The sequence below is a fragment of the Bacillus bruguierae genome (assembly GCF_037104725.1).
Lineage (GTDB): Bacteria > Bacillota > Bacilli > Bacillales > Bacillaceae_G > Bacillus_A > Bacillus_A bruguierae.
In genome coordinates, this window is the sequence record NZ_JBAWSX010000004.1 from 57,672 (window position 1) to 288,357 (window position 230,686).

General features: G+C 36.1%; 203 protein-coding genes, 5 pseudogenes and 1 other annotated feature (1 of these 209 running past the window's edge). Of the genes and pseudogenes, 76 read left to right on the top strand and 132 right to left on the bottom strand.

Going from position 1 to position 230,686, the window contains the following annotated elements:
* Window positions 1–49: 49 nt before the first annotated feature.
* On the bottom strand, window positions 50–220 hold the full coding sequence (locus tag WAZ07_RS09010) for a hypothetical protein (protein ID WP_336472163.1): 171 nt from the start codon (window positions 218–220) through the stop codon (window positions 50–52).
* Window positions 221–393: 173 nt separating this feature from the next.
* Here WAZ07_RS09010 and WAZ07_RS09015 point away from each other — a divergent pair, with 173 nt between their 5' ends.
* From WAZ07_RS09015 to WAZ07_RS09040, 6 genes are all read left to right on the top strand, one after another.
* Window positions 394–717, top strand: coding sequence for a hypothetical protein (locus tag WAZ07_RS09015; RefSeq protein ID WP_336472164.1), 324 nt, complete (start codon window positions 394–396; stop codon window positions 715–717).
* Window positions 718–1,078: 361 nt separating this feature from the next.
* A complete protein-coding gene (locus tag WAZ07_RS09020) occupies window positions 1,079–1,402 on the top strand; it encodes a hypothetical protein (RefSeq protein ID WP_336472165.1) in 324 nt (107 codons plus the stop codon).
* A 328-nt stretch (window positions 1,403–1,730) separates the two neighbouring features.
* Complete coding sequence (locus WAZ07_RS09025; RefSeq protein WP_336472166.1) at window positions 1,731–2,552, top strand: class I SAM-dependent methyltransferase; 822 nt, start codon at window positions 1,731–1,733, stop codon at window positions 2,550–2,552.
* A 225-nt stretch (window positions 2,553–2,777) separates the two neighbouring features.
* The gene (locus WAZ07_RS09030) at window positions 2,778–3,101 is read left to right on the top strand and encodes a hypothetical protein (RefSeq protein WP_244547957.1); all 324 of its coding nucleotides are present in this window, start codon (window positions 2,778–2,780) and stop codon (window positions 3,099–3,101) included.
* A 32-nt stretch (window positions 3,102–3,133) separates the two neighbouring features.
* Window positions 3,134–3,640, top strand: a complete 507-nt coding sequence (locus WAZ07_RS09035; protein WP_336472167.1) for a hypothetical protein — start codon at window positions 3,134–3,136, stop codon at window positions 3,638–3,640.
* 314 nt (window positions 3,641–3,954) lie between these two features.
* Entirely contained in the window at window positions 3,955–4,542 is a 588-nt protein-coding gene (locus WAZ07_RS09040; protein ID WP_336472168.1) for a class I SAM-dependent methyltransferase, read from the top strand.
* A gap of 416 nt (window positions 4,543–4,958) precedes the next feature.
* Here WAZ07_RS09040 and fabI read toward each other — a convergent pair whose 3' ends face one another.
* Complete coding sequence (gene fabI / locus WAZ07_RS09045; protein WP_336472169.1) at window positions 4,959–5,735, bottom strand: enoyl-ACP reductase FabI; 777 nt, start codon at window positions 5,733–5,735, stop codon at window positions 4,959–4,961.
* A gap of 541 nt (window positions 5,736–6,276) precedes the next feature.
* Here fabI and WAZ07_RS09050 point away from each other — a divergent pair.
* Both WAZ07_RS09050 and prpE read left to right on the top strand, forming a co-directional pair.
* Complete coding sequence (locus WAZ07_RS09050; RefSeq protein ID WP_090915867.1) at window positions 6,277–7,437, top strand: FtsW/RodA/SpoVE family cell cycle protein; 1,161 nt, start codon at window positions 6,277–6,279, stop codon at window positions 7,435–7,437.
* A gap of 77 nt (window positions 7,438–7,514) precedes the next feature.
* Window positions 7,515–8,255, top strand: coding sequence for a bis(5'-nucleosyl)-tetraphosphatase PrpE (gene prpE / locus WAZ07_RS09055; protein ID WP_336472170.1), 741 nt, complete (start codon window positions 7,515–7,517; stop codon window positions 8,253–8,255).
* A 15-nt stretch (window positions 8,256–8,270) separates the two neighbouring features.
* On the opposite strand, the gene WAZ07_RS09060 is transcribed toward prpE, so the two are convergent.
* The 4 genes from WAZ07_RS09060 to WAZ07_RS09075 form a co-directional block, all read right to left on the bottom strand.
* Window positions 8,271–9,161: an RluA family pseudouridine synthase gene (locus WAZ07_RS09060; protein WP_336472171.1), complete on the bottom strand. Its 891-nt coding sequence runs from the start codon at window positions 9,159–9,161 to the stop codon at window positions 8,271–8,273.
* 106 nt (window positions 9,162–9,267) lie between these two features.
* Window positions 9,268–10,065, bottom strand: a complete 798-nt coding sequence (locus tag WAZ07_RS09065) for an NAD kinase (RefSeq protein WP_090915863.1) — start codon at window positions 10,063–10,065, stop codon at window positions 9,268–9,270.
* Between the two features lie 21 nt (window positions 10,066–10,086).
* Window positions 10,087–10,722 carry a GTP pyrophosphokinase gene (locus tag WAZ07_RS09070; RefSeq protein ID WP_090915861.1) on the bottom strand — a complete coding sequence of 212 codons (636 nt, stop codon included), beginning with the start codon at window positions 10,720–10,722 and terminating at the stop codon, window positions 10,087–10,089.
* A gap of 53 nt (window positions 10,723–10,775) precedes the next feature.
* The gene (locus WAZ07_RS09075; RefSeq protein ID WP_090915859.1) at window positions 10,776–11,147 is read right to left on the bottom strand and encodes a UPF0738 family protein; all 372 of its coding nucleotides are present in this window, start codon (window positions 11,145–11,147) and stop codon (window positions 10,776–10,778) included.
* A 143-nt stretch (window positions 11,148–11,290) separates the two neighbouring features.
* Between WAZ07_RS09075 and WAZ07_RS09080 the strand changes: the two genes are divergently transcribed.
* From WAZ07_RS09080 to WAZ07_RS09095, 4 genes are all read left to right on the top strand, one after another.
* Window positions 11,291–11,869, top strand: coding sequence for a CYTH domain-containing protein (locus tag WAZ07_RS09080; protein ID WP_336472172.1), 579 nt, complete (start codon window positions 11,291–11,293; stop codon window positions 11,867–11,869).
* 198 nt (window positions 11,870–12,067) lie between these two features.
* Window positions 12,068–12,463 carry a globin domain-containing protein gene (locus WAZ07_RS09085; RefSeq protein ID WP_090915855.1) on the top strand — a complete coding sequence of 132 codons (396 nt, stop codon included), beginning with the start codon at window positions 12,068–12,070 and terminating at the stop codon, window positions 12,461–12,463.
* A complete protein-coding gene (locus WAZ07_RS09090; protein ID WP_336472173.1) occupies window positions 12,463–13,356 on the top strand; it encodes a ClpXP adapter SpxH family protein in 894 nt (297 codons plus the stop codon). Before WAZ07_RS09085 ends, WAZ07_RS09090 begins: the two co-directional genes overlap by 1 nt.
* Before the next feature lie 229 nt (window positions 13,357–13,585).
* Entirely contained in the window at window positions 13,586–13,759 is a 174-nt protein-coding gene (locus WAZ07_RS09095) for a hypothetical protein (protein WP_090915851.1), read from the top strand.
* A gap of 36 nt (window positions 13,760–13,795) precedes the next feature.
* Here WAZ07_RS09095 and pepF read toward each other — a convergent pair whose 3' ends face one another.
* The 4 genes from pepF to mecA form a co-directional block, all read right to left on the bottom strand.
* Entirely contained in the window at window positions 13,796–15,622 is a 1,827-nt protein-coding gene (pepF, locus tag WAZ07_RS09100; RefSeq protein ID WP_336472174.1) for an oligoendopeptidase F, read from the bottom strand.
* A 242-nt stretch (window positions 15,623–15,864) separates the two neighbouring features.
* On the bottom strand, window positions 15,865–17,106 hold the full coding sequence (locus WAZ07_RS09105) for a competence protein CoiA (RefSeq protein ID WP_336472175.1): 1,242 nt from the start codon (window positions 17,104–17,106) through the stop codon (window positions 15,865–15,867).
* Window positions 17,107–17,316: 210 nt separating this feature from the next.
* Window positions 17,317–18,861 carry a cardiolipin synthase gene (gene cls / locus WAZ07_RS09110; RefSeq protein WP_090915845.1) on the bottom strand — a complete coding sequence of 515 codons (1,545 nt, stop codon included), beginning with the start codon at window positions 18,859–18,861 and terminating at the stop codon, window positions 17,317–17,319.
* A 75-nt stretch (window positions 18,862–18,936) separates the two neighbouring features.
* A complete protein-coding gene (mecA, locus tag WAZ07_RS09115; protein ID WP_336472176.1) occupies window positions 18,937–19,611 on the bottom strand; it encodes an adaptor protein MecA in 675 nt (224 codons plus the stop codon).
* Window positions 19,612–20,273: 662 nt separating this feature from the next.
* Here mecA and WAZ07_RS09120 point away from each other — a divergent pair.
* A complete protein-coding gene (locus WAZ07_RS09120) occupies window positions 20,274–20,942 on the top strand; it encodes a TerC family protein (protein WP_336472177.1) in 669 nt (222 codons plus the stop codon).
* 256 nt (window positions 20,943–21,198) lie between these two features.
* Here the strand turns inward: WAZ07_RS09120 and spx are convergent, their stop codons facing one another.
* Entirely contained in the window at window positions 21,199–21,594 is a 396-nt protein-coding gene (spx, locus tag WAZ07_RS09125) for a transcriptional regulator Spx (RefSeq protein ID WP_090915839.1), read from the bottom strand.
* A gap of 428 nt (window positions 21,595–22,022) precedes the next feature.
* Between spx and WAZ07_RS09130 the strand changes: the two genes are divergently transcribed.
* On the top strand, window positions 22,023–22,226 hold the full coding sequence (locus tag WAZ07_RS09130) for a hypothetical protein (protein WP_090915838.1): 204 nt from the start codon (window positions 22,023–22,025) through the stop codon (window positions 22,224–22,226).
* Between the two features lie 43 nt (window positions 22,227–22,269).
* Here WAZ07_RS09130 and WAZ07_RS09135 read toward each other — a convergent pair whose 3' ends face one another.
* From WAZ07_RS09135 to opp3b, 5 genes are all read right to left on the bottom strand, one after another.
* Window positions 22,270–23,910, bottom strand: a complete 1,641-nt coding sequence (locus WAZ07_RS09135) for a peptide ABC transporter substrate-binding protein (protein WP_336472178.1) — start codon at window positions 23,908–23,910, stop codon at window positions 22,270–22,272.
* Between the two features lie 338 nt (window positions 23,911–24,248).
* Entirely contained in the window at window positions 24,249–25,184 is a 936-nt protein-coding gene (locus WAZ07_RS09140) for an ABC transporter ATP-binding protein (protein ID WP_336472179.1), read from the bottom strand.
* Window positions 25,177–26,220: an ABC transporter ATP-binding protein gene (locus WAZ07_RS09145; protein ID WP_396547189.1), complete on the bottom strand. Its 1,044-nt coding sequence runs from the start codon at window positions 26,218–26,220 to the stop codon at window positions 25,177–25,179. The genes WAZ07_RS09140 and WAZ07_RS09145 overlap by 8 nt, the downstream gene beginning before the upstream one ends.
* 20 nt (window positions 26,221–26,240) lie before the next feature.
* Window positions 26,241–27,257 (bottom strand): oligopeptide ABC transporter permease, encoded by a 1,017-nt coding sequence (gene opp3C, locus WAZ07_RS09150; RefSeq protein WP_336472181.1) that lies wholly within the window; start codon window positions 27,255–27,257, stop codon window positions 26,241–26,243.
* Entirely contained in the window at window positions 27,254–28,183 is a 930-nt protein-coding gene (gene opp3b, locus WAZ07_RS09155; RefSeq protein ID WP_336472182.1) for an oligopeptide ABC transporter permease, read from the bottom strand. Before opp3b ends, opp3C begins: the two co-directional genes overlap by 4 nt.
* 491 nt (window positions 28,184–28,674) lie before the next feature.
* On the opposite strand from opp3b, the gene WAZ07_RS09160 reads away from it, so the two are divergent.
* A complete protein-coding gene (locus WAZ07_RS09160; RefSeq protein ID WP_396546939.1) occupies window positions 28,675–29,049 on the top strand; it encodes a DUF3899 domain-containing protein in 375 nt (124 codons plus the stop codon).
* A gap of 45 nt (window positions 29,050–29,094) precedes the next feature.
* Window positions 29,095–29,311 (top strand) — a binding site (T-box leader).
* A 129-nt stretch (window positions 29,312–29,440) separates the two neighbouring features.
* Complete coding sequence (gene trpS / locus WAZ07_RS09165; RefSeq protein ID WP_336472183.1) at window positions 29,441–30,430, top strand: tryptophan--tRNA ligase; 990 nt, start codon at window positions 29,441–29,443, stop codon at window positions 30,428–30,430.
* A 388-nt stretch (window positions 30,431–30,818) separates the two neighbouring features.
* Here the strand turns inward: trpS and WAZ07_RS09170 are convergent, their stop codons facing one another.
* From WAZ07_RS09170 to WAZ07_RS09190, 5 genes are all read right to left on the bottom strand, one after another.
* The gene (locus WAZ07_RS09170) at window positions 30,819–31,565 is read right to left on the bottom strand and encodes a YjbA family protein (protein WP_336472184.1); all 747 of its coding nucleotides are present in this window, start codon (window positions 31,563–31,565) and stop codon (window positions 30,819–30,821) included.
* Between the two features lie 271 nt (window positions 31,566–31,836).
* Window positions 31,837–32,625, bottom strand: coding sequence for a DUF2268 domain-containing putative Zn-dependent protease (locus WAZ07_RS09175; RefSeq protein WP_336472185.1), 789 nt, complete (start codon window positions 32,623–32,625; stop codon window positions 31,837–31,839).
* An 88-nt stretch (window positions 32,626–32,713) separates the two neighbouring features.
* Window positions 32,714–33,952 (bottom strand): beta-ketoacyl-ACP synthase II, encoded by a 1,239-nt coding sequence (gene fabF, locus WAZ07_RS09180; protein WP_336472186.1) that lies wholly within the window; start codon window positions 33,950–33,952, stop codon window positions 32,714–32,716.
* Window positions 33,953–33,980: 28 nt separating this feature from the next.
* On the bottom strand, window positions 33,981–34,913 hold the full coding sequence (locus WAZ07_RS09185) for a beta-ketoacyl-ACP synthase III (protein WP_336472187.1): 933 nt from the start codon (window positions 34,911–34,913) through the stop codon (window positions 33,981–33,983).
* An 80-nt stretch (window positions 34,914–34,993) separates the two neighbouring features.
* Window positions 34,994–35,866, bottom strand: a complete 873-nt coding sequence (locus tag WAZ07_RS09190) for a TetR/AcrR family transcriptional regulator (RefSeq protein ID WP_336472188.1) — start codon at window positions 35,864–35,866, stop codon at window positions 34,994–34,996.
* A gap of 165 nt (window positions 35,867–36,031) precedes the next feature.
* Between WAZ07_RS09190 and WAZ07_RS09195 the strand changes: the two genes are divergently transcribed.
* Complete coding sequence (locus tag WAZ07_RS09195; RefSeq protein WP_336472189.1) at window positions 36,032–39,160, top strand: efflux RND transporter permease subunit; 3,129 nt, start codon at window positions 36,032–36,034, stop codon at window positions 39,158–39,160.
* Between the two features lie 378 nt (window positions 39,161–39,538).
* Here the strand turns inward: WAZ07_RS09195 and WAZ07_RS09200 are convergent, their stop codons facing one another.
* The 3 genes from WAZ07_RS09200 to WAZ07_RS09210 are packed head-to-tail and all read right to left on the bottom strand — an operon-like array spanning window position 39,539 to window position 41,399.
* Complete coding sequence (locus tag WAZ07_RS09200) at window positions 39,539–39,718, bottom strand: ComZ family protein (RefSeq protein WP_020059831.1); 180 nt, start codon at window positions 39,716–39,718, stop codon at window positions 39,539–39,541.
* 40 nt (window positions 39,719–39,758) lie between these two features.
* On the bottom strand, window positions 39,759–40,619 hold the full coding sequence (locus WAZ07_RS09205; RefSeq protein ID WP_336472190.1) for an NAD-dependent epimerase/dehydratase family protein: 861 nt from the start codon (window positions 40,617–40,619) through the stop codon (window positions 39,759–39,761).
* Window positions 40,620–40,667: 48 nt separating this feature from the next.
* Window positions 40,668–41,399, bottom strand: coding sequence for an alpha/beta hydrolase (locus tag WAZ07_RS09210; protein ID WP_336472191.1), 732 nt, complete (start codon window positions 41,397–41,399; stop codon window positions 40,668–40,670).
* Window positions 41,400–41,554: 155 nt separating this feature from the next.
* Between WAZ07_RS09210 and WAZ07_RS09215 the strand changes: the two genes are divergently transcribed.
* Window positions 41,555–41,740 carry a YjzD family protein gene (locus tag WAZ07_RS09215; protein ID WP_090915806.1) on the top strand — a complete coding sequence of 62 codons (186 nt, stop codon included), beginning with the start codon at window positions 41,555–41,557 and terminating at the stop codon, window positions 41,738–41,740.
* 31 nt (window positions 41,741–41,771) lie between these two features.
* Here WAZ07_RS09215 and clpB read toward each other — a convergent pair whose 3' ends face one another.
* Both clpB and WAZ07_RS09225 read right to left on the bottom strand, forming a co-directional pair.
* Entirely contained in the window at window positions 41,772–44,378 is a 2,607-nt protein-coding gene (gene clpB, locus WAZ07_RS09220; RefSeq protein ID WP_336472192.1) for an ATP-dependent chaperone ClpB, read from the bottom strand.
* Window positions 44,379–44,534: 156 nt separating this feature from the next.
* Window positions 44,535–44,714, bottom strand: a complete 180-nt coding sequence (locus WAZ07_RS09225; RefSeq protein ID WP_242221120.1) for a YjzC family protein — start codon at window positions 44,712–44,714, stop codon at window positions 44,535–44,537.
* A 394-nt stretch (window positions 44,715–45,108) separates the two neighbouring features.
* On the opposite strand from WAZ07_RS09225, the gene WAZ07_RS09230 reads away from it, so the two are divergent.
* The 3 genes from WAZ07_RS09230 to WAZ07_RS09240 all read left to right on the top strand — a co-directional run bounded on the left by WAZ07_RS09230 (window position 45,109) and on the right by WAZ07_RS09240 (window position 46,360).
* Window positions 45,109–45,918: a Cof-type HAD-IIB family hydrolase gene (locus tag WAZ07_RS09230; RefSeq protein ID WP_336472193.1), complete on the top strand. Its 810-nt coding sequence runs from the start codon at window positions 45,109–45,111 to the stop codon at window positions 45,916–45,918.
* A gap of 98 nt (window positions 45,919–46,016) precedes the next feature.
* Window positions 46,017–46,157, top strand: coding sequence for a hypothetical protein (locus WAZ07_RS09235; protein WP_035437292.1), 141 nt, complete (start codon window positions 46,017–46,019; stop codon window positions 46,155–46,157).
* Complete coding sequence (locus tag WAZ07_RS09240) at window positions 46,157–46,360, top strand: DUF3813 domain-containing protein (RefSeq protein WP_090915798.1); 204 nt, start codon at window positions 46,157–46,159, stop codon at window positions 46,358–46,360. The genes WAZ07_RS09235 and WAZ07_RS09240 overlap by 1 nt, the downstream gene beginning before the upstream one ends.
* A 44-nt stretch (window positions 46,361–46,404) precedes the next feature.
* Here the strand turns inward: WAZ07_RS09240 and WAZ07_RS09245 are convergent, their stop codons facing one another.
* Window positions 46,405–47,262: a YitT family protein gene (locus WAZ07_RS09245; protein WP_336472194.1), complete on the bottom strand. Its 858-nt coding sequence runs from the start codon at window positions 47,260–47,262 to the stop codon at window positions 46,405–46,407.
* A 105-nt stretch (window positions 47,263–47,367) separates the two neighbouring features.
* On the opposite strand from WAZ07_RS09245, the gene WAZ07_RS09250 reads away from it, so the two are divergent.
* Window positions 47,368–47,499 (top strand): DUF3941 domain-containing protein, encoded by a 132-nt coding sequence (locus WAZ07_RS09250; protein ID WP_090915794.1) that lies wholly within the window; start codon window positions 47,368–47,370, stop codon window positions 47,497–47,499.
* Window positions 47,500–47,703: 204 nt separating this feature from the next.
* Entirely contained in the window at window positions 47,704–48,561 is an 858-nt protein-coding gene (prsA, locus tag WAZ07_RS09255) for a peptidylprolyl isomerase PrsA (RefSeq protein WP_336472195.1), read from the top strand.
* A 35-nt stretch (window positions 48,562–48,596) separates the two neighbouring features.
* Here prsA (WAZ07_RS09255) and WAZ07_RS09260 read toward each other — a convergent pair whose 3' ends face one another.
* Window positions 48,597–49,451 carry a CvfB family protein gene (locus WAZ07_RS09260; protein ID WP_090915758.1) on the bottom strand — a complete coding sequence of 285 codons (855 nt, stop codon included), beginning with the start codon at window positions 49,449–49,451 and terminating at the stop codon, window positions 48,597–48,599.
* A 200-nt stretch (window positions 49,452–49,651) separates the two neighbouring features.
* On the opposite strand from WAZ07_RS09260, the gene WAZ07_RS09265 reads away from it, so the two are divergent.
* Window positions 49,652–50,143 carry a YajQ family cyclic di-GMP-binding protein gene (locus tag WAZ07_RS09265; protein ID WP_090915756.1) on the top strand — a complete coding sequence of 164 codons (492 nt, stop codon included), beginning with the start codon at window positions 49,652–49,654 and terminating at the stop codon, window positions 50,141–50,143.
* Between the two features lie 56 nt (window positions 50,144–50,199).
* On the opposite strand, the gene WAZ07_RS09270 is transcribed toward WAZ07_RS09265, so the two are convergent.
* Window positions 50,200–51,543, bottom strand: coding sequence for an alpha-amylase family glycosyl hydrolase (locus WAZ07_RS09270; RefSeq protein WP_336472196.1), 1,344 nt, complete (start codon window positions 51,541–51,543; stop codon window positions 50,200–50,202).
* Window positions 51,544–51,764: 221 nt separating this feature from the next.
* On the opposite strand from WAZ07_RS09270, the gene WAZ07_RS09275 reads away from it, so the two are divergent.
* Window positions 51,765–53,039 carry an ammonium transporter gene (locus WAZ07_RS09275; RefSeq protein ID WP_336472197.1) on the top strand — a complete coding sequence of 425 codons (1,275 nt, stop codon included), beginning with the start codon at window positions 51,765–51,767 and terminating at the stop codon, window positions 53,037–53,039.
* A gap of 220 nt (window positions 53,040–53,259) precedes the next feature.
* Window positions 53,260–53,487 (top strand): hypothetical protein, encoded by a 228-nt coding sequence (locus tag WAZ07_RS09280; protein ID WP_090915750.1) that lies wholly within the window; start codon window positions 53,260–53,262, stop codon window positions 53,485–53,487.
* 289 nt (window positions 53,488–53,776) lie between these two features.
* On the opposite strand, the gene asnB is transcribed toward WAZ07_RS09280, so the two are convergent.
* Window positions 53,777–55,624, bottom strand: coding sequence for an asparagine synthase (glutamine-hydrolyzing) (asnB, locus tag WAZ07_RS09290; protein WP_336472198.1), 1,848 nt, complete (start codon window positions 55,622–55,624; stop codon window positions 53,777–53,779).
* Window positions 55,625–55,766: 142 nt separating this feature from the next.
* On the opposite strand from asnB, the gene WAZ07_RS09295 reads away from it, so the two are divergent.
* Window positions 55,767–56,318, top strand: coding sequence for a DUF2777 domain-containing protein (locus WAZ07_RS09295; protein ID WP_336472199.1), 552 nt, complete (start codon window positions 55,767–55,769; stop codon window positions 56,316–56,318).
* A gap of 72 nt (window positions 56,319–56,390) precedes the next feature.
* Here WAZ07_RS09295 and WAZ07_RS09300 read toward each other — a convergent pair whose 3' ends face one another.
* The gene (locus tag WAZ07_RS09300) at window positions 56,391–56,762 is read right to left on the bottom strand and encodes a YisL family protein (RefSeq protein ID WP_336472200.1); all 372 of its coding nucleotides are present in this window, start codon (window positions 56,760–56,762) and stop codon (window positions 56,391–56,393) included.
* A gap of 151 nt (window positions 56,763–56,913) precedes the next feature.
* Here WAZ07_RS09300 and WAZ07_RS09305 point away from each other — a divergent pair, with 151 nt between their 5' ends.
* Window positions 56,914–58,104: an ornithine--oxo-acid transaminase gene (locus tag WAZ07_RS09305; RefSeq protein ID WP_090915743.1), complete on the top strand. Its 1,191-nt coding sequence runs from the start codon at window positions 56,914–56,916 to the stop codon at window positions 58,102–58,104.
* Window positions 58,105–58,146: 42 nt separating this feature from the next.
* Here WAZ07_RS09305 and WAZ07_RS09310 read toward each other — a convergent pair whose 3' ends face one another.
* Together WAZ07_RS09310 and WAZ07_RS09315 are read right to left on the bottom strand one after the other, a co-directional pair.
* The gene (locus tag WAZ07_RS09310; protein ID WP_336472201.1) at window positions 58,147–58,641 is read right to left on the bottom strand and encodes an HXXEE domain-containing protein; all 495 of its coding nucleotides are present in this window, start codon (window positions 58,639–58,641) and stop codon (window positions 58,147–58,149) included.
* Complete coding sequence (locus WAZ07_RS09315; RefSeq protein WP_336472202.1) at window positions 58,628–59,527, bottom strand: fumarylacetoacetate hydrolase family protein; 900 nt, start codon at window positions 59,525–59,527, stop codon at window positions 58,628–58,630. Before WAZ07_RS09315 ends, WAZ07_RS09310 begins: the two co-directional genes overlap by 14 nt.
* A 241-nt stretch (window positions 59,528–59,768) precedes the next feature.
* Here WAZ07_RS09315 and WAZ07_RS09320 point away from each other — a divergent pair, with 241 nt between their 5' ends.
* From WAZ07_RS09320 to gerPF, 7 genes are all read left to right on the top strand, one after another.
* Window positions 59,769–59,948, top strand: a complete 180-nt coding sequence (locus WAZ07_RS09320; protein WP_090915739.1) for an aspartyl-phosphate phosphatase Spo0E family protein — start codon at window positions 59,769–59,771, stop codon at window positions 59,946–59,948.
* 137 nt (window positions 59,949–60,085) lie between these two features.
* The gene (locus WAZ07_RS09325) at window positions 60,086–60,307 is read left to right on the top strand and encodes a spore germination protein (protein WP_336472203.1); all 222 of its coding nucleotides are present in this window, start codon (window positions 60,086–60,088) and stop codon (window positions 60,305–60,307) included.
* A gap of 17 nt (window positions 60,308–60,324) precedes the next feature.
* On the top strand, window positions 60,325–60,534 hold the full coding sequence (locus WAZ07_RS09330) for a spore germination protein GerPB (RefSeq protein WP_336472204.1): 210 nt from the start codon (window positions 60,325–60,327) through the stop codon (window positions 60,532–60,534).
* Between the two features lie 61 nt (window positions 60,535–60,595).
* Entirely contained in the window at window positions 60,596–61,210 is a 615-nt protein-coding gene (gene gerPC, locus WAZ07_RS09335) for a spore germination protein GerPC (RefSeq protein WP_336472205.1), read from the top strand.
* Between the two features lie 6 nt (window positions 61,211–61,216).
* A complete protein-coding gene (locus WAZ07_RS09340; protein WP_336472206.1) occupies window positions 61,217–61,411 on the top strand; it encodes a spore gernimation protein GerPD in 195 nt (64 codons plus the stop codon).
* Window positions 61,412–61,423: 12 nt separating this feature from the next.
* On the top strand, window positions 61,424–61,807 hold the full coding sequence (locus WAZ07_RS09345) for a spore germination protein GerPE (protein ID WP_336472207.1): 384 nt from the start codon (window positions 61,424–61,426) through the stop codon (window positions 61,805–61,807).
* 41 nt (window positions 61,808–61,848) lie between these two features.
* Window positions 61,849–62,064, top strand: coding sequence for a spore germination protein GerPF (gene gerPF / locus WAZ07_RS09350; protein ID WP_090915729.1), 216 nt, complete (start codon window positions 61,849–61,851; stop codon window positions 62,062–62,064).
* A gap of 155 nt (window positions 62,065–62,219) precedes the next feature.
* Here the strand turns inward: gerPF and addA are convergent, their stop codons facing one another.
* From addA to WAZ07_RS09415, 13 genes and pseudogenes are all read right to left on the bottom strand, one after another.
* Window positions 62,220–65,945 (bottom strand): helicase-exonuclease AddAB subunit AddA, encoded by a 3,726-nt coding sequence (gene addA / locus WAZ07_RS09355; protein ID WP_336472208.1) that lies wholly within the window; start codon window positions 65,943–65,945, stop codon window positions 62,220–62,222.
* Window positions 65,942–69,451: a helicase-exonuclease AddAB subunit AddB gene (gene addB, locus WAZ07_RS09360; protein WP_336472209.1), complete on the bottom strand. Its 3,510-nt coding sequence runs from the start codon at window positions 69,449–69,451 to the stop codon at window positions 65,942–65,944. The genes addA and addB overlap by 4 nt, the downstream gene beginning before the upstream one ends.
* Window positions 69,452–69,681: 230 nt before the next feature.
* A complete protein-coding gene (gene lepB / locus WAZ07_RS09365; RefSeq protein ID WP_090915888.1) occupies window positions 69,682–70,245 on the bottom strand; it encodes a signal peptidase I in 564 nt (187 codons plus the stop codon).
* 53 nt (window positions 70,246–70,298) lie between these two features.
* Window positions 70,299–70,898: a TVP38/TMEM64 family protein gene (locus tag WAZ07_RS09370; protein WP_336472210.1), complete on the bottom strand. Its 600-nt coding sequence runs from the start codon at window positions 70,896–70,898 to the stop codon at window positions 70,299–70,301.
* Window positions 70,899–71,195: 297 nt separating this feature from the next.
* Complete coding sequence (locus WAZ07_RS09375; RefSeq protein WP_035437341.1) at window positions 71,196–71,396, bottom strand: cold-shock protein; 201 nt, start codon at window positions 71,394–71,396, stop codon at window positions 71,196–71,198.
* A gap of 315 nt (window positions 71,397–71,711) precedes the next feature.
* Window positions 71,712–72,515 (bottom strand): annotated as a pseudogene (locus WAZ07_RS09380) (N-acetylmuramoyl-L-alanine amidase); the annotation flags it as partial.
* A 1,284-nt stretch (window positions 72,516–73,799) separates the two neighbouring features.
* Window positions 73,800–74,378, bottom strand: coding sequence for a competence protein ComK (locus WAZ07_RS09385; RefSeq protein ID WP_090915718.1), 579 nt, complete (start codon window positions 74,376–74,378; stop codon window positions 73,800–73,802).
* Between the two features lie 280 nt (window positions 74,379–74,658).
* Window positions 74,659–75,936 (bottom strand): isocitrate lyase, encoded by a 1,278-nt coding sequence (gene aceA, locus WAZ07_RS09390; RefSeq protein WP_336472211.1) that lies wholly within the window; start codon window positions 75,934–75,936, stop codon window positions 74,659–74,661.
* Between the two features lie 23 nt (window positions 75,937–75,959).
* Window positions 75,960–77,549 (bottom strand): malate synthase A, encoded by a 1,590-nt coding sequence (gene aceB / locus WAZ07_RS09395; protein ID WP_336472212.1) that lies wholly within the window; start codon window positions 77,547–77,549, stop codon window positions 75,960–75,962.
* A gap of 241 nt (window positions 77,550–77,790) precedes the next feature.
* Window positions 77,791–78,855 (bottom strand): anti-sigma factor domain-containing protein, encoded by a 1,065-nt coding sequence (locus WAZ07_RS09400; protein WP_336472213.1) that lies wholly within the window; start codon window positions 78,853–78,855, stop codon window positions 77,791–77,793.
* Window positions 78,848–79,570 carry an RNA polymerase sigma factor SigI gene (sigI, locus tag WAZ07_RS09405; RefSeq protein ID WP_336472214.1) on the bottom strand — a complete coding sequence of 241 codons (723 nt, stop codon included), beginning with the start codon at window positions 79,568–79,570 and terminating at the stop codon, window positions 78,848–78,850. The genes WAZ07_RS09400 and sigI overlap by 8 nt, the downstream gene beginning before the upstream one ends.
* Before the next feature lie 87 nt (window positions 79,571–79,657).
* The gene (locus tag WAZ07_RS09410; protein ID WP_336472215.1) at window positions 79,658–80,875 is read right to left on the bottom strand and encodes a DUF5667 domain-containing protein; all 1,218 of its coding nucleotides are present in this window, start codon (window positions 80,873–80,875) and stop codon (window positions 79,658–79,660) included.
* A 140-nt stretch (window positions 80,876–81,015) separates the two neighbouring features.
* A complete protein-coding gene (locus WAZ07_RS09415; RefSeq protein ID WP_336472216.1) occupies window positions 81,016–81,507 on the bottom strand; it encodes a DUF1648 domain-containing protein in 492 nt (163 codons plus the stop codon).
* A 472-nt stretch (window positions 81,508–81,979) separates the two neighbouring features.
* On the opposite strand from WAZ07_RS09415, the gene WAZ07_RS09420 reads away from it, so the two are divergent.
* Entirely contained in the window at window positions 81,980–82,195 is a 216-nt protein-coding gene (locus tag WAZ07_RS09420) for a spore germination protein (RefSeq protein WP_336472217.1), read from the top strand.
* A gap of 497 nt (window positions 82,196–82,692) precedes the next feature.
* Here the strand turns inward: WAZ07_RS09420 and WAZ07_RS09425 are convergent, their stop codons facing one another.
* Window positions 82,693–83,949, bottom strand: coding sequence for a M48 family metallopeptidase (locus tag WAZ07_RS09425; RefSeq protein ID WP_336472218.1), 1,257 nt, complete (start codon window positions 83,947–83,949; stop codon window positions 82,693–82,695).
* 154 nt (window positions 83,950–84,103) lie between these two features.
* On the opposite strand from WAZ07_RS09425, the gene WAZ07_RS09430 reads away from it, so the two are divergent.
* The gene (locus WAZ07_RS09430) at window positions 84,104–84,688 is read left to right on the top strand and encodes an SCO family protein (RefSeq protein ID WP_090915699.1); all 585 of its coding nucleotides are present in this window, start codon (window positions 84,104–84,106) and stop codon (window positions 84,686–84,688) included.
* 548 nt (window positions 84,689–85,236) lie between these two features.
* Here WAZ07_RS09430 and WAZ07_RS09435 read toward each other — a convergent pair.
* From WAZ07_RS09435 to WAZ07_RS09480, 10 genes are all read right to left on the bottom strand, one after another.
* On the bottom strand, window positions 85,237–86,250 hold the full coding sequence (locus WAZ07_RS09435; RefSeq protein ID WP_336472219.1) for a C45 family peptidase: 1,014 nt from the start codon (window positions 86,248–86,250) through the stop codon (window positions 85,237–85,239).
* 296 nt (window positions 86,251–86,546) lie between these two features.
* Entirely contained in the window at window positions 86,547–86,906 is a 360-nt protein-coding gene (locus WAZ07_RS09440) for a VOC family protein (protein ID WP_336472369.1), read from the bottom strand.
* Between the two features lie 172 nt (window positions 86,907–87,078).
* Window positions 87,079–87,984: an AraC family transcriptional regulator gene (locus tag WAZ07_RS09445; protein WP_336472220.1), complete on the bottom strand. Its 906-nt coding sequence runs from the start codon at window positions 87,982–87,984 to the stop codon at window positions 87,079–87,081.
* 578 nt (window positions 87,985–88,562) lie between these two features.
* The gene (locus WAZ07_RS09450; protein WP_336472221.1) at window positions 88,563–89,498 is read right to left on the bottom strand and encodes an ATP-grasp domain-containing protein; all 936 of its coding nucleotides are present in this window, start codon (window positions 89,496–89,498) and stop codon (window positions 88,563–88,565) included.
* Between the two features lie 125 nt (window positions 89,499–89,623).
* On the bottom strand, window positions 89,624–90,697 hold the full coding sequence (locus WAZ07_RS09455; protein ID WP_336472222.1) for a sulfate/molybdate ABC transporter ATP-binding protein: 1,074 nt from the start codon (window positions 90,695–90,697) through the stop codon (window positions 89,624–89,626).
* Between the two features lies 1 nt (window position 90,698).
* On the bottom strand, window positions 90,699–91,559 hold the full coding sequence (cysW, locus tag WAZ07_RS09460) for a sulfate ABC transporter permease subunit CysW (protein ID WP_336472223.1): 861 nt from the start codon (window positions 91,557–91,559) through the stop codon (window positions 90,699–90,701).
* A 15-nt stretch (window positions 91,560–91,574) separates the two neighbouring features.
* Window positions 91,575–92,411: a sulfate ABC transporter permease subunit CysT gene (gene cysT / locus WAZ07_RS09465; RefSeq protein WP_336472224.1), complete on the bottom strand. Its 837-nt coding sequence runs from the start codon at window positions 92,409–92,411 to the stop codon at window positions 91,575–91,577.
* 32 nt (window positions 92,412–92,443) lie between these two features.
* Complete coding sequence (locus WAZ07_RS09470) at window positions 92,444–93,484, bottom strand: sulfate ABC transporter substrate-binding protein (protein ID WP_336472225.1); 1,041 nt, start codon at window positions 93,482–93,484, stop codon at window positions 92,444–92,446.
* A gap of 176 nt (window positions 93,485–93,660) precedes the next feature.
* Window positions 93,661–94,221 (bottom strand): GNAT family N-acetyltransferase, encoded by a 561-nt coding sequence (locus WAZ07_RS09475; protein WP_336472226.1) that lies wholly within the window; start codon window positions 94,219–94,221, stop codon window positions 93,661–93,663.
* A 296-nt stretch (window positions 94,222–94,517) separates the two neighbouring features.
* Window positions 94,518–95,216 (bottom strand): hypothetical protein, encoded by a 699-nt coding sequence (locus tag WAZ07_RS09480; protein WP_336472227.1) that lies wholly within the window; start codon window positions 95,214–95,216, stop codon window positions 94,518–94,520.
* A gap of 777 nt (window positions 95,217–95,993) precedes the next feature.
* Between WAZ07_RS09480 and WAZ07_RS09485 the strand changes: the two genes are divergently transcribed.
* The gene (locus tag WAZ07_RS09485; protein WP_336472228.1) at window positions 95,994–96,986 is read left to right on the top strand and encodes a zinc-dependent alcohol dehydrogenase family protein; all 993 of its coding nucleotides are present in this window, start codon (window positions 95,994–95,996) and stop codon (window positions 96,984–96,986) included.
* Window positions 96,987–97,267: 281 nt separating this feature from the next.
* On the opposite strand, the gene WAZ07_RS09490 is transcribed toward WAZ07_RS09485, so the two are convergent.
* The 3 genes from WAZ07_RS09490 to WAZ07_RS09500 all read right to left on the bottom strand — a co-directional run bounded on the left by WAZ07_RS09490 (window position 97,268) and on the right by WAZ07_RS09500 (window position 100,669).
* Window positions 97,268–98,800, bottom strand: a complete 1,533-nt coding sequence (locus WAZ07_RS09490; RefSeq protein ID WP_090915672.1) for a fatty acid--CoA ligase family protein — start codon at window positions 98,798–98,800, stop codon at window positions 97,268–97,270.
* A 135-nt stretch (window positions 98,801–98,935) separates the two neighbouring features.
* Entirely contained in the window at window positions 98,936–99,925 is a 990-nt protein-coding gene (locus WAZ07_RS09495; protein ID WP_336472229.1) for a lipoate--protein ligase, read from the bottom strand.
* A 9-nt stretch (window positions 99,926–99,934) separates the two neighbouring features.
* Window positions 99,935–100,669, bottom strand: a complete 735-nt coding sequence (locus WAZ07_RS09500; protein ID WP_336472230.1) for an MBL fold metallo-hydrolase — start codon at window positions 100,667–100,669, stop codon at window positions 99,935–99,937.
* Window positions 100,670–100,829: 160 nt separating this feature from the next.
* Here WAZ07_RS09500 and yhfH point away from each other — a divergent pair, with 160 nt between their 5' ends.
* Window positions 100,830–100,958: a protein YhfH gene (gene yhfH, locus WAZ07_RS09505; RefSeq protein ID WP_090915666.1), complete on the top strand. Its 129-nt coding sequence runs from the start codon at window positions 100,830–100,832 to the stop codon at window positions 100,956–100,958.
* 39 nt (window positions 100,959–100,997) lie between these two features.
* Here the strand turns inward: yhfH and WAZ07_RS09510 are convergent, their stop codons facing one another.
* The 3 genes from WAZ07_RS09510 to WAZ07_RS09520 form a co-directional block, all read right to left on the bottom strand.
* Window positions 100,998–102,011, bottom strand: coding sequence for a LacI family DNA-binding transcriptional regulator (locus tag WAZ07_RS09510; RefSeq protein ID WP_090915663.1), 1,014 nt, complete (start codon window positions 102,009–102,011; stop codon window positions 100,998–101,000).
* A gap of 1,028 nt (window positions 102,012–103,039) precedes the next feature.
* On the bottom strand, window positions 103,040–104,008 hold the full coding sequence (locus tag WAZ07_RS09515) for a carbohydrate kinase family protein (RefSeq protein ID WP_336472231.1): 969 nt from the start codon (window positions 104,006–104,008) through the stop codon (window positions 103,040–103,042).
* A 45-nt stretch (window positions 104,009–104,053) separates the two neighbouring features.
* Window positions 104,054–104,149 carry a GH32 C-terminal domain-containing protein gene (locus WAZ07_RS09520; protein ID WP_336472370.1) on the bottom strand — a complete coding sequence of 32 codons (96 nt, stop codon included), beginning with the start codon at window positions 104,147–104,149 and terminating at the stop codon, window positions 104,054–104,056.
* A 177-nt stretch (window positions 104,150–104,326) separates the two neighbouring features.
* Here WAZ07_RS09520 and WAZ07_RS09525 point away from each other — a divergent pair, with 177 nt between their 5' ends.
* Complete coding sequence (locus WAZ07_RS09525) at window positions 104,327–105,031, top strand: hypothetical protein (RefSeq protein ID WP_336472232.1); 705 nt, start codon at window positions 104,327–104,329, stop codon at window positions 105,029–105,031.
* A 175-nt stretch (window positions 105,032–105,206) separates the two neighbouring features.
* Here WAZ07_RS09525 and WAZ07_RS09530 read toward each other — a convergent pair whose 3' ends face one another.
* Window positions 105,207–105,683 (bottom strand): hypothetical protein, encoded by a 477-nt coding sequence (locus WAZ07_RS09530; RefSeq protein WP_090915657.1) that lies wholly within the window; start codon window positions 105,681–105,683, stop codon window positions 105,207–105,209.
* Window positions 105,684–106,330: 647 nt separating this feature from the next.
* Here WAZ07_RS09530 and WAZ07_RS09535 point away from each other — a divergent pair.
* On the top strand, window positions 106,331–106,861 hold the full coding sequence (locus WAZ07_RS09535) for a stress response protein YvgO (RefSeq protein WP_413788881.1): 531 nt from the start codon (window positions 106,331–106,333) through the stop codon (window positions 106,859–106,861).
* 375 nt (window positions 106,862–107,236) lie between these two features.
* Here the strand turns inward: WAZ07_RS09535 and WAZ07_RS09540 are convergent, their stop codons facing one another.
* Entirely contained in the window at window positions 107,237–109,753 is a 2,517-nt protein-coding gene (locus WAZ07_RS09540; RefSeq protein WP_336472234.1) for a YhgE/Pip domain-containing protein, read from the bottom strand.
* A 184-nt stretch (window positions 109,754–109,937) separates the two neighbouring features.
* Complete coding sequence (locus WAZ07_RS09545) at window positions 109,938–110,510, bottom strand: TetR/AcrR family transcriptional regulator (protein WP_336472235.1); 573 nt, start codon at window positions 110,508–110,510, stop codon at window positions 109,938–109,940.
* Between the two features lie 220 nt (window positions 110,511–110,730).
* Between WAZ07_RS09545 and WAZ07_RS09550 the strand changes: the two genes are divergently transcribed.
* Window positions 110,731–112,131 (top strand): zinc dependent phospholipase C family protein, encoded by a 1,401-nt coding sequence (locus WAZ07_RS09550; protein ID WP_336472236.1) that lies wholly within the window; start codon window positions 110,731–110,733, stop codon window positions 112,129–112,131.
* A gap of 532 nt (window positions 112,132–112,663) precedes the next feature.
* Window positions 112,664–113,356, top strand: a complete 693-nt coding sequence (locus tag WAZ07_RS09555) for a hypothetical protein (RefSeq protein WP_336472237.1) — start codon at window positions 112,664–112,666, stop codon at window positions 113,354–113,356.
* 519 nt (window positions 113,357–113,875) lie between these two features.
* Here the strand turns inward: WAZ07_RS09555 and WAZ07_RS09560 are convergent.
* The 3 genes from WAZ07_RS09560 to WAZ07_RS09570 all read right to left on the bottom strand — a co-directional run bounded on the left by WAZ07_RS09560 (window position 113,876) and on the right by WAZ07_RS09570 (window position 120,761).
* Complete coding sequence (locus WAZ07_RS09560; RefSeq protein ID WP_336472371.1) at window positions 113,876–116,242, bottom strand: DUF6359 domain-containing protein; 2,367 nt, start codon at window positions 116,240–116,242, stop codon at window positions 113,876–113,878.
* A gap of 378 nt (window positions 116,243–116,620) precedes the next feature.
* Window positions 116,621–119,800: a bifunctional cytochrome P450/NADPH--P450 reductase gene (locus WAZ07_RS09565; RefSeq protein ID WP_336472238.1), complete on the bottom strand. Its 3,180-nt coding sequence runs from the start codon at window positions 119,798–119,800 to the stop codon at window positions 116,621–116,623.
* Window positions 119,801–120,014: 214 nt separating this feature from the next.
* The gene (locus WAZ07_RS09570) at window positions 120,015–120,761 is read right to left on the bottom strand and encodes an SDR family NAD(P)-dependent oxidoreductase (protein ID WP_336472239.1); all 747 of its coding nucleotides are present in this window, start codon (window positions 120,759–120,761) and stop codon (window positions 120,015–120,017) included.
* A 120-nt stretch (window positions 120,762–120,881) separates the two neighbouring features.
* Here WAZ07_RS09570 and WAZ07_RS09575 point away from each other — a divergent pair, with 120 nt between their 5' ends.
* Window positions 120,882–121,775 carry a LysR family transcriptional regulator gene (locus tag WAZ07_RS09575; protein WP_336472240.1) on the top strand — a complete coding sequence of 298 codons (894 nt, stop codon included), beginning with the start codon at window positions 120,882–120,884 and terminating at the stop codon, window positions 121,773–121,775.
* Window positions 121,776–122,126: 351 nt separating this feature from the next.
* Here WAZ07_RS09575 and hemY read toward each other — a convergent pair whose 3' ends face one another.
* The 5 genes from hemY to pdxR all read right to left on the bottom strand — a co-directional run bounded on the left by hemY (window position 122,127) and on the right by pdxR (window position 129,821).
* Entirely contained in the window at window positions 122,127–123,551 is a 1,425-nt protein-coding gene (hemY, locus tag WAZ07_RS09580) for a protoporphyrinogen oxidase (protein ID WP_336472241.1), read from the bottom strand.
* 22 nt (window positions 123,552–123,573) lie between these two features.
* Complete coding sequence (hemH, locus tag WAZ07_RS09585; protein WP_336472242.1) at window positions 123,574–124,509, bottom strand: ferrochelatase; 936 nt, start codon at window positions 124,507–124,509, stop codon at window positions 123,574–123,576.
* Window positions 124,510–124,522: 13 nt separating this feature from the next.
* Window positions 124,523–125,569, bottom strand: coding sequence for a uroporphyrinogen decarboxylase (gene hemE, locus WAZ07_RS09590; protein WP_090915635.1), 1,047 nt, complete (start codon window positions 125,567–125,569; stop codon window positions 124,523–124,525).
* A 327-nt stretch (window positions 125,570–125,896) separates the two neighbouring features.
* Window positions 125,897–128,014 (bottom strand): transglycosylase domain-containing protein, encoded by a 2,118-nt coding sequence (locus WAZ07_RS09595; RefSeq protein WP_336472243.1) that lies wholly within the window; start codon window positions 128,012–128,014, stop codon window positions 125,897–125,899.
* Window positions 128,015–128,411: 397 nt separating this feature from the next.
* Window positions 128,412–129,821, bottom strand: a complete 1,410-nt coding sequence (pdxR, locus tag WAZ07_RS09600; protein WP_336472244.1) for a MocR-like pyridoxine biosynthesis transcription factor PdxR — start codon at window positions 129,819–129,821, stop codon at window positions 128,412–128,414.
* Between the two features lie 132 nt (window positions 129,822–129,953).
* Here pdxR and WAZ07_RS09605 point away from each other — a divergent pair, with 132 nt between their 5' ends.
* The 3 genes from WAZ07_RS09605 to WAZ07_RS09615 all read left to right on the top strand — a co-directional run bounded on the left by WAZ07_RS09605 (window position 129,954) and on the right by WAZ07_RS09615 (window position 134,633).
* Entirely contained in the window at window positions 129,954–130,853 is a 900-nt protein-coding gene (locus tag WAZ07_RS09605; RefSeq protein ID WP_396547198.1) for a DMT family transporter, read from the top strand.
* 1,367 nt (window positions 130,854–132,220) lie between these two features.
* Window positions 132,221–133,159: a hypothetical protein gene (locus WAZ07_RS09610; RefSeq protein ID WP_336472246.1), complete on the top strand. Its 939-nt coding sequence runs from the start codon at window positions 132,221–132,223 to the stop codon at window positions 133,157–133,159.
* Window positions 133,160–133,424: 265 nt separating this feature from the next.
* Entirely contained in the window at window positions 133,425–134,633 is a 1,209-nt protein-coding gene (locus WAZ07_RS09615; RefSeq protein WP_336472247.1) for a cytochrome P450, read from the top strand.
* Between the two features lie 343 nt (window positions 134,634–134,976).
* Here the strand turns inward: WAZ07_RS09615 and WAZ07_RS09620 are convergent, their stop codons facing one another.
* The 7 genes from WAZ07_RS09620 to WAZ07_RS09650 form a co-directional block, all read right to left on the bottom strand.
* Window positions 134,977–135,522, bottom strand: coding sequence for a C40 family peptidase (locus WAZ07_RS09620; protein WP_336472248.1), 546 nt, complete (start codon window positions 135,520–135,522; stop codon window positions 134,977–134,979).
* Between the two features lie 259 nt (window positions 135,523–135,781).
* Window positions 135,782–138,682: a collagenase ColA gene (gene colA, locus WAZ07_RS09625; RefSeq protein WP_336472249.1), complete on the bottom strand. Its 2,901-nt coding sequence runs from the start codon at window positions 138,680–138,682 to the stop codon at window positions 135,782–135,784.
* A gap of 458 nt (window positions 138,683–139,140) precedes the next feature.
* Window positions 139,141–139,626, bottom strand: coding sequence for a GNAT family N-acetyltransferase (locus WAZ07_RS09630; RefSeq protein WP_336472250.1), 486 nt, complete (start codon window positions 139,624–139,626; stop codon window positions 139,141–139,143).
* A gap of 331 nt (window positions 139,627–139,957) precedes the next feature.
* A complete protein-coding gene (locus tag WAZ07_RS09635; protein WP_139207661.1) occupies window positions 139,958–140,104 on the bottom strand; it encodes a Phr family secreted Rap phosphatase inhibitor in 147 nt (48 codons plus the stop codon).
* Window positions 140,101–141,171, bottom strand: coding sequence for a Rap family tetratricopeptide repeat protein (locus WAZ07_RS09640; RefSeq protein WP_336472251.1), 1,071 nt, complete (start codon window positions 141,169–141,171; stop codon window positions 140,101–140,103). The genes WAZ07_RS09635 and WAZ07_RS09640 overlap by 4 nt, the downstream gene beginning before the upstream one ends.
* A gap of 2,206 nt (window positions 141,172–143,377) precedes the next feature.
* Entirely contained in the window at window positions 143,378–144,820 is a 1,443-nt protein-coding gene (locus tag WAZ07_RS09645; RefSeq protein ID WP_336472252.1) for a PH domain-containing protein, read from the bottom strand.
* Window positions 144,813–145,289 carry a PH domain-containing protein gene (locus WAZ07_RS09650; protein ID WP_336472253.1) on the bottom strand — a complete coding sequence of 159 codons (477 nt, stop codon included), beginning with the start codon at window positions 145,287–145,289 and terminating at the stop codon, window positions 144,813–144,815. The genes WAZ07_RS09645 and WAZ07_RS09650 overlap by 8 nt, the downstream gene beginning before the upstream one ends.
* Window positions 145,290–145,692: 403 nt before the next feature.
* On the opposite strand from WAZ07_RS09650, the gene WAZ07_RS09655 reads away from it, so the two are divergent.
* Entirely contained in the window at window positions 145,693–148,101 is a 2,409-nt protein-coding gene (locus tag WAZ07_RS09655; protein WP_336472254.1) for a PAS domain S-box protein, read from the top strand.
* A 403-nt stretch (window positions 148,102–148,504) separates the two neighbouring features.
* Here WAZ07_RS09655 and WAZ07_RS09660 read toward each other — a convergent pair whose 3' ends face one another.
* The 3 genes from WAZ07_RS09660 to WAZ07_RS09670 are packed head-to-tail and all read right to left on the bottom strand — an operon-like array spanning window position 148,505 to window position 151,197.
* The gene (locus WAZ07_RS09660; RefSeq protein WP_336472255.1) at window positions 148,505–149,221 is read right to left on the bottom strand and encodes an EcsC family protein; all 717 of its coding nucleotides are present in this window, start codon (window positions 149,219–149,221) and stop codon (window positions 148,505–148,507) included.
* 16 nt (window positions 149,222–149,237) lie between these two features.
* Window positions 149,238–150,458, bottom strand: a complete 1,221-nt coding sequence (locus WAZ07_RS09665) for an ABC transporter permease (RefSeq protein WP_336472256.1) — start codon at window positions 150,456–150,458, stop codon at window positions 149,238–149,240.
* A complete protein-coding gene (locus WAZ07_RS09670) occupies window positions 150,451–151,197 on the bottom strand; it encodes an ABC transporter ATP-binding protein (RefSeq protein ID WP_336472257.1) in 747 nt (248 codons plus the stop codon). The genes WAZ07_RS09665 and WAZ07_RS09670 overlap by 8 nt, the downstream gene beginning before the upstream one ends.
* A 551-nt stretch (window positions 151,198–151,748) precedes the next feature.
* Between WAZ07_RS09670 and WAZ07_RS09675 the strand changes: the two genes are divergently transcribed.
* Window positions 151,749–152,183 carry an HIT family protein gene (locus WAZ07_RS09675; RefSeq protein WP_336472258.1) on the top strand — a complete coding sequence of 145 codons (435 nt, stop codon included), beginning with the start codon at window positions 151,749–151,751 and terminating at the stop codon, window positions 152,181–152,183.
* A 46-nt stretch (window positions 152,184–152,229) separates the two neighbouring features.
* On the opposite strand, the gene WAZ07_RS09680 is transcribed toward WAZ07_RS09675, so the two are convergent.
* Complete coding sequence (locus WAZ07_RS09680) at window positions 152,230–152,421, bottom strand: hypothetical protein (protein ID WP_336472259.1); 192 nt, start codon at window positions 152,419–152,421, stop codon at window positions 152,230–152,232.
* Window positions 152,422–152,534: 113 nt separating this feature from the next.
* Between WAZ07_RS09680 and WAZ07_RS09685 the strand changes: the two genes are divergently transcribed.
* A complete protein-coding gene (locus tag WAZ07_RS09685) occupies window positions 152,535–152,897 on the top strand; it encodes a YtxH domain-containing protein (RefSeq protein ID WP_139207714.1) in 363 nt (120 codons plus the stop codon).
* Between the two features lie 298 nt (window positions 152,898–153,195).
* Window positions 153,196–153,756, top strand: a complete 561-nt coding sequence (locus WAZ07_RS09690) for an HTH-type transcriptional regulator Hpr (RefSeq protein WP_090917614.1) — start codon at window positions 153,196–153,198, stop codon at window positions 153,754–153,756.
* Between the two features lie 4 nt (window positions 153,757–153,760).
* Here WAZ07_RS09690 and WAZ07_RS09695 read toward each other — a convergent pair whose 3' ends face one another.
* On the bottom strand, window positions 153,761–154,096 hold the full coding sequence (locus WAZ07_RS09695; protein WP_336472260.1) for a DUF1878 family protein: 336 nt from the start codon (window positions 154,094–154,096) through the stop codon (window positions 153,761–153,763).
* Between the two features lie 207 nt (window positions 154,097–154,303).
* On the opposite strand from WAZ07_RS09695, the gene WAZ07_RS09700 reads away from it, so the two are divergent.
* Window positions 154,304–154,489 carry a hypothetical protein gene (locus tag WAZ07_RS09700; protein ID WP_396547200.1) on the top strand — a complete coding sequence of 62 codons (186 nt, stop codon included), beginning with the start codon at window positions 154,304–154,306 and terminating at the stop codon, window positions 154,487–154,489.
* 30 nt (window positions 154,490–154,519) lie between these two features.
* Here WAZ07_RS09700 and WAZ07_RS09705 read toward each other — a convergent pair whose 3' ends face one another.
* Complete coding sequence (locus WAZ07_RS09705) at window positions 154,520–154,663, bottom strand: YjcZ family sporulation protein (protein WP_396021734.1); 144 nt, start codon at window positions 154,661–154,663, stop codon at window positions 154,520–154,522.
* 172 nt (window positions 154,664–154,835) lie between these two features.
* Between WAZ07_RS09705 and prsA (WAZ07_RS09710) the strand changes: the two genes are divergently transcribed.
* The gene (prsA, locus tag WAZ07_RS09710) at window positions 154,836–155,681 is read left to right on the top strand and encodes a peptidylprolyl isomerase PrsA (protein ID WP_336472262.1); all 846 of its coding nucleotides are present in this window, start codon (window positions 154,836–154,838) and stop codon (window positions 155,679–155,681) included.
* 196 nt (window positions 155,682–155,877) lie between these two features.
* Window positions 155,878–156,516, top strand: a complete 639-nt coding sequence (locus WAZ07_RS09715; protein ID WP_336472372.1) for a formylglycine-generating enzyme family protein — start codon at window positions 155,878–155,880, stop codon at window positions 156,514–156,516.
* A gap of 163 nt (window positions 156,517–156,679) precedes the next feature.
* Here WAZ07_RS09715 and WAZ07_RS09720 read toward each other — a convergent pair whose 3' ends face one another.
* Entirely contained in the window at window positions 156,680–157,558 is an 879-nt protein-coding gene (locus WAZ07_RS09720; protein ID WP_336472263.1) for a phosphotransferase family protein, read from the bottom strand.
* Between the two features lie 170 nt (window positions 157,559–157,728).
* Here WAZ07_RS09720 and WAZ07_RS09725 point away from each other — a divergent pair, with 170 nt between their 5' ends.
* Together WAZ07_RS09725 and WAZ07_RS09730 are read left to right on the top strand one after the other, a co-directional pair.
* The gene (locus tag WAZ07_RS09725; protein WP_336472264.1) at window positions 157,729–157,926 is read left to right on the top strand and encodes a DUF3955 domain-containing protein; all 198 of its coding nucleotides are present in this window, start codon (window positions 157,729–157,731) and stop codon (window positions 157,924–157,926) included.
* 299 nt (window positions 157,927–158,225) lie between these two features.
* Entirely contained in the window at window positions 158,226–159,467 is a 1,242-nt protein-coding gene (locus tag WAZ07_RS09730) for a DUF5068 domain-containing protein (protein ID WP_336472265.1), read from the top strand.
* 201 nt (window positions 159,468–159,668) lie between these two features.
* Here WAZ07_RS09730 and WAZ07_RS09735 read toward each other — a convergent pair whose 3' ends face one another.
* The 6 genes from WAZ07_RS09735 to WAZ07_RS09760 form a co-directional block, all read right to left on the bottom strand.
* Window positions 159,669–161,030 (bottom strand): sensor histidine kinase, encoded by a 1,362-nt coding sequence (locus tag WAZ07_RS09735; RefSeq protein WP_336472266.1) that lies wholly within the window; start codon window positions 161,028–161,030, stop codon window positions 159,669–159,671.
* Window positions 161,018–161,680 carry a response regulator transcription factor gene (locus WAZ07_RS09740; protein WP_336472267.1) on the bottom strand — a complete coding sequence of 221 codons (663 nt, stop codon included), beginning with the start codon at window positions 161,678–161,680 and terminating at the stop codon, window positions 161,018–161,020. Before WAZ07_RS09740 ends, WAZ07_RS09735 begins: the two co-directional genes overlap by 13 nt.
* Window positions 161,681–161,731: 51 nt before the next feature.
* Window positions 161,732–162,490: a lantibiotic immunity ABC transporter MutG family permease subunit gene (locus WAZ07_RS09745; RefSeq protein WP_336472268.1), complete on the bottom strand. Its 759-nt coding sequence runs from the start codon at window positions 162,488–162,490 to the stop codon at window positions 161,732–161,734.
* A 1-nt stretch (window position 162,491) separates the two neighbouring features.
* Window positions 162,492–163,244, bottom strand: coding sequence for a lantibiotic immunity ABC transporter MutE/EpiE family permease subunit (locus WAZ07_RS09750; RefSeq protein WP_336472269.1), 753 nt, complete (start codon window positions 163,242–163,244; stop codon window positions 162,492–162,494).
* A gap of 3 nt (window positions 163,245–163,247) precedes the next feature.
* Window positions 163,248–163,952 (bottom strand): lantibiotic protection ABC transporter ATP-binding protein, encoded by a 705-nt coding sequence (locus WAZ07_RS09755; RefSeq protein WP_336472270.1) that lies wholly within the window; start codon window positions 163,950–163,952, stop codon window positions 163,248–163,250.
* A 418-nt stretch (window positions 163,953–164,370) separates the two neighbouring features.
* Window positions 164,371–165,816, bottom strand: a complete 1,446-nt coding sequence (locus tag WAZ07_RS09760) for a DEAD/DEAH box helicase (protein ID WP_336472271.1) — start codon at window positions 165,814–165,816, stop codon at window positions 164,371–164,373.
* Between the two features lie 321 nt (window positions 165,817–166,137).
* Between WAZ07_RS09760 and rluF the strand changes: the two genes are divergently transcribed.
* On the top strand, window positions 166,138–166,854 hold the full coding sequence (gene rluF / locus WAZ07_RS09765) for a 23S rRNA pseudouridine(2604) synthase RluF (protein WP_336472272.1): 717 nt from the start codon (window positions 166,138–166,140) through the stop codon (window positions 166,852–166,854).
* A 71-nt stretch (window positions 166,855–166,925) separates the two neighbouring features.
* On the opposite strand, the gene WAZ07_RS09770 is transcribed toward rluF, so the two are convergent.
* Entirely contained in the window at window positions 166,926–167,804 is an 879-nt protein-coding gene (locus WAZ07_RS09770; protein WP_336472273.1) for a radical SAM/SPASM domain-containing protein, read from the bottom strand.
* 786 nt (window positions 167,805–168,590) lie between these two features.
* Here WAZ07_RS09770 and WAZ07_RS09775 point away from each other — a divergent pair.
* Window positions 168,591–169,334 carry a GntR family transcriptional regulator gene (locus WAZ07_RS09775; RefSeq protein WP_336472274.1) on the top strand — a complete coding sequence of 248 codons (744 nt, stop codon included), beginning with the start codon at window positions 168,591–168,593 and terminating at the stop codon, window positions 169,332–169,334.
* Window positions 169,335–169,593: 259 nt separating this feature from the next.
* Here the strand turns inward: WAZ07_RS09775 and WAZ07_RS09780 are convergent, their stop codons facing one another.
* From WAZ07_RS09780 to WAZ07_RS09800, 5 genes are all read right to left on the bottom strand, one after another.
* Entirely contained in the window at window positions 169,594–170,220 is a 627-nt protein-coding gene (locus WAZ07_RS09780) for a hypothetical protein (RefSeq protein WP_336472275.1), read from the bottom strand.
* A 169-nt stretch (window positions 170,221–170,389) separates the two neighbouring features.
* On the bottom strand, window positions 170,390–170,917 hold the full coding sequence (locus WAZ07_RS09785; RefSeq protein WP_336472276.1) for a DUF6886 family protein: 528 nt from the start codon (window positions 170,915–170,917) through the stop codon (window positions 170,390–170,392).
* A gap of 431 nt (window positions 170,918–171,348) precedes the next feature.
* Window positions 171,349–171,996 carry a hypothetical protein gene (locus WAZ07_RS09790; protein WP_090917650.1) on the bottom strand — a complete coding sequence of 216 codons (648 nt, stop codon included), beginning with the start codon at window positions 171,994–171,996 and terminating at the stop codon, window positions 171,349–171,351.
* A gap of 233 nt (window positions 171,997–172,229) precedes the next feature.
* On the bottom strand, window positions 172,230–173,882 hold the full coding sequence (locus WAZ07_RS09795) for a pyridoxal phosphate-dependent decarboxylase family protein (RefSeq protein WP_336472277.1): 1,653 nt from the start codon (window positions 173,880–173,882) through the stop codon (window positions 172,230–172,232).
* Between the two features lie 444 nt (window positions 173,883–174,326).
* Window positions 174,327–174,671 carry a winged helix-turn-helix transcriptional regulator gene (locus WAZ07_RS09800; protein WP_336472278.1) on the bottom strand — a complete coding sequence of 115 codons (345 nt, stop codon included), beginning with the start codon at window positions 174,669–174,671 and terminating at the stop codon, window positions 174,327–174,329.
* A 333-nt stretch (window positions 174,672–175,004) separates the two neighbouring features.
* Between WAZ07_RS09800 and WAZ07_RS09805 the strand changes: the two genes are divergently transcribed.
* Together WAZ07_RS09805 and WAZ07_RS09810 are read left to right on the top strand one after the other, a co-directional pair.
* Entirely contained in the window at window positions 175,005–176,219 is a 1,215-nt protein-coding gene (locus WAZ07_RS09805) for an MFS transporter (protein ID WP_336472279.1), read from the top strand.
* A gap of 16 nt (window positions 176,220–176,235) precedes the next feature.
* Complete coding sequence (locus tag WAZ07_RS09810; RefSeq protein ID WP_413788880.1) at window positions 176,236–177,075, top strand: aldo/keto reductase; 840 nt, start codon at window positions 176,236–176,238, stop codon at window positions 177,073–177,075.
* A gap of 135 nt (window positions 177,076–177,210) precedes the next feature.
* Here the strand turns inward: WAZ07_RS09810 and dhaK are convergent, their stop codons facing one another.
* Window positions 177,211–178,971: a dihydroxyacetone kinase subunit DhaK gene (gene dhaK, locus WAZ07_RS09815; protein ID WP_336472280.1), complete on the bottom strand. Its 1,761-nt coding sequence runs from the start codon at window positions 178,969–178,971 to the stop codon at window positions 177,211–177,213.
* 277 nt (window positions 178,972–179,248) lie between these two features.
* Between dhaK and dhaS the strand changes: the two genes are divergently transcribed.
* From dhaS to WAZ07_RS09830, 3 genes are all read left to right on the top strand, one after another.
* On the top strand, window positions 179,249–179,818 hold the full coding sequence (gene dhaS, locus WAZ07_RS09820; RefSeq protein ID WP_336472281.1) for a dihydroxyacetone kinase transcriptional activator DhaS: 570 nt from the start codon (window positions 179,249–179,251) through the stop codon (window positions 179,816–179,818).
* A 15-nt stretch (window positions 179,819–179,833) separates the two neighbouring features.
* A complete protein-coding gene (dhaQ, locus tag WAZ07_RS09825) occupies window positions 179,834–180,832 on the top strand; it encodes a DhaKLM operon coactivator DhaQ (protein ID WP_336472282.1) in 999 nt (332 codons plus the stop codon).
* 357 nt (window positions 180,833–181,189) lie between these two features.
* Window positions 181,190–182,533, top strand: a complete 1,344-nt coding sequence (locus WAZ07_RS09830; RefSeq protein ID WP_336472283.1) for an erythromycin esterase family protein — start codon at window positions 181,190–181,192, stop codon at window positions 182,531–182,533.
* A 263-nt stretch (window positions 182,534–182,796) separates the two neighbouring features.
* Here the strand turns inward: WAZ07_RS09830 and WAZ07_RS09835 are convergent, their stop codons facing one another.
* On the bottom strand, window positions 182,797–183,498 hold the full coding sequence (locus tag WAZ07_RS09835) for a hypothetical protein (protein WP_336472284.1): 702 nt from the start codon (window positions 183,496–183,498) through the stop codon (window positions 182,797–182,799).
* 574 nt (window positions 183,499–184,072) lie between these two features.
* On the opposite strand from WAZ07_RS09835, the gene WAZ07_RS09840 reads away from it, so the two are divergent.
* The 3 genes from WAZ07_RS09840 to WAZ07_RS09850 all read left to right on the top strand — a co-directional run bounded on the left by WAZ07_RS09840 (window position 184,073) and on the right by WAZ07_RS09850 (window position 187,123).
* Window positions 184,073–184,471, top strand: a complete 399-nt coding sequence (locus WAZ07_RS09840) for a permease (RefSeq protein ID WP_336472285.1) — start codon at window positions 184,073–184,075, stop codon at window positions 184,469–184,471.
* Between the two features lie 264 nt (window positions 184,472–184,735).
* Window positions 184,736–185,059, top strand: coding sequence for a YfjL-like protein (locus tag WAZ07_RS09845; protein ID WP_336472286.1), 324 nt, complete (start codon window positions 184,736–184,738; stop codon window positions 185,057–185,059).
* Between the two features lie 675 nt (window positions 185,060–185,734).
* A complete protein-coding gene (locus WAZ07_RS09850; RefSeq protein WP_336472287.1) occupies window positions 185,735–187,123 on the top strand; it encodes an MFS transporter in 1,389 nt (462 codons plus the stop codon).
* A gap of 71 nt (window positions 187,124–187,194) precedes the next feature.
* Here WAZ07_RS09850 and WAZ07_RS09855 read toward each other — a convergent pair whose 3' ends face one another.
* Window positions 187,195–187,482, bottom strand: a complete 288-nt coding sequence (locus tag WAZ07_RS09855; RefSeq protein ID WP_336472288.1) for an RNA-binding protein — start codon at window positions 187,480–187,482, stop codon at window positions 187,195–187,197.
* A gap of 91 nt (window positions 187,483–187,573) precedes the next feature.
* Between WAZ07_RS09855 and WAZ07_RS09860 the strand changes: the two genes are divergently transcribed.
* On the top strand, window positions 187,574–188,386 hold the full coding sequence (locus tag WAZ07_RS09860) for an alpha/beta fold hydrolase (protein ID WP_336472289.1): 813 nt from the start codon (window positions 187,574–187,576) through the stop codon (window positions 188,384–188,386).
* A gap of 1,093 nt (window positions 188,387–189,479) precedes the next feature.
* On the opposite strand, the gene WAZ07_RS09865 is transcribed toward WAZ07_RS09860, so the two are convergent.
* The 3 genes from WAZ07_RS09865 to WAZ07_RS09875 form a co-directional block, all read right to left on the bottom strand.
* Window positions 189,480–189,980, bottom strand: coding sequence for a shikimate kinase (locus WAZ07_RS09865; RefSeq protein WP_336472290.1), 501 nt, complete (start codon window positions 189,978–189,980; stop codon window positions 189,480–189,482).
* 26 nt (window positions 189,981–190,006) lie between these two features.
* A complete protein-coding gene (locus WAZ07_RS09870; protein ID WP_336472291.1) occupies window positions 190,007–190,465 on the bottom strand; it encodes a GNAT family N-acetyltransferase in 459 nt (152 codons plus the stop codon).
* 97 nt (window positions 190,466–190,562) lie between these two features.
* Window positions 190,563–191,024: a DinB family protein gene (locus WAZ07_RS09875; RefSeq protein ID WP_336472292.1), complete on the bottom strand. Its 462-nt coding sequence runs from the start codon at window positions 191,022–191,024 to the stop codon at window positions 190,563–190,565.
* Between the two features lie 138 nt (window positions 191,025–191,162).
* Between WAZ07_RS09875 and WAZ07_RS09880 the strand changes: the two genes are divergently transcribed.
* On the top strand, window positions 191,163–191,975 hold the full coding sequence (locus WAZ07_RS09880) for an N-acyl homoserine lactonase family protein (protein ID WP_336472293.1): 813 nt from the start codon (window positions 191,163–191,165) through the stop codon (window positions 191,973–191,975).
* Window positions 191,976–192,028: 53 nt separating this feature from the next.
* On the opposite strand, the gene WAZ07_RS09885 is transcribed toward WAZ07_RS09880, so the two are convergent.
* On the bottom strand, window positions 192,029–192,766 hold the full coding sequence (locus WAZ07_RS09885) for a YwaF family protein (protein WP_336472294.1): 738 nt from the start codon (window positions 192,764–192,766) through the stop codon (window positions 192,029–192,031).
* Window positions 192,767–193,061: 295 nt separating this feature from the next.
* On the opposite strand from WAZ07_RS09885, the pseudogene WAZ07_RS09890 reads away from it, so the two are divergent.
* Window positions 193,062–193,223: pseudogene (locus WAZ07_RS09890) on the top strand (helix-turn-helix domain-containing protein); the annotation flags it as partial.
* 165 nt (window positions 193,224–193,388) lie between these two features.
* On the opposite strand, the gene WAZ07_RS09895 reads toward WAZ07_RS09890, so the two are convergent.
* The 3 genes from WAZ07_RS09895 to WAZ07_RS09905 form a co-directional block, all read right to left on the bottom strand.
* Window positions 193,389–194,210 (bottom strand): GH25 family lysozyme, encoded by an 822-nt coding sequence (locus WAZ07_RS09895; protein ID WP_336472295.1) that lies wholly within the window; start codon window positions 194,208–194,210, stop codon window positions 193,389–193,391.
* A 535-nt stretch (window positions 194,211–194,745) separates the two neighbouring features.
* A complete protein-coding gene (locus tag WAZ07_RS09900) occupies window positions 194,746–195,600 on the bottom strand; it encodes a phospholipase C (RefSeq protein WP_090917705.1) in 855 nt (284 codons plus the stop codon).
* A gap of 121 nt (window positions 195,601–195,721) precedes the next feature.
* Entirely contained in the window at window positions 195,722–196,489 is a 768-nt protein-coding gene (locus WAZ07_RS09905; protein WP_336472296.1) for a hypothetical protein, read from the bottom strand.
* Between the two features lie 468 nt (window positions 196,490–196,957).
* Here WAZ07_RS09905 and WAZ07_RS09910 point away from each other — a divergent pair, with 468 nt between their 5' ends.
* Complete coding sequence (locus WAZ07_RS09910) at window positions 196,958–197,872, top strand: Nif3-like dinuclear metal center hexameric protein (RefSeq protein ID WP_336472297.1); 915 nt, start codon at window positions 196,958–196,960, stop codon at window positions 197,870–197,872.
* Between the two features lie 190 nt (window positions 197,873–198,062).
* Here the strand turns inward: WAZ07_RS09910 and WAZ07_RS09915 are convergent, their stop codons facing one another.
* From WAZ07_RS09915 to WAZ07_RS09925, 3 genes are all read right to left on the bottom strand, one after another.
* Window positions 198,063–199,121 (bottom strand): sensor histidine kinase, encoded by a 1,059-nt coding sequence (locus tag WAZ07_RS09915; protein ID WP_336472298.1) that lies wholly within the window; start codon window positions 199,119–199,121, stop codon window positions 198,063–198,065.
* Window positions 199,118–199,831: a response regulator transcription factor gene (locus WAZ07_RS09920; RefSeq protein ID WP_336472299.1), complete on the bottom strand. Its 714-nt coding sequence runs from the start codon at window positions 199,829–199,831 to the stop codon at window positions 199,118–199,120. The genes WAZ07_RS09915 and WAZ07_RS09920 overlap by 4 nt, the downstream gene beginning before the upstream one ends.
* A gap of 499 nt (window positions 199,832–200,330) precedes the next feature.
* On the bottom strand, window positions 200,331–200,543 hold the full coding sequence (locus WAZ07_RS09925; protein ID WP_336472300.1) for an alpha/beta-type small acid-soluble spore protein: 213 nt from the start codon (window positions 200,541–200,543) through the stop codon (window positions 200,331–200,333).
* A gap of 601 nt (window positions 200,544–201,144) precedes the next feature.
* On the opposite strand from WAZ07_RS09925, the gene WAZ07_RS09930 reads away from it, so the two are divergent.
* From WAZ07_RS09930 to WAZ07_RS09940, 3 genes and pseudogenes are all read left to right on the top strand, one after another.
* A complete protein-coding gene (locus WAZ07_RS09930; RefSeq protein ID WP_336472301.1) occupies window positions 201,145–202,350 on the top strand; it encodes a macrolide family glycosyltransferase in 1,206 nt (401 codons plus the stop codon).
* A gap of 113 nt (window positions 202,351–202,463) precedes the next feature.
* Window positions 202,464–202,868 (top strand): hypothetical protein, encoded by a 405-nt coding sequence (locus WAZ07_RS09935; RefSeq protein ID WP_336472302.1) that lies wholly within the window; start codon window positions 202,464–202,466, stop codon window positions 202,866–202,868.
* 154 nt (window positions 202,869–203,022) lie between these two features.
* Window positions 203,023–203,148 (top strand): annotated as a pseudogene (locus tag WAZ07_RS09940) (3-ketoacyl-ACP reductase); the annotation flags it as partial.
* A 49-nt stretch (window positions 203,149–203,197) separates the two neighbouring features.
* Here WAZ07_RS09940 and WAZ07_RS09945 read toward each other — a convergent pair.
* The 5 genes and pseudogenes from WAZ07_RS09945 to WAZ07_RS09965 form a co-directional block, all read right to left on the bottom strand.
* The gene (locus WAZ07_RS09945; RefSeq protein ID WP_336472303.1) at window positions 203,198–205,195 is read right to left on the bottom strand and encodes an ABC transporter permease; all 1,998 of its coding nucleotides are present in this window, start codon (window positions 205,193–205,195) and stop codon (window positions 203,198–203,200) included.
* Complete coding sequence (locus WAZ07_RS09950) at window positions 205,170–205,940, bottom strand: ABC transporter ATP-binding protein (protein ID WP_336472304.1); 771 nt, start codon at window positions 205,938–205,940, stop codon at window positions 205,170–205,172. Before WAZ07_RS09950 ends, WAZ07_RS09945 begins: the two co-directional genes overlap by 26 nt.
* 138 nt (window positions 205,941–206,078) lie before the next feature.
* Window positions 206,079–207,065: a sensor histidine kinase gene (locus WAZ07_RS09955; protein WP_336472305.1), complete on the bottom strand. Its 987-nt coding sequence runs from the start codon at window positions 207,063–207,065 to the stop codon at window positions 206,079–206,081.
* Window positions 207,062–207,769, bottom strand: coding sequence for a response regulator transcription factor (locus WAZ07_RS09960; protein WP_336472306.1), 708 nt, complete (start codon window positions 207,767–207,769; stop codon window positions 207,062–207,064). The genes WAZ07_RS09955 and WAZ07_RS09960 overlap by 4 nt, the downstream gene beginning before the upstream one ends.
* A gap of 56 nt (window positions 207,770–207,825) precedes the next feature.
* Window positions 207,826–208,020, bottom strand: a pseudogene (locus tag WAZ07_RS09965) (winged helix-turn-helix transcriptional regulator); the annotation flags it as partial.
* A gap of 185 nt (window positions 208,021–208,205) precedes the next feature.
* Between WAZ07_RS09965 and WAZ07_RS09970 the strand changes: the two are divergent.
* The gene (locus WAZ07_RS09970) at window positions 208,206–209,714 is read left to right on the top strand and encodes a class I adenylate-forming enzyme family protein (protein WP_336472307.1); all 1,509 of its coding nucleotides are present in this window, start codon (window positions 208,206–208,208) and stop codon (window positions 209,712–209,714) included.
* A 363-nt stretch (window positions 209,715–210,077) separates the two neighbouring features.
* Here the strand turns inward: WAZ07_RS09970 and WAZ07_RS09975 are convergent.
* The 8 genes and pseudogenes from WAZ07_RS09975 to WAZ07_RS10010 all read right to left on the bottom strand — a co-directional run bounded on the left by WAZ07_RS09975 (window position 210,078) and on the right by WAZ07_RS10010 (window position 219,512).
* Window positions 210,078–211,804: pseudogene (locus WAZ07_RS09975) on the bottom strand (S8 family peptidase).
* 405 nt (window positions 211,805–212,209) lie between these two features.
* The gene (locus WAZ07_RS09980) at window positions 212,210–213,202 is read right to left on the bottom strand and encodes a DMT family transporter (RefSeq protein WP_336472308.1); all 993 of its coding nucleotides are present in this window, start codon (window positions 213,200–213,202) and stop codon (window positions 212,210–212,212) included.
* Window positions 213,189–213,848, bottom strand: coding sequence for a GntR family transcriptional regulator (locus WAZ07_RS09985; protein ID WP_336472374.1), 660 nt, complete (start codon window positions 213,846–213,848; stop codon window positions 213,189–213,191). Before WAZ07_RS09985 ends, WAZ07_RS09980 begins: the two co-directional genes overlap by 14 nt.
* Window positions 213,849–213,961: 113 nt before the next feature.
* The gene (locus WAZ07_RS09990) at window positions 213,962–215,644 is read right to left on the bottom strand and encodes a glycerol-3-phosphate dehydrogenase/oxidase (protein WP_336472309.1); all 1,683 of its coding nucleotides are present in this window, start codon (window positions 215,642–215,644) and stop codon (window positions 213,962–213,964) included.
* Window positions 215,645–215,776: 132 nt separating this feature from the next.
* A complete protein-coding gene (glpK, locus tag WAZ07_RS09995) occupies window positions 215,777–217,267 on the bottom strand; it encodes a glycerol kinase GlpK (RefSeq protein WP_336472310.1) in 1,491 nt (496 codons plus the stop codon).
* Between the two features lie 13 nt (window positions 217,268–217,280).
* On the bottom strand, window positions 217,281–218,102 hold the full coding sequence (locus WAZ07_RS10000; RefSeq protein ID WP_090919327.1) for an MIP/aquaporin family protein: 822 nt from the start codon (window positions 218,100–218,102) through the stop codon (window positions 217,281–217,283).
* Window positions 218,103–218,307: 205 nt separating this feature from the next.
* Window positions 218,308–218,868 (bottom strand): glycerol-3-phosphate responsive antiterminator, encoded by a 561-nt coding sequence (locus tag WAZ07_RS10005; RefSeq protein ID WP_336472311.1) that lies wholly within the window; start codon window positions 218,866–218,868, stop codon window positions 218,308–218,310.
* 215 nt (window positions 218,869–219,083) lie between these two features.
* The gene (locus WAZ07_RS10010) at window positions 219,084–219,512 is read right to left on the bottom strand and encodes a VOC family protein (RefSeq protein ID WP_090919322.1); all 429 of its coding nucleotides are present in this window, start codon (window positions 219,510–219,512) and stop codon (window positions 219,084–219,086) included.
* Window positions 219,513–219,841: 329 nt separating this feature from the next.
* On the opposite strand from WAZ07_RS10010, the gene WAZ07_RS10015 reads away from it, so the two are divergent.
* Together WAZ07_RS10015 and WAZ07_RS10020 are read left to right on the top strand one after the other, a co-directional pair.
* Window positions 219,842–220,222: a hypothetical protein gene (locus tag WAZ07_RS10015; RefSeq protein ID WP_336472312.1), complete on the top strand. Its 381-nt coding sequence runs from the start codon at window positions 219,842–219,844 to the stop codon at window positions 220,220–220,222.
* A 127-nt stretch (window positions 220,223–220,349) separates the two neighbouring features.
* Window positions 220,350–220,775: a VOC family protein gene (locus tag WAZ07_RS10020; protein ID WP_336472313.1), complete on the top strand. Its 426-nt coding sequence runs from the start codon at window positions 220,350–220,352 to the stop codon at window positions 220,773–220,775.
* 333 nt (window positions 220,776–221,108) lie between these two features.
* On the opposite strand, the gene WAZ07_RS10025 is transcribed toward WAZ07_RS10020, so the two are convergent.
* From WAZ07_RS10025 to WAZ07_RS10050, 6 genes are all read right to left on the bottom strand, one after another.
* The gene (locus WAZ07_RS10025) at window positions 221,109–222,743 is read right to left on the bottom strand and encodes an FAD-dependent oxidoreductase (RefSeq protein WP_336472314.1); all 1,635 of its coding nucleotides are present in this window, start codon (window positions 222,741–222,743) and stop codon (window positions 221,109–221,111) included.
* Window positions 222,744–223,063: 320 nt separating this feature from the next.
* Window positions 223,064–223,264 carry a sporulation YhaL family protein gene (locus WAZ07_RS10030; RefSeq protein ID WP_090919309.1) on the bottom strand — a complete coding sequence of 67 codons (201 nt, stop codon included), beginning with the start codon at window positions 223,262–223,264 and terminating at the stop codon, window positions 223,064–223,066.
* 96 nt (window positions 223,265–223,360) lie between these two features.
* Complete coding sequence (locus WAZ07_RS10035) at window positions 223,361–225,697, bottom strand: immune inhibitor A domain-containing protein (RefSeq protein ID WP_413788882.1); 2,337 nt, start codon at window positions 225,695–225,697, stop codon at window positions 223,361–223,363.
* A gap of 282 nt (window positions 225,698–225,979) precedes the next feature.
* Window positions 225,980–226,924: a 3'-5' exoribonuclease YhaM gene (gene yhaM / locus WAZ07_RS10040; RefSeq protein ID WP_336472316.1), complete on the bottom strand. Its 945-nt coding sequence runs from the start codon at window positions 226,922–226,924 to the stop codon at window positions 225,980–225,982.
* A gap of 253 nt (window positions 226,925–227,177) precedes the next feature.
* On the bottom strand, window positions 227,178–230,006 hold the full coding sequence (locus WAZ07_RS10045; protein ID WP_336472317.1) for an ATP-binding protein: 2,829 nt from the start codon (window positions 230,004–230,006) through the stop codon (window positions 227,178–227,180).
* Window positions 230,003–230,686, bottom strand: partial view of a metallophosphoesterase family protein gene (locus WAZ07_RS10050; protein ID WP_336472318.1) — the 3' portion only. It continues 558 nt past the right edge of the window; the window shows 684 of its 1,242 coding nt (coding positions 559–1,242); the start codon falls outside the window, past its right edge — the gene reads right to left on this strand; it ends in the stop codon at window positions 230,003–230,005. The genes WAZ07_RS10045 and WAZ07_RS10050 overlap by 4 nt, the downstream gene beginning before the upstream one ends.

The window sequence follows — 230,686 nt, forward strand, 5'->3', positions numbered from 1 at the left end:
TGTAAGCAGGAGGCTTTTTTATGTTCCTTCAACTAGTGTTAACACAGTATCAAAACCAATTTGCTGTCATGGACAACGCATACACTTTAATTTGATCTTTGTCTACATTTCCTAACTCCGCTGCAATTTCTCCCTTCGTTTTCCCTGCTATTCGTATCCGAACAGTTTGCAGCTTTATCTCAAATTTTAGCGTCTTTCTTATCGTTATATAACAATTCACCCCCTAATTTTGGATACATACTATCCTTAACTCAGTGTTTCATAGATACCCATGGGATTTTATGTTTCATGAATAAATTGGATGATCATAAATGCTATACGCAAAATAGCGGTGTCACTTACAAGCCCAGGATAATAACATACAATTGATACTAAAGAAAGAGGTGAATTACATTGTCTTTTCCGAACATTCCGAATATTACCCCGACTATTTCGGTTACTACTGCACAGACTATACCGTTACTTTTGTCTTCTATTGCCCTTGAGGAATTAGCTCTGGCTCACATCATCAATGCCGAGGCCGAAAAGATTCAATTTGTTCTCGGAACATTACGGTCAAAAAGTAAATTTACTCCTTGTCGGGTCACGTTATCCAATCTTCTTGATATCGACTCAAGTGTTCAAAGAACACTTCGTGATGTCATCAAGAAGGAAATACTACTGCAGTTCAAATTTGAAAATGTCCTTGATTTGATAGCAATCACTCCGCTTCCTTAAGAAACTTTTAATCACTTCTATATCTAGAGTTATGGTCACTAAAAAGACAAAAAACAACTAAATTTATATCCTTGCACCAAAGCCGTTTAGTCTATGTATATCATTCGTTTGACTAACCTTGATGCCGGTGATACATATACCGGAGAAGAATTTCATAAGATGCCTCCTGTTTGTAAGCAGGAGGCTTTTTTTATGATGAAAAATAAAACGTACAGTATTGAATTTATGGTCACCAGTATAGGCCGAAAACATCATCTGATGATACGAATACATTTTCATCAGGGCATTTGTCACAGAAAATATAGGCGAATCATACAATAACAACGTACATTAACGAAAAGGAAGGTGTTATACCTTGAGTATGCCAACAATACCAGCAGAACCCCATCGTCCAAATCAGAAGCAAGTTATTATAGATTTATTGGAATCAATAGCTTTAGAGGAGATTGCTTTATCACACCTTTTAAACGCTGAAGCTGAAAAAATGCAAGCTTTTGTTGGAAAATGTTTAGATTTCCCAACATGTCCTACAAACCGGCAAATTCTTCAATTCAACAGAGAAGCAACCAGATTTGTTGAAACGGTCTTAATGAAAGAATGGTTATTATTAAGAAAGTTCGAAAATATAACAGATTTAATCCAAAGCCGGCGTAGAGTATGCTGTAAATGTCGTCCGTCAAAATAAAACAAATTTTCTTTTGAGTAAAGGAAATAAAAAAATAACAATCCTTCGAAAGTTTGCCTGATAATAAAATCCAAATGGCGTTAGTATAGTTCGTTTTGGTGCAAAGATATAAATAAAAATATTTTTCATCTTTCTAATCACAATATAGAGTTCGTTTTGGTATATAAATGCACCATATGTCATTATAAATCACCAATCTTGGACATTCATTTTGATTTTTGCACCAAAACGCTTTGTTCTATGGGCATTTTTAACTGCCATATGTAGAAATCATTTCCTCTAGTTGTATCTACTGTCCAACTGAAGTGATAAATAAGGAGGAATTATCATGAGTCAATATCAGCATTTCATTTTTCTCGATTATCCAATCAAACCAACCCCCCGTTTTGGGTGGAATAAACCTCCGCATGCAAAATTACACGAAATCATTAATAGAAATCGGTTGTTATATGAGGAATACCTAAAAAAATTCTTGAAGCATAAAGAAAAATTTATTCACATCAATAGGCATGAAAATAAGGCATTCCCTAATTGCCCTTTTTGGATAAACGGATGGTTGCCTGGCCTAGATTCAGTAGCTATTTACGGATTCTTATGTGAGAATAACCCAATGCGATATTACGAGATAGGATCTGGAAATTCAACAAAATTTGCAAAACAAGCTATTAAGGATCATAACCTTCAAACTGAGATTCTCTCTATCGATCCTTCTCCAAGGGCCGAAATTGATTCCATTTGTAATCATGTTGTGAGACAGCCTCTTGAAGACGTTGATTTGCATATTTTTGATGATTTGGAAACAGGGGATATTCTTTTTATAGATAATAGCCATCGTTCTTTTATGAATTCGGATGTGACCGTTATTTTTCTAGAAATTTTACCAAGATTAAAACCCGGCGTTTTTATTGAGTTCCATGATATATATCTTCCTCATGATTACCCTCAAGAATGGATTACACGATATTACAATGAACAATATTTGCTTGCCTCCACCTTATTGGCGGATGGAAATAAGTATGAAATTATATTTCCGGGCATGTTTATTGCTCAAGACCCTGAGTTAAGTAAGGTCTTGGCTCCCTTATGGGACGATCCAAAGATGCAAGGCGTCGAACGGCATGGAGGATCTTTCTGGATCAAAACAAAATAAAACTAATTCTTGTTTAATCGGAGGTTTAGTGGCAGCCTAACTTTAGACTTTTTTATGATGTAAAATAATACGTCTCTATATTGAATTTATGGTCACCAATGTAGGCCGGAAACAGCATCTGATGACAACGAGTGCATTTTCATCAGGGCATTTGTCACAGAAAATATAGGCGAATCATACAATAACAACGTACATTAACGAAAAGGAAGGTGTTATACCTTGAGTATGCCAACAATACCGGCAGAACCCAATCGGCCAAATCAGAAGCAAGTTATCATAGATTTATTGGAATCAATAGCATTAGAGGAGATTGCTTTATCACATCTTTTAAACGCTGAAGCTGAAAAAATGCAAGCCTTTGTTGGAAAATGTTTAGATTTCCCTACACATCCTACCAACAGTCAAATTCTTCAATTCAACAGAGAAGCAACCAGATTTGTTGAAACGGTCTTAATGAAAGAATGGCTATTATTAAGAAAGTTTGAAAATGTAACGGATTTAATCCAAAGCCGGCGTAGAGTATGCTGTAAATGTCGTCCATCAAAATAAAACAAATACTTATTTGAGTAAAGGAGGGGAAGGTGTTGTTCTATCTATTTACTGAAGAGAACTATGTATCTTCCTTACGGTCAATCTTTCATATGGAACGTTCTATTTACAAGTATTTACATGCAGCACATGATATGGTGGTAATTCTTAAAAATCATCATACAGATGAAGATGATGATTTATTGGTTACTATAAAAACTTGTATATTCCCACTCTTACAAACCATTGCTGACTTAGAAGGAATTTTACTTAGGAAATCTTTTTATATCATTGAACATACTTGCCCTCGTACACAAATAGCAACGATACCTTTTATATCGAAAGAGAGTTCTCATGAGGACACCTTGAAAACAAAAGCTTTATTATATGATATTAAAAAAAATCTTAAACAATTATGCCCTAATCGCAATCAGATAATCGATGAAACAGTTGAAAAAATTCTACATCTAGAAACTAGGCGGAAACAAGTGTTTGTTCCTAACTACCAATGGAAAAAAAATAATGATCCTTCGAAAGTATTGCTGACAATAAAATCTTAATTATTCAGCTTTCGCAGTTTCATATAAAACAACAATCCTTGATATATAATACAAAAAGAATGACACCTTCTTTTATAGCAGAATTAAGGTAATGAAACCAAATTCTCAATAAAAGATAGGTGTCATCTCTATGAGAACGAAAGAGCGCCCTTTTATGCAATTTCCGTCTGGGTTACCAGTCGTCCATAATCGACAGAAACAGAAGAAGTGACTGTGCGTATTGAAAATAGACCTTTTTATTATACCGAAAAATAAAGTTAAGCATATACATAATATGGAATATTCTAACATTGAGAAAGAAGGTTATTTTTAATATGGAAAATAATAAAAGTATATATGAACTACTAACAATTGTAGATAGTATCGAAGGGTGGCTGCACTTTTCCGAACAATTCGCACTATTACATTTACCTGCACTAGTTGACCATCTATACGGAGATATAGTTGAAATCGGTTCATATAAAGGAAAGAGTACCATTGCATTAGGTCTTGGCAGTTCTTTAATGAGCACAAAAAAGTGTCCGATTTATGCCATTGACCCATTTATACCGAATAACGAACTTTATTATGGAAATTATTTTGATATTTTCTGGGATAATATAAAGAATCATGGACTAGAAGATAGTGTTATTCCAATTAAAAAGTATAGTACAGAAGCTTATGATGATTGTCCTAAATTAATAGCAGCGTTATTTATTGATGGTGATCACGAATATTCAAGTGTTAAACATGATATTATTCATTATACACCGAGAGTTGTAAAGGGAGGCTTAATTGCTTTCCATGACTATGGTCATCCCCATAATCTAGGGGTAGCTCAAGCCATACATGAACTTTGCATGAATGAAGATTATGAGTATTTCGGTTTATATGATACTTTACTCATAATCCGAAAACGATAAATAAAATCGCCCATATTTATCAAGTAGAAATTTTAAAATTTAAAACCAGAATTCCTCTGTTTAATCAACAACAGATTGATGGATGGAAAAGAAGTAGAGACTTATTGCACAATTGTCAAAAATGGTCGTACAAGCTTCCGCTTTGCTATCAATTGTTTTTATTGCTAATATCCAAATACATCAACAATTAATATCGGCTCCTTGCCAGATTATAGCACGGGGGGAAATCAGGATCTTAACTTCGTTTAACATGATTAGATTCCCCTTTCGATGGAATTATTAAAAAACAGTCCGAGTCTTAACAGAGCCTTCCCTCTATCATCATATTAGCCTAGTCAGTTACTTAGAGCAGCCTTAAAAACATACAACAAAAAAGCAATTGGCTATATACGGCCAATTGCTTTTTTTCAAGCTTTTTATCCTAAAATATGATATCCAGAATCTACATGAATATTCTCACCAGTCACACCACTTGCTAGATCACTGAATAAGAATAACGCTGTGTTTCCTACTTCTTCTTGTGTTACGTTACGACGCAACGGCGCACGTTCTTCAATTTGTTTTAAGATGCTGTTGAAATCGCCAACACCTTTTGCAGATAATGTGCGAATTGGTCCTGCTGATACAGCATTGATACGGATATTATGCTTTCCTAAGTCGTTCGCTAAATATTTTACGCTCGCTTCTAATGATGCTTTTGCAACGCCCATTACGTTGTAGTTCGATACAACGCGTTCTCCGCCAAGGTATGTTAATGTAACAATGCTTCCGCCTTCTGTCATCACTTCTTTCGCTGCTCTTGATACAGCTGTTAAAGAGAATGAGCTAATATTTTGTGCTAACAAAAAGCCATTACGAGATGTATCAACGAACTCACCTTTTAAATCATCGCGTTCTGCAAACGCAATACAATGAGCCAGTCCATGAATAACTCCAACCTCTTCCTTAATTGTTTGGAAGCAGCTTGCGATATCTTCATCATTTGTTACATCGCACGGTAATACAAGTGACTTTTGTCCTTCTAATGATTCTGCTAAATCACGTACATTCTTTTCTAAACGCTCTCCAGCATATGTGAAAATTAAGTTTGCTCCTGCGCTATGTAATGAACGAGCAATACCCCAAGCGATGCTTCGTTGGTTTGCAACACCCATTACAACAATATTTTTTCCTTTTAGATTGAGAAGATCCATATATTTATCCTCCTATTTTCATAAATGACAGTAGTTATTAGTACCTGATACTATTTTTATAATATCATAAATTATCCATAAGGCAAAATAAAAAATCATTTTCTACTATATAATACTTTTTTATTTCAATACAGAAGCATTATAATCCTGCCTTATATATTTATAGCTATATAAATCCAAATTAAAAAGCCAACATAAAACCATTCTTTTTCGGTGGGCGAGAGCATCTGGCCATGCATAGCAGCGGTCAGTGCCCTTTCCTGCCCTATGCAAGGTAAAACAAAGGGATAAAGCAAGTGCAGACTCTTCTGCATAGCCGTAATCTAGATGTCGAAAAATGAAAATGGATTCATATAGCAAAACATTTTGTAGTTTCTTACATAAGAATCACATAATCTTCAATATAATATATTTCTTTCCCCAACATCTGACATTCTCCTCCCTAAATCTAAACAACATATTTGCAAACAACAAAAAATCCGCTAAGATGGTAATAGTGTCTTTTTTAATAATAATGAGTAATAGAAAGGAATACAGTACGGTGAAAGATAAAAATTCTCAATATCAAATAGATTACATTTTAATACTAATTGTACTATCAATCGCTATGGTAAGTTGTTTTGCTATTGCAAGTGCACAGCCGTCCTTACCGCCAAATTTACAAAAGGTTAACTTCGTCGCCCAGCAAATTAAATGGTATGTAATTGGTGTGATCGCAATTGCTGCCGTTATGATCATCGACTTTGATCGTTATAAACAAATTTGCTGGTATTTATATGGATTTGCAATGGTTCTTCTTCTTGGACTTGAGTTTCATATTCCAGGCGCGGTAACAATTAAAGGGGCAACTGCTTGGTACTCAATTCCAGGTATCGGTAATTTCCAGCCATCAGAAATTATGAAACTCTTTTTAATTCTTGTCGTTGGTCGTATTATCGTAGACCATAATGAAAAATATGTAATTCGAACACCGCGAGAAGATTTACTCTTACTTGGGAAAATTTTTGCGGCGAGTTTACCACCACTGCTGTTAATTGCCAAAGAACCTGATTTAGGAAATACGATGGTAATTTCAGCAATGCTTGCTGCTATGATTTTAGTATCCGGGGTTCGCTGGCGCTTTATTTTCAGTTTAGCTGGCATTGTCGTTGCAGTTGCTACAATCCTTGTGTATATTTACTTTGCGCACACTGCATTTTTTAAAGCGCATATTTTAAAGGAATATCAATTAGATCGTTTCTACGGTTGGTTAGCGCCTTATGAATACGAAACACAAGGTTTTCAATTAACACAATCTCTTTTAGCAACTGGATCCGGTGAATTGTACGGCAAAGGCTGGGAAAATGGACAAGTATACTTCCCTGAACCTCATACAGACTTTATATTTACAAATATCGCTGAAAAATTTGGATTTTTAGGAGGAAGCGTCGTTATTTCACTCTACTTCCTGCTGATTTATCGTATGATTCATATTGCGTTAGAAAGTAATGATCCATATGGCAGTTATATATGCGCAGGAACAATTGGGATGTTTACATTCCAAGTATTCCAAAATATCGGTATGACAATTGGACTACTTCCTATTACCGGTATTACATTACCACTTTTAAGCTACGGTGGTAGTTCCTTACTTACCTATATGATTGCAATTGGCTTCATTCTGAACGTACAGTCACGAACAAAGAAATTTATGTTTGATTAAACCATATCCTAGTGGATATGGTTTTTTCTTCTCTTCATAGCGGTATACTAATCAAAAAAAAGAGTAGGTGATTTCATATGAAGTATGATGTTATTGGAGATATTCATGGCTGTTTAGAGGAATTTCAAGCATTAACAAAGCAGCTTGGCTATACATGGGATAGCGGATTACCAGTTCATCCTCAAAAACGACAACTTGCTTTCGTAGGCGATATTACAGACCGCGGTCCTCATTCTCTTCGCATGATTGAAATTGTTTGGGAACTTGTCATACATAAACAAGAAGCATATTATGCTCCTGGCAATCACTGCAATAAATTATATCGTTACTTTCTTGGGCGCAAGGTGCAGGTGACACACGGTCTAGAAACAACCGTTGCAGAATACGAATCATTAGGCACACGCGAGCAAAAAATCATCCAGAAAAAGTTTATCGACCTTTACGAACAATCGCCTCTCTATCACGTACTAGATAACGAAAAACTTGTTGTTTGTCACGCTGGTATTCGCCAAGATTACATTGGAAGAAGCGATAAGAAAGTTCAAACTTTCGTCTTGTACGGTGATATTACAGGCGAAAAGCATCCTGATGGTTCTCCTGTCCGACGTGACTGGGCGAAGCATTATACTGGGGATGCTTGGATTGTATATGGACATACACCTGTACAAGAACCTCGATTCGTCAATCATACTGTAAATATTGATACGGGATCCGTATTTGGCGGAAAATTAACAGGACTTCGTTATCCAGAAATGGAGACGGTGTCCGTTCCTTCTTCGATGCCGTTTGTGCCAGAGAAATTCCGTTCTATTGACTAAAAAAAGCTGATGGAATCATGGTTCCATCAGCTTTTTCATATCTTCGGGTAACTCCGCATGAAATGTAAGCTGCCTTTCTAATATCGGATGATAAAACGTTAAATTTGTACTATGCAGGGCTTGCCTCTTTATTTCATCCGTTTTCCCGCCGTACAAATCATCACCAAGTAACGCATGGCCAAGATGCGCCATATGAACTCTAATTTGATGAGTACGCCCTGTTTCTAATTGAAGCGCTACATGTGTCTTATCTTTCAATCTTTTTTGCACATGAAAATGAGTAACTGCTCGCTGCCCATCTTTACGGACCATACGCTCAATAATACTATCATCTGTTCTTGCAATGGGAGCATCAATTGTTCCGCTGTCCTCTGCTATCATTCCATGAACAATTGCTTCATATGTTCTTTTTACTTGTTTTTGCTGATGTTGCTTTGATAGCAAATGGTGAATAAAACGATTTTTTGCAATTAACATCAAACCAGATGTATCTCGGTCAAGCCTTGTTACGATATGTACTGTACTTGCCAAATTTTGCTGATCATAATAATGCAAAAGAGCATTTGCTACACTCCCGATTGGATGCTCTCTTGATGGAATTGTTGACATATACGGCTGCTTATTAATAACAAGAACAGAATCATCTTCATACACAACTGAGAGAGGAATACTCTCACTTCGCATCCCTTCGCTTCTCTGCTCAGGCGGGAAGTATACTACTAACTTTTCTCCTTCTTGCAAAACATGACGTACATTTACATGATGTTCATTCACTTCAATTTCTCCGCCATGAAACTTTATATCTGTTAATGCTGCTTTTGAAATACCTTTCGCTTTCAAAAATTCTCGAATAAGCATTCCTTCATCCGTTTTTGTTATACACCACGTTAAAGTAAACCTTCTCAATTGCATAACTCTCTTCTAACCCTCTCTAATGGTGTGTTTACGATGCAAAACCAACCCGTACGAGCCCGATTAGCCGGGCTAACCTTTCATGAAAGGAAGTTACACTTTACTGATCCGCAACAAATGAATCGCGCACCCGCTTCCAAAATGGAAATGGGCGAAATCTAACAAATCGAACCCTTTGATTTGCGACCCGATATTGAATTGATTTAACATCTTGGTGAACCATTGTTAAATGATCAATTGTAATTTGCAAGTTCATTCCTGTAACTGGTTTTAACACACACGTATGATGCTTCGGTAGTACGAGCGGAGATCCGACTGTACGGAAAACGCGGTTATTAATAGACGCCATTTCTGTAATTTGAATCGCTTCCAACGATGGATGAATAATTGCACCACCAAGTGCTTTATTATACGCAGTACTACCAGAAGGTGTTGAAATACAGAGACCATCGCCGCGAAATGTTTCAAAATATTCACCACGAATTTCTACATCCATAACAAGCGTTCCTTCACTGCTTTTTACCGTTGCTTCATTTAGCGCTAAATATTGTGATTCTTTACTTCCATTCATATAACGAATAATGACCTCTAATAATGGATATTCAACAACTTGAAAAGGCGTTTTCGCAATTGCAATGACAAGCTTCTCAACTTCTGTCGGTAACCAATCTGCATAAAATCCTAAATGCCCAGTATGCACGCCGACAAATGCTGTTTTGTCTAACCGATTTTGGTAGCGATGAAACGCATGCAGCAGCGTTCCGTCTCCTCCAACGGAAATTACAATATCTGGCTCGTTTTCATCCATTGTAAATTCAAAATTACATAAGTACTCGATCATCGTACCCATAAGCGCATTTGATGATTGATCTCCCTTTGACATAATTGCAAATTTCATCGCCCAACACCCTTTAGTTTATTATTCTGTTTCCTTCGTCTCTTTCTTGCGCGAAAAAATCTTTTGTGCCTCTTTAATTTCAAGACGAATCGAAGACATCTCTTCGTCTAATAAATAAGCTGCTTCAGCTGCGCGCTGCAAACGCACTTTAATATCTTCTGGAAAGCGCCCACGATATTTATAATTTAAAGAATGCTCGATTGTTGCCCAAAAATTCATTGCTAACGTTCGAATTTGAATTTCAACTAACACTTTTTTCTCTCCGCGAATCGTTTGCACAGGGTAACTAATAACAACGTGATAGGAGCGATATCCACTGTCTTTCTTTTTCGTCACGTAATCGCGTTCTTCGACAATTTCAAAATCGTTACGTTTTCGTAAAAATTCTACCACTGGCTTAATATCATCAACAAATTGGCACATCATCCGAAGCCCCGCAATGTCTTGCATCTCTTCTTGCAAACGACTGAGCGAAATGTTTCGTTTTTCTGCTTTATCAATAATACTTGCAACAGATTTGACTCTACCTGTTACAAACTCAATCGGCGAATGTTCGGCCAACATTTCAAACTGAGAACGCATTCCTTTTAATTTTACTTTCAATTCTCCTACAGCTTGATGATAAGGGGCTAAAAATTCTTCCCAATTTCGATCCAATGTAACCACCACCAAAACAAATCAGTTTCTTTTATCTCACTGAAAGCTTCTCTTTACAGAAACACTCTTTCTACTTCATTTACGAGTTTCTCACCATAATTTGCATTTCCTTCAATATTTTCAATTAAATAATCTAATTCTTCCTTCATTTGTTCTAACTCAATTTCAACGTCTTGAATACGCACAAACATTTTTTCGTCATTCTGCATTGCATGTTTTAATTCTTCCCAACACGTATGTGGGATGCTTACGTAAATAAAAGATGTTTCATTCTCTAAAATATATAAAAATGATAAATTGTCTGAATCCACAAGTACATGACTACGTGCCTTTAATTCTTCTACACATAGCTCTGTATTTTCTGCACAAAAAATAAGAGCATTCTCTCTTTTTTCTACGCTCTTAACTTGAATTTTATTTTGCATACTTTAACTCCTCCATATCATACTTCCTGTCATAATCAACACTTTCATTGTAACATAACATACACTGAAACAAATAAAACATTGATTGAAATTTAAGAAAAAGCGATAATGAGTAACAGATATTTTATAAAAGGAGCGTACATATGAAACAAGAAATTGAAATTGAATTTAAAAATATAGTGACAAAAGAAGAATTCCATTCTTTATGTCATGCATTTTCCATTACAACATTTGCAAAACAAGTCAATCATTATTTCGAAACGCCAGCATTTTCATTAAAAAACGCTGGTTCTGCCCTTCGTATTCGCTATAAAAATAATACGTATACGCTAACACTCAAACAGCCAGCAGAGGTTGGCTTATTAGAGACACATCAAACGTTAACAGAAGAAGAAGCTCACATAATGATTGAAACAAATAAAGTAATCGAGGGTGCTGTTTCTAAGCAATTAGAAAGCCTACAAATTCCTGTTTCTTCAATACAGTATATGGGAAGCTTAACAACAGAACGAGCAGAAACAACATTCGAAGGCGGTACACTCGTATTCGATCATAGTTTTTATTACGAGCATGATGATTATGAAATCGAATATGAAGTAAGCGATGAGCAGGCTGGACAAACAGCATTTTCTTCTTTCTTAAAGGAACATAATATTCCTGTCAGACATACAAAAAACAAAGTGCAACGCTTTTTTCTTGCCAAAGAGCAAAAAGAGCAATAAACTAGCAAAGGATTGATTGAGAGCTATTTATTTGCTCTTCATGACAATCCGTTGCTACAATAAAGTGAAACTTCCTTCAGAGGGTGCCTTTCCCACTGATGGAAAGCTCTTACTTACAATTATCTCTCGCCTATCTCTTTGTTTTTCTACAAATAATAGCGGGGATAGATATATTTGATGGAAAAAGGAGTTATAAGGATGAACAAGCAACCAACGACACCATTTGAAGCAATTGGCGGTGAACAAGGCATTGCAAGATTAGTCGATACATTTTATTCCTATGTCAGTAAACACCCTGACTTATCTCCCATCTTCCCAGACGATTTAACAGAAACTGCTAGGAAGCAAAAACAATTTTTAACGCAATATTTAGGAGGACCGAGCCTTTATACAGAAGAGCATGGTCATCCCATGCTACGCGCTCGCCATCTGCCATTCGAAATTACACCAAAGCGAGCAAAAGCCTGGCTCTCCTGTATGGAGCAAGCAATGGATGATACGGATGTACACGGACCGATTCGTGATTTTATATTTGAACGTTTAACATTAACTGCACAGCATATGGTTAATACTCCTGAAACAGGTGAAGCTTAATGGATAAACAGGAATCAAAACATACTGTACCAATCTCTTCTTCAAAATGTGAGCCTAAGTCTGTAGAAGCATATTTATTTATTGATCCACTATGTAAAGATTGTTGGGAAATTGAGCCATTAATAATTAAATTATGGCTCGAATATGGAAAATACTTTTCACTCCGTCACATTGTTACTGGTAAGGTAGAAGGGGCTATTTCCCCATCACACAAATGGAATAAACCTGCTAATATTCGATTTGTGTGGGAGAAAACAACAAGTTTACAAGGGTTTTCTTGCGACGGAAAAGTATATATGCACAGCGGCGCATCAACTCCATATATCACTTCACTTGCAATTAAAGCGGCAGAATTACAAGGTCGAAAAGCAGGTTCGAAATTTTTACGAAAACTCCAAGAGTGCATTTTACTCGAAAATATAGCAAAACCAAACATAGATACGCTGCTCATATGTGCGAAGCAAAGTGGAATTGATGTGGAAGAATTCAAACAAGATTTACATTCTGTAAGTGCAGCAAAAGCATTTCAATGCGATTTAAAATTTACGAATGAAATGCACATTACAGAAATTCCTTCTCTCGTTTTCTTTCATGCAAATTCAAACGAAGAAGGAATTAAAATTGGCGGTATTTATTGTTACGATGTATACGTACAAGTATTAAAAGAAATTGTAAAAGAAGAAATTGAGCCACAACCACTTCCTTCTCTAGAACTATTACTAGAGCATGTTCAGTTTATATCAACAAAAGAAATTGCTTTTATTTATAATTACTCTGAAAATGAAACAGAACGAGAAATGAAAAAATTGTTACTGAAGAGAAAAGTGCGCATGATTGATATAAACCGAGAACATTATTGGAAATGGATTACAAAGGAAAACGACCTAGTGTAAACACTAGGTCGTTTTCTTTACGGCTTATAAAAATATTAAAGGGGATGGGAGAAATTTCACGTTCAAACAAAGGGGTATATGTTTGTATGTGAATTCGTTCACGTTTATTATATTACAAGATTCGACGTTAATTGACAACCTTTTTTGTCGAATTTCACATTTCTGTCACATTCTAAACGTTTTCATTTTAGAATACAATATATAAAGAGTCTTTTTAGGAGGGTTTTCATTGAAAAAATCCTATCTTGTATTACTCCTTTGTATTATTTTTTTGTTTTTTTGTTTATACGTTCTCTCATTATTACAAGTGTTTCCGCTTATTTTAGCACTTCCACTTTTATTTGGAGCAATTATATTCGCTGTATCTTATTTCAATAACCAAAAGCGTTTCAAAGGGTTTTAACAAAAAAACGAGAGTCATGCGACTCTCGTTTTCTTTCTACTTCTCTTCGAATAGAAGTGCTTCTAATTCATTTAATTTCTCTTCAAATACTTGCATTGCTTCCTTTACAGGCTCTGATGACGTCATATCAACACCAGCTTTTTTCAATACTTCAATTGGATAGTCAGAGCTTCCTGCTTGTAAGAACTCATTAATGTAACGTTCTACAGCTGGCTTACCTTCTTCTAAAATTTGTTTTGATAGAGCAGTTGCTGCACTGAAGCCCGTTGCATATTGATATACATAATAGTTGTAATAGAAATGTGGAATACGGGACCACTCTAAACCAATTTCTTTATCGATAACTAAGCTATCGCCGAAATACTTTTTATTTAGCTCATAGTAAATGTCCGTTAACATATCTGGTGTTACTGCATGACCTTCTTGCACTTTTTGATGAATCACATGTTCAAACTCAGCAAACATAGTTTGACGGAATACTGTGCCACGGAAACCTTCTAAATAATGATTCAATAAGTATAGGCGCTTCTTCTTATCATCTGTCGTTTTTAATAAGTAGTCATTGAGAAGTGCCTCATTACATGTAGACGCTACCTCCGCGACGAAAATCGAATAATCACCATACACGTAAGGCTGCGTTTTTCTTGTATAGTAACTATGCACAGAGTGACCGAACTCGTGCGCAAGCGTAAATAAATTATTTACATTATCATGCCAGTTCATTAATACATATGGATTTGTTCCATATGCACCAGATGAATAAGCGCCGCTTCGTTTCCCTTTATTTTCATATACATCTACCCAGCGATTTTCATATGCTTCTTGTAAAATTTCAACATACTCTTCCCCAAGTACATGTAATGATTGTAAGAGCATATCTTGCGCTTCTTTATATGTGACGTTCATTTTCACTTCTGGTACGAGCGGTGTGTATAAATCGTACATGTGCAATTCATCTAATCCAAGTGCTCGTTTCCGAATATCAATGTAACGATGTAATAAATGTAAATTTTCATTTACTGTTTCCACAAGTTGATCATACACAGACTCTGGAATATTATTATTGCTCAGCGCAGCTTGGCGAGCAGAATCATATTTACGGACACTTGCATAAAAATTATTTCGCTTAATTGCACCGTTTAATGTGCTTGCAAATGTATTCTTATATTTCCCATACGTTTCATATACAGCATGAAATGCATCATGGCGCACACGAGGATCATCACTTTCTAAAAATTGAATATAACGTCCATGCGTCACTTCTACCTCTTCCCCATTTTCATCTTGAATAGATGGGAATTTCAAGTCTGCGTTATTTAGTATACCAAACGTGTTACTAGATGCACCCATAACCTCAGAAGCTTGAGCTAATAACGCTTCTTCCGCCTCTGATAATACGTGAGGACGTTGACGCGTAATTTCTTCTAATGCATGCTCATATACCTTTAATTCTTTATTTTCTTGTAAAAATGATTGTAATGTCTCTTCTTCAATTGTTAAAATTTCTGGCACAATGTACGCCATGCCACTTGACGCTTGAGAGTATAAACTTTTTGCACGATCATTTAACGCTTGATAAGATGAATTTGTTGTATCTTGGTCATAGCGCATATGTGCGTATGTATACAGTTTGCCAAGACGCATTGATATCTCATCTTCATATTGCAGTGCCTCTAGCAATGTATTTGCTGACTCTCCAAGTTTTCCTTTAAATTCCATCAGCTTTGGTAATAGTTCTTTTACCGCTTGAAATTCCGTTTCCCACTCTGCATCCGTTTGGAAAATATCTTCTAAGCGCCACGTGTTTTCTACTTCAATCTCGCTACGCGCTGGCAGTGCTTTTACAGTTTTTGGTTCAGTCATTTGTAAACCCTCCTTATTCATATCCCCTATATAAATCCATTTTGATTTTTCAACATACAAGTCGCCGCCATGCAGAAACAATATGATCGCTACTTGCCTTCTCCTTTTGTTTTAAATCGTGCCCGTGGCAGAAAAAGGCCCTGACCGCTGCTATGCACGGCCAGATGCTCTCGTTCACCTAAAAGGAAAGGGTTTTATGCTGTTCTTTCAATTCGTATTTATATAGTACAATTCGATTCTTCTTATGTAATTCCTCCTGGGTACTTTTCTATTATATCCGTTTTCACTTCACTCATGTTGTACTTTGCTTCCAAAAGCATAAGAGCCTCTGTTAAAAATAAGCGATCAAATTTCTGCACTTCCTCTTCTGTTTTAGGAACAAAAAAACAACGTATTTTTCGATATTTGTAAACATCAACTTGCTCAATTTCCCCAATTACACATAAAAATCGCATATATTCTCTCACTGCTTGCTGCCAAAATATTTGCGGAAAATATGGCAGGGACCTTCTACGAATCCCCCTATGTTGTTCCACATACTGAAAAACAGTATGCAATGAAAAATATTCTCCTACCGCAAATTTTCCCAGTAGCTCAATTAAAATATAAGCTTGCCATATGAAAGAATGCGTACGAAATGCCAAAAGCGATGGTAACGGAACACCTATTTCAGCAGGAAAACAAGAAGGAGATATACGATTCTCATAAAGAAGCTCTAAAAAAGAACGCTCCCCCTGCTTCCACATATGAATGCCATTTGCTCGGAAGCGCTGTTTTTTATTCATCCACTCTTTTTCTAAACGTTCAATGGAAATAGGTGATGTTGTAAGAAGGGTTTTGAATGTAGTGATAGGAAGAGGAAAATAAATTGCATGTGAAAAAACGATCGACGAGGAAAAAGGTAAAAGAAGATTACATTTGAAAAAAGCTTTTACATTAGGACAAAAATAGAGGAGATATGGATTTGGATAATATTGCACACAGCAGGAATGAAAAGAGGATAGCGACAACCAATATGCCCCGTGACGTTTGAATTGATTCCCTCCTAAAATCCATAATATTTGAATCCCTTCTTTCCAATACCCTTCTGTTCGTTTTAACAACTGCTTCTCTGATAAAGTTGCGCATTGATATTCAATTGCAATTTGCCGATTATCAATTGTTACAAACAAATCCGGCCGCTGCTGAATCGCTGGTAAATAGTGCTCTATCTTTATTGAACAAACTTGTGACTGAAACCATCTGTATAACTGCTCTTTCCCCCGCAAATGGTACGCCGATTCATTTTCAAATTCAACTTTACAGCTATGTGATTTCTTATGTGCAAAGTGCCACTGCTTTTGTTTTCCTAATTTCAGCTGTACTTCGTAATGACAAATGGGACAGAAAAAGCGCTCGTTCTCCCGTAACATCATAAGCTGCTTTTCCTGCCATCCATGAAGAAGATGAATTTCTTCTCCATTTTCTCTCTTCGCAACAAACATAGAATCATCCCTTTCTTCCGTATGGACTATTCGACAATAACAAACAAGTTCCTGCCTAGATAAGGTGAAACTTCCTTCAGTAAGCACCTTTTCCTACTGAAGGAAAGCTCTCACCAATCGGGCTCTTACGGGCAGTTTTTTCGTCTTGAGACACTAGAAGATACTGCCCTAAAGTAGCGGGATACAAAAAAGACTCATTTCCATGAGCCTTTAAAGTAACGGAGATAATAAACGGTATGTCGATTCTACAATCCGCATCACAAGACGACGGTTATTAAAACGATCGACATGAATTTCATTCGACACCTGCAAATCTTTTTCAAAATCGGTCACAAGTTTGCGAATACTGTTTGTATCATATAAAAAAGCGTTCACTTCAAAATTCAAATGAAAACTTCTCATATCCATATTTGCCGTTCCAATTGACGCCAAATCAGAATCAACAATCACAACCTTGCTGTGTAGAAATCCTTTTTCATATTCATATATCTTGACGCCTGCCTCTAATAATTCTGGAAAATAAGAACGTGACGCATAAAATACCGTCCTCTTATCCGGTTTGCTCGGCATTAACAATCGAACATCAATACCTGCTAAGGCCGCTACTTTTAATGCTGATAAAATATCATCATCTGGAATAAAATATGGCGTTGCAATCCAAATTGATTTTCGTGCCGAGGCAATCATTGCAAAATATAAATGCTTAATCGTTTCCCACTTATTATCAGGTCCGCCTGCAACGAGCTGCACACCTCCCTGTTCATCCCCTTTTACAACATCCGCCTGTAAATAATCAGGAGTTAATACAGCTTCCCCCGTCATATAAAACCAATCTTGTAAAAAGATAAGTTGTAAACTTCGCACAGCTTCGCCTCGTAAATACAAATGAGTGTCTCGCCAAAAACCAAAATATTTATTTTCTCCTAAATACTCGTCCCCAATATTTAAACCGCCAACAAACCCTTCATTTCCGTCAACAACAATAATTTTCCGGTGATTTCGATAGTTAATCTTGTCGTTTAAAATAGGAAAACGTACAGGAAAAAACGGAACCATTTCAACACCGGCATTGTTCAATTCCTCAATATATGTGTTTGAAAGTTTAAAACTCCCTACAGCATCATATAAAAATCGAACGCTTACACCCTCTTTTGCTTTTTGAATAAGAATGTCCTTAATTTTTGTACCAATTTTATCATCACGCACAATATAATATTCCATATGAATATGATGCTTTGCCTTTTTCAATCCATCTAAAATAGCTTGAAATGTCTCTTTCCCATTTGTTAATACTTTCGTTTCCGTATGAAAGGAAATATTTAATGCCCCTAAACGATCAGCTAACCGAAATAACAATTCTTGATGTTCATGCTTTTTCAATATACGATCTTGATCGTACTCATGCCCTTTATACTGTAAAAATGCTTGTTCGTCTAAAAGCGCTTTCTTTTGAAACATTCGTTTCCTTCGAAAATTTTGTCCGAACAGAAGATATGCAAAAAAACCGATTACCGGAAAAATGCCAAGTACAATTAACCAAGTTAGTGTTTTCGAGGGATGACGATTTTCCAAAAAAATGACAAAACCAATTAGAAACCCTGATATTGTAAATAAAATACTTAAAATTCCTAAAAACGAAATATCTTTAATACCAATTACATCTGAATAAAATGCTACATCAATAAATAGACGCAACGAAATAAATACCACAAATAAACCAATTAAAAAGAACAATAGCTTCAACGTATTTTTCATATCCGCCCTCCTTACTTACAATCACGGTTCGTATATGTGCATTTAAAAAGCCGATTTCATTATAAGGAAATCGGCCTACATTCCAGGAGAAAAATGATGACGAATCGTTTCAAGTGCCCCTTCAGTAACAATTTGCTTTCCATATTCACGAACACGATGAATTGTTAAAGCGGATTCCTCGCCATATTCTAACATCACGCTTAAAATACGGTCAATTTCCTCTTCATCGTGCACTACCTCATCAAACTCGACATATACATAATAGCGGTTTTCAAATGAATATAATTCATCTTTTATCTCTTCAAATATAAGTCGATGACTTAATGAAATAACATGCTCAAAGTCGTCAAATTTAATTAAAAAACCGAATGTACCATCTTCGTTAAAAATTGCTCCTGCTTCTGCCTCTTCTAATTCCTGCTCAAATAACGATTCAATTCGCTCATCTAAAGGAATATCGATAATCTTATCAAGACCAATTGGTAATTCTAATTTTTGTCCGTCTTTCGAAAGCTGTGCTTTCGTTACAAGTACCTCAATTCCCTTTTCAAGTGCCTGCACTTGAATCCAAAGCGGCCCGTCTATAAAAAAGTCATCATGGTCACGCGCTTCATCCATCATTTCCCAAAATAATTGTTCACTTTTATCGCGATTATACCAAATGTCTTCACGGTTAAATCCACGGTCTTCTATATCAATGTACGAGATATAAAATTTCATCGTATGATCATTAACTCTTTCAATATCCATAATGCACCTTTCCCTTCCTATTTGGAATGGTTATGAAGGGACTCCCCAATCATATTACAAAAAAATTAGAATCTTGTACTCTCATTTTATGATAAGATGCACCAGAATGGAAATAAAATCACCTTATTTACCAAAAAAACAGTCATTTACCTAATTTCTCATTCAATATATACATACAAATTGAAAAAAACGCTTTTTTTAGTTAGGCGAGTGCTTCTGACCATGCATAGGAGCGGTCAGGGCCTTTTTCTGCCACGGGCGGGATTTAAAACAAAGGGAGATAGCGAGTGCAAAGCACCTTTTTTCTTCATAGCCGCGATTTATATGTTGAAAATCAAAAACCGAACTAAAATACTTTCTTTTTATGGGCGAGAGCATCTGGCCTAGCATCACAGCGGTCATGTTGTTTCTTCGTAGCATCAACTAATAGAGTCGAAAGTTAAAATGGATTCCCTCTTCTTATTTCAGAAAAAACATTGGACATGCTATCACCGGAAATGATTGTCCTATATTCTTTTTTCCTGCATATGATGTAAACGAAACAAGCTTACAAATACATCGGCTGTCCATATATCTCTTACCTATGACGTGACTGAAAACAAATCCGCTCCTAATAGACGATATTTCTCTCTATTAGGACTGAGTAAATGGAGGCAAACTGAATGGATTTAGACTTTCTCACATCCATCTTTATAATCGTTGGTATTGATGTTGTATTAGGCGGCGATAACGCAATTGTCATTGCACTCGCTAGTCGAAACTTACCAGAGACAGAACGGAATAAAGCTATTGTTTTAGGCACTGGTTTAGCCATCATATTACGTATCCTACTCACAATAATGGCCGTTTATTTACTTAATATTCCCTTTTTGCAATTAGCAGGTGGCATTTTACTCACTTTCATTGCAATCAATCTGCTTACAGATAACAGCCATGATCTTTCTAGTATTAAGGCAAAGACAACATTATTCCAAGCTGTGCGAACAATCGTTTTCGCAGATCTTGTTATGGGATTTGATAATGTACTTGCAATCGCAGGAGCTTCTCATGGAAATATTACATTAGTTATTCTCGGATTACTCATTTCTATTCCTATTATTATTTGGGGAAGTAAGCTTATTTTATTATGCATGGAAAGATTTCCTCTTCTCGTCTATATCGGCGCTACAATCTTAGCTTACACAGCAGGCAGCATGGTAACACATGAAGAAAATCTTAGATCATTTTTCGAGACAAAACCACTTTTCACGGCAAGCATTCCCTTTCTTTTTATGATTACGGTGCTACTAGTTGGAATTGTTGTAAACCAAGTAAAGCTGCGAAATACTTGAACTATTTATCATTGATTATTATCAGACTTTTGCTGTCTGCTATAAATACAAATAAAAACCCCATTTCTTTTTAGGGGGACGAGAGCATCTGGCCATGCATAGCAGCTACATATATGTTGAAAAATCAAAATGGATTTCTGTAAAATATCGGTCGTTTGACGAAATGTACAGTATATCCTCCGTACAAAATGAAAAGGAACTGATTCACTCATCCTGCTAAAACAGGAGAGGGAATCAGTTCCTTTTGCATATTATATTAATTTACAAGACGCTGCGCTTCTCGCAATTGGAACGTTCTCACTGTTCGTGGTAAGAAACGACGAATTTCATCTTCGTTATAACCAACTTGCAGGCGTTTTTCATCAATGATAATAGGACGACGAAGAATACCTGGGTAATCGCGAATAAGCTTATATAAATCTTGAAGAGGTAAAGATTCTAAATTAATATTCAATTCTTGAAAAATTTTAGAACGAGTTGAAATAATCTCATCTGTTCCGCTTTCCGTCATACGTAAAATCTCTTTAATTTCCTCAATCGATAATGGATCAGAGAAAATATTACGTTCTGTATAAGGAATATGGTTTTCCTCTAACCATAATTTCGCTTTTCTACAAGACGTACAACTTGGAGAACTATATAGTGTTACCATACATTACTCACTCTCCTTAAAAGAGTACAAATTCTGTACTATTTCACATTTTTATAATTACATTCAAACAAATTTTGTATTACTCATGATTACTTATCTAAAAATAAAGAACTTCTAAACCTGTAAGCGAACTTCTCTAAAAAAATAATTACTTTAAATAAGTAACTTCTATAATTCATTATACAATAGAACAGAAGAGAAATATACAATAATTTTTCTTCATAATATACATAAAAGTTATGCAAAAGATGTGCATTTTGTAAGAAAAGTATGTATACAAGAAAACAAAGGAACGTCTGTTCTTGATTTATTTTATCAAACTACTTTCCCGCCGTCTACACAAATACACTCTTTTTATCAAACAATTCTTTTTTTTTTGTCTTTTTCAACATACAATATAACTATACTTGTGCAAAGGGGGATTACATATGGGAGCTTTTTTTCTTGATTTTGTAATCGTTGCAGCATTAGTCATTGGGATCACCGCAACTATTGGGGTTGTAACAAATGGGATCGGCGAAAAATTGTTTGGCCGCAAAGACAAAATGAAATTCGTAAATAAATCTGCCGAAGTGCAAACTGGCTGGAATCAAGTTGGCGGTAAGGGAATTTATAAAAAACATACGTATTAAAAAAAGAAGCAGGATTCGAATCCTGCTTCTTTTTTCATGCGTATTATTTTCCTACAGAAGTCCATTTAAAGCTTAGCTCTGGACCATATTTATTGATGTAAAGATCTTTTATTGTTTCACGCTCTAAAAATGCTCTTCCACGTTGATAGATTGGTGCAATCGCCGCATCATCGAATAGGATTTTTTCTGCTTTCGAAAGATTATTCCAACGTCCTTTTACATCAGATCCTTCTTTCTTAGCCTTTGTAATCAGTTCATCATATTGAGCATTTGAATAGCCCATTTTATTTTGTGCACCGTTTGTTACAAATAAATCAAGGAATGTCATTGCATCTGGGTAGTCTGGTCCCCAACCGCTATATGAGATATCATAATCACCACTGCTCTCTAACTTTAACACTTGTGCAAAAGGTTGTACTTTCACATTTAGTTTTAAGCCTGGTAAATTCTTTTCTAATTCACCTTTTAAAAACTCACTAATTTTCTTCGCTAATTCTGTATCAGAGTTTAATAACGTTAATTCAATTGTGTCTTTTCCAAGCTCTTTTTTACCAGCTTCCCAATACTTTTTCGCTTCTTTCAGATCCACTTTTGCAAGCTTTCCATTTTCTTTACGGAAATCTTTCCCGTCAGAATTCTTAACAAAGTCTTCTGGAACTAAGCCGCCAGCTGCTTTTGAACCGTTATTCAACATTGTATTTATCATACCGTTGCGTTCAAACCCTAGAGAAATCGCTTTACGAATATTTTTATTTGCTAAAGCAGGATTCTTTTGATTTAAACGTAAGAAGAATACTGTTGGATCACTTGTCGTTTTAAAACCGCTATCTTTTCTATATTTATCTACAAATTCTGCTGATAAAAGAACACGGTCAACTGCTTTTGTTTCATATAAATTTACCGCTGTTCCTGTCTCTTTTACGATATTATAGTTGATTTCCTCTAATTTAACTGTTTTATTATCCCAATAAGATGGATTTTTCTTTAATTGGAAGCTTTGCTCATGTTTCCATTCACTTAATACAAATGGACCATTATATAATGTTGTATTTGCTTCTAGCCCATGCTTTTGACCTTGTTCTTTTACGAATTTTTCATTAAGCGGGAAGAACAGCGGATATACTGTTAAATTTACAAAATACGGAACTGGATTGTCTAGTTCTACTTCGAATGTATAATCATCAACTGCTTTGACACCTAATTGGTCTGCTGGCAATTGTTTCATATTGATCTTCTCTGCATTCTTCACATCAAACATAATGTAAGCAGATTTTGCAGCTGTATCTGGATTTACTGCTCGTTGCCAAGAATACACAAAATCTTTTGCTGTTACAGGGTCCCCATTTGACCATTTTGCATCTTTACGTAATTTAAATGTATATTTCTTTCCATCTGTTGATTTGTCATACGACTCGGCAACACCTGGAACTAATTTTTGATCTTTTCCAAGACGATATAACCCTTCCATTGCATTGTTCATTACGCTTGAAGATGCTGCGTCTGTTGTTAATGTTGTATCCATCGTTGGAAGCTCAGTTGTTTCAACCATATTGATTACTTGCTTCGCACTACTTGTGTCCCCTTTTGCTTTCGCCTGCGAATCATCTTTTGAATATCCGCATCCCCCTAGAATCATGCTTACTGTCAATGTTGATGCAAGTAGCACCGGCACCTTTTTCTTCATATATTATACCCTCCTCCAAAATGTTAGATCTTTCATTGAAAATAATAAAAAGTGATTAAGTTCTAACAATTCATATTATACATACAAATTGATTATTTGTATATTTATTTTTCTATTTTATGAAAATTTTCTGTTAACATTTTATACCTTCTCCTCGTTTTAACATCAATGTATTTATTGATTTTTTGTTATTTTTTAACTTATTTAAATTATCTGAATATAATTGTAGGATTTTTATGATATATATTTTGTACAAAATACTATGCTTTCTCTCTTTGTTGTTAAGTGTTCTTCTAAAAACAAAAAACCGAGCACATTTTCCATGTGCTCGGTTTCTCTTATTGATAGATTTCTTTATATTTCTTATACTCAGCCTCTGAGCAAAGAACGAAATGTCCTGGGCGAACTTCGCGCATTTCCGGCACTTCATTACCATATTGATGCTGAGACGGATCGTATACGATACGTTTACGATTACGCTCATAATCTGGATCTGGAAGCGGAATTGCCGATAGTAGTGATTTTGTATACGGATGAATTGGATGCTCGTATAACTCTTCACTCGTTGCAAGTTCCACGATTTTCCCGTGATACATAACACCGATGCGATCACTAATGTATTTTACCATCGATAAATCATGGGCAATAAATAAGTATGTTAAACCTTTTTCTTTTTGTAGCTGTTTCAATAAGTTAACCACTTGCGCCTGAATTGACACGTCAAGTGCCGAAATCGGCTCATCGGCGATAATAAAGTCCGGTTCTACAGCTAACGCCCTTGCAATTCCAATACGCTGACGTTGTCCACCAGAGAATTCATGCGGGAAACGACTTGCATGCTCACGGTTCAAACCAACCGTCTCAAGTAAGTCATACACACGCTTCATCCGATCTTCTTTGTTTTTAGCAAGACCGTGAATATCAATTCCTTCTGCAATAATATCTCCAACGCTCATACGCGGATTTAATGATGCGTATGGATCTTGGAAAATCATTTGCATTTTACGGTTAAATTTCTTTAATTCAGCACGTGATTTCTTACCGTGTACATTTTCCCCGTCAAACAATACTTCTCCTGCTGTTGCGTCATATAAACGAATAATTGTTCTTCCCGTTGTTGATTTACCAGAACCAGACTCTCCTACAAGTCCAAATGTTTCTCCGCGGTAAATATCAAACGTAACATCATCAATCGCTTTTACAACTCCGCCGTTCACGTTAAAATATTGTTTTACATTTTTTACTTCAATTAATTTTTCACGATTATTAGTCATGCTGTTCACCCGCTTTCATTTGTCGAATACGTCTTTGGACAATTTCAGGTGGCTCCACTTTTGGAGCTTGTTCATGAAGCAGCCACGTTGCTGCATAATGCGTATCACTTACTTTAAAGAAAGGTGGTTCCATTTCAAAGTCAATTTTTAATGCCTGTGGATTACGCGCTGCAAATGCATCACCTTTTGGCGGCTTTAATAAGTCTGGCGGCGTTCCTGGAATTGCATATAACTCTTCTTCCCCGCCTTCTAAACTTGGCATAGAAGCTAATAATCCCCATGTATACGGATGTTTCGGGTTATAGAAAATTTCATCAACTGTTCCAATCTCTACAACTTTCCCTGCATACATAACAGCTACGCGGTCCGCTACATTGGCAACAACACCTAAATCATGCGTAATAAAAATGATAGCCGCTTCTGTTTTTTGCTGAATGTCTTTCATTAGCTCTAAAATTTGTGCTTGAATTGTTACATCAAGCGCAGTTGTCGGCTCATCGGCAATTAATAATTTCGGATTACAAGCAAGCGCCATCGCAATAACAACACGTTGTCTCATCCCACCTGAAAATTGGTGCGGATATTGCTTGAGACGTGCCTCTGGATTTGGAATTCCTACAAGATCGATAAGCTCTAACGCAACTTTACGCGCATCAGCTTTACTCATTCCTTGATGTTTAATAAGACCTTCCATAATTTGATTACCAATTGTCATCGTTGGATTTAACGACGTCATTGGATCTTGGAAAATCATCGCGATCTCTTTTCCGCGAATTTGTTGCATTTCTTTTTCAGACAGCTTCGTTAAATCACGACCGTCAAAAATAATTTCTCCGTTCTTAATGCGCCCTGGCGGCTTTGGAATTAAGTCCATCAACGCTTTAGATGTAACGGACTTACCAGAACCAGATTCCCCCACAATTGCTAGCGTTTCTCCTTTTTTCAAATCAAAAGTAACTCCGCGCACTGCTTGTACTTCACCAGCATGTGTGTCGAATGAAACTTGTAAATCTTTTACTTCTAACAAAGTTTTCATCATTCCCTCTCCTTTCTTCTTTATTTACGCATTTTTGGATCTAATGCATCACGTAAACCATCTGCTAATAAGTTAAATGCTAAAATCAACAAACTAATTACAGTCGCTGGAATAAACATCATATGTGGATATGTTTGAATTGACTTATACCCATCACTTACTAAAGAACCTAATGATGCTAATGGCGGCTGAATTCCAAGGCCAATGAAACTTAAGAAAGCTTCTCCGAATACCGCATGTGGAATTGTAAACATTGTCATAACAATGATAGATCCCATTAAGTTTGGCACTAAATGTTTTACAATTAATTGTGTATTTGTTGCTCCAAGTGTGCGTGATGCTAATACGTACTCTTGATTTTTCATTTTCAACACTTGTCCACGTACAATACGTGACATGCCAATCCATCCTGTAAGAGTCATCGCTAATGTAATTGATAGAATACCAGGATCCATTACAATTACCATTAAAATTACGATAATTAAGTACGGAATACCATTTAATACTTCAACGAAACGCTGCATGAAGTTATCAACACGGCCTCCGTAGAATGCGGAGATACCACCATATGCAACCCCAATAACTAAATCAATTGCTGCTGCTAATAATGCGATATATAAAGATACTCGTGTTCCTTCCCACGTTCTTGTCCAAATGTCACGGCCAAGATCATCTGTACCAAACCAGAAATATTCTTTAATATCACGTTTCTCATACTGATCTACACCATATTGGTCTACACCATCAAAAGGCAGCCAGTGGATCTTCTCTAAAACCGGTATTTTCGGCGGTACTTTTGCACGATCTAAATCTTGATCTTTATAAGAATATTTACTCATCATCGGACCAAAAATCGCTAGCAGAATAATTAAAGCAAGAATAATCATTCCAAAAACTGCGCCTTTATGTTGAAACAGACGTCTTCTTACATCTTCCCAAAACTTTACACTCGGACGGGCAATAACTTCATTATCCGTATTGCTGCGATTTGCTGGTTGAAATAAATCTGGCGATATTTTTTGTACATCTTTCATCATTTTTTCCCTCCCGCTAAACGAATACGAGGATCAACTACACCGTATAGTACATCGACAATAAAGATAACAAGAATGAAAATTGCACTATAGAACATTGTTGTACCCATAATAACTGTATAATCGTTTAATGGAATAGACTTAACGAACTGTTCCCCTAAACCTGGTACAGCAAATACTTGCTCAACAACAAGTGTTCCTGTCATTAAAGCAGCAACCATTGGGCCTAAAATCGTAATGATCGGAATAAGAGCATTTCGCAGTGCGTGTTTTACAATAATTACACCTTGACTAATCCCTTTTGCTTTCGCTGTTAAAATGTACTCTGCTTGCATAACTTCTATTAATTCGGTACGTGCAAAACGAGCTATTGTAGCTATTACAGATACCGACAATGCAATTGTTGGAAGAATTGTATATTCAAACCCTTTCCAAAACGCTACCGGTAACCAGCCCGCTCTTACTGCTACATAATATTGTAGTAGTGCCGCAAAAACGAATGCAGGTACAGACATTCCGAGTACCGAAATGAACGTTGCCCCGTAATCAGCCCACGTGTTCGTACGAAGTGCTGCAACAATACCTAATAATAATCCAATAATAGTTCCTAAAACAATCGCTTGAAAACCTAATTGTGCAGATGGACCAATGCGGCCAACAATCATATCTGTTACTGGACGGTTATCATACTGGAATGATACCCCCAAGTCCCCTTGAACTAAATTTTTCATATAATGCACATATTGCACTGGTAGCGGATCATTTAATCCATATTTTTCTAAAATGATTTCTTTTTGTGCTGGTGATAATTTCTCCTGATTTTTAAGCGGAGAACCTGGCAACAACTTCATTAAAAAGAATGTTAAAGTTGTGATTAAAAATAATGTAATGATCATGTACGCGAAACGTTGTAATGTATAACGTCCCATAAATAGCACCTCCCCATTTTTTCAAAAGCAATAAGATAGTTTAAAATATTCTTACTATTATCTTTAAAAATAAGAGCATACGCCCATCATAGGCATATACCCTTGAAAACGATGGAATAAATTACATTATTACTACCATTTGTAATAAACCTATTTAAATATGAGATTAAATCTAGCAAATCAGGTTCTCTAATTGCGCATTATGTACCTTCATTTGTAAAAATTAGAATTAAAAGAATAATCTCCAAGTTTCTACAATTTTCATTATACATATAATGCGACGATTGTGAATATAATTTTTTATTTTTTTGTTAAAATTTTTAATTTACAGTGTATTTTATATATATTTTGTAAAGACAGGACTTAACATTGAAGTTATCTAATTAAAGGAAAATGCAAAATTATATATATTTTTCTAAAAATTCTTTATAGTACATATTATAACTTTTATAGTATAATAATTCTAGTAATATTTTGCGGAGGGGAAGCATTTGAATACACTTTTTTCACGTATTAGTATACTAACAGGAGTCTCAATTGCGATTTCTGGCGCATATGCTGCTATATTTTCCAATTCTTTTTTGTTGTATTTTATTAATATTATGTTTTATATCGCTTTACTCTTCATTATTATCGGAGGATTTGTATTTCTATTTCAACGCGGTTTTTTCAATGTAACAATGTATGCTTTTAAAAAATTAGGTCGATCCAATAAAAAGATTGAATCTTTAATTGAAGGAGAAGAAGAACGCGATCCGAAAGAAATATTATATCGAACTTATTCCTTTACATGGACATACCCTATCGTCATTACTGGTATCATATTAGGAGCATTATCAACAATTATTGGTTTCGCTATTAAATAATTTGCAAACGATTTATCATGTGTTATAATAGTACAACAATTTTATACGTATGCAATGAGAAAGAAGAGTACATATTGAGGCAATTTCAGAGAGCTTGTGGTTGGTGAGAACAAGTAATTGTACAATATGGAATGGGCTTTTGAGCACCAAACCGAAACGTTTCAGGAGTAGGCTTTGGCGTCACATCCAACGTTACAATGGATAAAGAGATTTTGCTTTCGCAAAATAATTAGGGTGGTACCGCGGTCCATTCGTCCCTACTTTTAGGGATGAATGGGCTTTTTTTGTATTCGAAAAGCGCAAACGGCTCGTTCAAAACCACAAAACGTTAGGGTTCTAGACGAAAATATGAAAAACTAAAAACAATACAACTTTTCAAGGAGGAAATGATATGTCAGTTATTTTTTCAGGCATTCAACCAAGCGGAACAATTACACTTGGTAACTATTTAGGAGCAATGAAGCAGTTTACAGAACTGCAAAATGAACACGATTGCTATTTCTGCATTGTAAATCAACATGCAATTACTGTACCGCAAGATCCAGTACAGCTTCGTAAAAACATTCGCAGTCTAGCAGCACTATACTTAGCATGTGGCATCGATCCAGAAAAATCTACATTATTTGTACAATCAGAAGTTCCAGCACACGCTCAGCTTGGATGGATTATGCAATGCACTGCATATGTCGGTGAATTAGAACGTATGACGCAATATAAAGATAAATCAAACGGAAGAGAATCTGTTCCAGCTGCTTTATTAACATACCCGCCATTAATGGCAGCAGATATTTTACTATATAATACAGAGATTGTTCCAGTTGGAGAGGACCAAAAACAACATATGGAGTTAACACGCGATTTAGCAGAGCGTTTTAACAAGCGTTATCGCGAAGTATTTACAATTCCAGAAGTTCGCATTCCAAAAGTAGGGGCTCGCGTTATGTCATTAACAGAGCCGACGAAAAAAATGAGTAAATCTGATCCAAATCCAAAATCGATGATTAGTTTACTTGACGATCCAAAAACAATTGAAAAGAAAATTAAAAGTGCTGTAACCGATTCAGACGGCATCGTAAAATTTGACAAAGAAAATAAACCAGGTGTTTCAAACTTGTTAACAATCTACTCTTCTTTCTCAGGGAAAACAGTTGAAGAGTTAGAAACAGCGTACGAAGGCAAAGGATACGGCGACTTTAAAGGCGACTTAGCGCAAGTTGTTGTAGAAGCAATTCGTCCAATTCAAGACAAATACAATGAACTTATTAACTCTCCTGAATTAGACGAAATCCTTGATCAGGGGGCCGAAAAAGCAAACCGCGTCGCAATGAAGCAACTTCGTAAAATCGAAAACGCAATGGGGTTAAGCAGAAAACGAAGATAAGAGGAAAAGCGCAAGCGGCTCGCTCAGAATGGAAGGGGGATGGAGCTCCTGACGTAGAGGTGCTTTTTACCTCGCAGGAAGGCGCGAAGCCACCTACCATTCTAGCCGCTGGAGCTGGACATCAAAGAAAAGCGTAGCCGACTGTTTAGCCCTGTTGGCTAAGGTTCTTTCGCACAGAAAGTGATTTTTACTTTCTCGTGCGGAAGGTTCTTAGACAGGAAGGGCTAGGAGGCAGAGCTGGACAAGAGAAAAGCGGATGCGGCTCGCTCACTCGCATGACGAATTTTGTCGAAGAGTCTTTATTTCGTGTCGAATCGGCGATATCTTAGCGGACACAAAAAAAGGAATGATCCTAAAAGGCACCTACGCACCTTTTGGATCATTCCTTTTAATTTACCTTTTGCTCATTTTCCATTTCCCACAACTTTTCAAAGAACGGTTGTCCTCTTACAAGTCGCTCACAAAGCTGTTCATGTTTACCTGACCATCCGTGCTTCGCTTCGTCATACAAGCGATTCCACACTTCTTCAAACGGTAGATGTTGTACAGCTGGATATGCTGCTGGATCCCATTCTGTATACCAATAGCGAATCTCCGCTGGATTTTTCGTTGTATGTAGCTGGTCTAGTGCCATAAAGAGCAGTTGTTTTAATTGTCGTTCTTTCCGTGTTAACCCATTCATCATATGCGGGGAAGGTGATAAAATATGATGTTCCTTTTGCTGCGATTCCATTTCAAGATCATATGTTTCTGCTTGTACGTTTTCTACCATTTCATACACCATTTGCTCTTGTCTTGGAATCAGTCGGCTTTTACGTATTGGAATATTGTATCCAATTGTATCAATCGCAATTATTCCTTTTCCATCTGATACAACAAAGCAATACTCTTGCTGCAGTCGTTCATGGTTTTTTCGAATATACGCCTTATGATGTACGTCTTCCAATAGTTTTTGCGGAAGCTCTAGCAATTCGTTCTCGATGTAATGATATAATGTGGAATCTACTTTTACTAATGGTACTTGATCTAACAATTCGATCGTATCATCCTTCCGCCATTCATAGAAATGACAGACGTTATACCCGTTTTCTTCACCTTCAAACCAATTTACCCATACATCATGCAGATATAACATTGCTTACCCCTCACTTCACAACTGTTTGTATATCTCATTATGGTCATCTTTCGTAAAATTTATTCCAACGGAGGAAATATATTCTTATTAATTAATTTCTTCATAATCCTCTATCTTTCATGCTTAACAGTAAAACTTTCATTAGATTTTTGCAGCAAATAACAAGCCATCAGTGGAATTGTTCTTCATCCTTCACTGATGGCCAACTAGGCTTTACTTCTCACGGAATTTTAAGGTGTAGACTCATACAGGATAAACAGATTAGCAATTTTTATGAGTCAAAAGACAATGCTCCCTCTAAAATAGCTTTAGCATCCATTTCTAATAAAGAAGTTGTGTTCCATTTCTTATGCTCTACACAATCTTTTACAATATGAAATCCCACAGCATATCCAAGCATTTTTGGATAAAATCCTCGTCCATTTAGCAATGTATCGTGCTCGCGTGTCCCTCGTTGTATCCCCCGCTTTTTTTGTATAAACCGATGCCAAAACATAATTGCCTCGTCTTTCTTATAATAAGACACCCACGGAGCATAGTAACTTTCCCCGTGCCGTTCATACACCGCATGTTCTGCCAATCCCTCCATCATCATTGTATCCAAAATGGTATACGCTTCTTCTCCCTTCTCATTTGCATGAATTCGACATATATGATGATATTCATGAGTAAGCAATGCCTTTAACTCGGCAATCGAATTTTGTGAACTCACAAACAAAAACAAAGCATTTCGCATTGCTAATCCCGCTTTTCCGTTATATTCTCGTTGAACAGTTCGATTATACGGATCTGATAACAAAATAAATACCGGTATATCAGGTCCTTTTAACCATTGCTGCAGTTTTTTATATTCTATCGCCAATTGCTCCCATACTCGTTCTTTTTGCAATACGCCTATTTCTTCCTCACCACCTACTACCGGACGAAACATTCCTTTTGAAACAAGAAACCGATATAACGCTTCTTTCTGAAGCGGAATATACTTTGTAAACTTCTCACAAATTTTTTCTGGCTCCTGATAATACTTACTCATCCACACCGCCGTTTGAATCACTCCCACCTCTCCCACTCTCCTTTCGTTCCATACATATGCAACGAAACGAAAGAAAGCATAAAAAAAAATGCAGATTTTCATCTGCACTTTTTTATTATTTATATTCTTTAAATACTAATGCTGCGTTATGTCCACCGAAACCTAATGAGTTACTTAATACAGCACGTACTTTTTGTTGTCTTGCTTTATTTGGTACACAATCTAAATCACACTCTGGATCTGGTGTTTCATAGTTAATTGTTGGCGGAACAACGCCATCTTGAATTGTTTTCACAGATATAATTGCTTCTACCGCACCAGCTGCACCTAATAAATGTCCTGTCATTGATTTTGTTGAACTTACCGCTACTTTATATGCATGCTCGCCAAATACTTCTTTAATTGCCATCGTTTCATATTTTTCATTCGCTTCTGTACTTGTGCCGTGCGCATTAATATAATCGATATTTTCTGGCTGAAGACCCGCTTCTTCTAACGCTTGACGCATCGCACGCACACCGCCTTCACCGCCAGGAGCTGGTAGCGTAATATGGAACGCATCACCTGTTGCTCCGTATCCAACGATTTCAGCATAAATATGTGCACCACGTGCTAACGCATGCTCTAATTCTTCTAATACAAGAATTCCTGCTCCTTCTCCCATTACGAATCCACTTCGATTTTTATCGAACGGACGACAAGCAGTTGCTGGATCTTCATTAAATGTTAATGCTTTAGCTGAACAAAATCCAGCAACCGCCATATTTGTTAACGGTGCTTCTGCTCCGCCTGCAATCATCGCATCTGCATCTCCGCGCTGAATAACTTTATATGCATCACCAATAGAATTTGCACCGGATGCACAAGCTGTCACTGTACATGTATTAATCCCTTTTGCACCTAATGCAATGGACACCTGGCCTGCAGCCATATCAGGAATCATCATTGGTACGAGGAATGGACTAACGCGGCGTGCGCCTTTTTCATAAAAAACTTTGTACTGCTCTTCATACGTTTCCATACCACCGATTCCGGATCCAACCCACACACCAATGCGCGGCCCATTTTCTTCTGTAATTTCTAGCTTTGCATCTTCCACAGCCATTTTTGCCGCTGCTACTGCATATTGTGTAAAGCGGTCCATACGACGCGCTTCTTTCTTATCAATATATTTCTCGACTTCAAAGTCATTAATTTCCGCGGCTACTTTCGCAGGAAATTGATCTGCATCTAAGCGTGTAAGATGTCCAATTCCAGATACACCATTTTTAATATTTTCCCAAGCAGTTTCTACATCCGTTCCAACTGGAGTAACTGCTCCTAATCCTGTAATTACAACACGCTTTTTTTCCATACAAAATACACTCCTTTTCTCTCAGTCCTTATTTACCCCAACGAAGAGCAACTGCTCCCCATGTTAAACCGCCGCCAAAACCAACTAATATGATGAGATCGCCATCTTGAATACGTCCATTTTGCAATTCTTCTACTATAGCAATCGGAATTGAAGAAGCTGACGTATTCCCAAACTTGGAAATTGTCGTACTCATTTTTTCTTGCGGTAAATTTAGCCGTTCTCTCGCTGATTCCATAATACGAATATTCGCTTGATGAGGCACTAAAAAGTCTACATCTTCTTTCGTAAGACCTTCTTTTTCTAAAACACGAAGACACGAATCACCAAGCTGACGAACAGCAAACTTAAAGACTTCTCTGCCATTCATCATAACATATTCATCACGATAAAGGTGTTTACCACCACTTCCATCCGCTCCTAATTCAAATGAAAGAATCCCTTTTCCTTCTGAAACGGCCCCCATAACAACAGCGCCTGCTCCATCTCCAAATAAAACAGCAGTATTTCGGTCATTCCAATCTACAATTTTAGATAATTTATCGCTACCAACTACTAATATATTTTTATAAGTTCCAGTTTGAATAAATTGTTGCGCTGTAATCATTCCGTACATAAAACCAGCACAAGCTGCGCTTAAATCCATCGCTGCTGCATGCTTTGCTCCGATTTCTTCTTGAACTACGCAAGCAACCGCTGGAAACGAACGGTCTGGTGTTACTGTTGCAACTAAAATAAGATCAATTTCTTCTCCGCTAACCCCTGCATCTTCAAGTGCTTTTTTTGCAGCTTCCGCAGCCATATGTGAAGTATCTATTGTATCATCAGCAATGCGTCTTTCTTCAATCCCTGTTCTTGTTCGAATCCATTCATCAGATGTATCCATTATTTTCTCTAAGTCGTAGTTTGTGACAACTCTTTCTGGCACATATCTCCCGATCCCTAAAACGCCTACATTCACATTACAACCCTCCGATTTATATCAATTCTTATGACTTGGTACTAATTTTAAATGATAAGTTTCCTTTTGTCTATATATTATTAATTTGTTATTTTATAGTACATTGCAAGTCTTTCTCGAAAATCACGCAATTCTGGATACAATTTTAAGTTGGACAACATCCCTTGAATAACTGGAACTCGCGGATGATCCGTTTTCATTTCTGATTCCAGTACATCTAGTGTAACCATTAATTCATCACTTCCTAATTGGTCTACTAGCGCACGCTTTAACTTAATAATTTCATTTATAAATAATTCTTCCTTATGTCCGTTCATTACATTCGTATTGCACAAAAAATGATTGAGTTCTCGTTCTACAATGACTGGTTCGTCCTTTGAACGTTGCAATCCCGCTACGATATCATCCATTCTCTTTAAGATAAATTTTGTCGTATACGCTATATCTAAATTTACCATATTAAAGATAATTAGCTCTAAATATCCACGTGATATTCCTTCTAGCATAATAATTAAGTCAACAAGATGAGAGGCAATCTCTTCCCCGTAAATAGAAAGTAAACTGTTTCGATAAAAAGCATGTGATTCTAGTTTCATTCTCGTCATAAATACTTCTACTTCTTTATTAAAGGGAATTACATTTTCTCTCATACACATAATAATGAATTCTTTTTTTTGTTGTAATTCGTAAAACTGACAATGTAATTGTTTTTCAAATTTCTCACGTGGAAGTAATACTTCTTTTTCAATATCCATCAGTTTATTCTGAATCTGATCGTAGTAATACTCGAGCGTTGCCAATACTAATGTATCTTTCGATTTAAAATACAAATAAAAAGCACCTTTAGAAATACCGCATTCTGTTGCTATTTCTTGAATAGACGTTGCATTCACGCCCTTCATCGCAAATAATTTAATTGCCGTTTCAATAATTAACCGTTCTTTTTCCTTCATTTTTTTCCTCTCCTAAAAAACACTCTTATCCGCATTATGACTCATCAGTCAAAAATTGCAAGTAGTTCACAATATTTTACCTTTCCGTTGACTGTTGACCAGTCAGTCATTTATACTTTGGTTATTATGACCGATTGGTCAGTTTCGATAAAAAGGAGCATAGAAATGAATAAAATGATTAACTTTTCGTTAAACAATAAGTTCGCCGTCTGGCTATTAACGATTATTATTACGGTTGCAGGAATTTATTCTGGTCTTCGTATGAAGTTAGAAACAATCCCAGACATCACAACACCACTTGTGACAGTGACAACTGTGTATCCTGGCGCTACTCCAACTGAAGTAGCAGAAAAGATTTCGAAACCAATCGAACAACGACTGCAAAACCTAAGCGGAGTAACCGTTGTCAGTTCCTCTTCTTATCAAAACGCATCTTCTGTTCAAGTAGAATATAACTTTGATAAAAATATGGAAAAAGCAGAGACAGAAGTAAAAGAGGCGCTCGCTAACTTACCTTTACCGGAAGGCGTAAAAGAACCGAAAATTTCTCGCCTTAGCATCAATGCTTTTCCTGTTATTTCATTAAGTGTCACAAATAAAAATGAATCTCTTGCACAGCTAACACAGCGAGTAGAAAAAGATATTGTTCCAGGCTTACAAGGATTAGACGGCATTGCCTCTGTTCAAATTTCGGGTCAACAAGTAGAAGAAGTACAACTTGTCTTTAATAAAGAGAAAATGAAAGAATTAGGCCTTAGCGAAGAGACAGTCAAGAACATGATTAAAGGTTCTAACGTTTCTATGCCGCTCGGACTATATACATTTAAAGATAAAGAAAAATCCGTTGTTGTAGATGGCAATATTACAACGTTAAATTCTTTAAAAGAAATGAAAATCCCGCTTATCCCTTCTACAAATCAAGGGAGTTCACACGGACCGGTTCAGGCGCAGCAGCCTAATATGAATCCAGCTGCAGCTGGGCAAGCATTGGCTATTCCAACTGTATCATTGCAAGATATTGCCGATATCAAACAAGTTGGAAAAGCAGAATCCATCTCGCGTACAAACGGAAAAGAAGCTATCAGCCTACAAATTGTAAAAGCTGCTGATGCGAATACAGTTGACGTTGTAAATGCTGTAAAGAACAAAGCAAATGATTTTGAAAAGAAATTTGATAACATCGAAATCACTTCAACATTCGACCAAGGTGCGCCAATCGAAAAATCAGTTAGCACAATGTTAAGTAAAGCTATTTTTGGTGCCATTTTCGCTGTTATTATCATCATATTGTTCTTGCGTAACATTCGAACAACACTTATTTCTGTCATTTCAATTCCACTTTCTTTATTAATTGCAATTTTATTATTAAAAGAAATGGATATTACATTAAATATCATGACGCTTGGGGCAATGACTGTCGCTATCGGCCGCGTTGTCGACGATTCAATCGTTGTTATTGAAAATATTTACCGGCGCATGGCTTTATCTGATGAAAAATTAAAAGGAAGAGACTTAATTCGCGAAGCAACGAAAGAAATGTTCGTTCCAATTATGTCATCTACAATCGTAACCATCGCGGTCTTTTTACCGCTCGGTCTTGTAAAAGGAATGATCGGTGAACTATTCTTACCATTTGCTTTGACAATTGTTTTCGCCTTATTAGCATCTCTTCTTGTAGCTGTTACAGTTGTTCCAATGATGGCACACTCTTTATTTAAAAAGGAAAGTATGAAAGAAAAACAACAACATAATCATGAAGAGAAGCCAAGTAAACTTGCTAATGGATATAAACGCCTTCTAGAATGGGTATTAAACCATAAAATTATTACGTCTAGCATTGCGGTTTTATTATTAGTAGGAAGCATTGCACTTCTGCCGATTGTAGGTGTAAGTTTCCTACCATCTGAAGAAGAGAAAACAGTAATTGCCTCTTATAATCCAGAACCTGGGCAAACATTGCAAGATGTCGAAAATATTGCAACAAAAGCAGAAGATTATTTTAAGAAAAATAAAGATGTGAAAACAATTCAATTCTCACTTGGCGGAGAAAATCCGATGAGCCCAGGTAAATCGAATCAAGCATTATTCTTTGTTCAATACAAAAACGATACAAAGAACTTTGAGAAAGAAAAAGAAAAAGTTACTAAAGATCTGCAAAAGATGACAAACAAAGGAGAATGGAAAAACCAAGACTTCTCATCTGGCGGAGGCAACAATGAAATCAAGTTATACGTATACGGCGATAATTCAGAAGAGATTAAACCTGTCGTAAAAGAGATTCAAAATATCATGAAAAAAGATAAAACGTTAAAAGATATCGACTCGAGCATTTCCAAAACATACGATGAATACACATTAGTGGCAGATCAAGAGAAGTTAAGTAAACTCGGACTAACTACCGCGCAGGTAGGCATGGGACTTTCCGACTCTCACGAACGCCCTGTCTTAACAACAGTTAAAAAAGACGGCAAAGAGATGAATGTGTATGTTGAAGTGAACAAACAAAACTACGAAAATGTCGATGATTTAACAAATCGAAAAGTACAAACGCCATTTGGTACGGAAGTGGCTGTAAAAGACATTATGACTGTAAAAGAAGGAGAAACGTCTAATACCGTAACAAGACGGGACGGCCGCGTATATGCAGAAGTAACTGCAAAACCAACAACAGACGATGTCGCAAAAGCTTCTCAAAACATTCAAAAAGAAGTAGATAAGCTAGACTTACCATCTGGCATTGAGGTGTCAATGGGCGGTGTATCTAAAGATATTCAAGAATCCTTTACACAACTTGGCTTAGCGATGTTAGCTGCCATTGCGATTGTATACTTCGTTCTTGTGATAACATTCGGCGGGGCACTGGCGCCATTTGCGATTTTATTCTCGCTTCCATTTACGATAATCGGTGCCGTTGTTGCCTTACTAATTTCCGGTGAAACATTAAGCATCTCTGCAATGATTGGTGCCCTTATGTTAATCGGTATCGTTGTTACAAACGCCATCGTATTAATTGACCGCGTTATTCATAAGGAACGCGAAGGTTTTACAACGCGCGAAGCATTATTAGAAGCTGGTGCGACAAGATTACGCCCAATTTTAATGACGGCTATCGCAACGATTGGCGCCTTACTTCCACTTGCATTAGGCTTTGAAGGAAGCGGCCTTATCTCAAAAGGTCTTGGCGTCACAGTAATCGGTGGATTAACAAGCTCTACACTATTAACATTATTAATCGTACCAATTGTGTATGAAGTAGTAAGTAAATTCAAACGAAAAAACAAAGTAGCTAAATAAAGTGAAACTTCCATCAGTGGGATTTTTCTTCATCCCCACTGATGGAAAGCCCACCCAATCGGGCTTTTATGGGCAGTTATCCCCACCTCTCTTCTTTGCTTCCCTTTCAATATTGAGGTGGGGATCTTACTGCCCGTTAATGCGGGATAAAAAAAGCGAGACCTTTCCATCAAAACGGAAAGGTCTCACTTTTTTATTTTTCAGACCGACAAGTCAATGCTATGTAGAAAATAACATGACAGCTACTTGCTTTCTCCTTTTGTTTTAACCTTGCACGTGGCAGAAAAAGGCCCTGACCGCTTCTATGCACGGCCAGATGCTCTCACCCACCCTAAAAAGAAAATGGTTTTTATGTCGGTTTTTCAATTCGTATTTATTTTACTCTTTTGCATCCGCTTTCCCAAGTTCATACGCTTCGCCCATAACCTTCATTAATAATTCCAATACAGGCTGTGCTTTTGCCATATCTAATGCCACACCGTGATCATCTAAAATCGCCTTTGCTTCTGGTAAATGCTTCATTGCGATTTGTAAAAACTGCATATTTTTTTCGTTCACATTTCCTCATCCTTTCCTCATCAAAACTTTCTTTTCCAGTTTACCACGTGTTACTTGTCTCGTATAACTTCCTATATTTTTTTATATGAGAAATTTGACGCAGCATCCCCTTTTCTAAGGAAAACTTACTGGGAACAACTATCTTTTCCTCATCACCTTTTAGACACTCTTTCTTCTGTATTTGATCCCCCCCTGTTTTCTGTAATATTTCAATTCCTTTTTGCCACCGGTTTTTCTCTTCACTACAAAGAGCATATAGTTTCATTTCCAACTTCCTTTGACCAATCGTATATAAACAGTTCGCAACATCTTCAACATACAAAAGATCACATGTACATTCTTCTATAGGAAGAGAAATCGTTTGTTGTTTTAACCCTGCTAGAATGATATGGTGATACGTCATAAATGATGGTTGCCACGGTCCATATACTGCCGGAACACGTAGTATGCAGTAATCTGCATCGCCTTTTTGTACTTCTCGTTCAATTTTTGAAAAAAGCATACTATTTTCATTATCACTAGAAGCATGACTCACTTCTACAGAAGATGAAATAACGAATTTTATTTTTTTTCGTCTGCAAAAACTCTCAAATCGCTTTACATATTGCAATATGGTGCGTTCATTTCTAAAATTCTTTTGCTGATTCGGCTCACATAAGCAAAAGTATGCAGCATCAATATCTGTTTTCTCCAAAACTTCCCATCCGTCATGATCCCGCAAAGCAAAATACATAAACAATGCATTTCGACCAATCAAACATAATTTTTCTTCATTTATTTTGGAAACACTGTTCATATCATCAAAATCAAACGCATACACTTCAATTTCTTCTTCAAGAAACTTCTGCACAAGATGATAACCTATAAACGTTAACGCCCCAACGACAATTACTCGTTTCATTTTCGCTCCCTCCTCACATACATAAAAAGCTCCTTATGTATAGGAGCTTTATAAATCTTCATACCACTTAAAAAACTGACATGCATTTTGCGCCATTTTATATTTTACATCCTGTAGATGAAATGATAATGAAGTCGGACAATTCTCTTGCAAACGTTTCTTTTCATATTCCCGAAACAACTGTTTCCGTTCTTTTTTTTCTTGAGCAGATACAAATATTTTTACTGGAACGGAGGATACTAAATATGGAAATGCTTTCTTTTCAATTTTTCGTTCTAATTCTGATTCCGTTGCATCATATGCTTGCATCAATTCACGAATTAATCGCTTATAAAAAAATTTGTGCTCTTTTTCAAATTCAACATGTGCTGGTAAATGAAGACACGGATTAAACATAAGAACCGAACGCACACATTCTGGATATTGCGCCATCATTTGCAGAGCAACAAGCGCACCCATCCCTTCTGCTATGATATGAATCTTTTCGTTCAAAATTTCCTTTTTCATAACAATATGATACAATCGCTTCGCCAGACGTACCGCCTGTTCATTCCCCCAATGTCTACCGTATAAATTAGAGGAAAAGACTGTATAGCCCTTCTTTCGCAATTCGTTTAAAAGTTGCAGCCGTCCTGCATGCTGAAGCCATAAACTTGTACCATTCTCAATAAAGTAATTGTAGTCGCCTAATAGCAATATACCGAATCCATTTGGCTTTTCCGGCAAGTGAATCACGCATGGCTCTTGTTCTAAAAAGAAAAAACGTTCCGTAATACTCATACTTCTCCCGCCTTATATGACAACATCAAATTTACTCTTTTATAATGTATGATACGAAGAGCAATTTGCTTTGCAAAAACGACAAATATTTTTCTATATTCTTTTTCGAGTTATGATACAATAAAGACAAACTGAACGAATAGAGGTGTAAAAAGATGCGTGTAATTTGGGCCTTTATCTGGTCGTTCTTGCTTGTGCAAATGATGAGCTACGTAATTAGCTCTATGACGCCAGGCGTTACATACGATTTTGGGCAAGCGTCTATTTTTTCTGTAGTTATTACTGTACTTGTGATCGCACTTGGAGCATTAATTCCAAACGAACCTGCACAGCAGCATTAATAAAAAAGAGTCCGGATACCCGGACTCTTTTTTATTGAACGTTAATAGCTAACTCGTTATTTAACACATCAATCAATACATGACTATGATCTGTAATCGTGCCTGCAATGAGCGCACGCGCTAACTTCGTTTCAATTTGACGCTGTACATAGCGTTTTAACGGACGTGCACCGTACATTGGATCAAACCCAGACTCTATAACAAACTCTTTTGCAACATCTGTAAGTTCCACTGTAATATGACGATCTGTTAAACGATGTTGCAGCTCTTTCACAATTTTATCAACAATACCTTTTATCTCATTTGTCGTAAGTGGTTTAAAGAGAATAATTTCGTCCACTCGATTTAAAAACTCTGGACGGAAGTGACCGCGAAGTTGTCCCATTACAAGGTTTCTTGCTTCTTCTTGAATAGAGCCATCTTCTCCTAATCCTTCTAATAAATATTGCGATCCGATATTGGACGTCATAATAATGACTGTATTTTTAAAATCAACTGTACGTCCTTGTGAGTCTGTAATACGCCCATCATCTAACATTTGCAGTAAAATATTAAACACTTCTGGGTGTGCTTTTTCAATTTCATCTAATAAAATAACAGAATACGGTTTACGGCGCACAGCTTCTGTTAATTGTCCGCCCTCTTCATACCCGACATACCCAGGAGGTGCTCCGATTAAACGGGATACGGCATGCTTTTCCATGTACTCAGACATATCAATTCGAATGATTTGTTCTTCGCTATCAAATAAAGACTGTGCCAATGTTTTCGCAAGTTCCGTTTTCCCAACACCTGTTGGTCCTAAGAAAATAAACGAACCAATCGGACGATTCGGATCTTTAATTCCCGCACGAGCACGTAATACTGCATCTGCCACAAGACCGACCGCTTCTTCTTGTCCGATGACACGCTCTGATAAAATTTGCTCTAAACGAAGCAGCTTCTCACGTTCTCCTTCTACGAGCTTTGCAATCGGAATACCAGTCCAGCGCGATACGATATTCGCAATTTCTTCTTCACTTACTTCTTCACGAAGAAGACGGTTATCTTGCTGTTTATTCGCACTTGCTTCTTCTGCTTCTTTCAATTCTTTTTCTACAGCTGGAATTTTGCCGTGACGAAGCTCTGCTGCTTTATTTAAATCATAATTTCCTTCCGCTTCTTCTAGCTCTCTTCGCAACCGCTCTAAACTTTCGCGTAAATCGCGCACTTTATGAATTTCTTCTTTCTCTTTTTGCCACTGCGCCCGCATTCCACTTGCTTTTTCTTTTAAATCCGACAACTCACGCTGCAATGTTTGCAGGCGTTCCCTACTTGCCCGGTCTGTTTCTTTACTTAGCGCAGCCTCTTCAATTTCTAACTGCATAATACGACGTGTTATTTCGTCTAGCTCTGTTGGCAGCGAATCAATTTCTGTCCGAATCGTTGCACATGCTTCATCAACTAAATCGATTGCCTTATCCGGTAAGAAACGATCAGAAATATAGCGATCTGATAACGTTGCAGCTGCAACAAGAGCACGATCATGTATATTCACACTATGATAAATTTCAAATCGTTCTTTTAAACCGCGCAAAATAGAAATCGTATCTTCAACTGTCGGCTCTTCTGCTAATACTTGTTGGAAACGACGCTCTAATGCCGGATCTTTCTCAATATATTTACGATATTCATCAAGTGTTGTCGCTCCGATACAATGCAGCTCGCCGCGCGCTAACATTGGTTTTAACATATTTCCGGCATCCATTGCTCCCTCTGTTTTTCCCGCACCAACAATTGTATGCAGCTCGTCGATAAATAATAAAATCTTTCCTTCACTTTTTTTAATTTCATTTAAGACCGCTTGCAGACGTTCTTCAAATTCACCGCGGAATTTCGCACCTGCAACAAGCGCACTCATATCAAGTGAAAAAATCGTTTTATCTTTTAATCCTTCCGGTACATCTTTGCGGACAATACGCTGCGCTAATCCCTCAACGATTGCCGTTTTCCCAACACCAGGTTCACCAATTAATACAGGATTATTTTTTGTTTTACGCGATAAAATGCGAATCACGCGTCTGATTTCACTATCACGTCCAATGACTGGATCAATTTTCCCCTGTCTTACTTCCGCTACTAAATCACGACCATATTTTTCTAAAGCTTCGTATGTTACTTCTGGATTTTGACTCGTCACTCTTTGATTCCCCCGAACTTCTGTTAATGCTTGCAATAACGCTTCTTTCGTAATACGAAGCGACGTAAATAATTCACGTATATCATTCGTTCTCTTTTCATCACATAACGCAAGAAGAATATGTTCCACTGAAATATAATCATCTTGCAAATGCTTCGCTTCTTCTTCAGCCCTTACAAGCAGCCCCTGAAGAGCACTTGTAATATAAACTTTCCCTGCTTCCGTGCCTCCTCCTGTAACCGCTGGCTTTCGCTTCAACAGGCGTTCTACCCCTTGCACGAACTGATCTATATTTACATTCATCTTTTGAAAAATACGAATTGCTAATCCATCTTGCTGCTGAAGAAGCGCGGCTAAAAGATGTACAATATCAATTTCTTGGTGATGATGCTTAGTAGCAATTGATTGTGCACCCATAATCGCTTCTTGTGTTTTTGTCGTCATTCGATTTAAGTCCATCGCGCCACAACTCCTTTATAGTTTGACTTTTTTTGACCTTTGATTTGATTATACGACAAATTACCCATTTTATTCAACAAAGAGGACTTTATGACAATCTTATTTTTTAAATTTATTCACCACAATAAATCCCGCAGCTTATAACCGCGGGATTTGTTATGGTTTTCTTTTATATGTCCATTGTCTATTTTGATTTGTAACTCCTGGAAATTTATCTCCAGCAGAAAGCTTTACCATTTTTGGATCCTTAACCATACTTCCTGTTTCACCAATTTCAACATAAATGCCGTCATTCGGTGCTTTTTGACCAGCTCGGAATCGATGACTTTGTCCCATATTCATTCTCCTTCCATTCCATCATTACATCTTTAGTATGTCCCATTTTAGAAAACCTTTTCTGTTATGTTTAGGAAACCATGCTCATATAATGAAATTACACATTTTAGCAGGAAATAAATCAGTATATGTGGAAACAAAAAAAACTGGCCATAAAGACCAGTATCAAAGGAGAGTCAAACAACTTATACGAGAAGATTACATTCTCATTATAAACACGATAATCATCACATTGTAACCCCTTTCACAAATTGTACAAAAGGAAAGGAACATTATTCGAACTTTCAGAAAAAAACTTGACTTTTCTCGTTACCAATGACAAATAGTAGACAACGCAATCATGCAGGAATTAAGATGAATATACACAAAACTTTTTATAAAAGGTGTGAGACGCATGAAAAAACAACATTTAATTGCATTAGATTTAGATGGCACTTTACTTACAGATCAAAAAATGATTTCAACTCGTACAAAACAAACCATTACAAAAGCAAAAGAACAAGGCCATATCGTTGTTATCTCAACTGGCCGTCCATTTCGTGCGAGTCATGCATATTATAAGGAACTTGGATTAAATACACCGATTGTAAATTTTAACGGCGCATACGTTCATCATCCACTTGATACGAACTGGGGAACGCATCACTCTCCACTTGAACTTACTACTGCACAAGAAATCGTTCGTGCATGTACGGAATTTGGAGTAGAAAATATTTACGCAGAAGTGATTGATGATGTATACGTGAAACAACTTGATGAAGACAAAAAACATATTTTCGAATTTGGCTCTCCGAAAATCTTCACAGGTGATTTACTCGATATTTTACGAGATCATCCAACTTGCTTATTAATTGATGCACATGAGTCAAAATCAAATTCTATTCGTCAACATTTAACAGATATGCATGCAGAAGTAATTGATCACCGCAAATGGGGAGCTCCTTGGCCAATTATTGAAATTGTGAAAAGCGGGTTAAATAAAGCAATTGGCCTTCAAAAAATTTCAAGTTACTACAATATCCCAAAAGAACGTATCATTGCGTTTGGTGATGAAGATAATGATTTTGAAATGATCGAATTTGCCGGACATGGAATCGCCATGGGGAACGCCATTCCAGAATTAAAATCATTAGCAAATCGCGTAACATTATCAAACGAAGAAGATGGAATTGCTCTTTATTTAGAGGAGGCACTTGGATTGTAAGGTGAAAATTCCCTGCTTATAGTATGACGCCAAGCGCACATACTATAGGAGACACAACAAATGTGTCCATGCTTTTCTGCTAAAAGGGGGCATTACGAATGGGTAAAAAGAACAAATCAAAACGTTTCGTACAACAAGGGTCAGATTCTGTTATGAAACACGACGCAAGATTCCCATACCGTGGTACGTTAGCTGAAGCAGAAAAAGAACGAAATAACTCTTCTCTCGGAGGGTTCTAATGGGTAACTTACTATTCCAACAAGCACGAGATGCCGTCTCACAAGCCGTATCTTGTTCAAATGACAGCGAACAGCAAGCACTTGTTAATAAAGCAAAAAATGCATTGCTGTCCGCTTATACGAATTCTTCTACTGCCGAAAAAGTACAATTGCGCGAAATGCAAGAAAAACTGCAAAGCATTTCAACAGGCGAGCAACTGTAACTAGAGGAACAAACAAAAAGAGGACCAAACGCGGTCCTCTTTTATTAATCTTTACGGAACAATCCAAACACCCCAACTGTTTCGAGAACATTTGTGAATGCACCTGGATCTACTTTTTTTATAACTCTTTCTAATTCATATAACTCGTAGCGAGTAATAACGATCATTAACATCTCTTTATTTTCATTTGTAAACGCACCTATCGCTGGAACTGTAGTAATTCCTCGAACTAATCGTTCATGAATTGCCTTTCGCACCTCTGTTCCATTTTTCGTTACAATAAATGCCGTAATTTTCACATGACGCGTATGTATGGCATCAATAATACGTGAAGATACATATAATGTCACTAACGTATAAAGCGCTTTTTCCCAACCATATAAATAACCGGCCAGGGTAATAATAATCGCATTAAACAAGAAGAAATACGTTCCGACCGGCTTATCTTTCACTCTAGATAAAATCATCGCGATGATATCTAAACCGCCTGTTGAGGCTCCCCACTTTAAAGCAAGTCCTACTCCTACTGCAGAAATTACCCCTCCAAAAATGGCATTTAAAATAATATCATGAGATACAGCTTTTACTGGTACTATCTCTAAAAACAACGTCATAAATACGACACTTAAAAAACTAAATAATGTGAACGACTTCCCTACTTTTTTCCAAGCTAAAATAACAACAGGAATATTAAACAAACTAAAAAGAACTCCCGTTGAAATATGTATTGACAGAAAATCTCCTAACACTTGTGAAAGCAATTGCGATAATCCAGCAAAACCACTAGCATACACTTTCGCTGGTGTTAAAAATAAGTTCATTCCAATCGCATTCAACAAACCGGCAACGATAACAACGACTAATTTTTTGGTAAGCTCAGCATAATTCAGTTTTAAGTCCATATCTCCCAGTCCACCTTTATATAAATTCCATCGTATACATTATACATAGTCTTAACGAAAACGGAAATGATAAACATACAACCGTTATGAAGGGAGTTGAATCATATGCCTCATACAAGTGACAACGACAAAAAAGCGCGTGATAACAACGCAAAACGCACGCAAAAAAATGAAGAACAGCAAAAAAATATACAGCAAGGAAAACGCGCTTACTCCAAAAAGACGGATCATCTATAGTAAACAATTTTCTTACTTATAATTAACTCATTTTATTCTTATGATTTAAACTCGGATCCTCTACTTAATGCGAACAAGCCCTCCTCGTACATCGACATTTTCGTTGATGTACTTTTTTATTTCTACAAAAGTCATCTCGAATTCACATCATGTTCACTTTCTTTTTCTACAATAGAAACAACAACTTTCGGATGAGGTGTTTACATGAAACGAAAACAATTATTTATTGCGGCAGCGGCGCTCGGTACATTAATGTTAGCTGCCTGCGATCCAAAAGAAAGTTCCGATCCAATCGCAACTTCTACTACTAGTACGATAACAAAAGGCGAATTTGATAAGGCGTTAAAAGAACGCTTCGGAAAAGATATGCTCTATGAAATGATGGCACAAGATATTATGACTAAAAAATATAAAGTGTCCGATGATGAAGTTGATAAGGAATTTAAAAAAGTGAAAGAACAAGCAGGCGATAATTTTAAAATGTTCCTTGAAAGTAACCGAATGAAAAACGAAGACGATTTAAAAAAACAAATCCGCTCTAGTTTAGCTATCGATAAAGCAATTAAGCAAACGATAACTGAAAAAGACATAAAAGCCCGATATAAACCAGAAATTAAAGCTAGTCAAATTTTAGTAAACGATGAACAAACGGCCAACGATATAAAAAGACAACTTAATAGCGGTGCATCATTTGAAGATTTAGCAAAAAAATATTCTGAAGATACTATTTCAAAAGAAAAAGATGGAGATTTAGGTTACTTCGGTCCTGGAAAAATGGTACCTGAATTTGAAGATGCTGCTTATAAATTACATGTCGGTGAAATAAGTGAACCTGTAAAATCAACAAAAGGCTACCATATTATTAAATTGACAGACAAAAAAGATTTAAAGCCATACGACGAAGTAAAAGGTTCCATTCGCAAAACACTTGAGGCTGAGCGTATACAAGATAATACGTGGCGTCAAAAAGTATTAATAGACGAATTAAAGAAAGAAAACATTAAAGTAAAAGACAGCGACTTAAAAGATACTTTTACACGTTTTGAACAACCACAAAAATAGCCGAACAAATTACATTTGTTCGGCTATTTTTTATATTACTTTTTAAAATATGTCCAACCTTCTTCTTGATAAACCTTTTCTTCTTTCATCAATTTACCAAGAGCACGTTTGAAAGCTGCTTTACTCATATTAAAACGCTCCCCAATATCTTCTGGATAACTCTTATCCCAAAACGGCATTGCACCGCCGCGGCTTTCCATATATTCATAAATAACAGCTGCATCATCTTCCATCCCTTCTTCTTTACGAGGAAGAAGAGAAATATTAATTGTTCCGTCCTCTTTCACATCAATAATACGTCCTGTTACGCGTTCTCCAATACGCACTTGCTCTTTGCGTTCAGAATGGTGCAAGAAGGCACGGAAATGTTCATCCGTGAATACAAATGATCCCACTTGCAACGAACGATACACACGACCATTTACATTTTTATTGCGCATAGATGGCGTCGCTTCTACTACAATTTCTTGCATATCCGCATCTCTTGCTGGAAGAGCAATTAAACGGCCGCGATTTGTTAATTTTAATGTACAATATAACTCATCGTCTTCTTGCGGCCATACTGGTGTATAAATTGGAAACTCATCAGCTGGAATTAATATATCTTTCGAAACACCGATATCAACAAACACCCCTAAACGAGGCTTCACTTCCACAACTTTTACCCAATTCCAATCTTCCGTTGTAATAAGCGGCGTTTTCATCGTTGCTGCTAAACGCTCTTGATGATCATGATATAAAAACACATCAATCGTGTCGCCTTCTTCAATTTCTCCAGCAACTTCATTTTTATGTAAAAACACTTCATCTTCTTCGTAACCGACCATATATCCAATTTCTGTTTCGCGTAAAACCGTTACTTCTTCAATCGCTCCTGGTTGTAACTTCATAGTTTTAATTCCCTTCTCTATATACTTTATCTTATTCTAACAGGTGTTATCTTCATATAAAAACACCCGCATCGAGAACAGCTTTATATTATTTTTTATCATTCCAAACAAAGTTTCATTATACACGTTTTTTCCTTTATTTGTCCAACTGACCAAAATTCACTATAATAAAGGTGGAGTTTAATTTGGAGGTGCTTATTATGGCAAAAGATAGTTCTTTTGATATCGTTTCAAAAGTAGAGTTTCCAGAAGTAACAAACGCTATTAACATTGCTTTAAAAGAAATTCAAAATCGTTATGACTTTAAAGGAAGCAAAAGTGATATTAAATTAGAAAAAGAGGAAATCGTTTTAACTTCTGATGATGAGTATAAACTTGATCAAGTAAAAGACGTTTTGATTTCAAAATTAATTAAGCGTGAAGTTCCGATCAAAAACTTAGATTACGGAAAAGTAGAAAGCGCTTCTGGCGGGACAGTACGTCAACGCGCAAAATTACAACAAGGCATTGATAAAGAAAATGCTAAAAAAATTAATAACATTATTAAGGACTTAAAATTAAAAGTAAAAACACAAGTACAAGATGACCAAGTTCGTGTAACAGGAAAAAGCCGTGATGACCTACAAGCAGTTATCGCAGCTGTGCGCGGAGCTGATTTATCAATCGACGTACAATTTATCAACTACCGATAAGCGTACATAAAAAGAAGCTGACCAAAATCCACTTTTGGGTCAGCTTCTTTTATTTTTCAATAGGATTCAGCCCCTTTTCGTTTCTTTACCAATACAAGAAAGATGATAAATAACACATTCACACCTACTAAAGCAGCAATAAACGACCAGTTCCATCCTGATTTTCCTGCAAGTGCATATACATTCGCAGTTTCTCTTTTCAACACAATGTAATATTTTCCGTTCTCTTCTCGCACCCTATCATCTTCTAACAATCCGCGCAGCTCATGATCTTTCCCAAATTCATTTGCAACAAGTTCCACTTTTTTTGTTTCTGTCGTGTTATTAATCGCGATAAGCGTTGTTTCATCTTTATACTTGCGCTTTATTACGCTCATACCATCTTTATCATATAATAGTTCAAATGTTCCGTAACGAAGAGATGGTAATGTTTTGCGAAGTTCTCCTAATTTCCCTGTATACTGCAAAAACTTCTCATCCGCTTTAAAATCCATTAAACGGCGATTATCAGGCACCTCCCCTCCATCTAATGCAATTTCAGTGCCGTAGTATACAAACGGAATGCCGGGTGATGTATATAAATAGGCAAGCGCTAATTTCAAGCGGGCTGGTGGAAAATATTTATTTTCTTTTGCTTTTCTAACAAAACGCTCCGTTTGGCTATTATCTACAAACGTCCCCTCTAGAGTATCACCGCTGCTTTTCGTCACATCATACAACGGCTTTACAGAAACATTCGGCTTTGCAAACACATCTGTCATGCGCTCTTGATAAGCCTGATTCAATACACCTTTCGCTCCTTCTATTTGCGTATCCGCTATTACAAAAAAATCTTGTTTCACACTCTGCATAGATGCAATCACTTCATTCAAAACTGACTTCGGAATATTCTCGTTATGTATCAAATGATAACCGTCTATATCCGTCTCCTTAATCCAATGTTTCGCATATTCAATCGTGCTCGTTTTATTTTCATTATCCACTACAAATTCAAACATAACTTTCATATCTCGCCGGTGCGCTTCTTGAACGAGTTGCTGCATGTCCTTCACCTGGCCAAAATGTTCATTCATTTTTGTTATATCAGTTGGATGATACCCATCATAACTACTACTTGCAGTGGGCGGTGACAACAAAACAGCAGTAAAGCCCATCTCTTTTATATAATCAAGTCGTTTTATAATCCCCTGAATATCCCCTCCTTGATATGCATCTAAATGATTCGTATCAATCTCTTTATCATTTCTAGAATCACCATTATTAAAACGATCGATCATAATAGAATACACAATTTCATCTTGCCACTGCCTCGTCTCCTTCGCTGACACAGGAATGGATAATTGAAATACAAACAATAGACATATGAAACATAAAAAATATTTCCCTAACTCCCTCTTCACATTGCTTCCTCCAAATTTTCTAATTATAAGAAAAGTATAACAATTTACACTCCTCTCGTATACTAGCGCATTTTGGTCATATAGAAATATGACATGTTATATTTCCTTACATAATAAATTAAATATTTAGAAAAATCTGTTGATTTATTTTTATTTATTGAATATGATACTAAATATATTCATTTGATGTGAACTTATATAACATAACAGGAGGGAAAACGATGCATATGGAGGATACAGTATTTCTTTTTTTAGCCACCGTCATGGTGATGATTATGACACCTGGGCTCGCTTTATTTTACGGAGGAATGGTTCGCAGTAAAAATGTACTTAGTACAACGATGCACAGTTATAGTGCAATGGCAATCGTGTCCATTCAGTGGATTTTCATCGGTTATTCTTTAGCATTCGGGCCTGATTGGAATGGGCTCATCGGTAATTTTGATTGGTTCGGTCTACAAAATGTTACTTTCACACCAAATGAAGCCTACAGCGCGACAATTCCGCATAACTTATTTATGATGTTTCAACTGATGTTCGCAATTTTAACTCCCGCTTTAATTTCCGGTGCATTCGCAGAACGAATGCGGTTTTCCGCTTTTCTTATCTTCATCTTACTTTGGACGACACTTGTATACGATCCCGTTGCTCATTGGGTTTGGGGCATCGGCGGATGGCTTCGTGAACTCGGTGCACTTGATTTTGCAGGGGGCAATGTTGTCCACATTACATCCGGCGTGGCTGGTCTCGTATTAGCTATTTTCCTCGGAAAACGAAAAGATGCTCACGACTCTTCACCGCATCATTTACCATTCACAATTCTAGGAGCAGGTTTATTATGGTTTGGCTGGTTCGGTTTTAACGTCGGCAGCACATTAACGTTAAATGACGTTGCCCTCGCCGCTTTTATTAATACAAATACTGCTGCTGCCGCTTCTGCGCTCACATGGATGCTGGCGGAATGGTTCTTCCAAACAAAACCAACTGTACTAGGTGCCGTATGCGGAGCTGTTTCTGGTCTCGTCGCAATTACACCAGCTTGCGGGTTCGTAACACCACCCTCCGCTCTTATTATCGGGGCAATCGGCGGGGCACTTTGCTTTTTAGCAGTCTATTTCCTAAAACATAAGCTCGGTTACGACGACGCGCTCGATGCCTTCGGTTGTCACGGTATTGGCGGAACTTGGGGCGGCATTGCAACAGGACTTTTCGCTACAACATCCGTTAATAGCGCAGGCGCAGACGGACTATTTTACGGAAATGCTGCACTTCTTTGGAAACAACTCCTCGCAATTGGAGCGACCTACGCATTTACAGCTGTAGTGACGTATGCAATCATTAAAGGAATCAGCTTATTCCTCCCCGTTCGTGCACATGAACATGAAGAGAAAATGGGACTCGACCTTTCCCTTCACGGCGAAAGAGCATATGAGCAAGTCGAAACTCCACTTATTGGAGATATTTTAGATGGAAAGTTAAACCATTCTTCTAAATAGCTCGCCTTTAAACAAAATTACAAAAAGAGGATTTCATATTGAAATCCTCTTTCTTCTATATACTTCTTCAACTTACGAAATCCGGATTATCTGAAATGGATTCATAAAACTACTTAATAGGTAATCTCCCTAATTTGATTAAAGGTACGCTCTTTCCCTAGATATAGGGCATAACATATAAAAAGAATTCAACTATTATAAAGGAGCTCTATGAATTATTATGATAAATCCAGTTTTTAACACCACAAGACAAGCAGGTGCGGGTGCCGCCGTCACATATGGTGCTGCACAACAGACACTTCATGCAATTCATCAAGTGATGGCAACAGATCCTCTTTTTGCACATGTCGTATATCATCATGTTATACCCCACCATGTTGCACATCATTATGTCATATATCCAACTGATTTCTCAACAATTCCGTTTGGTTCAACATACTATCTCTAAGGAAAGCCTTCTGCTTTCCTTTTTTCTTTAACATGTTTTCAGGACTCACGTCTTCATATAAATTAGGGACACCGCCCGGGGCAACTATTACACTTGTCCTTATATTATTTTTAATTTGCGGTCTATGCATTCAATGGGCTTGGAAATCTATTCGTTCTAATCGTGTGTAGAAGGAATAAAAGATATTTCAATCTGTTACCTATTACATTAACAACAACGGAAGAGGGAAAAGATTTCAAATACGCTTATTAGAAACAAGGTCATAGCTTATACGCCATGACCTTCAGTTTTATTCTTTAATATTTATATTGTACTCCTTAAACCAAACATGAATTTGCCCTAAATGCGCCAACAGCTGTGGCCCTGTCATGAGTTGCCCAAACCAAGGCGTTTGAAATGCACTGCCACCTGATTCAATTAATCCATGCAACTGGTCGTTATCAAATAATTCATGGAGAATCGACTGTTTATCCGTTAATAGCTCTTGTAGCCATGAAGTGACAGCCTTCGTGTAGTATGGATTATGCGTTTTCGGGTATGGGCTTTTCTTTCTATACAACACATCATTTGGCAAGACACCTTCTAAAGCCTTGCGCAATAGACCTTTTTCGCGGTTTTTATACATTTTCATTTCCCAAGGAATATTCCACGCATATTCGACAAGGCGATGATCTGCAAACGGCACACGCACTTCTAGGCTAGCTCCCATACTCATTCGGTCTTTTCGGTCAAGCAGCGTTGTCATAAACCAAATCATATTTAAATAAAATAACTGTCTTCTTTTTGTATCCAGTATGCTTTCTCCTTCTAACACCGGAGTTTCACGCACTGATTCTTCATAGCGATACTGAACATACTCTTGTAAATTAAGTTTTTTGCGCCATTCTTTTTTTAACAACTGTTCACGCGCCTCTGTTGACCGCATCCATGGAAACGCACTGGATTGTAAATCCTCTTCGCGGTAAAACCACGGATAGCCACCAAAAATTTCATCAGCGCATTCACCTGATAAACTTACGACAAAATCTTGTTTAACTTCTCGGCAAAACCATAGTAAGGAAGAATCAATATCCGCCATCCCCGGCAAATCACGAACAATTACGGCTTCCGTTAAATGTTCCGCTAAATCTTCATTAGAAATCACACAGCGATGATGGATCGTATCAAATGTATTTGTCATTAATGTAATAAACGGAGTATCTGAATTTGGCTGAAATGCATTTGATTTGAAATATTTTTCGTTATCTTCATAATCAATTGAATACGTATGAAGCCTCCCTTTTCCTTCTCGCTCATACGCCATCGCTGCAAATGCGGTAATCGCGCTAGAATCGACGCCGCCTGATAAAAATGTACAAAGCGGAACATCCGATACTAACTGTCTTGTAATGGCATCTTGCAGTAGAAACCGAACTTGCTCGACCGTTTCTTCAAAATTATGTGTGTGCTCTTCACTCACAACGTTCCAATAGCGCCAAACTTTTAAACCATCTTTTGAAAATGTAAGTGCATGACCTGGGCGCAATTCATCGATTCCAGCAAATATACCATGCCCAGGAGTTCGAGACGGACCTAATCCAAATACTTCTGCTAATCCCTCTGTCGTAATCTCCGTCTTCACATCAGGATGAGCTAAAATCGCTTTTAATTCTGAGCCAAACAACAATCGCCCAGCATCATGTTTATAAAATAGTGGCTTTACTCCTAAACGATCACGCGCAATAAAAACTTTTTCTTCCTGTTCATCCCATACAGCAAATGCATAAATACCATTTAAATGATTCACACACTGTTCTTTCCATTCCACATAAGAAGCGAGCAACACTTCTGTATCAGAATGCCCCTTAAACGTATAACCTCTTTGCAGCAATTCTTTCCGAATATCTTCTGTATTATATAGTTCGCCGTTATAGCAAATGGCGTAACGTTCTTCTCTTTTCTCCCGCACCATCGGTTGTCTACCGCCTTCTGGATCGACAACGATTAACCGTTTATGCCCAAAAGCAACACGATTACGAAGCCAAACGTTCGTATCATCCGGGCCCCTTTTCGCGAGCGTTTCGGCCATCTTCGTTATTGCTTCTTTTTCTTGTAATAACACTTTTGTATAATCAACCCACCCTGTAATGCCACACATTGCGATCACCCTTTCTCATCTCATATCCGCAGTCTGTTTTTATTCTATGCCCAATTTTGATTCTATGTGCCATTGTTATAAAGAAAGACTGAACTGTCTATAACAAGAACAGAAACTTCTATTTGAAAAGGAGCGAACACGAATGAAACAACGTAAACATATTTTGTATAGTCAACCGCGTGCTCATACAATTGGAAATGTTGAATATATAAACGAAGAATGGATATTTTTTGACGAAGAAAGCGATGAAGCTTTTTTACTAGAAGAGATGATTGAAGATGGATTTGAGATTTTATATAACAATAATTGGTTACCTGCTCGTTTTTATGAACATAATATTTTGCAAGTAGCAAATGAACATCATCCGCTGCAAAACGGTGAAACCATTCGCATTCGAAAAAGGTTGCTTTCAAGCTATCATGAATGGATAGAAGAGCTTTCAGATTCATCTTTTTCACTTGTCGCAGAAACATTACAATCACTGGGCTACTCTTTATACGACTGCATCTATGCTCACAATTTTTTATCATTCCAGCCAAAAGACCATTCATGCGAAGGCGTTAATATTCTCTTATTTGATAATGAAGAAATGATTTGCGCCCTCCATCACCATTATGTCCGCTATTCTACAAACAATAAGGATCTATTTAAAATTACAAAAGCGGATGGAGATGAATTGCATTTTCACAATTGACATGATAATAAAAATGAGGATGTTACAAAAGGGATGGAGTATCCACTTTTGAAAGCATCCTCATTTTTTATATTACGCAAATGGCGCAAATCCTAGTGGTAATCGTAAACCAAGATATAACACAACTAAAAACGCAATAACAAATTGAGCCCAAAACGCCCCTGTTGTTTTCCGTTTACTTATTTTCACAAGAATCATTTCCATCGCAGCAATTACCCATACACCACCAAGCATTTTGATACCATACAACATGTGTGCTTGTGCTGTAGCCGTTTTTGCAATACCCATGTACAATAAAACACCCGTTACAATAATAATGATGTACATCAAACGAAGTACCATATGTACACCTGTTGCTTTTTTTCCCGCTGTGTACATGGAATACGCAACGAAGAATAAAATCAAACCTAATGCCCACGCAGTAATATGCATATGTGTTGTCATGTAATCTCTTCCTCCTCTTTCCCCAAACTTTCTCACTTTACATAATACCACGTCCATTTCTTTTCAGGAAATATTTCGCTTTTTTTCTACTCAAATGATATAATATTTAGAGTATTTACAAACTTCTTGTAAAAACAAAGGGGGAACTAGCATGATTCAAACAAAAGACATTATCGAAATAACAGAAACATACGGAGCAAATAACTATCATCCACTTCCAATCGTAATTACGAAAGCTGAAGGTGTTTGGGTAGAAGATCCAGAAGGCAACCGTTATATGGACATGCTCAGTGCATATTCTGCAGTAAACCAAGGTCATCGCCATCCAAAAATTATTCAAGCGCTTATCGACCAAGCAGGGCGTGTAACATTAACATCACGTGCGTTCCACAGCGATCAATTAGGTCCTTGGTATGAAAAAGTTGCAAAGTTAACTAATAAAGAAATGATTTTACCAATGAATACAGGTGCGGAAGCTGTTGAAACCGCTATCAAAACAGCGCGACGCTGGGCATATGATGTGAAAAAAGTAGAAGACAACAAAGCCGAAATCATTGTATGTGTGGATAACTTCCATGGCCGAACAATGGGTGCCGTATCCATGTCATCCAATGACGAATATAAACGCGGATTTGGACCAATGCTTCCAGGTATTGTTGTCATTCCTTACGGCGACATTGAAGCATTAAAAGAAGCGATTACACCAAATACAGCTGCATTTATTTTAGAGCCAATCCAAGGCGAAGCTGGCATTAACATTCCACCAGCAGGTTTCTTACAAGAAGCATACAATGTATGTAAAGAAGAAAATGTATTATTTATCGCAGATGAAATTCAAACAGGTTTAGGCCGTACAGGAAAATTATTTGCATGCGATTGGGACAATATCATTCCTGATATGTACATTCTTGGAAAAGCGCTAGGCGGCGGTGTATTCCCAATTTCTTGCGTTGCTGCAAACCGTGACATTTTAGGAGTATTTGAGCCAGGCTCTCACGGTTCTACGTTCGGTGGTAATCCACTAGCTTGTGCAGTTTCTCTTGCTTCTCTAGATGTACTATTAGAAGAAAAATTAACAGAACGTTCTTTACAATTAGGAGAAAAGCTGTTAAATCAATTACGCGAAATTGACAATCCAATGATTACAGATGTGCGCGGAAGAGGATTATTTATCGGTATCGAATTAAATGAACCTGCACGCCCTTACTGTGAACAATTAAAAGCAGCTGGTTTACTATGTAAAGAAACACATGAAAATGTAATCCGCATTGCTCCGCCTCTTGTTATTTCTGAAGAAGATCTACAATGGGCATTTGAAAAAATTAAAGAGGTATTATCTTAATATCGAAGAAGGTTGCCTGTTAAGAGGCAACCTTCTTTTTTGCTATGCAATGATTCTCACTATATACAACAGACCAGCTAGAATAGGAAACATGAGTAATATACCGATGAGACATGATAGCCACACATGCTTCCATTTCCACCAACCGCACGCAATTCCTCTCCAAAACAAAAACACCGAAAAAGGAATGACTAAAAAGAAAGCTGTACCAAGCCCAGGCACGTACCCTCTCTTCAAGATTGCCCCCACAAGATGAACAATCCCGTTCATAAAAATCATTGCCTGTGTAATCAATATCGCATATAACGTTATCTTCTTCAAAAACAGATTGTGTATAAGCACAATCGCACACACAAAAACAGTCAATATAAGTAATGCTATGAAAAAATGCTTTGATTGCAGCATATTCTCTTCCATCTGAATGGGCTGTAAATATTTTATTTCCCGAAAAAAGTAATACTCTTCTGCATTATGCAAAGTAAAAATAATCGGGATAAGCCAGAAATAAGGAGAGCGCAGCGTATTATTTGACACCATTACGGAGCGTTCCAACATTTTCTACAGTGATAACAACCTCATCACCAGCATGTAAAAATCGAGGTGGTCGAAATCCCTTTCCAACTCCAGCTGGTGTTCCGGTTGCAATAATATCGCCTGGCTCTAACGTCATTCCTTTACTTACAATTGATATAATTTCTTCAATTGAAAACATCATATTTGCCGTTGTAGAAGATTGACGTACTTCCCCGTTCACCTTCGTTTCAATATGAAGTGCATTCGGATTATGCATCATTGAGTGATGTACGATAGATGGCCCCATTGGACAAAATGTATCAAAACTTTTCCCAAGAAAAAATTGTTTATGCTTCTTTTGAATATCTCTGGCTGTAACATCATTTACAATCGTATAACCAAACACGTGATGCAACGCTTCTTCTTTCGGAATTCTTTTTCCACGCTTTCCGATCACAATTGCAAGCTCTCCTTCATAATCAAGCTCACTTGTCGCATGCGGATGACTATAAATTTTATCCTCATTGCCAATTACAGTTGTTGGAGCCTTTGTAAAAATAATGATATTTTCCGGAACCGCTTCTGCTCCATCCATTTCGATTGCATGCTCACGATAATTTTTCCCAACACAAAGAATATTTTTTCTTGGCCTTGGAATGGGGGCCAACAACTTAACTTCCAATAATGAATAATAAGCATCCTCGCAATGTTCTTTTGCCCATTCGACAATCTCAATTACTTTCGTAATAAAGGGTTCTCCCTGTTCAATACACTCTAACATTGTAATGGGAATCGTAACTTTTTCGCCTTTTTTTCTCTGCGCTTCTCTTATATGCAACACTGTTTGTGATGCATCATCTACAACACCAACAAACACTTTTTCATCTGTTTTTGCCGTCACAAACCGCATATTTCCACACCCCATCTTCAAATTCATACTGTAATGGTATTCGCACCTACTAGCAAAAATCCTCCTGAAAATATTTTTAATTTACAACATTCTCTCTATTACACGCGCAATTAAAATACTTTTTTGCCAAAATATGTAGAATCCCTTCTTCTTTTAGCGAATATGTTTCTTTTTTATGGAAACTTTGTATAATATGTACTACAGACACTCTTAAAATCTATAAGGAGACGGAGCCGATTCTATGTTTGAGCAAGCAATTGAAAAAAAACGTGAAAAAATGAAATACTTGGCCAAACGGTATGGAATGACATCTCAAAAAACGGTTAGTTGTAGTCAAGAGCTGGACAGGCTCTTAAATGTTATATTACTCATACAAATAGATCATGTGCCAACTCAACATACAAACGTACACTCCCGCTGAGTGTACGTCTTTTATTTTTAAAATAACAGACACATATTTGCACAAACGCCCATACAATAATAGAGTAAAACTCTCGTCGTAGACATTCGAATTAAAAAGGTCAAATATAAAAATTTTTCATATAAAGGGTGTTTTCTATGCCTGCAATGGTTGGACACGTTAATATTGTTAATATCGGATCAAGCGGTGTATTTCATATTGGAGATGTATTTGCCATTCGTCCTATTAGTTACTCCCGTGCATTTGCAGGAGCGGGTTCTTTTAATGTTGGAGAAAATGTATCTATATACAATTACGAAAGTACAACAAATGTAAATGATAATGATGTAATCGATCAACCAATCACTGCTACTTATTAAAGGGGGGGAAATAAAAATTGAAACTGTATGTACACCAAAGTATTATTATTAAAAATATAAGAATAGAGAACCTTACAACTTCAGCTGTCTTTCAAATTGGAAGTGCCGGTAGTATTAAAACATTATCAAAGTTCTCTAATACAGGTGGATTTACAAAACCAACCCCCCCTCTAACAGCCGAGGGACAAATTATTTCTATTTCCCCTCCTCCTCCTAGTTCTTCTTAACGTACTAATATCATAGACATATACCAATATACCCTCCAGATTGAAAAGGAGGCTTCCAGCAGTGAGTCAAGATCTATATACTTATTTACAGCAAATGCAACAATGCATTCAACAACAACAGGAAAAAATAAATGCTTTAGAAATACAACTAGCGCAGCTAACAGAGCAAATAGAAGAACTGAAACAGCGACCATCCTCTTCAATTGGGAAAGTCGAATACAAGTTCGATCAGCTAAAAGTCGAAAATTTAAATGGTACATTAAACATCGGTTTAAATCCATTTACGAGCAAAGGGGAAGTTATTGAAGACTTTAATGTTGAAACTGAAACATTAAAGGTAAACCCTGAAACCCAAGTAAATCCCGATTTTTATCAAGATATCATTCAAGAAATGCACCGCTATTTAGACGAAGAAGCGTATAGCCGTATTCTTCATTTCGAACAGGAAGAACGAACACCTCTCGATGATATGTACCGTCAAATGATGATCGATGATATAAAGCAACAAATGGAACACCGTCTTCCATACTATTTATCTCAAGTACAGCCACATCCAGAAATTACATCTAATCCACAATATATGAAAAATGTCATTATTCAAGCAATGAAACAAGATATTGATAAAGCATTTCTTTCCTTTATTCAGCATATACCGCGTAACTTCCGAAAGGAGTAATTGCATATGAATTTTACTGTTATTAATCATGAAATCAAGGTAGGAAATATTAGCTCCATCGGGATATCTTCGTCTGCTTTATTCCTAATTGGCGATGCAAATCTCATTATTTCATCTTCTATTTTAGATACACCATTTGAATCTGTTACAGGAGGTCCGTTTGTACCACTCGTAACTGCTATACCTACCACTCCTCGATAAGGAGGACTCGTTATGCGACATATTTCTGTTTTACATCAGCTCTCTGTCACCACACTAGGACTTGATGCTATTACTCAAATTGGCGATACAAATCATGCGGAATTAAAAAACAGAGCGATTGTTGTTCATCGCGAAATTCCTAACTTTTTAGCTCAAGAAGGAAAATGGGAAGCATATGAAATATTTGTCGATGACGAAATCACGATTCCAACTCGCGTCAACGAAGTATACATGACTGTCATTAATGAAAATCCCTTTATCGAAGTAGGCTGCATTACCATTCAAAGTATGCTAAGTGCTTCTTGCCTTCATATCGGGTCTATTGATTATGTATTTTCAAACTCACGCATTTTACAAATTCGTCAATTTACTACAAAAGAACCTTTTCGCAAATAAATCATATAGTACCATAAAAGGAAATTGAAGTAGGTGAAAATATGCCGTCTGTTGTCGGGAACTTAGTCGTTCAAAATAGTAACGGTTCTTTTAACTTAGGGGATTTCTATAATGTATCTCCGAAAGAAAATACGAAAGCTTATAACGGATCTGGTTCATCAAATGTCGCTTTTGTCCTTAATACATTTAACGGTGTAAGTGGTACAAATACATTTGATTCTGATGTAGCTGATCAAGATCAAATCGGAACAGCATAAAGTGAAACTTCTATTAGCGGAGGCCTACTACCCGTGAATAGCAAGATAACAAAAAACGGAGGGAACCCCTCCGTTTTTTGTTGTTTGTCCATTCAAACTTTAATAACTCCCGCTTTCGAGTCCATACTTAAACCCTTATTGCAAGTTTCACTTTATCAATCTACTCGCAATACGTGACTCCCATCAAAGAAATATAAATATGTTTCTTTTACGGGTTGATGTAAACTTTTCTCTAGTGCTTTCCGATAAAGGGCTAGCTGTATTTTATACCGTTCTTCTAATATTGGTCTCGCTTGTTCAAATCCACCTGGGAAACGGGCCTCAATTGTATCTGTTTTAAAATCAATTAAAACGATGCCCTCCTCTTCTTCAATCATACAATCAATAACCCCTTGAACAAGGATGGATTCGTCTTGTTCAGCTGTCCAATCTTGATAGGCTTCGTTTGCTGATAACATCATCGTAAACGGTACTTCGCGCTCTACATGTTTTGCAGCTAACATTCGTTTCCCAAGTTCTGTTTCAAAAAATGCAACAATCTTTTCCGGTGCTATTTCTTCTGCTTGTTCAAATGTTAAGAGCTCTTTATTTACCATTTCAGCAATTTGTTCTTGAATCACTTCAGCTGTTATTGTTTTCGCTAAGTTTACATGCTGCATAACGGTATGAACAGCCGTCCCGCGTTCTGCATACGTAAGTCCTTTTTTCTCCATAAAACGCGGACGTGTTTCAATTGGCGCACGAACTCGTTTGATAAACGATGTATCACTACCTTCTTGTGCTTGATAGTTTCGTTTAATTTCCGTAACAGATTGCTTGGCGCGGTGCCTTGCCGCATCTTCGAATCCATACTGCCATGTTAACCTTTTATACACTTCATCTTTTTGCTCACTACAGAGAGAAACTGATTTTTGCTCCCTGAGCGCTTCTAATAGCTCTTGCTTTTCTTCTTTCATTGGCTCTGGTGCTTGCAACTCTGCCACGTCAACTGCTTCTACTTTCCAATTTGCATCATATTCATATAGATCAGCTGGAATATTTCCCTGTCCCATCTCAAAAAGCATGTCACTATCTTTATGTCTGCATAATGATGGTACAATCCAATCTAAATAACAGGTTGCCCCGGCACGTACATAATCCGGCAATAACCATTCGGCATGCTCGCGGGCATCTAGCCATTTCTGTATTTCTTTTTCTTTATCTTTTACAGTTCCAATTAAAATGAGCTTTTCTTTCGCACGTGTTAAAGCAACATATAAGACGCGCATTTCTTCGGCAATCAGCTCCATTTTCATTTTGCGCTTAATCGCGAGCTGCGATAATGTCGTATATTTAATGCGCTTTTTCGGATCAATAAACTGTGAGCCAAATCCGAAATCTTTATGCAGCAAGAAACGCTTCATTAAATCTTGTGTGTTAAAACGTCTTCCAAGCCCTGCCACAAATACAACTGGAAACTCCAGTCCTTTACTTTTATGAATTGTCATAATACGCACAACATCTTCTTGTTCGCCAAGCGCACGTGCTGTTCCCATATCGTCACCGCGTTCTAATATCCGCTCAATAAAACGCAAGAAGCGGAATAAACCACGAAATGAAGTCGCTTCATATTGGCGGGCACGATCATATAACACGCGAAGATTTGCCTGGCGCTGCTTACCAGCGGGAAGACCACTCACAAAATCATAATAACCCGTTTCACGATACACTTTCCAAATTAAATCCGAAAGCGACTGCTGACGCGCAAATTCACGCCACTCTTGTAAATGCTCATAAAACCATGATATTTTCTCATGCAATTCTTTCTCTTCCTCTAATGGTGCGCCTTGCAAGAAAGAGCGCATTACTTCATAAAAGGAGCTTTTTTTCCCATGAGTACGCAGCATCGCCAACTCTTCGTCTGTTAATCCAACAATTGGCGAACGAAGCACAGCTGCTAACGGAATATCTTGCGCTGGATTATCAATTACGCGAAACAGGTTCATCATTACATTCACTTCTGTCGCTTCAAAATAACCAGTCGCAAGCTCTGCATAAACAGGAATACCTTGCTGCTTTAACTCTTCCATAATTTGCGGCGCCCATGGCATAGAACGCAGTAAAATAACAAAATCACGATACGTAACAGGGCGCATGCCGTTTGTTTTTCGGTCATATACTTCATAACCAGAATCGACCATTGCTTTTATCCTTTGTGCGATGAGGCGTGCTTCTAATTGCGCCTTTTCTAATTCCACGCCTTCCTCTTCATCCACTACCGCGCTATCAGATTGATGGATAAATAACAATTCTGCTGATGGATCCGCTCCTTCTGGATAGCTCGCTCCAAGCTTCAGCTCAGCGTCTTCATCATAGTCAATTTCTCCGACAGCTTCGCCCATAATTTGTTTAAAAATAAAGTTTGTCCCTGCTAGTACTTCGTGACGACTGCGGAAGTTTTTTGCTAAATCAATTTTCATGCCGCCATCTATGCCTTCAGATGTAAAACGTTTGTATTTCCCTAAAAATAGTCCTGGCTCTGCTAAACGGAAGCGATAAATGGATTGTTTTACATCGCCCACCATAAATAAATTGCCGTCTTGCTCTGAATCTTTCGTGACAAGCTTAATAATCGATTCTTGTACAAAGTTTGTATCTTGATATTCATCAACAAGCACTTCTGTAAATTTATGACGGTATTGCCACGCAACTGGTGATGGACGCAGTTCTCCCTCATCCGTACGCTCGCTTAAAATTTGTAAGCAAAAATGCTCTAAATCTGTAAAATCAACCATTCCTTTATTGCGCTTAATCGCTTGGAACTGTTCTGTAAATACTTTTACCAGATCAACAAGCTTACGCAGTACGGGGTGCATATCTTGAAAATCACGTAAAAAACTTTCTGGACTGCGGCTAAATAATTCTTCATGTAGTTTCTTCACTTCATCTTTCGCTTTATTCCGCAGAGAGTCAACTTGTTTCACAATTTCTTCATTATAATCACTCTTTTTAATACGCTTTAACGTTTGCCAAGAAGCAGTTTGCATCGCTTCATATGTGTTTGTCCAAGACCCACAAGCTGCTTCGGACAAGTTCTGAAGTAACGAAAGATCCGCTTGCAGCGTTTCAACGCGCGGTGCTGGGCCGTCTGGTAACATCGCAAGCTCGATCGCTTTTTCAGCGTATTGCTTTGCCGTTTCCAGCTGCACCTTTACATCCTCTAATAAATACGAGGCATACATTAATTCTTCAATTGTTTTTCCTTCTACGTCATATGCTTCAACTAATTTATCAAGCCAACCGTTCGGATCTGGATGCGCTCTTGATTCAGTATGGAGCGCCAAAATCATACGCTGCAGATCATCATCAGTGCGGTCACTCGTATAACGATCGACAAGTTCAAAAAACAATTCATTATTTTCCATGCCGTACTCTGCTTCTAATATGTCATCCAGAACTTCTTCTTTTAATAATTCATTCTCCGTCTCATTCGCAATGCGAAAACGCGGATCAACATCGAGCATATAATAATATGTTCGAATGACTTGTAAACAGAACGAATGGATTGTCGAAATCGATGCTCTGTTCAGTAAACTAAGCTGCTTTCGAATATGCGGCGAAGCTGGATCATCAATTAATACTTTTTCTAACGCGGATCCAATTCGGTTTTTCATCTCTTGCGCCGCTGCATTTGTAAACGTTACGACAAGCAGGCGATCGACATCAACTGGATTTTCCTCTCGAATCATTTTGCGAATAATACGTTCAACAAGTACCGCTGTTTTTCCCGACCCAGCTGCAGCTGCAACTAAAATATCACGGCCATCCGCAACGATTGCTTTCCACTGATCATCGGTCCACTGACTTCCTTCTGGTTTCGCTGGCCAAGTTTGTATCGTCATGACTGGGTATCCTCTCTCATTTTCTCTAACGCTTCACTATCTTTCATATCTTGCAATGCCCTGTATTTGTTATCTTCTAACGACTCATCAAATTGACAAACAGAGCGGAAATTACAAAACGTACATGCTGTTTTGTTCCCCATTTTATACGGTGCAATATCGATAACACCTTCTGTTATATCTGTCCCGATGTTTTCAAATGTACGATGTACGTATTGCTGCAATACATGAAACTCTTGCTCACTCGCAATATCAGAACGCGCACTAAAACTGCCATCTTTTTTAAGGCCCGCTGAAATAATATTCGAGCTTCCTGTCGTTAACGTGTTATCCATTAGCCGAACGACATCAGCGTCTCCAAGAACGAGTCCTTTCATCTTAAATTTCTTTAAAATCTCTTGTTCAATTTCAGCCTCTGACACGTCACCTTTCATTTCAACAATTGGATTATGAATATGGAAATACAATACTCCGGCGGGGCTTGCGTTCCCGCCCCTCTCCATCCATTTGCTTGCGTTTGTTGTCACGACATCTAAATACGTCAGCATTTGCAGTGCTAAACCATAATATACTTCCGTTAAATCTAATTTTTTCGCGCTCGATTTATAATCAATAATACGTAAAAACGTGCCCGTTTCATCTTCTGCTTTATCAACGCGGTCAATTCGTCCAACTACTTCCATTTTCACACCATTTGATAATTCAAATTTCATAGCTGGCAATGAGTTTGTTCCGCCCATACCAAATCCAACTTCTAAATCAACAGGTACAAAGCCGCTCGACTTTGCATGCTCTCTTAACACAAGTGAAGTACGGAAAATAATTTGCTGTAATTTATGCTTTAAATAGTGATGCCTGTTGGAACTTAATAAAATTTGCCGCTGCAAAAGCGGTGCTAACTCTTCGATCACAGTAACAGAAAGATATTCACACTCTTTTACAGTTAAATCAGCCCAGGTACGCTTTTCTTTCAATAATTTATCAGCAATCTTTTTCAAAGCAGCATGGAACAGTTCCCCGATATCTGGTGCATCTAATTTAAAAATATCACGTTCTTTCAAAGATAAGCCATGCTGCGCAAAATGAGCATACGCACAACGATTAAAGAGCTCCATACGTGATACGCTGCCTTTAATTTTGTCACCGTATAACTCCTCGCTTACAGCAGGGCTTAATTTACGCGCTCTGTTTCGGTAAAACAGACTTGATAACACACGAATGCTCTTTTGCTTCCACTCCGGCGTTGTAACATAAAAATTGTATACATCCCACCAGAAAGAAAGATTCCCCTCAAAACCGTATCGCTTCCAGTTTTGCAGTTGCTGCGTTAAATACGAAAGTGTCACTTCTGGCGTGGCCACATATGAAATTTGCTCACTATGTGACAAATCATTTACATCATTCGTTAAAAATATTTCGGCAGCAGAAGGAAACATTCTTTTAACCTTCTTTATAAAGCTAGATGCTAATAGCGTCTTCCCTTCTTCGTCTGCAAGCGGACAAGAAATATATAACTTCTCCGCTGCCCTCGTCACCGCTTGATAAATGACAAATTGTTCATCGAGTAACTTTTGCCGCGCTGTTGGTGCCAGTTCAATTCCTGCTGAAACAAGCACTTCTCGTTCTTCGTCAGATAATACACCATCATCTGATGGCGCCGCTGGAATAATTCCCTCATTTGCTCCAATTACAAATGCCGCTCGAATATTCGAAAGACGCGAACGGTCAATATTTGCAATTAACACTTGATCTAAAGACGGCGGAATATTCGCGAACTGGAGTGACTCTAGTCCTGTCGTCATCACATTTGTAAACATAGATAGAGACATTTTCTCTTCTCCAAGCATTTCAACGCACGTATCTAGTAGCGTGATGACTTGTTCCCATACTTGATCATGATCATTGGCAAATAAGAAATTCCCTTCTTCCTCTGCTTGCAGGCGTAACTCTTCTAATTTTTTAGGAACGTCTAGCTCTTCTAAAAACAAATAAACTGCTTCACACATACTCATTGTCGTTACCGCTCGTTTTAATCGCTTTTGCAAACGAATAATCGGTGTGCGAACAATCTCACGAAGACGATTAATCTTTTCTTCCATTTCTCGTTCGCTATCTGTTTGACCGCCATGTACACCATCTAATGAACGGTAGCGACGATATGTCCACGGCTCTTTCAACGTCCATCTTTTCCCTTGCACGCCATACGCTAAACAGTAATTTTCAAATTCATCCATTTCATCACGTATTTTCGCTTTATTTCCATCTAATGGGTACAACAGTTCGGTTTTTATGCAGCGAAATACCGCATCGTAACGCCAATTCCCACTAATGACTTCTAACGCAGAGCGAATAAACTCAATTAATGGATGATGAAGCATTGGGCGTTTTTCATCAATAAAGAATGGAATATTATAATCAACAAACAACGTCCTCATCATATCGTAATAGCTTTCACCATTGCGAAGAAGCACCGCGATATCACGATAACGATACCCTTCTTCCGCTACTAATCTGCGAATTTCGCGCGCAATGCCTTCCACTTCTGCCCGTAAATTCGCCGCAGCATATAGTGTAATGGGTGACTCACCTTGAAACTCTGCATAGGGACGAGAATCATAATGCGCCTCTAAATGGGCAAGTGCTTGCGACGTAAAACGCGGTTGCTCTCGCATGACAATCGTATTTTCAATAACAATTTTCTCTTCACTTGCTACCTGTTTTAGTTTTTCATACGTGATAAGCGTTTGATAAAATAAATCCAGTTCGCTCACTGGCTGTGATAACGTCTGCTCATCAAGCGTTAATGCAATTGTCATTTTTGCTCCGCATCGCAGTAGTTGCCTTACAATCTCTAGCTCTTGCGGTGAAAATGCGTGAAATCCATCAATATAGATCATGCTATCTTTCACATACTTTGAATAGGGAAGCTTTTCAAATAAAAGCTTCATATAATCTTCAGAATCTAAATATTTTCCAATTAACGCTCGTTCAAAATCATCATATAGAAGCTGCAAATCATACATTTTGTTTGCTAACAGTTTCTGTTCATTTCCATTGCTATGAGCCTCTAATTCTTGCCACATCGCATACACATTTGACGGCGTTAAATTGTAGCGTTTAAATTCCGTAATCATACTGCCAAGTTGCTCAAAAAATCCATTTTGCTCTGCTGCTTTCTGGAAAACATATAATTCTTCTTTACGCGCCTCGACAATTTTACGAAGCAACATATGCACACCAGATTCATCAATATGAAGGCGGCTTGCTCCGCCGACTTCTTGAAGCACCTTCCACGCTAACCGCGAAAAACTAAACACTTGTGCTCGAATAGAGCCGCTGACGTCTCCATTAATTAATGCTTGCTGCGTTTGGAATGTCATTTGCTCTGGCACAAGATATAAAATCGTTTCACCTTTTGGACGATGCTGCAGCTCTTGCTGTACGTCTTGCAAACACATCGTACTTTTTCCACTTCCAGCTCGTCCTATTATAAATCGAAGTGACATGTAAACCCGCCTTTCTATAAGTGAACTTCGATCAATCAAGATCTATCCCGCTATTTGCGGGCAGTAAGACCCCCACCTCAAGATTGAGAAAGAATCGAAGAAGATAGGTGGGGGATAACTGCCCGTAAAAGCCCGATTGGTTCAACTAATAATCAGAGGGGGGATGAAGAAAATCCCCTCTGATTAAAGTTTCACTTTATCCGAAAAAGAAGGTAATTCGAAATTTCGAATTACCCTTTAGAGAAATTTGTTTGTACTTCATTGATTGGCCAATAGCGCAAATCAACTTTTCCAACAACTTGTTCTATTTTTACAAATCCGAAGTGACGACTATCCCAGCTTCCTAAACGATTATCTCCAATTACAAAGAGAAACCCTTGCGGAACAACCTTTTCATTTGTTAACTCTTCTAGGGTAAAGTCTCCTGTTAACTGTCTTCCATGAATTTGTTTTTTGTATGCATCTAAGTACGGCTCTTCAATAAATTGTCCGTTAATATATAGTTTATCATGTTTGTATGCAATTTTGTCCCCCGGAAGGCCAATAATCCGTTTTACATAATCTTCCTGTTTATTTGCATGAAAGACAACAACATCAAAACGACTCAATTCACCTAACTGATAGCCTACTTTATTCACAATCAGCATATTACCATCTTGGAGCGTAGGCATCATCGATTTTCCTTCTACCACATATGTTGCAAAGAAAAAAGTGCGAAAAAATACAGCTAATAAAACACCTATAAAAATTGTTCTCATCCACTCTATGCTTTCTTTTTTCCACTTTCGCTTCATCATGCCACATCCCTTTCTCTTTTCTATAACAGGGGTGCGCTCACTTACGAAGTTTAGTCTCTGCTCAGTTCAAGCTTGACTTCAATTTTCTTTCCGACATACCATAAAACAAAAATGACACCTATTACAATAGCTGTTTTTACTGGCTTATGCATAAAAGAGGCAAGATCATGACCAACGTAACTTAACACAAAAATCATCACAAGCTTACCAAGTGAAAGTGCTAAAACAAACTGCCGCTTACTAATACGCGACAAACCTGCTACAACGTTAATAAGCGCTGACGGCGTAAACGGAAAACAAAATAACAGGAAAATCGGTGCAAATCCTTTTCTCTCTATCCATGTCATCGCACTGCGAACTCGTGGATGTCTATTTACAAAAGCAAAAAAGCGACTTCTTCCAAAACGACGAATGATAAAAAACACAAGCAATGCCCCTATACATGAACCAAGCCATGAGTAGAAAAAGCCAAGCCATAGTCCAAAAGCAACTGCATTTGCCATCACAAATAAAAAGAGAGGCAAAGCTGGAATAAACGCTTCAATCATCGGAAGCCCAATGCCAATTAGCGGACCAAATGCTTGATAGCTCTTTAACAAATGTTCCATATTTTCTATTGTGAAATATTCTTTAATTGTTTGAAAATCCATTCTACTATGTACCCCTTTACCTTGCTCTAACAAATTGTAATTTTTTCCAAACAAAGAGGATATTACCCTTACTTTAAGAGCCCGATTTGTACAACTCCATGAAAAAGACGTTTCCTAACTGAAATTTTAGTTTACCTTTTCCTGTTATTACTTTACCATTACTCTGCAATAAGGGGAAATGATATATCTGACAACTAAATATATATTTATTTTCCATATTTCCTAGAAAAAATCCTTTTATAAATAACAAAAAAGGATGGCAAATGCCATCCTTTTTTCACACTATGATCTATAAGATTATAGTTTTACAACGTTTTTAGCTTGAGGTCCACGGTTACCTTCTTCTACTTCAAAGCTAACTTTTTCGCCTTCTTCTAAAGATTTGAAACCTTCAGTTGTAATAGCAGAGAAATGTACGAATACATCGTTTTCGCCTGGAACTTCGATGAAACCGAAACCTTTTTCATTGTTAAACCATTTTACTTGACCTGTTTTCATAATAACTTCCTCCTAAAAATAAATATATTTTTTAGTTTTCACAGCATAAAAAAAGAATCCACACATTATCAAATGCGAAACAGAACACATACATAATTTTCTCGCTAGTTTCACGGCACTTGATAATATATGGATTGCTTGATTTAAGTATTCAACTATAAATTAACTATACCATATAAAAAAAAGAATGTACAACATAATTTATGAAAACAAAAATAAAAAAATGGATAGAACCGACACTCTATATCGAGCATCGGTTCTTTTGTTTTAATAAACATACATATCATTTATTGTTTATGAACTAAAGAATCTTTATTTTTTAGTGTAACGAATGTACGATGCATCATTGTAAATCCACTGATTCTTACCTACTTTTAACCAGTTTCCTGATTCACCCCACACTTTGTACACTTCTCCTTTTTGCACTTTACGAATAATACGATTACTCGTTGACGGGCCGGAACGTAGATTAACATTATTTCTATTAATATGTATCACGCCGTGTTCCTTATTAGATTGCTGCACTTTTGCCCCGCTTGAAATAGCATTTCCATTATATGCTTTTAGTACATCCGCACGAAATTGCGCTTCCGATACGCCATGGCTGGCCAAATAAGCTAATGGATCTTCGTGATCAGTACCACCAAACTTATACGTAACATCTTTATGAGTCCACAACCCTTTAGATGGATGAATATTGCGGCTACGTAAAATCTCCGCTAGCAGCTTTACATAACGTTCATAAGACCGTTTAAACTTTACTGGATTTTTCGTCTCACTTAATTCAACTTGAACAAATCTCTCATTCGCAGTTGGTCCTGCCCCCCACGAACGATATTTTGTACTCGCAGTCTGAATCGTCTCATCCCAATCGACAACATAATGAACAAAAGCTGTCCCCCATGTACGAGACTGATAACGTTGAATGTTAGTTGCCGAAACCTCAGGAGTAGCAGTTGAATGCGCCACAACCCCTTCGTACTTACCTACACCATTGCGATATGGTTCCTTAGGTAAATCTGGAATAATAAGTGTACTATCAGCAAACGCACTATTAACCGAAGTTAATAACGTAATAGATGCTACAGTTACAGAGCATAGTAGTTTAATAGCTTTCATTTTTCATCACCTTCAAAAAACCTTATTTAATTTATGTAGAAAAAACAACTAAAAAGCCCCAGTCAAACTTTATTGGGAGGATTGAGAAATAGTAGAAACGTGCACTATTTGATAATAGATATAATTTGGGGACTCATCTATATAAATACAAATTAAAAAATGACATAAAAACACTCTTTCTTTTTAGATGGGCAAGGCATCTAGCCACGCATAAAATTTCCTACCACATGAAGATTTAAAACAAAGGTGAAAAGTGCGTGCAGGTCTGGCAGCGATTTATATGTCGAAAAATTAAAATGGATTTATATGTATTTAAATTATCTCACATAATTGCTGTTTAAAACAGATAAAAAGTTCTGCTGATAAAGGAAAAATGACATAAAAACCCCTTTCTTTTTAGGTTGGCGAGAGCGTCTGGCCACGCATAGAAGCGGTCAGGGCCTTTTTCTGCCACGTGCGAGGTTTAAAACAAAAGAAGAAAGTGAGTGTAGGTTATGTTTTGTTCTGCATAGCAACGACTTATATGTTGAAAAATTAAAACGGATTTAGATAGTGATTTTTTAAACTCTACATGAATGGATTACACTTCCTTCTTCTTATTCCGTGTCATCAATCTTCTTTTTTTATAGGACTAATTGCAATCAGTGCATTATGCATAAAGCCTGTGTATTCTTTCTTACCGTCTTTTCGTCCACCAAACTTCTTGTAACACATAAATGAAATAACACGAATTATTACCTGCCTTTGCGTGATTTTCTTTATTAACAAATCATTCCCTAAAATACATTTATTCATCTGTTATACTAAATAATGTATTTAAATCAAGGGAGGACAACATAGTGAGAATTTTTAGATTGAGTTGTTTTGGTCTAATTGGAATATTTATAATTATTATTACCGCAGCAATTATTAAGTTTTGGTAACCGTAATCTAGTCAAGCAAAAACTTGGTATTAGTGATGAAAAAGTATTTAGTAAAGATTATACAAAACCATATAAAAACAATGAAATGATGTATATACAAAGGAAGTATGAAAGATAATTTTATTCTACAAGCAGAATTGTACAAGAACTCTATTAAATAGAAATAACCATAAAAGCCCTTCTCACATGAAAGGGCTTTTGTTAATTGTAATATAATTATCTGCTAAATACTTAAATGTATTAATCTCATCTTCAGTCATATCTCTTATATAATTCTTCATTTGTTTTCGGCTCTACTAAAACTAATTTCCCCTCAAATAGAATCATTGAAAGTACTCTCTCTTTTTCATCATCCATATCATCAATCTTCTTTCTTCAAAAGATACATTTTCTCATATGCGGGTTTTAGCTCTAAAACCTCATTTTGATTCACTAGTAAAAATTTTGTCGCCGCTTGTTTTCTTTTTCTATCTTCAAATTCTGCCCGAAGCTGTGCAGTTCGATTCCTCTGATTTTCAAAGCTGTTTTTAGATACTTCTAATTTAATTGTCTGGTCATTTATGAATTCAATCAGAATATTTCCATGAGGAAGTTTTGTTACAGTTTCAATATGAAAATGCGATAACCAAGCACACTCTTTGCGAGAATAAGAAAACGTAGGAAAAAAATAAATATAATCTGTAGGACTAATTGCAATCGGTGCTTTATGCGTAAAGCCTGTGTATTCTTTCGTACCATCTTTTCGTCCGCCAAAGCTAGCACCATATTGACGACAACTTTGTTCCACAATCTCAAGTGGCTTTTGGTACACAAAAAATTCATCATTTTCTTCGATCACACGTGTTACAATTCGTTTGTCATTTAAAACAATTGGAAGCAATGCGATCGTGTTTGAATTCACAATGTACTGCGGCGTGTACTTTTCGACTTTACTAGTCATTTTTTCCCTCTCCTTTGTCATTTTTGGATAATTTCATGCAATTATCTACATGGATAATTGTACCATTTTATACAAAAAATAAACGTCATTTTCAATTTTTTTACAATTTCTTAGTAATAAATTAAAATTTTCTTTTATACGTCTGTATGAATAACAGAATTAAACTACATACTCTTCCTATAAAAAATAAAATTATCTTATATATAATTTCATATTTTTTATTTTGAAATATTTGTAATAAAAGAGAGAGCCAGCTCGAAAGCTGACTCTCTCTCTTTTATTATCGCGTAAACTGCTCTGCTTCTGTAGATCCTTTCAATGCTGTCGTTGATGAAGTTCCCCCTGTAATGACTTGTGCTATTTCATCAAAATATCCTGTACCAACTTCGCGTTGATGACGCGTTGCCGAGTAACCGTACTGCTCTGCTGCAAATTCCGCTTGCTGCAGCTCTGAGTATGCAGCCATACCGCGTTCTTTATAACCGCGTGCTAGCTCAAACATGCCGTAGTTTAAAGAATGGAAGCCAGCAAGTGTTACGAATTGGAATTTATATCCGTAAGATGCGATTTCTTTTTGGAAGTTTGCAATTGTTTTATCGTCTAATTTTTTCTTCCAGTTAAAGGACGGCGAACAGTTGTAAGCCAATAGTTTTCCAGGGAATTTTTCATGAATTGCTTCTGCAAAGCGTTTCGCATCTTCTAAATTCGGTTCAGATGTTTCGCACCATACAAGGTCTGCATACGGTGCATATGCTAAGCCGCGCGCAATTGCTTGATCAAGCCCAGCTTTCGTCCGAAAGAAACCTTCTGGTGTTCTTTCTCCTGTAATAAATGGTTGATCAACAGGATCAATATCACTTGTAATTAAATCAGCTGCGTCAGCATCTGTTCTGGCAATAATGAGCGTTGGTACTCCCATTACATCTGCCGCAAGACGTGCCGATACTAAATTCCGCACTGCCGTTTGTGTTGGCAATAATACCTTTCCGCCTAAATGACCGCATTTCTTTTCAGAAGAAAGTTGATCTTCAAAGTGAACGCCAGATGCTCCTGCCTCGATCATTCCTTTCATTAGTTCAAATACATTTAGTTGTCCGCCAAATCCTGCCTCTGCATCAGCAACAATTGGTACGAAGTAATCAATCTCACCGCTTCCTTCCATATGCTGAATTTGATCGGCACGCTGCAACGTTTGATTAATACGTTTTACAACTGCCGGCACACTATTTGCCGGATACAAACTTTGGTCTGGATACATGTGACCTGATAAATTTGCATCGGCCGCTACTTGCCAGCCGCTTAAATAAATTGCCTTTAACCCCGCTTTTACTTGCTGCATTGCTTGATTCCCAGTTAATGCACCTAACGCATGAATGTAATCTTCACTATGAAGAGAATTCCAAAGCTTTTCTGCACCGCGGCGTGCTAGCGTATATTCAATATCAATCGATCCGCGAAGACGAATGACCTCTTCTGCAGAATATGGACGTGTAACTCCTTTCCAGCGTTTATCAAGCTCCCAGTTTTCTTGTAATTGTCCGACTCTTTCATTTTTCATTTCTTCTATCCCCTTTTCCTCATTTATAAAATCTCATACCCAGGTAACGTTAAAAACGATACAAATTCATCATTTCGAACAAGATTTGTAAATAGTTTCGTAGCTTCGACAAATCGGCCTTTTTCAAAGCGATCACTACCAATCTCTTGCTCTATTTTTGCTAACTCTTCTGCTTTAAACTGTTCTACTAATGCAAACGTAATCTTTCGTCCATCTTCGAGCTTCCCTTTCTCGTGACGAATCCATTGCCACACTTGTGCACGTGAAATTTCTGCTGTTGCCGCATCTTCCATTAAATTATAAATAGGCGCTGCTCCTCTGCCGCTTAACCACGATGCAATATATTGAATGCCAACACTAATATTTGTACGAAGACCAGCTTCTGTAATCGTTCCTACTGGAACTTCTAATAAATTTTGTTCAGTGATACAAATTTCTTCTCGTTTTCGATATATTTGGTTTGGCGTTGTCATGATGCGATCAAATACTTCCATCGCTACAGGCACAAGTCCCGGGTGGGCAACCCAAGTTCCATCATGTCCATCACAAGCCTCTCGCTCTTTATCAGCGCGCACTTTCTCAAATGCTGCTTCATTCGCTTTCGGGTCGTTCTTAATTGGAATTTGCGCTGCCATTCCTCCAATTGCTGGTGCACCCCGGCGATGGCATGTTTGAATGACGCGCAAACAATACGCGCGCATAAACGAAACACCCATTGTCACCTGGGCCCGGTCAGGAAGTAAAAACTGTTCATGATTGCGGAACGTTTTTAAGAAACTAAAAATATAATCCCAACGTCCACAATTTAACCCTGCTGAATGATCCCGCAACTCATATAAAATTTCATCCATCTCAAATGAAGCGTGAATCGTCTCCAGCAGTGCCGTTGCTTTAATTGTTCCATGTGGAATGCCAATATATTTTTGTGCAAATACGAACACATCATTCCATAATCTTGCTTCTAAGTAACTTTCCATTTTCGGTAAGTAAAAGTATGGACCACTCCCCTTTTGCATTAACGCTTTTGCATTATGAAAAAAGAACAATCCAAAGTCTAATAAACTGCCCGATACTTCTTCACCATCTACTAATACATGCTTTTCTTGTAAATGCCAGCCACGAGGCCGCACCATTAATACAGCTGTTTTTTCATTAAGACGATATTCCTTACCATTTTCATTGGTATACAAAATCGTTCCCTTAACTGCATCTCGTAAATTTATTTGTCCTTCCATTGCATTTTGCCATGTCGGTGCATTGGAATCTTCAAAGTCTGCCATAAAGACACGCGCTCCTGAATTGAGAGCATTAATAACCATCTTACGATCAACCGGTCCTGTAATTTCTACGCGCCGGTCTTGTAAGTCATTCGGAAGCGGTGCAATCGTCCAATCATCAGCCCGAACATTTGCAGTTTCCTCTAAAAAATGTAACAACTCTCCTGCATCAATTTTCTTTTGCTTCTCTACTCGTTTCTGTAGTAATTCTTTTCGGCGTCCGTTAAAATTCTCATGCAACTCTTTTATAAATGTGAGTGCTTCTGGTGTCAAAATCTCCAAATACGCCGGTAATACTTCTCCAACGAGTGTAACCCGCGAAGTTTGCGTCGACATATTAGCCTCTCCTTTTTACAAACTGTTATAAAACAGTTTTGATTTTCATGTTTATATTATATAACATAAAAATCAAAAAGGAAGGATTTTTTAGAATTTTTTAACAATATCTCAAAATTGGTTTATATGTACTTTTCATATTCCTTGCAAATAACGTACGTGGTGTCGCATTATGCAAAATGAAAGAGAAAAATTTTCTTCAACAAAAAAAGGCATAGAGTGTACAACACCCTATGCCTTTTTACTTATCATGTTTTCCCTTTTCTTTTTCATCATGTTTTGAAGAATTGCCCTGTTTTTCTTCTTTTTTCTGCTCTTTTTCATAATCTTTCTGTTCTTTTTTCTGTTCTTGATATTCTTTTTTCTGTTCTTTTCTTTGCTCTTTGTTCTCGTTTTTCTGTTCCTTATCTTCTTTTTTCTGTTCTTTATCGTTATTTTCTTCTCTATGGCCGTTATTTCTTTCTGGTTGCGGCTGCTGTACGCGAGCTGGTTGCTGTTGTTCTTTTTCTTGTCGCTCTTTCGGCTCACTTCTTTCTTGTTGCACAGAAGAAGAGGAATTCGATGGCGAATCTGAATTAGGTGATGAATCCGGCTGCGAATGTACTTCAGGATGTTGTTCCTCTTGTACTTGTGACGGTGCAGGTGAAGCAGGTGATTTCTTCTTCTCATTTTCCTGTTTCAGATAAATCCCTGTGCTGACTCCTGCTTTTTGGGCATTCTCCCTTATCTGCATAGTACTTTCCTGATATATGACTGTAACATGTTGTGTATCATACTCTCTTTTTAACTCTTGCATAGCCTTCTGCAGTTGCGGCTCTAGCGATTTTTCTTTTGCAACGGATGTTAACATGACTTGCTTTTCACTCGTTAAGTATCCATCCTCTTTGCTTTGCTTTACAATCGCACGCACTACGTCTTGCAAAGGCTCATTTTTCCAGCGTTTTATTTCTTTTAAAATACGCCTGCCATCCTCATTGCAAGCTCGTAATTCCGTAACACGAAGATCCTTTGTCACACTTACTTCTAAGCTCGGATTAATATCGATAGAAACATAGGCAAGCGCTTTTTCTTCCGGCTGATTGAATACAAACAAAAAAACACATAGAAAACAAGCAAAAATTAGCAATGCCGGTTTTAATATAGAAGGAACTGAAAATGTCACTTGCCTCTTTTCTTGTTCATGAAATACAATTTCCTGTCCGATTATATAAGAGTTCGACTTTTTCTTACAATTAATAAATTCTCCGTCTGGTGTCAAAACAACTATGCTGCGTTTTCTTATATCCATCACAATTCCTTTATTCATTCCCCTGCCCCCCTCTTATATATTCTTGAATGTATATGTAGTTGTTTACAAAAATAATGCACATTGCAATGATGTATTTTCTATGTCTCTCTAGCGTTTTACGACTAGTTCTAACATGCGGTTCAATTTGTTTGAGAGGTAACTTTTTCTTTCGGAACAGCTCTTCTATCATTTTCTCTTCTTTTATAATAATCTTTACAATTCCTATTAAATGTTCCCGCGTATCACGATGCTTCGGAGACTCCTTCGCAAGCTCGGCAAACGATATTTTAAATTCAGATAGCACGCTTTGAAAATGAAGAATTTCTTCCTTCCGATTGCTATTTTCCATCTCTTTCATATATTCTGTAAGTGCCGCTTGTACTTCCATTGTTTCCTCTTGCTGGTCTTCTTTTAAAAAGATAAGGTTATGCCTAGACTCCTTACGTATATAGTCAATTACATCTCTTTTTATAAGAAGCTCAGCAAATAAAAGAAAAGATTTCCCTTTTTTATATGAATATTGTTCAATAGCTTGATGAAATGCAAACAGTCCAATGCTATATTCATCGTCCTGCTCTGTAATATAACGACGACAGACAGCTGAAATCGATTTTCGAATAAAAGGCCGATACTGAGCGATAAAAGCTTCCTTATCTTCTTCATTTTTTTGTACATTTAATACTACATCTTCTATTGTCGATTTTTTTACGACTTTCATCAATAAACTTAACACAGGTAATCCTTCTCCTCCCCTCTGCTATAAATAGCAAAACGGTCACTAAAGAAGTGACCATTTCACTACAGTATTTCCCTACTTTTCTTAGTTCTTTTCTTTATGTTTGTCTTCATGTTTGTTTTCATGCTTTTCTTCATGTTTCTCTATATGTTTTTCTTCATGTTTTTCATGACCAACTTTTTTACCGTTATCTTCATGATTTTCCTTTTGCTTGGATTGCTCATGATTCCCATGAGAAACAGCAGCTTTATGTACTGGTTGTGCTGGTTGTGCTGGTTGTGCCGGTTGTGCTGGTTGTGCCGGTTGTGCTGGCTGTGCTGGTTGTGCTGGCTGTTCCGGTTGTGCCGGCTGTTCCGGTTGTGCTGGCTGTTCCGGTTGTGCTGGCTGTTCCGGTTGTGCTGGTTGTGCCGGTTGTGCTGGTTGTGCTGGTTGTGCTGGTTGTGCTGGTTGTGCTGGCTTGTTTTCCTTTGCAACAGCACGCTCTTGCTTTTCTTGCGCTTTCTCTATTTTAGCAGCAATTTTTGCAAAACTCTTCTCTATATTTTTGGTAATCGCAGCTTTTGCTTTCGGATTTTTCACTTTATCAAGCGCTTTTGCTAATGCTTCGATATTGTTTCCGATGTGAACTTTTACTTTTTCTGCTTCTGTTTTTTCTTTATGAGCCGGCTTTTTCGTTTCTTCTTTTTTTGTTTCAGCAGTCTTTTCTGCTTCTTCTTTCTTTACTTCAGCAGTTTTTTCCGCTTCTTCTTTCTTTACTTCAGCAGCCTTTTCTGCTTCTTCTTTCTTTACTTCAGCAGTCTTTTCTGCTTCTTCTTTCTTTACTTCAGCAGCCTTTTCTGCTTCCTCTTTCTTTACTTCAGCAGCCTTTTCTGCTTCCTCTTTCTTTACTTCAGCAGCCTTTTCTGCTTCTTCTTTTACTTCAGCAGTCTTTTCTGCTTCTGTTTTCGTTTCTCCTGAAAGCTCATCCGCTTTTTCTAAGTTTTCAGCTGCTTTTTCTAATGTATCTTTTGTGAAATCATCTTTTCCCTTTTTCATTAACACATCCGCTTCAGCAATGCGTTCTGCAGCTTGTTCAGATAGTAACTTTGCCTTAGCTAAATCATTGTTCGCAAGTGCCATTTTAATATCTTCCACCATCGTTTTTACGAAATAAAAGAAATCCCCTTGCACTAAAGTCGGCTTTTCTGTCTCTGTTGTTTTTGCTGCGTCTGTGTTGCTGCTAGCATACGCCGCCGTTCCCATTAAAAATGGACTACATGCCATCATTGTTACCATAGTTCCTTTTAGCAATATCTTTTTCATGTCATTTTTCCTCCATTTGTTTTCTTCACTATACATATTCGGAGGGAAAATAAGTTTTAGGGGGGTTAGAAAAATTTTTTCATAAAAAATAAAAAGATGACTTCCCGTCACCTTTTTCAATAAGTATGAAAATTACTCTTCTATTTTTCTATCATCCGTAAACTTCTAACTATGTAAAATATCATCGTACTAAATAATATAACGAGAAATATGACAACAGAAATTGTAGAATATTCAACTTCTCTTTGCATTGCAATTTGTACGTTTTCCCACGTACTATATACACCAAATGTAATAATCTCAAATTGTAACCATCCTAATAATGTACGAGAATGAATATATAATTGTTGTTTTTGTTCTTCTGTAACATGCGAAGGATAGTTAAACAAATGAGGAAAGCGACTTAACACATGAAATAATATATAGAATCCTAAACCAACAATCGGATGAATAAAAATATTTCCTTTCCCGCCAAACCCATCTGCTTCTCCATCGAAACCGAAATGAGTTGGAATCACATGTGGTAAAGACGACCACATGAAGCCAATGTATATAAGCATCAAAACGATTCCAATAAGCGACAAACCATCTAGCCACTTTTCAAGAATTGTTCTTGGCGCAATCTTTTTCATCTCTACTCCTCCTTGCTTTCACACTATTATTTTACTATATTTTCCATAAAAACAAAAAGAACAATTTTTTATCATATCTGGTGAGAAGACCACCACCTCAAGCGCGAAACGGTAGGTGGGGGTAGTTCAATAAGGTTACTTATTTTTATAAACAATCTTTTTTTTAAAATAAACAGCATACAATAAAGTGAAACTTCCATCAGTGGGGGTTTTCTTCATCTCCCACTAATGGTTAGTTGAACCAATCGGGCTTTTACGGGCAGTTATCCCCCACCTATCTTCTTTAGAAAAGCGGAAGTGGCTCGTCCGGAATGCGAGGGGGATGGAGCTTCTGACGTAGAGGTGTTTTTTACCTCGTAGGAAGAAGCGAAGCCACCGAACATTCTAGCCACTGGAGCTGGCCAACGATTCTCTCTCAACCTTGAGATGGGGGCGCGAATAGCGGGATAAAAATAAAAAAGAGGTGAAGAGCATGCCTGCAACTGTTGACAGCATTGTCATTTCACGATGTAATGGGACTGTAAATTTAGGAGACAAATACAATGTAAATCCTCAATTCCGTAATAAAGAATATCATGGTTCTGGATCATCAAATGCAGCAAAATCACTGAAAGTCTTTAATGGGGTTAGTACCTCAAATGTATTTGATAATGATCAAACTGATCAAGATATAACATTTACATTGTAAACTAGTGATTTAAGCTATATATACTAATTAAAAACCCCTTTCTTTTTAGGGAGGACGAGAGCATCTGGCCATGCATAGAAGCGGTCAGGGCCTTTTTTGCCACATGCTAGGTTTAAAACAAAAGGAGTAAGCAAGTAGCGGTCATGTTGTATTCTCCATAGCAGCGACTTACAAAGAAAAGCGGAAGCGGCTCGCTCAGAACAAGAGGGGGATGGAGCTTCTGACATAGAGGCGCTTTTTGCCTCGGCGGAAGACGCGAAGCCACCGACTGTTTAGGCCCGTTAGCTAAGGTTCTTTTACACAGAAGGTGTTTTTTTTACCTTCTTGTGTGGAAGGTTCTTAGACATGAGGGCCTAGGAGGCAGAGCTAGACAAAGATGCCGAAAAATTAAAATGGATATATAGCAAAAAGAACAAGTAGCTTCCTAGTCTTTATGCTAGAAAATTACTTGTTCTTTTCCATTTTTATTTTTGATACACAATTACCATTCTTAACGACTATTTCTTCTTGTATTCTTCAAACGTATTAATTCTTTCAAAAATTGGCGGATGTGTGTACATGAAAAATTTCACCAAAGCCGGCGGATTCACTTGACTCAAGCTCGTCTTCGATAAATATTGAAATGTTTTAATTCCCGACTGACCATCTTTCGTCATATCTAATGCGTATTGATCGGCCGCTCTTTCTTCAATGCGCGATACGTAATTTGTAGCAGGGCTTACTGCAAAAGAAAGCATCGAAGATACAAGGAAAAATAATGGTAAAACTGAGAAACTAGCTACCTTAGAAATATGCAGTGTATCGCCCCACTTACGAATACACGCGCGAATAATACGGTTAATAAGATACATGCCAACAAAGGTTAAAACGATATAACTCCCAACGCCCCAATATATATGTTTCATAACGTAATGACCCATTTCATGCGCCATAATAAATAATATCTCTTTATCTTTTAACTGCTCTAGCGTAGTATTCCATAAAACGATGCGAGAATTTGAGCCAATCCCCGTTACGTATGCATTTAACGAATTTGTTTTCTTTGACATATCCACTTCATACACATGCTCTGCTGGGATATTTGCTTGATCTGCTAATGTTAAAATCTTTTTCTCAAGCTCCTTATTATGCAGCGTCGAAAAATCATTATAGAGCGGATCAATGACTACTGGCTGAATGAATGTTAAAAAGATCGTGAATGGAACAGAAAGCGCCCAGCCATACAGCCACCAGCGTTTCGGATACTTTTTAATGAGCCATAACAGCACTGTCACGACAAGAAACATAAGCAAAAAATTTACCCAAAAATCCAGTATATGCTCCTTTATCCAATTTGCCGTTGATTGTGTAGAAATGCCGTAATCAACAGATACTTGATGACTAATCCATTGCAGCGGCAACGCGAGTATTGTTGTCACAAGCGATAAATAAAACAAATAAATCGCAATTTGTAGTACTCGGAATCTCGTTGTATCTTTCGCCCACTTTTCAAACCGCTTTGATACACCGAAAATAAGTACAAATAATAAAACAATCCATTGCAGCGGCGTTGCTAAAAAAAACAATAAATTCTTTACCCGCGAGTAATCTTGACTAAGTGTCAGCTCCCTTGCATTCATAAATGTTGCTGGATCTGCATTCGTTCCTTTATACGCTTCCGGTATGATCTCATGATTCCAGCTAAATAAGTACCAATATATAAATAATGCAAATAGAGCGTACAAAAAAAGTGTCCATCTCATCACTTTTCGCATGATTTCTCCTCCTCATCGCTGCCTGTCTATTAATATTGTAGTTCGTTCCTCAAAAAATAGAACAAGCTAATACATGAATTGTCATGTAATATTCACTCATTCCTCCCTTATTTTTCAGATTTTTCTTATAAAATAAAAATTGGGAGGGATTGGAATGAAGAAATTGTACATTACTTTTACGCTCGGACTTATTGTTGCAACCTTGATTGGAATTTTTTATTTTACCAGTTACCGAAAAGCATCAGCGGAAATACCAAAGGGGATTATTATGGAAGATGTAAACGGAACATCTGTATCATTTGATCAATTACCGAAAAAATTAAAATTAGTGGAATTTATGTATACAAAATGTCCAGACATTTGCCCGGTTACAACATACAAAATGAAACATTTACGAGATGAACTTGTAAAACAAAAAGTGTTCGGAACAAAAATCGAATTTATTACGATTACGATTGATCCGAAATACGATACGAAAGAAATTCTAGAACATTACTCCAAAACATTTGATATGAAAGAAACAACAGGTTGGCATCTGCTGCGCGGCGATGAGGAAGAAACGAAACAACTAGCTGAATCTTTCAACTTCCGCTACCGTGATCCTGGAAGCGGTCTTTACATTCATACTTCTAACTCTTACTTACTAGATGAAAATAATCGTTTAATTGAAGTATTCGGTATGGGAGAGCGCGGGTTTGATAGTAAAGAAGTGTTAGAGAAAATTAAGAAGGCGATGTAAAACCCTTTTCTTTTTAGATGGTCGAGAGCGTCTGGCCATGCGTAGAAGCGGTCAGGGCCTTTTCCTGCCACATGCAAGGTTTAAGGGCAAGTGAAGGTCATGTTTTATTCTACATAACAGCAATTTATATGTTAAAAAACAAAATAGTTTCATACAAATAATACGATATCAGCGATTTTTTTAATATATCGGCGATTCGACAGAGAATAAAGACCCTCCGATGATGTTCGACATGCGTATACTGTAAAATACTGAGCCCAAATGTAGCCTTGGAATAAAGTTTGATTAAATTAACTTAATAAACCTTGATAAAAGAGGCAAATAGAAAAAGCGTGTTTTGAAAAAAAAATTGATCAAAACACGCTTTTTCTATTTTCAATTGAATCATCCTTTTATAAAAAAGTTTGATAATTTTTGTTATCCTTGCTCAATTAAAGCGTCCCTATAATAGAATAACTAAAATATGATCTCAATTATAAAATCAATGATTTCTTCTTTCGCTAAAGCATGCGTTAGCTTAATAATATTCACAAAATAATAAATAAAATTTAATCTATTATACCTCTTAGCATTTGCTCTTTTACATTCTCACCATCAACCCAATCTTGAAAGTTAAAATCCAAGACATGCTCACTTTGTGCAATGGTAGTTATGATTCTAGAATTTTGATAAGAGTATGATAACGTATGAAGGGTTCCAAATAAGTTTTCATAATCAGTAAAAAATAATGGTGAATTTTTATCTTTAAATTCATCAAACATTTCTTGATGTGTGAGATTTTTATTAGAAATTTCTTGAAGATAACTATTGCGTTTAACCGAACCGTCAATAGATACTCTGTTTTTATTTTTTAGCATCTCGTCCTGAAAATGATTAACACAAGATAATGATGATTGTCCAAGCCTCACAATTACTTTCTCTGGACTAGCTTCAACTACTGCCATATTGCCATTTTTGTCACCAAGTGAAAAGTTGTAACACGCTGCATGAGGGATTTCTTTCAACATTTGAATTGCATCATCAACTGAAGAACACATATCCAAAACCATCCTAATCGCAGTCCATGGAGATATACCTTTTGAGTAACTATTATTACTTACAAAGTGCAATCCTGCTACTAACCCTCTTTGGTTAATTCCATCATGTCTTCCTAAAACTTGAAGATTATATCCTGCTGTTGCAAAGGCTTCTTCAGGTTGAACTAAACTAAAAATCCCATCATAAAGGGCGGGAGAAAAATCATAATTCCTAACATAATATTCTTTTGTAATAATTGCAGAACATCCCATAGCTTCTGTCCTTGGTACATCATAGCCACTAAACAAAGAAGCAGACTTTTTGGTGGAAATCTCTAATCCATTAGCTAGTCCATCTAACTCTTCAAGTAAATGAGGTGCTAAGGCCGAATAAATCGATTTCAAATTTTTATAGTCTATCTCTGGTCTTGTTATTGAATCCAAGACTTTTAACAGTGGGTTATTATGTAAATACTTACCGAACTTTAATCCAATATTAAATGAAGTATCTCTGATTTGAAATAGATTTACTAAAAATTCCGACATAAAAAAATACTCCCCTTATTGTATTTCATTATCCTGCCCGATTGTTGAACAAAAAAACACTCTACAAAATGGATCTTTTTATCAAACTTTTTTACAAATTATTAATCTTTATTATGAATGATCGAACTTTATTTTAAATCAACATTCACAGGTAAATTTGTACAATTTCCCCCATAGTTCTGGAATCGGATTAACAATCTTGCCACTCCATTTTCCTGCCGCACTAAAACCTACTAACGCAAACGAGTTTTTTGTGACTTCCTTAAATTCCACTTTTAATACTCTTTTCTACTACTTTATTTTCCTACTAAAACAAAAACATTTTCGTCTGGAGCTTGCATTACAGCCACATGACCACCTAAAGAATTAAGGAATGGAGTGCGAATCCACTGAACTTCAGGATTATACTTTAACGTTTCGTAAGTCTCACAAACATCTTCAACAACAATCTCAGTTTCAGCAAAATTCAAATTAGGGTTATTCTTTAATACTAACTCTGAATTGCCATTAGGAAATTTCATGCCAATAAGTTTCCATTGTTTTTCTTCATCTTGAAACGTTTCCCAGGCTTTTGTTAAACCTAACAATTGATAAAATTCCACCGATTTGTCAATATCTTCTGCATAAATTGCGACACATTCTATTCTTTTCCACATCAATCAACCATCCCTCCCACACCAAGATTATCCAAATAAATAAGATAACTATTTAACTAACCTGCTCGTTATTTTAAGTACAAAGTTTAACAACATTTTTAATGTTAATTGATATTTACAATGTTTCTTCACAAAACGGAACTACTTACTTTAAAGTCCGTCTCTTTTCACTTTATTGTTTCTTCTGCACTGGCAGCCAAATCTCCAATTGTGCAAGATCATGTTTATCAGCATGGCAGCGCTCATCGTATAATTCAAACTCTACAACACCAGAGTGCTCGTAGCCGGAATGCGGAAACCATTCTGTAAAGATGGCATTCCACGTTTGCTGAATCGATGCTACCATTTCTTCATGCGGAACTTTCGGCGTTGTAAATACTGCGTACGTTGCTTCTGGGAATGTGCGACACGTCATCTCACTTGGTACATCATCAAAGCTTGTTGCTTCCATTCCAATAATATACGTAAACTCACCTGTTTCTAAATTAAAATCCGTACACATCCCTAACTCGACGAACTCATTCGTATGCTTACGGTTTGGAATGTTTTCCGACAAATTATTTTGCAAATAATTTTGCCACATTGCTGGGATATCTTCCAGGTTTTTTCCGTCTTTACTCGTTGTCTTCATTTCATACCCAATTACTTGAAAAGCTGGCTTTGTTTCTATACGAAATTCCATTTTAATTCCCCCTAGATACGGATTAAATTTTCGCTGCATTACATTCACCTTGGAATATAACGGTGTTCGAATCTCTTGCTTTCGATATTCACTCGGCGTCATATGAAACAGCTTTTTAAAGGCGCGTGTGAACGTTTCATGAGATTGAAAGCCGTGCTCTAGTGCAATATCAAGAATTTTTTCCTCTGTGTGAGAAAGCTGATAAGCTGCCCGGGCGAGCCTTCTCTTTCGTACATACTCCATCACAGAGTCTCCTACGAGTGTTTGAAAGACGCGGTGGAAATGATATTCAGAAAATCCTGCAATACGCGCAAGATTCGCTAACGTTTGCTTTTCCATCACATCTTCTTCAATGGAATCAATTACTTTTTGAATTTGTATTTCATAACATCCCATCTCTGTTCACCTGCCTTATATGTATTATGTTAAAGGGAACGTGCGTTTTCTTCTTGACGTTTTTTGCTTTTGTTTTATACATTTTACCAATTCACTGGTAACATATTATAAAGAAATACACAAAAGGCATGAATTTCTTCTAGTTAATCAACACTCCTGATATGAAAAGGTGGTATATAAATGAGACTATTATTTTTATTTTTAAATGTATGTCTTAACTCATTTTTAGCATTCTCATTTCCTTATGTTATTAAATTTATCATTACATGTATTTGTATTATAGGTGTTATAATTGGATATTTTGATGGATCAGATATGGTAGGAGAAGAAGATATAATTATTATTTTTCTTCCTATTACAATCGTTTTTACTACGGTTATCATTTTAATTGGGATATCCGGTAATAAATTCATTTACAAAAGGACAAGTTTGAGCATATTCAAATATTGTCTATTTAGCTCATTCGTTTTTATTCTAGCATCTATCATCGTAATGTTTACATTAGATCCTTTAAATATTACTTACCAATTCAAGTATATGTAAGAAAGCTGCCTCATCAGCAGCTTTCTCCCTATCTATCATATTTTCTCTAATTCACTACCAAGAAACTTCGCAATCTCTAACATACCGTATTTGCCAACAACTGCTTCGGCATCAGCATTGTAGTTTGTGTTTGTATTAATGTCGTAAGTGAAAATTTCTCCATCTGCATTTCGAATGAACTCAATGCCGGCGATTGCGATATCATTCGCAGCTAAAACTTCCTCATATTTTTGAATAATCGGGTCGTTAAAGCCCTCAATAATTTGAAACTTCGGTTTTTCCGGTGCTTTCTCTCCAACCGGGCAGAACAGATCGCCAATTTGACAAGCATCAGCTGGGCATAATTCGAAGCCTTTCGATGTATCGACTTGAACTGCATACACAAATTTCCCGCCAACAAACTCACAACGTGTAATGTAAGGCTCAGGAGATTGAATGTATTCTTGAATTAATGTAATCCCATCTACTGGCTCTTCAAATGCTGCACTTTCTACGTAATCTTTTAGGGAAGCAACAGACTGAAACAGTTGAACGCCTAGTCCTTTTCCAGCGCGGTTATGCTTCGTAATGAATGGACGTCCTTCAAATTGCGCTGCCGCTTCTATAATATGTTCTTTACCAACAGCAGCAATTGTCTTCGGTGTTTGGATTCCTTGTGCATTCAGTGCCATATACTGCGCAACTTTGCTTACTTCCATCTGAAGTGCTCTGCTTCCGTTGAATACTTTTCGATTATGTCTCTCTAACCAAGCAAGGACAGCCCCTGTAAACTCTGGTGCAAAACGGTGATTTCTTGTATGAGAAGAAGCGCTCATCCGGTTATAAAATACGCCGCTCGGCGGTACAGACGAAAGATCAACATTCCCTTTGTCCAAATGCCATTCTTCATAAGGAAGATCGAGTTCTTCCAATCTTTTCGTTAGATGTCTTGTCCATTCTGTGTTTTCATGAATAATGTAAATCTTTTTCAAGGGGAATACCTTCTTTCTAAATTGTGATTATATTCATTATACTCTTTTTATTAATCTGTAAAATACTAATTTTACAGATTAATAAAAAAAACGAAAGACGACACGAAGCGGCTTTCGTTTTCTTACTAAATAACAAAGTCCTCTGGTATAAACACCTTTACTTCTTTCAGATGTGCATATACAACTTCTCCTGTTCGAATCTTGAGCTGTTCAAATTGCTCTTTACTCACTTCTGCTTCTAAATATTCGTCTGCGTCATCACGTTTTAATTCAATATATACAACAGGACCGACAGCGTGTGTGTAGATAACTTTTGCTGGGATGGCATCGATGCCTTGCTTTGTTCGGGTAATAGATAATTGATGAGGCCGCACATATGCAACAGCGTCAGCATCGGAAATATGCACATGCTCCGGTGCTTCTAATTCAATAGAACCTAAATTCAATTTTCCTTTCCGAACACGACCGTGAAATAAATTTACATTTCCTAAAAAATCATATACAAATGGGCTAGCTGGATTATCGTACACTTCTTCTGGCGTTCCCATTTGTTCAATGCGCCCTTCGTTCATTACAACAATGCGATCCGCAACATCCAACGCTTCTTCTTGATCATGCGTTACAAACACACTTGTAATTTGAAACTCATCATGTAGTTTCCTGAGCCATCTTCGCAATTCTTTACGCACCTTTGCGTCTAATGCACCAAATGGTTCATCAAGCAGCAAAATTTTTGGTTCAACTGCTAAAGCCCTCGCTAACGCAATCCGTTGTCTTTGTCCTCCAGATAACTGCGCGGGATAACGCGCCGCAAAACCATCCATCTTCACAAGTCTTAATAACTCAAGCACCTTTTCTTCTATTTCTGCTGCGGACGGTCTTAGTTTCTTTTTGCGCACTTTTAATCCAAACGCTACATTTTCAAATACATTCATATGTTTAAACAGGGCATAATGCTGAAACACAAAACCAACTTGCCGATTTTTCACATGAATATCCGTTAAATCTTCTCCGTCGAATAAGATCGCACCTTGATCCGCTTGTTCTAACCCCGCAATAATTCGTAATAACGTCGTTTTCCCAGAACCAGATGGACCTAACAGCGCAACGAGTTCCCCTTTCGGAATTTCTAGATTAATTTGCTGCAGAGCTTGAAACGTACCGTATTGTTTCCATACATTCTGAATTTGAATACTCATCCTATTGCCTTCCTTTCCATTCAATCCAGTTCTTTATAATTAACGTAACGATCGCCAGCAATGACATTAATGACGCAACCGCAAATGCAGCGGAAAATTGATATTCATTATATAAAATTTCAATATGAAGTGGCATTGTATTCGTAACACCTCGCACATGTCCCGATACAACAGAAACTGCTCCAAACTCTCCAATCGCACGGGCATTACATAAAATCATGCCATAGAGTAACCCCCATTTTATATTAGGCAACGTAACACGAAAGAACATGTTCCAGCCGCTTGCTCCTAGCGATAAAGCCGCTTCTTCTTCACTTGTTCCTTGCGCCTCCATAACAGGAATCAATTCACGTGCTACAAAAGGGAATGTGACAAACACAGTGGCAATTACAATACCAGGCACTGAAAAAATAAGCCGCACGCCATGCTCCATGAGCCACGCCCCTAATTCACCGCGAGGCGTAAATAGTAATACAAAAACTAACCCGGCAATAACCGGCGAAACTGCAAAGGGCAGTTCAATGAGTGATAAAAGAAATTGTTTCCCTCTAAAGCGAAATTTTGTAATCAGCCACGCTGCCGCCACGCCAAATATCGTATTAAGGGGGACAACAATGAGAGCAACAATAATTGTTAGACGAATCGCAGAAACCGCCTCACTATCTGTAATAGCGGCAATATACACATTCATTCCACGCTCAAATGCCTTCATAAAAATCGTCGCTAACGGCAACAAAAGAAATACAGATAAATAGATAACAGTGACCGCAATGAAAATGATGCGAATCACTTTCGATTCTGTCGTGACTACTGGTGTCTGCACTGTTTTTGGTCTAATCGGTTTCACGAATGAAGGTTCCATTCTTTCCTCCCCTTTCTATTCATTTTGCAATCCACGTTTTTGACTCCAGCCCTGAATGAGATTAATAGTGAACAGGAAGAAAAGAGAGACAACCAGCATGACCGCTGCCACAGCCGTCGCACCTGCATAATCGTATTGTTCAAGTTTTGTCATAATCATCAGCGGAGCAATTTCTGTTTTAAGCGGCATATTTCCAGCAATAAAAACAACAGATCCGTATTCCCCTAGCGCTCTTGAAAAAGCTAGCGAAAATCCCGCTAATAAAGCTGGTAAAATTTCCGGAAAAACAACCTTCCAAAATACTTGTAAACGTGATGCTCCTAAACTAGCTGCTGCTTCTTCCACTTCCTTCTCCATATTTTGCAAGACAGGCTGCACCATACGTACCACAAAGGGCAATCCAATAAAAGTTAAAGCAACAATAATCCCAAGTGGCGTAAAAGCTATTTTTATATGAAACACATCAAAAATTTTTCCAATCCAGCCGTTTTGAGAATACAAAGTTGTAAGCGTAATACCCGCAACCGCAGTCGGCAAAGCAAAAGGCAAATCAATTAACCCATCAAGCAGCCGCTTTCCTGGGAACGAGTAACGAACAAGTACCCAGGAGATTAATAAGCCAAAACAAACATTTACAAGCGCCGCTGCCAGTGAAGTTGTAAAACTAATTTGATACGCATGCAATACTCTTTCACTTGTAATCACTTGAAAGAATTTGCTCCATCCTAACTGGGAAGTTTGGATAAACACGATAGATAATGGGATTAAGACAAATAAGCTTACATATAACATCGTAAATCCAAGAGAAATTCCAAACCCGGGTAAAATTTTCTTCCTACTCTTCTTCCTCATACTCTTTCACCTCATTACATCATCTGCTTCAATTATTTTTGGTAGATTTTATCAAAGACACCGCCATCATTGAAATGCGTATCTTGCGCTTTTTTCCACCCTCCAAACACTTCATCAACTGTAAACAATTGTACTTTCGGGAACTGCTGGGCATATTTTTCAGCTACCTTTTGATCGCGAGGACGGTAAAAGTTTTTCGCAGCAATCTCCTGCCCTTTCTCTGTATATAAATACTCGAGATATGCCTCAGCTATTTTACGCGTTCCCTTTTTATCGACAACTTTATCCACGACAGCTACTGGAGGTTCAGCAAGAATACTGATAGATGGTGTAACAATTTCAAACTTGTCTTTCCCTAGCTCTTTTTGTGATAATAATGCCTCATTTTCCCAAGCAATGAGAACATCACCAATCCCTTTCTCTACAAAAGTCGTCGTTGCCCCGCGTGCTCCTGAGTCCAGCACTTCTACATTTTTATATAGCCGACTTACAAATTCTTTTGCCTTTTCTTCACTATTATTATTTTTTTTCAAAGCATATCCCCATGCACCTAAATAGTTCCAGCGAGCTCCTCCCGATGTTTTCGGATTTGGCGTAATAACAGAGACCCCTTTTCTCGTTAAATCATCCCAATCTTTAATTTTTTTCGGATTCCCTTTTCGAACAAGAAATACGATTGTCGATGTGTAAGGAGTCGAGTTGTTAGACAAACGTTTCTGCCACTCTTCCGGTAACAGTTTCTTCTTACTAATGGCGTCAATATCATATGCTAATGCAAGGGTCACAACATCCGCTTCTAGTCCATCAATGACCGAGCGTGCCTGACTGCCTGATCCTCCGTGAGATTGCTTCACAGTAACCGTTTGACCACTTTTTTCTTTCCAATATGTAGCGAAGTCCTTGTTGAAATCTTGATACAATTCCCGGGTCGGATCATACGATACATTTAAAAGTTCAATAGACTTTCCTGATTCTGATTTACTAGTAGATGTCGTCGACGCACACCCTGAAAACAGAAGCAACGTCGACAACAACACGCCAGCTTTAATTGATGTTTTCCCCCGCAACTTCATCTATATCCCTCCTTGTTTTATCAATAGAAAAAGGCACACAAACGTTTCACAAAGTGAATGTTGTGCGCCTTCAGTTTCTCTGATTAGCTTTTATTATTTCATTTTTTTCTTTATTTTAAATACATAATTCCGATATGTCAACTATGGAATTGAGCGATTTTACACAAAAAGTAATACTAACCAATTAAAGATTGCTCCCACTCTCTTCGTAAAATCCCCATTTTAATTGCATCAAAATATTTACCATCTACCATTCTTGCTTCTCTTATTCTTGCTTCTTCTTTCATCCCCAATTTTTCTGCAACTTTCATCATTCTTACATTTCCTGACCAAGTTGACATCCCTAATCGATGCAATTCAGTAGATTTGAATAGGAACTCAATCCAAAGTTTATAAGCCTCTGTACCATATCCACCATTCCAGTAATTTTTATCATAAATAACGATACCGGTTTCTAACCAATTCGTATTTTTATCTACCCAATAAGCACCTACTGTTCCAATTAATTTATCTTCAGCAAAAATAATTAGTGTATTAGGTACGTTTGAAATAATTTGAGAATCTTTCTCCCAGCTTTTTAGAAATTCTTCTTTTGTTATTTTTGGTTCAGGTATGTACGGACCATTCCATTTCTTCGCTTCTTGTTCCTTTTCTTCGTATTTCCAATAGTATAATTCATCAAGGTCTTGATGAGTTGCTTCTTTTAATACAACTTTTTGTCCGACGATTTTAATCATAATAAGTAAGTTTCCTCCTAAGTATCTATCTCATTACATATATTAATTTTATCATAGAATTCAAAACGCCTTTCTTTTTAGGGGCGAACGAGAGCATCTGGCCTTGCATAGAAGCGGTCAGGGCTCTTTCCTGCCACATGCGAGGTTTAAAACAACAGGAGCAAGCAAGTACAGGTCATGTTGTATTCTGCATAGCAGCAATTTATGTGTCTGGAAATTAAAATGGACTTATATATGCTGCTCTATTAGCATAAAAAAGAAATGAAAACAACCTTATTATCCGTGAACAAATAGGACTACGTATGCTTTTTCACCCAATCACGAATAAATTGCTGTTCATCTGAAGTAAAAGCAAAATCTCCATAACGGATTTTTTCGTACAATCCTACTATTTCATATGAACAACCAATACGTGTAAACCACTGTTGGATCGTTTCATAGGAGCGTCTTTGTTTAGCCCCCGGTAGCTGTCGTTCCCACTTCACCAATTCAGCGCGTATAGGATGATGAGGTAACAAATCGTTTTTTATCTTTGCAGAAGAGAGTGGGCCTGATTTGGAAAGGGGCTTCTTCTCATCTATCGTATCTTGTGGCAATTGCTTTTGGTTTTTTCTAGATCGATAAATACGCCAAATAGTGATTAATATAATAATCGTTATACAGATATAAGTGATTATATTTTGTATATCAGAAGTTTTTCCTGGCTGTAAGTTAGGAATGAGCGTACCTTTTGCCCCTTGATATACTTCGTCTTCAAACCAGCGACCATGTCTGCTGGGATCATCTGCTTCATCACCCACACTAGAAGTTTTATAAGGTTTCCCTTCACCATCCACCCAATCTGTAAATCCCTCTACAATGTCAATGCTATTACTCTTCATCGCTTCCTTCATTTTTTCTCGTGAATATAGGGCTCCTTGTGATAACGTACATGCTGCAATGATCGTAATACAGACGAAAATCAAACGAAACCTAGCAGCTCCCCACTTGTTCATATGGTCTCCTTTCTATTTTCAAATTTAGAACCAGCTTGTTCATTACTATAAATTAAAATATATTCAATTTTTTGTAAAATGTAAATGCATTTTGGCATTACATATAAATACTACTAATAGTAATTTCTTAGGTAAGAATTTTGTACAAAATTTAATTTGATTTACAGTACTTTGCAACAAAACCATATTCTTGATAAAATAAATTTAAAAATTTAATTATACGATTGGAGAGATAAATCATTAAAAAATTTATAGTAGCTTTTCTTTACTCATTGATTAGCTTAATTATTTCGCTAAATCTGTTCGGAATGATTATGTCTCCAAATAAATTAGAGTGGCCGGAGTTTTTAGCTTTTACCATAGTAATAGGAATTTATGTAGCACCCATAGTATTAATAGGCTGTATAATTGGTGAATTATTATATAGATTTTATATAGTCCCTAAATCCTTACCTTTCAAACTAGCTTTAGTTATATATACTCTATTAGGTAGTATCATAATGTTATTGATTATAATTTTCCTTGGTGGAATTTCCCAAAATATTACCGACTTATTTGTTTTATTCTTAATAGGTCTTTCAACTATTTGTTCTATCGTTTTTTTTATAAAAAGAAATACATACAAATGAAAAACGTCGTAAACACGACGTTTTTAAAAATGTTACAATGTTCTCAACCTTATTTAGCTTCTGTTTTAAAGGCCCTTTAATTAAACTAAAGAGGCAGTTTAATTAAAGATGATATAGTGAATCTGATTATACTAAGGGGAGAATTGTTTTGCGTGGAAAATGTATTACATTTCATGAGTTCGGTAGTCCCAAAAATGTGTTAAAAGTTGAAGATAAAAGTATAGAACCGCCAAAAAACAACGAAGTTTTAGTTCGAATGTTAGCAAGACCTATAAATCCATCTGACTTAATTCCAATAAGGGGTGCATACGCACATAGAATTTCTTTACCCAATATACCTGGTTATGAAGGAGTTGGCATTGTAGAAGATGTAGGTTCTTTCGTTTCCAAAGACCTCATTGGCAAACGTGTTTTACCTTTACGCGGGGAAGGTACTTGGCAAGAGTTTGTTAAGACATCAGCAGACTTTGCGATTCCTATACCTGATTCAATTAATGATTTTACAGCATCACAAATGTATATTAATCCAGTTACAGCATGGGTGACTTGTACAGAAATTCTAAAATTAAAACCTAATGATATTTTATTGGTTAATGCTTGTGGTTCTTCCATTGGGCATCTTTTTGCTCAATTATCGCAGATTTTAGGTTTTCGATTAATTGCAGTTACAAGAAATAATAAATACACAGAAGAGTTACTTCATCTTGGAGCTTCTTATGTAATAAATACTTCTACTGTTTCACTGTATGAATCAGTGATGGAATTAACAAATGGAATGGGTGCAGATGCTGCTATTGATTCCATTGGAGGCTCAGATGGAAACGAATTAGCTTTTTGTTTACACCCTAATGGTAATTTTTTAACCATAGGTCTTCTATCAGGGATACAAGTAAATTGGAAAGATATCGTAAATATAGCAAGAGTAAATGCTAATATGTTTCATTTACGGAATTGGAATAAAAATGTCTCAGTAGATAAATGGCAAGAAACTTTTCATCACTTGATCCGTTTAATAGATGATAAAAAATTACGTTTCATGATGGTAGATTCCAAGTATGACTTGATAGATGTGATCAAAGCTATTGATGTAGTCGAATCTGTTAAGAAAACTAACGGGAAAGTATTTTTAACAAGCTATTAACTTAATTCTTCTTTAACTTATGGAAGCAGGAGTTAAAGAAGAAAAAATAATCTTTTGGCTATTACTAAACAAGGATTTTCAGCTATTTGTTCTATAGTTTTTATAAAAAGAATGTAACTACTCAGTCACTCTATGAAAAAAAGCAGAAAAGCATTATTTTAAATGGCCAGGGAGGGACTGGCTATGTATAGGAGCGGTCAGGGCCTTTTCCTGCCACGCGCAAAGTTTTAAAACAAAGAAAGGCAGCAGTTCACAATTGAACTGCTGTTTTTTCATTCCCCTTATACTTGCAGCGCTTTCTCTTTTAATGCTCTTCTTAAAATCTTTCCTGTCGTGTTTTTCGGAAGTTCTTCTAAAAACTCAATGCTGCTTGGTATTTTATATTTCGCAAGGTGAAGCGCGCAATACGCCATTAGTTCTTCTACTGTCACATTTGTCGTTTTCGGTACGACGTATGCTTTAACCGCCTCGCCTAATTTTTCATCTGGAACTCCGATTACAACTACTTCCGCAATCGCTTCGTGCATATATAACACTTCTTCTACTTCACGCGGGTAGACGTTATAACCGCCAACAAGGACGATATCTTTTTTCCGGTCTACAATGTAAAAATAACCTTCTTCATCCATTTTTGCTAAGTCGCCTGTGTAAAGCCAACCATCTCGAAGTGTTGCGGCCGTGTCTTCTGGCGCTTTGTAATAGCCCTTCATTACATTCGGGCCACGAACGATTAATTCTCCCACTTCTCCAACTTGTACTTCATCACCTAACTCATTGACAACTTTGTTTTCCACATTCAAAATGTTTGTTCCAATCGATCCTGGTTTACGTGGACGATCAAGCGGATTAAAACAAGTGACAGGTGATGCCTCTGATAAACCGTACCCTTCTGAAACAATAGCATGGAATCGTTTTTCAAAGTTTTTAAGAAGGGCAACAGGCATAGATGCACCGCCAGAAATACAAAAACGAAGTGTCTGAACATCTTCGGCACTTGCGTCCTCATGTAAATATAAATAATTGTACATCGTTGGTACGCCAGCAAATATCGTAGCTTCATATGTACGGCAAATACGGAATACTTCTTTCGGGCTAAACTTCGGTAACATTAAAATCGTGGCGCCGTTTACAATTGGCGCATTGACAGCAACCGTTAAACAAAATACATGGAACATCGGCAGCGCTGCAATTACACGGTCATGCTCTGAGTACTGTAAATACGAAGCAACATCGTTCGCATTACTATATAAATTTTTGTGCGTTAACATCGCACCTTTTGGCTTTCCTGTCGTTCCTGATGTATATAAAATAACGGCAACGTCTTCTTCTTGTATATCCGGACCTTGATAAGCGAGGTCCCCGCTCGCCACTAAATTCGTAAACGTTTTCAAATTTTCGGTTTCTTGATGAGTTGAATCTGCTGAGGTTTCACAAATAATGATATTTTCAATAGAAGGAAGTCTAGATGTAAGTGATTGCATAACTGGTAGAAGGATGTCTAGTGTGATGATTGCTTTAACGTCTCCATTTTGTAAAATGTAATATAATTCATCTGGTGTATAAATCGGATTGACTGGAATAACTGTTGCCCCGGCACGCATCGCTCCGTATAAACCGATTAAAAAGTGCGGCGAATTCCCAACAATTAATGCGACATTGTCCCCTTTTCCAATGCCCATTTTTGCTAAATTACTAGAAAACTTTATGACCATTCCGTTAAATTGGTCATAAGATACCGACTGATCCTGAAAAATATAAGCCGGCTTGTCTCCTTTCTTTTTCACCGTTTCGGCTAATCTTTGAACGAGATTCACAAAACCCCCACCTTATGTAAAATTTAAAAAATTCTAAATACATTATATTAAAAGAAAATTGCCAGTGCAAGTTACATTTCATAAAACATATATAAAAAAACAACCACACGTAAGATATGGTTGTTTTTTTAATGGTTAAAAGAATAAAGATAAGAAATCTTCTTTTGTTATATTGCCAAAATAACGTAGTACTTCGACATCAGCTAGCGCCGTCGCAAATGCTTCCTGATCAAACACCTTACCACTTAAGCGCTCTTCGATGTCACGTACATCTTCAACACCGAAAAAGTCCCCGTAAATCTTGCATTCTGAGACTACGCCTTTTTGCACTTCTAACCGAACATCTACTTGTCCAATTGGGAAACGATGTGAATGCTGTAAGTTAAATTTTGGAGATTTCCCGTAGTTCCATTCCCAATTTCGATAACGTTCTTCTGAGATTTTATAGATTTCTTTCCAATCTTCTTCCGTTAATTCATACGTTGGAATCTCATTTTCCCCTTCAAAAATATTTTCTAAAAGCAACTGTTTAAATTCTTCAATTGTAATTTTCTCACTTAAAAATTCTGCAATATTTGCAACGCGGCTGCGAATCGATTTAATTCCTTTTGATTGAATTTTATCCATCTTTACATTTAACGCCGATACAACATGGTCGATTTCAGAATCAAATAATAACGTACCGTGACTAAACATACGTCCTTTTGCAAGGAACTGGGCATTACCAGAAATTTTTCTTCCTTCCGCTAAAATATCATTGCGGCCGCTTAATTCTGCGTTAATTCCTAGTTTTCCAAGTGCTACTGTCACCGGCTCTGTAAACTTCTTAAAGTTATGAAAACTATCTCCATCATCCTTCGTGATAAAACTAAAGTTTAAGTTTCCTAAATCATGATACACAGCGCCGCCGCCAGAAAGACGTCTTACAACGTGAATTCCCTTTTCACGTACGTAATCAGCATTAATTTCTTCCACTGTGTTTTGATTCTTCCCGATAATGATAGATGGTTCATTAATGTAAAACAGTAAATACGTTTCATTAATGTTTAAGTTTTTTACACAATATTCTTCAATCGCTAAGTTAATCGTTGGATCTGTGATTCCTTTATTATCAATAAATAACATCGTTTCACCTCAAGATTCCCAAACGTAACCGCTATGTGCGAGTACGATGCGGCCGTTAAAAATTTGTTTTGCCTCCGTTACCAAGTCTGATAACTCTCCTGCATGCGGCAAATGAGTTAAAAGCAGTTCTCCTACATTTGCATGTTTTGCAATTTCTCCTGCTTCTGTACTATTCATATGCCCAGCTTTTGATCCATCTTGATGTGCATACATGTTACATTCACAAATAAATATATCTGCATTTTGTGCAAATGAAACAAACTCTGGAATATAGCTCGAATCCGCTGTATATACAACAGTTTTCCCACCTGCTGTAATACGCATCGCAAAGCAAGTTACTGGATGTAATGTTTTTAAAAACGAAATAGAAAACGGACCAACTTGCAATGTTTCTTCCGGATGATATGCAATCCCCTTCGTATAAGGCGTATGTGTTAACGAGGCAAACCCATTTTCGTCAAAGGTATGTCCATAAATCGGCAGTTCTGGTAATACTCCATTTGTCAGGCTTGTAACTAAACGTGCATACTGAAGTACCCCAATATCAGCAACATGATCGTGATGATAATGCGATAATAGAACCGCATCTATGTCAGAAGGCGTTATGTATTTTTGAAGCTGTGCTAGTACACCGCTGCCACAATCGACAAGTAAACGAAAGCCATCGTGTTCAAATAAATATCCAGACGTTGCTTCTCCCACCTCTGGAAAACCGCCCCAAAAGCCGACAACCGTCATTTTCATATCCGTTCATCCTTTCTGTTTCACTTTCTATTTTACATTCTTAACTATAATTGATTTTCTACACATTTTCATTATTTTCAACTTTGTTATAAAACAGTTGTTGACTTTAATCTTTTGTACTAATACAATAATACTAACAAATGAAAATGGAGGGATTTACATGTTAGATCAACCGATGGAGTTTTTTAGAAATTTACCGGCAAAAACTTGTTCCCATTGCGGAAGAGAGATCGATGAGCAGCACGAAGCGTACCACAATAAGTGCGAAGATTGTACGCATGAAGAATAATAGATTATAAACATAAAAAAACCTAGCAGATATCATCTACTAGGCTAGCATCATTGTATTTTTCACTGTCGACCCTTTCACCAAGAGCTCCAGTTCAAACTCGTACACTTCTTTATTTCGATAATTTTTCGTATGAATTTTATCCATCATCAGTTCCACAACTTTACGCGCCATTTCATCAATTGGCTGATCAATCGTCGTAATGCCTGAGTCTGTAATTTGTGATAAGAACTGATTATTAAAACCAACTACAGCTAAATCATCAGGAATGCTCCAGCCCTGTTTGTTTGCTTCTGCGATAATTCCTGCTGCGACTTCATCTCCCCCTGCCAAAATAGCGGTAGGATTTTTTTTGTCTTGCAAAAACTCATAGAATATATTTTTTCCATCATCAATGGAGTAAGCGCTTTCAACAAAGTCAATTGACTCCACTTGTTTGCTTGCCTCTGTTACAGCACGCAAAAAGCCCATTTTTCTCTGCTGGTTGATCACCTTTGTCTCTCTGCCACGGCAAAAGACAAGATGACGATATCCTTGATCTAATACATGCTTCGCTGCTATGTACGCTCCCTGTGCATGATCAAAGTTTACAGTTGGAATGTTTGCTTCTTCAATATATTCATTGCATAAAACAATCGGTCCATGCTGTAAATAAGGCTCAACATCTTCCCAAGCATTTTCAAGTGAACATAAAATAATCCCATCTACTTGTTTCGTAGATAACAATTGTAAATACTCCAACTCTTTCTCTGGTAAATATCTTGTTTGACAAATAATCAGTTTATATTTATGATCTGAAGCCATAATTTCAATCGCCTCAATAAATTTACTGAAAAAAGGATTTGTCACACGCGGAACCAATACTGCAATTGTTTCCGTCTTTTGCTTACGTAGTCTTCTCGCCGCAGAATTCGGAACAAATCCAAGATGCTTCATTGCTAATTGTACTCTCTTTTTCTTTTCGTCGGATACATACGGATGGTTATTAATCACCCGAGAAACCGTTGTTCTTGATAACCCCGCTAATTTCGCTACGTCCTCGATCGTCGACACGAAATTCTCCCCCTTTAAATGAAAACGTTTTCTTAACTAGAATTATATAGTATATAATTGGAAACTGCAACACACCTTAATAAGAAATTACTATATTGATATTGTAAATGTTAAAAACAAGAAAAGTATACTTATAAACAGTAGAAAAAATATCGTTATAGAGGGGTATCAAGTTAATATTTTAACATACTCCAAAATACAAATTGAAAAAACAACAGTTCTATAAAAAATAAAAAAGAAACAATCGCGTCTACTGACGATCGTTTCTTCTTTGTTTTAATGCTCAAATGGTAGGTCAGACGTCAACTGCCCTTTTTCATTATGATTCACCACTACGACTCGATTATGCTCTATCAAAAAAACACCCTCTAACATTAGTAATGTCAATACATAAGCCACAAAAGTTTTTTCATACGCCGTCTTGCATACAGATAACTTGTTGTTAAGCCAATGCTTGCTTTGTCTTCCTCTTGAGAGTATCTTTCACTACAGTTTCCAGTGAATGTTTGATGATACGATAAGCTCACCTGTCTGAAATGAATCTTCTTGCATTTGAACTAATAATTGATTTTTTCCTCTGCATGGCCTTCTCTGTATAGTGCCATCGTCAACATAATTACCCCTAATGAACCTGTAATCATTGCTTTTTTTCCCTTTCATATTTTTCACCTCGCATAATTTCCTGAGTTATTCAACTCACCTTAAGTATAATGTCTGTTTATGTCGAAAAAAAGAGACAATACCAATTTTTCAATAATTTTCTAACAATTGTAAAATTATACATTTCACTAAACAGAAGTTCTAATTGTTAGAGTTAAAAAAGAAAACACACTTGAAGGGTATATAGTAAGAAAAACAAAAGAAGATATTACGAAAAAGTTACACCTTTACACTTATCCTTGCATGGCATAAGAAGAAAAAATAGTGGGGGAAGAAAAGGCCCTGACCGTTTCTATGCGCGGCCAGATGCTCTCGTCCCCTCAAAAGAAAGAGGGCTTTATATCGTTTTTTACTTGTATATAAATAGGTCACCCTTCAAGCAACTGATAGATATCTTCTTTTACGGGAATAGAAGATATTGCTCCTTTTCCTGTCGTAGTAAGGGCACCGCTCGCATTCGCAAATGTTAGTATCTCCTGCCAATGCATATGAAGCACCTCTTCTACATTTTGTTGTCTCACGTTTTTCTCTAGCAATTTATACAGGAAACCGCCAATAAATGCGTCTCCTGCACCTGTTGTATCCTGCACTACAACACGATATCCATTTGATTGATACTGTCTATCTTTCATATATAATTCCGCACCTTGCGCTCCTTTTGTATAAATAACAACCTGTACATCTCCTATAAATAAGGACTCAATCGCCTCTTTTGGATCAGAAATGCCTGTAATAAACTCTAGCTCTTCATCTGAAATTTTAACGATATGTGCAAGCGGAATAAATTCCAGGATTGTTTTTCTACAATCTTCAGCATGTTTCCAAAGCGACAGGCGTACGTTAGGATCGAAGCTGATAATCCCTCCATTTTCTTTCGCAGAGCGAATCGCCTTTATATGCGCATATTTCATCGGGCTTTCTACTAAATCAACGGAACAAAAATGAAGAATATCACCTTTTTCAAACCAGCTTTCATCTACCTCATTTTCATGAAACAACAAATCTGCAGAAGGATTGCGATAAAAAGAAAAATCACGTTCACCATCTTCGCGTAATGAGACGAAAGCAAGGCCTGTATTGGCTTCATTCGTTCTTGTAACCTTGTCTGTATTTACACCTACTTCTTGTAATTGTTCTAAAAGGAAATCGCCAAATGCATCGGTACCTAGTTTTGTAAGCATGCATGATTTTCCACCGTATTTTGCAACTGCAGCTGCCACATTCGCAGGTGCTCCTCCTGGAACTCGTTGAAATTCTACTACATCTTTTAGCGCCTTTCCCTTTTGAATAGGAATGAAATCAATTAAAACTTCTCCAATTGCATATAAGCTCTTCATACATTCCACCTCTTCTTATTCATAATCCCATTTTGTTGCTTGTAATCATACACTTCCTTCTTCAGCAAAAAAATAAATTTCTGTGCTGTCGGTTCTTGGAAAGATACGACTGGTACATACTTGTTCTCTATCATTATGGATTTATATACTTTGAATACCAAAAGTTATTGTAAAACACATCTGCACTCCCATACAACGAAACTCCACCTTACAATTTTGTAATGTTAATGTAATAATACGGAATTGTTCCTAATATATGTTTTTCTGTAAAATAATAGATATAGAGATCATTCAAACTATTTTTCAGGGGGAACAATCGTGAAAAAGGGCATCATCGTACTAGTAATCTTATACATCGTCCTAACTGTACAAACCATCAATTCACTTTTTGGAAAGGAACATTATAACGACGCTGTAAACAAGCTAAAAGAAACAAAAGAAGTATCCTCTTTTCAAACAGCGAAAGACGGTGTGATCCTATTAAAAGGAAACATAACAACTGAACAACCCGTTACAGATGAAACAAAAGTAAATAAAGAATTTGCTTTACTCGAAAAAAAATCATATAGAAGAAAAAAAGCAAGTTGGAAAACTACGGATACAGAAAAACATATTGCCGCACATCTTTCTGTAAATGGTGAGTCACTTCCTACTCTAAACGAAAAAGAAGTTCGCTTGGCAATTGAGCCTATTCCACTTTCTTCACAAGACATTGCTACGACTGAGGAATACACTTTAAAAAAAGACGACACGCAATTAACGATACATAGTAAAGGATATCGCTATCACGGGATTGAAAATAACATGGAAGCTCTAATTTTTGGCGTTAAAAAAGGAAACACACTTGAAGGATATAATGGTTCTGAAATTATAATAGGTAAAACAAAAGAAGAAATCACAAAAAATATGAAAATGAAAACATTCGCCGAAAAATATGCACCATTTGCTTGGCTCATTTTCACGCTTATTCTTGTTAGTTACGGTATACATCATTCTCGTAAAAAGAAAAAGCTCTTTGGATAGATTGTTGTTTTTTGCGATAAAAATAAGACCTCCGATTAAATCGAGGTCTTATTTATTTATGAACTATAGTGATATTAATCTTCATTAAAATTTCCGAATTCAAACAATAATCCAAATACATGCACAAGATCGAATCCGGAAATCAGCTTCACGAATGTAAATATTGACTGCAATTTTATTTTTTGCGCACATTCGCATTTAGAATATTTTTGCATTTCCTGATAGTTTGTTTGATTTGCTGATTTTCAAAAAAATAAACCTCTGTACCTGACCAAATAAAAACCCAACACACAATGCTTAATACTCCTCCAATATAGGCATGATTGCTTGAAAGCTTCAAGTATATCACCCCAACAATAATACCAATCACAAACAACACAATAGTCTTTTTGACATTTCTAGCATATGTATATTCCTCTTCCTCCAAGAGATTAGAAAAAGTATTAAATGTGGCAGTCTTCAATGACTTTTCGTCAAAATCATTCTGACCGAAAAAAGATATTTCTATGTCTTTTCTTTTGCCACTGTGCAGCTTTGACAAAAGAAAATCTTCAAGGTCAGAGCTTAGGTGAACATCATCCGGGCTATAATATCTTGAAAACGGAGTATCCGTTTCATCTAAATAGATATTTATACTTAATTCATCTTTCATGTTAACCATCCTTTGAATTCTTTTTACTGTATATACAAGTTAAAAAACGGCATAAAGTGAAACTTCCGACAGTGGGGGTTTTCTTCATCCCCCACCTATCTTCTTTGCTTCGCTCTGAATCTTGAGGTGGGGGTCTTACTGCCCGTTAATGCGGGATAAAAATCCCCTTTCCTTTTAGGGGGATAAGAGCATCTGACCGTGCATATGTGCGGTCAGGGCCTTTTCCTGCCACATGCGAGGATTAAAACAAAGAGAGAAAGCGAATGCAGGTCATCGAAAAATGAAAATGGATGTATATAGTTGAAAGTCAACCTTTTATCAGTATGGTCAAGATCGCAACAATTCTTACGAAAACAGCAAAAGAAAAAAATAGCATCATATAATAAAAAAACTCCTTAACGTATAGGTAAGCGATTCAATTGTGTTCGAATGTAACATTTTTTACATTCACCTCCTAAATCATATGAAAATTATCTGTCATTTTTTTATCAACAAAAACTCAGTATCAAAAAACCTTGAGATAAAAGAAACTTTCAAAAATGTAACTATGTGAATTAAATATCACTACTTCAAGCACAAAATTTTGGAAGATAAAATCAAGTTGAAATAACATTTTCAAAATACAGGAGGTCTTTAACATGAGTAAAATGAAAAAATTTGCAGGAATCGCATTCGCAGGTGCTATCGGATTAAGTACAATTTCCATCCCTCACGCTAGTGCAGAAGAAAAATCTATCACTAACTACAACCAAGAAAAGGTTGCTTCTAATGAGACATTTCATTTATCTATGGAAAATCAACAGAATACTAGTTTAAAACTTGCAGCTAGCGCTAATTTAAATGTTAATGTTGATGTCCTAGGTATCGCTGATAGAATTAGAGATGCTGTCAATGCTAACGCTAATCGTTCCGGATTTGTAAAAAATGTAATGGAATCAACTTTTTACTCAGCAGGTCAGCGCTATAATGTAATGGTTTTTAATTTAAATCAAGGGTATGTTGAACAATTTAGAGGAGTTAAATTTTATGGTTCAACAAATTATAATGGAACAATTTACGGCATATGGGTGTTTGAAGACGGAGAATTCACCAACGAAGGAGATGGTGGATGGATTAACTGGGCATTTAAAGGTTGGTTTGATCGCAATGATAAGTATGTAAAATTTTATCGTCCATAATGTAAGTGCCTGAAAACCTAGCTTTAGTTAAATTGACTTCTTTATATATATATCCAAATTAAAAAACCGACATAAAAACCTCTTTTTTAGGGGGAGGACGAGAGCATCTGGCCGTGCATAGAAGCGGTCAGGGCCTTTTCCTGCCACATGCGATTTTTTAAAACAAAGAGAGAAAGCGAGTACAGGTCGTGTTGCAGTCTGCATAACAGCAACTTATATGTCGAAAAATTAAAATTGATTTATATAGTTGTTCCGTATGTTTTGCTCTAAAACAAGGTCAATTACATCATTAACTATACAGGTGGACGGTGAACCACAACTCACTTTCCATAACATAAAAAATCCTAAAGGCTACAAGCCTTTAGGATTTATCAATTATTCTGCGTCAGAAAATTTCCCATATTGTCGCTTATGCATCCAAGTTAATGTACCAATTGTTCCAAGTGATAACAGAACAATGAAGATCATTAAAATGCCTGCGTTTTGCCACATAAAGCCAAAGTCTCCGCTTGAAACAACCGCTTTAAGTCCTGATACAGAATATGTCATCGGGAACCATGCGTTAAATACTTGCAGCTGTTTCGGAATTAACTCAAGTGGGAATGTACCCGCACTTGTTGTTAACTGTAAAATCAATGTCAAGATCGCAATAAAGCGTCCTGCATCACCGAAAGTCGTTACTAAAAATTGAACTAGCGCAATAAACGATAAACTTGTAATAATACTAAACAATACGAAGTACGAAACACTTTGTACTTCAATATCTAACCAAGACAGTAATACTACATCCGCCACAAGCGCTTGAATCACACCAACTGCAAGTAGTACACCAAACTTACTAATAAACCAGCTAAATCCTGATTTCGGTATACCTACTGTTTCGCGTAACGGGAACACGATCGATAATAACAATGCCCCAACGAATAAACCAAGAGATAAGAAGTACGGTGTAAAGCCTGTTCCGTAGTTTGGAACTTCTGCCATTTTCTCAGTTTTCACTTTCACCGGACTAGCGAACATGTCATATTTGTTCTCGTCGCCTTTTGTTTCACTTGTTTTCTCAGCACCTTCGCCAAGTTTTGTTGCTAGTTCTTTTGAACCGTTATTTGCTTCGCCAAGACCATTTGTTACTTGACCTGAACCGTCTTGTAAACGAACTAAACCACTTTGGAAATCCCCTTTTGGATCTACGAATTGCCCTAGACCACCTGAGATTTTTTGCGAACCATCAAGTAATGCACTTACTCCGTTTGCTAGTGGACCTGCACTATCTGCTAAAGTGTTTAAACCGCCTGTTATTTGTCCTGAGCCATCGAATAAAGCATTAATTCCACTTGCTAATGGGCCTGCACTATCTGCTAAGGTATTTAAACCGCCTGTGATCTGTCCTGACCCATTTGCTAATTTATTTAAGCCAGTTTGGAATTCCCCTTTTGAATCTGCTAACTGGCCTATTCCTCCTGTTACTTGCCCTGAGCCAGTTGCCAATTTATTTAGACCTGCTATTGATTTCTCCGACAGCTGATTGATTCCTTTATTTAAATCACCTGCACCACTTGCAAGTTTCGTTGCTCCGGCTTCAATTTTTTCAGCACCTTTTTCTCCAGCCAAACCTTGTACGCCTTGCGCAACTCCTGCTGTACCTTTAGAAACTTGTTCATTACCAGCCATTATTGCTTGGACAGTTGGCTGTAGTTGTTTTCTATACTCTTCTGGTAAACTTTCAATTTGTTTATTTAAATCCGCTAAGTTTTTTGAAACTTGTTGAGCCCCTCCGGCTGTCTGTTTCGCAACACCACTTAGTGTATCAGCTTGTTTCTTCCATTCAGATACCCCTTGTGAAAGTTCAGAAGCTCCTGTGCTTACCTCTTGTGCACCGTTTTTAGCTGCTTTTAATCCAGATTGATAATCACCTTGTGGATTAATATATTGCTTTAATCCACCTGTAATTTGTTGCGAACCATCTAATAACTGACCTAAACTTGATTGCAATTTCCCTTCAGGATTAATTAGTTCATTTAGGCCACCTGTTATTTTTTGTGAACCACCTAATAACTGATTCACTCCACCTGGCATCGCGCTTACTTTACTATTTAACTCGCCTAAGCCATTTGTAATTTTCTGTGAACCACCTAATAACTGATTCACTCCACCTGGCATGCCACTTACTTTACTATTTAACTCGCCTAAGCCATTTGTAATTTTCTGTGAACCATCTGATAATTGATTCAATCCATCATTAGCTTTCCCAGATAATTCACCTAAACCATTTGTGATTTGCTGTGAGCCATCTTTTAACTTCCCAGTTCCATCATGAATCTTACCAGCTCCATCACTCGCATCAGCAAAGCCTTTAGATACATCTTTTAATGAATCAAACATTGTCTCAGCATATGTTTTTGTTACTGTAGCTGATACTTCGCTTTTAATTTTTTCAATGGCTGATCCACCAATTTGTGAGGATAAGAAGTTTAAGCTTTCATTTGGAATGTACTCTAGTTTTGATTTTTTAGGGTTTGCATCCAACAATGTTGTTGTATTTTTAGAAAAGTCACTTGGGATGCGGACCGTCATGTAGTATTTACGATCGTCCATTCCTTTTTTTGCTGTTTTCTCGCTGACAAACTCCCATTTGAAACCCTCTTTTTCTTTCAAGTTATCAACAAGTTCTTTACCAGCTTCAATCGGTTTTCCATTGTACACTACACCTTCATCAAGGTTTACAACTGCAACTGGTAAATCATCTAATTGTTTATATGGATCCCAAAACGCCCATAAGAACATACCAGCATACAATACTGGAATAAATAAGACTGCAATTATTGGAATTAAGATTTTTTTGCTTCTGATGATCGTAGCAAACTCTTGTCCAAGCAGTTTCAATCCTCGCATTGTTTACTCCTCCTTTTTTAATTATTGACCGTTTTGTTCATTCAGTCAGTTTTTGTAAAAAAAGAAGAAAATAACGACCAATTCATCCTCTCGTATGTTCTGCTATCTTCTTACAATTCCTCCTCCACAAACTTCTGACCGAATCATTCACTTGGTCATATTTTATAATAATAAGAGGATTATCTCATTTTGACAATCCTTTTAATAAATATAATTCAAAAAGTTCAGCAATATGCTCTTTTTCTAACGGTTCATGATATTTTTCCCAATCAAAAATGAGAGATATATACAAACGAACCATGATAAATGCTGTAATTTCTGGGTCACATGCCGTAACTTCACCTTTTGCAATTGCAGCTTCAAGATGCGATTTAATAAATGTAATAATTGCCGAATCCAATTGCTGCATAACATCTTGCACTTCTTTTGTTCCCATATCTCGTTCTTCTTGAATGAGCTTAATCATAAGTTGATGGTCTTTTCGAAATTCTAAAATACTGTATAATGCACGATGTACGTTTTCAAAAAATGACATAGTTGGATCGATTGTTGTTTCTGCGGCTTGTTTCATTTCTGTAATTAAATTAGAGATAATTTCACCAAACAACTCTTCCTTATTTTTAAAAAACGTATAAATTGTCCCTTTTCCGACATTGGCTAACTTTGCAACTTGATCCATCGTAGTTGCTTTATACCCAAATGCTGAAAAAGATTTTGTTGCTGCTTCAATAATTGCTCGTTTTCGATCAATTGCCACGTTTTCACCTCCAAAATGACCATTTGAACATTTTGGTCATATAGTACGTTTATGATATTACCATAGCTTCCCATCTTTTTCAAGTTTTATTTCTTATTACATTGTAACAAAAAAGTGTCAATGTAGGAAAAAACAAAAGAATCGTACATGGAAATATTGAAATCACTATTATTTTATATATAATGATTATTATAATATTATAGTTAGAAAGGAAGATAAAATGAAAAAAATTATCTCAACACTATGTATAGCTGGCACGACTTTAAGTATTTTAGGAGCATTCCCTCAACATAGCTATGCTCATCTCGATCAAATTGATTTAAATGAGAATGATCCCATTGCTGAAAAATGGTCTGCAGAGGCTCCGTATCATTCTGATAAAAGTACACATTTATGGATTGCAAAACAAGCTATTGAAATTATGAAAACAGAATCTAATGTGGAAACAAATAAACAGGCTGTAGACTTCTTAAATTTCCCGCAATATAAAGATTTATTTTCAAAAGGATTATATGATGCAGATTATAATTCTGAATTTAACGATGGCGGGTTAGGAATCGGCGGAGTTTTCAAAGGAGGATGGAAGTCTCACTTTTATGATCCTGATACTCAGAAAAATTATAGAGGTGAAACAGATCCAACAGCTCTTACACAAGGAAAGAAATACTTTTATGAATCTGGAGAGCATTTTCGAAATAAAGATTATGAAAAAGCTTTCTATTATTTAGGAGTAGCCACGCACTACCTTACAGATGCTACACAGCCTATGCATGCAGCAAATTTTACCGCAATTGATACAAGGGCTATCAAATATCATAGTGCCTTTGAAAATTATGTGACAACCATTCAAAATCAATTTGCAGTCAATACTGGCGGGAATTATAACGATTCTTTCACTAAACCTGAAGAATGGATTGATTATGTAGCAAAGGTAGCTAAACCTGAAATCCAGAATATCACTAATGACAATACATTGAAGTATTACAATAGTGGTAAAGAACAATTGTGGCAAGAGATGGTTATTCCTGCTGTGCAGCGAAGCTTAACAGCAGCTCAGCGCAATACAGCAGGTTTCTTAAATCTTTGGTTTAAAACTTTTGCTAAAAATGAGCAGGCTCCAAGTATAGAGAAGGCATTAATCTATGATGCAGAAGGAAATGTCGTAGAAGCAGGGAAAAACTATTATATCGTACCAAGTGAATCTCCTTATCAAGGTTTAACATTTAAATGGTATGCAGGAACTCGTTACGATTATGTGTTACTTGCAAATGGAAATAATAATACACAATCTGGTACACCTATAGAATTTGAATTTTACAAAGAAAATGACGCAAAATTGCACCATGGTGAGAGCGTATATCTTCACATGAAGAACTCGAATTATAATGAATATCAATATTTAAATTGGTCTAAGTATTCTAGTTGGGTTCACCTTGCTCAAAAATCTGATAGTTTAGCTGACTTTAAAATTCAAATTAATCCGAATAACCCTACAGAATATAATATCTTTACAGATGGTTATCCATTAAATTATGAAAATGTAAATGCAGAAAAAAGTTGGATTGTACTAGGTGAAAAAACGCAAAAACCTAGCTCATGGAAGTTTGTACCTTGCAGATAAATTGCTGCTACCTTTTCGTGCAGAATGAGTATTTTTGTATTCAACATAACAACTTATATATTGAAACATAAAAAGAACCTCACTCGTTCTTCTTATGTGAACTGTACCCCGAATCATGTCCCTGATTCGGGGTTTTTGTACGTCGTTGCCCACCACCACCTCGTTATAATGAAAACAATGATAAACTTAGAATAGTAAAATCGACGTTTTTTCATATCGAATTGCTTAGCTTATACGTTTGTTAAAATGTGGGCATTTATGGTGATACTTTACTTTTAAAAAAAACCATTATTTCCACATATTATAGATTGCAATTATAATTTTTAAAGTTATACTTTTTGTATAACTTTAAAAATTGGTATTACCAATTATAAACTATACAGAAATAATAACTACTTTGCGATACCACTACATCTTGTGATAAAACAGGTAAACATATTCTAACTATCTTATATCTTCATGAGGTGACTGAATCGTCACCAGAAATATTTATATAAGTTACGTATTAGGGTTGAGTTTTTAGGAGGTTTAAATGAGGAGAATATTGCCAGGGGCCATTTTGTCTCATACCCAGTATGGGTATTTAAAGGTGCCAAAAAATGTCAAAAGTCAGTGTCCTAAATGCGGTAAATCAAGTGAATTTACGTTAAAAACGAATTATTATCAAGTTACAAAAAGAGGATTATTCGCAGAAGGGATTTGTTCTGAATGTAAAAAGCCATCAGAATTTGTGCTTATGTTTAATTCGAATCGATTAAATAGAGAATTAGAAGTTTATATTTATAGTCCTTCGGATTTAAGAGATCCTTTGGACCAGCTCGAACGCAATAAACATATCCCTATAGACCTTGTCAGGGCATATCGCTCTGCTTTAAATGTCAGTCAGTCAAAAGATAATTCTGCTGCTGCAGTAATGTCAAAACGAGTTCTTGAAAGTGTCCTCAAACATTTTCTTGGAGAGGATAGTAATGGGCTGTCTCTTTCCCAGCAATTTCAACAATTGCCAAACTATATCGATTTAACTAAACAGATTCAAGATGTTGGCTACCTCGTTCATCCGGACGGTTCTTTTTATGAAATGCTTGAATTGAAACGGGAAATTGATGATGAAACAATAACTTTAGTAACAGAATTATTAGAAGTCCTTATCGAATATTTATTTGTGTTGCCTGAAAAAATCGAATCAATACATGATAAGATTGAACAGAAATTTAAAAAAGGGTAACACGTACATTTTAATGTTTTTATACGCTAAGAGATTTTCAAAAACCAATAGCATGATTTCAATTGGGATTTTGATTTTAATTTAAAGATAAGTTTTGAGACGCCATTTAAGCTATTTTTAGCTTTTTTTACGTTTTTTACGTTGAAGTTCATTTGTCTCAAATACCTACCGACGTTTTTGAGATTAGTTGATTTTCTTAGATTAGTAAAATCAACGCTTCTTCATGCCAAATTTTGCTTAGCGTATACTTTCGTTAAATATAGAAATATATTATTGTGTCTTGGGCTTTTTGTAAGTTCAACTACTTTGTGTAAGAGCAAAGAAAAAACAATAATCGATTGAAACAGTGCGACCAAGGCCAGTAATTGAGACAAAGAAATTAAAAAAGATGGATCCGATACAACATCGAAACCATCTTTTATGCGTTTAAGTTCTAAAGCCTTTTATTAAACTGTCCATTTTATAGGGTGCATTTTCACTTACCAGGCAATACAAGCCCATTGAACGCAGTTTTTCTTATTACGAAGCTTTCTTTAAATCAATTTGTGCAAGCACTGGATCATGGTCACTCATACGACCGTGTTCTTCCATAACATTCGAGTTTAAATGAACTGGATCAACAATTGTATGCGGTGCAATGTTATTCGTTACGAAAATGTGATCTAATACTTGTGCATTTCCATCATGAATATATGTGTAACGATTTTCTTGTGGAACTGTTTCAAGCATTTCTTTCATAATGTCGCCTTTTAATGCTTGCATTGGTTTTGAGAAGTCGAAGTCGTTCATATCGCCAAGGGCAACAACTGGTGCGTTTGCATGTCGTCCTTGAATGCCTTTTACGAAACCATTTACTTCCTCAGCAAGCTGCACGCGTCTTGCTTCACTTTTTAATACAAGCGGCTGGATTTTTCCAAATGGCGATGCATCTCCTAATTTAGAGTTTAAATGATTGGAAATAACAACGATATTTTGCCCTTGGAATGTAAACTCAGCAGCTAACGGCTTACGTGTGTCGTCAAATAATGTATTATTTTGTCCAATTCGTACAACATTTTTCTCAAGTAAAACTGGTTTTTGTGCTAATTTCACGCGAGATGGATTATAGAAGAAACCAACGCGAATATTCGCTCCTGGCGCACCGCCATCTTTATTATTTTCTGGTGCAATTTCTACATACTCATACTTTGGTCCGCGAATTGCTTGAATCGCATCAATTAAGCGCTTTGCACTAAGCGATGCATCTGTTGTGCCATCATTCATTGTTCCATTGTTATCTTGCATTTCTTGAACACCAATAATATCTGGCATTTTTAAATTGTATTTAATAGCGTAAGCAAGACGTCTTACTTTCTCATCGGACGTGTCTTTTTTATTCGCTGAGAAGTTCTCAATATTATATGTTGCAATTGTTAGTTTATCAAGGCGCGGTTGAATGTTTGCACCAAGTTGTTTAAATCCGCCGTCTTGCAGTGCTGGAAGCTCTGCAATTGGTGAAATGCGATAATTTCCGTAATCATAACCAACGATACCCGTTACATCTCCAAGAAGTTGATCTCCTGATTTTGCTACATAATTACGTGCAACTTTAATAGAGAGGCGCTCTGGATTTGCATTGTCCGCTTTCAGCAGCGGCGTTCCAAATTTTGTCGTTACTTTCTGGCTGCCATTCGCAGTTGTTACATATAAATTACCATTTTTTTGCGGTCCAACGACTTTTGGCTGCGGCACAGTTACAAGCATGCCTTCTAAACTTTCATAAAAATCAATTGCATCTTCTGCTGGATCGAAAATGCCAAATCCATCATTATCAATAATTGTATCTGGTATTTTCACACCATTTTCCCCTAATACAACTGCTTCAGGTAATTTTTGATTACTCTCTTTCACGATAACGTACTTTGCTTTAATTTCTGTAATCGATAAATCTGTATCAAAACGATCTGCATATCCTTGTCCGATAAACTCTTCCACTTGTCCATCGACAGAAACGAGGTCACCTACTTTTACACCGCTATCTTTTTTATAAACATAAATCCCTTCTGACGTAGCTGGATCTTCATCAGATTGCGGGTCTTGCATATAAAATCCAGATTTATCTACTTGTGTCACAATACCAGTAACCGCTTTCACATCTTTTCCATTATAAGAAGAAATATGAGACTTCCCTTGAATATCGTGAATACGAACTGGTTCATTTTTTATCATTGTAAACGAGAATGTCGCGATATTAGAATTTTCAAATCCCTCTTTCACGGCAATCGCTTTAATGACACTATTTTCATTCAGTATAATTTGTTCATTATAGCGAATACTTTGAGACGTTGGATTTGACCCATCTAACGTGTAATAGATGGCAGCACCTTCTGCTCTAGTTGATAATGTTACCGCTGTTCCCTTTTCTACTTCGCCCCCGTTTGGACTAGCAATGACATCGCTTACTTTTTGAGTTTCTTTATCTTGAAACGCATAAGCTGTAACAGCCTTTAGTCCTGGGCTACCAAAATAAGTATCTAACGTACCTGTTAGACGCACTTTTTTCCCCATATTTTCTGGATGATCTTTTACATTCACTGCTTTACGAACTTCACCTATCGGCAGCTGAACAGGCATAATTTTATCAGCGTTCACTTCATCTGGAGAAGCGGCAATTGCAACGTTTGTATCTCCAAATTCCGCTGGTTCTTTCGTATATTTACCTGCATTTTGTGTGTATCCAACAATATACCCTTCTACAGCTGCTTGTTTCTTACCTTGCTGCTGAAACAACTGAATTGCTTCATCGACAGTTAACACTTGTTCCTGTTCGGCCTTTGCTACAATATCCACTGCTAGTAAAACAAATACAAATGAAAAAAAGATAATTGCTAGTTTTTTCAAAGAAATCCTCCCCCTACATGTTTTTCTCAATGCCTAGCATGTCTATCATAGCAGAGTTCTTTATAAAGGACATTATATTTATATATAAATTTACAAAAAATTAATTTCCCACTAAAACAGGGGATTCATTTTCCCTCTTGCGACCATTTGATGAATAAAGTTCGTTACTTTCTATGGAATCTTTGAAAAATGTTTTTCTAATTAATATGTGTAAAACAGACTGTAATAAAAAACAATTCTCGTTCATCAGAAATTGATAAATTCATACCAAAAACGCCATCCTTTCTGTATATTCTTACAGAAAAAATAGCGCTTTTTTATATGAATATAAAATTATTTTAGCTTAATAGCACTTTAGAACAGTTCCTCTTTCTCTATAAAAAATTATATACCTGCCCAAACATCCTTTGCATATCTTTCTTCATATTGCAAATTATCAAGCCAAGTTTTTGCTTTTTGTTCATCAACACCATGATAAATTTGATAGCCTTCGCATAAAGCTCTCTCTACATCTGGAGCCATTCGACTTCCATCTCCGCATATATAGAGGTGACCACCCTCATCAAGCAAACGAATTAATTTGCTTGCATCCTGTTTCATCAGATGTTGTACGTAGGTTTTAGGTTGGTCCTCTAAACGAGAGAACGCTGTATGAAGCGTTACTAATCCATCCTCCCCAGCACGCTCTAACTCTTCACGGTAAAGATAATCCTGCTCAGGATGACGACAACCAAAGTATAGATGTGCCTCTCCTAATTTATGACCCTCTTGCTTTTGAACACGACGTGCTTGCAAAAATCCTAAGAATGGAGCAACTCCTGTTCCAGGCCCAACCATAATAATTGGCTTCTCAGGATTTTCTGGCAAGTGAAACCCTGATTGCGGATTACGGATAAAACATGCGATAACATCTCCTACTTGCCGCTTAGCCAAATAGTTTGAAGCAACTCCCAGGTATTCACCATGCCCGCTCCAAGATGGCCCTCGTACGACACCCACTGTGATACTCGCACGATTTGAAACAAATTGCGGTGAACTAGAAATTGAATAGTATCGGACTTTTAAAGGTGAAAGAAGCTCTAAAAACCTTTCAAACGGCAATTCACAAGCAGGATATTTCTCAAGTAAATCGAGCATAGTTGTACGTTTTTGAAGAATACTCGTTTTGTATGCATCTTCCTCTAAAAGAGCCTCTAACTCTTGTTTATGAGGCGGACAAACCGTATATGCCGCTAATTCACGAAGCTGGGCCCGTGTCACTGGCTCTTGTAATTCCACATAATTTGCTAGCAGTTCATACACACATACGCACTGTTTTAAAGGAAGATGTGCCATGTTATGATCGCTTCCACTCAGAAGAAGAACATCTTTCCCTTTTAGTCCATATCGTTTTAAAACACGTTCTACAAGCTCTTTTCTATTCTGCGGGAACACTCCTAGATGATCACCCTCTTGGTATTTAGTACCTTCAGGCAAAATAACGTCAATATGGCGCGTACTGTGTGCACTCTCCTTTGTTTGAAGCTCACGATTTTCTATAACGTAAGCCGAAAGTGCATGATATGTTTTCGCAAGAGGAGTACTTGTCAATTCACTAACAAATTGTAATTTAAGTTTATTTTCCGAACGTCCTTCATTTTTAGTTACTTCTAAATGAAAAGCTTTTGCTACATCTTCCCATAACTGATTTTTCCACTCATCAAATTGGAACTCAAAGTCTTCATTCACATCGCCTTCACCACGTATAGTCAGACGAGCCGCACCCTTTAATGCCAAGTTTTCATCAATCAACCTTGGGATACGTTGATATGTACTAGCCCAACTACGGTTGCCACATCCAAAAACAGCATACTTCACTCCTTTAAGTGTTTCATCCTCTAACTCGCTTATCCAATGCACAAATTCCTTTGCGTTATCAGGTGCATTACCATTATACGAGGAAGTGATAATACACACGACTCCATCTCTAGGAAGCTTTTCAATATACTCATCAAGCGGTGCCACCTCACTCTGAAAGCCTTGAGAGCGAGCTGTATCAGCAAGTTTTCGTGCAATTCCTTCCGCAGTTCCAAGGTTGGATCCATAAAGTACTAGTAGCGGTGTATGATGCGAATCGACAACAGTTTTGAAGTTATGTTTTGTTTCTTGTTCTTTTTGTATTGTCATTCTTGGATCAGAAACAGCTAATGTAACTTTTTTAGTTCGTGGTTTGACACACATAGTAAATCCATCTGGTTTCAAAGTTAATGTTTCCTTAACTTTTAATTGATAGTCTGTATGGTCTATAATTTCAAAATGTTGCAGAATCATACCTAATACTAAAGTAGCTTCCTGAAGTGCAAATTGTTGTCCAATACAAGCTCTTTGCCCATTTCCAAATGGCTTATATGCATGCGGGGCAATTTGTTCCATGTTTTCAAATCTCTCAGGTTGGAAATCTTCAACAGCATCCCCCCATACACTCATATCACGGTGAAGCTTTGGTATGAGAACTGTAACTTCTCTTCCTTTTTCTATATGGTATCTTCCCCCAAGAAGTGTATCTTCTTTTGCATAAAGTGAAATAGCTGGGGCTGTTGGCCACAAACGTAACGTCTCATTGAGAATCATACGAATGTATTTAAGTTTTTGAACTTGCTCGTATGTAGGAATCGTTTCTGTTAAAACTTGATCTACTTCTTCATATGCCTTCTTAAGCTTATCAGGGTGTTTCAAAAGAAAATATAGTGCAAATGACAATAGACCACTAGTCGTCTCATGCCCAGCTATTAAAAAAGTAATGATTTGAAAACGAATATTTTCATCGTCCAACATTTCACCTGTTTGCGGATCTTTCCCATTCAACATATGAGTTAGCAAGTCATTTCCATTTTGATTATCACTTTCTTTACGCTCTGCAATAATATTATCTACCAAATCAAACATAGATTGAATGTCTTGCTTAAACTGACGTTTCTTCATAACCATTAATTTATCTTGTATGCCTAAGCGTTGCGATTGATTCATTGCTTCTTCAAGCGAACGGACCATGCTAGTAATAAAAGGATGCGACGTATCACGATAAAAGCTATTAAAGCGGTAATTAAATCCACATAATCCAATCGTATCTAGCGTCAGGCGTGTCATGTCTTCTGGTACATCAATACTTTCATTAGGGTTGAGACGCTCCCACTTTTGAACCAATTGCATAGCGATATCAACCATCATAGCGTGATATCCCTTCATAGCTTGCTGACTAAAACTAGGAAGAAGAATGTTATGTGCCTTATGCCAGTTTGGTTCGTTTGTCCAACTCGTAAATAACCCGTCGCCAGCAAATGCACGAACATTTTGTAAAGCGGTTCCAATACTCTTTTCAAAACGAGATTCATCACATACTTCCGCCACTAATTCATGATTAGAAACAATGGTACGAGTCCTTCCAGGCAATTCAAGTTGAAAAATTGGCCCATACTCATATGAAAGCTTTACAATGGATTGCATGGGCTCTTCTCCCTTTAACAACGGTAAATTGCGAAGTGGACCAAAAGTTTTAGGCTGTGGAATATTGCTAATCCCTTTCATATAAAAAATCCTTTCCTTTAATAAAGTGAAACTTTCATCAGTGAAGAGTTTTTCATTCCTCTCTGATGAAAGCCTGCCCAATCGGGCATATGCTAACCGTTATCCCCCACAAATTTGTACGTTCTATCGTGAGCATTTCAATTATAAATACAATTAATAGAATATTCAAAAAATAGTATATATATTTAAACTAGAAAATCACATTTACATGTCATTATTTGAATGAGGCATATCCATGGTCAGCCATTACTACACTCCCATTAATGGCATCTGCTTCTTCTAATGAAAGAAGGTAGACTACATCAGCAAGTGCTTCTGGATTCGTTAACCCATTACCCATAACCTTCATTTTCATAGATTCAATCATACTATCTTTATATCCATGAAGAATAGGCGTATCAACAACTCCTGGTGCTACCGCTACTACACGAATTCCATATTCAGCTAATTCAAGAGCTGCAGATTTTGTCATCATAATAACAGCACCTTTTGTTGCATGGTATGCAAATGTACCTGGAGAAGCTAAGAAGCCATAAACAGACGTTGTATTTATAATTACACCTTTTATATTTAATTCCTTCATCTTCTTTCCTGCTGCTATGATTCCATAGGCAACACCATGTTGATTCACTCCAATTACTTTTTCATAGAGGTCCATATTTTGATTAAGCACTGGACCTGCACCGCCAATTCCAGCATTGTTAAACATAACATCAATCCGGCCATACGCTTCTACTGCGGTATTAACTAGATTTTCTACGTGTTCGTACTGTGAAACATCTGTCTTAACAAAAATAGCTGTTCCACCCTCAGCTTTAATCATTTCTACAGTTTCTTTTCCACTTGTCTCATTAAAATCAGCGACTACCACTTGATCTCCTTTTTGTGCAAATTTGATACATGTTTGTCGACCAATTCCGCTTCCTCCACCTGTAATTACAGCAACTCTTCTTGTCATCATACTAGCCCTCCTATATGTTATTAGATTTCTTGCAATAATTGTAACACTTCTATAAATTAAATATTATTAAAATATACTTACTATTACTTAAGTAACACTTAACAAAAGGGGCATGTTTATATGAATATCGAGCAATTAGAATATATCATTGAGGTTACCAATGCAGGTTCTTTAACCATTGCAGCACAAAATATGCATGTCACGTTATCTGCTATCAGTCAATCTATCTCAGCATTGGAAGCAGAATTAGGGATATCGTTATTTACACGTTCTCGTTTAGGTACAATCCCTACTGCTGAAGGAAAAATTATTATTAAAAAAGCTGCTGAAGTACTAGAGAAACTCCAGGAGTTAAAAGATGAGGCTAACGGGTTTTCAAATACCATAAGTGGTGAATTAAGAATTGCAACAATTCCTGGTCCTATGCCTTTATTGGTTAATACAGTAACAAATTTTAAAAAGGATTATCCAAATGTAAAAATAGAGATATTTGAAAAAGGTTCACAGGAAATACTAGATGATATTCGCCAACATAAGATTGACATGGGTCTCATTATTCTATTTGAAGACCTTGTTCATAAAAGCAGTGGATTCTTGCTCGAACCATTGTTGAAAGGAAAAATGGTTATTGGGGTCAACCGTAATTCGCCTTTAGCATTTAACAAATCAATTACCCCAGAAGAACTGTTGAATCATTCTTTAGTTTTATACAAGGATGATTACGTCGAATGGTTTATGAAGCAATTCACGGCTGTATATGGATCTGTTGATATTCTTTTTACCACTAATCATACAGATGCCATCCAAAAAGCTATTAAAGATGGATTAGCTATCACTGTTGGTCCTGATTATTCCTTTGCTAATGAGTCTACTCTATTAAAAAAAGACATTGTCATGATTGACCTTGAGGTTCCTAAGCAACATGATGTCTATTTTGCCTGGGTACGCTCAGAAGGAAAACATTACTCTCAAATTTGTAAGCACTTTATTACTAAATTGAAACATGAACTTTAAAGTAGAATGATATAAATACAAGTTGAAAAGCCAACACAACAACTACTTGAATATATATATCCAAATAAGAAAACCGACATAAAAACCTCTTTCTTTTTAAGGGAGGACAGGTCGTGTTGCAGTCTGCATAACAGCAACTTATAAAGAAAAGCGGAGCCGACTGTTTAGGCCTGTTGACTAAGGTTCTTTCACACAGAAGGTGTTTTTTACCTTCTCGTGTGCAAGGTTCTTAGACATGAGGGCCTAGGAGGCAGAGCTAGACAAAGATGTCGAAAAATTAAAATTGATTTATATAGAACAAACACATTATCATATAAAAAGCATCCCTTCTCCAAAGGGATGCTCCTCTTATTACGCCATTAACTCTTTTTGATTTGTTTGTTCTAAATAAGACAATACATACTTTACAGCAGCTTCGCCTTGATCAATACAATCTGGCAATCCAGCACCGGCATACGAGCTTCCTGCTAAGTAAATACCCGGTAATTCTTCGTTCATGAACTGCTTTAACGTTTTCATACGCTGTTGATGACCAACTGTATATTGCGGCATCGCTTCTTTCCAGCGGCTAACAACTGCAAATTCTGGCTCAGCTGTTATATCCATTGTCTTTTGCAAGTCTTCTAACACGACGCGAACCATTTCTTCATCTGTTTGTTCCACAATTGCTTCATCGCCGGGACGCCCAACGTAACAGCGCAGGAGTACTTTTCCTTCTGGCGTTGTATGCGGCCATTTTTTATGTGTCCACGTACATGCTGTAATTGTAAAATCACTATTGCGCGACACAAGAAACCCCGTTCCTTCAATGTCGCGCTGAATCGCTTCTTTTGGAAATGCTAATGCTACATTGGCAACTGATGTTGATGGAATGTTACGGAAGAAATGGAACTGTTTATACTGAGAAAACATCGATGGCAGCCATTTGTGAGATGCGGCCATTACAACTGCATCTGCTTCTACTTGTTTTCCATTGCTAAGCGTAATGCTATAGCGGTCATCGATCTTTATGATTTTTTCAACACGCGTCCCTTTCATAACTGTTCCATCTTCTAATCGCTCTTCAATCCTATCAACAATAGATTGTAAACCTGTTTTTAACGTTAAAAAGATTCCTTTTGTTTTTGCCTTTGCATCCTTTGGCTGTTTCGGTGCCAATGTACGCATACCGAGCGAAATGCTGCGATACTTTTGCTCTACTTGATAGAACTGCGGGAACGTTGCCATTAAACTCATCTGATCAATATCACCAGCATAAATACCTGATAACAATGGCTCAATCAAATTTTCAACTACTTCATTTCCTAAACGGCGACGGAAAAATTGACCGAGCGATTGATCTGATACCGGTTTAGAGCGAGGCAGTACAAAATCAAATCCTGCACGGAGCTTTCCGATAGGAGAAAACAACCCGGAAAATACAAATGGTGTAATTTGCGTTGGAATTCCCATCATCGAACCGCTTGGAATGCTGTGCAATCGATTATTCACAAGTACAAACGATTTCCCTGTTGCATTATTCACAAGTTGATCACCAAGTTGTAATTCACGTGCTAACCTTGCCGCACTCTCTTTCCGTTCTAAGAACGAATCCGGGCCACGTTCAATTGTATATCCATCTTTTCTAAATGTTTTAATTTTCCCGCCAAGCCTTCCTGATGCTTCAATAAGCATTGTGTCAATCGGCAAACTTTGTTCCCGAATTTCTTTTTGCAAGTAATATGCTGTTGTTAAGCCGGAAATCCCGCCGCCTATAATCACTATCTTCTTTTTCACGACTGCTTCCTCCTTCCCTGCTTTATGAAACTGCACTCCACTTTTTCATGACAACATCTGCTAAACAAGAAATAAATGGGGCCTTTGCATTTGGCATTTCTGGGCGATAATAGTTTGCTTGAATTTCTTCTGTGACAATTTTACATTCAATGTCATTGTCATATAATACTTCTAAATGATCAGCAACAAAGCCAACGGGTGCATATACAAAGGATGTGTATCCATATTTCTCATGCAACTGACGTGTTAAATCCTGTACATCCGGCCCAAGCCATGGATCTGGCGTATTACCAGCACTTTGCCAGCCTACTGCATAGTTTTCTACTCCAGCTCCGCGTGCAATATAATCAGCCGTTTCACTTAATTGCTCTGGATACGGATCTCCAAGTGTAATGATTTTCTCCGGTAAACTATGTGCAGATACGATAAGGACCGCTTTTTCACGTTCATCAGCTGTCATCTTTTCATATATTGCTTTCACTTGGTTCACCCAATAATCAATAAATTTTGGTTCTTTATACCAACTATCAATACCGTGAATTTGTAAGCCGCCAAGTTTATCAGCTTCTTCTTGTGCTCGTCCGATATAAGACTTCACGCTGAAAGTAGAATAGTGCGGCGCAAGAACGATCGCAATTGCATCTTCAATTCCATCTTCGTGCATCTTCTTCACAGCATCTTCAATAAATGGCTCAATATGTTTTAAGCCGAGATACAATTTAAACTCCACGTCATCTTGCATCTCATTTAAATATGCTTCTAACTTTTCCGCTTGTTCAAGTGTGATCTTCGCAAGAGGCGAAATCCCGCCAATTGCTCTGTATCGTTCTGTTAAGTCTTCTAACATTTCCACACTTGGCGTTTTGCCGCGGCGAATGTGTGTATAATAACGTTCAATATCCTCTTCTTTATACGGCGTTCCATATGCCATCACAAGTAAACCGATTTTCTTTTTCATATGGGCTTCTCCTTTACTTCGCCAACTGTTCTCTTGAATAGTCATGTATGAATGCAGTCATCTGTTTTAACGTTTCTGGATTCACCTCTGGGAAAACACCATGTCCTAAATTAAATACGTAACCTGGCTGTTTCATTCCCTCATCTAAAATCGCTTTTACATGCGTTTCAATCACATTCCACGGTGCAAGTAAAATAGATGGGTCTAAATTTCCTTGCACAGCCTTTTGAATGCCGCGAGCACGCGCCTCTTCAATCGGCAGGCGCCAGTCCAAACCGACAACATCAAGCGGCAGATCATGCCATTCATTTGCTAAATGACTCGCTCCAACGCCGTGCATAATAAGTGGTACATTCATCGGACGAAGTTCTGTGAAAATGCGCTCCATTGCTGGTTTAATATATAAACGGTAATCCGTCACACTTACCGTGCCAACCCAGGAATCGAAAATTTGAATTGCTTTTGCGCCGGCGTTAATTTGCGCTTTTAAATAGGTAATTGTCATATCTGCAAGCTTATCCATTAGCGCAAACCATGCTTTTGGCTCCGCATACATAAACGCTTTCGTTTTATGATAATTACGAGACGGACCGCCTTCAATCATATAACTCGCTAACGTAAACGGCGCTCCTGAAAATCCGATTAACGGGACATCAAGCATTTCCGTTGTTAATAGGCGAATCGTATCAAGCACATATGAAACGTCTTCTTCTGGGTGAATTTCCCCTAATTTTTCGACATCTTGAAGCGAACGAATCGGATTATCAATTACAGGTCCGATTCCAGATTTAATCTCTACGTCCACACCAATCGATGGAAGCGGTGACATAATATCTTTATATAAAATAGCAGCGTCAACATTATATTGATCAACAGGCAGCTTCGTTACATAGGCACAAAGCTCTGGTTGATGTGTAATTTCAAACAAAGAATACTTTTCTTTAATCTTTCTGTATTCTGGCTGAGAACGACCTGCTTGGCGCATATACCATGCTGGTACATAATCCGTGCGTTCTCCTCTGCATGCTTTTAAAAATGTTTCATTGATTTGTCGTACCAAACCCTTGTCCCCCTTTTTCTAATACAGCTAACGAACCCTATCCTTTTTATCTCGTATTAACGGCCAATACCTCCCCCGCTCTCTCCTCAAAATTGTAAGGAATCCAAAGAAGATAAGCGGGGGAGAACTGCTGGCATGCGCCCGATTGGTGAGAGCTTTCCATCAGTATGTAATCCCTATCGCTGGAAGCTTCACATTATCTTTTCTTACTATACAATTAGTGAAAACAAAATGCACAACATTATGTACGATGTTCATGAAATTGACACAAACATATGGTAATACTCTGTTTTTTTTGGAACATTCTCATTATAGCACAAGCTGAAATTACGGTTTAACCCGTTTTGTTTTTTCTCCTTCTCGATTTGTTTGCGGATTAAACGGCACAACGTAAAAGCGAGGGACCTTAAAAACGTTCATAAATTTTACTTCATACTCCCCTTTTCCGGTTACTGTATCAATATGAGTCGCTTTCCCTTTGTCTATTTTATAAATTCGATATTGCACTCTCTTATCAGAAAGTTGATTCCATGTTAATTTTGCGGTAAACAAACCAAGCGGAGTAAACGTCAACTTCGCTTCTAAATCGTCCACTTTACTTAAGCGAATCGGCTCTCCAATGTTCTCAACACCGTGCGGCTGTGCAAATGTATAATCAGCTTTTACATTTGTTTTTGCTAAAATTGTTTTAAATAATTTTGTTGGATAAGAACTGCTTCCACGCACATAATGTTTATCATCCGTGCGATCATATCCCATCCAAACCGCTCCAACGATATGAGGTGTATACCCAACAAACCAAATATCTCTTGCCCCGTCTTCTTGATTTGGAAGCGACGTTGTTCCTGTTTTCCCAGCAAGCGCTCCTTTATATACACCATCTTGTGCAGTACCTTCTTTTACAACACCTTCAAGCATTCTTGTCATATACCAAGCGGTTTGCTTAGAAAAAACTTTAATTTCTTTATCGGTTGCTTGCCCAATTACTTCTCCGTGTCGATTTAACACTTTCTCAATTACATGCGGTTCAACGATTTTTCCATCCGCTACAAACGCACGATACATTTTCACAAGTTCAAATGGGGAAACTCCTTCTTGTAAACCGCCAAGTGCAGTACTAAGACCATGTTCAGGAATGTGAACATTCCCTTTTTCCAAATATTGCTTCCCCTCTTCTAATCCAATTTCATGCAGCAGGGATACAGCTGGAACATTAGCCGATTGCAGCAGGGCATCATACATCGTTACTTCTTTCGAATACTGATCGTTGTAATTGCGCGGTTCATAGCCATCAAACGAACCTCGTTCATTTGTTAATAAAGAATATGGTGTATATTTTTTCGTTTCAAGTGCTGGTGCGTAAACAAGAAGCGGCTTTAATACAGAGCCCGGCTGCCGCTTTGCGTAAATTCGATTTAATCCACGCGCAATATAATGCCTTCCTCCAACTGCCGCTCTTATCCCGCCTGTCTTACTATCCATGAAAAGAGCGGCGCCTTGCATATGATCGTCTTGCATCGGAAAATTACGGACATTTTGCAATTGTTCATATGCTGTCTTTTGCATCTTGTCATCCATCGCCACAACAAACGTATATCCACCGCGCAGCACTTCTTGATGTGATAACCCATAAGTGCGGGCCGCTTCATCAATTACCATATCAATGTACGGCATATACGCAAGCTCCTGCTCATTTTGATTCATATAAAGAGCAATTGTTTTCCCTTGATATCCCACCGTTTCTTCTGCTGATAAATATCCTTGCTTATGCATTAACGATAAAATTAAATCACGGCGCTCTTTACTTTTTTCAGGATGCAAAAATGGCGAGTAATTACTTGGCGCTTTCGGAAGAGCGGCCAGCATCGTCCCTTCCTCAACTGTTAATTGCTGCACTTCCTTATTAAAATAAAATTTAGCAGCTGCTTGAATGCCATATGCCCCGTGTCCAAAATAAATATGATTTAAATACATCTCAAGAAGCTGCTGCTTCGTATACTTCTGTTCCAAGTGAAACGCAATCGCAACTTCCTTCATTTTGCGAAACAGCGTTTTTTCATGGGATAAAAAGACATTTTTCACAAGCTGCTGTGTAATCGTACTCCCGCCTTCTACTTTCTCTCCAGCGAGAACATCTTTATAAAGTGCCCTTATAATAGAAGGAAAGTCAATGCCATGATGCTCATAAAAGCGCGCATCTTCAACAGCTAAAAAGGCTTGTTGTACAAATGAGGGAATATCTTCAATACGTACCAATTCCCGATTTTCCAAATAAAGCTTTGTAATTTCTTTTCCGCGCTGATCCACAATTTTTGATGAAGAATGAAATACAAGTCTCTTTTCATCCATCATATAACTGCCAGTAAATAAAATGAGTTTATATAGAACAATCGCAAATATAAAAATGGAAACAAAACCAATAAGGACCATCTTTGTATTCTTCATAACGCATCCTTCTTTCCAAATGATGGTACGTTTATTATTTGAAAAAACACACCCTTTATGTATAATCTTCAAATTTTTTTACAACTCTTGCTATAATGATAAAAGCGGAAGCGGCGAGCCACAAAAGAGTATTTTTGCAAGACCTTCTTTTGTGACGACGTTTACAGTCGGTGCATAATAAAAAAGGAGCTCTCTTATATTGGAAGAGGGCTCCTTTTTATTATTCCTTTTATAGAAACATTTGTTCAGTTTGATTTTCAAACGCTAAATGTAGCTTTTGAATAAAGTTTGATAAAAATCATCTCGAGAGATATCGTTATCTTAAGAGGTGATTTTTTCTAAAAGAAAAAAGTAAATTCTATAGAAAAGAAAATCAACGAGATTGAATTTATTTACTTCATTTAGATTTCATTTTTTCAAGCCATATTTTTGCTAATTTACAGACACCTTCCTTAATTTCATGTTCACTTAAATTTCCCAAACCTAATTGGATATGCGGATATTTAGGTGCGTTTTTAATAAAATATTGAGAGCATGGATAAACAATAATTCCATTGTTAGATGCTTTATTTATCAAATCTTTCTCACTCATTTGAGTTTTGACTTCAATAACTACATAAATACCAGAGGAATCTCCTTTGATTTCTATATAGTTATCAAAATGATTCTTTATCTCTTCGCACAACACCTTCATTTTACGTTTATAAAGAGATTTCATTTTCCTCAAATGTGCATACCAATATCCCTCTGAAATAAAGTGAGCCAGTGTTCTTTGATGAAAAGAAGAAGCTGTTTGTTCTAGTAAAGACGAAATTTTCTCATACCTAGGAAGTAATCGTTTCGGTAAGACCATGTAACTTACACGGATTGAAGGTAATAATGCCTTAGAAAATGTGCTTACATACACAACCCTGTCATTGGAATCTAGACTCTGTAAAGAAGGAACAGGGTGATGAATATAGCGAAATTCACTATCGTAATCATCCTCAATAATATATCCCTCAACCTGCTCAGCCCATTGAATTAGTTTTAACCTTTCATTAACAGGCATTGTATATCCAAATGGAAAATGATGTGTTGGTGTAACATATGTCAATCTTGCGTCTGTTTTACAAAGTTGATTAACATCAACCCCATTTTCAGAAACAGATATAGGTTCAATTAAGAATGATTGTAAGGAAAAAATCTTTCTTGCCCCATTGTAACCAGGATCTTCTACAGCTATCTGCTGAAATTCCTCTTTTAACAGCAGTGTCAAAATCAATAACAAGTGTTGTGTACTGCTGCCAATCAATATTTGTTCACTAGAAGCGTTAACACCTCTCGACTGAAACAAGTAATCTGCTATAGCCATCCTTAACGACATATCCCCTTGCTTGTCCCCATAGGAATACATAATAGGATCCATTAAAACTTTATTCGTTAAGTTCCGCCACTTTGCAATAGGAAAGTTCTCCTTGTCAACCGTTCCAATCTTAAAATCAATCGTTTCACTTATAACTTTGTGTCTCTGTTTATGCGTTACTGTAGTAGGCTCATATGTAAATAATTGTTCGGACATATTTACCTCCACAAAATAGCCCTTCTTACTTTCACTTCGTATATAACCTTCTGCTAGAAGTTGTTCATAAGCCACCTGTGTTGTATTTCTACTTACATTCAAAAGCATTGCTAATTGTCTAATAGAAGGTAGTTTAGTATGCTGCGCAATCTTCCCTGTTAATATCTGTATCCTTATATAAACATAAACTTGTTGATACATTGGAACATTACTACTCCGATCTATGTTAAAAACGAGTTCTTTCACTTCATACACCTCAACTGTCATTTGAAATTATTGTAAACTGTACCTTTTATAAATGACAACGAAAATTAATATTAAGTATACGGATTCATACAGTACTTATTTAACAGGAGTGATGCTACATTGATTAAAATCATGTACTTATTTTGTTTAATTGTTTGGGGACTTAATTTTATTGCAGTTAAAATTCAAGGTACACCAGTTAGTTTAGAGCTATCATTATTATACCGTTTAGCTTTAACTGCAATTTTATTTCTAGTTCTTATATGGTTTATGAAACCTAATGGAAAACCTAATAAAAAAGATATTCCGTTCATCGTTTTATTTGGCGTTTGCAATTTTGCGTTGAGTTATCTATGTCTCTATCATGCTACTATCATGTGTTCTGCTGCTATCGTAACTCTAATCTTTTCTTTAAAAGTTATTTTAACTCCAATAGCACTACGTATATTTCTTAAAGAAAAACTACATGCAAGAGTTTTTCTTGGAGGAGTTTTTGGTATCTTAGGTGTTTGTATTCTCATATATCCAACATTAAGTGACTTCAAAGGAATAACTACTATGAAAGGAATTTTGATAGCTCTCTTAGGTACAGTTCTTACCGCAGTAGGAGACGCTTGTTCTGTCAGAAATGCTAGTAAGAAGATAGACCCAATCTATGCAAATGCTATTGGTTTTACTATAGGTAGTTTGTTAATTGGTTCAATTGTATATGCGCAAGGACAAACAATTGTTTTCCCTACAACCGTTACATACTTATCAGCCCTAATGTATTTAACTTTTATTGCTTCTTTTTTGGCTTGGTTATTTTATTTAAAACTTGTAGAAAAAATAGGAGGAACAAAGAGTGGTTACATGGTCGCTTTATTCCCTGCAATTGGTGGGATAGCATCTGTGATAATTGGAGAAACAGATTTGTCAATGTATTTGGTTTTCGGATGTTTATCTTCTTGTATTGGAGCTTTAATAGCCCTAGGTTTTAGAGTTAATTTTAAAAAATCTACCTCCTATTCAAGTGTTAAAGTTAAGAAATAAAAATATTTTATTAATTGGGGTATTCAGGGTCTCTAGCGCTTATCACACAAAGTTCGGATTTTTTTGCGGGTAATGGCCTGTGACAATCAAATTGTTCCCCAAAGTGGCTGCTTAAAAGAATGAAGAGCAGTTATGTCCGATGAACCTGCATATCATATAAAATATAACAACATGCTATATTAATGAAACAGAGTATGATAGACATATCAATTCTCGTATGTAACGTAAGACAAACAATGAAATAAGGAGTATATATTCAAATGCGGATATGCAGTTTATGCATTAAGTCAAATTGGTGATAAATCCGTTTTACCTCTATTACATAACAAACTATTGAACGAACATGATGAAGAAGTTTGTGAGGAATTAAAGCAAGCCATCTCAAAATTAGAAAAACTTAAATAACCTATAGTAACAAGGATTACGTAAACGAAAAGTCTCTTCAAATTTCTGAAGGGACTTTTCATTTTTTAATAGTATACATATCAACTTCAACCTACTCAAATTCGCTTAGTATGGAATATTTATATTCTTTGAACCCTTATATTATATAAATAAAAATTAAAAAATCGACATATAAACCCTCTTTCTTTTTAGGGGGGCGAGAGCATCTGGCCATGCATAGTAGCGGTCATGTTGTATTCTGCATAGCAGTAATTTATATGTCGAAAAATTAAAATGGATTTGTATAATCTAAATAATACTATTTATAAAATATGTATTTATTATCCAATAAATAATAATTCTTTAAAAATTATCATTGATAATAAACTTCCAAAAAACCTTTATTTCATGTGAATTTTCACCTCTAATTTATGCAATTTTGCATAGTCAAATATAGGAAAACGGTATGCGAAATATTATTTTGTTATATTAAAAACATTTTATGTACAACTAAATTTTTACAATCAATTATAATAATTCTATTTTTCAGAGAAATATAAAATGAAAGTTGTTATATTTTATAAAGATAGGATTTTAGTAAGATAATTATTTTTAAAACAATTAATAATAATATATAAATTATATATTATTCCGAGCAAAATTTTATGATTTACTTAACAAAAACATAGTGTTTTAATAAGGGCATAAGAGATTTACCTTCTATGAGAAACAAAAGAAAGTGAATGTTTAAAAGTAACAGGTTCATCATTATAGTTTGTCGTTGATTATATCATTCTAAAACTTTAAGCTCAAAAGGCTTTATTTCCAATAATTACCTTCTTATCAACTGATCAACTACATTTATTCTTGATAACCAAATAGAAACATAGTTTCAGTTCTTTTGCACTTATAGTTTGGTAAATAAATCTTAGAGCAATATGTACATTTTATCATTTAAAATCAAATTCAAAGAGGTGTGTAGGATGAAAAGACAGAAAATTACAAAAATTATTCCGGCAGCATTTGTATTAAGTACAGCTTTATTTGTAGCACCAGGGTTTTCTTCAGCAGATACGACTACGAATGTAGGAAATCTTCCAGTGGTAATTAGTGCTCAAGAAGGAAAAGCACCTATGTCAGCAGCGCAGGTTGCAGCAAATGGTACACAGCTCCCTTATATTCCTACAGGTCCTTATGAAGAATTTCCTCGTGAATGGCATGTATCTACAGATAATGGCGCTTTAATTGATTATGTATATGTAGATGTTGTTGCTCAAGGACCGGTATCCATGAGTGGTATATTCAAATTTTCAGGTTATAAGTATGTAAAACCTGATGGTACTTGGATTAAAGATGACGAAAATTATGCACCATCAGGGAATAAAGGAGATGTTCTATATTCAATAGCGATTCCTAAAACGAATCCAATAGTAGCAGATACTAAATTGAAAAAAGATTTAAATTGGAAATTAATTGACTCAAATATAGTAGATAAAAATTCTGGTTATCATTGGAGTAAAGCAGTGACAAGTGGTATTTCTCACAATGTAACTGTAGGATTATCTTATACAATTGGAATGGAAGTAGGATTGGAAGGTATTGCAACCGTAAATCAATCACTAACTGCAAGCTTCGGTTATGGTATTACATTAAATTCAGAAGAGACAGTTACGAAAACATTTGATTTCAATCCAAAACCTGATTATGCATACGATCAATATAGAACTGCATTATATCAACAAGTAGCTAACTATTCAGTTGCTCCAGGAGCAGGATTACAAAAATGGATGTCTGATCGAACTGCAGATGATCTGATCAATAAAATGTCTAACATGATGGGAAAAGGAAATGCAGTAGAATATAAAGTGAAAAAATCAGTTGATTATCCAGTAGATGTTTTAGTTGCACTTACTTCAAAATAATAAGAAAGCTAGCATATTTTGCTAGCTTTTTTGTACTTCTAATAATAGATTAAATTAAAAATATATCTACTATATTATCCTCTTTGACATAATTCCCCTACACAATCAAGCAAAAATTTTCAAGCCCCTATTGCACTAAAATATTTTTCTCAACCTTCCAAAAATAAACATTTATTCCTCTTATGCTAGAATAAAACATGTTAGCCTACACAACTTAGAAACAGCTAAGTATTTTTTATTTTGTAGAAAAAAGGAGGAGATATCTATGAAGTCACCTGAAAGTGTAATTTTAGTTCATGAAATTTCCAAACTAAAAACAAAAGATGAGCTTTGGAATCCATATTCTTGGTATCAGTATATGAGAGAGAATCATCCTGTCTATTATGATGCAGATCAAGATGTATGGAATGTGTTTTCGTATGATGATGTGAACCGGGTTTTATCTGACTATCGTTTATTTTCAAGTAGAAGAGATCGTCAACAGTTTTCATTTCCGCAGCGAGAAACAAGAATGAATTTAAATTCTTCTGATCCTCCTGAACACCGCAATGTTCGCTCTATCGTTTCAAAAGCATTTACACCGCGCAGTTTAACTGAGTGGAAACCACATATACAAGCACTCGCAAATGAAATGATAGAAAAGCTAAGAAATCGTGATGAAATTGATATTGTAGAAGACTTAGCAGCCCCATTCCCTGTAACTGTCATTTCTAATTTATTAGGTGTCGAGGCAACAGATTTAAAAAAGGTGAAACGATGGTCTGATATTTTATTCATGCCGTATAGCCGAGAGAAATTTTCTGATTTAGATAAACAAAAAGCAATTGCTATGAAAGAATTTAAAACGTATCTTCTTCCCATTGTCCAAGAAAAACGATGCCACTTAACAGACGACATTCTTTCAGACTTAATAAGAGCTGAATATGAAGGTGAGAGATTGACAGATGAAGAGATTGTAGATTTCTCACTCGGCTTACTAGCAGCTGGTAATGAAACAACTACCAATTTAATTATCAATAGTTTCTATTGTTTTTTAGTTGATAAACCAGGAACGTATGCAGAATTACGTGAAAATCCTGATGTTATTCCACAAGCAATTGAAGAAGTTTTACGTTATCGTTTTCCAGTCACACTGGCACGTACAATAACGGAGGATACAAATATATTTGGACCACAAATGAAAAAGGGACAAATGATTGTTACGTGGGTCGCTGCCGCAAACTTAGATGAGAAACAGTTCCCTAATGCTAGCTGTTTTGATATTCATCGACCAGGTAATGACAAGCATATGACATTTGGAAAAGGGCCGCATTTTTGCTTAGGTGCCCCGCTCGCGCGATTAGAAGCTACAATCGCTCTAACAACCTTTATTAAACAACATAAAGAAATAAAACTTTCACCATCTTTTCAGCTCGAGAACTGCCTATTAGAGAATGAACAAACTTTGAAACATTTGCCGATCCTTTTAAAGTGAAGATACTTTAAAAATATGTATTTATCCCACATTAACGGGCAGTAGGACCCCCACCTCAAGATTTAGAGAGAAGCGAGGAAGATAGGTGGGGGATGGAGCTTCTGGCATAGAAGCGCTTTTTGCCTCGGCGGAAGATGCGAAGCCACCGACTGTTCTAGCCACTGGAGCTGGATCATAAAGAAAAGCGGATCCGGCTGTTTAGACCCGTTGGCTAAGGTTCTTTCACACAGAAGGTTCTTGGACATGAGAGCCTAGGAGGCAGAGCTAGACAAAGATGTCGAAAAATTAAAATGGATATATAATAAGCACCTGAGATCTATTTCTCAAGTGCTTATTCCTATTCTTATATTCTTCCATAACCGGCAATATGTTTACTCCAATAAGAATTATCTAGTTTAGCTGCACTTACTCCTTTTGAACTACTAGCGTTATAGAATGTATTGTTTCCAATGTACATACCTACATGTGTGATATAAGTACCTGAATTGTAAGTACCTTTGAAAAACACTAAATCACCTGGTTGAAGATTGCTTTTACTTATACGTTTAGTAGCATCATATTGCTGCTGGGCAGTACGCGGTAATTTAATTCCTTGTGTACCATACCCCCATTGCATTAATCCTGAACAATCAAATCCAGTTTTCGGGCTATTTCCACCATATCGATATGGTGTTCCTTCATATTTCTTCATTTCCGCATAAACCTTTTGAAATTGAGAAGCAGTTATGGACTGAATTTCAAAGGATTCAATATTCATAGCTTCCAAATTCGTTTGCACCGCTACATCTTTATTTACAGGAATGTTATCCGTTTCTTCTGCAAAAGCGAAACTGCTACCAGCTCCAATCACCATCCCAAATGCTAAAGTTCCCGCTATCAATTTTTTCATAATATTTCCCCCTATTTTCATTTAATATTTTACAATTACGTAAATTTCGACCATTTTTTTATAAAATCCTTTCAATAGGTTAGGAGAAAATATCGAATCATGTTGAGAAAATTTGTTTGAAGTTGACTGGCATGCGGCTGAATCCCTATTTCAAGGGAGGTTTAAAATTCCCAGGCAGACTCTCTAAAAAATAACAGAAGGAGCCTATCATGACAGGCTCCTTCTAAAAAATTAAATTTACATCTACATTAGAATAGATTTATTTCACTAATAATGAATATGTTCCAGTTCTGTTTTCTTCTCCATAAGATAGAATTAAGTAATACTTCCCTGGTTGCAATTCAAGTTTCCCTTTTATATTATTTCCATCCGCTTGACCATCAGCAACAGGATTTGCTAGATCTGATCCGTTAAGCAGACTCCAGTTTATTCCAATACCTTGTTCATCTATAACAGAAATATCTACTTCTTTTGGAGATGTGACATCGAACGTGTAAATATACGCCATATTAGGCATATCCATATTTCCTTTGAAAAGTTTATTAAAACGAATTGCCTTTGCATTGTCAAATCCATGACCTGCTGGTTCATCTTTTTTTACGGTAACCGTTGTTTGTGCTCGGCCTACTTTTCCTTTATTATCTTTCACTGTTAGCTTTGCATTATATGTTCCTTCTTTTCCATATACATGGGTAGGATTTGCTTCTGTACTTGTTGTACCATCGCCAAAATCCCAGAGATACGAAACAATTTTTCCACCTGTGCTTTCTGTACCATCACTATGAAACTGAACTTTTTCATTTAATATCTCATTGTACGGTCCATTCATATTTACTTTAATCGTCTGTTTTTCTTCTTCTCCCGTTGCAACGCCATGGAATACAACATCGTATTCAAATTGATTGTTCGCATTCACACGATAATTGACAAAATACGCTGTAACTGTTTTGTAGCCGCTCCAGTCTTTTTGCGCTAACTGTTCTAAAGATTGATTGATTTTCTTGCTCATCGTTTTCCAATCCTCAGATTCTCCTTTTGTTACGCCGCCTGTATATGTTCCTTCTAATGTAAACGTATCAAAGAATTGAGACTTATGCTTTGTAATTGTTGCATCTTTTATCTTCGCTACATCTGTAATGTCTTTCTTTACATCAGCTAGTGGCTTTGGTGCATGTTCAGCTAAATAATCATCTGATACTTGCGGGGTATTATACGTATCTTGATTATCAATTAACTGCTTCATATAGTCTTGGTATCCTCTATTTAAATTTGGATCCTTACTTAAAGCTTCACGACATGCATCATAACCCTTCACATCATTTGCACGAATTAAATCTTGAATCTTATCGAAAGTTTCAAATTGATGAGTATATAAGTAAGACTGCAGTGCAAAAGAATAATTATAAAAGTCCCATTGATCTGGTCCTTGTCCATATTTCGAAAATAATGTTCGTTCTGCTGTATAACGCTTCGCAGGATCAGATGATAATCCGCTAATTACACTTTTGCGCGGAACAACGTTATTCGTACGAGTAGATCCCGCAAAAAATTCTGCATTTCCTTCATCAAACCAAGTCATGCGTTCATTTCGATATAATTCTCCTTGTCCCCATGCTCCTGGAACTTCGTATCTTGCCTGTAAATAGTGTGTAAACTCATGACGGAACAATTCTTCTAAAGAATATCTACTCTGCTCCGGTGTACGTTCAAATGTGAAGAACGTTCCGACGCTTTCAATGTAAATCCCACCATTATTTGTTTCATATCCATATAGTTGGCTATTTCGTTTATATTCATCTGGATTATTATAAATTACGATTGTCAGTACATCATCAGCTTTCCCTGATTCTAACGCTGCATCGTTTCCAATTACACGATGATATTGCGCTTTTACTTCTTTAGCAGCCCAATATAGTCTCTTAACCTTTTCTTCTGTTACTTTATCTCCTGTTTTAAAGACAATAGCACCGTCATCAAATGTATACGTTTTTGGTAAGTACTGCTTTTGACCTTCTTCACGGATTTTCTTTAAATCTACTGTATTTCCGTTATAATCTTTTCCACCATAGTTTGTTGAAATTTGCTCTACCGCATTAAAATAAGCTTCACTAAAACGCGGGTACATACGCATTGCTTGTGTAAGTACTTCTAAAGGTTTATTTGGATTACTATGGAAATTCCCGAAACGACCAGTATAATACACACCATTATTAATTAACCAGCTATTTTCTGTTGTTACATTTCTTAGAAGAGCCAGTCGACTGATTTCATTTATGAAACCATCAATTTTCCCATACCATATTGTTTCATCCGCTTTTTTCCTTGTACCATTCACGTAAGACTGTATATCATCATCAATCCCTTGTATAAGATTATACAAGGCATCTCCTTTATTCCTGTCACTTACATATGTAGAAATATTATCGTTATACTGTTTTAATATATTCCCTGCATATTGAACTGTTTCAGCATCACAAGAAGCATTTCTAATTAATTTACCATATGCAGATACCACTTTATCCTGTTTATCTGTACCAAGTTTAAAATTCGGATTTCTTCCAATTTCTTTTAATGCCGGTAAACATTTATCCTGGAAGCTTCGCTCATTTAAATAGTTTAATTCTTTATTATTAAAGCCTAAATAAAAGCCGCAATATAATACTTCAACAAACGTTTCAATCCCTTTTGTATCATCTTTTGTAAATGTTCTTCCACGGCGACCTAATTCATCAATAATAACTTGTATTCGCTCTTTATTTTGATAAAACGCTTTTGTTTCTTCATTAAATTGAGATAAATCTGCGATTTGATCCCAACTAACATTTGCCAATGTATCAATTAATTCGGCATCACTCATTCTATTCAGCTCTGCCACAGAATACTTTTGCTGAAATTGTTTTGCCGCTGCTCGTTTCACGATCGGAGCTGGACGTTGTGAAAAATCGTTCACTTTTAAACGTTCTTCATAAGACAATGTTTCGTCTGCTTTTGTAGAATGTGCAATTTCATCCGTTGAAGTTTCTATCCCAATTGGTTTCTTTTGTAACACATTATAAGGTGTGTTTTCTTCCGCTGATACTTGTGTTTGAATACTTCCAAATGATAAGGCCACTGTACTAATACCGAGCATCATTTGGGTAAATTTTGATTTCTTGTTCATCACATTTCCTCCGTTTATATAATCCATCCAACAGAATAGCACGTTATTCCCATAAAACAATGTAATATGCAATATTGCATGTTACATTGTTTTATATTTGTGAACAAATTATAAAAACTCAATGATATCAAAATTTTCTAGCTATAATCACTCACATTAATTGTGTACACAATTCAATATTCAATTAATCTTCATATCTTTCCGAACATATATATAAATCCAACTTGACTTTCTAACACACAAGTCGCTGCTATGCTGAACAAAAAATAATCTGCTACTTTCTTTCTCTTTGTTTGAACTTCTCACGTGGCAGAAAAGGGCCTTAACCGCTTCTACGCATGGCCAGACGCTCTCGACCATCTAAAAAGAAGAGGGGTTTATGTCAGGCTTTTAATTTGGATTTATATATTTACCCTTTAAAGCTGTTTAATATGGCGGTATATATTCTACTTTTCCCTCTATATAAACCTACTTAAAATTTCTCCAGGTAACCCTTCGATTTCACAAATTTTCTCTGATGTAAATCCTTGCTTTATTAGAATTTTTCTAGAAGGGATATTTTCTGGATCAATAATTGCTTTCAATATGTTCAAATTTGTTTGCTTAGCTAATTCAATTAATTGTTTTGCAATTATACCACCATATCCTTTACCCCAATATTTAGGTAATATCATATAGCCAATTTCAGCTTCTTCGATTTTATGCTCATTTAATGTTACATGTCCAAGTCCAATAAATTCATCCGTCACACGATTATAAACTTTATATGAGCCATATAGCTCATATTTTTCATTACGCTCTAATAACTTTTGATAGTTTACTTGAGCCTCTTCTAATGGAATCGCTCGTTCTGTAATTTGTGCCATAACTTGTTCATTGGACACTAATTGAAAATAGTCGTTAAAGTCTGTTACTTCAAATTTTTTAAAGATTAGTTGATGCATTTTTTCTCCCACCCTTAACTTATAAAAGTTATTGTTATTATTGTATCTTAATTGGAAAAAAAACACTATTTTCATAGTATATAATTCCATTTTTATACAACTCACTCATATTTTAAACGACTTTTTGTAAATCCAACAATTTTTATTGTTTGCTTACATTTTGCAGATGTTTTAAAAGTGCGCATACCAAATAAACCCTGATGGGTTAAATAGGCTTGCAAGCATACTCAATTTAATATGGCTAACACAGAAAGAAATTGTATTTAACGAAAGTTATCCTATACGCCAAGAAATAAAAAGAGAGCCCGTTTTGAAGCAGGCTCTCTTTTTATTAAATACCTCTGCCGTGTTCATACTGAACATCAATAGCACGTTGTGTATCCGATGACGCGTTCTCTTTTAAATTCAATCCATTTAAGCCAAAAGATAAGACAGTTACAGTCATCAAACTAAGTATGCACAATTTAATTTTTTTCATTTTAACGATCCCCTCTTTTTCAATATTTTTTTCGCTTCATAACCAATATAAAAATACTTGCTCACTTCACCTTCATTACCCACATTATACCATTTTACTGCTAATTCTTCGGCATAAAATTGTACATCTTTCCATAATTCTTGATGTTTGAAATATGAAATCGCTTCGGCTACTAGGTGATCTAGTTTTTCAACAGGTTCATTTTCGTTTAAGCCATTTAATATCGAAAAGTGGTAATAATATTCTTTATCGCAAGATGTAAGCCCTTTGGATATATATTGGCTTGCTTCTTCATGATGGCCCAGGCGGAAATGCTCTCTTGCTAATAAATAATTAGTTTTTATATGCTGGTCTTCTTTGAAAACTTCTGTAAGGTGTCGAATTGCTGACTCTGAAAGATCTTGATCGGCATATAGTAGACCTAAGTTATGACGTACTTTTAAAATCGATGCACGCTCATCGGTTTTTGTAAAAGTATTGAGTGCTGAGATTAAGTATTCTTCTGCCAGTTCAAATTGCCCTAATGAAATACAAGACATCCCTAAAGTATTTTTACAAGCTCCAGTTTTAACTTCATAACCTTTATTTTTAGAGAAAAACTCCTGAGCCTTTGTAGCGTAATGAATAGCCCGGAGCGGCTGAGAAAGGTAATAGTGAAATAAAGCCACTCGGTAATTAAACTCAGCTTTTTCCGCTTCATCAGGGACTGCAGCGAGCAATTTCTCCGCTAGTTCATAATGTTTTTTAGCGTCGCTGTAGTTTCCAACTTCCATAGCGTAAATGAATTTAAAAAAATGATAATAATATTTCAAAAAGTCGTTTGTTTGCTCAGAGATAGAGTCATATTCATCTAAATCTTTATCAAAGTTGCCGATCAACATTTTATATCTAAAATCTAATAATGAATAATACATGAGGATTTCTTGCTCTTCCTCAATCCTATCAATTTTACTATCAATTTCTTTCTTTAACTGACCTGCTTCCAGCACATGCTGCACACGCATTTCTCGATACCAATCATTAAGTAAATTTGTGATATGACTCTTTGCAACAACACCTGTGTTCAATTAAATCACCCTTTTCCAAGAAATATTATCTAAATATTAACACAATTCATGGTGTAAGTTTCCAGATTTATTGTTATGTAGATTGATAAAAAAATTACAGAATATTACAAATATATGTGTATGATGTATCTATATACAAATTATAACATCATTGACAATGTATAGGAATTACATGATAAAAGAAAAACCTTAATCATTTTGTTGAAAAAAGAAAATGTAGCAGCTAGATTTATGGGTATCGATTCCTTTCTATAAATGCCTTTGCTATTTGACTATTATGGTTCTCTGCTGCAATACCTTTCCGTAGCACACTTTAAGAAATTGTCCTATATGTTCTCGCTACCACTTTGATTTATTATCGTTTCAAATTTCTTTATTTTAGTAATTTTTCTATATACTTAACGTGTTTCAAACCAGTATACTACAATGTAAACTAAGATAAATGATCCTCCAAATATCAACAAACGAAATAATATGGGGATAAAAGATAATGATGTGAAGTATAGCAAATATAGAATTATAAAAGGAATAAAAAATAAAAATAATATATATGTTTTATGTTTAACTATTGTTAGTATGAAACCTCCACTACAAATAACTCCTATTATAATCCCATATATCCAAATTATTGTTTCATCGCTATCTATCATTTAATCACCTCCCCCCCATAAAATCCCCATACTTTCCAATATTACCCTCACTTCCTATTCTGCCATAAATAAATTCCAACTTCAAAGTTAGATGTTGTGTCTAACTTTTGCGGAACAATACAATTATTGATATTTTCAAACAATACTTTGATACTAAAAGAGTCAAATCCTTTTATAATGTCTACACACGATTTTTCACTTTCATATAGTTGCACTATTGTAGCTTAAATAGACAAACCATTAAACTATAATAGTTCCTTAGCAAACATAATATAAAAGTAGAATCCAATACCATAGGCGATAAAAGAAATTATTGTAATAAACCAACTTTCCTTATACTTTTGGACATACTTTGAAAGTATCCAAAGAAAAAGTAATATGATTGATTGAATCACTACGGCCTGTAATGTACCCAGTAGTGTAGCTGTCGTAGAATAGACTATCCATGTACTCAACAATAAACGTATAAAAATAGAGGTAACTGCAATGATTGTCTTCTCATAAGTTGATTTTATGGAAACTAAATAATAATCTTGCGAGATGACAATAAACGTTAGTAACATATTTAAAATCAAAATTACAACAAATTCTAAAATCCCTACCAACACTCTTAACTCCCCTTCTTAACTTTATCGACGTCTTCCTATAGCGTTAGAAGCCCGCATGAGCTTTGCTTGTGTAGAATTTTTAAATGCTTTTATTCTTTTTTCTTTGCTTTAGCCATTCCTACCAACTGAATACTCGCTTTTTGAGATTGCCTAGCATTTGCTTTACTTTGTACTCTAGGCAATATTTTTCCTTTTTTATATTTTAAATTTGCACTTTGCTAAACTAGCCATTATGTATCCTACATCACCTTTGAATGAATTCATTACCTTTTTGACACCAGATTTTACTCCATATCCTAATCTTTTATTTTGACTCCATTTCACTTTGTAGTTTGTTGCGTTATCGATTTCACTAACATTCTGTTCAATATTGAAAAAATCCTACTCTTATAAGAATAGGCCTCTTTTTCCCTCTACCATTGCCCACATTCTATTATCTAATTTTTCTATATTCATAGATTGATAAAAATAATCCTACTATAAAGATAAAACATAGAATAAATGTTCCGAGCGGATAGCTAATAAACGTTCTTCCCATGCCTTGGTGAGGACTAAATATAAGTGGTACAATCCAAGGATATAAAAAATTTCCAGGCGAATTTACTAACATAATATTAAAAAATAAAACAAGGCACATCAATGTTACTACATAAAGAAAACTTTTCCACTTGATTGCGCCAAAAGAAGCTATTGGTATTAAACAAAAATGCATGATTGCCATTAATGCTACTAATTTAAGTTGTTTAACGAATAATTCAAATGTAAAAGGTAAATCTGTAATGAAATTTCACCTTTTTTTAAATGCAAGGATATATGATCAACTACTGTTTTTGAATCATACATTTTTGTAAGATATGATGTTTCTAATACATATTCCACAGGCATACCTCTTTTATTTGGAATTTTACACCATAATTTTACCGAATTTACACATAAAAAAAACCACCCTTACATGAGGGTGATTTTTTTATTACTCTTCTTATACCAATCCTGCATCTTCTCCGCATCTTCCATACGTACATGTTCTAACGTATGACCAGCCGAGGCATTGTGGAAATGATATGTGCAAAGTGCATCTTTTTTCTGGAAGTATGATTGGCTTTTCTTTAAAGATTGAATATGTCTTCTTTTCACAAAAACCGTATGTTTTGCGATTCTGCGATATGACATTGTTAGCTGATCATCATCAATACGATATCCGCCTGCTTTGTACTGTGCATAACCAAGCCATATGGACACTATGAAAAGTGGTAATAGCAGTGCGAATAGAAAGTGTTTGTGAAAGTAAATACTTGCACCAATAATTGGTACTGCTACAATACAAGCGAACACAAAATTATCTAACATGTGACGTCTCATTGCCGTTTTCGGTAATCCTGTCATATCATTTTTTATATCATACGGCATTTGTAAATATTGCAGCATCTCTAGCACTTTTTTCTTTTTCATAAGCGGATGTATTGTTACGTCTGTTTGTCCTTCTTCAAATTTTTGAATGGCTTCTACATGAACAGAACAATATCCAAAAGGCTTGCGAAGAATACCTTCTTTTATTTTAATACCGTGAATACGATGCGTTTTCAAGACAAGCTCTTTTCTTTCTAGTAAACCTTGCGAAATGCGAATTTCATTTCCTTTACGTGAAATGGTAAAATTTGCATGTTGCAACGCATATTGAATCGTTGAAACAATCCACGATAATAGAAATAAAGCGACAAGCATATATACCCAGCCAGCTATATCACTTTCTGATACATATGTTTCGACATAATGCTCGATTTTCTTCACAATATCATTCGGCATAATTTCCCGAATTTTATCTGCTAAAATGAAAAGAATTGAAAATAAAAGGCCAAATTTCCCAGACGTAATACTTGCTAGCAAAATTTCTTTCCACGTTAATGTGTATGCGACTGTGTTATGTTCTTTCTTTTCAATCGTAGTAACCTCTAATTCAGGCGCATCCTTCACATCGCTATTTGTATTTAACATGGCAATTAAGCTTGCTGCTTCTTCTCGAGTAATCCCTACTAACTGTACTTCTGCTTCGTCAGCCCCGCCAGCTGTTTCAATCTTTAGCTTTGTGAGACCTAATATTTGATATAAAATATTTGAGCTCGTATTAATGGTTTGCACACGATCTTTATTTAAGTAGCTTTCTTTTTTTGTAAACATCCCTTGTTTAATATGTAATATATTATTTTCAACCCAATATGTTTTGTAATACCAAGAAACAAAGGTAGAAATAACTGCTAAAGCAAAAAATCCAATCGGAACTAAATACCAAAACGGAAACTTGCCCTTAGCGCTAATCAAAAATATCGCAATCGGTGCAAGGTCTCTCAATTTAATTTCAAACAAGATCGTAATCGGATGCTGCCGCTTATACATCCTCATCACTCACCTTTGCCAGTTCTGCAATTTGGCGCTTTAGCCTCTCAGCTTCGCGCATTGTCAATCCAGGAAGACTATGTGCTGTTGCGGCTGTGGAAATTTTCAATTCAGCTAAATCAAACTTGCGCATAATTGGCCCTTGTTCAATTGTAATATGCTGAATACGAATCATCGGGACAAGTACCCGCTCTACAGTAAACATTCCTTTTTGAATTTCCATTTCCTCTTCGTTTAACTCATAGCTATAATAGCGCTGACGTAAGCTTGGAAACACGAGATAACCGAGCGGTGCATACGCAAGAAGCCCTATCACAAGTGCACCAAATATCCAGCCTGTCCAATCGAATTTCATCATAAATATAAAATAAGCTATTGTAATAATAAGACCGATTCCAGATGTGATGAGCGAGCTAATTTTCCATACTCTTACCATCTTTGGATTAATTTCATTTTCTAATGGTTGCATTCTTTCACCTCTACTTCATAATCTATATAAACCCAAATTAAAAAGTCGATATCTCCCTCTTTTTAGGTGGACGAGAGCATGTCATATTTTGTTTTGCATACCAACAACTAATATATTGAAAAATCAAAATGGATTTATCTAGTACATTTCTTTCTATGACTCTATCATGTTATTTAACATGCTGTATCCATCATATAAAAAACACAATTGGAAAACAAGTTATTTTAAGGTAATGTTTTCCTTTTAATAAGGTCTTAAATTCTAAGAGTAGATTTATATCATTTACTTTATAACAATATATTAAGTTGCAACAAGAAACGGACTGTCCCTCTATTTCCATAATAATTCTTGTAGGATTTCCTCCTTTTTTGTCGAATTTGTTTGATATAAGGAGGAGCACTATATGTTTATCAAAGACTTTTTTATTAACCTTTTTATTTTTGCTTTCCTAGTTAGTTCAACTATATTCATCCAAGTGTTTGTAATTAAATCCAACCAGTTCATTGAAAAAGTATATGGGGCAATCATTGCTGTTATTTTGATGGCCTTCTCTTTTAAATACATGGGGTTTTACTATGATCTTCGAGCTGTTCCTCTCATTTTGTCATTTGTTTACTTTGGTCGTACTGCCGGTTGGATTACGTTACTTAGTATTTTTATAATGCGCGTTATTTATATGGATGGATATTGTGGAGCATATGTCGTTGCCTTATTAGGAGTAGGTATTATATTTACTATTTTTAAAACATATTTCAAAAACTTGCATCCGTTTAAAGCTAGCTTTCTTTATCTGATTTGTTATGTGGCTATGATTCGATTGGTAGGTGAACTCTTCATTCCGACTGTAGTATCTAACATTCTTTACATGCAAAGCTTATTTTTTACAAGTGTAGGTTTATTAAGCGGACTTTTTCTGATGGAAGCTTATCAAAAATTATATTCCTTAACACAAGATTTATTTAAAATGAATCAAAAATTAGAAAGATCGAAGCAAGAGCTGAAAGATACTGTTCATGAACTGCAAGGAGGGATTTTTAAATTTATTAAAGTAGATACGCACTTTATACATACGATGTGTGATGGACAATTTTATTATCAAAATGGATTTTATTCTGAACAAGTGGTAGGAAAAAGTTTACGTATGATAGATCCTTCCATTATCCCTTCCCATCTCGTTCCTCAATTACTGAAGTATTATGTACAGGCGTGGGAAGGGAATGAAGTTATCTTTGAAATTCCTTGGCCAGATGATGAAACCATTGCGCTAATCGCTCTTAGGCCCTTTAAGCGAAATGGAAAAGTGATTGAAGTTGTTGGTTCTGCAATTGATATTACAGAGAGAAAAAAAGTGGAAGATGAATTAAAAACGACTAAAGAATTACTAGAGTCATTTGTAGATAACAACGTAGATGCGATCGTTATCACTGATCGAGAAGGACATATTTTACAAGCGAATAAAGCTTATGAAACAATATTTGATTGGTCAGTACAAGAAGTAATCGGTAAGAAAATTCCTTGTGTACCCGATTTCTTAATGGATGAATCGATGGAAATCATTCAAAATATTCTGTCTGGGAAATCTGCCATTACTCGATTAGAGACCATTAGACAACGAAAAAATGGAGATTTAATCGATATAAGCATGACGATTTCACCTGTTCTAGATGTAAGAGGGAATGTAATGGCTCTCTCTGCAATATGTAGGGACATTTCTGAAAGAAAACAAGCAGAAAAAGAACGACAGCAATTATATCAACAATTGCAAGAAAGTGAATTGAAATATCGTGCTCTATTTGAACAGGCAGCGGATGCGATATACGTCGTAGAATTGGATAGAAATCGAATTCCTACTCGATTCATTGAAGTAAACACGATTGGGTGTGAAAGGTTTAATCTAAGTAGAGATGAAATGCTTAATTTGCCATTTTTCGATCTTGCTTCTACGGATACTCCCCTTTTAAGAAGACTGATGGAAAAAATTAAAGAAGGAGAAGATTCTTTTACTTTGCAAGATGAATATGTTTTTCCTACAGGAAAGAAAATAACGACAGAGATTAGTATTCGCGTATTCAAGTTGAATGGAAAAGAAGTTTTCTTAAGTATTTCTCGAGATATTACCGAACGGATCAAGACGGAAGAATTATTAAGAAAATCAGAAAAGCTTGCGGTTGTAGGTCAATTAGCTGCAGCAATCGCCCATGAAATTAAAAATCCTTTAACTGCCATGAAAGGATTTATGCAATTATTAAAAACAGTGGAAAATGAAAGTAATCATCACTATATAAATATCGTATCATCAGAAATTGATCGAATTGAAAGCATTACGAATGAATTTATGGCAATTGCCAAACCTCAGGCAGTTAAAATTCAGCCTAATGATATAAGTATGTTAATGAATCAAGTTGTCATGCTATTAGAACCCCAAGCACTCATGAATAATATACAAATTAGGGCAGAAGTTATGTCTAATATTCCAATGATAGACTGTGAAGGGAATCAATTAAAACAAGTATTCATTAATATCTTAAAAAATGCCATTGAATCGATGCCAACGGGAGGAGAAATTTCAATTCAAGTTGATAGAGCTGATGATAATCAAATAAATATTCGATTTATGGATCAAGGATGCGGGATCCCTCAAGAACGTATACCATACCTTGGAGAACCTTTTTATAGCATTAAAGAAGAAGGTATTGGATTAGGATTAATGATTTGTTACAAAATTATTGAAATGCATCAAGGCAAGATATGGATTGAAAGTGAAGTGAATAAAGGAACAACGATCGATGTTACTCTCCCTATTTGTAAATGATAAAACAAAAGTTGTTACATGTTAAAATATATGTATATAAGTTAAAAAAACCGACATAAAACCCCTTTCTTTTTTATGGGAGGGCGAGAGCATCTGGCCGTGCATAGGAGCGGTCAGGGCCCTTTTCTGCCACATGCAAGGTTTAAAACAAAAAGAAAAAGCAAGTAGTGGTCATGTTGTATTCTGCATAGCAGTGACTTATAAAGAAAAGCGGAGCCGACTCAAAAGAGATGTAGATGTCATTTGAATCGGCTCCTTCTTATATGTTCACTGATATATCAGCGCTTTTCACAATATATCGGCGCTTCGACACAATTTAAAGATTACTCAACGAGATTCGATATGCCAAGTACACGAAAAGGACCTGACATTAGTCCTTTTTCGTGTCAGATCCTTTATATAATTACATCATACCTTCTCGCTGCAAAAACCGCAGCCGGTAGCAATTCATCGTCACTTCTCCAAGCCGCTGCAGGAGTTGATAGTTCGCATACGCTCCCACCGGCGCACCGATGACAGGTACGAGCTGCAGCATTTTGGCTAGGTCAATATAATCGCGGTATTCTTGCTGAAATTTCTCCCAGTCTATATGATTTTCCTTATTCGTATCCCAGGTCTCAATGGCCTTCCATACTTCTTTCCGGTGGTTATCGCTTGAGAAAGCTAACTGAAATACGTGAAGAATGAATAGTCGTTCTTCTTCTTTACTCGTGTCATAGCCGTACAATGTTGCCGCATCAAACAAAAATTTAATTTTAATGCTGAGCAGCAGCGGGAAGTCAGCAAGCCCGAGTAAAAATCCTCCCGCTCCTGTCCCGGCTCCCTCTGCAGCTGCAACCTTTTTATACTCCTCTATCTTCTTTAGCACTTCTTCATCTCTTTTTTGCAGTGACCAATCTGTTTCTTTTAGCCTCGGTTTAATAAAATTCGAGCCAATACTAATGCCTTGTACCATCTTTTTAATGGTTTCTGTAAGTATATTTTGCACTTTTTCTGGAATGAGCTGCTGCATTTTCGTTTGAACTGCTTTAGAGAAACGTGTCATTGCAGAAGAGTTTTTTATCATCTTTCTTTTCCACTGTTGTAATTCTAAGATGACCTTTTGTTCATATTCAGTCATTCTTTTCTCCCTTTCCCTATATGATGCGGGATAATTTTTTTAAACGCTTCACCCCGTATTGATAGACAAACAAGACACTAAATAACATATTTTCAAGAAAAACAAGTCCTGTCATCATGATATCCTTCGTTGCAAACGCAAATAGTACAGTGAAAATGACACCACCTACACAAAGCAACGTACATAATAACGTCAGAAAATCTTTCATTTTCGCTTCTTCTCGGACAGGGTATAGCTCAAGCCATAATTTCAAACGATGATGCTTCCATAAACTTAACAGCTGATAACCGATTAAATATAAAAACACGACACCGACAAAAAGACGAACATAGAGAAACGGCGCAAAGTATAGAATTAAGCCGCCAATTGTCAGTAAGCGGACATACAATCCAAAATAATTTCCTGAGCGTAAAAACGTGCGCAAGAATAAGAACAAATATGGCCGTTTGTCTGAGGTGATCTGAAGAATAAAATCAAGCCATTTGCGGCGAGCTACCCGTTCTTTTAACGCCGGTACATCCACAAACATATTGGCAATGCGGTACAGCAGCATCATTTTCTTGCCTTCTTCAGCAATTAAGTATTCCCAGTTCAGTGGCTTTCCTTTTACTTTCTGGTGCAAGTATACAAGATAAATCACCATCGCCATGACGATTGCTCCCATATACATAACAGAAGCGCGCTCGACGAGGAAATAAACGAAGAAAAAGTTAAGTACAAAACGAACAAACCAGTCCGTAAGATGAATACGATTATCCGTCATATACGACTTTTCCCACGTCACAAATAAATTCCAGCCTTTACTTAACACGATCGCAAGTACAATTACGATGTATGTTTCCCCAGATTGTTTCGTCTGCTGGAAATAGAGCGGAGCAAGCGCCGCACTTACCATCGCCACAATATACAGCTGGATCATAAACGTAAATTGAAATGCTTTTACGAAATATACTTTTAACTTTTCTTCTACTGGAAGTAAATACACAAGATCCGCTTCTTTTAATAACGTTTGAATCGATCCTGTCGTTAACACAAGTCCTAACAGAATCGCCATCACAAATGATATCGGAAATGCAGGCGTTAATGTTTGCAGCCATTGCTGATAATAATACGCACCCGCTCCGATAATAAACACAAAAATAAATTTCAAATGATCATTAAACACATATTTACCGTATGTACGAATTTCCTTTAAAAAATGTCGAAACCGTTCTTTCCATAACTCTTTACTATTCATCAGCATCTTCTTCCTTCGTTAGTGCAATGTAAATATCATCAAGCGTTGCTCCCGGCATGTTAAACTCGCTTTGCAGCTCTTCAAGAGTGCCTTGTGCACGAATTTCACCTTGATGCAAAATAATGAAGGAATCGCAATAACGCTCTGCTGTTGCTAAAATATGTGTACTCATTAAAATGCCTGCACCGCTTTTCTTTACTTGGTCCATCATTTGCAGCAATGATTGAATCGCTAGCGGGTCTAGTCCAACAAATGGTTCATCCACAATATATAAAGAAGGCTCAACTAAAAACGCACTCATAATCATTACTTTTTGTTTCATCCCTTTTGAAAAATGGGATGGAAACCACTTCAAACGATTTTTCATACGAAACTCTTTTAACAGTCTTTCTACGCGTTTTTCGTACTGTTTCTCTTCAACGCCATACGCCATTGCCGTTAGCTTTAAATGCTCTTCTAACGTTAGCTCCTCATAGAGCACAGGTGTTTCTGGAATAAACGAGAAACTAGAGCGATATGCTGTCATATCATCTTTTAACGTCTTACTGTTAATCGTAATATGACCTTGTTTCGGCTCCATTAATCCGATAATATGTTTGATCGTTGTACTTTTTCCCGCACCGTTTAAACCGATTAAGCCGACCAGCTCTCCTTTCTTAACAGAGAATGAAATATTTTGTAATACAGGACGCTTCGTATATCCGCCTGTGACATTTTCCACGCGTAATAATTGTTCCATATGACACCACTTTCTTCATTTATGTATATGTATCATCTTACCAAAAAAATAAAGCTTCTACATAGTACAGACATACGATAAAAAGAAAAAAATTCCTTTGCATATCTTCCGTCAAAGCGGACATCATAATTAGTGAGGAAGGAACACATTGAAAAAGCAACCATAAAAGTGATGAACACAGCCTAGCGAACTCATCATGAAATGGGGTGTCTATAATGGACAAAGGTAATTTACACGGAGTCATATAATTTGTTTCATTTTAGAAACGGGGTGTCTCGAGGAGAGTAGATACTGTTTTATAAAATAAACAATTCATTTCCAAAGGATTGCAACATCATTTCAATGTAAATGGGGTGTCGACGGCAGAATATATGTCGAGTTACCACGCATTTCCTAAATAAATGAGGTGTCTCCCAAAGGTAGATTAAACGAAAATGCTTTTTCAAACCTTCTTCAGAAGGCAGGAAGCTCAGCGGCTTCCTGCTTTTCGTGTTTTTTCTATTATGTAATTATGATAAAATACGGCTAAGACTACTGAAAGGATGAGGAATATGAATCATACAGCGGATAATTGTATTTTTTGTAAAATTATTGAGGGGCAAATTCCTTGCGCAAAAGTATATGAAGATGAACATGTACTCGCTTTTCTTGATATTAGCCAAGTTACAAAAGGACATACACTCGTAATTCCAAAAGTACATAAACAAGATGTATTTGCATTAACACCAGAAATTGCTGCGCACATTTTCTCTGTTGTTCCAAAAATTTCAAATGCGATTAAAGCTGAATATAATCCAGTTGGTTTCAACTTATTAAATAATAACGGAGAAAAAGCAGGACAAACTGTCTTTCACTTCCATCTTCATTTAATTCCACGCTACGGTGAAAAAGACGGTTTCGGTGCTGTATGGAAATCTCATCACAGTGATTACACAATGGAAGAATTACAAAACATTGCAAACACAATTGCAACTAGCGTAAAGTAACTCTTTTATCGGAAATGATGAATGTAAAAGATCAAATCTTTATTATCTATTGCAGTATGTACAATAGGATTGTACATACCATACATACTCCGCCAATGAACGCGAATCTAACAGCTTGCTGCTTCACCGAAAGCATTGGCGGGTATGATCTTTTCTGTTTTAAAATAAAAAATAATTGCATTGCTCGTACAAGAAAGAAAAGACTGACAATAAAACAAATGCTTGTAATCAATTTCACTTTTCTCCCCCCTTGTCTTATGCATATGCACGGTTTTACACATCATGAGTATAACAATGCTGTGAAACTTCCATCTATGATGGCGAGTTACACAAATTAAGGAGGCCATTTTCATGTCAAAATCTAAATCCTTTCTAACTGGCGTCATTTGCGGCGGAGCTGTTGCTGGACTTGCTGTACTCTTTTCTACTCCTTCATCTGGAAAAGATATGCGAAGTAAGTTAAAAGAAAAAGGAAATGATATAAAGAAAACACTGGCTGATATTACAGCAGATACAAAGCTATTAAGACGACAAATCGTTGAAACAGCTTCTGAAGGAAAAGAAGTGATTCAAGAATTAAAAGTTGATATGCACGAAACACTTTCCACATGGAGAAAAGATATCTCTCAAAATAAACGCCACATTGAAAAAGAAATTGAAAACATTCAAAAATCAATTGAAAAGTTACAACAAACGGTTCCTGATAAAGCTTAATTTTTCGTATATAACAAATATTTTTGATTCTTATCGTCTCTTATACGGCACATGACATACATGTGCCGTATTTTTTATACAATGATACTCCTTTTCTTTCTACATCCAAATAAGAATAAAATTCCGTCAATCTTTGTCCTGTCCTACAAGGAAACGCTTTTATTACTACTCGAAATTTGTATAGTTTTGTCATTTTAACGAAAAATTTTCACAATTCTAACAAAAACACTTTATTAATTTTTATTTTACTGGCATAATAGATAGTAATGAATAAGAATTGTATAAAGTGGGTGAATCGATGAAAAACGGAGAAAAAAGTTATTCAATAAAAGAGGCGATGATTTTTAGTCAACGTATCGCTCAATTATCAAAAGCATTATGGAAGTGCGTAGAAAAAGATTGGCAGCAATGGATTAAACCATACGATTTAAATATTAATGAACATCATATTTTATGGATTGCGTATCATTTAAAAGGGGCTTCTATTTCAGAAATTGCAAAATTCGGTGTCATGCACGTATCCACGGCTTTTAACTTCTCTAAAAAACTAGAAGAACGCGGTCTGCTTATATTTTCAAAAAAAGAAGATGACAAACGAAACACGTATATTGAAATTACAGAGAAGGGAGAAGAATTGCTGTTGCAATTAATGGAAGAATATGATCCTGAAAGTAATTCTGTCTTTAACGGTGCTTTGGCTCTTCGTAATTTCTACGGTAAGTTCCCAGAAAACATCGAATTAATGGCCATTTTACGAAATGTTTATGGGCAAGACTTTATCGATATTTTCGAGAAATCATTGGATAATATCGAGGATAGTTTTATAGAGCACGATGAAAAACTTGTTAAAAAATGCTAAATTATTATCTTTTCGCTATCATACGTAAAAACTCTTGCATCAATGGTTGAAATAAACCTTGACGTTCGAGCGCTTCCGCCGTCTCTTTTCCTTCGAGGCTTTCTGGAAGCGCTCTTTCAAATTTATTCAACAGCTCATCAAATAAAAGCAAACCTTCTTGCTTTTCCATCAAGTATTGCTCATTCATTTGTTCACAAAGAACTAACAAATGTTCTACATCACATTTCATCACTTTCTTCTTTATAATTAAAGAATAAAATGGACACTTTTGTTCATCTATCATATTAAAAAGAAGCGATACATAATATTCTGCTTGTTCTAAGCGTTTCACAACGTCCATTTTCTTCCCTCTCTTTCTATATAAATCGCTACTATTGAACATAAAAATTGACCTGCTTTCTCCCACCCTAAAAAGGGGATGTCTTTTTTAATTTGTATTTATATAATCTAAGTGTCTCTATTTCAGAATTTTATAACACGAACAAATTATCGTATGATACAATAGGATTATATGTATTTTCGCCAAAGGAGGACTCTCCTCGTGACAATTATAATTACATTTATTGCTTTTGCATTTATCGTTCTAACTTATGCAAACCTTATGACACACACACTGTGTCAACAAAAACAAATATCTGATCGACGTCAAACGAGTGTCTTTCGGTTCGTTAACATATGCATTACCATTCTATTAATTTCTAGTTATATAGAAATTATATTTCATGCAAAGTGAGGAAGGAAACCCCTTCCTCACTTTTTTCCTCTATAAACAAATTATACCTACTATTACTAATAAAATAAACAACACAAGCCATAAAATTAATTGTTGATTCATTATAAATTCAACCTCCTCATTTCTCTTTGTATGCGTGTAAGCCCAGAATGGTGACATGACCGAATCTGACAATCCTTACGAACAAATGGGCAATTTTTCTTTATCAATAGGAAAACGAACCGAAATATGTTATATTAAATTTTGTACATATTGCTTATACTATAAAGTGAAACTTCCATTAGTGAGGGATTACTGCCCGTTCATGCGGGATTAAAAAATACATAATAGTAGGAGTGTTTATTTCATGAAGAAAGCAATGCTTGCCCTAGCTGTAACAAGTGTATTCACATTGTCAGCATGTGGCACTTCTGACAAGGTTGTAACATCAAAAGCTGGGGACGTAACAAAAGATGAGTTCTACAATGCAATGAAACAACAAGGCGGTAAAAACGTCTTACGTAACCTAGTAATGGAAAAAGTATTTATCAAAAACTACCCAGTAAAAGATGATGCCGTTAATAAACGATTTGACGAATACAAAAAGCAATACGGCGATCAATTCTCTGCTGCATTAAAACAAAGCGGCATGACTGAAAAACAATTAAAAGAAACTGTTCGCGCTGAGCTTTCAATGAAAGAAGCTGTGAAGAAAAGCATCACAGATAAAGAAATAAAAGACAATTACAAACCTGAAATTAAAGCAAGCCACATTCTTGTAAAAGATGAAGCAACTGCGAAAAAAGTAAAAGACGAACTTGCACAAGGCAAATCTTTTGAAGAGTTGGCAAAACAATACTCTGAAGATCCAGGTTCAAAAGAAAAAGGCGGCGACTTAGGATACTTCACATCAGGTAAAATGGTAAAAGAATTTGAAGATGCTGCATATAAATTGAAAAAAGACGAAGTAAGTGATCCTGTAAAATCACAATTCGGTTACCACATCATCAAAGTTACTGATATTAAAGAATTAAAACCACTTGATCAAGAAAAAGATCGTATTAAAAACGAGCTTGTTGACAAGAAAATGCAAGATCCTAAATTTATGAACGATCTTGTTACAAAAGAAATGAAAAAAGCAGATGTGAAGATCGAAGATAAAGAATTAAAAGATGTTTTCGAAACTCCAAAAGCTGAAAAAGAATCGAAGTAATAATAAAAAAGCTCGGCATATGCCGGGCTTTTTTTGTTTTAGGTTTGTATCCTATACAACCTTGTTATCTTTTAATTATGAATTTTTCATTTTCGTATTGCTTCCACGCTTCAAAATGAGGTAAAATTTGTAAAACAATGTTCGTTAGGAGGCAGTTAGAGTGTCCAATGAAATAAAAAGTTCCATTGACTATCCAATGGTGAACATTCCAGGGGGCGCAGTGGAATTAAGGGACGACAGAATAAAAAGCTCATGGAAAGCTGAAATCAAACCGTTTCTTCTTGCCCAGTATCCTGTAACTACAGATCTATACTATGCGATTACAAATCAATCTTCTTTTGACGGAGATCTAAAACCGGTTGTAAATATTTCTTGGCACGATGCGATTTCCTTTTGTAATCTGCTTTCACAGAAAGCTGGACTGAAAGAATGTTATTCTATAAGTAACGATGGTAAAAACATTATTTGTGACTTGGAAGCAGACGGCTATCGACTTCCTTCAGAAGCAGAGTGGCAATATGCATGTAAAGCAGGGACTACTGGTTATAGATACGGAGAGCTTGATAAGATTGCCTGGTATAATGAAAATTCAGAAGGCAGGGTCCATGAAGTAGGAAGAAAAGAACCGAATTCATGGGGTCTGTATGATATGCTAGGGAATGTTTGGGAGTGGTGCTGGGATTTATATGATGAACAAGTGTACGGCTCCTACAGAATTTTCCGAGGAGGAAGCTGGGCTGAAGAGGCCAGAGGTTGCGGGGCTTCGTGTCGTCGTCGTAGCCATCCAACCTTTCGCATAGACGACCTTGGATTCCGTCTTGCCCGGTCTTTATAATTCTACAAGTATGCTCTTTTCCAGCTCAGCTAAAGTTCAATAACACTGATTATATGAACGGAAAGTTTCTTCGGTTCTTCTGAAGAAACTTTCATGTACAGAAAACTTCTATTCAGCCTACAACTATTTTTATGGGACATAATAATTGATAATACTTCTTCCCCTATTGCACTTTCATGAAAAAAGCGGATAAATATGCTAAATTCTCCTGTAAAAAATTTCGATGCTTTTCAATGCCTCTTCTTTTACACCAACCAATTGCATTAAATGCATCGGTAAAACGAAAAAATGGCAAAACTTCTTGCAAATCAATAAGCGGCCGAATGGATTCATAGCCTCGCTGATAAGCCTCCATTGTTCCAGGATATTTCATGAAAATATCACGATTGATTTTTGTAAAATCCATTTCAGTTGCGCCGATGCGAACACTTTCAAAATCAATGATGCCGGCCACTTGATTTTCATAAACTAAAATATTCCCCGGCCGAAAGTCCATATGTATAAAACAAGGTCCGTCTGGTGATGGAAGTAATTTGAGATGACGCTCAAAATGTTGCAATGATTGTTCAAATAAACGCGGTTCAATTACTTCCTTTACATCTGCTGCGAAGGAATAAAATTGCTTCTGAATAAACTCAGACCATTGACTATACACATTAGAAACGGCGCTATTAAAATCCTGATCATTTGGAATAATCGCATGCAGCTTGGCATGTTGTACTCCAATATCATAGGATAACTCTGCATCCACCCTCCCTGTAGCCGGCACCCCATTAATCGCAGCTAACAACAATGCGCCAGTAACATCCTCATTACCTTCCCAATAATCTAACACTTGTGGTACAGATAACTCATCGCGCAATCGTTCAAGCACCGTATACTCACGTTCAAGCTTTGCTTTGGAATAAGGAATTTTGATATAAACTGTACGATGATCCATTAACTTAATTTGATAAACCGCCGAACTAAAAGACTGCGGAACATCCTCAATTGTTAATACATTCAAATTAAACCTATCAATTACTTGTTGCAACTTATCCATACAAAAATCCCCTCCCCTTCATTTAAAACCCACACATATACACTTTTCCCTCTTACAGATCTGTAAGCTTTTTGTCACCTATATAAATAGTACTAACTACATGACAGTACTATAATTATTAACTATAAAGCAGTTATTTTCAAAAAAATCCCTACACATGGAGGTTTAATATGAAAAAATACATTTTAACTTTACTACCATTTATTTTCGGAATCGCATGTTTTGTTAGCTTTCATACTGTCGGATCTACAGTCGCTCCGGATGGTAAACTTGTAGAACCATTTTATTTACTACCAATAGGTTATGCATTCATTGCTATCGGTATCGTTAGTCTTTTTGTAAATAAAATGAAAAAGGTTAAGAAGTAGACTAAAAAAGAGCTTTACTAAAGCTCTTTTTTTAGTCTACTGAACGTTTGTAATGATATCCTTCTTCATTCTTAGCAATCCCCTCTGTAAAAGTTGAATTGACAGAATCCTCGTTGATTTTCTACGTTTTTTGACATACAGATTTATCTACTCAAATGGTTCAAGATACCAGAAAGAGGTGGTAAGTGGTAAATATTTTTTATATAATGAAGCGTAGAAAAGATAGGGAGGGCGATACAACCGATTATTCGACTATCTAGATTAGGGGTTTAGTAGAGAGAAAAATAGGGGGAAGAGAAATGTCAAAAAAAATAATTTCTTTATTTTCTATCATGATGGTTGCAGCCTTTATGATAACTGGTTGCGGTCAAAGTGATAAAGCAAGTAAAGATCAAAAAGAAAATAAGACAGAAAAAACGGATACAGCAAAAGAAAAAAAATCTGAAGGTGCGAAAGCTAATTCAAGCGATTATTCAAAGCTTATTTCATATATGGAGAAAGAAACAAACGGTAAAACGAAAGTCCTTTATGAAAACAAGGAACCGCAAGTACATAAGTTACAAGATGTTTCAGTATCGCTTGATAACTATACATTAGTTGAATTGAATGATTTTCATAACGATTTTAGCATTCCTTTTAACAATCAAACAGATGGTGGGGTTATTCTTGCACACTATACTGTAAAGAATAGTTCAAATAAAGATGTTTACTATATGCCAACCTTAGACATGTCATTTACAGGCGCTAAAAAGGCTTACACGAATTATAGAGATTTAATTCCAAAAGAAGAACAATTATCTGAAAAATTGTCTCCAAAAAATAATTATTTAGTAGAAGCAGGGAAAACCGTTTCTGGTTATGTTGCTTATCCATTCGGTAAAGATGATTTAACAAAAATTTTGGGGCTATCAACGGTATCAGTTAAAGTTTCTGAAGCGCAAGCGAATAAAGGAAAATTTGACGCTCCAATCGGAAGTGCGGGGACATTTGCGTTAAGTGTAAATAAACAAGGTAGCAAAAAGGTTGCAGCAGATAAGACTTTTTATAAAGATAAAGCAACCGTTGATAACATGGGCGAGAAGAAAATGCTAAACGAGAAAGCAAACATTAATAAAAGTGAACAATTAGGTGATGTCAATGTTACATTAGATGGATACCAATTCACCAAATTCACGCCAAATTCTGCTGAAGCTCCGCGATTTGAAAATTTCAAAAATGGCATTGTTTTATTGACAGTTCAATTTAAACTCAATAACAAAGGGTCTGAAGATATTGCGTTGTCTTCAATAAGTTCTACACTAAAAGTGAATGATGGCGCGCAGTATACACTTGGCGAAGGCATGTTGCTAACTTACAACTATAATGATGTGATCAAAACCGGAACATCTGGCGAGTTATTACAAGTTTACCTCTTAGATGAGGAGCAGTATGAAAAGATTTGGAAAAACAAGAGCTTTGAGGTCGAATTAGGACCTATGAGAAATAAAGAGGTAAAAGACCTTTCAAATGGAAAAAAAGTGACATTCACATTACCAAAATAAAGCAGCAAGAAAAGCCTGGGTGAGATTGTTTCCTTACCCAGGCTTTTGAATCTTTTATCCCATATTTTGTTGGAACACCCTTTTTCTTAAGAAAAAAGGAAAACTACCTTAATGCAGCCGGTCAACTAAGACATAAGTTATCATTAGTATAGTTAAAACTATACAGACTGTATGAAAACAAAACTTTAGGCGTTTTCTCCACTACACCGATATTTCCAAAACAACTTTTGCCCCGCCTAGCTTTTCTGAATTATTTAAATAAACATTTCCACCGTGCTGCTTTGCAAAGTTTTTGGCAATATATAGTCCGATTCCATGATGATTTTTTGACTTTCTACTTTTATCTCCTCTATAAAATTGCTCTGTGGCTGAATTCATTTCTTCTTTTGTAAATCCTCTTCCTGAGTCCTCGACAATGAACCGGACCTTACTATTACTAGTTTCAACTGAAAACATCAAGTCACCATGTACTGGGGAATATTCAATTGCATTCATCATCACATTCATAATTGCTCTTTTCAAAGCAGCCTCATCAGCATTTATAAAATTTGGTATGTCCTTAACCTCTTTGATTAGATTTAACTGTTTGTCCAAAGCACAAATTGCACTTTCCTCTATAATATGATCAATAAAGTTTTGAAGTTCTATTTGCTTAAATTGAAGTGAAGTCCCTTCCTCACTTTTCGTAATGTCAAGCAAAGATTTCATATACATTTCCATTTCAGCAACACTTTTCAAAATATGTTCATTACATTTCCCCTGATTCGAATCCAGCATCAATTCATTTAACAACTCGGCATTCCCTCTCAGTATCGTTAATGGCGTTTTGACATCATGTGCTAAAGCAGCAATCTGTTCTCTTCTATTCGTTTCCATTTCCCACTGTTTACGTAAGGAATCGTTCAATTCATCTTTCATTTTTACTAAGGAATCTAATATTTCATTCACTTCTATTATTCTAGATTGCTCTACTTGAAAATCTAAATCTTCTTTTTGAATTTTATTGGTTACCTTTTTCAAAATCAGCATTTCCTTTGACAATGATTTGCCAAAGGAACGAGATAGAAATAACACTTCTGCAACAAATAATAGGATAAAAGAGATAATCAAAGAAATGTCCGGAATTGGTAAATACTTCTGCAAAATAGGATTTTTATAACTAGTATGCAAGGTATATAAAACGACACAAATATCTTTATTTCGTTTTATAACTGCATAGTAGTATCCTCCGTCACCTATTTCGTTGTTCTGTACGTTATCCCATATTTTCCTCGCATCATTTTTATGAATGTTCCCTTGAATGATGTTTCCTGAAAAGTCATACACAACATATTTATATTGTTTTAAAATCCGATCATCGCCCTGTTCCGCCTGTACTATGGCATCTCTTTGTGATTCAATCTGTTTCTCATAATAATTTGCCGGAAGAATCACCCCTTTGTTAACTCCAGTACTGAACAAGCTAATATGCAAAGTGACTAAAGCAATTGTCCCTATTGAAAATGCGAAAATGTACCGTATAAAAATTTTGCGGAGATTTATTTGTCTTTTCACTTTTTCCATTTATATCCGATTCCCCACACCGTTTCTATTGGATTCATGCCATACTTAGATAATTTATAGCGGATATTTTTAATATGTTCCACAATTACCAGATCATCACTTTCGCCATCATACCCAAAAACATTTTCATAAATCTTTTCTCTTGAAAATACTTGACCGTGATTGAGAGCTAAATACTCACAAATTCCATACTCGCTTTTCGTAAATGCGATAACTGTATCGTCATACCTTATTTCTTTACACGATAGATTAAATGTAAGACCTGACAGAAAAAAGGCATTTTGCTTTTCCCTATGTTCACGTCTTACATGCGCTGACACTCTTGCACGCAGTTCGCCGATTCCAAAAGGTTTTGTAATATAATCATCTCCGCCAAGGCTAAGACCTGTGATCAGATCCTTTTCCATTGTTTTCGCAGTTAGAAACACAATGGGACTATCCACCAAGTTCCGAATCTCCTTGCAAAGTGTAAATCCATCTATTTCCGGCATCATGACATCTAATAGAATTAAATCATACTGACAAAACTTGTTCTTTGAAATCGTAAGAGGATTACTCACGGCAGTTACCTCATGTCCTTCTTTTTCTAAAGCACTTTTTATAATATAAAGAATGCCTTCTTCATCATCAATTGCTAATATTTTTGCCATACAGAACCCCTCCTCCACCTTCCATTATAATGCTGTTTTTACAAAATGCGCTTACATTTCTTTGCGCCCTTCATAAAAGGAAAACCAGATAAGTGACATAATAAACGCAATGATCGTGAAGCAAATACACATAACGACTCCCATTTGAGTATCTACTTGCAGGGCATGAAACGAATCTGGATTCAATCTGTATGCAAAAAAACTATTACTTAATCTCATTCCCCACGCACATGGAATGTATTTCCAAATAACCTCTCCCAGCCCGGTATGCATTAAAGCTACCAGCAAGCTTTCTATAATGCCAATCCCAATGGAAGCACCTTTACTAAAGCGAAAGTTTAGAAACAGATGAAATAAATATATAAAGATTTGACATCCAAACAGGACGAAAGAAATCTCAAAATAGAAAGACAGTGGTAGTTCATTCTGCCCTAGAAGAAAATGAAAACCTGCCGCAAATCCAACGACTGCCACTATAGCGGAACAAAATCCACATATTAACAGTAAACATACTTTACTAATAAATGCTTTCCGCTTTCCATATTCTGTTGATAAAAGTTCTGTAAAGTTCCCTGCCAACGATTCCTGCTCCACAATTAAAGAACATACAACACTAATTAGCAGTGGAAAAGTCATAGATAATACTTGTATATAACCAGGAACCTTACTAATAGAATCAACTTTGGAAAAAGAATAGTAACTTAAAAACAGAACAATCCCGATGATTGGCATCACTATATGTATCCAGTAAAAAATCGTTCCCTTCATCTTTAAAAAATCAGCTCTTAATACCCTTGGTAAAACTCCCATTTTATTTTGCCTCCTGTTTTGCAAACCAATTTGCCGTCACATAAGTAAACAAAAAGAATAGCATAACAGAAATAACCAAGCCTGGCAGTATGACAGAATGGGAAAGAAGTTCTGGCGTAAACGTTACACTTCCTGGTTCTGCATACAACCCATTCGGTAGTATTTTTAAAATAGGAATCATAAGCCTGCTTGGATATGCATATGGACTAATCATCCAAATACTTTTTGTTGCCAATAGAACCCCTAAGACTCCATTTGCTCCTACATTCAATAGAACCGTCGGAAATAGACCCACTTTATTCCCTAAAAACAAGCATATAGGAATCTGCCACATAAAAGTAACGATCAAAAGAATGCTTCCCAATAATGCATTCATCACCGGAATGATTCGAAAATTCTCTTTATTTAATAGTAAACTAGATAACTGTATTCCACAGAAAAAAATCATGCAGGAACAAATCAAAATTCCTAAAACCAGTAATATTTTAGAAAGCCATACTCGTTTTAAGGAAACGGGTAAAGATAAAATGGTCCGATTATTCATTTTTTTATCCTTCTCTGCAAGAAGTACACAACTTAAAGAAAGCATTCCTGGAAGAATGAGCATGTACCACCAGTTGTAGCTAGATAATTGAAAATAATCCGCCGATAATAAAAAAGCAGGCAGCAGCGTAGCGAATGGAGCTAGCCAAATAAGTTTATTCAAAAAAGTATGTCTGATTTTGATTTTTTCAGATACAACATACGGAATCATTTCTTATGCCTCCCTTTTATATTTTCTCGCCACTTGTACAAATAAGTTTTCCAAGTCATCGTTCTTATTCAGTTGTCCCTGATACCCTAATACACCGTTAGCTATAATCCCAACATGATCTGCAACCTGGCTTACTTCGCTTAAAATATGGCTGGATAAAATGACGGTAATTCCTTTGCTAGGGAAAGAAAGGATCAATTCTCTTAATTCCTGTATGCCAAAAGGATCAAGTCCATTCATTGGTTCGTCTAATATTAAAAGCTTCGGATGATTAAGTAGTGCAATGGCAATTCCCAATCGCTGCTTCATTCCCATCGAAAATTTCCCTGCCCTTTTCTTACCTGTATTCTCTAGCTCCACAACACGCAATACTTCATCAATCCTTGACTTTGGCAAACCTAAAGCAGTCGTACGAACAAGCAAATTTTCTTTTGCCGTTAAATTTTCATAAAGCGGAGGGGATTCAATTAAAGCACCGATAGAATGTAAATCGTACCGCGTCCATGTATGACCATCAAAATAAATTTCACCAGAAGTAGGTGTAAGCATGCCTGTTATCATTTTCAAAGTAGTCGATTTCCCCGCTCCATTCGCACCTAGCAATCCATAGATTGAATGTTTCGGTACAGAAAGTGAAATATCTTGTACCACCCTTTGTCTTTGAAATGTTTTGCAAAGATTTTTTGTTTCTAAAATCAGCTCACTCATTCTAAACTTCCTCCTTGTCTTTGGTGAGTCTAGAATAAATGACAATTATAAGGATTCTATAAGGAAAGTAAAAAGACATAGCTATCTATAGCTATGTCTAAAAGTGCTCCTAAAAACGATATTGATTTTATTGCTTTACGCACATAGAAAAGAGACTGTCGCAAGTCTTTCGCTACAGTCCCCATTCATCTTTCAATTAATTACTATATAATTTTATTTCTGAAGCTGAAGTAAATCCACCGTATTGCAACTAAATGAAATTAAAAAAGGATCGGGAGTCATAACAAAAAAATGTTGCAATGGCTCTTTCCTTTTTTCAAATTCATTGTCTTCTAATTCATTATTTACCTTTGCTTCTATACATGATTTCCTTATTTTTCACAAAAAACTATCCACCTATTAGAGTGGATAGTTCCTTTTACTTAATCGCCTCATGAACCTTTAACTGCTTACCTTTTATCGTTGTGTTTTTCATTGCTTTTAAAACAAGTGGTCCTTTTCCGTTTAATATATCAACATAGGAAACATTATCTTGGATTGTAATAATCCCTATATCATCCGCTGTGACACCTGGAATCTTGGCAATTGTACCAACGAAATCCACTGCTCGGATTTTCTTTTTCTTTCCGCCATTAAAATAAAGCTTCATGATTCCCTTATTAAGACTAGCGCTTTTATCTTTTTTCACAATTGGCTTAGCATTTATTTTCTCTTCAAATGCCGCCTTTCTTGTGATAACTGCTTCTTTTGAAGGTGCATCTATTTTTACAATTTCAAAACCGATATACGCTTCGATTTCTGTTAGAAATCTTTCTTCATACGGGGTTACAAATGTAATTGCTTTTCCGCTCTTACCAGCACGTCCCGTTCTTCCTGTACGGTGTACATAACTTTCTTTTTCTAATGGAATATCGTAATTAATAACGTGGGTAATATTCTCAATATCAATTCCTCTTGCTGCTACGTCTGTCGCTACTAAATAACGGAATTTCCCTCTTTTAAAATCATTCATTACTGCAAACCGGTCCTCTTGCACCATACCGCCATGAATTTTATCACAAGGATAGCCAGAACGGTTTAACTGTCTAAATACATCATCTACATTTTCTTGCGTACGGCAGAAAATAATGCAACTATCTGGATTTTCAATCGTTGTTATATCTTTCAGAAGAGAAAACTTCTCTTCTTCCCTCACTTCTAAAAGACTATGCTCAATTTTATCTGTCGTAATGCCAGATGCTTGAATCTCGATGTTGATTGGTGATTCCATATATGTACGAGACAAATTTTCAACATCTTCTGGTAATGTCGCAGAAAAGAGCATCGTCATTCGGTTCGTAGGTAATTCGTCAATAATTGCCTCTACTTGATCGATAAAGCCCATATTTAACATTTCATCTGCCTCATCAATCACCAAATATTTCAGACGTTCTAACGAGAAAGTCCCTTTTTCAATATGATCTAATACACGCCCTGGAGTGCCGACAACAATATGTGTCTTTTGCTTTAACTCTAATTTTTGACGCGCAAATGGGGATTTTCCATAAACCGCAGTTGCTTTAATACGCTTAAATCTTCCTATATTCGTAATGTCTTCTTTTACCTGCGCAGCAAGCTCCCTTGTTGGTGTAAGAATTAACGCCTGCGGTTTATTTTCTTCCCATTCAACCATTTCACAAAGCGGAATTCCAAAAGAAGCTGTCTTACCGCTTCCTGTTTGTGATTTTACAACAAGATCTTTCTTTTCTAATGCAATTGGGATGACTTTCTCTTGCACTTCTGTTGGCTTTTCGTATTGTAAGCTAGCAAGTGCTCTTACAATTTCTTTACTCAATGCGTAATCGTTAAAACTTTGTGGACTCATGTACTAACCTCATTTTGTTATAGATTCTTGTATGTATTTTTCACCATTGTATGAATACCATATGCATAATTCCTGCTAAACCTGTTTTCAAGCCTTCAGAAAATACATCAATGTAGAGTATTAATAAGTATACGTCATTTCCAACACATATGCCTACAAAATCTAACGCATCTTTTTCTGAACAAAGTTATCTCTCAATGGAAACACACTCCATATATTTTTTGTTGTTTTTTCCGCTATTCTGTAATTCATTATGCTTGTCCCCTTGAAAATTAAATGTGAATCCAATATTCTAATACTATTAACTCTCTACTTAAGGTTGTGTTTAACATGCGTATTAATAAGTTCATTAGTGAATCTGGAAAAGCATCTAGACGCGGTGCAGATAAATTAGTCAATGAAGGAAGAGTCACGATAAATGGAAAGGTTGCGAAAATAGGCAGCCAAGTCGAGCCCGGGGATGATGTTCGTGTAAACGGTAACCAAATACGAATGGCAAGTAATTATGTTTATATTGCCTTAAATAAACCCGTTGGTATTACGAGTACAACAGAAAAAAATGTTAAGGGTAATATTGTTGATTTAGTCAATCACCCATTAAGAATTTTTAATATTGGGCGACTAGATAAAGATTCAGATGGCTTAATACTCCTTACGAACGATGGAGATATAGTCAATGAAATTTTACGTGCTGAAAATAAGCATGAGAAAGAATACATTGTTACAGTAGACAAGCCGATTACTCCTGAATTTTTAAAACGAATGGCTGAAGGTGTAAAAATTTTAGGTACGAAAACGCTGCCTTGTCAGGTGGAACAACTTTCCAAATACGTTTTTCAAATTACTTTAACTCAAGGACTAAATCGTCAAATTCGTCGCATGTGTGAAGCACTTGGCTACGATGTTTATAGACTACAGCGAACTCGAATTATGAATATTCATTTAGGTAATCTACCCGTTGGACAATGGAGAGACTTATCTAAAAAAGAGCGTAATCGATTATTCCAAGACTTGAACTATGAGCCAAAGGAATGGTAAAAAAAGATGGACCAAAACAGGAAGAAACTGTTTTGGTCCATTTTTTACTGTACTATTTTACGTTTTCCTATCTATTTCCCAAATCGTTTGCGATATCCGCATTTTCTACATAGTTCTTCTACTGCTACTCTTTGCGAAAATCCATCCACAAGGTTTGTTGCTCGTTCCCCTTCGATAATATCAGAAAACGGAGCATCGTTAATATTTCCAAGATTGATAATGCCCTCACCATCTAAACAACAAGGAATAACCGTTCCGTTCGCTAAAATGCCCGCTTGATTGCGAAGGCCATAACAGAAGCCCTTTCCATCGTCTTCTTCCTCATGCAGTGCAGGCCACTGAAACTCGTAATCTTGGTTGATGAAGATGCGGTCCGCAATTTTTATACCTTTTCCTGGCGTAAGCTTCTCTTCAATCTTGTACGGTAAATTAAATTCTTTCTCAATAATTTCTAATAACTCTCTGTTTCGCTGTATTTCAAGATTCGTCTTATTGTCTTGTGTTAAGTTCCATAGTCTGAGCGAAACAATCAAATCGGATTGGCTCGTTGCTTCTTTAATGAAAGAAAGTATACTTCGTACATATCCTTCCTTATCTTCAGAACCTTCATGGCCATCAAAGCTATGAAGTGAAAAATTCATCTGTCTAAGCGCAGGTTTATTTAATAATTTTTCTCTCTTTTTATTAATTAATGTTCCGTTCGTTGTAATGTTGACTTTAAATCCTTTTTCATGACTGATATCTAACAATTGACCTATTTTAGGGTGAAGTAAAGGCTCACCTTTTACATGTAAATAAATATAGTCTGTGTGAGGCTTAATTTGATCTAATCGCTTTGTAAAATCCTCCACAGAAAGAAATTGCTTCTGCCGTTCTGTTGGCGGACAAAAGCTGCATGCGAGGTTACATACACTCGTAATCTCTAAATAAAACTTCTTAAACTTTCTCAATCTCAATTCCTCACTTCTTTGACTACTTATATAAATATAAATTAAAAAATCAACATAAAGGTCTCTTTTTTTAGTGGGCGAGAGCATTTAGCTATGCATAGAAACGGGCAGATCCTTTTCCTGCCACATGCAATGTTTCAAACACAGGAAGAAAGCAAGTGCATGTCATGTTTTGTTGTGTATAGCAGCGACTTGTATGTTGATAAAGTGAAACTTCCATCAGTCGGGGTTTTTCTTCATCCCCCACTGATGGAAAGCCCGCCCAATCGGGCTCTTACGGGCAGTTATCTCCCACCTATCTTCTTAAGAAAAGCGGAAGTGGCTCGTTCAGAATGTGAGGGGGATGGAGCTTCTGACGTAGAGGGGTTTTTTACCTCGTAGGAAGAAGCGAAGCCACCGAACATTCTAGCCACTGGAGCTGGACAATGTTTTCTCAGAATCTTGAGGTGGGAGTCTTACTGCCCTAAAGTAGCGGGATAAATCAAAATCGATTTATATAGAACAGAATGAACGATTGTTCTCTCACTATTACAGCATAATTTTTCATAAATGAAAATATGCTTATTCAAGGAAACTACTGTTACTATTTTCTTTGTTTAGAAGACCATGCTATTTTTTGTACAGTGCGCAATACCCTTCTTCTTCAGTTTGAGTGACAAATGCACATAGTGCCAATTATAATGATTTTTTGAAAGCGTATTAATTTCCACAAAAAAGTGAGTTACAATAGAATAAAGAAACGGAATGTATAGTCATGAAATTGAAAAGCTATAGGGGTATAAGAAAATGAAAAATAAGCTTCATGAACTCAATAAACAAAAAAAACCGTTATTCGTCACTGTGTATGACCAATTGTATAAATTAATCATGGATGGAACCTTCCCACCGGACAGTCAACTGCCAACAGAACCCGAATTGGCCAAAATATTTGGTGTAAGCAGAATGACATTACGGCATGCTTTAGCACTTTTGCAGGAAGATGGATTGGTGAAAAATATCCATGGAAAAGGAAATTTCATTACATACTTTCACCATAATGAAAGTATGGACGGCTTGGAAAAGTTAGGGAATCCCTTATATAAATGCTATACCAAAACAATAGATGATATCGAACTTACTTTCCGAATTGATCTAGTAACAGACTATGCTATGCAAGTACTAAATCAAGAAATGACTGCAGTGGTTGCATTGGAACGCTGGTATAAAAGCAACGATAAGATCGTAGCTTTTGCTTTTACGATGATGCCAATAGAAGCTGTTTCCAAGTTAAATCTTGACTTACAAAACGAAAAACAACTATTGGAAATGTTAGAGGAGAAAATATATGAACTAGCTAATTCCTCTACCATTGAAATTAAACGTTCTCATTCCGTCAATACTCCATCATCATTAAAATATCAACTTTTCCACGGAGAGGAATGTGATTTGATTTTAGAAAGTATATATATTAGCGATAAATATCCCGTGATTTATAATAAATATTATATACCGGTAGAATTTAGCCAGATTAGGATTAAAACATCTAAGTAACCGGATGAAAAAACGCATTTGCTCTTAAAAACCCTTTTTTTAGATGGGCAAGAGCATCTGGCCATGCATAGGAGCGGTCGGGGCCTTTTTCTCCATAGCAGCGACTTATAAAGAAAAGCGGAGCTGACTGGCTTAGGAGGCAGAGCTAGACAAAGATGCCGAAAAATAAATAAATAAATTGAAAGAGCAAGTTTTGAAAAAAAATTGATCAAAACTTGCTCTTCAACATTCAAACTCTACAGAAACTAAAAAATACTTGTTAAGTTGCTGACAACTCTTTGATACATTCTTCTCTAGCTTTCCATAAACGATCCAAATCGAATTTTTGATCTAATTTATTTTTTTCTAGCCAGATTGGTATGTAAGAACAATGAAAATCAGTTTTGAAATCTCCAATCTGATAAGGTTCTATTTGTTGTTCTATTAAAAATTCTTCAATAGGCTCCCCATTCACATTAATTCTAGTGAAATCAAATCTTTCATTTTTATACTTTAAATAACAATGTGCTTCTGGGATAGAGTTTAAGCCGTGCATTCTCAAAACATTTCCAACACCTGGTGTGTTATTTTCGTTCATTTCATAAATTCCTGTAATTAATTTTATTTCTTCCACCCCTTGTTCTTTACATAACGCAGAAAGTAAAGCATGTTTCGTACTACAAGTTCCCTTTCCTTCGCTCATTACTAATTCATAATCGGACCGATTAGAATTCCTCCCATAGGGCAATTCGCCAACAAACTTTAACGCTGCATAAAAATCATATATCCTTAATTTAATAAAGCATTCCGACACCTTACCACGTTCTTTAATAATGAAATTCGGCAATGAATAATTAGTCATATATGCCCTCCATTTCCTTTTATCAAAATTCTTTTCTATTAACATCAACAAATCCCCTTTTTTCAATGGTCCTGCTTCTTTCATTCAATAATGAAAAATACTTCTCAAAATCCCACATCAAAGCAAAAGAATACATTTTGAAAAGATTACTCAAAATGTATTCTCTTATTCGAAATCTGAATTTAGTTTAAAAAAAGGGGGCCTTGATTAAAAATTACCCCTCAAATCTCGGCTGCGCAAAACCCATTCTACACATTGACCAATTCAACGTTGTTTTTTGAATTTCATCAAAAATATCCCACAAGTTATTTACTAAACGTAATTCAACATTATGCTTAAATAGCTCTTCAAACAAATCAACTACTTCCAATTTGGCAATTGGAATTTGCGATGTTTCACTTACATAATAACCAGCGTTCTCATCTTGCAGTGTGAACTGCTTTGTATCAAATTCATACAAATATAATTTCGTATTTCTCATCGTTTCAAACCATCTGTTTTCTATAACGACTACATGTGAACATGACTTTGATGATATATATGTTTGCTTGTCGATTTCAGATGTATTTGGGCCAACATGGTAGCAAACACGCGGACAATTTCTAGGCGTTAAAAAATTAGGTAAGCATTGATCATTTATTGCCCATACAAGCCCTTTTGTTGGATCTAGGTCCCCTCGAGTAGGTATTCGGGGATGAAACACTTGAATATGATTCTCCTCACTTGCATGGAATATCCGCATACACTTCCCTCCTTACATTGCTTCATCACTCGCATTCTTCTTTTCGCTGTACACCCTCTTTTCTATATTGGTCGTAACGTTACATTTATTGTGCACACTCATATTTTTTTATAACACGTAAATAGTGTCCTATCTTTTTTAATATAAAATCAAGCCAGATATCCTCAATTGGATTTCTGGCTTTTCTAATACCTAAAAAATATAAATCTGTACTTATTTAAAACATTAAGGATAGCACCATATCGCCATCAAGTTAAGAAAAATGAGATACCTCCAAACCGAAAAAAAAGGGAGTATCTCATTTTCATATATCCAAATCAAATTCTTTGTTCATACAACGAAACTTATATTTCAACGATTTCATGCTCTAAGATACAATTATAGTAGAATTTGCACCTGAATCTTTCAGTATGTGTTAATCTCTATATATTTCAAATAGCCTTGATGACTATTTGCGATTGAGGTATATATAACAACTGAGCACTTAAAGTAGATGTTATATTTGAAAATGGATACATACCTTGATAAAGAAAATCACCGTATACAATTTCATTAATTTGAAAAGGTGTATATCGTTTTTTGAGTATTTGTTGAGAAATTTTATTTGTACAAGCAGCAACCATATCAAAATTTCTTTTTAGCACTATTTCTTGCACTACGTGTGAAAGAAGGGTAGTGACTACACCGTTCCCCATCCACTCTGGGTGACAAGCTCCCATATCTAGGTAAACTAAATTTTCTTTATCTAGCTGGGAGAATTCTATTGAGTTTACTTCTAATGCATCTAATAATTGAAAAATTGGTTCTATTTGAGGACATACCTCGGCTGCTTTTTCTTTATCTATGAGTGGTTGATTGGCTTTTCTCACCAAGATAACGCCTATCATTTGGAAATTTTCCATTGCTACAAATGACATGGATTGAGAAGCGGCTTGACTTACCATTTCTTCACACATTTTATTAAAAGAAGCAAAAGGAATTTGTAAACCACTCACAAGGGGTTCACTATTTGCAAAAGATTGTGCAATTAGCGCAGCTGCATCTTTAATATGTTGAGTTCCTAGCATTTCTATATTCATCTATTCTTCCTCTTTTCATAAAATAGTAAATTAAGTATGTTTGTAAAGATATTAGTGATATTTCTTAATGAAAAATGAACTATATAAATCTATGTTAATTTTTCGACATATAAGTCGCTTCTATGCATGGCCAGATGCTCTCGCCCGCCTAAAAAGAAAGGAGTTTTTTATGTCGATTTTTTAATTTGTATTTATATACATCCTGAATATTAAATCAATAATATATGAACTTATTAAATACAAGCATAGATATCATTCGTTACAGTAAGAACATGCTTTTTAATAAATGCTACAACCTCATCTAAACATTCAACTGTTGTATATGGAGAGATAGAAAAAAACTTAAGAGTAGAAATTGGATTACGTTCACTTCCATTTATAGCATTAACTAAACAAGAACGAGTTGTATCGCCTAAAAAGATCTGATCTCGATTTTTTCCTAGGTGATTAAATATTTCAATATTTAATTTGTTTGTTTCCTCTATACTTTCTTGCGTTGATTTTCCTGTTCTTTCTTCGTTCCAATTCTCTTCACCATCGCCATGCATATAGAAACGAAATGTCGTAATGGGACCATATGTGTAATCATTCGTTACTGCTACTTGAGGTAAAGCTTCTCTTAATTTCTTTCTAAATAAAAGATTTACTCGAACGTAATTTGCTAATAATTTTTGATAGCCTTCAATGCCAAATGCCAATAAATTTACATACATTGGAATAGCATTACCAGACCGTGAACATTCTAGTGTATAACCTGTATGATAACTACCATATGATCTGTTACCAAGATAAGGTGTATCATTCTGTTCTATGTCCATAATGTGCAAATCATTATGATTTTTAACAATCCAAATACTTGTAGCATAAGGGGCTTGACCTAATTTATGAAAATCAAAGCATACACTATCAGCAAGATGCATGTATTGCATTTGTTCTTGTATTTGTTTTAAAGCATCTTTTACGGAAGGTTCAAACAATAATGGATTCTGTTCAAATTCATAATTATTAAAGAAACTATAGAAACCGCCCATTGCCGAATCAGCGTGAATATAAATAGAGTTTAATTTGTATTTATCTTCTATGAATTCAGCAACCTCTTTAATTTTCTTTATATTATCAATCGCAAATGTATCTGTTGTACCCATAGTAGCTAGAATATAAAGAGGGATGCCTCCTTTTTCGATAACTTCTATGATCTTTTTCTCTAAATCTTCTATATCTATAGAATTTGTATGAGGATCAGCTTTCACTTTAATTAAATTATTTGTGCCAATTCCTGTTGCCTCAGCCGATTTCAATAAACTATAATGTGCATTTTCAGAAGCAAAACAATACACATTTTGAGGAACACCTTGTTCTTTTGCTTGTGGAAAGCTTTTTGAAATAGCTAAGCGTAAGCTTGAAAATACGCAGCCCTGTCCTCCCCATGTTGTATAACCGCCACTATTATTTGGATCATAACCAATCAATTTCGAGAGCATAGACACAACTTTCACTTCTGCTTCTGCTGCTGCAGGACCATATACATCCCAAACGCCATTACCATTTAATAGTGCCATGGTCAATAAACCTAGTAATGATGGAATGCTCGGAAGAGGTACAGCATTAGATAAATAATATTTATTCGGATAAGGGTGTCCGTTCATAAATTGATTTAGTTCTTCAATGACATTAGGAATACCAATACCTGTTTTAGGTATATAACTGCTATGAATTAATTCATTGTAGTATTCTACTGATTTTTCCTCAATATTTCCTAAGGTTGCCTGATTTTCATTTTTTAAATCACCAAGATTTCTAACTATTTTTTTTATGGATTCCAAAAATAGCTCTTGTGTTTTTTTATTACCATCATCACTTGGGAATAATTCTAAAATATCTTTCATATCAGTTTATCTCCTTGTAGACAACTATTTTCGATTTCTTCATATAAAAATACTTAAATTACTTACAAGAGAATAAGGAGTTTAACAAAGTTAATAAGCGAATAAAAAGCAACGGCTTCGTTCTGTTTTTTGATCACCCTTCCAATTTCCATTATAAAATTCTACAAAAATGTAATTTCATAGAAGATTATATTTTTTATGGAATTTAAAGTAAAGGTAGAAATTTGTATTTTTTGTAAAAATATGTATTTTAAATTCAAAAGGATACAGTTAATAAATCACTATCAGCATATGAATGTATTGGATTTTATAAAATTTTATACCGTATTTATTAAAGTTGATAAATAATTAACGATAAATTCTAAATTAACAAACGAAGATGTTTTTATGTTAGATAAAAAAAGGAAAAAACGAACATATTTCTGTTCGTTTTTTCCTTTTTTATTATTCGTCAGCTGTAATAAGCATGGACGTGTTCCCATTCTTTTCGAGATGACATTCCCCCCAAGTACAGAGAGAATCTAGTATGGAATCTAAAGACGAACCGTAATCAGTTAAAGAATATTCTACTTTCGGTGGTACTTGGTTATATACTTTTCTTTGGATTACACCGTCTTCTTCTAGTTCGCGTAATTGTTGTGTTAACATTTTTTGTGTGATACCAGGCATTAAACGTTTTAACTCGCTCGTTCTCTTTTTGCCTGTCTTTAAATGACAAAGGATAACAACTTTCCATTTTCCACCGATAACCTCTAAAGTTGCCTCCACAGGAATATTGTATTTCTTCATATGAAAATCTCCTTTGATAAATTTAGGTTTAAGTTTTTGAGCTAAATAACTTAAAGATTACTTTTAAGTACCTATAGCACTTTAAAGTACGTACTTTTTATTGTGTTGAATATGTTTCATAATAACATACGTAAGAGGTAAATGAGTAGTACGGTACCAAAAGATTCCTATGTTACTTTTTGGTACCTATATTACTTAAAAGTGCGTTCTTCAGAAAAGAGATGAAATCATTCATAATAGCATTTATAGGAAATAATATATTTTTTCAGAAGATAAAAGGGCCTTTTTATCATACTATTATGATTGGATTTCTCGTATTAAGGAGGAGTTCAATTGAATTCATATACAGTATCTTCTTCAGGTGTTCAAACAAATAGAAGAAGTGTGTTTGCGTTATTAGCATTAGCAATTAGTGCATTCGGAATTGGTACAACTGAATTTATAAGTGTCGGTTTATTACCATCTATTTCGGAAGATTTACATGTTTCGGTTACAACAGCTGGTTTAACCGTTTCCTTATATGCGTTAGGGGTAGCTTTTGGAGCGCCTGTTTTAACGTCGTTAACAGCTAGTATGTCGCGAAAGACATTATTAATGTGGATTATGATTGTTTTTATTGTAGGTAATGGAATTGCGTCGGTCGCAACAAGTTTTACTGTATTACTTATCGCGAGGGTGGTATCTGCTTTCGCGCATGGCGTTTTTATGTCGATAGGATCCACAATTGCAGCTGCACTCGTACCAGAGAATAAACGTGCTAGCGCGATTGCTTTTATGTTTACTGGTTTAACTGTTGCGACCATTACAGGTGTACCAATTGGAACATTTATTGGTCAACAATTCGGCTGGAGGGCATCGTTTATGGCGATTGTGGTAATTGGAATCGTTGCCTTAATCGCAAACAGTATGCTAATTCCTTCTGATTTAAAAAAAGGAACGTCTGTATCATTTCGTGATCAATTTAAACTTATCACGAATGGAAGACTATTACTTGTTTTCATCATTACTGCATTAGGATATGGGGGGACATTCGTAACATTTACGTATTTATCTCCGTTATTACAAGAGGTAACAGGATTTAAAGCAAGTACCGTTACAATCATTTTGTTAGTGTATGGAATTGCAATTGCGATTGGAAATATGATTGGTGGGAAGCTATCAAATCATAATCCAATTCGTGCATTATTTTATATGTTTTTCATTCAAGCAATTGTATTATTCGTACTGACATTTACAGCGCCATTTCAAGTAGCTGGGCTTATTACGATTATTCTTATGGGGCTATTCGCATTTATGAATGTTCCGGGGCTACAAGTGTATGTCGTTATATTGGCTGAACGATTTGTACCGAGCGCTGTCGATATTGCTTCAGCAATTAATATTGCAGCATTTAACGCAGGAATTGCTCTTGGTGCTTATTTAGGTGGTATTGTAACGAACTCGTTAGGGTTAATTCATACAGCTTGGGTAGGCGGCATTATGGTAGTAGGCGCTGTTATTTTAACAGCTTGGAGTATGAAGTTAGAAAAAAGAGATCAAGTAAAATAAAGGAGAGAAAAGTATAATGAAAAATTTACAAAGTAAAACAGTATTGCATAATGGTGTAGAAATGCCTTGGTTCGGTTTAGGCGTATTTAAAGTAGAAGATGGACCAGAACTTGTAGAGGCTGTAAAGATAGCGATTAAAGAAGGATACCGTAGTATCGATACAGCTGCGATTTATGGAAATGAAAAAGCAGTGGGTGAAGGCATCCGTGCAGGTATAAAAGAAGCTGGGATTTCGAGAGAAGATTTATTTATCACTTCAAAAGTGTGGAACGCAGAACAAGGATATGAAACAACAATCGCTGCATATGAAGAGAGCTTAAAAAAATTAGAACTAGATTATTTAGATTTATATCTTGTTCACTGGCCTGTAGAAGGCAAATATAAAGATACGTGGAGAGCGTTAGAAACACTTTACAAAAATGGCCATGTGCGTGCGATTGGCGTAAGTAATTTCCAAATCCATCACTTGCAAGATGTACTGAAAGATGCAGAAATGAAACCAATGATTAACCAAGTGGAATATCACCCGCGTTTAACACAAAAAGAACTACAAGCTTTCTGTAAAGAGCAAGGTATTCAAATGGAAGCATGGTCACCGCTTATGCAAGGTCAATTATTAGATAACGAAACATTAAAAGAAATAGCTGATAAATATGGTAAAACAACAGCGCAAATTATTTTACGTTGGGATTTACAAAATGGAGTTGTAACAATTCCAAAATCAACGAAAGAGCATCGAATTATTGCAAATGCTGATATATTTAATTTTGAATTAACAAAAGAAGATATGGAAAAAATCGATGCATTAAACAAAAATCACCGTGTTGGTCCGGATCCTGATAACTTCGATTTCTAATGAAAATTAGTAAAAAGAGTGCAATTTTTGCACTCTTTTTTTGTGCAGAAAAATATTTTCTAATTACATACCACTTATTAGGCGTACCGCCCCACATTACTATCAAGCCAACAAAATAACGTTTTTAAAGTAGTGCTATGATTTTAAACTACGGGAGAGTTCTGTAAATATAACCCCTAGAGCGTAGGCACCAGCATCCGGATACCCTAAGCTTCTTTCACCAACTGTACCAGCGCGGCCCATTCGAGCAACGATTTCTTTTGTATATTCCGCTCCCTTAACAGCAGCCGCTGCCCCTTTTTCAAAAGCAGTCTTAAAGTCCACGCCAGCTATAGCACTTTCTGACCAAGAATTTACACAAGGCACAAGCGCATCCACAAGCGTTTTATCACCTACTTCTGCTCCTCTTCCGAAAGATCGCTCACCAATGGACTGTATACCTTTAAGTGAAGCCTGCAACATTTCAGTAAACTCTCCAATTGTTAATTCCATTTTTCCTTCTACAGCCTTACCTGCAGCTCGGAAAGCGCCGCCCCAAATTGGCCCAGAAGCCCCGCCGCAATGTTCCATAATAACCATAGAACACGCATCTAGAAATGTTCCTATATTGAAACGTTCTTGAGTTAAAACCGAACTCCACTCTCGTTTTAATTGCTTGAATCCTTTCGCGACACTCATTCCAAAATCGCCATCACCTGCATGGGTATCCAATTCGCAGAAAGGCACTTCGTTCTTGATAATGACTTCGCTCATTTTATCTACAAGATAAATCATATTATCTAATGTGATGACCTCATTCTTGATGATCGCATGTTCTGCCGCTGTTTCTGTCTCAAAGAAAACTGGTTTCTCTTCCTCGTGTGCCTCAATATCAACGTATTCTACACTCTCAATTGGTCCATCTACCTTAAATGCAGGTGTATTACACTGTTTCGATAGCAATGTTTTCAGCTCATCGTCGAGTTTCATTACTGTTAGAGAAATTCCGGCCATATCAATACTAGTCATGTAATTCCCAACAAACGTTCTATTTATTCGTATATTTTTGCCGCTTAACTCCCTAGTAACCGCATTGTTAAATAGATAAAGTTCTTGTAGCGGTGTACCACCAAAGCCGTTTACTAAAACAGCAATTTCAGCATCCTCATTACCATCTAACGCTAAATCCTTCACAAGTTCATTTGTCATGCGCAAAGCCAATTCGTCTGCAGTCGCAATTTTTTCCCGTTTTCTGCCTGGCTCTCCGTGAATACCAACGCCATATTCCATCTCATCTTCACCCAACTTGAAAGTAGGCGATCCACTAGCAGGAACTGTACAGGAAGTTAGTGCTAGACCAATTGTTCGAACATTTGCCGCTGCTTTTTCCGCTACAGCTTTGACCTGCATCAAATCCATACCTTCTTCTGCTGCTGCACCTGCTATTTTATGTACGAACACAACCCCTGCAACACCGCGACGTCCTACTGTATAAAGACTGTCTTCTACTGCAATGTCATCATCAACGCGGACATATTCTACTTGAATGCCATCCTCAGTAGCTAAGTGAGCTCCGTTTTTAAAATTCATGATATCTCCACTGTAATTCTTAATAATAAGCAGTGTACCTTTTTTGCTAGCTGTTGCTTTAATCGCCTGATATACCTGTATTTGCGAAGGAGAAGCAAACACATCCCCGCACACCGCAGCATCTAGCATCCCTTTCCCCACTAAGCCCGCATGTGCCGGTTCATGTCCACTACCGCCACCGCTGATTAACGTTACCTTATTCTCGTTCATTTCTTTTTTCTTCATTACCTTATACTTTTTCAAAAGCTCCAGTTCCGGATGAGCCATAACCATTCCATTGCACATCTCCATAACGAGAGTTTCAGGTTTATTTATAATTTTTTTCACTTATTACTCCTCCTCTATGCATTTTGTTATTTTCTTAAATCATTTACCTTATTTGTATACACACTTTCATAGCTTTCTTTATTCATAGAGTATTGCTGCCGTGGTACATTCCCTTCTGAATTATGATATATTTGAAAGCGTATTATTACTAACTATACTAAAATGTAAGCGCTTTATGGTAAACGGACAAAATTCACGATTTGTCTAAAGACACCCACTTCATTTATAGATAGGATGTTACTTATTAAAAACGAATAAAGTTGTAGGGAGGATTCAAATGACCTCTTCTATCATTTCAAAAAAAATTATAGCCAACTCTCTAAAACAATTAATGGAAACGAAACCTTTTCATAAAATATCTGTGAGTGATATTATGTTACATTGTCAGATGCGCAGACAAACTTTTTATTATCACTTTAAAGATAAATTTGAATTGTTAGGTTGGATTTATAAAGAAGAAACGAAAGAAAATATTATAGACTTTCTTGATTATGAAAAATGGGAGAATATTTTTGACCTATTATTTAATTACTTTCATCAAAATCAGTGCTTCTACCGAAATGCATTTAGGGTAATCGAGCAAAATTCATTTAATTACTATCTATTCGAGCATACGAAAAACTTATACATCAAAATTATCGATGAGCTATTAATTGGCTGTAACTTAGCTATTTCTGAGATGAAGAAAGATACACTGGCCTCTTTTTATAGTCATGGATTTGTTGGGACAATAAAAAGCTGGATTGAAAACCATTGTGCTGTCGATCCAGCTATCATGTCTTCTATGATGAAAAATATGATAAACAATCAATTAGTACTTTTACTTAAGCAATCAGTAAACAAATGATAAGGTGGAAAAACAATGAAAAAAATCATGAATGATGTTCAAAATATTGTTCAGGATATGTTACACGGTTTTTATTTTGAACATCACGATAAAATATGTTATAACGCAAAACACAACATCATTTATCAGAAAGATCTTGCCAAGACCAAGCAAAATGTTGTGATCATAAGCGGCGGCGGCAGCGGGCATGAACCAGCTGATATTGGTTATGTAGGAAAAGGAATGCTTTCAGTTGCAGTCAATGGAGAAATTTTCACTCCTCCTACACCAGAACAAATATTAGCGGCAATTCGCTCTGTACCTAAAGATAAAAGTGTCCTATTAATTATTAAAAACTTTAAAGCTGACGTAGAAAGCTTTTTAACTGCTGAAGATTTGGCAAAAAAGGAAGGAAGACTTGTTGATCATGTAATTGTGAATGACGATGTTTCCATTGAAGATGATGCTTCTTTTAATAAAAGAAGACGAGGAGTGGCCGGGACGATTTTCGTTCATAAAATACTCGGAGCAGCGGCTCTCGAAAACTATTCATTACAACAATTAACAGACATTGGTCAATCTGTCATTCGTAATCTCCATACATTAGGAGTCGCCCTCTCTCCAGCAACCAACCCAATCCAAGGAAAAGTTTCTTTTACCTTGCAAGACAATGAAGTGTTTTACGGAGTCGGCATCCACGGAGAAAAAGGGTACCGTAAAGAGATATTATGTTCTTCTGAAAAACTGGCTATTGAGCTGATGAATAAACTCAAAAGTATTTACCGCTGGAAACAAGGAGACAAGTTTGCAATCCTAATTAACGGCTTAGGTGCTACCCCCTTAATGGAACAGTATATCTTTGCAAATGACATTCGTCGTTTATGTGAACTTGAAGGACTAGATATTCGATTTGTCAAAGTCGGAACTCATCTAACATCTTTAGACATGCAGGGCACGTCATTAAGTTTACTTAAACTAGAAGATCCACTTTGGGAAAAATGGTTAAAGGCACATGTTAAAGCGGCTAGCTGGTAGCTAAAATTAGCCTCAGGTGTGAACGTATGAACATACTTGGGGCTTTGTGTATTTCGCAAACATATTGATTACTTCAACAAATTAAGTAGTAGCCGTCCTTCTTTAAATCCTATCTAACTTCCATATACTTGTAGTAGCTATGTAGGATATTTCCTAGATCTCCACTCTAACGGTTCCTTTCCACTTTTAAGTTCACAGAATATTATGACTTAACATAATTATTACCTTTTCCCTTGATTTTTATAATCTCTGTCCTCTAGTATAAATATATAAATCTAATTATTCCCATTTTTTGAAATGAATGATAGATAATTAGATTTATGCAATAAAGTTTATAAACAATCAGGAGGGGTATATGTGTTTCCAAAATGGAAAAAAGGATTAGTAGCTACTTTATTTGCACTCACAACATTTTCGACAGTAGCATCTGCTGAAGAACTGCCTGCAGATCAACAAAAATGGCAGAATTGGGTTCGTGAACATGCGGTTAAATTACAAGAACCAACTGCTAGTTCGAATGAGGATTTATCATTTTTGAAGCAAACTTTACAGGGCAAACGTATTGTTTCACTAGGTGAGTCTACTCATGGTTCAACAGAAATGAATCAATCTAAGGTTCGTATCATTAAGTATTTGCATGAAGAAATGGGTTATGATGTGATTGCATTTGAATCAAACTTTGCGGAAGCGAATACTGTGTATCAAAATATAGATGATTTAACAGCTGAACAAGCCATGAAGAAAGCTATTTTTAACCAGTGGTTTACAGAAGATGTGGAAGAATTATTTCAATACATAAAAGAACAAAAGGAAAAAGGAACACCTCTTATTTTAACAGGATTTGATCTACAAATACCTTGGAATGCCAATACTGCTACATTTGCAACATATGCAAATGAATGGATTGGGAAATTGAATCCTGAAGTAGGTAAATTACTTGTAGAAGCAGAAAGAGAAATCGTGAAACACCATTTTGTCTCTTCTTATAAGGAATTTGAAGACATGCAGGCACCCCTTTTGGACAAATATGAAAAAATAAAAGAGTTTATCCAACAACATAAAAATGAATTGCAACAAGTAGCACCTAAAGCATCCTATGATGTAAATCTTCTAGAAAAGTCAATCAAGATTCGAATCGATGCGCTTAAGACATATATTCCAACTGAAGTGAAATTTGATAAGAAGATTCCAGCTGTAAAATATCCAGATGATTGGTCCTTTTACACTCGAGATCAAAGGATGGCACAAAATTTAGCATGGTTAAGCGAAATGCAATTTAAGAATAAAAAAATGATTGTGTGGGGACACAATTATCATATCAGAAAACAAAATTCTAAAATGATTCAAACCGTATTACCATTTCCAAATATGATGGATATGATACCACAGTATTTAAAAAACCAAATGTACACAGTTGGTATATTTGCATATAGTGGTAGTAGTTTGCTAGCAGATAATAAAACGATTGAAAATGTAAAGGAAAAACATCAAACAAATAGTGTTGAAGAAATTTTGAAAGCTGCACAACATCCGCAAGTATTTGTAAATTTAAAAGGTGAGGAAAATCGTCCTGAAACCTCTTGGATGTATATGCCTATTATCGGACAGTATTGGGGATCTTACGATGAAACCATGATTCCTAACCAACAATATGATGGAATTCTATGGCTAGATCATATTAGTCCTTCACGAATTAAGTAAAATAAAAAGCGCGCCAATACAATAGATGGTGCGCTTTTTGTTTTATAGTTCCTTAAAAGATATATTATTCTTTATAAAGGATATTAGGTTGCACGCATTCTGCTGAATGTGAACAAGGAAAGGCGCCTTATATGGGTTTATGTATCATACAAACTAATTAGAACTATTCCTTTTCTCTTTATCTCAAAAAATAATTATAAAAAGGATTTGATTTATTCCTTCTTATGATGAACATCCCTCAATGACTTTTGTATTCATTTCATTTATTTTTTGGAAAATAGCTGATCGAACAATACATTTGGAACTGTTTTTTTGATCAACAATTCGGAAAGTTCAGCATTGACATCATGCAAGGTTACATAAGCAAAAAAATCTTCTGTTGTATCCAACAATGAAAATATATTTTTAAGTCTATTCACCACGTTGATTCCTATTAATATTAGATGTTCTGCAAAAAAGGATTTATGAAATGCTATCTTTCTTTGAACATCAAGTATTGGATGCTCCGTATTTATACAATAGTATGCGTTTGTGATTTCTTCTAATTGCGGAGTGATTAATTCACTAAAAAAGGTAAACGGAAATGCTGAATCATGGTACCGAACTCCATATAAGCTATTAAGCTCTTCTTCTGATTCATCAGGATACCACTTATCAATTATCTTTCGGTATTCCGATTCTGTATTTATTGATATACCACAATAGCCGCCCTCAGTATCAACGTACAATGCGAGTACAAATACATCTTTATTATTTTCGGAACGAGAAAATTTTTCTATGACATTAGAACATGCTTCAAAAAATAAATCTTCAACATACTTAAAATCCGCTAAAAATATATCTTTTTCATTTGATATATCTTCAAAATATTCCATGGTTTTTTCAGGAGTATAAACAATAAAACCTTTTTGAGTTGACTTCCAATCTCCATTAATTACTTGCTTAAGAAATGCGTTATAATCCATGGTTTTACCCCTTTTTTCATCTTTATGTATTATTTAAATATAATAAAAACAAGAAAATATATAAGACGTTTCTATCCCTATCAATGAGTATGAATAAATCCCCTCTATAGTAACTGTTACATTTCCTAAATCTTTTTTATCCGACCATATATATAAATCCACTTTAATTTTTCGACATATAGGTTGCTGCTATGCAGAGAAAAAGGAAACTGTACTCGCTTGCTATCTCTGGTTTTCAGTGCGCATGTGGCAGAAAAAGGCCCTGACCGCTTCTACGCATGGCTAGACGCTCTCGACCATCTAAAAAGAAAAGGGGTTTATGCCAGGGTTTTAATTTGGATTTATATATATTATAGCTCGCAAGCTACTATAAGTAATAATATGAGATGATATTCACTTTACATATAACCACTATCTCATTTAAAAACCTCTAGTGTACAATTCTTCATAAAACGAGGTATCCCTTGTCTTCAAACCTTAAAGCTACCCTACTATATCTAACATTAAGAATATACCTCATTATTGTTTAATGATATAATTATAGAAATACAATGATTATGGATGGATGATTGAAATGAAAGAGCACAAAAAGAAACGACGCAGAAAGAGACCACGTAACCGGAGAACATTTAGACAATTTTTGTCTCAATGTTGGGTGAATATCAAAAAATTTTTTAAAGCATTATTTTTTTTATTGCTTTTATTTACATTTTTCGGAGTCTGTTGTTACATAGTGGCTGCAATATCGAATCGAGAATTTACAGTGTATCTTGCTTTAGCCTTTGTAATCAGCTTTATCTTGTCCTATATTCTGGGACATATTATAAGTAAAAAGAAGGATTTAGATTTTTCCGGTGGAGGTGCTGAAGATGCTATTATAGTTATACTTTTCATATTAATTGGCGGAATATATTTGGGAGTGAAATATATTATTCATAAAATAACCGGAAATGAAAAAGTTAAACCCTTCTAAAAAGAACTCTATGTTAATCAAGCTACTTTACGATATCATTTTTGTATTTCTTTTTCCCTCTCAATGCTTGATAGATGTAACGTGCTATCCGTTGAAAGTAGGATTCCCTATACGCTCATGAAAACAAGACATTTCAGCCATACACGACCAACATTCATTCCCTCCCTACCACCTGGACTATGCTCTGCAAATGCTTGAGGAAGGGGGCTTCTGTTGGGATAGTGTTAAAATAAATTCATATCATTTTACGGAGGAATCACTCAAATGAATAAAAACGTAACTAGAGTAGCTATTCTACTAACTTCTCTCATTGGCGTTACCGCTTTATTTCTTTACTTCACATGGAATGGTACTCCATGGAAAAAACAAACCGCCATTTCTGAATCAGAAAAGTATATTGTGAAATACTTCGATTTAGATGCGAAAGTCAAAGGCACTTCTTACAATCATAAAATGGATAGTTATGAGATCTCATTTGAAACAAATGAAGGTAAGGATTTTATTATCGAATATAAAGGACCGAACCGCTTTGACATTTCTCCAGGAGTTCAGGAGTACTTAAGTCAACACTCTAAAATTACAAAGTAATAAGGCTAAAACAAAGAAGTAAAAAAGAGCTAGCGTCATGCTAACTCTTTTTTACTTCTTTTGGTCACGCTGCTATATCTCCGTTCTCAATATTTTTAATCCCAATAGCTGCAAGCGATGTATTTCATACAAAATACATCGCTTTTTTTGTAACAAAACAGACAAATTCCGAAAGAAAGATAGGTTGTGAGCAAAGAAAAGGTATGGTATCCTTTTCATTGTTAAGATGTATACAAGTTTTTAGACAACTATACAATATTGTATATCGCAAAGAGTTATTATGCACGATCATGAAAGCGGAATCAAAGTATAAGATATTTTTCATTATTCATGCAAATGCTTCCTTGTAAACATCATAAGAACAAAGTGTGGTATCCTTTTCACTTTTTAGATGTATACAAGTTTTAGACAACTATACGATATTGTAATAGATTATTATGCATGTTCATGAAAGCGGAATCAAATTTTAAAATGTTTCCAGTCATTCGTGCAAACGTTTCCTTTTCAAACGTTATAAAAAGGAAAAAACGAAAATGGGTACAACTGTGCACAAGGAAATCCCTTATATGAAACAAATGGCTTAGAAATTACTGAAGCCATTCGATCAATTGGTAGTTAGACAATCATGATTCAGGAAGACCATTCCCTGAATCACAAAAGGAGAGGAATATCGCTATGTCTACAATAAATGCAGATGTAAGCATGAAGAAAACTCAGGAGTATAGCGCTAAGAAAGCAGTACCTGTTACCTTACTGTTATTTCTATTATGTTTGGTAATTGATAATTCGTTTAAGATTATTTCTGTTGATATGGCAAAGGATTTTCACATTTCAGCGACAACAGTTAGCTGGCAAGCAACATTAGCTGGTCTTGTAATTGGAATTGGCGCAGTCGTTTACGCAGCTTTAGCGGATTCTATTAGTTTTAGAAAACTTTTTAGCGCTGGGATTATTTTAATCTGTGTTGGTTCCATCATGGGATATGTTTTTCAACACTCGTTTTTACTAGTTGTTATCTCACGAATTATTCAAACTGCCGGTTTAGCATCAGCTGAAACGTTATATGTAATCTTTGTCACAAAGCATTTACCTGCAGATGAACAAAAGAAATTTTTAGGATTAAGTACAAGTAGTTTTGCTCTTTCACAGCTTATCGGTGCATTAACTGGAGGTTATGTTTCAACATATTTCCATTGGACAACTTTATTTTTACTTTCTTTAGTAACACTTTTCACTCTTCCTTTTATTTTGAAATATATTCCTAAGGAAGAAACGGAAAACAGTCATGTAGATATATTAGGATTATTTCTAGTTGGAGCCATTTCAGCGTCCCTACTACTATATATTACAGATTTCAATTGGCTTTACCTAATCTTGTTTATTGTTGCAATTGCCTTGTTCCTTACTTATATCAGTAAGAACTCAAAAGCTTTTATCGGAATCTCATTCTTCCAAAATAAGCAGTTTATCTCATTACTTGGCGTTGCGTTTATCATTTACTCTGTACAGCTAGCATATATTTTCCTATTTCCATTCTTACTTGAAAAGATTTATGGCTTGCAGTTAGATACAATTTCGCTATTATTAATTCCAGGCTATATAGCAGCAACTATCGTCGGAGCCCTTTCCGGAAAAGTTGCAAAGGTTATGGGAAGCAAACAATGTATTACACTCGCTATGTGCAGCATTATGTTAAGCTTACTATTAGGCGGATTCTTTATAAAAACTTCCGTTGTTGTATTCGTAATATCTATGGTTCTATTCTCTAGTTCATTTGCATTCATGTATGCACCATTACTTGACTCTTGTATTTGTACAATTGATAAAGAAAAAACAGGAACAGCAATCGGCTTTTATAACTTAACACTGAATGTTGCGATGTCAATCGGAATTGCCTACACAGCGGCAATGATGGACCATTCCGCAATGAAGAAAAATTTCCTAGGAATGGTAAACAATGCGGATGTTGCCATGTTTAGTAACATCCTATTCATTCTCGTACTAATTGCTCTATTCAGTTTATCTCTATACTGGGTATTAGTAGGACGAAAAGTGAAAAAGTAGGTTTATATACATTTTAAAAAAGAATCCTAATGTTAAAACTTTAGGATTCTTTTTTTATTAGTGAGCGGCGGTTAATATTGAAATTGACCTTTTATTTTAAAAATGGAACTGTACGTAATCGGAATTCCTTTTCGCTTTATTACTTCTTCCATTTCCTCCATTTTGCGCTGTTCCTCTGACCACTTGTCCTCTATACATTTCACCTCGATTTTTTCATTCGTATTTGTATAAAATACAAATTTAAAACCCAACTTATTTACTTTTCCAGTCTTATAAGCATCATACACTTCTACCTTTTCAATTTCTCCATAAATAAGGAGCAGGTTTTTGTTTACTCCAAATTTTGAAATATAAATCATATAAAACTTCAAAAAATATTGAAATTTATTTTTTGTAATGTATATTTTAAATATGGGGAATTTCAAAATTTAACCAAAGGGAGTTTTGCTCATGGCTGTAGTAAAAACACGAAATGGAGAATTTCACTATAAGTGTTTTGGAAAAGGTGAACCCATTTTATTTCTTCACGGGAGCGGTGCGTGTTGGAAAATGTGGGAGCCGCAAATTGAATCATTTTCTAAACAATATAAAATGATTCTTATGGATTATAGGGGACATGGAGATTCTATTAAAACATTTCCTAACAATAAGTACAGCTACGAACTAATTGTATCGGACATTGTAGCGTTTTTAGATGAATTGCATATTTCTAACCTTCATATAATAGGTGTCTCACAGGGAGCAATTCTTGGAACATTATTAGCAATTCATTATCCATCTTATGTAAAAAAATTAGTGATTTCTAATAGCTACAGTGAATTCCCCTCCCAAGCTTCCAAATGGATATTACATCTTTCTAATTTCATTTTTAGCTTGCTACCTTATACTAAAATTATCGATATGATGATGAAAGTATATAAAAACGACGATTATACACAAAAAATTTTACGTAATTCTTTTTCGATAGATAAAAAAATGCTTCTCATGATAAAAAAAGCACCGTTTCCTACACATACTCATCTTCTTCATCAAATACAATCAGAAACTTTAATTCTTTCAGGAGCAGGGAAGGTAGTAACAGGTATAGATGAAGGGAAGGCAGCTAGAACAATTTATAATAATGTTGCTAATGGCAAACTGGCTTTATTTCAGAATGCATTTGATCCTCTAAATGTGATGAAAAAGAATATTTTCAATGAAATTGTACTTGATTTTCTTAATAATGTACCGTTTAAGAAATACAATGAAGTTACGTATGAATAATTTATAATATGATTGACATTGCTTCTTAATAATTACAATGTTTTTGAAAGGTAAATAGATGAAATATTTATGCTTATCAATAAGTTCTCTTCTTAATTTTATCTTTGGCTTTCTTTTTGGTTATGCTCTGCTTTGGTTGTTAATCACCTTCTATGGAGTTGATTGTTTAATTAATGTTTGTTCAGATATGGTTGGGGAAGAATGGGTTACTATCATTTTGGGACTCATGATTACTCTCATAATAAGTGGTATTCTTTTGCCAACGTTCATATTTACGAACCGAAAGTTTTTACGCGTTGTGAAGATAAGAAAAAAATATTATTCTCTTTTTATTTCACTATTTTTTGTTTTTGGTATTATGTATAGATTTTATTTAAGGTGGAATCATATTGGCCCGTTTTAAATGATTATTGTGGAGAAATTTACAATGGAAATTTCGGTTAAAATAACATTGTAAAGGAGGTTTTCCATATTATAAATAATATTCTATTGGGGCTAACTTTTATATCGGTAGGTATTCTTTTCTTACTGTTATCTATAACACTTTCATTGCCTACTGCATTATGGGCAGTTTTGCTTAGTGCAAGCATTATTTTAAACATATCAGGTACTGTAATTTTAATGCGTTTTATTAAAACAGCACCGAAAGTAAAGTGACCTCACTTAAGACGGTCACTTTACTTTTTGCACATGATCAGCGATGAAAAGAAACAAGATTATGATTCAATAATTATAAAGTGAAACTTTAATCAGTGGGGGTTTTCTTCATCCCCCACTGATTATTAGCCCTCCCAATCGGGCTTTTACGGGCAGTTATCCTCCACCTATCTTCTTTGCTTCTCTCTGAATCTTGAGGTGGGGTCTTACTGCCCGTTAGTGCGGGATAAAGTTATTATGATCAATATCATCTTTATTTTCCATTCAAAATATTTTATTTTTCTACATCTTTCTTTGTCTAGCTCCAGCTGCTATGCAGAATACAATATGACCTATACTCGCATGTGGCAGGAAAAGGTCCTGACCGCTTCCACGCACGGCCAGATGCTCTCGTCCTCCCCTAAAAAGAAAGGGGTTTTTATGTCGTTTTTTCAACTTATATATCAACTTCTCTATTATCCTTCAAAACAACCACCTTATCACTATACTCTCCAAACATATACAAAATCTCTGCCTTACTCTCCCTTTCAAAATCCCTCGTCCACTTAAACATCTTCAAATACATGTGAAAGCTTGGCTTATAGTTCGCCTTTTCAAGCTGAAGTAGTTGTAAAATAAATCTCTTTGTTATTCTATATATCCTTTTTGAAAGAGCTACATCTAAAAAGATGATGATACCTGCATGTTGAAAACTTTGAGATACCCATGTATGATGGGCGCCTTCAATAATCCAAGCATCAGAACTGACAATATCGTTCAGTTGCTTATCTCTTTCTTCGGGTGTATTTCTTATATCCCCTTTTTCAGATCTTTTCCAAACGACGTTGTCGAGCTCATAATATGGAATGTTTAACTGTGAAGATAACATTTTTGCTAAAGTTGTTTTTCCGCTCCCGACAGAACCTATAATATGAATTTTACTTGTCAATACGACCACCGCTTTTTGAATTTATATAACCTTATCTACATCTTCTTCCTCATTCTCCAGCAACGCTGATTGTAAGAATTTCGCTCTTCTCCCAATCTTTCAAGTCCTTGTTTTTCATAAAATTTGATGGCTCTCAAATTGGACTGTGCAACGCGAAGATGATATTCAAGTAAATTACGCTTTTTAAACTGCTCCTCGGCATATTGAAAAATCTCTTTACTATATCCCTTTCCGCGCCCCTCGGGAATTACATATACAAAACTTACATAACCAATCTCTCTTCCTTCATAATGGTCATATCGAAGCACTAATTCCCCGACTACCTGTTGATTATGTTCCAAGAGAACAAATCCTTCCAGAAAATTTAGTTGCTTTTGCTTTGCATACTTTATATATTCACTCTCATTAAACTGAAGTTCTTCATCTGTATCTGTGAAAAATCTAATGATAGTCTGTTTATCTTTTTCTACATCGACACGACGAAATGTAAGCATTGGCATCATTTCCTTTCTTTTCATACTTAAATTAATCGTACAATATCTTTCATTTCGGTAAAATGAGCCAAAACTTTAGGATACATATAAGAAATCCTTATGAATCTAACCTATTGTTTTCAATCCTCGCTTTCAAATTTCTTTCGTTTAGTCCATTTTGACAAAAATCAAATTTCGTGTTCTTTATTCTTTTCACTCGGTCAACAATTTGCCCTAAATGATAGGCAATATGTTCCACAAGATGTAGAAGGCTATGTATATCTATTTCTACATTTTGTTTACTATTTACCACTTTCGCAAACTCTTTTTTCCAATTCGTAAAGGTCTCTTCAATCATGGAACACAAAGCAGTTGATGATATGTCTAAATGAGGAAAATACTCTTCAATCCCTTCTTCAAACTTTATATCCGGATTCGAATACCGAGCTGTATTTCTTTTTATATGCTCACAAATATGCAAGGCGATTCCACCAATTGAATTCATCTCCTGCTTCCACAGTTCTTCGGTGTTTAAACGATGAATTGCTTGGAGTAGTTTCGGAAGATAATGGTCGTACATACGATGATATGTAATTTAAAAAATCAATTGCATGTCTATTCACTCCATATTTAACATAATATTTCATTGAAACAAATATTTTGCAGAAAATACATAATCATCTTATAATTTATTTTATTTTTTATCCAGAGGTGAGAAATGATGACGAGTAAAATACATGTATGGCATACCGGGCAAGTGTACATTGATCAAGCGATGGCATTTCAAGAGAAAACATGGCATCCGATGCCTTATACTGGATGGTTCAGAAGTTCTACTAAAAAAAGATGGATGCCTGTTTCCGCGTACTTAATTGAGCATCCAAAAGGATTAGTCTTAATCGATACAGGATGGCACGAAGATATGAGAACAAATCCGAAAAAACATTTAGGTTGGCTTACTTCTACTATGTTTACTGGTACTTTACCGGAAGGACAGTCTGTTGCAGAAAGACTTCAAGCAAAAGGAATTCAAAACAAGGATATTGATTACGTATTACTGACCCATCTTCATTCCGACCATGTAAGCGGGGTAAAACAAGTGGCAGATGCGAAACATATTATAACGAATGAACTAGAATGGCATGCCGCCCAAAAAGACGCCGGGTACATTAAATCAATGTGGGAAAGTGTTCCTATCAATACTTTTCAGTTACAAGAAATTCCACACGGCCCTTATCAGTTAGGCTATGATGTATTTCAAGATGGTTCTCTCTATATGGTATATACACCTGGCCATAGCAAGGGATTATGCTCTGCGCTGGTACAAACAACGAAAGGCTGGGTACTATTAGCTAGTGATGTTGGCTATTCAGAGAGATCCTGGGAACAAAATGTATTACCTGGGGTAACTATTGATAAGGCCGCTGCTCAAAAATCTTTAGATTGGGTCAGAGAATTTAGGAAAAGAGAAGATTGTGTACAAGTGATAGCCAATCATGATCCGAGTATTAACGAGCAAGTTATTGAATAATAAAACCACACCATCGCTAAATCTGTAGCGGGGTGTGGTTTCACTTTTCTCACTCAAATGTTTCTTAATAATTTTTTATTCATACGACTTCTATTTCTATTAAATGGTATATACAAGATTAGACATGCAATAAACGCAACAACTTCTAATGAAATAATATAGTAAGGATAAGGACCTAACATATCAAGTAATGAAGTCGTCTCTGGCTTATGCGCTAAAAACATATAGTTCCCGCCTGTTTTATAGTTTACAAATAAAATAATTGGTAGTAATGCATTTAAAAATAGCATCGTACGCTTAACAGATTGAAAAGTCGGCCTATATCCTTCCACCCACGTCATAAAGAGCGGTGACAAAATGAGTAATGCATGTGCGATGAAATATTCTATGAAGCGAAAATGCGGAAATGCATACTGTAAGTTTGGAGTTAAAATTGCTTGCGCTGCCCCGATAATTCCTGTGAAAAAGACAATTTCATATAACTTATAACTTTTCGTTATAATCATAATAGATGCCAGCAATAAACTAATCGTACATAACTCAAATGGTAATGATGTACTGAGTCGAAAAATCCCCGCCTTCACTTGCCATATATCCAATCCAATTTCACTGCCTATAAACAAAAAAGCAATTGTATAGCGAACCATCATATTCCATTGCTCTTGGCGGAGTAAATCCTGATATTGATATAGAAAATAAATCCCTAAACCGATAAGAAGAAGTATAATAACGTGTTGTTTCGAGTATGGGACAAACGGTTCTAATGGAGCTGCTCGAAAATATGCTTCCATGCTCCCTCCTCCTTTCCTTCATACAATATTATGGTAAAAAAGGAAAGACTCGTCAACTAATTTACTTTCTTTCCAAACCAAAACAACCATGCTTTCATGGATAATTTGTAATTAGAAAATTATTGATGCCTGTGATAAATCAACTAAATCAACATCTCTATGAACAATATTGGCGGTGTAACAATTGAACAAATTAAACTCTTTAAAAACATATAAGTCGAATTGTATGAGAGGGAAAATGATGAAGTTATTACAGATTAAAAATTTGAAGGTGTAAAGCATCAATTTTAGATAGGAGATAAATATGCAAAAAGCTATTGAAATAGGTTTAGAAAAAAAACAATACCCTTTAGTTCGTGAACTCGCTACTGAACTAGGAAACTATTTTTATAATAATCGTGCTTATAAAATGTCAGCAAAGTATTTGAAAATAGCCATTGAAAATTCCATAGATTAAAAAATGATAAGAGAGTATAAAATATTTTGTATAAATGAATATAGATATTAAAAAGGAAGACCTTTTCTTGTTAGAATTGAGTTACCACACAAAATTCACAGAAAAGAGGTCTTCCTATCGTGCCATCCCATACGATATACATCATGCAGGTTTTATAGAAAATAGCTAAATTTGCTCAACCCACATGCCATATGACGGAAAAATTTCTTTCAACTTCGCAAACGTTTCATCACACCATGTTTTGGAGTTGAAATCACCAATGATAATACGCTGATTTCCATCGTCAAGAGGTTGCGTCCACATCCCATAGTCTGGGAAAATACCTTTGATTGTGTGATATACGCCTTCTGTCCATTCAATCGAATTGAAGTCTCCTATAAAAATACGATAAAGTTCCTGAGCATTTGTGAACCATTCGAGCGTTTTATCTCCGTTTAAATCATTTAGATCTACTTTTCCAATTCCATCAAGCCATCCCCCTGTTTCACCATCTGCATATTGCCATAAATCGCATGCATATTTAGGTTTTCTTCCTCCATATCGTGGAATCCATAAGAAATCAGCTTGTACATTTTGTAATCCGTAAGAGCCATACATATGATGCGATACATATAAGCCAGTTTTCCAACCAGCATCTCGGCAAGTATGAATAAAGGCTTGCGATGCTTCTGCTAGATTCGTAGCTCCGCAGCTTGCTAGCGTATCATCTTCAACATCCAACACAAGAAATGTTGCATTTGGATTTACACGCGCTAAAAAATCTTCGGCCTCTACAATGGCATCTGCAATACTTACATAACAACCGTAAGCATAAGCGGCATGAGGAATTCCATATGCTTCTAAATTTCGGACATGTTCATTGTACAGTGGATCTATTTTCCTTGAGCCATATTGAACGCGACAGATTGCTAAATCCAGTTGCGGCGTCGCTATATCCCAATCGATATTATCATTGTATTTTGAGAGGTCTACGATATGTTTCGTCATTATTCAACATCTCCTTTTTTCGTTTTCGTAATATAAATAACCGTTATACAAGTACACTTAGCATCGATTGTCTTAAAATAATTCAGATTTAATTGCCATTTATCTATTTAAGTGAAAAGTAAATAAAATAATTAAAAACGTTGCAATCAATTGATTCAACGTTTTTTATCAGAGGTATTTTTCAAATTATGAATTAACGGATGTAATTAGGGTTTAGCCGAGAGACATGTAAAAATGGGTCATAGTCTGGATTTTACCTCCACATTATGACCCACTTCACTTTATCATTTCTATAAAATTACAAAAATAAAATTATACTGTACATTGATTGCTTATACTTTTTACTTCAGATTAAAATTTGTTTTTATAAATATTACAATAGTCTTTCATTAATTTTAAAAGCTTTGAAACTTCTAAAATACACTTATCAAACTCAAAATATAGCATTTACCCTTATGATGACCCTTGAACCCAATATTCGTTTTCATTTCACTTTATGACATACATAACTTTTGCCATGTGTAAAATGGATTTGTTATTTGTTATTCACGTACGTCTCAAACCATAAATGGATATATCCAGCTGTAATACGCTGCGCTTCCATTAAACGTTTTCCTGTTACCGGTGTTACTTCTGCACGCCATTTATCAGCAGAATCTTGTGATACAGCAGCTTTTAGGAACCAATTTTTCGTCTGATCATTAACAATTGATGGAAAATCAGCTTTTGCTGCAGCTGCTGATGCATGAACCCACTCTTCTGGATTTGCACTTTGCCAATTCCAATAGCCATTTCCATCCGTTACTCTATAATTGTCTTTCACTGTGTCAACGAAGTTTTCATATTTTGAGTGGAAGCCAAATGGATGCGAAATGTTAGTAAAGTTTGCTGCATGCATAGGCTGGTTCACATCTCCTAAATAATGAAGTGATAATCCTAAATAAAAGAATGCATTTTTCAGATCTTTATTTTGATAAGCTTCACCAGCTAGTTTAAAATATTTTGCTCCCGTTTGCTTTGCTTGTTTCGCAAATGGAATATACGTTTTTCCTGAATCTGGATCATAGAAGTGTGAAGCAAATGTGGAATGATCATAGTATGGGTTTTTATAATCCGCAGAGTAAATGCCTTCCTCTAGATTAGTACGCCATTCATTTAATAGAGCTGTCTCGTTTTGCTTCACTACAGTCGTATTTTGAGACATAATATCAATCGCTCTGTTGACAATCCATAAATGGGAACTTACTCCTTCATTATGTATCGATTCTGCTGACCATTTTTGAGCAATAGGTGGATCAAATTGCCCATCATTTTCATGTGCGAACGCCACGCTTTGAACAGGAGCTGTTAAAGCAATGACAGAAGCTATAGCTAAAATTTTTCTTTTCATACATATACCTCCATTTAATGTATAATTTAACTTTCTTTCATAGCATTTTCTCTTATTTTACCAGAAGACACATGAAATGCTAATAAGTACAGTTATATAAAACTGAATGTAATTGGATACCTTATTGTAAAGGTACTAATTCATAACCAGCGTAATCTTCAGGGGCAGCTATTCCCCACAATTTATCTCGATTTGCAAATGGTTGCTCTGAATACTCTAGTTGGAAAGTTGTGGTAACTCCATAACTAGATTGCTGCGGATCTGCATTATACCAGTCAGTAGGTCTACCAAGTTTATCTCTCAGATAATCCGTTTTACCTGTTACTAAATCTATTTCCTTCGAATTCTTTTTCTTAACTGTTAACGTACTTTTTGATTGGTCACTAAAATAAATCCAGCTTCGATTGCCTGCATTTACATATTTTTTTGTTCCTCCTGCATCAGCATTTGGTCCCCCAATCCACATTGACATTGTAATCGGAGTATTATTTCTTACATATCCATCACTCTCTACTCCAGCCGGCACTTCAAAATTGATAGGTGTACCATAATACTCATTACCTTTTGTATCCTTACGCTTTTCAGCATCACCGTAATAAGATGAGTTTTTATATTGAATTACATAATGCCAACCCGCAAACTTCTCATAAGTTACTCCAAGTCTATTCTGACCTACAGGTGCTACTCGTTTTTCAAAAGGAATACCTGTCACCCATAAATATTTATCTACTAGGATGTAATCTTTATTTGTGGTAATTGGATCACCGTATATATCAAGTATACGATCATCTTCAGCTGCATAAGCAGAATTTGTAGGAAAAACAGTAACTATCAAACTAAATAATAATAATAAGAACGTAAGTATAGGTAGTTTTCTTTTCATAACCATGTCTTCATCCCTTCTTAATTTTTACTAATGATTTTACCATTTGCGCGCATCATCTACTAGTAGAACCAGCCTCATCCTATCTAACAAATCTTTCATTTTTCTTTCATAAATGTTACAAAAGTCTTTCAAAGGTCTGACTTCTTCTCTAATGAAACGAACAAACAAAGCAGAAAACCCGTATGTTCACTAGCTTTATCGTTCCTCTGATCAATTAGATATATATAATATGCAATATTGCATATTTATATATAATAATAAAATTGTAAGGGGTTACTATAATAAAATCATAAAAATATACCACATCTTAACACCCAAAACGAGAAGGAAATCATATGGAAATCGCAGTCTTTAAACAACAGGAGTGATTTTTTTATGAGGAAAAATGAATTTCATGTTAAAATATTCCCAATATTAAGTAATATTTTAACATGAAACAATAAGAATCAAATCATTTGGAGGAATAATTTTATGGCTGAACTAAAGGAAATAGTGTCTACATTAGATGCCGAACTTGATATAAAATCATTTGGAAAGGATTCTTCTTTCAGTCGGTTCATCCCAAGGGTTTATGAACCTTTAAAATTTGATTGGCAAACAGCTTTTGAAAAAGATTTTGTGGAATTATTTAATGGTCTAATGTTAAAAGGAAATTCAACTGTTGGGAAAGTTTTTCTCGCCGTTTTTCCTACCGATAAAGTATTGGAACGGTTTATAGAAGAAAGCAATAGTGGAGATTTATTATTTATGCACCATCCCCTGTTGATGGAATGTGGTGATCCAAAAGGAAAATGGGGACAAGGATTTGTACCAATTAAAGAAAAATACATTAAACAAATGAAAGAGAAAAATTTATCAGTTTATACTTGCCACATACCTTTGGATTGTCATAAACAATTAGGAACTAATATAGCAATGGCAAAAAAGCTAAATGCACAAATTCTTGTTGATGATACATTAAATGCAAAAAATGAATATGTCTTATATTGTAATATCGAAAAAACAAATACTGCCAACTTGATTTCCGTCTTAGAGAATATTTTTGAAATCCCCTATGTTGATTTTGAAGGTAAAAAATTGGAAGATATTCAAAGAATTGCGATTGTTGCTGGTTGTGGAGATGTAGTGGATTGGATGAAAGAAGCTGAAGAAAATGGTGTCCAAGCCTATATTACTGGTGAAATTCATTGCCATATTGATAATGATTATGGCAAACAAAAATACAACCAAATAATGGAATACGCTTCAAATACTTCAATGTCCTTAATCGGCGTTTCCCATTCGGCATCAGAATACCTTGTCCATAAAACCTTGATGAAGGATTTGTTCGAGAAAAATTTTAATGTTGAGACAGTTTTAATCCCACAAGAAAAGTGGTGGTTATAGAGGCATTAAATAATATTGAAAAGAGCTTGGGAATCCAAGCTCCTTTTGTTTTCAACCTTGCATGTGGCAGGAAAAGGCCCTGACCGCTTCTATGCATGGCTAGATGCTCTCGCCTACCTAAAAGGAAAGAGGGTTTTATGTCGATTTTTTATTTCTCTCTCGTAAATATTATAAAACTCTTTCAATGATCTTATTTCTTTCCTGACGTAACGGGAAGAGTAAACCAAAATTCACATCCCTGTTTCCCATCCGGGCGATCCCGAACACCAATTTCTCCTTTATGCATTTCAACTAGTGATTTTGCAATGGCGAGTCCAAGTCCAGATCCTCCAGATTGTGAGCTTCTTGATGGGTCTGTTCTGAAAAAGCGTTCGAATATACGTAGTTGATCATTTAAAGCAATCCCTTCTCCTTCATCACGCAAAGTGAATTGGACTTGCTGCTCTTGCTTATTTTCCTCTACAATTAACTCGATTGTTCCACATGTAGGAGAATGCCGAATCGCATTATGTAACAAATTATTGATAACCCGCGTTATTTTACATGGCATCATCCAAAGTCGTGGTAATGTATCCGAAACATGCAATTGCAAATCAATCTCTTTTTCCTTCAATAAGATAGCATGTGAATTTATTACTTTTAATAGAATACTATCTACATGTGTTAAACTTGGCTGAAAAACTTCTTGTCCAAGTTCTAACTTAGAAAGATCAAACAAATCATTAATTAGTCCACTTAATCGTTGTATTTCGTTTAGGATTGTTGTTAAATACTGCTTTTTCAGATCAGGATCTTCAATTAAACCATCCTGTAATGCTTCTACCATCAATTGTATGCTAGCCATAGGAGTTCGTAAGTCATGGGAAATATTCGCAACCAGCTCGGCACGGGCTTTTTCTCCTTTTTCTAACTTAGTAAAGCTTTCTTCTAATTTTTTAGCCATTTCTTGAAAAGCTGTCGCTAATTCTTTAAACTCTTCCGGTTCTTTCCCTATTATGTACGTCGTTCCAAATTGTCTATCACTAAATTGTTTCGTTAATGCAATTAAGTTTTGAATAGATCTCATAATAGGACGTGTCATTAACCAGTAAATAATCGTTGAGATAATCAGTGCTACAATCACAATTCCCATAAATAATCGTGTCTGTTCCGGTCTAAGTAACATTCGCATTTCACTATACCATATAGCAATTAACATAATCCCCGTACTTAATAAATTCATCAATAACAATTGATTCCGTAACTTCATATTTCATTTCCTCCATCTGGATCAAAGCGATAACCTATGCCCCAAACTGTATGAATCCAGCGATTTTTTGTTGTATGCTTCTCTAACTTTTCACGGAGACGACTCATTAACACGGTTACTGTATTGGTGCACCCTTCATACTCGAATTTCCAAATTTGTTCAAGGAGTTGAGATCGTGAAAATACTTGTTTTGGATGTTTTGCCATGATATAAAGTACCTCAAATTCTTTCACCGTTAACTCAATTTCATATCCACAAACAAATACACGTCTTTTTATTGGATCAATTTTCAAATCTAGAAACTCTATCATTTCTGATACAGGTTCGTTTATTTGAATCGTTGCTTGATTTCCTCTTCTTAATATAATTTGCACCCTTAATACTAATTCACGAGGTGAAAACGGCTTTGTCATATAATCATCTGCGCCCATTGTTAATCCTAAAATTCGATCTTTTTCTTCTCCCCTAGCGGTTAACATAATAATAGGAACATTAGAGCATCGGCGAATTTCCTCACATAATTCCCAGCCATCTTTTTTTGGCATCATCAAATCTAAAATAATTAGATCTGGTTGATATTGCTGAAACACATTCCAACCTTCTGTTCCATCTGCAGCGGTGTATACTTCATATCCTTCTCTTTCTAAGTACCGTTTGCATATTTCACGGATATTATCTTCATCTTCTATAATTGCAATTCTTGCTTTCATGCATAAAATCTCCTCTGTTCCTTTATCAAGGATGAAAAAATCTTTCTCTGATTCAATCATCATATAATCTTGAAAAATGTTTTCTCTAATTGCTGATATTTTTATTTTACTAACAACTAATATAAAATCGGTATTCGTAAGTTTATATTAATTTAAATACCTTGCATTTCTCTTTCACAAATATAACAAAACTCTTTCACAAATATCATTTTTATTGTGTAGTTACTATATAAATCACTGCTATACAGAATACAACATGACCTATACTTGCTTTCTCCCTTTGTTTTAATCCTCGCATGTGGCAGAAAAAAGTCCTGACCGTTTCTATGCACGGCCAGATGCTCTCGTCCCTCCAAAAGGAAAGGGGGTTTTTATGTCGTTTTTTCAACTTATATAACAAAGAAAAAAGCACCCTATTTGGATGCTTATAGTGTAAGTGTTTAAACTTATTTATAAACGAATTACCACGTACTGCCACCTGGCATGTCTTCGGGTGAAATTAATGAGTGAATCCACCGCCTAGTTGTTGCTGAGCCATTGCTACTAAACGTTTTGTGATTTCACCACCAACAGAACCGTTTGCACGAGATGTTGTATCTGCTCCAAGCTGTACACCAAATTCTTGTGCAATCTCATACTTCATTTGATCAATTGCATTCTCAGCACCTTGAATTAATACTTGATTATTATTTCTGCTACTCTTTCTTACCATATGTATCACCTCCTATGATTTTAATTTGCTACGAATCATGGAAAATAAACATTCCTTTTTATGGTAAATAATTGTTTGGAAGTTCATGTGTAACAAGAAAAGCAAAAAGAACTTGTAGCAATAACTACAAGTCCTTTTTGAGATAATGGTAGTAAGGGTAAACTATCTTAACAGTCAAAACAGGGGAACTACTTAAGTAATGGTTTGACAAGTTTATTATATAACAAATATTAACATTTATTTTCTTTAATTTTGAAAATTTTGTGAATTTATAGAATTAAACGATGTATTCCGTTTTATTCATTCAAAAACCTTTTGTTCATGATACGAATGTCTGTGAACAAAAAACGCAATGAATAGAAAATTAACTTTCTCAACCTCAAAAAATTGAATCTTTTGTATCTTTTGGTAAAATATACATATACTCTTTTTCGTTTGAAGTTCTATATTGTATCTCCTTTTCCAGAACGAACAAACTATGCCAATAGAATTGTTCGTTTTTTTTTACACTTGAGGGTAGTGGAATTTCTTTAACTTGACTACAAAATAATTAGTTTTAAAATGTTAAATATTTACAATCGATAGGTAAGGAGAGATGGTCATGTCAAAAGTTCTTATTATAGGCTTTCCGGGTGAGGGACATGTTAATCCAACCCTAGCAATCGTTGAAGAATTGATACGTAAAGGAGAAACGGTAGTTTATTATTGTGTTGAACAATATAGGGACAAGATTGAAAAAACAGGAGCATCATTTCGTTATTATGAAGATTTTACTTCACAAATGGATGTGATGAAAAAAATAGATGAAGGGCCCAATCCTTTAGAAATGATCCATCGAATCATAAACGTTACAGACAAAATAGTACCTACAATTTTAAAGGAAATAAAAGAAGAAAACTATGATTATGTCATTTACGATAATCATTTTATAGTAGGGAAGATTATTGCTAATATATTAAAATTACCCAAAATTTCTTCTTGTACTACTTTTGCTTTTAATCATTATATGTCTTTTGGTTCTATGCCTAAATTAGATGAAATAACGAAAGGTTCTCCGATGTATCAAGCGTGTTTAGATACGATGCAGAAATGGGAAAAACAATACAATATTGTTTGTAATAGTGTATTCGATATCATGAATCAACCAGGAGACATTACAATCGTATTTACTTCAAAGCTATATCAACCACGTGCAGAAGTATTTGATGACTCGTTTATATTTGTTGGACCTTCTATTAGTCCACGAAAAGATGTTAGTCATTTTCCTATTGAAAAGCTCAAGACAGAAAGAGTAATTTTTATTTCTCTGGGTACCGTATTCAATCAGCAACCAAAATTCTACGAAAAATGCTTTGAAGCTTTTCAAGATATGGAAGCTACTGTTGTTCTAGCAGTCGGAAAAAAAACGGATATTAACCAATTTAAAAGCATTCCCTCCAATTTTTTAGTATACAATTACGTACCACAATTAGAAGTTTTACAACATACAGATGTATTTATTACACATGGCGGAATGAACAGCTCCAGTGAAGGATTGTATTTTGGTGTTCCACTTGTCGTTATTCCCGTTGCTGCTGACCAGCCGCTCGTTGCAAAACGAGTGGAAGAAGTAGGAGCTGGCATTCAATTAGATCGTTTACAGCTTACTGCTACAATGCTACGCGAAGCAACAGAACAAGTACTAAATAATAAAGAATTTTCTCAAAACAGTCATGCAATAGGAAAATCCCTTAAAGAAGCTGGAGGATATAAAAAAGCAGTAGATGAAATATTTAATTATAAAAATAAAATCTTATCGACTCGATAGTTACATCGTAATATTTTGTATTTCCCCATCCATTTACAATTAATTCCAATCATTATAAGTTTATTTTATATAGACAAATAGATTTCTACTCATAACATAGGAGGATTTTAATAATGAAAAAATATGTTTCTCTATTAATGGCATCTATAGTTATTCTCTTCACAGTATTTATACCTTCAACTAGTGCTGCTACTCTTACATCCGTAACATCTAAACACTCGGATAATTCAGCGAAAAGTATAAATTTTATTGGGACAGGAAAGTACATGAAAATGACATGTACATATTATGGTAAGACTACAGCAATGGAATCAGATGGTTCCTGCAGTTTATATAAGAAGACCTCTCCCACAAATATTGAGCTTGTCACCAATCTACATGTTGGAGGTTGTTATGGCTCTATAACGGAAAGCACGAATGTCTGGTTAGAAAAAGGAGCTTCATACATCCTTAAAGCCGATGTTAGTACTTTTACTGACCCACAATCATTTGTAACTGCTACAATTACAGATATATAGAAAATGATTTATGCCTCCTTCTAATTTGAGTAAGGAGGCTATTTAGGATTTTTATTCGAAAAATTGCTTCTAGTGCAAGAAATATATCAAATTCGGGCATCCCCGCCGTTGATGATCAGCACTTGTTTTTCATTTTTAACCGGCTCCTTAACGTGCAGGGAACATACCGCCGAAAAGAATTTCCGCACCTGATGAAATTGCCGAGGCAGTCTTGTATCAATTAACGCAGGAATCCATCACAGGACAAATATTTACAATTGATAATGGACAGAAGTTTTGAAGGTTTAATGTAAAAACACCCTCTTATGTAAAAGGGTGTTTTTCGTGCGTTATTCACTTTTTTCTATTTGATACATTGCTTTATACAGCTGATCGATATAGTTAGAACGAATAATAAAGAAATATATAATTTGCATACATAGAAAGCTGGTTAATACGATAATCGAGCTTTTTACAACAGAAATATCTTGACCGCCATTGGAGAATTTTGCTACATATTGTACGGCAGCAAATGCAACGCTACTATGAATCATGGCAACTAAAATAGGTAAGAAAAAGAGTAGCATCATTTGTTTTGTTACAATTTTCTTTAGTTCATTTTTACTTAATCCTATTTTACCAATCATACTGTATTGTTGGTGATCTCGATCAAAATCTGTGAATAAGCGGAAGTATAAAAAGCTAGTCGCAAAGATAAAAAATACGATGCCTACTAATACTGTCATTATAGATAGAAGGCCGTTTTGTTGTTTCATCTCAATCCAATTAAAGCTTAAGGAAGAGAAAGAATAAGGTGTATTCACGTCATTAGAGTTAGGTTTTATGATTTTCAAGAGCGTTTTTGAAACATCTAGCGTTTTTTGCCAATCTTTTATAATAAATCCGTATTCAGTTACTTCTGGACGGACCATGTACTCTTCTGATAATTTTTGGCTTATCACCTGATTATAGATGGAATCATTTACAACGATCTTAGAATCATAGTACCCTTTTAATTCTTGAACTTCCGCACGTTTTATAATTTGAAGTGTAACTTTTACATTACCGTGATTTAATTCAATGTTTTTCTCCGCTGCTAATTTTGCAAATTCTTGAGGTTTTAAGCCCTTTGGTAGTATGACTAAACTGTCAGTTTCATGTTGTAATGTTTCTGTTTTGTATCCAAATTTTTTGGCGTACTCATTATAGTCTGTTAATTTGATTAGTGTTCTACCGTTTGCGGTTGTTATAAATTTAGGTGATACGAGCGTATATTGAAAATGAGCATCATCTAGCTGTTGTTTTATTTCGGAAATATGTTGTTTTTCCAATGGATTACCAGCATAAGATTCATATTGAAAGGCATAGGGGCTCATTCTCTCTCCCCAACCTGCATTTGCCATTGCAGCACATATGCCAATCGCAGTAAAAGCTACAGCAGAAATGATAGCTACAATAAAAAATGTTTTTGCATTATCGCGTAACCGATAGATTAACTCTGAAATTGTGAGCAAATTTGTTTTCTTAAAAAATGTATGCTCGTTCTTTTTCAAGGCATGCATAACATAAACACTTAATTGTGTAAATAAAAAGTATGTGCCGATAACGACAAGAACGACACCTCCTCCAATTAACATCAGTAACTGATTAGAGGTCATGTAATCTTTTCCAACAGATAGATGAAATACAGCAGCATAACCAACAGAAATCGAAATAATCGATAATAAAGCTAGCCAAATAGATGCTTTTGGCTCTGGCTTTGGTTTTTCTTCTGCTTTTAATAATTCCACGAGTTCATTCACTTTCACCATTCTTGACGTGAAAAGTGAAATGAGAAGAAATAACACAAAAAAGGAGATGCCAGTTAATCCCATTGCTTTCGTTGGAACGTAGAATGATAACCCATTGTTAATCGCTAAAATAGAAGCGCTAATTAACAGTATTAATTTAGAAAAAATAAGACCAATTCCGATCCCTGTAACAATAGAAAAGAAGCCAATCAGCATATTTTCCATGAAAATGAGCTTATTGAGTTGTCGATGGGACATTCCGTGAATCATTAAGATCCCAAATTCTTTTTTTCGCGTTTTTAAAAATGCGCTAACAGAATATAGAATAAAGAAGAACGAAAAGAAAAACGTTAAATATTGAGATACTTGAAAGCCTATTTTTCCAAGCGTATTCATCGTTGTACTAATACTTGTCAGTTCTCCTTGTAAATTAGGATGAAACGAAATGAGTCCATACGTGAAAAAAATCATAACTGCAAATGTACTGCTAAAAAAGTGACCCATATAAATTCGTTTATTACGCATTACGTTATTAAACGCGAATTGTTGAAAAGTCATGAGCATTTCCTCCAAGTAATGATAGTACATTCATGATTTTTTGATAAAATGCTTCACGGCTATCTCCGCAATAGATTTCATTATAAAACTTACCATCTTTAATAAAAATGACACGGTCACAATAGCTGGCAGCCATTGCATCGTGTGTGACAAGCATCATTGTTGCTTCCTCTTCCTTATTCAGCTGCAATAATAGTTCCATTACATCTCGTGCAGCTTTTGAATCTAAGTTTCCTGTAGGTTCATCCGCAAGCACTAATTTTGGGTTATGAATAAGAGCACGTGCGATAGCTGTTCGTTGTGCTTGTCCACCGGAAATTTCAAACGTACGTTTATTTAAAATGTGTGTAATATCTAATTTCTCTGCGATAGCTGCCACTCGTGTATTCATATCTTCTAGGCTCGTTCCATTCAACGTCAAAGGTAAAACAATATTTTCTTTTACTGTTAATGTGTTAAGAAGATTAAAGGATTGAAAGATAAATCCTAATTCACGACGACGAAATAATGCTAAGTTATCTTGTGATAATTTATATGGATTCTCTCCATTAATAAGCACTTCACCAGATGTTGGAGAATCAATAGTTGAAATCATATTTAACAACGTTGTTTTCCCACTTCCTGATGGGCCCATAATGCCAACAAATTCCCCCTTCTGAATTGTTAAATCAATATTAGAAAGCGCATCATACGACACTTTTCCTGTATAAGTTTTACTAAGATCACAAATTTTTAAAATCTCCATGTTTTCTCTCCTTCCAAACTGCTTTTCTGTTGTTCAGTGTAATCTAATTTTATTGTTCCTCATATTGAATCATCTTTCATTTGTCTTACAAAAGTGTAAGATTTCTAAAAAAAAGATGAATGGGATTCCATTCATCAGCTACCGAGAAGCAGTTGGAAAAATAATCTGCACAGTTGTGCCTTTTCCTACTTCAGATTGTAATTTAATTGTATGACCTAATTTTTCAACAACTTCTTTTGCCAGGTATAATCCCATACCTGTAGATTCTTTATATGACCTTCCGTTTTTTCCCGTATAGAACGGACGGAAAACGCGCGGCAAATCAGACTTGGGAATACCGATTCCGCGGTCTTGGATTTGTAAGATAGTACCTCTTTCTTCTGTGAAGACAGAAATCGTAATTTTTTCTCGATTTCCAGATGAATATTTAATCGCATTAGATAATATTTGATTTAGGATAAAGCGTAGCCATTTGGCATCGGTCTCTACTATAAGATTGGATTCAACCTTTATTTCTGGGTATACATAATTTCGTAAAAAAGAACGTTTATTTTCATGAATCACTTCATTTACTAATTCTCGTAACGTAACTTTCTCTACATAAAAGTCTTGTTCAAATATTTCAAGACGTGCCATATTAAGTACCATTTCAAGCCCTTGTCTCATTCGATCCGTTTCTTCAGCTATGCTTTCAAACCGTTCATCATCAGCGTCTTGTGTAATAAGTTCAATGACAGAAAGAGGAGTTTTCATTTGATGAACCCATTGGTTCATAAAAGTGAGATGTTCTTGTTTTTTCTTCTCCCATAATTTTAATTGATTGTGATAATAAAGATATTGTGCATGCAATACGTTATTCACTGCGACAGATAAAGGAGTAGAATCGGCTTTTTGGATTGATTCATTTAATGTTTTAGGGAGGTTAGATAACCTGACATACAAGTTACGGTGAGTAAAGTAACGATATAGCAAATAGCCAATTAATAAGACCAATCCTAAGAACACGGCATACAGTGCGGTTAGCCAATGATTGTAGCCGTCATACCAATAGACAAGTAAAACAGTAAACAATTGTACAACTGTATACAATATAAGCGGGATGTGATCACGGAAAAATAATTTCATTTTAATGCCTCGTCATCCCATGTAATATGTAACCTGTATCCAGCTCCTCGAACTGTTTCCAGTGCATCTTGAATTCCTAATTCTGTTAGCTTTTTGCGCATGCGTGTTATGTTCACACTTAATGTATTATCATCAACATATGTATAATCATCCCAAATCTTATCTAAGATTGCTTCACGGCTGACAACGCGTGGATAACGTTGTAATAAAATTTCTAATAAGATTGCCTCTTTTTTTGTAAGAGAAACCATCTTTCCCTTTAATGTTAGTTCCAATCTTTCTGGATATAAAATTAACCCCGCCTGTTCTACTGTGCGTTCTTCTACCTTCGGGGCATAATCACCATATGCACGGCGAAGCTGACTACGAATTTTTGCTATTATAACCTCATAATGAAAAGGTTTTGTAATATAATCATCTGCACCGTACTCTAGAGCCATGACTTGATCCATTTCTCCACTGCGAGCAGAGATGAAAATAATAGGACATGTGGAGATCGCACGGATTTGCCGGCACCAATAGTAACCATCAAAGCTTGGTAAATTTACATCTAATAATACTAAATGTGGCTGAAGCTCTTGAAACGTATTTAAAATAGTATCAAAATCAGTTATGATGGTTCCTTGATACCCATATTTTTTAATGTGGGACTGAAGTAACTCAGCAATTTTTCGATCATCCTCTACAATCATAATATGGTGCATATAAATAATCTCCTCATTCTTTTCCTTAGTATAATTATATAATTTTTGAAGCTCTATTATTTCAATTTATCGTTTAAAATACAATCCTCTAAAACAGCAAATTTATCTCCATATACTTTCGTGATATGTTTTTCTCCCCAAGTACATAAAGAATCTAACATGTCTTGTAAACTCCATCCGTACTCACTTAGTTCATATTCTACTTGTAGAGGGACTTGATTGTAAACAATGCAATTGATAACACCATCTTCTTATAGGATTCCCGCTTCACATTCATCAACTTAAGAAATTAGTGTTCCCCAAAACGAAAAAATCTTATATATTAATCCACCAGGTAAAGGGATATTGTTTAATTAAATTCACCAAATTTATTTTTCAACAAATTAATAGTTAATATAGTAAAATTAAATTCTAAAAATAAAAAGGGGTGTTTTTCTTGCGTACAATGCAACAATTATTACAAAAACGAGCAACACAATCACCAAATATTGAAGCACTTGTTGGTGGAGGGGAAAGATATTCATTTAAAAAATATAACGAACGAGTAAATCAGCTTGCACATTACTTGTTAAACAGTGGTGTACAAAAAGGCGATCGTATCGGGGTTTTATGTAAAAATAATCATATGTTTCCAACAATTATGATGGCAAGCTTAAAAATCGGTGCCGTACTAATACCTTTTAATCATCAGCTTACTGTTTATGAATTAGAAACGATTGCAAAAGAAGCGAAGCTAAAAGTATTATTTTATGATCCTGAATTTAACGAAATTTTATCTAAAATTGAAGCAGTAAAAGAAATTCAACATGTACTAGAAACTGGAGAAAGAATAGAAGTATCAAATTCATTTGAATTACGATTACAAGGCCAGTCGAAAACAGAACCAATGGTAGAAGTTCATGAAGATGACGATGCGATCTTCTTATTTACTTCTGGAACAACTGGAAATGCGAAAGCATGTGTCATTGGTCATAGAAATTTACATTATTATTTTACAGAAATTGCAGGCCAAAGGGAGATTCCAGTAGGCGAACGTTTTCTTTCCGTACATCCGCTTTTTCATATGAGTGGTGTACTTTCTATATTAAATTGTATTTATCACGGTATTACGATGATTTTTCTATCTGATTCACATCCTAGTCTCATTTGGGGTACAATTGAAAAAGAGAAGATTACAACTATGCTTGCGTTTCCAGCTGTATACAGTTATATGCTTGATGAATTTCATAAAAAAGAACGGAATATTTCTTCTTTCAAAGCAGCGCAAAGTGGTGGAACAAAAGTATCTGCAAGTCTTATACAAAAGTATGCAGAAAAAGGAATATTCATGGTACAAGCATATGGAAGTACAGAAAGTTGGGTCGTAAGTTCATGGCGACCAGATATGGGAAAAGAAAAAATTTCTTCTGTAGGAAAACCTATTAAACATGTGGAAGTCAAGATTATTCATCCAGAGACAGGAGAAGAATTACCTGCGAATGCAGTTGGAGAGATTATTGTAAAAAGCCCATATATGTTTAAAGGTTATTGGAATAACGAAAAGGCAACAAGAAAAGTAGTAAAGAATAACTGGTTTTACATGGGTGATGCGGGGATGCTAGATGAAGACGGATTTTTATATATAATGGGAAGATACAAAGATGTTATTGTACATGGTGGTGATAATGTATATCCAGATCAAGTAGAAGAAGTCATTCATAAAATAAGTGGTGTGTTAGAAGTTGCAGTAGTTGGAATTCCAGATGATTTTTGGGGAGAAATTCCAAGAGCTTATATCATAAAAGACATTCACACATCATTAACAGAAGAAAATGTTATTCAGCACTGTAAACTACAATTAGCGAGCTATAAAATCCCAGAAGTAATATTCGTTAAGGAATTACCCAAAAATGCTTTAGGAAAGGTATTAAAAAGAGAATTAAAGAGCAGTGCCCTAATAAAGTGAAACTTTAATCAGTGGGGGTTTTCTTCATCCCCCACTGATTATCAGCCCTCACCAATCGGGCGCATGCCAGCAGTTTATCTCCCACCTAACTTCTTAAAAAAAGTGGAAGTGGCTCGTTCAGAATGTGAGGGGGATGGAGCTTCTGACGTAGAGGGTTTTTTTACCTCGTAGGAAGAAGCGAAGCCACCGAACATTCTAGCCACTGGAGCTGGACAATGCTTTCGCTGAATTTTGAGGTGGAAGTATTACTGTCCAAGAATAGCGGGATAAAAAACTGTACCCCAATTGTTAGACATAACTAATAATTGGGGTACAGTTCATTTTAGAAATTCCTTTTGTTTCATTTATGCATATGCCTAAAATCTATTTTACGTTTAATGAATACAATCCATTGTTATTTTCATATTTATAGACATACAAATAATATTTCCCTGATTTCGCGTTGTATTTTTCTTTAATGCTATTAGACTCATTTTGCCCATATGCTACAAAGTTTTGTAGATCGGATTCGTGATAAAGCTTAACGGATTTACTTGTATATGTTGGTTATTTGGCTCTTGTCCTCGCTAGCGTTTTGAAGCTGAATTTTCTCCATTTGGTTGAAATCCTAATTTTAACAATATAGCTTTTAAATCTGGTAAAACACCAATTTTATCGACAGATGGATTTTTAGATTGTGTTCCTGTGTTTGTGTTACTTAAGATGTCTCTTAACTCACTTGGTTTATAGGGTTGACCCAAATGTTCCTTAGCAATACTTTGTATGGAAGTGGCTGCCCCAGCAATAATTGGTGAAGCGCTAGATGTACCATTAAAGTTAGACTTATATAAATTTGTAAGAGCTCTACTTGGTTCCGCAGAAGTTGTATCTACATTTTCACCCCAACCATATACATCAATTCGACTTCCATAATTTGAAAACCGTAAACGTTCATGAGGGACGGTTGATGAACCAGCTCCGACCATGATTGCACCTGAATCTTTGAAATCTTTGCTATTACGATTTAAGACTTGTTTTCCATCTTTATCTTTAAATTCATCTAAATCAATCGAACCATTTGATCCAGCCTCTATAATTACGATCCCTTTATCCACTCCAGTACGAATGGCATCAAATACCTCTGGTCGCACTTCAACTGGTAAATATTTATTACCATATCCAGGATAAGATGCTTGTGCCTCTAATAATAAAACATCACCAGCGTTTAAATTATTAACAGCGCTTAATATGGCATCTGCTGTGTTATACTGACCATTATCCCTTATTTGAGAGATTACCTTTACTGTAGCTTTTGGTGTAATGCCAATATTACCTATATTATTATCTTGCGCTGAAACAATTCCTAATACTGAAGTCCCATGAGCAACGTGCTGATCTAAATTTCGCCCAGACATAAGTTTAATATTTTGATTTATTAAATCCTCATGATTTAATAACCATCCGTACTCCATATCTACAAATGTTATCCCTTTTCCATCGCCGCCTTTTATGCCCCATGCATAAGGTGCATTAATTCCATATGGTGCTTCTGTAAGATATCCTTGGCTTTTAACTCTAGGGTCATCAGATGGATTAAGAGATACATTCGGTATCTGTATTTCAGGCGGTGTTAATTTTTGCGGTTCGTTAATATAGACATCTTCTATTAAGGAAGATTTTTTTAGCTTTTCTAGTAATTGTTCTGCTTGTACACCCTTAGGAACTTGAAGTGTATAATAGTTTAATAAATTAGCAGATGAATGATTATCAGATGTTTTTGTATGTTCATCTAGATTTTGAATGTCTTCAGAACTTACAGATGTAAATAAGCGAGTTAATTTCAAATCCGAAAATTCTGAAAAAATACCTTCTAGTACTACATCATTTGTTTCCTGTTTTATTTGCTTTTCTATACCATCTTCATACGGTAAATTGATCTCATTTTTAAACTTTACAATGATTTGCTTTTCTTCTTTTTTTTCTACATTAGCTTCTTTTTTCTGTACTACTGAATCGTTTGAAGCAGCACTCACTATATGAGAAGTTTTTCCTAATCCCGTAAAAGCTGTAATTACTATTGTAGACATTAGCATTCCTTTTAAAATTTTCATTCATTTCCCCTCTACTTTTCCGTTTTTTAACATCTTCCTACAAAACTATCAAAATAATGATGTACAAAGCTTTATACTTAAGTAAATTATAATAAGTATCTATAAAGACTTCAATATATTTATATATGTAATATTTCATATTTTTTGTGTATATTCAATTTTCCGACACATAAGTCGCTGTTCTGCAGAATACAACATGACCGCTTCTATGCATGGCCAGATGCTCGCGCCCGTCTAAAAAGAAAGAGGATTTTATGTCGATTTTTTAATTTGTATTTATATAGAAGGAAGTGAGGGGTTTTAAGATTACATGATAAGAAATTTGTTTCAATCTACAAAAATAAAAAAGGAATAAAGAAAAACCACTATATACTCTACAACGTTATAGTGGTTTTAAAACATCATTTAGGTACCAATATCTTGATTATGTTTCATTTCACCTTTATGAGAAACATAGCTATGTGCTATCATTCCTAACATGATTATAAACATACCGCTCCAAGATAAAATAGAAGGAAATGAAGAATGTAATAAAACTAATTCTCCGATAACAGCAAAAAGTACTTCCATAGATTGTGTTGCTTCCACAGTAGCTAGTTTTTGCATATCTCCTCTTACCATATCAGTTGCTTTGAAAAATAAAATGGTTGCAATTACCCCTGAACAAATAGCAACTAAGATAGATTGCATCGTTTGCTCCTTACTAGGTGCTCCTGTTGTAAAAAATCCATACAAAGATAGTAAAAACCAAAATGGTAAGCTAGCTAATGTCATGCCAAGTACACGTTGATAAGCATCCAGACGGTCTCCACAAACCTCCATCATCTTACGATTACCAAGTGGATAAGCAAAAGAAGCAACAATTACAGGGATAATGCCTAGCAAAATATCTTTCACAGCAAGAGATTTCGCTTGCTCCATTTGCATAAGAATAATACCAAGAAGAATAATAAGTGACATACCCATCCCTTTTATTGGTATTTCCCCTCTTTTCTTGAGAATTCCATTTGGTGTTTGGATGGTTTGGATGAAAAAAGGAGCTAATAAAGATCCCGATATAATCGTAATTTGCCATGTTCCAGCAATTATCCATCCTGGTGCATGTGCAGCGGCAAAACATAATGGAGCATAAAATAAGCCAAATCCTACAAAACTCCATAAGAACCATGTTCCTGAATTTTCTTTCATTACCTGTAATAACGATCGTAGTTTCTTTTTACTTATAACAATAAGTAAAAGAAATGGAACCATAAAAATATACCTTAGTGAAGCACTCCATACCCAGTTACCACCTGATAATTCCATCGCTCGATTCAGTATAAATGTGAAAGCAAAAAAGAAAGCAGCACAAGTACCTAAAAAAACCGGACGCAAATTCCTCACCTCAATTTGCTTCATGAGTTAGTAATTTCCCAAGACTTAACCAGTTTTGTTCTACAAGATGGGCTGTTGTTTCTTTATCTTTATGTTTACACGCCTCTATAATTTGTTGATGCTGTTCTACTGACTTTAGGCCATTTATAGAAGCAAACTGAGAAATTTCAAGACGCTGAATCTTAGATATACTTCGTTCTAACGCACGAATAATTTCGGGGTTTCCTGCTACATCTAAAAAAACATTGTGAAATAACTCATCAGCTTCAATTGCTTTTATAGTATCCTTTTTTTCAATAGATAATCGCAAAGCCTTATTACTGAATTCTAATTCTTGAATATCGGACTCTTTTAATAGTGGAACTGCTAAGCGAGCAGCTAAAGAGTGTAAAACTGCTACCACAGTAAATGCGTGTTTCGCCTCCTCAAGATTTAATGGTGCAACGCGAGTAACCGAACCAGGAATAGATTCAACAAGTCCTTCATCCTCGAGGCGTTTCAATGCCTCTCTAACCGGAGTACGACTAATTCCGAATTCTTCTGCTAACTCTTTGTCATTTAAACGCTGCTCAGGTTGCAGTTCTAATGTAACAATTGCTTTTTTTAAAGTTAAATATACTTCATCTCTAAATGACATACGTTTAATGGGTTTAATCATATCTTTTTTCATAAAACCAATATATCGCATATTGGTTTTATATTCAATTGTAACTTTTTTAATAACATTCATATAAAATAAACCCACATCATTTCTAAACTTTTAGAAATGATGTGGGTTTTATTTTATGCCAACGCAGATGCCTGATCTTGTTGATCGACCGGAACAACTGCATCTGTTAATGCTGCGTCTAATTCAACTGTATACTTCAGCTTCTCTTCTCCGCTCCAGTTTAAAGCTTCTGCCATGTAATTGATAACAGCATCTTTCCATTTATATACCCAGTGAATGTTGAAGAATACTGCTCCCATACGGCGTACGAAGAAATCAACTGGTTTTGTTGTCATTTCGAATTCCATTGCGTATACGAGTGGAAGAAGTACGTCAAGCGGCATGTTATGACGCCCTGCCTCTCCTTTATATTCTTTCGCTAATTCGAAGAGTACATCCACGTTTGAACCGTAGAATTTTGCGAATTGCTCTGCTTGTTCTACAGTTAAACCGTATTTTTTTCCTTCTTGTGCTTTTTTCGCTATGAATGTTGGGAAGTTTTTAGAACCGCCAACATGACCGCCAGAGATTGGCATATGTTTCGTTGCACTTGCTGGGTATGAACCGTGCCCTTCTTTTTGCATTAGAGATGTTACATAGTCTACTACCATTTCTGCCATTTTGCGGTATCCTGTTAATTTTCCGCCGGCAATTGTGATTAGACCAGATTCAGAAGTCCAAATTTCATCTTTACGAGAAATTTCAGATGCGCTCTTTCCTTCTTCATAAATTAATGGACGAACACCGGCCCAGCTTGATTCAATATCCTTCTCTGTAATGTTTACGCTCGGGAACATGTAGTTAATCGCATTAATAATATATGTGCGATCTTCTGTCGTCATTTTTGGTACCGCTGCGTCTTTATCATAAAATGTATCTGTTGTCCCTACATACGTTTTACCTCCACGCGGAATCGCAAAGACCATACGTCCATCTGGCGTATCAAAGTAGATTGCTTGCCCTAATGGGAAACGCTTTTGATCAATGACAAGGTGCACACCTTTTGATAACTGTAGTACTTTCCCTTTTTTCGAATTATCTTTTTCACGAAGTGAATCGACCCAAGGACCTGATGCGTTGACAATCTTTTTACCGTACACTTCATATACGTTTCCGTCTAATAAGTCGACTACACGTACGCCGCATACTTTTCCATCTTTATATAAGAAGCCGTCTACCTTTGCATAGTTGACTGCTTTTGCGCCATGTTTGATTGCTTCTTTCATCACTTCAATTGTTAAACGTGCATCATCTGTACGATATTCTACGTAGTAACCGCCGCCTTGTAATCCTTCTTGTTTCACGAGCGGCTCTCTCTTCATCGTTTCTTCGCGGCTAAACATTTTTCTGCGCTCGCTTTTCTTAACGCCTGCTAAAAAGTCATATACACGAAGTCCGATTGATGTACTAAATGCGCCGAACGTACCGCCTTTATGGAATGGAAGCAGCATCCACTCAGGTGTTGTTACGTGAGGGCCGTTCTCATATACAATGGCACGTTCTTTCCCAACTTCAGCTACCATTTTCACTTCAAACTGTTTTAAATAACGTAAACCACCGTGAACAAGCTTTGTAGAACGACTTGATGTACCTGCAGCAAAGTCTTGCATTTCAAACACAACTGTTGATAATCCGCGTTTTGCTCCGTCAAATGCGATCCCTGCTCCTGTGATTCCTCCGCCGATGACAATAACATCTAATTCTTGTTTATTTACTTCATTTAAAACATTTTGACGCTGTTGACTTGAAAATTTCATGGTAATTCCTCCCTTTTATTACGAAAAAAGAGACCACAAACATCACCATAGAATCACTTCTATAGCGTGTTGTGGTCTCTCCAAATCTCCTACCGAATTATTAACTTATCATCATTGTAACACTGTTTATAATTATTTAAAAGCTTTTGTTGCTTCAATTGCTTTTTTCCAGCCAGCATATAGCTCTTCACTTGTACCCGCTTCCATTGCTGGTGTAAAGCTCTTATCCATATTCCACTGCGCTGCGATTTCTTCTTGATCTTTCCAATATCCAACCGCAAGACCAGCTAAATATGCTGCTCCTAAAGCTGTTGTTTCATTTACTTCTGGACGCTCTACTGGCACGCCTAAAATATCACCTTGGAACTGCATTAAGAAATTATTTTTCACTGCGCCGCCATCTACGCGTAATGTTTTTAACTCAATGCCAGAATCCGCTTCCATTGCACATAATACATCTTTTGTTTGATATGCTAACGATTCAAGCGTTGCACGGACAAAATGCTCTTTCGTCGTACCGCGTGTTAAACCAAATACTGCTCCGCGTACTTCACTATCCCAGTACGGTGTTCCGAGTCCAACAAATGCAGGTACAACATATACGCCGTCAGTTGACTCAACGCGCGTTGCATATGCTTCACTATCACTTGCATCTTGGAACATACGCAGTCCATCACGCAGCCACTGAATTGCAGATCCTGCTACGAAGATACTACCTTCTAATGCGTATTCAACTTTTCCATTTAAGCCCCATGCGATTGTTGTTAATAGACCATGCTCAGATGCTACTGCTTTTTCACCTGTGTTCATTAACATAAAGCAGCCTGTTCCGTATGTATTTTTCGCCATACCTTCACCGAAGCAAGCTTGGCCGAATAGTGCTGCTTGTTGGTCACCCGCAATACCTGCAATCGGTACATTTTGATTGAAGAAATGGTAATCAACTGTATGACCATATACTTCAGAAGATGGACGTACTTCTGGAAGCATGCTTGCTGGTACTGTTAACATGTCAAGAAGCTCTTCGTCCCATTTTAACTCATGGATGTTATACATTAATGTACGAGATGCATTCGAATAATCTGTTACGTGAACCTTGCCGCCAGATAATTTCCATACAAGCCATGTATCAATTGTTCCGAATAATAACTCGCCGCGCTCCGCTTTCTCTCTTGCACCTTCTACGTTATCTAAAATCCATTTTACTTTCGTCCCAGAGAAGTATGCATCAATTAAAAGACCTGTTTTTTCACGAACCATGTCGCCATAGCCTTTTTCTTTTAACTCTTCACAAATTTCCGCTGTTTGACGAGATTGCCATACGATTGCATTGTATACAGGTTTGCCAGTCTCTTTTTCCCATACAACTGTTGTTTCACGTTGGTTTGTAATACCGATACTAGCGATTTGCTCCGGTTTTACCTCTGCTTCACTTAAACAAGTTGCAATAACCGCTAAAATAGATCCCCAAATTTCTTGCGGGCTATGCTCAACCCAACCTGGCTTAGGAAAATGCTGCGTGAACTCTTTTTGCGCAACATGTACAATTTTACCTTCTTTATTAAAAAGAATCGCACGTGAACTTGTTGTTCCTTGGTCTAATGAAAGAATAAATTTTTCCATGTTTATTTCCCCCTTATGCTACTTTTCTACTATTTGTATTTTTCCCGCTCTGTTTGCTTGCCATATAAGAGATTGCTAGAACAATCACTGTTGCAATTGCTACATAGATAAGTGCTGAGTTTTGCTTTCCTTCAAATACAACTTGATGGAATAATCCCGCTAATGATCCGCCTAAAATTGGTCCTACTACTGGAATCCATGCATATTTCCAGTTCGATCCGCCTTTTCCTGGGATCGGAAGAAGGAAGTGTGCAATACGAGGTCCTAAGTCACGTGCTGGATTGATTGCGTAACCAGTTGTCCCTCCTAATGATAAACCAATACTTACAATTAAGAAACCTACAATAAACGGATTTAAACCATCTGCAAACTTATTTGCTCCAATTGCTAAAATACCAAATACTAGAATAAAAGTCCCAATCATTTCACTTAAAAGGTTTGCAAATGTGTTTGGAATTGCTGGTCCTGTTGCAAATACGCCTAATTTTGTGCCTGCATCTTCTGTTTCTTTCCAATGTGGTAAGTAATGTAAGTATACAATACATGCCCCAATCATTGCCCCAATCATTTGTGCTGCGATATAACTTGGTACGTCGCTCCAAGGAAATGCTCCTTTAAACGCAAGTCCAATTGTTACTGCTGGATTTAAATGCGCTCCGCTAATCGATCCAACTGCATAAGCAGCTACCGAAACCGCTAAGCCCCATCCCATCGTAATAACGATCCATCCTGAATTTTGTGCAAATGATTTCTTCAAACTAACACCAGCACAAACGCCGCCGCCAAGAATGATTAGTAATGCTGTCCCTATTAACTCCCCTAAAAATGGTGACATATAACCCCTCCATAATCAAATTAAAGCGCTTTCAGTGAAAGAGAAAAATTAAATTTTCAAAAGAAAAAATCCACAAATACAAGCTTCTATAAAATCATAGAAACAATGAAATGTGGATCTCTTCTTTTCTCCGTCACGTTTATTAACTTATCTATAATGTTAAACCCATTTGAAAGCGGTGTCAATTAGTTTTTTCACATTTTTGTCACTTTCTATGAAAATGTTTCCATAGCTCTTTTTTCGACGTGGTAATCGCTGTTGCACCAGCTGCTAGAGCCCTTTCCACATCATCCACAGTACGAATAAATCCGCCTGCCAAAATAGATAATCCAGTTCGCTCTTTCATTTCCGCAATTACGTCCGTTAAAGCCCCTGGAAGCACTTCAATGTAATCTGGCTTTGTCTTTTCTAAAAGGGCACAACTCTTTTCCATTGCACTAGAATCAATTAAGAAAACCCGTTGAATCGCAACGACACCTTTTTGCTTCGCTTTCATAATCACACTAGACTTTGTAGATAACACACCGTACGGACGAAACTCTTGGCATACATATTCCGTTGCATACGCATCACTTTGCAAGCCATGAATTAAATCCACATGTAAAAAGACTTTTTTACAATACTGCTTTGCTAATGCCACAACACTTTTCAACTGACCAACATGAATATCTAAAATTACAATATATTCATATGAACTATGTAACAGCTTCTCTAAATCTTTTATTTGCCGAACCGCTGGTAATATTTTTTGTTCATGAAATTCCATTTGAAAATCCCCTTTTTCGTATCTTCCTATTTCTTATAGTACACCAATTAGGGAAAAAGAAAAGATGGTACCTTTGTTCCAGCTGGGCTCGATGATTGTTGTGTTGAATATCGTCGAATGATCTTTAAATCGTGTCGAATCGTCGATATCGGTGAACAAGAAAAAACGGGACTGACCCTAAAGATAGGTCAGTCCCGTTTTTTCCTAGCAATGACTTACATATTAGCACCTAGCGTTGAAACTTGCCACTCTACTCCGAACTTATCTTTCACTTGGCCATATAATGGACTCCAGAACGTTTCTTGAAGCGGCATTACTACTTGGCCACCGTCTTGTAACTTTTCAAACACTTCTTTTGATTTTTCTGCATTTTCTATGCGAATAGCGATAGTCACTTGTGATCCAACTTGGTGTGGCTGGCCTGGGAATGTGTCAGAGATCATCAAATCCGTATTACCAATTTTCAAATGCGCATGTAACACACGGTCTTTCGCCTCAGCAGGAACCTTGAATTCCGGATTTTCAGGCATGTCTCCAAACGTTTGAAGGCTTACAACTTTTGCATCCAATGCGCTTTCATAGAATTTAACAGCCTCTTGTCCATTACCATTCGTCACTACATACGGGTTAATACCTAAAATCATCACAAGCACCTCTTTCTAAAATGTTTAACATATGTAACCGCATAACAGAACATACGTTTCTATTATTTTATCATATATTACATGTTTGTGAAACTATTTTACTTCGCTCGTGCAATGAAAAAAATCGACATCTTTTTTTCAAAATACGTTTTGGAACTGAAAAATAAGCACTTTTAAGGATATTAGTACCATAAATGAACGTTTTTAGTACTCATACCATAGACTCCTCCTTATGCATAAATTTACAACATCCTTTAGCTTACACATGAAACTGTTCTAAAGGTGGAAATGCCTGAAATATAAATAGAATGAAAAGGAGTGAGATAATAATGGAAGTAAGCACCTTTTTAGGACTGTTTTGGGGATGGATGATAGTTATCGTATCAGGAATGCTTTTCGTACGTCCATCGGTACTACGTGAGCTGAAAAAATTAGTAGTCGAGGACAGAGGATATGGGATTATGTATGGCCTTCTATCTATTTTTTTAGGGTTAGGCACTGTTATCCTTCATAATGTATGGGCACTCAACGGGCAAGGATTCATCACAATCATTGCATGGCTCGCTCTATTAAAGGGCATTTACGTAATTGCATATCCTGAACCTTCCAAGAAAACCGACTTCGAAGTACGGATACTATCTACGCGTATAGCACTCGCTATCGTTGGTGCTTTGGCTTTATGGATGCTTGTAGTAATCTATATGAAATAATCTGTAATTCGAAATAACAACAAGTCTCAGTAGATTCGTTAAGATCAAGATAGTCACCAGAAAAATATGCTTAACGTTGTAAATCCGCATTTTCCTGACACTCCCACATTTAAAAGGAGATGAGTAGATGAAATTAAATCACTTAAATTTATGTGTGAATGATTTATCGGCAGCGAGAGATTTCTTTGAAACATTTTTTGATTTTCAATTTTTAGAACAGAAAGGAAAAGCTCTTGTAGTCATGAGTGATAATGATGGATTTATTCTTGTATTAAGTGATCCAAAAGCGTTTAAAGGTGGAAAAGATGCGATATACCCAGAAGCTTTTCATATTGGTTTCTTAGTAGAAGAACCAAATGAAGTTAATCAAGTATATAATCGCTTAATAGAGGGAGGTATTGAAATAGATAAAGAACCTTATAAGATAAGAGGTAATAGTTATGGCTTCTACTTTACGGTATTTGATGGATTGTGGATTGAGGTTTCTTGTCTTGACTATAAAGACGGGAAAAGAATTTCAAAACTTAATGCTACGAAAGATTCTAAACGTTAATAAACTATCGGATGCTTTATATACATGTAACATTTTTTATGTAAAAAAAGGCTCTCTAAATTTAAAGAGCCTTTACTATATATATCCATTTTAATTTTCCGACATCTTTGTCTAGCTCTGCCTCCTTAGCCATCAGGCTTAAACAGTCGGCTCCGCTTTTCTTTATAAATTGCTGTTATGCAAAATACAACATGACTGCTTCTATGCATGGCAAGATGCTCTCGTCCTCACCTAAAAAAGGGGTTTTTATGTCGTTTTTTTAACTTGTACATATATAGTTAATTCGTATTATATTTCTTTATTGTAATAGTAGTTCAATATTATGCCTCAAAATTATTTCTCATTTAAAGATGAATTGCCTAATAAGCAGTTCATCACCTCTTCAAGCACCAAGTCAGGGGCTAACACGCCTCCTTCTGTACGCCATCCAATACATCCATCTGGTCTTACGAGTACGGCCCCTTCAGGATTTGTTCCATATAACTTCCCAAAGATGTTGTCCTGATCAACAAAATCTCCTTTTGGACAAACTCGGTACACATGAATGCTCGTTCCTAAATGAGTAGCAACAGTATGCGCCGCAGTTGACCAAGAGTTATGTTCTGAACCAGTAAATAACACAAAGCTTCTCCCCAGTAAATCAAGTATGGAAATACGCTTTCCTTGATAAGTACCCCACATGTGCGGAGCGCGTGTTCCTGGCCTTCCGCCAAGCTCTAAAAGATCCATTCTATGCGGAGTTGTATCTTGATCTATAATTGCTGTCGAACAGTATTTGTACCCTGCAGTAACAGCTAGACTATCCATGTTATTCAAATTATCTTCTTGTTTATTCATAGCACGGAGCAATATACTGCTTGCGTAATCCGTGGTTAATTGTACAACAGGATGCCTCTCCTCATGGTAGGTTTCCAGTAATTTCGGATTCGCCTCATCATGTATAACAGCAGCTAATTTCCAAGCTAAATTGTGAGCATCCTGAATACCTGTATTTGAACCGAATCCTCCCGTAGGCGGCATAAGATGAGCAGCATCACCAACTAAAAAAACACGATTATCTTGAAAACGGACTGCTGTACTCTCTGTCGCTTCCCACGGTGAAATGCTTAATATTTTCACATTAAGATTTGATCTCCCGATGGCTTTTCGAACAATTTTCTGGCAACGCTCTGCAGAAAAATCTTCAGGTGTTTCTCCTTTTAAAGGATTATAGGCAACATGATAAATCCACCGATCGCTATTATTAACTGGAAGAAGTGCACCTGAAACTTCAGGGCGTAAAATCATAGAGAAAATAAAGGCATCTCCTTGTATGAGATCGCTCAAATCCGCTTCAAAGTAAATGTTTATATAATGACCTCCGATATTACCACGACCAGTAGTTGGAATACCTGCATGTTTACGTATAGAGCTTTTGGCCCCATCTGCTGCAATTAAATAATCACTGTGAATAATTTGTTCTTTTTTCGTTTCACGATCTCGTACAATAGCAGTTACTCCTATATTATCCTGCTTGTAAGAAACAAGTTCATGATGAAACCACAGCTTCCCTCCTAACCTCCGGGCCTCTTGCAGCAACATCGGTTCTAAATCAATTTGATAACACGATGTTCTCTTTGACGGGCTAATCTTTTTAATGATTGCGGCCATACTTTTATCACTTTCGTACTGAGCTATTCTAGTCCTTTTTAACTCTTCAGGGTCTGCTTCAGCCATTGTATTTACAGTAATCCTTCCACGGCAGTTCTCTAGTAACTTTCCAGCGGCGCGAATGTTTTTTTCTAAACCTAATTCTCGGAATAATTCCATCGTACGAAAAGTAATTCCCCCTGCCTTCGGATGAATCGCAGTCGTAGCATGCTTTTCAATAAGTAAATAATCAACTTTATGATGCGCAAGAAATAATGCAGAGGTTAGCCCTGTCAAACCTCCTCCAATAATTAAAACTGGAACATGATTAGATTTCATTTATATGCTCCTTTCATATAGCACCTACATAAATTTCGCTGAGCTCAGTAGCCTAAATATAATAAGAAAATTTCGAAAAATGTAGACTTATTTTTTATAATTATTTATCATATAGATAGAGTACGCCCCAAAATACATTAAGATATGTAGAACAAGAGTCCTTCAAATTGGATATTCAAGAAGAAAAGCTAAAATATCTTATTTTGATTAAAATAAGATATTTTAGCTTTTCTTTTTTATAAACCATTCAACTTTATTTCAAAGCATCACAACGAAAAAAGGATGGTAACCATTCGGCTACGCATCCTCTTTTATAAGTATTAAAGCAAAACGGAATCCTCATCCTTATCCAGATGACGTCGCTCCCGTTCTTCTGCAAGGCGTTTCATATACACTTCGCCTTCTTTTTCAATAAACTCATTATCAATTTCTTGCTCTTTTTTGGACGTATATAAGACCATATAACCGCTCACAACAATTCCAATAATAACAAGATAAATCCACCATGGTAAAGTTTCCATTCTAGTTCCTTCCTTTCATCAGACAAGCTTTGTTAGTTTCACTGTATGAAAGGAAGGAAGATTTTATGACTCTTTTATTTTGAAGAAACTTTCACCTTAGCGATGAATCCAAACTGCTCCTGCTGACTTATCATCAGCTTGACCTACTACTTCAAATTTCAGTCCAAGATTTGGAACTTTTCGTCCTGCATCTGGAATTAAGTTGTTCATATATACTTTAGAGTCATCAAATTTAGCCACGCCTGGTAATCCTTTATAATCAAATACTCCGCGTGATGGCGAATTTATTTTCCACGCTGGTGTTTGATCAAACGAGAACGCAGCATCTGCAATTTGATAACGCGTACTACTTTTCACAGTCGGCTGACCATTTAATGTTCCTACAATTGCGTCTGGATGAGAATCTACTACCCCAAGGAATCCTTCGCCTGGATGTACACCAACCCAGTTATCTGTAAAGCTTTGGTCTGCATACCATACAACAAGCCCTGTATTGTAAACTGGGCCGCGTCCGTATTGCAGTGCTTCATCAGAACCAGCATAGTTTCTCCACTCTAAATAGTAGTTATGTTTCTTATATTCAATTCCATTAGAAACAGTAAAGCCTTTTAATCCAAAGCTTGCTTGCCCCTCTGCATCATCAGAGAAAACAACTTTATTATCTACAGTTAAAGTCGCATTATCAAGCGCAAATCCTCTGTAAGCTACAGCAACATCTGTTAAATATTCAAATTGTAGTTTTACTTTCTTACCTTTGAATGGGCTTAAATCATAAGATTTATCAATCCACTTATCATTTGTTGTATCCACACCATTCTTGATGTCTTTGTCACCCATTCTATCAAGCTTTGTTTTCGTTCCATCTTCTGTAATCGCATATACATCAACGAAATCATACGCTGCTTCTAGTTCATAGAATGCTTTGTAATCAAATTTCGCAGTCGTTGTATTTGTTAAATCGAATAATGGCGTCTCTAATGTTGTATGAATATCATTTCCTTTTGTACTATAATAAAATTTCTTTCCAAAACCAGGTTCAATGTTTTTCACTTCTTTATCAGGTAAATTTACACGAATCATTCCTGGACGTTTTGACTTTGTAACACTTTGGTCTAAATACGTTGCCGATCCGATACCACGAAGTTTATCATAGTCTACGTCAACAATGTTTGCCCAGTTACCCTTCATATTTTTTTGGAAGAACTCTTTATTTTGCGGAGAGAAACTTGTCGGTTCTGTTCCAGCAATTCTTCCAGCCCAGCTGCCGCCGCTCATAATAGACCAAGCTTCAACTGGTTCACCTTGTCCAGAATACTTTGTATCGTACTCATCCGGTAAACCTAAGTCATGACCAAATTCATGAGCAAATACACCAACTGCACCGTCTTCAGGCTCGATTGTGTAATCATATGCAGCCATCTTTCCGCCCCAGTTTGGAACAGATGCTTTCGTTCCATCAATTGCATAAGGTTTTGCACCAAGTTTTGAACGGTGAGACCAAATTGCATCATCCTTCAATTTTCCACCGCCAGCTTCTTGGCCAACTCCAGCGTGAACAACCATTAAATGATCAATAATTCCATCTGGTTCATTTTTATTACCGTTACCGTTGTAATCATATTGATCAAATTGATCAAAATCAGCTAAATTCATTCCTTTTGCTACTGCTGCTTTTAACGCGTCTTTTACTAAATCACGTGGTCCTAGAGGTCCTTTATTATCATGACCAGTGCCAGCATCAGCGCCGTAATCTGCAGCTTTACCTGAAACAGTCAACCATTCCGTTACAGTACCATCGACTGTATAGCTGCCGCCAGATTGCTCTTCATAATATTGCTTAAATGTTTTAATTTTCGTGTCATTGAATAACGTAAATGGCTCATCACCAAATAACATGTTTTGATAATGCTCACGATTAAAATCATTCGCAAACATATATCCTGGTTCTTGAGCAATATTGTTATGTTTAAAATCATTAAACTCTACAAGTAACACAAGAACTTTATCTTTACGAACAGCACCGTTATACTGCGCTTGCTTAGCTGAAGACGTTGGCACTTTACCATTTAACTTTCCAGCATTAAATCCGGGTGCTTGTCCATTTGTTGCACCATTCTCAGTTTGATGCTGCTGCTCTTTCTCTTTCATTTTTGAATCTTTTACTTTTTTCATAAAGTCAGTAGCTTCTTGAGTAAGGCTGTCTTCTGGCGTTGTTTCCTTTCCAGGATTTTCGCCATTCTTCTTCTCTATATATTTTTCTACAGCCTTTGAAGTTTCTGCTTGTGATGCAGATGGATCAATAACTCCGCGTTGTTTCAACGCATTTGCCAAGCGTTCTTCCGGTATTAAATGCTCATCTATGAAGCTAGACGGCGCTGGTGATGATTCTGCATACGCAGCATGACCACCGAAAGCAAACATAGAACTAAGCATAGCCCCTGTTGCCAACACTGAAAAAGTTTGTAATTTTCTGTTCTTTTTCAACGTAGTCCCTCCCTATTATGTATAAGTTACCGACTCTTTTTGTCGATATTTATATATTATTATCGATTGGTGTAATTTTCAATATTTTTGTAATATATCGAAAATTGGATGTGTATTATTTTATTAGAATAATTTTTTCTGCAGTAAAACGGATTATTTTTTGTTCTATTTCACACTTCAATAATCAAAAAAAAGATTCTACCATAGCAGTAGAATCTTTTTTCAATCTTTTTAGTTATGAAACGTCGGTTTATAAAACGAACGATTATCAAGCGCAAAAACACGCTCTGTATATTCACCTGGTTTCGTGCGGCTCAGTGCACGGTCCATCATATTCATCTTCGCATCTAAGTTATCAATATAATGTAGAATTTCTGCTTCTCTTACAAGCGGCGGCTTCGGACTGCCCCACTCTGCTTTGCCGTGATGTGATAAGACGATGTGCTGAAGAATCAATATTTCTTCTGTTTCAATTTTTAGTTCGTCTGCTGCTTTGCCAATCTCATTTACCATGATGGAGATGTGGCCAAGTAAATTTCCTTCTAACGTATATGTTGTGGAAATTGGGCCTGATAATTCAATGACTTTACCGAGGTCGTGTAAAATCACGCCTGCATACAATAAGTCTTTATCAAGAGACGGATATAGCGCTGCAATTGCTTTTGCTAAGTCAAGCATCGACACAACGTGATATGCCAGTCCTGAAACAAACTCATGATGATTTTTCGTTGCAGCTGGGTAATCTAAAAATTCTCCTTGATACTTATTCAGCAAATGTCTCGTAATGCGCTGAATATTAGGGTTACGCATTTCAAATATGTATTGTGTAATTCTCTCAACCATATCTTCTTTTTTAAGCGGTGCTTTTTCCACAAAATCAGAGATATCATTTACTTCACCTGGATTTGCCACACGAATTTGTTTGACGCGAAGTTGAATGCGGCCTTTATAATTTTGAATATCTCCCGCTACTTTCACAATTGTTTCTGCTACATATTGCTGCTCTACTTCAGGTGACACATCCCATAGCTTCGCTTCAATATCTCCGCTTTGATCTTGCAAAATGACCGTTAAGAATGGTTTCCCGTTACTTGCAATCCCTTTTGCTGCCGATTTAATCATTAAATATAACTCGACTTGCTCACCAACTTCATACTGTGCAATTTTCTTTTTCATATATTTTCCTCCACCGTCATCGATATAGTTAGTATAGCATATATAAATCCATTTTGATTTCTCAACATATAAATCCCTGTTATGCAAGGTAAAAAGTAACTTGCACTCGTTTTCTATCTTTATTTTAGCATTGCACGTGGCAGAAAAAAGCCCTGACCGCTTCTCTGCATGGCCAGATGCTCTCGTCCACGTAAAAAGAGAGGGGGATATGTTGTTTTTTCAAATTGTATTTATATATTACATCGCTTTTCCCTTACTGCTTTAATCGCTGAATTTCACCTTCTCCAAAGAAAGGTAAAAGATGCTTGTGACAAGTAAAGAAAATGACTTGCCGCTCTTTCGCTAATTCCTTCATAAGATGCACGGTTCGCTCTGTTCGCAGCACGTCAAAATGGACGAAACTATCATCAATAATAAACGGATACTGCCCTTCAAACGTATGCGCAAGCGCAAACCGCAGCGATAAATAGAGCTGCTCCGCTGTTGCTTGGCTTAATTCATGACTATAAAAACGCAGTCCATCTTTTCGTTCTACAATAAACGGCTCTTCTGCATCTGGCGAAAAGACTTTTACATAGTTTCCGCCCGTTAAATATACAAAATACTCTTCTGCTTTTTGCAAAATACGCGGCAGCTGCACTTCATGATAATACTTCTTCGTTTTACTTAATACCGCCTTTGCCGCCGCATATGCTGCCCACTTTTTCACCTGTTCACGCACTTGTGATTTTTTCAGTTCCCACTCATGAAGGACATCACCGTACGTACGGCCTTCTTCTAACTGTGCGATATCGTGGCGCAGAGCTGCAAGTGTATGCGTCAATTCTTTTTCCTCCCGCATTAGCCTATCTATTTGCTCCTGCTCTTTTTGTCGCTCCTCTTCATATCCATCTAGGCGATAACCGCTCTCTAGCGCTGACGTCATTAATCGCCCTTCCAATATATCCATTTGCGGAATTAACCGATCAAGCTGCTGCTGCTTCTCTTCCATCTGCTCCGCTTGCTTTGCCGCTGTTAAAAAAGCCTCTTCATCAGATGCTGCAGCAATGTCCCAAAGCTGCTGACGTTCTTCCAATAGATGATGAATCTGCTGTTCTACTCCAGCATACTCTTCTTCCCACGCTATAGCCTTTTCTGTCAGCTGCTTTTTCTGCAATTGCTTTTCCTTTTCTTTCTGTACATCTTTACTTAAACCATACAAAAATAACGACGGTGTATCCACGCTTCTTTCTGTAACAACCGTTAGCTTCATTAGTTTATGTTCAAATTGAGAAATCATGTCTCCCTGTAATTCTTTTCGTTCTTGCTGCTTCGCTAATTCGCGATACAATTGCTGCATCTTTTCTATTCGTTCAAACGCTGGTAATATGTGACCGTACGTAAAACTATGTGGCAATGCATACGTCTCTTTATACAATTTCACCTGTTCATTCACTCCAAACAAGTCACGTTCCCACTCATCATATTCAGAAAGAACACGTTCATACCCGCGCTCAATTTGCCTTAACTTAAATTCCTCACGCTCCAATAGCTTCCGCACTTCATCGTCTTTCTCAAGACGATACCTGATTTCAAGCGCTTCATCGCTTTCCTGTTCATCCGCCCCCTTACTATACATCACATAAAAAACAACAAGACCAATTAACAAAAAAACCCCTGCAAACAATAACCTACGATTATCCATGAAAACACCGGCAAGCAATAGCAAAACATCCATAACGAACAATGCCATTGCTGTTTTATTCATTTGCACCGCACTACGATTTCGTTTCTGCCGGGACGCTGCACTTTGCACCTTTGGCAAATATCTCTCCCGCTCCTGGACCGGTAATGTTTGCGACTGCAGCTTTTTCACCGCTTCTTCCTGTTCCTCTAACTGCTCCTGCGCCGTTTTAAACCGTTCATCTAACTGTTGCTTACGCTTTTCTAACTCTTTTGCTTGCTGCACCATTTGCGTAATCATTTCCTTCATAGCTAAGCTCGTCTGAAAAGAAAGAACGTCCTCACGTGCAAATGCTGCGCCGATTTGCTGCTGCAAATCTTGTATTTCTTCTTCTATATGTAAAATGCGCCCTGTCAAATCCCGCACTTCTTGCAGCGCTGTTTCATAAGACATATGCTGCAAACGAAGTTCTTCTACGTACATATCTTGCTGAAGCAACTCCTCATTTACTTGCAACGCGTCTATTTCAGACTTTGCACTATCTAATTTCTTTCGCAGCGCCTCTCCTTGCAATTGAAGCGGTTCAAGCCGTGCTTTTATCCCTTCATAACGCCGCAAACCATCAACTGGAAATGCAAGTCCTGCATGTTGCTGTAAAAACCGTTCACACGCACGCTTTTCTAAAAAGAGCGGCTGCAACGCTTCTAGCACTTCATAATCTTGCTTTCGTTTCCCCGCTTCTTGCTGCTCGGTGCGAATAATAGAAAGGCGCTCTTCCATACTCTTTTTCTTTCCGACAAGCTCTTCATACGCGGCAATTTTCCCTTGCCAATCTGCAAGCTGATCTTGCAGATTTTTTAACTCCTGCAACGCCACATTAATTTCCGGCTTGCGGCCATTTGGCTTAAAGCGCTGCTCCATTTCCTTCTCAAGCATTTTTTCCAGGCGTAACAACCCATCGCTGCCAACTGCACTTGCGGAAAATAAATAATTGCCAATATCTCCTTCACCGATATGGTGAATGTTTTGCAACCCATGCATGTCAAAGGAAAAGACAGAATCAAACAACTGCTCATTCATTCCCTTTAACAGCAGCTCTAAAACTTCCTCACCGCCTGTTTTCCCATCTGCAAAATAAACTGTCACTTCCCCGGCCGCCGTCTTCGGAAGACGCTCAATTTTTAATCGACCGTACTCCCTAGTAGAAACCGTAATCGCACCGCCGTATTTCCCGCCTTCCTTCGGCTCATAGCGGCGCTGCCCCCTTGTTGGAAAACCAAATAAAATACTCTTCATAAACGAACGAATCGTCGACTTCCCCGCCTCGTTTTCCCCGTACAATACGGTAAGCATAGAAAGGTTCAGCTGGACATTTTCTAATTTTCCATATCCGTAAACATGAAGTTTCTCAACTCTCATCCCTTACTCCTTTCTTGCTCTAATAATTGCTCTAAAATAATATTCTCGGCGCCCTTTTGAATCTCTTTCTTTTCTTCTTCAGAAAACGAATGGAGCACCTTCCTTGCAACAGGTGAAGTCCAAATTGTTCGCAGCACCTCATCCATACTCGAGAACGATTCAAGCTCCTGCAGTACATTCCCAATAAAATGATTCTCTTTCTTCAACGTCTCAATTTCCGCAAACGAAATCGTTTCATTCTTCCATTTCACAACATGTACAAAATTACTGCGCTCCTCGCCAGATGAGACAATATGAAGAATTTCTTCTACGCGCTTCTCATCACGCAAATAAGAAGCAAGCGGTCCTTGTCCTGTAAACGTCATCGTCACAAGCAAACCTTCCTCTTCTCTTCGCATACCGTTCATGCTCTCCGTACACGTATGAATAAGATCATCGACCGTTTCTAACTCATCAATAGGAATAGAAACCTCACCCCAAACAACATCATTCGTACGGAAAAATGTCAGTTCTGTCCCTTGCTGAGACAAGGAAACAACATACGCACCTTTCTCTCCTGTTTCCTTTCGGTGCCGCCCTTGAATATTGCCAGGGTACACAATGCATGGTTCTTCTGCTAACACTTCACGTTTATGTATATGACCAAGCGCCCAGTAATCAAACTCTTTCTCCTTCAGTTC

What these genes read in the sequence shown, in the direction of transcription:
- WAZ07_RS09020 (WP_336472165.1), top strand. Translation starts at nt 1,079, where the DNA reads ATGCCAACAATACCAGCAGAACCCCATCGTCCAAATCAGAAGCAAGTT.
- WAZ07_RS09025 (WP_336472166.1), top strand. Translation starts at nt 1,731, where the DNA reads ATGAGTCAATATCAGCATTTCATTTTTCTCGATTATCCAATCAAACCA.
- WAZ07_RS09030 (WP_244547957.1), top strand. Translation starts at nt 2,778, where the DNA reads ATGCCAACAATACCGGCAGAACCCAATCGGCCAAATCAGAAGCAAGTT.
- WAZ07_RS09040 (WP_336472168.1), top strand. Translation starts at nt 3,955, where the DNA reads ATGGAAAATAATAAAAGTATATATGAACTACTAACAATTGTAGATAGT.
- fabI (WP_336472169.1), bottom strand. Translation starts at nt 5,735, where the DNA reads ATGGATCTTCTCAATCTAAAAGGAAAAAATATTGTTGTAATGGGTGTT.
- prpE (WP_336472170.1), top strand. Translation starts at nt 7,515, where the DNA reads ATGAAGTATGATGTTATTGGAGATATTCATGGCTGTTTAGAGGAATTT.
- WAZ07_RS09065 (WP_090915863.1), bottom strand. Translation starts at nt 10,065, where the DNA reads ATGAAATTTGCAATTATGTCAAAGGGAGATCAATCATCAAATGCGCTT.
- WAZ07_RS09075 (WP_090915859.1), bottom strand. Translation starts at nt 11,147, where the DNA reads ATGCAAAATAAAATTCAAGTTAAGAGCGTAGAAAAAAGAGAGAATGCT.
- WAZ07_RS09080 (WP_336472172.1), top strand. Translation starts at nt 11,291, where the DNA reads ATGAAACAAGAAATTGAAATTGAATTTAAAAATATAGTGACAAAAGAA.
- WAZ07_RS09085 (WP_090915855.1), top strand. Translation starts at nt 12,068, where the DNA reads ATGAACAAGCAACCAACGACACCATTTGAAGCAATTGGCGGTGAACAA.
- WAZ07_RS09090 (WP_336472173.1), top strand. Translation starts at nt 12,463, where the DNA reads ATGGATAAACAGGAATCAAAACATACTGTACCAATCTCTTCTTCAAAA.
- pepF (WP_336472174.1), bottom strand. Translation starts at nt 15,622, where the DNA reads ATGACTGAACCAAAAACTGTAAAAGCACTGCCAGCGCGTAGCGAGATT.
- WAZ07_RS09105 (WP_336472175.1), bottom strand. Translation starts at nt 17,106, where the DNA reads ATGTTTGTTGCGAAGAGAGAAAATGGAGAAGAAATTCATCTTCTTCAT.
- cls (WP_090915845.1), bottom strand. Translation starts at nt 18,861, where the DNA reads ATGAAAAATACGTTGAAGCTATTGTTCTTTTTAATTGGTTTATTTGTG.
- mecA (WP_336472176.1), bottom strand. Translation starts at nt 19,611, where the DNA reads ATGGATATTGAAAGAGTTAATGATCATACGATGAAATTTTATATCTCG.
- WAZ07_RS09120 (WP_336472177.1), top strand. Translation starts at nt 20,274, where the DNA reads ATGGATTTAGACTTTCTCACATCCATCTTTATAATCGTTGGTATTGAT.
- spx (WP_090915839.1), bottom strand. Translation starts at nt 21,594, where the DNA reads ATGGTAACACTATATAGTTCTCCAAGTTGTACGTCTTGTAGAAAAGCG.
- WAZ07_RS09130 (WP_090915838.1), top strand. Translation starts at nt 22,023, where the DNA reads ATGGGAGCTTTTTTTCTTGATTTTGTAATCGTTGCAGCATTAGTCATT.
- WAZ07_RS09135 (WP_336472178.1), bottom strand. Translation starts at nt 23,910, where the DNA reads ATGAAGAAAAAGGTGCCGGTGCTACTTGCATCAACATTGACAGTAAGC.
- WAZ07_RS09140 (WP_336472179.1), bottom strand. Translation starts at nt 25,184, where the DNA reads ATGACTAATAATCGTGAAAAATTAATTGAAGTAAAAAATGTAAAACAA.
- WAZ07_RS09145 (WP_396547189.1), bottom strand. Translation starts at nt 26,220, where the DNA reads ATGAAAACTTTGTTAGAAGTAAAAGATTTACAAGTTTCATTCGACACA.
- opp3C (WP_336472181.1), bottom strand. Translation starts at nt 27,257, where the DNA reads ATGATGAAAGATGTACAAAAAATATCGCCAGATTTATTTCAACCAGCA.
- opp3b (WP_336472182.1), bottom strand. Translation starts at nt 28,183, where the DNA reads ATGGGACGTTATACATTACAACGTTTCGCGTACATGATCATTACATTA.
- trpS (WP_336472183.1), top strand. Translation starts at nt 29,441, where the DNA reads ATGTCAGTTATTTTTTCAGGCATTCAACCAAGCGGAACAATTACACTT.
- WAZ07_RS09170 (WP_336472184.1), bottom strand. Translation starts at nt 31,565, where the DNA reads ATGTTATATCTGCATGATGTATGGGTAAATTGGTTTGAAGGTGAAGAA.
- fabF (WP_336472186.1), bottom strand. Translation starts at nt 33,952, where the DNA reads ATGGAAAAAAAGCGTGTTGTAATTACAGGATTAGGAGCAGTTACTCCA.
- WAZ07_RS09190 (WP_336472188.1), bottom strand. Translation starts at nt 35,866, where the DNA reads ATGAAGGAAAAAGAACGGTTAATTATTGAAACGGCAATTAAATTATTT.
- WAZ07_RS09195 (WP_336472189.1), top strand. Translation starts at nt 36,032, where the DNA reads ATGAATAAAATGATTAACTTTTCGTTAAACAATAAGTTCGCCGTCTGG.
- WAZ07_RS09205 (WP_336472190.1), bottom strand. Translation starts at nt 40,619, where the DNA reads ATGAAACGAGTAATTGTCGTTGGGGCGTTAACGTTTATAGGTTATCAT.
- WAZ07_RS09210 (WP_336472191.1), bottom strand. Translation starts at nt 41,399, where the DNA reads ATGAGTATTACGGAACGTTTTTTCTTTTTAGAACAAGAGCCATGCGTG.
- WAZ07_RS09215 (WP_090915806.1), top strand. Translation starts at nt 41,555, where the DNA reads ATGCGTGTAATTTGGGCCTTTATCTGGTCGTTCTTGCTTGTGCAAATG.
- clpB (WP_336472192.1), bottom strand. Translation starts at nt 44,378, where the DNA reads ATGGACTTAAATCGAATGACGACAAAAACACAAGAAGCGATTATGGGT.
- WAZ07_RS09225 (WP_242221120.1), bottom strand. Translation starts at nt 44,714, where the DNA reads ATGGGACAAAGTCATCGATTCCGAGCTGGTCAAAAAGCACCGAATGAC.
- WAZ07_RS09230 (WP_336472193.1), top strand. Translation starts at nt 45,109, where the DNA reads ATGAAAAAACAACATTTAATTGCATTAGATTTAGATGGCACTTTACTT.
- WAZ07_RS09235 (WP_035437292.1), top strand. Translation starts at nt 46,017, where the DNA reads ATGGGTAAAAAGAACAAATCAAAACGTTTCGTACAACAAGGGTCAGAT.
- WAZ07_RS09240 (WP_090915798.1), top strand. Translation starts at nt 46,157, where the DNA reads ATGGGTAACTTACTATTCCAACAAGCACGAGATGCCGTCTCACAAGCC.
- WAZ07_RS09245 (WP_336472194.1), bottom strand. Translation starts at nt 47,262, where the DNA reads ATGGACTTAAAACTGAATTATGCTGAGCTTACCAAAAAATTAGTCGTT.
- WAZ07_RS09250 (WP_090915794.1), top strand. Translation starts at nt 47,368, where the DNA reads ATGCCTCATACAAGTGACAACGACAAAAAAGCGCGTGATAACAACGCA.
- prsA (WP_336472195.1), top strand. Translation starts at nt 47,704, where the DNA reads ATGAAACGAAAACAATTATTTATTGCGGCAGCGGCGCTCGGTACATTA.
- WAZ07_RS09260 (WP_090915758.1), bottom strand. Translation starts at nt 49,451, where the DNA reads ATGAAGTTACAACCAGGAGCGATTGAAGAAGTAACGGTTTTACGCGAA.
- WAZ07_RS09265 (WP_090915756.1), top strand. Translation starts at nt 49,652, where the DNA reads ATGGCAAAAGATAGTTCTTTTGATATCGTTTCAAAAGTAGAGTTTCCA.
- WAZ07_RS09275 (WP_336472197.1), top strand. Translation starts at nt 51,765, where the DNA reads ATGCATATGGAGGATACAGTATTTCTTTTTTTAGCCACCGTCATGGTG.
- WAZ07_RS09280 (WP_090915750.1), top strand. Translation starts at nt 53,260, where the DNA reads ATGATAAATCCAGTTTTTAACACCACAAGACAAGCAGGTGCGGGTGCC.
- asnB (WP_336472198.1), bottom strand. Translation starts at nt 55,624, where the DNA reads ATGTGTGGCATTACAGGGTGGGTTGATTATACAAAAGTGTTATTACAA.
- WAZ07_RS09295 (WP_336472199.1), top strand. Translation starts at nt 55,767, where the DNA reads ATGAAACAACGTAAACATATTTTGTATAGTCAACCGCGTGCTCATACA.
- WAZ07_RS09300 (WP_336472200.1), bottom strand. Translation starts at nt 56,762, where the DNA reads ATGACAACACATATGCATATTACTGCGTGGGCATTAGGTTTGATTTTA.
- WAZ07_RS09305 (WP_090915743.1), top strand. Translation starts at nt 56,914, where the DNA reads ATGATTCAAACAAAAGACATTATCGAAATAACAGAAACATACGGAGCA.
- WAZ07_RS09310 (WP_336472201.1), bottom strand. Translation starts at nt 58,641, where the DNA reads ATGGTGTCAAATAATACGCTGCGCTCTCCTTATTTCTGGCTTATCCCG.
- WAZ07_RS09315 (WP_336472202.1), bottom strand. Translation starts at nt 59,527, where the DNA reads ATGCGGTTTGTGACGGCAAAAACAGATGAAAAAGTGTTTGTTGGTGTT.
- WAZ07_RS09320 (WP_090915739.1), top strand. Translation starts at nt 59,769, where the DNA reads ATGTTTGAGCAAGCAATTGAAAAAAAACGTGAAAAAATGAAATACTTG.
- WAZ07_RS09325 (WP_336472203.1), top strand. Translation starts at nt 60,086, where the DNA reads ATGCCTGCAATGGTTGGACACGTTAATATTGTTAATATCGGATCAAGC.
- WAZ07_RS09340 (WP_336472206.1), top strand. Translation starts at nt 61,217, where the DNA reads ATGAATTTTACTGTTATTAATCATGAAATCAAGGTAGGAAATATTAGC.
- WAZ07_RS09345 (WP_336472207.1), top strand. Translation starts at nt 61,424, where the DNA reads ATGCGACATATTTCTGTTTTACATCAGCTCTCTGTCACCACACTAGGA.
- gerPF (WP_090915729.1), top strand. Translation starts at nt 61,849, where the DNA reads ATGCCGTCTGTTGTCGGGAACTTAGTCGTTCAAAATAGTAACGGTTCT.
- addA (WP_336472208.1), bottom strand. Translation starts at nt 65,945, where the DNA reads ATGACGATACAAACTTGGCCAGCGAAACCAGAAGGAAGTCAGTGGACC.
- addB (WP_336472209.1), bottom strand. Translation starts at nt 69,451, where the DNA reads ATGTCACTTCGATTTATAATAGGACGAGCTGGAAGTGGAAAAAGTACG.
- lepB (WP_090915888.1), bottom strand. Translation starts at nt 70,245, where the DNA reads ATGAAGCGAAAGTGGAAAAAAGAAAGCATAGAGTGGATGAGAACAATT.
- WAZ07_RS09370 (WP_336472210.1), bottom strand. Translation starts at nt 70,898, where the DNA reads ATGGATTTTCAAACAATTAAAGAATATTTCACAATAGAAAATATGGAA.
- WAZ07_RS09375 (WP_035437341.1), bottom strand. Translation starts at nt 71,396, where the DNA reads ATGAAAACAGGTCAAGTAAAATGGTTTAACAATGAAAAAGGTTTCGGT.
- WAZ07_RS09385 (WP_090915718.1), bottom strand. Translation starts at nt 74,378, where the DNA reads ATGACTAGTAAAGTCGAAAAGTACACGCCGCAGTACATTGTGAATTCA.
- aceA (WP_336472211.1), bottom strand. Translation starts at nt 75,936, where the DNA reads ATGAAAAATGAAAGAGTCGGACAATTACAAGAAAACTGGGAGCTTGAT.
- aceB (WP_336472212.1), bottom strand. Translation starts at nt 77,549, where the DNA reads ATGTCGACGCAAACTTCGCGGGTTACACTCGTTGGAGAAGTATTACCG.
- WAZ07_RS09400 (WP_336472213.1), bottom strand. Translation starts at nt 78,855, where the DNA reads ATGAATAAAGGAATTGTGATGGATATAAGAAAACGCAGCATAGTTGTT.
- WAZ07_RS09410 (WP_336472215.1), bottom strand. Translation starts at nt 80,875, where the DNA reads ATGAAAAAGATATTGCTAAAAGGAACTATGGTAACAATGATGGCATGT.
- WAZ07_RS09415 (WP_336472216.1), bottom strand. Translation starts at nt 81,507, where the DNA reads ATGAAAAAGATTGCGCCAAGAACAATTCTTGAAAAGTGGCTAGATGGT.
- WAZ07_RS09420 (WP_336472217.1), top strand. Translation starts at nt 81,980, where the DNA reads ATGCCTGCAACTGTTGACAGCATTGTCATTTCACGATGTAATGGGACT.
- WAZ07_RS09425 (WP_336472218.1), bottom strand. Translation starts at nt 83,949, where the DNA reads ATGCGAAAAGTGATGAGATGGACACTTTTTTTGTACGCTCTATTTGCA.
- WAZ07_RS09430 (WP_090915699.1), top strand. Translation starts at nt 84,104, where the DNA reads ATGAAGAAATTGTACATTACTTTTACGCTCGGACTTATTGTTGCAACC.
- WAZ07_RS09435 (WP_336472219.1), bottom strand. Translation starts at nt 86,250, where the DNA reads ATGTCGGAATTTTTAGTAAATCTATTTCAAATCAGAGATACTTCATTT.
- WAZ07_RS09440 (WP_336472369.1), bottom strand. Translation starts at nt 86,906, where the DNA reads ATGTGGAAAAGAATAGAATGTGTCGCAATTTATGCAGAAGATATTGAC.
- WAZ07_RS09445 (WP_336472220.1), bottom strand. Translation starts at nt 87,984, where the DNA reads ATGGGATGTTATGAAATACAAATTCAAAAAGTAATTGATTCCATTGAA.
- WAZ07_RS09455 (WP_336472222.1), bottom strand. Translation starts at nt 90,697, where the DNA reads ATGAGTATTCAAATTCAGAATGTATGGAAACAATACGGTACGTTTCAA.
- cysW (WP_336472223.1), bottom strand. Translation starts at nt 91,559, where the DNA reads ATGGAACCTTCATTCGTGAAACCGATTAGACCAAAAACAGTGCAGACA.
- cysT (WP_336472224.1), bottom strand. Translation starts at nt 92,411, where the DNA reads ATGAGGAAGAAGAGTAGGAAGAAAATTTTACCCGGGTTTGGAATTTCT.
- WAZ07_RS09470 (WP_336472225.1), bottom strand. Translation starts at nt 93,484, where the DNA reads ATGAAGTTGCGGGGGAAAACATCAATTAAAGCTGGCGTGTTGTTGTCG.
- WAZ07_RS09475 (WP_336472226.1), bottom strand. Translation starts at nt 94,221, where the DNA reads ATGATTAAAATCGTCGGACAAAAAGTTGTATTAAAAGAAGCAACTCAT.
- WAZ07_RS09480 (WP_336472227.1), bottom strand. Translation starts at nt 95,216, where the DNA reads ATGAACAAGTGGGGAGCTGCTAGGTTTCGTTTGATTTTCGTCTGTATT.
- WAZ07_RS09495 (WP_336472229.1), bottom strand. Translation starts at nt 99,925, where the DNA reads ATGTTATTTATTGATAATAAAGGAATCACAGATCCAACGATTAACTTA.
- WAZ07_RS09500 (WP_336472230.1), bottom strand. Translation starts at nt 100,669, where the DNA reads ATGAAAATGACGGTTGTCGGCTTTTGGGGCGGTTTTCCAGAGGTGGGA.
- yhfH (WP_090915666.1), top strand. Translation starts at nt 100,830, where the DNA reads ATGTTAGATCAACCGATGGAGTTTTTTAGAAATTTACCGGCAAAAACT.
- WAZ07_RS09515 (WP_336472231.1), bottom strand. Translation starts at nt 104,008, where the DNA reads ATGAAGAGCTTATATGCAATTGGAGAAGTTTTAATTGATTTCATTCCT.
- WAZ07_RS09530 (WP_090915657.1), bottom strand. Translation starts at nt 105,683, where the DNA reads ATGAAAGATGAATTAAGTATAAATATCTATTTAGATGAAACGGATACT.
- WAZ07_RS09535 (WP_413788881.1), top strand. Translation starts at nt 106,331, where the DNA reads ATGAAAAAATTTGCAGGAATCGCATTCGCAGGTGCTATCGGATTAAGT.
- WAZ07_RS09540 (WP_336472234.1), bottom strand. Translation starts at nt 109,753, where the DNA reads ATGCGAGGATTGAAACTGCTTGGACAAGAGTTTGCTACGATCATCAGA.
- WAZ07_RS09550 (WP_336472236.1), top strand. Translation starts at nt 110,731, where the DNA reads ATGAAAAAAATTATCTCAACACTATGTATAGCTGGCACGACTTTAAGT.
- WAZ07_RS09555 (WP_336472237.1), top strand. Translation starts at nt 112,664, where the DNA reads ATGAGGAGAATATTGCCAGGGGCCATTTTGTCTCATACCCAGTATGGG.
- WAZ07_RS09565 (WP_336472238.1), bottom strand. Translation starts at nt 119,800, where the DNA reads ATGAAAGGGATTAGCAATATTCCACAGCCTAAAACTTTTGGTCCACTT.
- WAZ07_RS09570 (WP_336472239.1), bottom strand. Translation starts at nt 120,761, where the DNA reads ATGATGACAAGAAGAGTTGCTGTAATTACAGGTGGAGGAAGCGGAATT.
- WAZ07_RS09575 (WP_336472240.1), top strand. Translation starts at nt 120,882, where the DNA reads ATGAATATCGAGCAATTAGAATATATCATTGAGGTTACCAATGCAGGT.
- hemH (WP_336472242.1), bottom strand. Translation starts at nt 124,509, where the DNA reads ATGAAAAAGAAAATCGGTTTACTTGTGATGGCATATGGAACGCCGTAT.
- WAZ07_RS09595 (WP_336472243.1), bottom strand. Translation starts at nt 128,014, where the DNA reads ATGAAGAATACAAAGATGGTCCTTATTGGTTTTGTTTCCATTTTTATA.
- WAZ07_RS09605 (WP_396547198.1), top strand. Translation starts at nt 129,954, where the DNA reads ATGTACTTATTTTGTTTAATTGTTTGGGGACTTAATTTTATTGCAGTT.
- WAZ07_RS09610 (WP_336472246.1), top strand. Translation starts at nt 132,221, where the DNA reads ATGAAAAGACAGAAAATTACAAAAATTATTCCGGCAGCATTTGTATTA.
- WAZ07_RS09615 (WP_336472247.1), top strand. Translation starts at nt 133,425, where the DNA reads ATGAAGTCACCTGAAAGTGTAATTTTAGTTCATGAAATTTCCAAACTA.
- WAZ07_RS09620 (WP_336472248.1), bottom strand. Translation starts at nt 135,522, where the DNA reads ATGAAAAAATTGATAGCGGGAACTTTAGCATTTGGGATGGTGATTGGA.
- colA (WP_336472249.1), bottom strand. Translation starts at nt 138,682, where the DNA reads ATGAACAAGAAATCAAAATTTACCCAAATGATGCTCGGTATTAGTACA.
- WAZ07_RS09630 (WP_336472250.1), bottom strand. Translation starts at nt 139,626, where the DNA reads ATGCATCAACTAATCTTTAAAAAATTTGAAGTAACAGACTTTAACGAC.
- WAZ07_RS09635 (WP_139207661.1), bottom strand. Translation starts at nt 140,104, where the DNA reads ATGAAAAAAATTAAATTGTGCATACTTAGTTTGATGACTGTAACTGTC.
- WAZ07_RS09645 (WP_336472252.1), bottom strand. Translation starts at nt 144,820, where the DNA reads ATGTATAAGCGGCAGCATCCGATTACGATCTTGTTTGAAATTAAATTG.
- WAZ07_RS09650 (WP_336472253.1), bottom strand. Translation starts at nt 145,289, where the DNA reads ATGCAACCATTAGAAAATGAAATTAATCCAAAGATGGTAAGAGTATGG.
- WAZ07_RS09655 (WP_336472254.1), top strand. Translation starts at nt 145,693, where the DNA reads ATGTTTATCAAAGACTTTTTTATTAACCTTTTTATTTTTGCTTTCCTA.
- WAZ07_RS09660 (WP_336472255.1), bottom strand. Translation starts at nt 149,221, where the DNA reads ATGACTGAATATGAACAAAAGGTCATCTTAGAATTACAACAGTGGAAA.
- WAZ07_RS09665 (WP_336472256.1), bottom strand. Translation starts at nt 150,458, where the DNA reads ATGAATAGTAAAGAGTTATGGAAAGAACGGTTTCGACATTTTTTAAAG.
- WAZ07_RS09670 (WP_336472257.1), bottom strand. Translation starts at nt 151,197, where the DNA reads ATGGAACAATTATTACGCGTGGAAAATGTCACAGGCGGATATACGAAG.
- WAZ07_RS09675 (WP_336472258.1), top strand. Translation starts at nt 151,749, where the DNA reads ATGAATCATACAGCGGATAATTGTATTTTTTGTAAAATTATTGAGGGG.
- WAZ07_RS09685 (WP_139207714.1), top strand. Translation starts at nt 152,535, where the DNA reads ATGTCAAAATCTAAATCCTTTCTAACTGGCGTCATTTGCGGCGGAGCT.
- WAZ07_RS09690 (WP_090917614.1), top strand. Translation starts at nt 153,196, where the DNA reads ATGAAAAACGGAGAAAAAAGTTATTCAATAAAAGAGGCGATGATTTTT.
- WAZ07_RS09695 (WP_336472260.1), bottom strand. Translation starts at nt 154,096, where the DNA reads ATGGACGTTGTGAAACGCTTAGAACAAGCAGAATATTATGTATCGCTT.
- prsA (WP_336472262.1), top strand. Translation starts at nt 154,836, where the DNA reads ATGAAGAAAGCAATGCTTGCCCTAGCTGTAACAAGTGTATTCACATTG.
- WAZ07_RS09715 (WP_336472372.1), top strand. Translation starts at nt 155,878, where the DNA reads ATGGTGAACATTCCAGGGGGCGCAGTGGAATTAAGGGACGACAGAATA.
- WAZ07_RS09720 (WP_336472263.1), bottom strand. Translation starts at nt 157,558, where the DNA reads ATGGATAAGTTGCAACAAGTAATTGATAGGTTTAATTTGAATGTATTA.
- WAZ07_RS09725 (WP_336472264.1), top strand. Translation starts at nt 157,729, where the DNA reads ATGAAAAAATACATTTTAACTTTACTACCATTTATTTTCGGAATCGCA.
- WAZ07_RS09730 (WP_336472265.1), top strand. Translation starts at nt 158,226, where the DNA reads ATGTCAAAAAAAATAATTTCTTTATTTTCTATCATGATGGTTGCAGCC.
- WAZ07_RS09735 (WP_336472266.1), bottom strand. Translation starts at nt 161,030, where the DNA reads ATGGAAAAAGTGAAAAGACAAATAAATCTCCGCAAAATTTTTATACGG.
- WAZ07_RS09740 (WP_336472267.1), bottom strand. Translation starts at nt 161,680, where the DNA reads ATGGCAAAAATATTAGCAATTGATGATGAAGAAGGCATTCTTTATATT.
- WAZ07_RS09745 (WP_336472268.1), bottom strand. Translation starts at nt 162,490, where the DNA reads ATGGGAGTTTTACCAAGGGTATTAAGAGCTGATTTTTTAAAGATGAAG.
- WAZ07_RS09750 (WP_336472269.1), bottom strand. Translation starts at nt 163,244, where the DNA reads ATGATTCCGTATGTTGTATCTGAAAAAATCAAAATCAGACATACTTTT.
- WAZ07_RS09755 (WP_336472270.1), bottom strand. Translation starts at nt 163,952, where the DNA reads ATGAGTGAGCTGATTTTAGAAACAAAAAATCTTTGCAAAACATTTCAA.
- WAZ07_RS09760 (WP_336472271.1), bottom strand. Translation starts at nt 165,816, where the DNA reads ATGAGTCCACAAAGTTTTAACGATTACGCATTGAGTAAAGAAATTGTA.
- WAZ07_RS09775 (WP_336472274.1), top strand. Translation starts at nt 168,591, where the DNA reads ATGAAAAATAAGCTTCATGAACTCAATAAACAAAAAAAACCGTTATTC.
- WAZ07_RS09780 (WP_336472275.1), bottom strand. Translation starts at nt 170,220, where the DNA reads ATGTTAATAGAAAAGAATTTTGATAAAAGGAAATGGAGGGCATATATG.
- WAZ07_RS09785 (WP_336472276.1), bottom strand. Translation starts at nt 170,917, where the DNA reads ATGCGGATATTCCATGCAAGTGAGGAGAATCATATTCAAGTGTTTCAT.
- WAZ07_RS09790 (WP_090917650.1), bottom strand. Translation starts at nt 171,996, where the DNA reads ATGAATATAGAAATGCTAGGAACTCAACATATTAAAGATGCAGCTGCG.
- WAZ07_RS09795 (WP_336472277.1), bottom strand. Translation starts at nt 173,882, where the DNA reads ATGAAAGATATTTTAGAATTATTCCCAAGTGATGATGGTAATAAAAAA.
- WAZ07_RS09800 (WP_336472278.1), bottom strand. Translation starts at nt 174,671, where the DNA reads ATGAAGAAATACAATATTCCTGTGGAGGCAACTTTAGAGGTTATCGGT.
- WAZ07_RS09810 (WP_413788880.1), top strand. Translation starts at nt 176,236, where the DNA reads ATGAAAAATTTACAAAGTAAAACAGTATTGCATAATGGTGTAGAAATG.
- dhaS (WP_336472281.1), top strand. Translation starts at nt 179,249, where the DNA reads ATGACCTCTTCTATCATTTCAAAAAAAATTATAGCCAACTCTCTAAAA.
- dhaQ (WP_336472282.1), top strand. Translation starts at nt 179,834, where the DNA reads ATGAAAAAAATCATGAATGATGTTCAAAATATTGTTCAGGATATGTTA.
- WAZ07_RS09835 (WP_336472284.1), bottom strand. Translation starts at nt 183,498, where the DNA reads ATGGATTATAACGCATTTCTTAAGCAAGTAATTAATGGAGATTGGAAG.
- WAZ07_RS09840 (WP_336472285.1), top strand. Translation starts at nt 184,073, where the DNA reads ATGAAAGAGCACAAAAAGAAACGACGCAGAAAGAGACCACGTAACCGG.
- WAZ07_RS09845 (WP_336472286.1), top strand. Translation starts at nt 184,736, where the DNA reads ATGAATAAAAACGTAACTAGAGTAGCTATTCTACTAACTTCTCTCATT.
- WAZ07_RS09850 (WP_336472287.1), top strand. Translation starts at nt 185,735, where the DNA reads ATGTCTACAATAAATGCAGATGTAAGCATGAAGAAAACTCAGGAGTAT.
- WAZ07_RS09855 (WP_336472288.1), bottom strand. Translation starts at nt 187,482, where the DNA reads ATGATTTATATTTCAAAATTTGGAGTAAACAAAAACCTGCTCCTTATT.
- WAZ07_RS09860 (WP_336472289.1), top strand. Translation starts at nt 187,574, where the DNA reads ATGGCTGTAGTAAAAACACGAAATGGAGAATTTCACTATAAGTGTTTT.
- WAZ07_RS09870 (WP_336472291.1), bottom strand. Translation starts at nt 190,465, where the DNA reads ATGCTTACATTTCGTCGTGTCGATGTAGAAAAAGATAAACAGACTATC.
- WAZ07_RS09875 (WP_336472292.1), bottom strand. Translation starts at nt 191,024, where the DNA reads ATGTACGACCATTATCTTCCGAAACTACTCCAAGCAATTCATCGTTTA.
- WAZ07_RS09880 (WP_336472293.1), top strand. Translation starts at nt 191,163, where the DNA reads ATGATGACGAGTAAAATACATGTATGGCATACCGGGCAAGTGTACATT.
- WAZ07_RS09885 (WP_336472294.1), bottom strand. Translation starts at nt 192,766, where the DNA reads ATGGAAGCATATTTTCGAGCAGCTCCATTAGAACCGTTTGTCCCATAC.
- WAZ07_RS09895 (WP_336472295.1), bottom strand. Translation starts at nt 194,210, where the DNA reads ATGACGAAACATATCGTAGACCTCTCAAAATACAATGATAATATCGAT.
- WAZ07_RS09900 (WP_090917705.1), bottom strand. Translation starts at nt 195,600, where the DNA reads ATGAAAAGAAAAATTTTAGCTATAGCTTCTGTCATTGCTTTAACAGCT.
- WAZ07_RS09905 (WP_336472296.1), bottom strand. Translation starts at nt 196,489, where the DNA reads ATGGTTATGAAAAGAAAACTACCTATACTTACGTTCTTATTATTATTA.
- WAZ07_RS09910 (WP_336472297.1), top strand. Translation starts at nt 196,958, where the DNA reads ATGGCTGAACTAAAGGAAATAGTGTCTACATTAGATGCCGAACTTGAT.
- WAZ07_RS09915 (WP_336472298.1), bottom strand. Translation starts at nt 199,121, where the DNA reads ATGAAGTTACGGAATCAATTGTTATTGATGAATTTATTAAGTACGGGG.
- WAZ07_RS09920 (WP_336472299.1), bottom strand. Translation starts at nt 199,831, where the DNA reads ATGAAAGCAAGAATTGCAATTATAGAAGATGAAGATAATATCCGTGAA.
- WAZ07_RS09925 (WP_336472300.1), bottom strand. Translation starts at nt 200,543, where the DNA reads ATGGTAAGAAAGAGTAGCAGAAATAATAATCAAGTATTAATTCAAGGT.
- WAZ07_RS09930 (WP_336472301.1), top strand. Translation starts at nt 201,145, where the DNA reads ATGTCAAAAGTTCTTATTATAGGCTTTCCGGGTGAGGGACATGTTAAT.
- WAZ07_RS09935 (WP_336472302.1), top strand. Translation starts at nt 202,464, where the DNA reads ATGAAAAAATATGTTTCTCTATTAATGGCATCTATAGTTATTCTCTTC.
- WAZ07_RS09945 (WP_336472303.1), bottom strand. Translation starts at nt 205,195, where the DNA reads ATGACTTTTCAACAATTCGCGTTTAATAACGTAATGCGTAATAAACGA.
- WAZ07_RS09950 (WP_336472304.1), bottom strand. Translation starts at nt 205,940, where the DNA reads ATGGAGATTTTAAAAATTTGTGATCTTAGTAAAACTTATACAGGAAAA.
- WAZ07_RS09955 (WP_336472305.1), bottom strand. Translation starts at nt 207,065, where the DNA reads ATGAAATTATTTTTCCGTGATCACATCCCGCTTATATTGTATACAGTT.
- WAZ07_RS09960 (WP_336472306.1), bottom strand. Translation starts at nt 207,769, where the DNA reads ATGCACCATATTATGATTGTAGAGGATGATCGAAAAATTGCTGAGTTA.
- WAZ07_RS09980 (WP_336472308.1), bottom strand. Translation starts at nt 213,202, where the DNA reads ATGAAGCAAATTGAGGTGAGGAATTTGCGTCCGGTTTTTTTAGGTACT.
- WAZ07_RS09985 (WP_336472374.1), bottom strand. Translation starts at nt 213,848, where the DNA reads ATGAAAAAAGATATGATTAAACCCATTAAACGTATGTCATTTAGAGAT.
- WAZ07_RS09990 (WP_336472309.1), bottom strand. Translation starts at nt 215,644, where the DNA reads ATGAAATTTTCAAGTCAACAGCGTCAAAATGTTTTAAATGAAGTAAAT.
- glpK (WP_336472310.1), bottom strand. Translation starts at nt 217,267, where the DNA reads ATGGAAAAATTTATTCTTTCATTAGACCAAGGAACAACAAGTTCACGT.
- WAZ07_RS10000 (WP_090919327.1), bottom strand. Translation starts at nt 218,102, where the DNA reads ATGTCACCATTTTTAGGGGAGTTAATAGGGACAGCATTACTAATCATT.
- WAZ07_RS10005 (WP_336472311.1), bottom strand. Translation starts at nt 218,868, where the DNA reads ATGGAATTTCATGAACAAAAAATATTACCAGCGGTTCGGCAAATAAAA.
- WAZ07_RS10010 (WP_090919322.1), bottom strand. Translation starts at nt 219,512, where the DNA reads ATGATTTTAGGTATTAACCCGTATGTAGTGACGAATGGTAATGGACAA.
- WAZ07_RS10015 (WP_336472312.1), top strand. Translation starts at nt 219,842, where the DNA reads ATGGAAGTAAGCACCTTTTTAGGACTGTTTTGGGGATGGATGATAGTT.
- WAZ07_RS10020 (WP_336472313.1), top strand. Translation starts at nt 220,350, where the DNA reads ATGAAATTAAATCACTTAAATTTATGTGTGAATGATTTATCGGCAGCG.
- WAZ07_RS10025 (WP_336472314.1), bottom strand. Translation starts at nt 222,743, where the DNA reads ATGAAATCTAATCATGTTCCAGTTTTAATTATTGGAGGAGGTTTGACA.
- WAZ07_RS10030 (WP_090919309.1), bottom strand. Translation starts at nt 223,264, where the DNA reads ATGGAAACTTTACCATGGTGGATTTATCTTGTTATTATTGGAATTGTT.
- WAZ07_RS10035 (WP_413788882.1), bottom strand. Translation starts at nt 225,697, where the DNA reads ATGCTTAGTTCTATGTTTGCTTTCGGTGGTCATGCTGCGTATGCAGAA.
- yhaM (WP_336472316.1), bottom strand. Translation starts at nt 226,924, where the DNA reads ATGAAAAAGAAAATTGCACAGTATGAAGTTGGTGAGCAAGTCGAGTTA.
- WAZ07_RS10045 (WP_336472317.1), bottom strand. Translation starts at nt 230,006, where the DNA reads ATGAGAGTTGAGAAACTTCATGTTTACGGATATGGAAAATTAGAAAAT.